The organism is Thermostichus sp. MS-CIW-41 (assembly GCF_054058915.1).
Genome location: NZ_JBSSBO010000001.1, coordinates 1 through 195,678, shown reverse-complemented (window position 1 = coordinate 195,678; position 195,678 = coordinate 1). Strand labels below are relative to the sequence as shown.

Annotated in this window: 177 protein-coding genes, 2 tRNA genes, 4 pseudogenes and 1 riboswitch; of the genes and pseudogenes, 100 read left to right on the top strand and 83 right to left on the bottom strand. The window is 58.6% G+C overall.

Annotated elements, in window-relative coordinates:
- Positions 1-225: zinc ribbon domain-containing protein (locus ACVWXE_RS00915; RefSeq protein WP_457410894.1), on the top strand; the 225-nt coding region annotated here is incomplete at its 5' end.
- A 1-nt stretch (position 226) separates the two neighbouring features.
- On the opposite strand, the gene ACVWXE_RS00910 is transcribed toward ACVWXE_RS00915, so the two are convergent.
- The 3 genes from ACVWXE_RS00910 to ACVWXE_RS00900 form a co-directional block, all read right to left on the bottom strand.
- Positions 227-3,235: an ATP-binding protein gene (locus ACVWXE_RS00910; RefSeq protein ID WP_457489350.1), complete on the bottom strand. Its 3,009-nt coding sequence runs from the start codon at positions 3,233-3,235 to the stop codon at positions 227-229.
- A gap of 18 nt (positions 3,236-3,253) precedes the next feature.
- Positions 3,254-3,895 carry an ABC transporter permease gene (locus ACVWXE_RS00905; RefSeq protein WP_457489349.1) on the bottom strand — a complete coding sequence of 214 codons (642 nt, stop codon included), beginning with the start codon at positions 3,893-3,895 and terminating at the stop codon, positions 3,254-3,256.
- Positions 3,896-4,121: 226 nt separating this feature from the next.
- Positions 4,122-4,913 carry a hypothetical protein gene (locus tag ACVWXE_RS00900; protein ID WP_457489348.1) on the bottom strand — a complete coding sequence of 264 codons (792 nt, stop codon included), beginning with the start codon at positions 4,911-4,913 and terminating at the stop codon, positions 4,122-4,124.
- Positions 4,914-5,128: 215 nt separating this feature from the next.
- On the opposite strand from ACVWXE_RS00900, the gene ACVWXE_RS00895 reads away from it, so the two are divergent.
- From ACVWXE_RS00895 to glgB, 5 genes are all read left to right on the top strand, one after another.
- Positions 5,129-5,614, top strand: coding sequence for an ureidoglycolate lyase (locus ACVWXE_RS00895; protein WP_011431703.1), 486 nt, complete (start codon positions 5,129-5,131; stop codon positions 5,612-5,614).
- Positions 5,615-6,163: 549 nt separating this feature from the next.
- Positions 6,164-6,310, top strand: coding sequence for a hypothetical protein (locus ACVWXE_RS00890; protein ID WP_187147246.1), 147 nt, complete (start codon positions 6,164-6,166; stop codon positions 6,308-6,310).
- Positions 6,311-6,326: 16 nt separating this feature from the next.
- Positions 6,327-7,466: a CAP domain-containing protein gene (locus ACVWXE_RS00885; protein ID WP_457489347.1), complete on the top strand. Its 1,140-nt coding sequence runs from the start codon at positions 6,327-6,329 to the stop codon at positions 7,464-7,466.
- A gap of 408 nt (positions 7,467-7,874) precedes the next feature.
- Complete coding sequence (locus ACVWXE_RS00880) at positions 7,875-9,350, top strand: dihydrolipoyl dehydrogenase family protein (RefSeq protein ID WP_457489346.1); 1,476 nt, start codon at positions 7,875-7,877, stop codon at positions 9,348-9,350.
- Positions 9,351-9,410: 60 nt separating this feature from the next.
- Positions 9,411-11,702: a 1,4-alpha-glucan branching protein GlgB gene (gene glgB / locus ACVWXE_RS00875; protein WP_457489345.1), complete on the top strand. Its 2,292-nt coding sequence runs from the start codon at positions 9,411-9,413 to the stop codon at positions 11,700-11,702.
- Between the two features lie 278 nt (positions 11,703-11,980).
- Here the strand turns inward: glgB and ACVWXE_RS00870 are convergent, their stop codons facing one another.
- Entirely contained in the window at positions 11,981-13,138 is a 1,158-nt protein-coding gene (locus ACVWXE_RS00870) for a DegT/DnrJ/EryC1/StrS family aminotransferase (RefSeq protein WP_457489361.1), read from the bottom strand.
- A gap of 194 nt (positions 13,139-13,332) precedes the next feature.
- Between ACVWXE_RS00870 and ACVWXE_RS00865 the strand changes: the two genes are divergently transcribed.
- Positions 13,333-14,346 carry a glycosyltransferase family 9 protein gene (locus ACVWXE_RS00865; RefSeq protein WP_457489344.1) on the top strand — a complete coding sequence of 338 codons (1,014 nt, stop codon included), beginning with the start codon at positions 13,333-13,335 and terminating at the stop codon, positions 14,344-14,346.
- 379 nt (positions 14,347-14,725) lie between these two features.
- On the opposite strand, the gene cysK is transcribed toward ACVWXE_RS00865, so the two are convergent.
- Complete coding sequence (gene cysK / locus ACVWXE_RS00860) at positions 14,726-15,682, bottom strand: cysteine synthase A (RefSeq protein ID WP_011433569.1); 957 nt, start codon at positions 15,680-15,682, stop codon at positions 14,726-14,728.
- 254 nt (positions 15,683-15,936) lie between these two features.
- Here cysK and dxs point away from each other — a divergent pair, with 254 nt between their 5' ends.
- Entirely contained in the window at positions 15,937-17,883 is a 1,947-nt protein-coding gene (dxs, locus tag ACVWXE_RS00855) for a 1-deoxy-D-xylulose-5-phosphate synthase (protein WP_011433570.1), read from the top strand.
- A 13-nt stretch (positions 17,884-17,896) separates the two neighbouring features.
- On the opposite strand, the gene ACVWXE_RS00850 is transcribed toward dxs, so the two are convergent.
- The 3 genes from ACVWXE_RS00850 to fbp form a co-directional block, all read right to left on the bottom strand.
- Entirely contained in the window at positions 17,897-18,808 is a 912-nt protein-coding gene (locus tag ACVWXE_RS00850) for a tetratricopeptide repeat protein (protein ID WP_457384962.1), read from the bottom strand.
- Positions 18,809-19,001: 193 nt separating this feature from the next.
- Positions 19,002-20,555 (bottom strand): glucose-6-phosphate dehydrogenase, encoded by a 1,554-nt coding sequence (zwf, locus tag ACVWXE_RS00845; protein ID WP_457393342.1) that lies wholly within the window; start codon positions 20,553-20,555, stop codon positions 19,002-19,004.
- 37 nt (positions 20,556-20,592) lie between these two features.
- Positions 20,593-21,591, bottom strand: coding sequence for a class 1 fructose-bisphosphatase (gene fbp / locus ACVWXE_RS00840; RefSeq protein WP_011433573.1), 999 nt, complete (start codon positions 21,589-21,591; stop codon positions 20,593-20,595).
- A 358-nt stretch (positions 21,592-21,949) separates the two neighbouring features.
- Between fbp and ilvD the strand changes: the two genes are divergently transcribed.
- Entirely contained in the window at positions 21,950-23,647 is a 1,698-nt protein-coding gene (gene ilvD, locus ACVWXE_RS00835; protein ID WP_457489360.1) for a dihydroxy-acid dehydratase, read from the top strand.
- Between the two features lie 166 nt (positions 23,648-23,813).
- On the opposite strand, the gene ACVWXE_RS00830 is transcribed toward ilvD, so the two are convergent.
- The 3 genes from ACVWXE_RS00830 to ACVWXE_RS00820 all read right to left on the bottom strand — a co-directional run bounded on the left by ACVWXE_RS00830 (position 23,814) and on the right by ACVWXE_RS00820 (position 28,927).
- The gene (locus tag ACVWXE_RS00830) at positions 23,814-25,814 is read right to left on the bottom strand and encodes a PhoX family protein (RefSeq protein WP_457489343.1); all 2,001 of its coding nucleotides are present in this window, start codon (positions 25,812-25,814) and stop codon (positions 23,814-23,816) included.
- Positions 25,815-26,163: 349 nt separating this feature from the next.
- A complete protein-coding gene (locus tag ACVWXE_RS00825; protein ID WP_457489342.1) occupies positions 26,164-27,612 on the bottom strand; it encodes a DUF2079 domain-containing protein in 1,449 nt (482 codons plus the stop codon).
- Positions 27,613-27,793: 181 nt separating this feature from the next.
- Complete coding sequence (locus tag ACVWXE_RS00820) at positions 27,794-28,927, bottom strand: anhydro-N-acetylmuramic acid kinase (protein WP_457489341.1); 1,134 nt, start codon at positions 28,925-28,927, stop codon at positions 27,794-27,796.
- Between the two features lie 110 nt (positions 28,928-29,037).
- Between ACVWXE_RS00820 and ACVWXE_RS00815 the strand changes: the two genes are divergently transcribed.
- The 4 genes from ACVWXE_RS00815 (at position 29,038) to fmt (ending at position 33,978) form a co-directional block, all read left to right on the top strand.
- On the top strand, positions 29,038-30,762 hold the full coding sequence (locus ACVWXE_RS00815; RefSeq protein WP_457489340.1) for an electron transfer flavoprotein: 1,725 nt from the start codon (positions 29,038-29,040) through the stop codon (positions 30,760-30,762).
- A gap of 95 nt (positions 30,763-30,857) precedes the next feature.
- Complete coding sequence (locus ACVWXE_RS00810) at positions 30,858-32,051, top strand: RNA-guided endonuclease InsQ/TnpB family protein (RefSeq protein ID WP_457489339.1); 1,194 nt, start codon at positions 30,858-30,860, stop codon at positions 32,049-32,051.
- A gap of 149 nt (positions 32,052-32,200) precedes the next feature.
- On the top strand, positions 32,201-32,929 hold the full coding sequence (locus tag ACVWXE_RS00805) for a hypothetical protein (RefSeq protein WP_457489338.1): 729 nt from the start codon (positions 32,201-32,203) through the stop codon (positions 32,927-32,929).
- An 80-nt stretch (positions 32,930-33,009) separates the two neighbouring features.
- Positions 33,010-33,978 (top strand): methionyl-tRNA formyltransferase, encoded by a 969-nt coding sequence (gene fmt / locus ACVWXE_RS00800; protein ID WP_414329629.1) that lies wholly within the window; start codon positions 33,010-33,012, stop codon positions 33,976-33,978.
- Between the two features lie 107 nt (positions 33,979-34,085).
- Here the strand turns inward: fmt and radC are convergent, their stop codons facing one another.
- From radC to ACVWXE_RS00780, 4 genes are all read right to left on the bottom strand, one after another.
- Positions 34,086-34,817, bottom strand: coding sequence for a RadC family protein (gene radC, locus ACVWXE_RS00795; RefSeq protein ID WP_041436627.1), 732 nt, complete (start codon positions 34,815-34,817; stop codon positions 34,086-34,088).
- Positions 34,818-34,824: 7 nt separating this feature from the next.
- Positions 34,825-36,552, bottom strand: coding sequence for an ArnT family glycosyltransferase (locus ACVWXE_RS00790; protein WP_457489337.1), 1,728 nt, complete (start codon positions 36,550-36,552; stop codon positions 34,825-34,827).
- Entirely contained in the window at positions 36,545-37,609 is a 1,065-nt protein-coding gene (locus ACVWXE_RS00785) for a CIA30 family protein (RefSeq protein WP_457489336.1), read from the bottom strand. Before ACVWXE_RS00785 ends, ACVWXE_RS00790 begins: the two co-directional genes overlap by 8 nt.
- 330 nt (positions 37,610-37,939) lie before the next feature.
- A complete protein-coding gene (locus tag ACVWXE_RS00780; RefSeq protein ID WP_457489335.1) occupies positions 37,940-39,217 on the bottom strand; it encodes a cysteine desulfurase in 1,278 nt (425 codons plus the stop codon).
- A gap of 184 nt (positions 39,218-39,401) precedes the next feature.
- On the opposite strand from ACVWXE_RS00780, the gene ACVWXE_RS00775 reads away from it, so the two are divergent.
- Both ACVWXE_RS00775 and psb35 read left to right on the top strand, forming a co-directional pair.
- A complete protein-coding gene (locus tag ACVWXE_RS00775) occupies positions 39,402-39,620 on the top strand; it encodes a hypothetical protein (protein WP_414374672.1) in 219 nt (72 codons plus the stop codon).
- 137 nt (positions 39,621-39,757) lie between these two features.
- Complete coding sequence (psb35, locus tag ACVWXE_RS00770) at positions 39,758-40,066, top strand: photosystem II assembly protein Psb35 (RefSeq protein ID WP_414331646.1); 309 nt, start codon at positions 39,758-39,760, stop codon at positions 40,064-40,066.
- Positions 40,067-40,238: 172 nt separating this feature from the next.
- Here the strand turns inward: psb35 and ACVWXE_RS00765 are convergent, their stop codons facing one another.
- Positions 40,239-41,183, bottom strand: a complete 945-nt coding sequence (locus ACVWXE_RS00765) for a hypothetical protein (protein WP_457387643.1) — start codon at positions 41,181-41,183, stop codon at positions 40,239-40,241.
- 88 nt (positions 41,184-41,271) lie between these two features.
- Entirely contained in the window at positions 41,272-41,946 is a 675-nt protein-coding gene (locus ACVWXE_RS00760; protein WP_414342386.1) for a response regulator transcription factor, read from the bottom strand.
- Between the two features lie 207 nt (positions 41,947-42,153).
- On the opposite strand from ACVWXE_RS00760, the gene ACVWXE_RS00755 reads away from it, so the two are divergent.
- Positions 42,154-42,900 (top strand): rhomboid family intramembrane serine protease, encoded by a 747-nt coding sequence (locus tag ACVWXE_RS00755; protein WP_457466176.1) that lies wholly within the window; start codon positions 42,154-42,156, stop codon positions 42,898-42,900.
- A gap of 65 nt (positions 42,901-42,965) precedes the next feature.
- Positions 42,966-43,562 (top strand): Uma2 family endonuclease, encoded by a 597-nt coding sequence (locus ACVWXE_RS00750; RefSeq protein ID WP_457466174.1) that lies wholly within the window; start codon positions 42,966-42,968, stop codon positions 43,560-43,562.
- 56 nt (positions 43,563-43,618) lie between these two features.
- On the opposite strand, the gene ACVWXE_RS00745 is transcribed toward ACVWXE_RS00750, so the two are convergent.
- Positions 43,619-45,223: an NAD(P)H-quinone oxidoreductase subunit 4 gene (locus ACVWXE_RS00745; protein ID WP_414357523.1), complete on the bottom strand. Its 1,605-nt coding sequence runs from the start codon at positions 45,221-45,223 to the stop codon at positions 43,619-43,621.
- Between the two features lie 235 nt (positions 45,224-45,458).
- Here ACVWXE_RS00745 and ACVWXE_RS00740 point away from each other — a divergent pair, with 235 nt between their 5' ends.
- From ACVWXE_RS00740 to ACVWXE_RS00730, 3 genes are all read left to right on the top strand, one after another.
- Positions 45,459-46,337, top strand: a complete 879-nt coding sequence (locus ACVWXE_RS00740) for an isoaspartyl peptidase/L-asparaginase (protein ID WP_011433592.1) — start codon at positions 45,459-45,461, stop codon at positions 46,335-46,337.
- A gap of 127 nt (positions 46,338-46,464) precedes the next feature.
- A complete protein-coding gene (locus tag ACVWXE_RS00735; RefSeq protein WP_457489334.1) occupies positions 46,465-47,499 on the top strand; it encodes an adenosine deaminase in 1,035 nt (344 codons plus the stop codon).
- 192 nt (positions 47,500-47,691) lie between these two features.
- Positions 47,692-48,495 (top strand): M55 family metallopeptidase, encoded by an 804-nt coding sequence (locus ACVWXE_RS00730; protein ID WP_457489333.1) that lies wholly within the window; start codon positions 47,692-47,694, stop codon positions 48,493-48,495.
- On the opposite strand, the gene mnmH is transcribed toward ACVWXE_RS00730, so the two are convergent.
- From mnmH to urtA, 6 genes are all read right to left on the bottom strand, one after another.
- Complete coding sequence (gene mnmH / locus ACVWXE_RS00725) at positions 48,488-49,552, bottom strand: tRNA 2-selenouridine(34) synthase MnmH (RefSeq protein WP_457466170.1); 1,065 nt, start codon at positions 49,550-49,552, stop codon at positions 48,488-48,490. The two genes, ACVWXE_RS00730 and mnmH, sit on opposite strands and share 8 nt — an antisense overlap.
- Positions 49,553-49,771: 219 nt before the next feature.
- Complete coding sequence (gene urtE / locus ACVWXE_RS00720) at positions 49,772-50,536, bottom strand: urea ABC transporter ATP-binding subunit UrtE (RefSeq protein ID WP_457489332.1); 765 nt, start codon at positions 50,534-50,536, stop codon at positions 49,772-49,774.
- Between the two features lie 34 nt (positions 50,537-50,570).
- Complete coding sequence (gene urtD / locus ACVWXE_RS00715) at positions 50,571-51,338, bottom strand: urea ABC transporter ATP-binding protein UrtD (RefSeq protein WP_457489331.1); 768 nt, start codon at positions 51,336-51,338, stop codon at positions 50,571-50,573.
- A 174-nt stretch (positions 51,339-51,512) separates the two neighbouring features.
- On the bottom strand, positions 51,513-52,721 hold the full coding sequence (gene urtC, locus ACVWXE_RS00710; protein ID WP_414406554.1) for an urea ABC transporter permease subunit UrtC: 1,209 nt from the start codon (positions 52,719-52,721) through the stop codon (positions 51,513-51,515).
- 3 nt (positions 52,722-52,724) lie between these two features.
- Positions 52,725-53,882 carry an urea ABC transporter permease subunit UrtB gene (urtB, locus tag ACVWXE_RS00705; protein ID WP_414416924.1) on the bottom strand — a complete coding sequence of 386 codons (1,158 nt, stop codon included), beginning with the start codon at positions 53,880-53,882 and terminating at the stop codon, positions 52,725-52,727.
- 104 nt (positions 53,883-53,986) lie between these two features.
- On the bottom strand, positions 53,987-55,261 hold the full coding sequence (urtA, locus tag ACVWXE_RS00700) for an urea ABC transporter substrate-binding protein (protein ID WP_457489330.1): 1,275 nt from the start codon (positions 55,259-55,261) through the stop codon (positions 53,987-53,989).
- Positions 55,262-55,654: 393 nt separating this feature from the next.
- Here urtA and ACVWXE_RS00695 point away from each other — a divergent pair, with 393 nt between their 5' ends.
- From ACVWXE_RS00695 to ACVWXE_RS00685, 3 genes and pseudogenes are all read left to right on the top strand, one after another.
- Positions 55,655-57,583, top strand: coding sequence for a S9 family peptidase (locus tag ACVWXE_RS00695; RefSeq protein ID WP_457489329.1), 1,929 nt, complete (start codon positions 55,655-55,657; stop codon positions 57,581-57,583).
- A gap of 173 nt (positions 57,584-57,756) precedes the next feature.
- A pseudogene (locus ACVWXE_RS00690) lies at positions 57,757-57,937 on the top strand (hypothetical protein); the annotation flags it as partial.
- 94 nt (positions 57,938-58,031) lie between these two features.
- Complete coding sequence (locus tag ACVWXE_RS00685) at positions 58,032-58,736, top strand: Uma2 family endonuclease (protein ID WP_457489328.1); 705 nt, start codon at positions 58,032-58,034, stop codon at positions 58,734-58,736.
- 43 nt (positions 58,737-58,779) lie between these two features.
- Here the strand turns inward: ACVWXE_RS00685 and ACVWXE_RS00680 are convergent, their stop codons facing one another.
- Together ACVWXE_RS00680 and ACVWXE_RS00675 are read right to left on the bottom strand one after the other, a co-directional pair.
- Positions 58,780-59,256: an urease accessory protein UreE gene (locus ACVWXE_RS00680; RefSeq protein WP_457489327.1), complete on the bottom strand. Its 477-nt coding sequence runs from the start codon at positions 59,254-59,256 to the stop codon at positions 58,780-58,782.
- Positions 59,253-59,600, bottom strand: coding sequence for a hypothetical protein (locus tag ACVWXE_RS00675; RefSeq protein ID WP_457489326.1), 348 nt, complete (start codon positions 59,598-59,600; stop codon positions 59,253-59,255). Before ACVWXE_RS00675 ends, ACVWXE_RS00680 begins: the two co-directional genes overlap by 4 nt.
- A gap of 42 nt (positions 59,601-59,642) precedes the next feature.
- On the opposite strand from ACVWXE_RS00675, the gene ACVWXE_RS00670 reads away from it, so the two are divergent.
- The 3 genes from ACVWXE_RS00670 to ACVWXE_RS00660 all read left to right on the top strand — a co-directional run bounded on the left by ACVWXE_RS00670 (position 59,643) and on the right by ACVWXE_RS00660 (position 61,758).
- Positions 59,643-59,969: a phasin family protein gene (locus ACVWXE_RS00670; protein ID WP_011433607.1), complete on the top strand. Its 327-nt coding sequence runs from the start codon at positions 59,643-59,645 to the stop codon at positions 59,967-59,969.
- A 107-nt stretch (positions 59,970-60,076) separates the two neighbouring features.
- Positions 60,077-60,679, top strand: coding sequence for a 3-isopropylmalate dehydratase small subunit (gene leuD / locus ACVWXE_RS00665; protein ID WP_457489325.1), 603 nt, complete (start codon positions 60,077-60,079; stop codon positions 60,677-60,679).
- Positions 60,676-61,758 carry an SAM-dependent methyltransferase gene (locus ACVWXE_RS00660; RefSeq protein WP_457489324.1) on the top strand — a complete coding sequence of 361 codons (1,083 nt, stop codon included), beginning with the start codon at positions 60,676-60,678 and terminating at the stop codon, positions 61,756-61,758. Before leuD ends, ACVWXE_RS00660 begins: the two co-directional genes overlap by 4 nt.
- Here ACVWXE_RS00660 and ACVWXE_RS00655 read toward each other — a convergent pair.
- Positions 61,734-61,928, bottom strand: a complete 195-nt coding sequence (locus ACVWXE_RS00655; protein WP_011433610.1) for a hypothetical protein — start codon at positions 61,926-61,928, stop codon at positions 61,734-61,736. The two genes, ACVWXE_RS00660 and ACVWXE_RS00655, sit on opposite strands and share 25 nt — an antisense overlap.
- A gap of 139 nt (positions 61,929-62,067) precedes the next feature.
- Between ACVWXE_RS00655 and ACVWXE_RS00650 the strand changes: the two genes are divergently transcribed.
- The 3 genes from ACVWXE_RS00650 (at position 62,068) to ACVWXE_RS00640 (ending at position 62,983) form a co-directional block, all read left to right on the top strand.
- A complete protein-coding gene (locus tag ACVWXE_RS00650) occupies positions 62,068-62,307 on the top strand; it encodes a hypothetical protein (protein WP_011433611.1) in 240 nt (79 codons plus the stop codon).
- 90 nt (positions 62,308-62,397) lie between these two features.
- Entirely contained in the window at positions 62,398-62,811 is a 414-nt protein-coding gene (locus tag ACVWXE_RS00645; RefSeq protein ID WP_414346738.1) for an NfeD family protein, read from the top strand.
- Positions 62,812-62,909: 98 nt separating this feature from the next.
- Positions 62,910-62,983 (top strand) — tRNA-Pro (locus ACVWXE_RS00640).
- 181 nt (positions 62,984-63,164) lie between these two features.
- On the opposite strand, the gene ACVWXE_RS00635 is transcribed toward ACVWXE_RS00640, so the two are convergent.
- The 3 genes from ACVWXE_RS00635 to ACVWXE_RS00625 all read right to left on the bottom strand — a co-directional run bounded on the left by ACVWXE_RS00635 (position 63,165) and on the right by ACVWXE_RS00625 (position 65,493).
- Positions 63,165-63,398 (bottom strand): hypothetical protein, encoded by a 234-nt coding sequence (locus tag ACVWXE_RS00635; protein ID WP_457489323.1) that lies wholly within the window; start codon positions 63,396-63,398, stop codon positions 63,165-63,167.
- Between the two features lie 130 nt (positions 63,399-63,528).
- Positions 63,529-65,154: a TM0106 family RecB-like putative nuclease gene (locus tag ACVWXE_RS00630; RefSeq protein ID WP_457489322.1), complete on the bottom strand. Its 1,626-nt coding sequence runs from the start codon at positions 65,152-65,154 to the stop codon at positions 63,529-63,531.
- Between the two features lie 60 nt (positions 65,155-65,214).
- A complete protein-coding gene (locus ACVWXE_RS00625; protein ID WP_457482269.1) occupies positions 65,215-65,493 on the bottom strand; it encodes a hypothetical protein in 279 nt (92 codons plus the stop codon).
- A gap of 442 nt (positions 65,494-65,935) precedes the next feature.
- On the opposite strand from ACVWXE_RS00625, the gene ACVWXE_RS00620 reads away from it, so the two are divergent.
- Positions 65,936-66,784 (top strand): ABC transporter ATP-binding protein, encoded by an 849-nt coding sequence (locus ACVWXE_RS00620; RefSeq protein ID WP_457489359.1) that lies wholly within the window; start codon positions 65,936-65,938, stop codon positions 66,782-66,784.
- Positions 66,785-67,143: 359 nt separating this feature from the next.
- Here the strand turns inward: ACVWXE_RS00620 and ACVWXE_RS00615 are convergent, their stop codons facing one another.
- Both ACVWXE_RS00615 and ACVWXE_RS00610 read right to left on the bottom strand, forming a co-directional pair.
- Positions 67,144-67,863: a response regulator transcription factor gene (locus ACVWXE_RS00615; RefSeq protein WP_011433617.1), complete on the bottom strand. Its 720-nt coding sequence runs from the start codon at positions 67,861-67,863 to the stop codon at positions 67,144-67,146.
- Positions 67,864-68,197: 334 nt separating this feature from the next.
- Complete coding sequence (locus ACVWXE_RS00610; RefSeq protein WP_457489321.1) at positions 68,198-69,391, bottom strand: RNA-guided endonuclease InsQ/TnpB family protein; 1,194 nt, start codon at positions 69,389-69,391, stop codon at positions 68,198-68,200.
- A gap of 210 nt (positions 69,392-69,601) precedes the next feature.
- Between ACVWXE_RS00610 and ACVWXE_RS00605 the strand changes: the two genes are divergently transcribed.
- The 11 genes and pseudogenes from ACVWXE_RS00605 to ACVWXE_RS00555 form a co-directional block, all read left to right on the top strand.
- Entirely contained in the window at positions 69,602-69,982 is a 381-nt protein-coding gene (locus ACVWXE_RS00605) for a hypothetical protein (protein WP_457489320.1), read from the top strand.
- Between the two features lie 226 nt (positions 69,983-70,208).
- Positions 70,209-70,979 (top strand): SH3 domain-containing protein, encoded by a 771-nt coding sequence (locus ACVWXE_RS00600; RefSeq protein WP_457489319.1) that lies wholly within the window; start codon positions 70,209-70,211, stop codon positions 70,977-70,979.
- A gap of 299 nt (positions 70,980-71,278) precedes the next feature.
- Positions 71,279-72,076 carry a DUF4382 domain-containing protein gene (locus tag ACVWXE_RS00595; RefSeq protein ID WP_457384823.1) on the top strand — a complete coding sequence of 266 codons (798 nt, stop codon included), beginning with the start codon at positions 71,279-71,281 and terminating at the stop codon, positions 72,074-72,076.
- A gap of 151 nt (positions 72,077-72,227) precedes the next feature.
- Positions 72,228-72,749, top strand: a complete 522-nt coding sequence (locus ACVWXE_RS00590) for a hypothetical protein (protein ID WP_457384822.1) — start codon at positions 72,228-72,230, stop codon at positions 72,747-72,749.
- Positions 72,750-72,757: 8 nt separating this feature from the next.
- Positions 72,758-73,459 carry a cobalt transporter CbiM gene (gene cbiM, locus ACVWXE_RS00585; protein ID WP_414418680.1) on the top strand — a complete coding sequence of 234 codons (702 nt, stop codon included), beginning with the start codon at positions 72,758-72,760 and terminating at the stop codon, positions 73,457-73,459.
- Complete coding sequence (cbiQ, locus tag ACVWXE_RS00580) at positions 73,446-74,276, top strand: cobalt ECF transporter T component CbiQ (RefSeq protein WP_457489318.1); 831 nt, start codon at positions 73,446-73,448, stop codon at positions 74,274-74,276. Before cbiM ends, cbiQ begins: the two co-directional genes overlap by 14 nt.
- On the top strand, positions 74,260-75,744 hold the full coding sequence (gene rimO / locus ACVWXE_RS00575) for a 30S ribosomal protein S12 methylthiotransferase RimO (RefSeq protein WP_457489317.1): 1,485 nt from the start codon (positions 74,260-74,262) through the stop codon (positions 75,742-75,744). Before cbiQ ends, rimO begins: the two co-directional genes overlap by 17 nt.
- A 50-nt stretch (positions 75,745-75,794) precedes the next feature.
- Positions 75,795-76,541, top strand: a complete 747-nt coding sequence (rpiA, locus tag ACVWXE_RS00570; protein WP_414349792.1) for a ribose 5-phosphate isomerase A — start codon at positions 75,795-75,797, stop codon at positions 76,539-76,541.
- Positions 76,542-76,642: 101 nt separating this feature from the next.
- A complete protein-coding gene (locus tag ACVWXE_RS00565; RefSeq protein WP_457489316.1) occupies positions 76,643-77,980 on the top strand; it encodes a UDP-N-acetylmuramoyl-tripeptide--D-alanyl-D-alanine ligase in 1,338 nt (445 codons plus the stop codon).
- A 102-nt stretch (positions 77,981-78,082) separates the two neighbouring features.
- Positions 78,083-78,307 carry a DUF3134 family protein gene (locus ACVWXE_RS00560; protein ID WP_414349794.1) on the top strand — a complete coding sequence of 75 codons (225 nt, stop codon included), beginning with the start codon at positions 78,083-78,085 and terminating at the stop codon, positions 78,305-78,307.
- 417 nt (positions 78,308-78,724) lie between these two features.
- A pseudogene (locus ACVWXE_RS00555) lies at positions 78,725-78,927 on the top strand (fasciclin domain-containing protein); the annotation flags it as partial.
- Positions 78,928-79,059: 132 nt separating this feature from the next.
- On the opposite strand, the gene ACVWXE_RS00550 reads toward ACVWXE_RS00555, so the two are convergent.
- On the bottom strand, positions 79,060-79,302 hold the full coding sequence (locus tag ACVWXE_RS00550) for a hypothetical protein (protein ID WP_011433628.1): 243 nt from the start codon (positions 79,300-79,302) through the stop codon (positions 79,060-79,062).
- 188 nt (positions 79,303-79,490) lie between these two features.
- Between ACVWXE_RS00550 and ACVWXE_RS00545 the strand changes: the two genes are divergently transcribed.
- Together ACVWXE_RS00545 and menD are read left to right on the top strand one after the other, a co-directional pair.
- Positions 79,491-80,399 carry a cyanophycinase gene (locus ACVWXE_RS00545; protein ID WP_414416841.1) on the top strand — a complete coding sequence of 303 codons (909 nt, stop codon included), beginning with the start codon at positions 79,491-79,493 and terminating at the stop codon, positions 80,397-80,399.
- Positions 80,396-82,216: a 2-succinyl-5-enolpyruvyl-6-hydroxy-3-cyclohexene-1-carboxylic-acid synthase gene (menD, locus tag ACVWXE_RS00540; protein ID WP_457489315.1), complete on the top strand. Its 1,821-nt coding sequence runs from the start codon at positions 80,396-80,398 to the stop codon at positions 82,214-82,216. The genes ACVWXE_RS00545 and menD overlap by 4 nt, the downstream gene beginning before the upstream one ends.
- Here menD and miaA read toward each other — a convergent pair.
- Positions 82,140-83,204 carry a tRNA (adenosine(37)-N6)-dimethylallyltransferase MiaA gene (gene miaA, locus ACVWXE_RS00535; RefSeq protein ID WP_457489314.1) on the bottom strand — a complete coding sequence of 355 codons (1,065 nt, stop codon included), beginning with the start codon at positions 83,202-83,204 and terminating at the stop codon, positions 82,140-82,142. The genes menD and miaA overlap by 77 nt on opposite strands.
- 277 nt (positions 83,205-83,481) lie before the next feature.
- On the opposite strand from miaA, the gene ACVWXE_RS00530 reads away from it, so the two are divergent.
- Positions 83,482-84,183, top strand: coding sequence for a hypothetical protein (locus ACVWXE_RS00530; RefSeq protein ID WP_457489313.1), 702 nt, complete (start codon positions 83,482-83,484; stop codon positions 84,181-84,183).
- Positions 84,184-84,332: 149 nt separating this feature from the next.
- Here the strand turns inward: ACVWXE_RS00530 and rpe are convergent, their stop codons facing one another.
- Entirely contained in the window at positions 84,333-85,043 is a 711-nt protein-coding gene (gene rpe / locus ACVWXE_RS00525) for a ribulose-phosphate 3-epimerase (protein WP_414522387.1), read from the bottom strand.
- 384 nt (positions 85,044-85,427) lie between these two features.
- Complete coding sequence (locus ACVWXE_RS00520) at positions 85,428-85,739, bottom strand: hypothetical protein (RefSeq protein WP_457489312.1); 312 nt, start codon at positions 85,737-85,739, stop codon at positions 85,428-85,430.
- Positions 85,740-85,888: 149 nt separating this feature from the next.
- Between ACVWXE_RS00520 and ACVWXE_RS00515 the strand changes: the two genes are divergently transcribed.
- Together ACVWXE_RS00515 and ACVWXE_RS00510 are read left to right on the top strand one after the other, a co-directional pair.
- The gene (locus tag ACVWXE_RS00515) at positions 85,889-86,290 is read left to right on the top strand and encodes a VOC family protein (protein ID WP_457393405.1); all 402 of its coding nucleotides are present in this window, start codon (positions 85,889-85,891) and stop codon (positions 86,288-86,290) included.
- Between the two features lie 56 nt (positions 86,291-86,346).
- A complete protein-coding gene (locus tag ACVWXE_RS00510; protein ID WP_457489311.1) occupies positions 86,347-87,933 on the top strand; it encodes an NAD(P)H-hydrate dehydratase in 1,587 nt (528 codons plus the stop codon).
- A gap of 37 nt (positions 87,934-87,970) precedes the next feature.
- On the opposite strand, the gene ACVWXE_RS00505 is transcribed toward ACVWXE_RS00510, so the two are convergent.
- The 9 genes from ACVWXE_RS00505 to ACVWXE_RS00465 all read right to left on the bottom strand — a co-directional run bounded on the left by ACVWXE_RS00505 (position 87,971) and on the right by ACVWXE_RS00465 (position 94,127).
- Entirely contained in the window at positions 87,971-88,393 is a 423-nt protein-coding gene (locus ACVWXE_RS00505) for a hypothetical protein (protein WP_457489310.1), read from the bottom strand.
- 349 nt (positions 88,394-88,742) lie between these two features.
- Positions 88,743-89,348, bottom strand: coding sequence for a hypothetical protein (locus ACVWXE_RS00500; RefSeq protein WP_457489309.1), 606 nt, complete (start codon positions 89,346-89,348; stop codon positions 88,743-88,745).
- An 18-nt stretch (positions 89,349-89,366) separates the two neighbouring features.
- On the bottom strand, positions 89,367-89,978 hold the full coding sequence (locus ACVWXE_RS00495; RefSeq protein ID WP_457489308.1) for a hypothetical protein: 612 nt from the start codon (positions 89,976-89,978) through the stop codon (positions 89,367-89,369).
- A gap of 316 nt (positions 89,979-90,294) precedes the next feature.
- Positions 90,295-90,432: a DUF4351 domain-containing protein gene (locus ACVWXE_RS00490; RefSeq protein WP_414374584.1), complete on the bottom strand. Its 138-nt coding sequence runs from the start codon at positions 90,430-90,432 to the stop codon at positions 90,295-90,297.
- Between the two features lie 85 nt (positions 90,433-90,517).
- A complete protein-coding gene (locus ACVWXE_RS00485; RefSeq protein WP_457489358.1) occupies positions 90,518-91,360 on the bottom strand; it encodes an undecaprenyl-diphosphate phosphatase in 843 nt (280 codons plus the stop codon).
- 222 nt (positions 91,361-91,582) lie between these two features.
- A complete protein-coding gene (locus tag ACVWXE_RS00480) occupies positions 91,583-92,101 on the bottom strand; it encodes a DUF2808 domain-containing protein (RefSeq protein WP_414331896.1) in 519 nt (172 codons plus the stop codon).
- Positions 92,102-92,451: 350 nt separating this feature from the next.
- Entirely contained in the window at positions 92,452-92,637 is a 186-nt protein-coding gene (gene psbZ, locus ACVWXE_RS00475) for a photosystem II reaction center protein PsbZ (protein ID WP_011433643.1), read from the bottom strand.
- Between the two features lie 142 nt (positions 92,638-92,779).
- On the bottom strand, positions 92,780-93,472 hold the full coding sequence (locus ACVWXE_RS00470) for a queuosine precursor transporter (protein WP_457489307.1): 693 nt from the start codon (positions 93,470-93,472) through the stop codon (positions 92,780-92,782).
- Positions 93,465-94,127, bottom strand: a complete 663-nt coding sequence (locus ACVWXE_RS00465; RefSeq protein ID WP_457489306.1) for a response regulator — start codon at positions 94,125-94,127, stop codon at positions 93,465-93,467. The genes ACVWXE_RS00470 and ACVWXE_RS00465 overlap by 8 nt, the downstream gene beginning before the upstream one ends.
- A 255-nt stretch (positions 94,128-94,382) precedes the next feature.
- Between ACVWXE_RS00465 and ACVWXE_RS00460 the strand changes: the two genes are divergently transcribed.
- The 9 genes from ACVWXE_RS00460 (at position 94,383) to ACVWXE_RS00420 (ending at position 103,623) form a co-directional block, all read left to right on the top strand.
- The gene (locus tag ACVWXE_RS00460; RefSeq protein WP_011433647.1) at positions 94,383-95,501 is read left to right on the top strand and encodes a class I SAM-dependent methyltransferase; all 1,119 of its coding nucleotides are present in this window, start codon (positions 94,383-94,385) and stop codon (positions 95,499-95,501) included.
- A 162-nt stretch (positions 95,502-95,663) separates the two neighbouring features.
- Positions 95,664-96,134, top strand: a complete 471-nt coding sequence (locus tag ACVWXE_RS00455; RefSeq protein WP_011433648.1) for a hypothetical protein — start codon at positions 95,664-95,666, stop codon at positions 96,132-96,134.
- Positions 96,135-96,207: 73 nt separating this feature from the next.
- Positions 96,208-96,552: an MgPME-cyclase complex family protein gene (locus tag ACVWXE_RS00450; RefSeq protein ID WP_457489305.1), complete on the top strand. Its 345-nt coding sequence runs from the start codon at positions 96,208-96,210 to the stop codon at positions 96,550-96,552.
- Between the two features lie 150 nt (positions 96,553-96,702).
- Positions 96,703-98,235, top strand: a complete 1,533-nt coding sequence (locus ACVWXE_RS00445; protein WP_457489304.1) for an MFS transporter — start codon at positions 96,703-96,705, stop codon at positions 98,233-98,235.
- A gap of 139 nt (positions 98,236-98,374) precedes the next feature.
- Entirely contained in the window at positions 98,375-99,544 is a 1,170-nt protein-coding gene (locus tag ACVWXE_RS00440; RefSeq protein WP_457489357.1) for a glycosyltransferase family 4 protein, read from the top strand.
- A gap of 80 nt (positions 99,545-99,624) precedes the next feature.
- Positions 99,625-101,322 carry a PP2C family protein-serine/threonine phosphatase gene (locus tag ACVWXE_RS00435; RefSeq protein WP_414388236.1) on the top strand — a complete coding sequence of 566 codons (1,698 nt, stop codon included), beginning with the start codon at positions 99,625-99,627 and terminating at the stop codon, positions 101,320-101,322.
- 93 nt (positions 101,323-101,415) lie between these two features.
- Positions 101,416-101,634, top strand: a complete 219-nt coding sequence (locus ACVWXE_RS00430) for a hypothetical protein (protein WP_414349808.1) — start codon at positions 101,416-101,418, stop codon at positions 101,632-101,634.
- A 130-nt stretch (positions 101,635-101,764) separates the two neighbouring features.
- Entirely contained in the window at positions 101,765-103,198 is a 1,434-nt protein-coding gene (argH, locus tag ACVWXE_RS00425) for an argininosuccinate lyase (protein ID WP_457489356.1), read from the top strand.
- 128 nt (positions 103,199-103,326) lie between these two features.
- The gene (locus tag ACVWXE_RS00420; RefSeq protein ID WP_457489303.1) at positions 103,327-103,623 is read left to right on the top strand and encodes a DUF6464 family protein; all 297 of its coding nucleotides are present in this window, start codon (positions 103,327-103,329) and stop codon (positions 103,621-103,623) included.
- Between the two features lie 18 nt (positions 103,624-103,641).
- On the opposite strand, the gene ACVWXE_RS00415 is transcribed toward ACVWXE_RS00420, so the two are convergent.
- On the bottom strand, positions 103,642-104,859 hold the full coding sequence (locus ACVWXE_RS00415) for an RNA-guided endonuclease InsQ/TnpB family protein (RefSeq protein WP_457489302.1): 1,218 nt from the start codon (positions 104,857-104,859) through the stop codon (positions 103,642-103,644).
- Positions 104,860-105,097: 238 nt separating this feature from the next.
- On the opposite strand from ACVWXE_RS00415, the gene ACVWXE_RS00410 reads away from it, so the two are divergent.
- The 4 genes from ACVWXE_RS00410 (at position 105,098) to ribB (ending at position 108,617) form a co-directional block, all read left to right on the top strand.
- Positions 105,098-105,586 carry a M67 family metallopeptidase gene (locus tag ACVWXE_RS00410; RefSeq protein ID WP_011433657.1) on the top strand — a complete coding sequence of 163 codons (489 nt, stop codon included), beginning with the start codon at positions 105,098-105,100 and terminating at the stop codon, positions 105,584-105,586.
- A 246-nt stretch (positions 105,587-105,832) separates the two neighbouring features.
- Complete coding sequence (locus ACVWXE_RS00405; protein ID WP_011433658.1) at positions 105,833-106,114, top strand: MoaD/ThiS family protein; 282 nt, start codon at positions 105,833-105,835, stop codon at positions 106,112-106,114.
- A gap of 2 nt (positions 106,115-106,116) precedes the next feature.
- Positions 106,117-107,286, top strand: a complete 1,170-nt coding sequence (gene moeB, locus ACVWXE_RS00400) for a molybdopterin-synthase adenylyltransferase MoeB (RefSeq protein WP_414329338.1) — start codon at positions 106,117-106,119, stop codon at positions 107,284-107,286.
- Between the two features lie 110 nt (positions 107,287-107,396).
- Positions 107,397-108,617 carry a 3,4-dihydroxy-2-butanone-4-phosphate synthase gene (gene ribB, locus ACVWXE_RS00395; RefSeq protein ID WP_457489301.1) on the top strand — a complete coding sequence of 407 codons (1,221 nt, stop codon included), beginning with the start codon at positions 107,397-107,399 and terminating at the stop codon, positions 108,615-108,617.
- On the opposite strand, the gene ACVWXE_RS00390 is transcribed toward ribB, so the two are convergent.
- The 3 genes from ACVWXE_RS00390 to ACVWXE_RS00380 form a co-directional block, all read right to left on the bottom strand.
- Positions 108,614-109,096: a hypothetical protein gene (locus ACVWXE_RS00390; RefSeq protein WP_457489300.1), complete on the bottom strand. Its 483-nt coding sequence runs from the start codon at positions 109,094-109,096 to the stop codon at positions 108,614-108,616. The genes ribB and ACVWXE_RS00390 overlap by 4 nt on opposite strands.
- Before the next feature lie 114 nt (positions 109,097-109,210).
- The gene (locus ACVWXE_RS00385) at positions 109,211-110,254 is read right to left on the bottom strand and encodes a GntR family transcriptional regulator (RefSeq protein WP_457489355.1); all 1,044 of its coding nucleotides are present in this window, start codon (positions 110,252-110,254) and stop codon (positions 109,211-109,213) included.
- A 155-nt stretch (positions 110,255-110,409) separates the two neighbouring features.
- On the bottom strand, positions 110,410-111,498 hold the full coding sequence (locus tag ACVWXE_RS00380; protein WP_457489299.1) for an ABC transporter ATP-binding protein: 1,089 nt from the start codon (positions 111,496-111,498) through the stop codon (positions 110,410-110,412).
- A 318-nt stretch (positions 111,499-111,816) separates the two neighbouring features.
- Between ACVWXE_RS00380 and ACVWXE_RS00375 the strand changes: the two genes are divergently transcribed.
- Positions 111,817-112,371, top strand: coding sequence for a DoxX family protein (locus ACVWXE_RS00375; RefSeq protein WP_041437454.1), 555 nt, complete (start codon positions 111,817-111,819; stop codon positions 112,369-112,371).
- Positions 112,372-112,682: 311 nt separating this feature from the next.
- On the opposite strand, the gene ppk1 is transcribed toward ACVWXE_RS00375, so the two are convergent.
- From ppk1 to ACVWXE_RS00360, 3 genes are read right to left on the bottom strand one after another with little or no spacing between them, the layout of a single operon-like run.
- The gene (gene ppk1, locus ACVWXE_RS00370; RefSeq protein ID WP_457489354.1) at positions 112,683-114,857 is read right to left on the bottom strand and encodes a polyphosphate kinase 1; all 2,175 of its coding nucleotides are present in this window, start codon (positions 114,855-114,857) and stop codon (positions 112,683-112,685) included.
- 58 nt (positions 114,858-114,915) lie between these two features.
- Positions 114,916-115,875, bottom strand: coding sequence for a branched-chain amino acid ABC transporter permease (locus ACVWXE_RS00365; protein ID WP_457489298.1), 960 nt, complete (start codon positions 115,873-115,875; stop codon positions 114,916-114,918).
- Entirely contained in the window at positions 115,875-116,744 is an 870-nt protein-coding gene (locus ACVWXE_RS00360) for a branched-chain amino acid ABC transporter permease (RefSeq protein WP_457489297.1), read from the bottom strand. The genes ACVWXE_RS00365 and ACVWXE_RS00360 overlap by 1 nt, the downstream gene beginning before the upstream one ends.
- A 155-nt stretch (positions 116,745-116,899) precedes the next feature.
- Here ACVWXE_RS00360 and lptC point away from each other — a divergent pair, with 155 nt between their 5' ends.
- Together lptC and ACVWXE_RS00350 are read left to right on the top strand one after the other, a co-directional pair.
- The gene (gene lptC / locus ACVWXE_RS00355) at positions 116,900-117,874 is read left to right on the top strand and encodes an LPS export ABC transporter periplasmic protein LptC (RefSeq protein ID WP_457489296.1); all 975 of its coding nucleotides are present in this window, start codon (positions 116,900-116,902) and stop codon (positions 117,872-117,874) included.
- A gap of 83 nt (positions 117,875-117,957) precedes the next feature.
- Positions 117,958-119,721: a sulfatase gene (locus ACVWXE_RS00350; RefSeq protein WP_457489295.1), complete on the top strand. Its 1,764-nt coding sequence runs from the start codon at positions 117,958-117,960 to the stop codon at positions 119,719-119,721.
- Positions 119,722-119,733: 12 nt separating this feature from the next.
- Here ACVWXE_RS00350 and ACVWXE_RS00345 read toward each other — a convergent pair whose 3' ends face one another.
- Entirely contained in the window at positions 119,734-120,228 is a 495-nt protein-coding gene (locus ACVWXE_RS00345) for a DUF3531 family protein (protein WP_457489353.1), read from the bottom strand.
- Between the two features lie 568 nt (positions 120,229-120,796).
- On the opposite strand from ACVWXE_RS00345, the gene fabG reads away from it, so the two are divergent.
- On the top strand, positions 120,797-121,558 hold the full coding sequence (gene fabG / locus ACVWXE_RS00340) for a 3-oxoacyl-[acyl-carrier-protein] reductase (protein WP_011433672.1): 762 nt from the start codon (positions 120,797-120,799) through the stop codon (positions 121,556-121,558).
- A 308-nt stretch (positions 121,559-121,866) separates the two neighbouring features.
- Here fabG and ACVWXE_RS00335 read toward each other — a convergent pair whose 3' ends face one another.
- The 6 genes from ACVWXE_RS00335 to ssuE form a co-directional block, all read right to left on the bottom strand.
- Positions 121,867-123,510, bottom strand: a complete 1,644-nt coding sequence (locus tag ACVWXE_RS00335) for a gamma-glutamyltransferase family protein (protein WP_457489294.1) — start codon at positions 123,508-123,510, stop codon at positions 121,867-121,869.
- Positions 123,511-123,547: 37 nt separating this feature from the next.
- Positions 123,548-124,282 (bottom strand): HAD family hydrolase, encoded by a 735-nt coding sequence (locus ACVWXE_RS00330; protein ID WP_414398532.1) that lies wholly within the window; start codon positions 124,280-124,282, stop codon positions 123,548-123,550.
- Between the two features lie 67 nt (positions 124,283-124,349).
- Positions 124,350-125,003 (bottom strand): YqiA/YcfP family alpha/beta fold hydrolase, encoded by a 654-nt coding sequence (locus ACVWXE_RS00325; protein ID WP_414343667.1) that lies wholly within the window; start codon positions 125,001-125,003, stop codon positions 124,350-124,352.
- A gap of 12 nt (positions 125,004-125,015) precedes the next feature.
- Positions 125,016-125,255, bottom strand: a complete 240-nt coding sequence (gene secG / locus ACVWXE_RS00320) for a preprotein translocase subunit SecG (RefSeq protein WP_011433676.1) — start codon at positions 125,253-125,255, stop codon at positions 125,016-125,018.
- Between the two features lie 289 nt (positions 125,256-125,544).
- On the bottom strand, positions 125,545-125,718 hold the full coding sequence (locus ACVWXE_RS00315; protein ID WP_083757650.1) for a DUF4278 domain-containing protein: 174 nt from the start codon (positions 125,716-125,718) through the stop codon (positions 125,545-125,547).
- A gap of 79 nt (positions 125,719-125,797) precedes the next feature.
- Positions 125,798-125,879, bottom strand: a riboswitch (Glutamine riboswitch).
- 232 nt (positions 125,880-126,111) lie between these two features.
- A complete protein-coding gene (gene ssuE / locus ACVWXE_RS00310) occupies positions 126,112-126,639 on the bottom strand; it encodes an NADPH-dependent FMN reductase (RefSeq protein ID WP_414331394.1) in 528 nt (175 codons plus the stop codon).
- A 234-nt stretch (positions 126,640-126,873) separates the two neighbouring features.
- Here ssuE and ACVWXE_RS00305 point away from each other — a divergent pair.
- Positions 126,874-126,945: transfer RNA gene (locus ACVWXE_RS00305), tRNA-Gly, on the top strand.
- Between the two features lie 143 nt (positions 126,946-127,088).
- Entirely contained in the window at positions 127,089-127,532 is a 444-nt protein-coding gene (locus ACVWXE_RS00300) for a DUF29 domain-containing protein (protein WP_457489293.1), read from the top strand.
- A 17-nt stretch (positions 127,533-127,549) separates the two neighbouring features.
- Here the strand turns inward: ACVWXE_RS00300 and ACVWXE_RS00295 are convergent, their stop codons facing one another.
- The 4 genes from ACVWXE_RS00295 to ACVWXE_RS00280 form a co-directional block, all read right to left on the bottom strand.
- Positions 127,550-128,704 carry an RNA-guided endonuclease InsQ/TnpB family protein gene (locus ACVWXE_RS00295; RefSeq protein WP_457489292.1) on the bottom strand — a complete coding sequence of 385 codons (1,155 nt, stop codon included), beginning with the start codon at positions 128,702-128,704 and terminating at the stop codon, positions 127,550-127,552.
- A gap of 120 nt (positions 128,705-128,824) precedes the next feature.
- A complete protein-coding gene (gene nusB / locus ACVWXE_RS00290; protein WP_414331399.1) occupies positions 128,825-129,700 on the bottom strand; it encodes a transcription antitermination factor NusB in 876 nt (291 codons plus the stop codon).
- A gap of 119 nt (positions 129,701-129,819) precedes the next feature.
- A complete protein-coding gene (locus tag ACVWXE_RS00285; protein WP_457489291.1) occupies positions 129,820-131,979 on the bottom strand; it encodes an ATP-dependent helicase in 2,160 nt (719 codons plus the stop codon).
- A gap of 11 nt (positions 131,980-131,990) precedes the next feature.
- Positions 131,991-132,851: a Cof-type HAD-IIB family hydrolase gene (locus ACVWXE_RS00280; RefSeq protein WP_414330353.1), complete on the bottom strand. Its 861-nt coding sequence runs from the start codon at positions 132,849-132,851 to the stop codon at positions 131,991-131,993.
- Between the two features lie 501 nt (positions 132,852-133,352).
- Between ACVWXE_RS00280 and ACVWXE_RS00275 the strand changes: the two genes are divergently transcribed.
- The 4 genes from ACVWXE_RS00275 (at position 133,353) to ACVWXE_RS00260 (ending at position 136,820) form a co-directional block, all read left to right on the top strand.
- Complete coding sequence (locus ACVWXE_RS00275) at positions 133,353-134,303, top strand: DUF1517 domain-containing protein (RefSeq protein WP_457489290.1); 951 nt, start codon at positions 133,353-133,355, stop codon at positions 134,301-134,303.
- A gap of 82 nt (positions 134,304-134,385) precedes the next feature.
- The gene (locus ACVWXE_RS00270; RefSeq protein ID WP_457404281.1) at positions 134,386-135,141 is read left to right on the top strand and encodes a hypothetical protein; all 756 of its coding nucleotides are present in this window, start codon (positions 134,386-134,388) and stop codon (positions 135,139-135,141) included.
- Between the two features lie 76 nt (positions 135,142-135,217).
- Entirely contained in the window at positions 135,218-135,988 is a 771-nt protein-coding gene (locus ACVWXE_RS00265; protein ID WP_457489289.1) for a peptidylprolyl isomerase, read from the top strand.
- A 106-nt stretch (positions 135,989-136,094) separates the two neighbouring features.
- Complete coding sequence (locus tag ACVWXE_RS00260) at positions 136,095-136,820, top strand: HEAT repeat domain-containing protein (RefSeq protein WP_457489288.1); 726 nt, start codon at positions 136,095-136,097, stop codon at positions 136,818-136,820.
- A 446-nt stretch (positions 136,821-137,266) separates the two neighbouring features.
- On the opposite strand, the gene bchM is transcribed toward ACVWXE_RS00260, so the two are convergent.
- Entirely contained in the window at positions 137,267-137,932 is a 666-nt protein-coding gene (gene bchM / locus ACVWXE_RS00255; RefSeq protein ID WP_457404286.1) for a magnesium protoporphyrin IX methyltransferase, read from the bottom strand.
- Positions 137,933-138,086: 154 nt separating this feature from the next.
- On the opposite strand from bchM, the gene ACVWXE_RS00250 reads away from it, so the two are divergent.
- Positions 138,087-138,584: a hypothetical protein gene (locus ACVWXE_RS00250; RefSeq protein WP_457489287.1), complete on the top strand. Its 498-nt coding sequence runs from the start codon at positions 138,087-138,089 to the stop codon at positions 138,582-138,584.
- A gap of 42 nt (positions 138,585-138,626) precedes the next feature.
- Here ACVWXE_RS00250 and ACVWXE_RS00245 read toward each other — a convergent pair whose 3' ends face one another.
- From ACVWXE_RS00245 to wecB, 4 genes are all read right to left on the bottom strand, one after another.
- Complete coding sequence (locus tag ACVWXE_RS00245; RefSeq protein ID WP_457489286.1) at positions 138,627-139,604, bottom strand: D-alanine--D-alanine ligase family protein; 978 nt, start codon at positions 139,602-139,604, stop codon at positions 138,627-138,629.
- 69 nt (positions 139,605-139,673) lie between these two features.
- The gene (gene ftsZ, locus ACVWXE_RS00240; RefSeq protein ID WP_457404294.1) at positions 139,674-140,957 is read right to left on the bottom strand and encodes a cell division protein FtsZ; all 1,284 of its coding nucleotides are present in this window, start codon (positions 140,955-140,957) and stop codon (positions 139,674-139,676) included.
- 626 nt (positions 140,958-141,583) lie between these two features.
- Complete coding sequence (locus ACVWXE_RS00235; RefSeq protein WP_457404296.1) at positions 141,584-142,159, bottom strand: ureidoglycolate lyase; 576 nt, start codon at positions 142,157-142,159, stop codon at positions 141,584-141,586.
- 177 nt (positions 142,160-142,336) lie between these two features.
- Positions 142,337-143,473 (bottom strand): non-hydrolyzing UDP-N-acetylglucosamine 2-epimerase, encoded by a 1,137-nt coding sequence (gene wecB, locus ACVWXE_RS00230; RefSeq protein ID WP_457489285.1) that lies wholly within the window; start codon positions 143,471-143,473, stop codon positions 142,337-142,339.
- A gap of 923 nt (positions 143,474-144,396) precedes the next feature.
- Between wecB and mgtE the strand changes: the two genes are divergently transcribed.
- From mgtE to ACVWXE_RS00215, 3 genes are all read left to right on the top strand, one after another.
- Positions 144,397-145,776, top strand: a complete 1,380-nt coding sequence (gene mgtE, locus ACVWXE_RS00225) for a magnesium transporter (protein ID WP_457442059.1) — start codon at positions 144,397-144,399, stop codon at positions 145,774-145,776.
- Between the two features lie 192 nt (positions 145,777-145,968).
- A complete protein-coding gene (locus tag ACVWXE_RS00220) occupies positions 145,969-146,172 on the top strand; it encodes a DUF7219 family protein (protein WP_238376758.1) in 204 nt (67 codons plus the stop codon).
- Positions 146,173-146,199: 27 nt separating this feature from the next.
- Entirely contained in the window at positions 146,200-146,901 is a 702-nt protein-coding gene (locus tag ACVWXE_RS00215; protein ID WP_457489284.1) for an MgtC/SapB family protein, read from the top strand.
- Positions 146,902-146,919: 18 nt separating this feature from the next.
- On the opposite strand, the gene ACVWXE_RS00210 is transcribed toward ACVWXE_RS00215, so the two are convergent.
- Positions 146,920-148,137 carry an RNA-guided endonuclease InsQ/TnpB family protein gene (locus tag ACVWXE_RS00210; protein ID WP_457489352.1) on the bottom strand — a complete coding sequence of 406 codons (1,218 nt, stop codon included), beginning with the start codon at positions 148,135-148,137 and terminating at the stop codon, positions 146,920-146,922.
- Between the two features lie 76 nt (positions 148,138-148,213).
- Positions 148,214-148,849, bottom strand: a complete 636-nt coding sequence (locus ACVWXE_RS00205) for a TMEM165/GDT1 family protein (RefSeq protein ID WP_414375085.1) — start codon at positions 148,847-148,849, stop codon at positions 148,214-148,216.
- 407 nt (positions 148,850-149,256) lie between these two features.
- Here ACVWXE_RS00205 and ACVWXE_RS00200 point away from each other — a divergent pair, with 407 nt between their 5' ends.
- From ACVWXE_RS00200 to ACVWXE_RS00185, 4 genes are all read left to right on the top strand, one after another.
- On the top strand, positions 149,257-149,379 hold the full coding sequence (locus tag ACVWXE_RS00200) for a hypothetical protein (RefSeq protein WP_011429573.1): 123 nt from the start codon (positions 149,257-149,259) through the stop codon (positions 149,377-149,379).
- 23 nt (positions 149,380-149,402) lie between these two features.
- Entirely contained in the window at positions 149,403-149,804 is a 402-nt protein-coding gene (locus tag ACVWXE_RS00195) for a YraN family protein (protein ID WP_457489283.1), read from the top strand.
- A gap of 399 nt (positions 149,805-150,203) precedes the next feature.
- The gene (locus ACVWXE_RS00190) at positions 150,204-151,082 is read left to right on the top strand and encodes a dienelactone hydrolase family protein (RefSeq protein ID WP_414330528.1); all 879 of its coding nucleotides are present in this window, start codon (positions 150,204-150,206) and stop codon (positions 151,080-151,082) included.
- A 106-nt stretch (positions 151,083-151,188) separates the two neighbouring features.
- On the top strand, positions 151,189-151,416 hold the full coding sequence (locus tag ACVWXE_RS00185) for a hypothetical protein (RefSeq protein ID WP_457489282.1): 228 nt from the start codon (positions 151,189-151,191) through the stop codon (positions 151,414-151,416).
- On the opposite strand, the gene ACVWXE_RS00180 is transcribed toward ACVWXE_RS00185, so the two are convergent.
- From ACVWXE_RS00180 to ACVWXE_RS00170, 3 genes are all read right to left on the bottom strand, one after another.
- Complete coding sequence (locus ACVWXE_RS00180) at positions 151,413-151,955, bottom strand: NYN domain-containing protein (protein WP_457489281.1); 543 nt, start codon at positions 151,953-151,955, stop codon at positions 151,413-151,415. The genes ACVWXE_RS00185 and ACVWXE_RS00180 overlap by 4 nt on opposite strands.
- Before the next feature lie 134 nt (positions 151,956-152,089).
- Positions 152,090-152,800, bottom strand: a complete 711-nt coding sequence (locus ACVWXE_RS00175) for a class I SAM-dependent methyltransferase (RefSeq protein ID WP_457385918.1) — start codon at positions 152,798-152,800, stop codon at positions 152,090-152,092.
- Positions 152,801-152,849: 49 nt separating this feature from the next.
- Positions 152,850-153,797: a sugar phosphate nucleotidyltransferase gene (locus tag ACVWXE_RS00170; RefSeq protein WP_457441989.1), complete on the bottom strand. Its 948-nt coding sequence runs from the start codon at positions 153,795-153,797 to the stop codon at positions 152,850-152,852.
- 428 nt (positions 153,798-154,225) lie between these two features.
- Here ACVWXE_RS00170 and ACVWXE_RS00165 point away from each other — a divergent pair, with 428 nt between their 5' ends.
- The 5 genes and pseudogenes from ACVWXE_RS00165 (at position 154,226) to ACVWXE_RS00145 (ending at position 159,976) form a co-directional block, all read left to right on the top strand.
- Entirely contained in the window at positions 154,226-155,089 is an 864-nt protein-coding gene (locus tag ACVWXE_RS00165; RefSeq protein ID WP_414330534.1) for an ABC transporter substrate-binding protein, read from the top strand.
- Positions 155,086-155,907: an amino acid ABC transporter permease gene (locus ACVWXE_RS00160; RefSeq protein WP_414388318.1), complete on the top strand. Its 822-nt coding sequence runs from the start codon at positions 155,086-155,088 to the stop codon at positions 155,905-155,907. Before ACVWXE_RS00165 ends, ACVWXE_RS00160 begins: the two co-directional genes overlap by 4 nt.
- Positions 155,908-156,001: 94 nt before the next feature.
- Positions 156,002-156,167 (top strand): annotated as a pseudogene (locus tag ACVWXE_RS00155) (RNA-guided endonuclease InsQ/TnpB family protein); the annotation flags it as partial.
- A gap of 556 nt (positions 156,168-156,723) precedes the next feature.
- Positions 156,724-158,439 carry a succinate dehydrogenase/fumarate reductase flavoprotein subunit gene (locus ACVWXE_RS00150; protein WP_457489280.1) on the top strand — a complete coding sequence of 572 codons (1,716 nt, stop codon included), beginning with the start codon at positions 156,724-156,726 and terminating at the stop codon, positions 158,437-158,439.
- 139 nt (positions 158,440-158,578) lie between these two features.
- On the top strand, positions 158,579-159,976 hold the full coding sequence (locus tag ACVWXE_RS00145) for an aspartate aminotransferase family protein (protein ID WP_011429583.1): 1,398 nt from the start codon (positions 158,579-158,581) through the stop codon (positions 159,974-159,976).
- Between the two features lie 33 nt (positions 159,977-160,009).
- On the opposite strand, the gene ACVWXE_RS00140 is transcribed toward ACVWXE_RS00145, so the two are convergent.
- The gene (locus tag ACVWXE_RS00140; RefSeq protein WP_457489279.1) at positions 160,010-160,693 is read right to left on the bottom strand and encodes a hypothetical protein; all 684 of its coding nucleotides are present in this window, start codon (positions 160,691-160,693) and stop codon (positions 160,010-160,012) included.
- 309 nt (positions 160,694-161,002) lie between these two features.
- Here ACVWXE_RS00140 and purF point away from each other — a divergent pair, with 309 nt between their 5' ends.
- From purF to ACVWXE_RS00095, 9 genes and pseudogenes are all read left to right on the top strand, one after another.
- The gene (purF, locus tag ACVWXE_RS00135) at positions 161,003-162,631 is read left to right on the top strand and encodes an amidophosphoribosyltransferase (protein WP_457489278.1); all 1,629 of its coding nucleotides are present in this window, start codon (positions 161,003-161,005) and stop codon (positions 162,629-162,631) included.
- Between the two features lie 52 nt (positions 162,632-162,683).
- Positions 162,684-163,208 (top strand): peptide deformylase, encoded by a 525-nt coding sequence (def, locus tag ACVWXE_RS00130; protein WP_457465855.1) that lies wholly within the window; start codon positions 162,684-162,686, stop codon positions 163,206-163,208.
- 11 nt (positions 163,209-163,219) lie between these two features.
- Positions 163,220-163,687, top strand: coding sequence for a thiol-disulfide oxidoreductase DCC family protein (locus ACVWXE_RS00125; protein ID WP_457489277.1), 468 nt, complete (start codon positions 163,220-163,222; stop codon positions 163,685-163,687).
- Positions 163,688-164,068: 381 nt separating this feature from the next.
- Positions 164,069-166,309: a pentapeptide repeat-containing protein gene (locus ACVWXE_RS00120; RefSeq protein ID WP_414373820.1), complete on the top strand. Its 2,241-nt coding sequence runs from the start codon at positions 164,069-164,071 to the stop codon at positions 166,307-166,309.
- A 352-nt stretch (positions 166,310-166,661) separates the two neighbouring features.
- Positions 166,662-167,669, top strand: a pseudogene (locus tag ACVWXE_RS00115) (AAA family ATPase); the annotation flags it as partial.
- 331 nt (positions 167,670-168,000) lie between these two features.
- Positions 168,001-168,390 (top strand): hypothetical protein, encoded by a 390-nt coding sequence (locus ACVWXE_RS00110; RefSeq protein WP_414342319.1) that lies wholly within the window; start codon positions 168,001-168,003, stop codon positions 168,388-168,390.
- 189 nt (positions 168,391-168,579) lie between these two features.
- Positions 168,580-168,849 carry a gas vesicle protein GvpG gene (locus ACVWXE_RS00105; protein ID WP_457489276.1) on the top strand — a complete coding sequence of 90 codons (270 nt, stop codon included), beginning with the start codon at positions 168,580-168,582 and terminating at the stop codon, positions 168,847-168,849.
- 68 nt (positions 168,850-168,917) lie between these two features.
- Entirely contained in the window at positions 168,918-169,523 is a 606-nt protein-coding gene (locus ACVWXE_RS00100; RefSeq protein WP_414417856.1) for a DUF3727 domain-containing protein, read from the top strand.
- Between the two features lie 244 nt (positions 169,524-169,767).
- A complete protein-coding gene (locus ACVWXE_RS00095) occupies positions 169,768-171,597 on the top strand; it encodes an Rqc2 family fibronectin-binding protein (RefSeq protein WP_457489275.1) in 1,830 nt (609 codons plus the stop codon).
- A 47-nt stretch (positions 171,598-171,644) separates the two neighbouring features.
- Here the strand turns inward: ACVWXE_RS00095 and ACVWXE_RS00090 are convergent, their stop codons facing one another.
- From ACVWXE_RS00090 to ACVWXE_RS00070, 5 genes are all read right to left on the bottom strand, one after another.
- Positions 171,645-176,450: an alpha-2-macroglobulin family protein gene (locus tag ACVWXE_RS00090; RefSeq protein ID WP_457489274.1), complete on the bottom strand. Its 4,806-nt coding sequence runs from the start codon at positions 176,448-176,450 to the stop codon at positions 171,645-171,647.
- Between the two features lie 99 nt (positions 176,451-176,549).
- The gene (locus ACVWXE_RS00085; protein ID WP_457489273.1) at positions 176,550-177,776 is read right to left on the bottom strand and encodes a type II secretion system F family protein; all 1,227 of its coding nucleotides are present in this window, start codon (positions 177,774-177,776) and stop codon (positions 176,550-176,552) included.
- Between the two features lie 197 nt (positions 177,777-177,973).
- Positions 177,974-179,116, bottom strand: a complete 1,143-nt coding sequence (locus ACVWXE_RS00080; RefSeq protein WP_238376760.1) for a type IV pilus twitching motility protein PilT — start codon at positions 179,114-179,116, stop codon at positions 177,974-177,976.
- A 131-nt stretch (positions 179,117-179,247) separates the two neighbouring features.
- Positions 179,248-181,308, bottom strand: coding sequence for a GspE/PulE family protein (locus ACVWXE_RS00075; protein ID WP_457489272.1), 2,061 nt, complete (start codon positions 181,306-181,308; stop codon positions 179,248-179,250).
- 156 nt (positions 181,309-181,464) lie between these two features.
- Positions 181,465-183,102 (bottom strand): acetolactate synthase large subunit, encoded by a 1,638-nt coding sequence (locus ACVWXE_RS00070; RefSeq protein ID WP_457489351.1) that lies wholly within the window; start codon positions 183,100-183,102, stop codon positions 181,465-181,467.
- A gap of 178 nt (positions 183,103-183,280) precedes the next feature.
- Here ACVWXE_RS00070 and ACVWXE_RS00065 point away from each other — a divergent pair, with 178 nt between their 5' ends.
- The 7 genes from ACVWXE_RS00065 to ACVWXE_RS00035 all read left to right on the top strand — a co-directional run bounded on the left by ACVWXE_RS00065 (position 183,281) and on the right by ACVWXE_RS00035 (position 190,665).
- Positions 183,281-184,333: a dipeptide epimerase gene (locus tag ACVWXE_RS00065; protein ID WP_457489271.1), complete on the top strand. Its 1,053-nt coding sequence runs from the start codon at positions 183,281-183,283 to the stop codon at positions 184,331-184,333.
- Positions 184,333-185,394 carry a DUF1611 domain-containing protein gene (locus tag ACVWXE_RS00060; RefSeq protein WP_457403360.1) on the top strand — a complete coding sequence of 354 codons (1,062 nt, stop codon included), beginning with the start codon at positions 184,333-184,335 and terminating at the stop codon, positions 185,392-185,394. The genes ACVWXE_RS00065 and ACVWXE_RS00060 overlap by 1 nt, the downstream gene beginning before the upstream one ends.
- Before the next feature lie 79 nt (positions 185,395-185,473).
- Positions 185,474-186,667, top strand: a complete 1,194-nt coding sequence (locus tag ACVWXE_RS00055) for an RNA-guided endonuclease InsQ/TnpB family protein (protein WP_457489270.1) — start codon at positions 185,474-185,476, stop codon at positions 186,665-186,667.
- A gap of 246 nt (positions 186,668-186,913) precedes the next feature.
- Positions 186,914-187,075 carry a hypothetical protein gene (locus ACVWXE_RS00050; RefSeq protein ID WP_414352050.1) on the top strand — a complete coding sequence of 54 codons (162 nt, stop codon included), beginning with the start codon at positions 186,914-186,916 and terminating at the stop codon, positions 187,073-187,075.
- Positions 187,076-187,214: 139 nt separating this feature from the next.
- Entirely contained in the window at positions 187,215-187,802 is a 588-nt protein-coding gene (locus ACVWXE_RS00045) for a DUF2062 domain-containing protein (protein WP_011433729.1), read from the top strand.
- Positions 187,803-187,997: 195 nt separating this feature from the next.
- Complete coding sequence (map, locus tag ACVWXE_RS00040) at positions 187,998-188,786, top strand: type I methionyl aminopeptidase (RefSeq protein ID WP_414342345.1); 789 nt, start codon at positions 187,998-188,000, stop codon at positions 188,784-188,786.
- A gap of 7 nt (positions 188,787-188,793) precedes the next feature.
- The gene (locus ACVWXE_RS00035; protein ID WP_457489269.1) at positions 188,794-190,665 is read left to right on the top strand and encodes a chloride channel protein; all 1,872 of its coding nucleotides are present in this window, start codon (positions 188,794-188,796) and stop codon (positions 190,663-190,665) included.
- A 16-nt stretch (positions 190,666-190,681) separates the two neighbouring features.
- Here the strand turns inward: ACVWXE_RS00035 and ACVWXE_RS00030 are convergent, their stop codons facing one another.
- Genes ACVWXE_RS00030 through ACVWXE_RS00015 form a run of 4 tightly spaced genes read right to left on the bottom strand, consistent with a single transcriptional unit; the run spans position 190,682 to position 193,878 of the window.
- Entirely contained in the window at positions 190,682-191,422 is a 741-nt protein-coding gene (locus ACVWXE_RS00030) for an endonuclease III domain-containing protein (protein ID WP_457489268.1), read from the bottom strand.
- Positions 191,423-191,440: 18 nt separating this feature from the next.
- Positions 191,441-192,544, bottom strand: coding sequence for an undecaprenyldiphospho-muramoylpentapeptide beta-N-acetylglucosaminyltransferase (gene murG / locus ACVWXE_RS00025; RefSeq protein WP_457489267.1), 1,104 nt, complete (start codon positions 192,542-192,544; stop codon positions 191,441-191,443).
- A 30-nt stretch (positions 192,545-192,574) separates the two neighbouring features.
- A complete protein-coding gene (locus ACVWXE_RS00020) occupies positions 192,575-193,564 on the bottom strand; it encodes a photosynthesis system II assembly factor Ycf48 (RefSeq protein WP_049749647.1) in 990 nt (329 codons plus the stop codon).
- An 8-nt stretch (positions 193,565-193,572) separates the two neighbouring features.
- Positions 193,573-193,878, bottom strand: coding sequence for a rubredoxin (locus ACVWXE_RS00015; RefSeq protein ID WP_049749648.1), 306 nt, complete (start codon positions 193,876-193,878; stop codon positions 193,573-193,575).
- 323 nt (positions 193,879-194,201) lie between these two features.
- On the opposite strand from ACVWXE_RS00015, the gene ACVWXE_RS00010 reads away from it, so the two are divergent.
- Both ACVWXE_RS00010 and tpiA read left to right on the top strand, forming a co-directional pair.
- On the top strand, positions 194,202-194,612 hold the full coding sequence (locus ACVWXE_RS00010; RefSeq protein ID WP_414374851.1) for an FHA domain-containing protein: 411 nt from the start codon (positions 194,202-194,204) through the stop codon (positions 194,610-194,612).
- Between the two features lie 228 nt (positions 194,613-194,840).
- Positions 194,841-195,638, top strand: coding sequence for a triose-phosphate isomerase (gene tpiA, locus ACVWXE_RS00005; RefSeq protein ID WP_457443565.1), 798 nt, complete (start codon positions 194,841-194,843; stop codon positions 195,636-195,638).
- Positions 195,639-195,678 lie beyond the last annotated feature (40 nt).

The following is a 195,678-nucleotide window of genomic DNA, read 5'->3' as shown; positions in this document are numbered from 1 at the left end:
CACAAGTGCCTGCATATTCATCCCGACTCCGCTCAATCCTATCGCAAGGGTAAGCAGTTCAAATGCGGGCACTGCGGTTGGGAAGGGGATGCGGACTTGAATGGTGCGAAGGTGATTGCGCTCTTGGGGGCTGCTGTAAACCAGCCTAGAGGTTCGTGGTTGGCTTGCCAACTGCAGGGCTGCCGAAAGCCCGCTCTGTACTGCGAAGCAGTCAGGGTCGGGTAGTTTACGTATGCCCCTCACCCCCAGCCTCTTTCCAAAAGGGGAGGTCTTCTGACATTGGGGGTGGGCCGGGCAATGGCGGAGCAGGATCCTCACCTTGGGGCAACCAAACTTGGAAATGCGTCCATCCATCCGAGCTGTTGACGGAGATATTCCCCCCCATATGCTCCACCAGTTGCTTCACCAAAGCCAGCCCCAGGCCGGTGCCGCCGTGCTTCCAGCGATCCGATTGCGGGATCCGGTAAAACTTTTCAAAGATGCGGGGCAGCTCTGGCTCTGGGATCTCGCTGCTGTTGCTGCAGACGAAGAGGATCCCCTCTCCTTCTGAGACAACCCGCAGGTGGATGGATCCCTCGGGGGCCGTGTACTTGATGGCGTTGTGCAGCAGCTCGCGCAGAATGCGCCCCAAGCAGGTGGGGTCGGCCCAAAGCGAGGGGATCCCTGCCTCCAGGTGCAGTTGCAGGTGTTGATGTTTGGCTTGGGCCAAAGGCTGAGCCCCGGCCAGCAAATCTTGTAAATACCGCGGCAGAAAAATATTCTCTGGTTGCAGCAGATACGTCCCGGCTCCCAGCCGTCGCATATCCAGCAGGTCGTTAATGAGCTCGATTTGCCGGTTGCACTCTTTCAGGGCAATGGTGAAGTAGTGCCGCTGTTTCTCGGGGTTATCGCGGGTCATTTGCAGCATTTGCAAGGCCATGCGCACATTGGTCATGGGGGTGCGCAGCTCGTGCGAGACGGTGCTGAGGAAATCATCCTTCAGCAGATTCAGCCGCTCCAATTCCTTCACCTGCGCTTGGGCTGCTTGGTACAAACGGGCTTGGCGGATGGCCAGGGCACATAGGTTGGCCACCTGATAGGCCAGTTGAATCTCGTCTTCGGAAAACTCTTGCTCCGGCAGCCGCTCCAACAGCAAAGCTCCCAGCCGCTTCTCTTTGTCCCAAAGGGTGCAGGCCAGCAGCCGCACCCAGCGTCCTTCCTTCCGACAACAGCAGTGGATTTTCCATTTCTGCTGTGAGGAAGAATGGGACTGCAGCAGGCGCAAGAACTCCGGGTCACTGGCGTAGTCTGGCCCATGCAAGGGATCCGCCCTGTCGCCCTGAGCTGCATCAGAAGAGAGAAGGGGGGAGTAGCAGTAGCCGGGGATCCAGGTTGACCCATCTTCTAAAAGCAGCAGGATTTGGCAGCAGGTCAGGCTTAGCGCTTCGGCAAGGGCTCTGACCACTTCTTCAAGAATTTCCCCCTCGTTTAGGCTGACCACCATCCGGCTGCTGAGGGCGCGCAGCACCCCCTCAAAATACAAGGCCTGCTGCAGCTTGGCCGTGCGCAGCTCCACCTGGGCTTCTAGCTCCCGGTTGAGGGCCTGCAACTGCTGTTCTGCCCGTTTCTGCTCGGTGATCTCCCGCCCCACCGATAGGATCTCCACCAGGCGGCCTCGGCTGTCGAAAATGCCCTGATCTACCCAGCTAATCCAGCGGGACTGGCCGTTTTCTCCGGGATACTCCCGCTCGCTGCAGTAGAAAGGATGCTCAGGCGTGAGAGCAGCAAAAGCTTGCAACACCTTAGCCTGCTCTTCTTCCGGCAGCCGATCCCGCCAAGGTTGGCCCACCACCTCCTCTGCCCGCCGACCGAAGAAGCGCAAATAGGCAGGATTGACATAGGTGATGCAGGTATCGGGCCGAAAGCGACAAATGAGCTCCGTCTGCTGTTCCACCACGGCGCGGTATTCTTGCTGCTGCTGCCAGAGACGATCCAGCAGGGCCTGCTGAGCTGCTGCCGCCTGCTGCCAGGCTTTGGTTAGCGTCTGCACCTCCTGGATGGGGCCGGGATCCAAAGGAGGCCAGGGCTGGAAACCGCTGTGTATAAATTGCTCGGCTACTTGGGTGAGGCGGCGCAGGGGACGCAAGAGGGCTTCGCCGAGGAGGATCCCTGTCCCCAGCATGCTCAGCAATAGCCCACCCCCCAGCAGCGCAGCCTGTTGGGCGCTCCGACGGACTTCGGCCAGAAGGGTTGCCTCTGGGATCCCATGCACAAAATAAAAGCCCAGCCTCCCTTTACTCTGGAGGGACTCCACCTCCACCCAGTAGGGGATCCCGCCAACCACGAGGCGCAGCGAATCTTGGGAAGAGGCCGTCCCCCAGGAGCCCACCTGCTCTTGCACGGCCACCAGCAGCGGATGGGGAGCAGGCCCCGCCGTACTGGCCACCACTTGCCCCTCTTCGTCCAGCAGAAAGCTCACCCCCACAGCAGAGCTGCCTTGTACTCGTTCCAGAAAAGCCTGAAGCTGCTGAATGGACAGGGAAGCCAATAAGCTGCCGTAAACCCGCCCCCCCGAGTCGGTCAGGGATAGGGACGTCAGGATCAGCCGCTCCGCCTCCTGGGCAGGAAGCTCCGCAAAAAATCGGGTTACCACCCAAGTGTCGCGGATCCCTTCCGACTGCAGGAGCTGGGGAAACCAGAACAACCGCCTCAAATCCACAAAGCCTAACTGCCTCCTCAGGCCAGTGGGATCCCCTGTCTCTGGATCCCGTTGGCAGCCCTGGACGGATCCCGGCAACAGGCCGGGTGTGTGGTAAGTCCAGATCGATCCATCGGCGTGGCGGCGGGCGATCACAAACCCCCCTTGAGCCGAGACAAAGCCGACATAGCTCAGCTCAGGAAATGGCTGCAACTGGCGGGCAAAGTGAGCTTCCAGCACCTCTAGATCGGCTGGGCTGGGGGTTGTCAAATCGGGCAGCAGCCCCCCCCTCACTGCCCCTTGATTGAGGGCATTGATCTGAAGGGGAATTTGCAAATATCTGGCAAGATGCTCTTCGGTGCGGTCGGTAACTTCCCGCCTCAGTTGCTCCGTCAAGCGCAGCGCCAGGTGTCGCCCGCCCTGCCAGGAGAGATAGGCCACTCCCCCCACTCCCCCTGCTACTGAGAGCACTAGGGGCAGCAGCAACGCCACCCGCAAAGGAATGGAGCGGAAAGGCCAACGGGATCGCACTTCAGAAGAACCAGAGAAAAACAGCATGGGATCCCTCACAGAATCTCAGGCTTGGGGAGGTTCCAAAGCCCGCTGCAGAGTGCCAAGGCCGATCTCGGCCGCAATAGCCAGAAGGGCCACTGGAACCGCCCCCACCAGCAAGATGGCGTTGTCATAGAGAGCAAACCCCAGGGTAATGAAAGTGCCCAGCCCTCCCGCGCCGATAAACGCTGCTAGCGTAGCACTGGCAATCACCTCAATCGTAGCCGTTTTAACACCGGCCAAGATCACCGGCAAGGCCAAAGGGATCTCCACGTGCCGCAGTACCTGGCCAGGAGTCATGCCCATGCTCAGGGCAGCTTCCCGTAGGGCCGGCTCAAGGCTGCGGAAGGCCACATCCGTGCTGATCAGAATGGGGGGCAAAGCCAGGAGGGTTAGCGCGACGACTGCCGAACGGAAGCTGAGGCCGAAATAGGGGATAGCCAAAAACAAAATGGCCAAGCTGGGGATCACCCGCAGGCTGCTGAACGCATTGATCACCACCAGAGAAAGCATCTGGGAGCGGGAGCTGAAAAAGCCCAGCGGCAAACCCAACAGCAGCCCCATTCCCAAAGGCACCGCCACCAGTTGCAGGTGTTGGACGAAGGCTTGAAACAGCGTGTCGCTGTGGCTCTGGGCGTAGGCCAGGGAGCGGGCCAAAAGGCTCATCTAGAGGTGTGTGGATGACAGAGGGATCCAAGACAAGCCCCAGTGTAGCGCCGGCAGGCGATCTTGACAGTGCGGAATAGTGCAGAGCGGGGATTTAGCACCAATCAGGGAGATGGGGTCACTCCAATTTCGGTCTCCGACCTGCTAACGCGGTGCAATCAACCTCAACTTTCTCCCAAGGATTAGAACCCACAGCGCCGCCTGCCGACAAAAATAACCATCTGTTTCACTGCCCATCTGAGTTGCCATCTCTATCCTGCTGATCTTTCTCAATCTTGTCTGGATCCCTGTTTGGGGGGTGGTTGGCTTCTCGCTCTTGCAAACGGCGGATTTGGGAGCGCACCTGCAGAGCAATCTGTAAAGCAGCCTCCAGGATACGACCCTGTTCGCTGGCCTGCTCGCTCACCTGTAGGGCCGTCAGCGCTGCCAAGTTATCGCCGAAGAACTCGCTCTGCTGCTCGATCAGGTCTTCGTTTTGCCGCAAGATCCGTTCGGTTTTCAAGGCACGGATGAGATCGGCCCGGGTCAGCTTCAGCGCTTCGATCACCTCAGCCCTCTGGGCCAGCTTCACCTCGGGGTTGCCCGCTTCCACCAACTGATCATTGACGTGGATGGCCTGGATGATTCGGTTGTAGCGATCCACTTCCCCCAGCAAGTTCAACAGCAGCGGCATGCGACGGCTGCGGAAAATCCAGTAGGCTTGGCCCAGAGCGGCAATGGCCGCCAGGATCCCCCATTCCACCGGCCAAGTGCCCCAAGTGGCCTGTAGGCCAGGGATCCAAATCCGCCCCACCAGGGTAAGTAGGGATCCCCCTGTCCAGAAGGTCAAGAAACGCAGGAACAAGTCCAGCGTCACCAGCAAGCGTAGGAGATCCCAGAAAGCGGAGAACTGGCGCAGACGGTCTTTAAAACGACGAACGGGCTGAGGCCGATACAACCAAGCCACCGGCACTTGAGAGAGGCTTTCAACTTGAGCTGGGGAGATGATCAGCTCTTGTAAGTCCCGCTGCATCGCCATTTGCTCTGCTGAGGCTGGGAAGTTTTCCCATTGTACTTGCGACCTTGAGCAGCTTGGGCTTGCTCAGGGATCCCTTCCCAGAAGGGAAGCTGCCTGGCCAAGTCTCGATAGAATGGGGTTCGCTGGGCTGTTTGCGTCTTCACGCCCTCGTGCTCACGTTGTAGGGCAACAGTGAGACACAAGACAGCTCGTCAAACGCAAAGGAGAAGAGCAGGGTGACCAGCCAATTGCGCCAACTGAAGGCCCATCTCGCTGAACCGGAAAACTTTGCCCCCTACGGACAGGTCATTTGCCCCACTCCCGATCACAAACCCTTCGACAGTCAAGATGCTCAGTTGTTCTTGAATCAAGGGCAGCCCCGCTTTTACATCATGCGCTTGCCTCGCCGCGGCCTCAAGTTTACTCAGATCACCCACCACATCCGCTGCACCCAGTGCCTGGGATCCCTGAATGGCAAGGAGTGGTTTATTGGTGTTGCACCGCCTGCCGATGAGCTGCACGTGGATCAGATTCAAGCCTTTCGGGTGCCTGGGGATCGCTTTATCAAACTGGAGATGGGTACCTGGCATGCCGGCCCCTATTTTGACCACGAAGAGTTCATCGATTTCTACAACTTGGAGCTGGCCGACACCAACATCACCGATCACGAAACCATAAACTTACTCCAAACCTACAACCTGGAGTTCCAGATCACCCCCTGACAAGCTTTTGGGGATCCCTTATCAATCGGGCAAAAAGCAGCATTGATCACAGCAATCTTTCGCTTGAGCGCAAGAAGAGCATGCCTCTAACCCCCAAAACCCTGAACTTTGCTGAATTTACTGAGCTTTAGGCGGTTTGGCAAAAGTCATTGAGAGGGATATAGTAGACCAAGTTTCCCCCTGATCCTTGAGTCCACCGCAACGGTTGCCGGGAAGTGAAGGGGGAAAGCGCTCGGGGGGTATTCCTCAGGGCTTTGCGGGATACCGCCTTCCTGCTCAGAGATAGGCAGGATGCGATCGCTTCTTTCCTGAACCATGTTCAGGAGAGTTCAGCGTGAATGTATCAGTTGTGGGGATCCGTACTCCACTATGGGTGGAGAGAAAAAGTGGGCTTGGATCCCAGTCCTGGTGGATGTAGCCGACTTGGGTGAGCGTTCCTTGACTTGGGCTTAAGTTATACCCTTGTCGCCATGGATCTTGGTGCTGTAACCCACCTGGCCAGGTGATAGAACAGGGTCAAACCCAGCAGCATTTGGGAGGTTTGTTGTCATGGCTACGTTGCAACCCAAAGTGACCCACCAGCTTTTGGCGGCCTTAGCCCTGTTTGCCTGTCTGGGCTTGTTGCCTGCTTGTGGCGAGAGCAGCAGCAGCACCGTCAGCCCCCCCAGCATCACCCCCACCCCCACCGGCTCATAATTCGGCTGGTTTTTGCATGCCCTTGCAGCGGTTGCCCAAGTTGGTTCAGCTTTGGGCTTTGAGGATCGCGGGGATCTTTTGTCTTTGTCTGCTGGCGGCCTGTGGAGGATCCCCTACCTCGATGGAGCCACCGCGGGCAGGGGAAGTGCCGATTGCCAGCTTCCTGTGCCGGTTGGATCGCCAGACCCGCAGCTTCACGGGGCCTATTTACGCCGAACAGCCCCAGGTTGCTACCTGCAACCCCGGCCGCCTTACGCCTGCAGCAGCCCAAAAGATGATGGATCGGCTGAATTTTCTACGGCTGTTGCACCAGTTACCGCCGGTGAAGCTCAATCCTCAGTTCCTAGAAGCCGCCCAGCAAGCGGCCTTGATGCAGGTAGCCAATGGTACTCTCAGCCACCAGCCGCCCCCTTCTTGGCGCTGCTTTACCCCTGCTGGGGAGGCGGGATCCCGCTTCAGCAACCTGGCGGTTGGGCCCATCCTAGAGCTGAACGGCCCCGATCCAGGCCGGGTGTTGGCGCGGCAGGTGGACATCTATTTTGCCGAGCCAGGTCGAGAAAACTTTGTGGATGTGGGGCATCGCCGCTGGAACCTGTATCCTCAGTACGCCCAGGGGGCCTACGGCATTGTCTTTGACCCACGGGCTGGACGGGTGACCCAGGCCAACGCCAACTGGATCTTCGGTTTTGACGAGTCGGTGCCAGATCCAGAGTTCATCGCCTTCCCGGAGAAAGACGGCTACCTCTACCGCCTAGAAGGGTTTTCCGGCCAGCCCCTGTCTGCCTACCGCTGGTCTTTCTCGGTGCCCAGCCGTGGCGGCAAGGCTGATCTCAGCCAAGCCCAAGTCCGCATCACCGATGCCCTCAGCGGCGAGCCGGTGCCTGTTGGAGATCTCCGCGTGGGGGATCCCGCCTTTGGCCTGGAAACTTTGACCTACTCTGTGGGTTCGATCCAGCCCAATCGCAACTACACCTTCGAGATCAGCGGCATTCGCCTCAACGGTGGCCCCCCCCGCACCTATCGCTACACCACCGCTCTCTACGACTGCGATCCCCAAACTTCCCAACGGCCCGCACCCCTCACCGAAGGGCTGGGGATCCCGCCCCGTCTGCTCTGGCAGATGGAGCCTTTCAACTCTTTCAACCCTCTCAACTAGCTTTTCCTCACCCCCAGCCCCTTTCCCAAAGGGGAAAGAGGGGTCTGCTGCTGATACATTCACGCTGAACTCTCCTGAACATGGTTCAGGAAAGAAGCGATCGCATCCTGCCTATCTCTGAGCAGGAAGGCGGTATCCCGCAAAGCCCTGAGGAATACCCCCCGAGCGCTTTCCCCCTTCACTTCCCGGCAACCGTTGCGGTGGACTCAAGGATCAGGGGGAAACTTGGTCTACTATATCCCTCTCAATTATCCCTCTCAATGACTTTTGCCAAACCGCCTAAAGCTCAGTAAATTTAGCAAAGTTCAGGGTTTTGGGGGTTAGAGGCATGCTCCCATCCTGCCCCCGGCCCACTCAAGACATAGGATGGTGCTATCCCTTGCCCGATGTTTTTGTTCAGAACAAGCCATGCCTGTCTCCTACGATATTGTGGTCATTGGCGCCGGTGCAGCGGGTTTGGTGGTGGCCAGCGCTGCTGCCCAACTGAAGGCCAAGGTGCTGCTGGTGGAAGGCAGCGACCGCTTGGGCGGCGATTGCCTCTGGTATGGCTGTGTGCCCAGCAAAGCCCTTCTTCACGTGGCCCATACCGTCCATCGGATTCGCCAGGCCATGGCTGCCGGTTGGGTGACTCTCCCTGGCCCAGCAGGGATCGCGGTGGATTACCTCAAGGTGTACGAACACATTCGCTCTGCCCAGAGCTACATCGCCAACCACGCCGATTCGCCAGATCGCTTCCGCCAACTGGGGGTGGAACTGGTGTTTGCCAAGGGCCACTTTGTGGATGGGCGCACCTTTGAGGTGGCAGGAAGGCAGGTACAGGCGCGGGCTTTTGTCATCGCCACCGGATCCCGTCCTTGGGTTCCCCCCTTGCCAGGCTTGGCCGAGGCGGGCTATCTGACCAACGAATCGATCTTTGACCTAACCCGCTTGCCCAAATCGGTGGCGGTGATAGGGGCGGGGCCGGTAGGCTGCGAGTTGAGCCAAGCTCTGGCCCGTCTGGGATCCGAGGTGACCCTCATTGCCAGCCGCGAGCGCATCTTGCCCAAGGAGGATCCCGAAGCCGCCCAGGTGGTGCAGCAACAGTTGACCCAAGATGGGATCCGCATCCTCACCCGGGTACGCGCCACAGCAGTCGGCCAAGAGCAGGGGGCAAAGCTGCTTTCCCTAAAGGCCAATTCCGGGGCAGGCACCGCCGCTGCAGGTGATCAAGTGATCCGTGCAGAAGAGATTTTGGTGGCCGCCGGTCGGATCCCGAACGTGGAAGGGCTGGGTCTAGAAGCCGCCGGCGTGCAGTACACCCCCCAAGGGATCCAGGTGAATGCCAAGCTGCAAACCCGCAATCCCCGCATCTACGCCTGTGGGGATGTCATCGGCGGGCCGCAATTTACCCATGTGGCGGCCTACGAAGGGGCAGTGGCCTTGGTCAATGCCCTGTTTTTCCCCCTCAGCCAAGCGCGTTATCGCGTCATTCCCTGGGCCATCTTTACCGAGCCGGAGCTGGCCCGTGTGGGCCTCACCGAAAGCGAAGCCCGGCAGCAATACGGCAAGGATGTGGTGGTGCTCAAACAGGAGTTTGCCGATGTGGATCGGGCCCAGGCAGAAGCCGCCCCCCTGGGCTTTGCCAAATTGATCTGTCGACGCAACGGCCAGATTTTGGGGGCGCACCTGGTGGGATCCCAGGCGGGAGAGCTGATTCATGAAGTGGTTTTGGCCATGAGCCGGCGGCTGCCCGTCTCTGCCCTGACCGGGATCCACATCTACCCCACCCGCTCGGAGGTGAACGCCAAGGCGGCCCTGCAGCACCGCAAGCAACAATTGGCCACCAACCCCCGCCTGCAGAACTTCTTGCAGGGATTCTTTGCCTGGAGGCGGGCCTGGAGCTGACAGCGCAAACTGGGGGTCAGCCACCGCTAGACTAGAATGGTCATTTACTGAGGGTTCCCGATGGGCTTTCTCCTGTCTGCCGAACAAGTGGGTCAGTTTGTTTCCAACCAATGGCAGGATCCCTATGCCGTTTTGGGCCCCCAGCAGATAGAAGAGGCCGGGAAATCCTTTGGGTTGGTGCGCGCCCTTGTGCCCAATGCTCGGCAGGTTTGGCTGGTGGAACGCGCCACTGGACAGGCTCACCCGATGCAGCCGCTGCACCCGGAAACGCTATTCGAGCTGCGCTTTGAGCCGGGAACCCCTCTGCCGGACTATTTTTTGCGGGCCCAACGGGTCTGGGATCCCCAAGGGGAACACTTGGAAGAATGGGAGGATCCCTACCGCTTTCCCTTGGAGAAGGTCAACCACATTGGCGAGCTGGATCGCTACTTGTTCAACGAGGGGAATCACCACCGCATTTACGACAAGCTGGGCGCTCATCCCATCACGGTGGATGGGGTGAAGGGGGTGCATTTCGCCGTCTGGGCTCCCAACGCCCGCAACGTCAGCGTTATCGGCGATTTTAACCACTGGGACGGGCGTCAACACCAGATGAAGCGGCTGGGCGAAAGCGGCATCTGGGCGGTGTTCATCCCCGGCATAGGGCCAGGCGCCATCTACAAGTACGAGGTGAAAACTTCCTGGGGGGATATCTACGAAAAATCGGATCCCTATGGCTTTCAACAGGAGGTGCGCCCCAAAACCGGCTCCATCGTAGCCGACCTCAACACCTACACCTGGCACGACCAAGCCTGGCTGGAAAAACGCGCCGCCACCGATCCCCTGCGCTCGCCGATTTCGGTTTATGAGGTGCATCTGGGATCCTGGATGCACGCCTCGGCTGAAGATCCACCTGCCGAAGGGCAAAGTGTGCTGGTGGACCAAAAGCCCAATACTCGCTTCCTCACCTACCGCGAGCTGGCGGACAAGCTAATCCCCTATGTGAAGGAGCTGGGCTTTACCCACATCGAGCTGTTGCCGGTGGCAGAACACCCCTTCGATGGCTCTTGGGGCTATCAAGTGATTGGCTACTATGCCGTAACATCCCGCTATGGATCCCCGCAAGACTTTATGTATTTTGTCGATCGGGCTCACCAAGCCGGGATCGGCGTGATTGTCGATTGGGTGCCTGGGCATTTCCCCAAAGATGGGCATGGGCTGGCTTTTTTCGACGGTACTCACCTGTACGAGTACGCCGACCCTCGCAAAGGCGAGCACAAAGGTTGGGGCACTTTGGTCTTTAATTATGGCCGCAACGAGGTGCGCAATTATCTGGTGGCCAATGCCCTTTTTTGGTTCGAGAAATACCACATCGACGGGATCCGGGTGGATGCGGTGGCCTCGATGCTTTATCTGGATTATGACCGCAAAGACTGGATCCCCAATCCCTACGGCGGGCGGGAACACCTCGAAGCCATCGACTTTTTCCGGCAGCTCAATACCCTCATTTTCAAATACAACCCCGGTGCGCTTTCCATTGCCGAAGAATCTACTGCTTGGCCGATGGTAACTTGGCCAACCCATGTGGGTGGGCTGGGCTTCAACTTGAAGTGGAACATGGGTTGGATGCACGACATGTTGGATTATTTCCACATGGATCCCTGGTTCCGCCAGTTCCATCCCCATTTGGTCACCTTCAGCCTCATGTATGCCTTCAGCGAAAATTACATGCTGGCCTTTTCTCATGATGAGGTGGTGCATGGCAAGAGCCACATGTTGGGCAAAATGCCGGGGGATCATTGGCATAAGTTCGCCAGTCTGCGGGCTTTGTATGGCTACATGTTCACCCACCCTGGCAAGAAAACCTTGTTCATGAGCATGGAGTTTGGCCAGTGGAATGAGTGGAACGTTTGGGCAGATCTGGACTGGGGGCTGCTGCAGTATGAACCCCACGCCAAGTTGCGCCACTACGTGGCCAGCCTGAATCACCTGTTGCGCTCTGAGCCTGCCCTGTATACCCAAGACACCAAGCCAGAAGGGTTCCGCTGGATTGACTGCAGCGACCATCGCGGCATTGTTTCCTTCATCCGCTATGGGGAGGATCCCAGTGAGTGGGTGGTGGTGGTTTGTAACTTCACGCCGGTGGTCTGGCCCAATTACCGCATTGGGGTACCGGAACGAGGTTTTTATCGAGAGCTGCTCAACAGCGATGCTGTGGAGTTTTGGGGCAGCGGGGTAGGCAATTTGGGGGGCAAGTGGACAGACGACTGGGCCTACCACAACTTGCCCTACTCCCTCGAGCTCTGCCTGCCGCAACTTTCTACCTTGGTGCTGAAATGGCAGCCGCCGCAGCCGGTCGAGTCCCAGAATTGACACCCTGCTGGCTTCCTTCCGCCGCACTGGGAGGACGGGTCTGGAGACTTCGTTTTTTGGCCATTTGTAGTCCTTTCAAGCTGGATTGAGACAATCCCCAAGCGCTCCATACCGCTTCCGAGATCACCCCCAGTCCTCTTCCCAGAGGGAGAGGGGACTTGGGAAGCAATGGGATGGAAATGTTTCATTTCGTTTCATTCTTATTTAAAATGACTGTGGGCGTGGGTGCAGTGTTCTAGTTTGAATCGAAATGACCATAAGGCAGACATAACTGAGTGCTACGGGCAGGTTTTTTCTGAGAGGATTTCAGCAATGGCCGCAGCCACCCGCTCTTGTTGACAGGTGGTCAACTCAGGAAAACACGGCAAAGACAACACCTGAGCCGCACATAGCTCGGCATTGGGCAGATCCCCCCGCCTGTAGCCCAGCCCTCGGTACACCGGCTGCAACGGCAACGGCAGAGGATAGTAAACCCGACTGCCAATGCCCCGCTCCTTCAGACCCTGCTGCAAATAGTCCCGCCGCCGCGAATCCAACGGCTCAGAACCCACCACCCGCACCGTGTACTGGTGCCACACCGAGTTCCCCCCCACCCCCACCTGGGGCAACATCAAGCCCGGGATCCCTTGCAGCAAGCGGTGGTAACACTCCGCAATCCCCTGCCGCCGCCAGTTCCACTCCCGCAGATAAGGCAACTTCACCGAGAGAATCACCGCCTGCAGCGCATCCAAACGACTGTTGAGACCCAGATACTCGTGGTGGTACGGACGGGTCTGCCCATGCTCCCTGAGAGCCCGCACCCGCCTGGCCAGTTGGGGATCCCGCGTCACCACCGCCCCCCCATCCCCAGCCGCACCCAGATTCTTGCTGGGAAAAAAGCTGAAGCAGCCCACCTCCCCCCAAGTGCCCACCGGCCTGCCCCCCCAGCAGGCCCCCACCGCCTGGGCACAATCTTCCACCACCGCCAAGCCGTGCCGCCGGGCAATAGCCAGAATCTGGGTCATGTTGGCCGCCTGCCCAAACAAATGCACCACCACCACCGCCTTGGTGCGGCAGGAGATGCTCCTTTCCAGCAGCTGCGGATCCAGGTTAAAGGTGCACGGATCCACATCCACAAACACCGGACGCGCCCCCACCCGGCTGATGGCGGCAGCCGAGGCAAAAAAACTAAAGGCACTGGTGAGCACCTCATCCCCCGCCTGGATGCCCAAAGCCTGCAAAGCCAACACCAAGGCATCGGTGCCGGAATTGCAGCCGACGGCCTCCAAAGAGCCACCCCCCAAAAACTGGGCAAACTGCTCCTCAAAGCGCTGCACCGCCGCCCCGCCGATGTACTGGCCAGAGGCCAGCAGCGCTTCCACCTGCGGCTGCAACAGCCCGGCCAAAGCGCGGTACTGCCCCGTCAAATCCAACAGCGGAATCGGCTCCTCCGTCATGGTGCTGCCTTTGGAGAAGGTGGCGGCCACAGCCCATCATCGCGGATGAGAGCCTGGGTAGACAACGCTCTGGGCCAGCAGGGGGCTGGAACCGGTCTGCCCAGCCTGTCCTGAAGGTCTGCAATCTGAGATAGAGTAAGCGCGGGATGTCCTGAGCCAGGGATCCCTGGATACCGCTTTCTACAGGATGCTTTATGCAGGTGGCTTCTCGAGCAGTTGGCGGCACAGCGCCTTTGGCCCCCCGCCTTTTGGCTCTGGTGCCGGGGGGGATTGGGGATCAGATTTTGTTTTTTCCCACCTTGGCCAGTTTGCGGCAGCGCTTCCCGGAGGCGGAGCTGGAGGTGGTTGTGGAGCCGCGGGCGGCGGCTGCCTACGAGGTTTGTCCTTCGGTGAGTCGGGTGCTGACTTTTCCGTTCAAAGAACAGCTGTCGTTGGGGGACCTCAGCGACCTGCTGGGGCGCATTCGCGAGCGGCAGTATGACGGGGTGCTGAGCCTGGGCCGAAGCTTGGGGGTCAAGCTGTTGTTGTGGCTGACCGGCATTCCCAAGCGGGTGGGCTATGCGCCGCCGGGGCCGGGTTGGCCGTGGCTGACCGACCCGGTGCCCCTGAAGCCGGCCCAGTATGCGGCCCAGATGTACCACGACCTGGTGCAGGGGTTTGGCATTGCTGCGCCGGCGGGGTTGCCCCAGATTCGTCTGAAAAAAGCAGACCTGGAGTGGGCAGAGCAGGAACGCAAGCGCCTTTTGGGGGATGCCGCTCAAGATTATGTGCTGTTGCATCCGGGGGCCAGCCAGCTGTCGCAGGAGAAGGGAATTCAGAAGATCTATCCCTCTGCCAACTGGGTCAAGGTCATCAAGGGTTTTCGGGAGCAGCGGCCGGAGCTGCCGTTGGTGCTGGTGGTGGGGCCAGAGGATGAGCAGCTGGCGGAGGGCTTTCTGGCGCAACTGCCGGAGCTGCCGGTGAGCCGTCCTGTCCGGCTGGGGCAGCTGGCGGCCTTGATTGGGGGGGCAACGCTGCTGTTGTGCGCCGATAGCGCTCCCATGCATTTGGCGGTGGCGGTGCAGACGCCGCTGGTGGCGTTGTTTGGGCCCACCGACCCGCTGCGGTTGCTGCCTTCAGAGGGGCCGTTTCGGGCGGTCAAGGGGGCCGATGGGAAGGTGGAGTCGATTGCCCCCGAGCAAATTCTGCAGGTGATCTTTCCGGCCTAGAGCCAAGGTTTTCGTGGCAGCAACCCAGTCCAGTTTCTCTGCAGGCGGACCGAGAAGCCTTCTAGCCTGGGAGATGTGTCCCTGTCTGCTTTTAGCCGGCGGGAGAGCTTGCTTTGTCACCTTGGCTCTCCTAGGCTTGCTGGCGAGCGACCGTAAGGCAGTCAGCATTGCTGTTGACCGGGGGAACTTCTGCCCTCTTGGGGGAAAGGGGCTGGGGAAGTAGGGGATTCTCATGCGGACGAAGGGACTTGAACCCTTACGCCTTGCGGCACTAGATCCTAAGTCTAGCGCGTCTGCCGTTCCGCCACGTCACTCTCACCCATGCTAGCTCGCCCTCTGGGCCAGGGCGACCTGTAGGGCAGCAGTCTCAGCATCATCGTCATCTCGAATCGGAATCCCGCTCCAAGTCGCGAAAAAGAGGTGTGCTCAGGTAGCGTTCCCCAAAACTAGGCTGGATCATTACAATCCGCTTGCCAGCGTTTTCCGGTCGCCGCCCCACCTGGATGGCTCCCGCCAAGGCAGCCCCAGTGGAAATGCCGGAGAGGATCCCTTCTTCTTTGGCCAGGCGCCGGCTGTAGACCATGCTCTCTTCATCTTCCACTGGGATCACCTCATCCAGCAGGTCGCGCCGCAGCACATCAGGCACGAATCCCGCTCCGATCCCTTCAATGCGATGAAAGCCGGGCCGTCCACCACTCAAGACGGCACTGGCCTTGGGTTCAACGGCCACCAGTCGAATGGCTGGGTTTTTCCCCTTCAAAAACTCGCCCGCCCCCGTGATGGTGCCGCCGGTACCTACCCCTGCCACCAGGATATCCACTTGACCATCGGTATCTTCCCAAATTTCCGGGCCGGTGGTTCTGGCATGGATCCGGGGGTTGGCGGGATTGGTGAACTGGCCCAACATGTAAGCGTTGGGAGTGCGGCGGACGATCTCTTCAGCCTTCCAGATGGCTTCCCCCATGCCGCCGGCGCTACTGGCCAGGTGCACCTCTGCTCCGTAGGCTTTCAACAGCAGTCGCCGCTCCAGGCTCATGCTCTCAGGCATGACGATGATGAGCCGGTAACCCTTGGCAGCAGCGGCCATGGCCAGGCCAATGCCGGTATTGCCAGAGGTGGGCTCCACCAAGATGGTCTTGCCGGGGGTGATCAAACCGGCCTGTTCGGCAGCCTCGATCATGCTGACGGCAATGCGGTCTTTCACCGAAGCGGCGGGGTTAAAGCTCTCCAATTTCACCACGATCTCGGCCAGGCACCCCTCCGATTGCGGGATCCGATTCAACCGCACCAGCGGGGTGCGACCGATGAGCTGGGTGATGTTGGCGGCGATTTTCATGGCTAACAAAAAGGAAGAAACCATTGCGGCAGTGGGCCCTAGCCCTTAACTCCGGAGCAACCGAGGGCCTTACGCGAGGCTAACCCTTGAATAAGCTCCTTGGCGTGCCCCTTTCAAGATCTCACTGCCCTTGGCCCAGCATTGAGGGGATCCCTGCATTCTCCCTGCATTCCTTGAAGTTTTGAGAGGGAGGGCTACAAAACCCCTCCTGAAAATGAATTAGAGTGAGATCACACCGGAAGGACGAGTCCATTATGCACCTGAGTGACATCACTCATCCCAACCAGCTCCGAAACCTGAACCTGAGCCAGTTGCGCAGCCTAGCCCGCCAGATTCGCGACAAACATCTGCAGACGGCTGCCAATTCCCCGGTCGGCTGTCATCTGGGGCCAGGGCTGGGGGTGGTGGAGCTGACATTGGCCCTCTACAAGACCCTCGATCTGGATCGAGACAAGGTGATCTGGGATGTGGGGCACCAGGCTTATGCCCACAAAATGCTCACCGGCAGGTACCACAATTTCCACACATTGCGCCAGAAGGGGGGGATTTCCGGCTACCTGAAGCGCAGCGAGAGCCGCTTCGATCACTTTGGGGCGGGGCACGCTTCCACCAGCATCTCGGCAGCTTTGGGCATGGCCATCGCTCGGGATCGGCGAGGAGACAACTTCAAGGTGGTGGCCATCATTGGGGATGGGGCCCTGACCGGAGGCATGGCCTACGAAGCCATCAACCACGCCGGGCACCTGCCCAAGACCAACCTGATGGTGGTGCTCAACGACAACGGCATGTCTATTTCCCCCAATGTGGGGGCGATCCCTCGCTATTTAAACCGCCTGCGCCTCAGCCCGCCGGTGCAGTTTTTGGCCGACAGCCTAGAAGAGCAACTGAAGAACCTGCCCCTACTGGGATCCAGCCTCAGCCCAGAAATTGACCGCCTCAAGGAAACGGTGAAGCTGGTTACCGCTGTGCAAAACAACAAAGCCGGCATTATCTTTGAGGAGCTGGGCTTTACCTACGTGGGGCCGGTGGACGGGCACAACCTGGCGGAGTTGTTGGATGCCTTTGAGTTGGCCCACGGCATCTCCGGCCCGGTACTGGTGCATGTAGCCACCGTCAAAGGCAAGGGCTACCCGCCTGCCGAAGCGGAACAGGTGGGGTATCATGCCCAATCCCGCTTCGACCTGGCCACCGGCAAGCCCTACCCGCCCACCAAGCCCAAGCCCCCCAGCTACAGCAAAGTCTTTGGCCATGCCCTCTGCAAGCTGGCCGAGCGGGATCCCCGCATCATCGGCATCACCGCCGCTATGGATACGGGCACTGGCCTGGATAAGCTCAAGGAAAAGCTGCCGGATCAGTTTGTGGATGTGGGGATCGCCGAGCAGCACGCTGTAACGTTGGCGGCTGGCATGGCCTGTGAGGGAATGCGGCCAGTGGTGGCCATTTATTCCACCTTCTTGCAGCGGGCCTACGACCAGATCATCCACGATGTCTGTATCCAAAAGTTGCCGGTCTTCTTTTGCTTGGATCGGGCGGGAGTTGTAGGAGCCGATGGCCCCACCCACCAAGGCATGTACGACATCGCCTATCTGCGCTGCATTCCGGAAATGGTGCTAATGGCTCCCAAAGATGAAGCGGAGCTACAGCGCATGGTGGTGACCGGGATCCAGTACACCCAGGGCCCCATCGCCATGCGTTACCCGCGCGGATCTGGCGTGGGGGTGCCTCTGGCAGAAGAGGGATGGGAACCCCTGCCCATCGGCAAAGCCGAGGTGTTGCGCAGCGGCGGCGAGGTGCTGATCCTGGCCTATGGGTCGATGGTGCATCCCAGCCTGCAGGCGGCGGAGATCTTGAAAGAACACGGCATCTCAGCCACGGTGGTCAATGCCCGCTTCGCCAAGCCTCTGGATACTGAGCTGATCCTGCCTTTGGCCGAACAGAGCCGCTTGGTGGTGACGGTGGAAGAAGGTTGCCTCATGGGTGGGTTTGGCTCGGCAGTGGCCGAAGCCCTGCTCGACGCTGACCTGGCAGTGCCCTTGTTGCGCTTGGGGGTGCCGGATGTGTGGGTGGAGCACGCCACCCCCGAGGAATCCTTGGCAGAACTAGGCTTGAACAGTGCCGGGATTGCCGAGCGAATTCGGGCCAAGTTTCAGGCACGAGTTCTCAAGGGATCCCCTGCAGAACTTCCCACTGTCAATTCCTAAATCTATCCTGAATCTATTCTGAGAGGCCCATCCGCCGGTTGAACTGCTCGATAGCGGCTTGCTGCAGAGCTTCTGCAACAGGGCGGGTGCGCAGGAGGATCTGCACATCTCGCAGCAGGTTTTCTCGCCACAGGTTCTCCCGCAACACCTGCAGGCGGGCGTAGTTGGGATCCAAGCGCATGGCCTTTGCCCCCAGTTCCTCAGCCCGTTCGGTTTCTCCCCGAATGTAGAGGGCAGTCGCCAGGGCCAAATAGGGCTCTGCTACGGCATTGTTCATCTCTATCGTGCGTTCCCAGCGATCGATGGCGGCGTCCAGATCCCCCTGCTCATAGTCCACCAAGCCCATGTTGTTCATGGCCGGCCAATAGGCGGAATCCAACTCCAAGGTCTTCTCATATTCCTGCCGGGCCGCATCCCACCGATCCAGCATGAGGTAGGCATTGCCCAGTTGGAAGCGAGCGTTGGGGTTATCCGGTTGCAGGGCCACAGCTCGTTCCAGGGTTTCAGCAGCGGCAAAGTAGCTGCCCTGCCGCAAATAAGCCGATCCCAGCGAGTAGAGAACAGCCCCATCTTGAGGAGACAGGGCGCGGGCCTTCTGCAACGAGGCAATCGCCTGCTCCAAGTCCCCCAGTTCTAGGTGGACGTTGCCCAAAACATAGAGCAGCTCTGAGGAGTTGGGCACCATGGCCACGGCCAGTTGCAGGCGGCGCAGCGCTTCTTCCGTTTGACCAAACTGGGCCAGCCGCAGCGAGTCGGTGGCCAGTTGTAGCGCTTGGGCCTGCATCAAGCCCCCATTGGGCAGAGGGACGTGCAGCAACACCTGGGCCTGGGCAGAGCTCCACCCTCCCATCCCCAACACAACTGCCAGGCCCACCGACAAGGCTCGCCAGGGCCGGACGGATAACCGGAACAACAGTGGCGGCATGATACCCACGCAATAAACAGGCCATGCCCATGTTAGCTGTAACAGCCGGGGATCCCTACGTCTTGGTGTTCTCTTCTGCAGCGGCCATTTGAAAGGGCTCTTGAGCTGCTCATGCTCTTCTGCCTGTTGCTGAGGGTGCCCCGGCTTACACAGAGGTGGATAGGCCATGGTTTACCAGCCGAGAGCAGCCAAATCAGAGGCGCCGCCACCGCCGCCCCGATTGGGTGAGCAGATCTTCGGCAGCCTTTGGCCCCCAAGTGCCGGCCTCATAGGTGAACAGAGGCGGTGCAGCACCGCCGCCATTGCCGCTGCCGGGCTCAGACTCCCAGGCCGATAACACCGGCGTCACCACCCGCCAGGCCGCTTCAACCTCATCGGCACGGGTAAACAGCGTTGGATCTCCCAACAGACAATCCAGGAGCAGGCGATCATAAGCATCCGGTGTACTCGCTCCAAAGGCAGTCCCATAGCGGAAATCCATATCCACCGAGCGGGTGCGGATCTCTGGCCCCGGCATCTTGGCCTCAAAGCGCAACGAGATGCCCTCATTGGGTTGGATGCGCAGTACCAGGATGTTGGGACTCACCTCCCGAGCCGCCGATTGGAACAGGGAAAGGGGCACCTGCTTAAAGTGAATGGCCACCTCCGAAACCTTCTTGGGCAGGCGTTTCCCAGTGCGCAAGTAGAAGGGCACCCCCTTCCACCGCCAAGTATCACACTCCAGTTTCAGAGCGACGTAGGTGGGGGTTTTGGACTGGGGATTGACATTGGGCTCCTGCCGATAGCCCAGCACCGGCTTGCCGGCAATCCAGCCAGGGCCGTACTGCGCCCGCACCGCTGCGGCTGCCACATTGCGGGGATCCGCTAGGCGGGTGGCCTGCAGCACCTTGGTCTTTTCGTTGCGCACCCCATCGCTGCGCAGTGAGACAGGTGGCTCCATGGCCGTCAGGCAATAGATCTGCATTAGGTGGTTTTGCACCATGTCTCGCAGGGCGCCGGCAGTGTCGTAGTAGCCGGCCCGATCCTCCACCCCCACCGTCTCCGCCACGGTGATCTGCACATGGTCGATGTAGTTGCGGTTCCAGAGAGGCTCGAAAATGGCGTTGGCAAAGCGGAAGACCAGCAGGTTTTGCACCGTCTCTTTGCCCAAGTAGTGATCAATGCGGTAGATCTGCTCTTCCTGGCAAATTCGCTGCACAAGGCGGTTGAGTTCCTGGGCCGAGGTGAGGTCGTGGCCAAAGGGCTTTTCGATCACCACCCGCGTTTTGGTCGGATCGGCCACCATGCCAGCTGCCCCCAACTGTTGGATGGCCTGGGCATAGAAGTCCGGCGCCACCGCCAGATAGAACACTCGGTGGCCGCGGGTGCCCCGCTCCTCATCCAACTGGCTGAGCAGTTGCTTTAGGCGCAGATAGCTCTCAGCATCTCCGATATCGAGGCGGCAATAGAACAGGCGGCTGGCGAAGTCCTGCCAGAGGGCCTCCGGCCCCAAGTCCTGGGGGGCAAACTCCTGCACGGCAGCCCGCATCTTTTCCCGATAAACCTCGTGAGTCCAATCGCGGCGGGCCACCCCCACCAAAGTAAACTCCGGCGGCAGCCGCCGCTGCCCAAACAGCCGGTAGTAGGCCGGGAGCAGCTTGCGGGCGGCCAGATCCCCAGAAGCGCCAAACTGCACCACAATGCAGGGATCCGGGGTGCGTTCTTGGTTGAGACCAACGCGAAGGGGGTTTTCTGCCAGGGTTACCATAGGCCAGCTTGGCTCAAAGAGAAGGATTGGGAAGAACCTAGGGCACCAGAGAACCCTCTAGGCAGCGCAGCACTTCTTCCACGTTCTCGCGGCTGCCGATGATAAGGGGCACCCGTTGGTGGAGAGATTGGGGGACGATGTCTAGGATGGCCTCGGTGCCAGTGGTGGCCGCCCCGCCCGCCTGCTCGGCCAGAAAAGCCAGGGGGTTGGCCTCGTACATCAGGCGCAGCTTGCCCTCCGGTTTTTTCTGGGTGCCGGGATAGAGGTAAACTCCGCCCTGCAGGAGAATGCGGTGAAAATCCGCCACCAGAGCGCCGCTGTAACGGGAGATGTAGCCATCGCGGCGGTGAACATACCGGACATAGTTCTGGATCCCTTCGCTCCACTGGCAAAAATAGCCCTCGTTGAGGCTGTAGACGGAGCCGCGTTCAGGAATGCGGATGTCGCTGCGGGAGAGGATAAATTCCCCCAAGCTGGGATCCAACGTAAAACCGTGTACCCCCTTGCCGACGGAATAGACCAATTGGGTGCTGGGGCCGTAGAGAATATATCCCGCAGCCAGTTGGCGACGGCCCGGTTGCAGCAGGTCTTGGTTGTCCGCTTCCGGGCGATCCTCAAGAGGGTGAAGGACGGAGAAGATGGAGCCGACGCTGAGGTTGGCGTCAATGTTGGAGGATCCATCCAGGGGATCGATCATCAGGGCCAGGCGGCTGAGGGAGCAGTTTTCCGGCAGGCGAGCCGGGGTTTTCATCTCTTCCGAGACCAGCCGACACACCAGGCCCGTTTGCTCCAAAGCGCGAATGAAGGCCCGGTTGGCGTAGTCGTCCATCTGTTGCTGTTCTTCCCCTTGGACATTGAGGCTGCCGGTAACCCCCAGCGCCCCTTCGATCAGTCCTGCCTGACTCAGCCGCCGGGCGATCATCTTGCCGGCCAGGGCAATGCGGTTCATCAGGGCGCTGAAGTCTTGAGCCTCTGCCGTAAAACTGCCAAACTGCTGCAAAACATGACGGGAGAGGGTGAGCACATCCCGCAACATCTCCCGTGAGGACTCCGTCCCGCTAACGCGGTCGGCACTGCTGGGCACTGCAGGCGAGGGGAGAGGAGAGCTGAGAACCATACGAGGCTTCGCCAACACGAAGGGGAAACACCAACACCCAGGATCCCTGGCCCCCATGTCTTGACTCGGTCTCGCTAACGCGATTGGAACCTGGGATCCCTTCTATTAGGTAGGCTGGCCGATTCCTGGCGCAGGTGCAGACAACTTACAGAGTTGCTTCAGATTTGGTTTGGATCCCTCTTGCCGGCAGAGCTAGTGTTCCCCCGAAGAGAGGCGGTAGGATGAGTTCTAGCCGTTTTCTTCCTTGCCCACTTCCTCTCGATTCCCTCTGGCAATGATGGCCAATTCTCCGCTCCCACTGCGCAGCCAAGTGGTCACCCAAGGGGTACAGCGCTCCCCCAACCGCGCCATGCTCAGAGCCGTGGGCTTTCGCGACGAAGATTTCGGCAAGCCCATCGTCGGCATTGCCAACGCCCACAGCACCCTCACCCCCTGCAACATCGGGATCCAAACTCTGGCGGAGCGGGCGGAGGCGGCTTTGAGAACGGCGGGCTGTATGCCCCAGGTGTTCGGCACCATCACCATTAGCGACGGCATCTCGATGGGCACGGAGGGGATGAAATACTCCCTGGTGTCGCGGGAAGTGATTGCCGATTCCATCGAGACGGTGGTCAACGGCCAGAGCATGGATGGCCTCTTGGCCATCGGCGGCTGCGACAAGAATATGCCGGGGGCGATGATTGCCATGGCCCGCCTCAATGTGCCCTCCATCTTCGTCTACGGCGGCACCATCAAGCCGGGTCACTACAATGGCCGCGACCTCACCATCGTCAGCGCCTTTGAAGCGGTGGGGGAGTTCAGTGCCGGGCGCATCTCCGAGGAAGAGCTGCTGGCGGTGGAGCGCCATGCCTGTCCCGGTGCCGGATCCTGCGGCGGCATGTACACGGCCAACACCATGTCCAGCGCGTTTGAGGCTATGGGGATGAGTCTGCCCTACTCCTCCACCATGGCTGCAGAAGACGAAGAGAAAGCCGAAAGTGCCGCCCAATCGGCCAAGGTCTTGGCAGAGGCCATCAAAGCCAACCTCCGCCCCCGCGACATCATCACCCGTAAAAGCATTGAAAATGCCATCTCGGTGATCATGGCCGTAGGGGGATCCACCAACGCCGTGCTCCACTTTCTGGCCATTGCCCATGCGGCAGAAGTGCCCCTGACGCTAGATGATTTCGAGACCATTCGTGCTCGCGTACCTGTCCTCTGCGATCTCAAGCCTTCAGGGCGGTTTGTGGCCACCGACCTGCACCGGGCCGGCGGGATCCCCCAGGTGATGAAAATGCTGCTCAACCACGGCCTGCTGCACGGGGACTGCCTCACCATCTCCTGCCAGACCATCGTCGAAGTCCTGCGGGATGTGCCGGACGAGCCTAGCCCGGATCAGGAGGTGATCCGCCCTTGGCACAGCCCCCTGTATCCCCAAGGGCATCTGGCCATCCTCAAGGGGAATCTGGCTCCCGAAGGAGCAGTAGCCAAGATTACCGGCGTCAAGAACCCGAAAATTACCGGGCCGGCGCGGGTCTTCGATTCAGAGGAGTCCTGCCTGCAGGCCATCCTCTCCGGCCAGATCCGAGCAGGGGATGTGGTGGTCATCCGCTACGAAGGCCCCAAAGGTGGCCCCGGCATGCGTGAGATGCTCTCGCCCACTTCGGCCATCATCGGCGCCGGCTTGGGGAATAGCGTTGGCCTGATCACCGATGGCCGCTTCTCCGGCGGCACCTACGGCATGGTAGTGGGCCATGTGGCTCCCGAAGCCTATGTGGGGGGCACGATTGCCCTGGTGGAGGAAGGGGATCTTATCACCATCGATGCTCCGGCTCGCCTATTACACCTGCACGTGAGCGAAGAAGAGCTGGCCCGCCGCCGCGCCCGCTGGTCTCCTCCTGAGCCTCGCTACAAACGGGGCACCCTAGCCAAGTACGCCAAGCTGGTCTCCAGCAGCAGCTTGGGAGCAGTGACGGATTTGAACCTGTGGGATTAATTTCCCTCACCCCCGGCTCGTCTCCCAGAGGGAGAATTGGTACTTGAGAGATAGCTCCAGATTCCTGACCCTGCAGGGATCAGCCTTGCTGGGTTAAGTGCAAGAAAGCGGCAGAGATGAAGGATCCCTGCCGCTGGGTTTTATGGGCTGACGGCCTCAGAGACAACTAGGTACCGATGATCCCGCCGTCATTTTTGGTGATCACCACCACCGCCGAGCGGGGGTAGAGATTGGGGTCGTAGTCGGGCCAGCGGGAGAGGATCTTGCCGGCGGCAAAGTCGTCCTCGCTGGTTCTGGCTCCCGGATGTTGCACGTTGATGAACATGGTGCGCTGATCGGGAGTGGTGACCACACCGGTGATCTCTTGCCCAATCGGCCCGGTCAAGAAGCGGCGAATTTCCCCTGTATCCGGATCGGCAGCCAACATTTGGTTATTGCCAAAAGGAGCAAAATCCCCTTGGTTGAGATTGCTGTCGCTGGTGTCGGTCTGGATCCAGAGGCGACGGCTGGCATCGAACCACAGACCATCGGGAGAGTTGAAGATGTTGTCTTCATTGAGGGGCTGGCCCGATAGCTTGCGGCTATCTTCAGGCGGCCCGGCCAAGACAAAGAGATCCCACTCGAAACGGGTGGCTTGAGGCCGGTCGTTGGCTTCCTTCCAACGGATGATGTGACCCCACTTGTTTTTGGGACGGGGGTTGGCAGCGTTCACCTGGTCTTGTTCCCGACGGCTGTTGTTGGTCAGGGTGAAGTAGACCATGCGGGTTTGCGGATCCACCGCTCCCCACTCAGGCCGGTCCATTTTAGTAGCACCGACAAAATCCGCCGCCGTGCGGGTATTCACCAACACATCTGCTTGGCTGGTGAAGCCGTTTTCCGGGGTCAGGCCGTTTTTCCCAAACACCAGCGGCAGCCACTCCCCTGTGCCATCTTCGTTGAACTTGGCCACATACAAGGTGCCATTGTCCAACAGATGTCCACCCGCCGTTTCCTTGCGGTAGGGCTCGGCAGAGACGTACTTGTAGATGTACTCAAAGCGGGCATCATCCCCCATGTAGGCCACAATCGGCTGGCCTTCCACCGGCGGCTGGAACACCACGCCTTCGTGGGCGAAGCGGCCCAGAGCGGTGCGCTTCTTGGGAGTGCTGCTGGGATCAAAGGGATCGATCTCCACCACCCAGCCAAAAGTGTTGGGCTCATTGCGGTAGTCTTGGGTGGCATCCGCAGCGGTGGGGGTGGCATTGAAGCGGATGAACTCGTCCGCCTTGTTGCTGGCCAGCTCCCAGCCGTAGCGGGAAGTCTCGGTGCTCACGCCGTAGCGCTTGTGCTCCCGGGGCAGGTTGGGCTTTTGGTCGGGGCCTTTGCTGGTGTTGCTGAAGTAGCCCGCCCAGTTCTCCTCACAGGTGAGGTAGGTATTCCAGGGAGTGACGCCGTGGGCGCAGTTGTTCAAAGTACCCCGGGTCATTGTGCCTTCAGGGCTGAACTTGGTTTTCACGAAGTCGGATCCCCGCACCGGGCCGTGGATCTCCATGAGGGTAAGACCGGTGATGCGGCGGTTGAGGCGATCCCGCACCACTTCCCAACTGCCGTCTCCCTGCTGCTTGATGTGGACAATGCTCACCCCGTGGCCATTCAGCTCTTTCAGCACCTGGTCGGGATCGCGGCTGCCGTCAGGATTGGTGGGATACAAGTCGGAATCCAGCTTTTGGCCCACAGCCGCAGCATGCATAAACCGAGGCTCGACGTACTCGTGGTTAAACACCAGCAAACCCTCGGTGGAGCTGCCCTGCCAGGGATCCTTCCCGTCAATGGGGAAGAAGTGCATGCCATCGTGGTGGCTGCCCACCTGCATTCCCTGCTCGGCACCGGTGTTTTCCAGCTTGAACTGTGGATAGGTGCCGGTGATGGGAGTACCCCAAGCCAGCAGCGGACGGGCAGTGTAGCCTTCGGGCACCACCAGTTTGTCTTCGGCGCTCACAGGAATTGCCTTGAAGCCCAGCAAAGCACTGCCACTGGCGGCTTTTGCCGATTTGGAAGCACCGTTCAGCGCAGGCAAGCCAAAAAAGGTGGCCACCGCCGCAGCAATTCCCCCCTGCAACACTTGACGCCGCTGCAAACGGCTCTCCAGGATGCTGCTGAAAGTGGGGTTGGGAGAGTGGTTACACATAGGCTCGTCTCCAGGACGAAGCTTAGGGCCATGCGAATGGATACTCACGTTGACTTCTCCTCTTGTCTTGACAAGTTTTGTTTAGAAACTTGGCGAGTCTTATAAAACAGCACCTAACCACTGCGCTACTCTATTCGCGCATGAGGATAGGCACTACAAAGTTAGTGGCTTGAAGTTAAGAGAAGACTAAGCTCAGATTAAGCCTTGCAAGTGTAAACAATTTCTTTAGATTGAAGCAGCAGTTTCTTAATCATTTGTTGCAACGAGAAGAAGACTTGGTTTAAGTCAATTAGATCAAGTGCCAATAAAGTAGTCTGCAGTCCTTAGAATTGCGATTCTTATGCGATTCTTAGAGGTCTTTTCGTAACCTAGAGAACAAATACACCCCATCTTGATGGTACAGAAGCTGAAACTGGGTTTCCTTCTGTAAAGCTTCAATCAGGATGCGGGAGAACTCTGGAGTGCTGCGCCACCCCGGATGACGGGTGTTGAGCAACACATAATCAAAGGGATCCCACTGAGAGGGCGGGGATCCATTGAAGCGGCCCTCGTCTGTAAAGTAGATTACAGGTCGCTGGGTGAGGTGAGGGCTGATCTCGTGGGTGGTGAGGACGCCCCCTTGGGTGGTGATCTGGGCAAGAGCCTGTCGGGTTGCCTGCCAAGTGTCCAGGGAGCTGAGATAAATTGAGCCGAAAAAGGTGTATTTCCCCAAGGCCAAAAAGGCCAGCGAAGACCAGATCAGGGGCAGTTTTCCATCTTTTATAAAATGGCTCTGGAAGAGGTGATTTTTCACATTCTCGATGACGGCCAAGAACAAGAAAGGAACGATAGGCAAAGCGTACTGATGCACCAGATCCCGATAGGCAGGATTGCTGGAGAGTATATTCAAACCCAGGGTAGGCAGGGCAGGGATCCAGGGATCCCAATGCCGCCAAGAGAGGCCCCAAGCCAAAGGCGCAACCAGTAAAAATCCATAAAACAGGGTGTCCAGAGAGAAGACTTTGCTCAAAACCAGCATCGGTCTCAAGATTAAACCTTGAACAATTTCCGCAACAGAATTCCCTAGATAGTCGTAATGAGAAACGGCTGCCGGCTCGCTGCCGCTGAAGTAAGGGATGATCCCAAAAGTGGCTATCCCAAACCAAGCCGATCCTGCCGCAATTGCCGTCCAGCCGCCCACTTGGCAGCGCCATTGCCAGCGTTCTTGAATTCGTCCTCTTTCCCAAAGCAACAGCCAGGCTCCCAGGGCGACAACATTGAGAGACAACACTGCTTTACAGCCGAGGATGCCGCTCAAACAGAGAAGGAACCCCCACAATTTTCCAGAGCGAATGCAGAGCACAGCCGCCAAGAAAAGGGGAACGGCCAAAACCTCTGGATGAAAATCAAAAAGGTTGGCGTTAAAAATGGCCGGATAGAGAAGATAGGCTGTGGCAATCACCATCACTTGGCTGGGATCGACCTTGGCCTGAAGCGCAAGGTGATAAATGGCCGATGCTCCCAAGGTTAACGCCAGGGATTGGAGCCCAAACAGCCAATAGACCGAGGGGACAATGCGGTACAAAAAGCTGATGGGATAGAGAATAAAGGCTGCGTGGTCTCCCAAGATGTGGATCCCTCGAATGGTCGAAAACGGAACCTCTCCCCGACTGATTAGATAGATGGATTGGTCGAAGATGCCAAGATCATATCCTCCAGACTGAAACAGGTGATGCCGGACAACACTACAGCCAAAGAGAATGAAGAAATTAAAAATCATGATTGCCAGCAGAAGTGGAGGCAGAGGACGATCCTTCATAAGAACTAGGGCTTTTGATTTATAGATCTTGGCAAGGTAACTTTATCGCTTTTCTCAGCCTTGCGTGACATCCTAGCGAGATCTGGATTCGGCAGAGGCTCCGCCGCAATTCTGGACATTTCTCTTTCCTCGGGAGTATGAGGAATGGCTCAAGCTTGTTGGAGATAACGATACAGATGAGTTAGGACTGGTTACGACAAGAGGGTGTGATTTGGCCCAAGATGGCAGCATGTCTTGCCCCAGTTGCTTCCGGTAAATTGTTGGTCTTACCTTGCCAGGTTTTATAGGCCAATACCGCGAAGGCAAGGGCCTCTTTGGCCTTAGAAGGGATCCCCACTTGGTCGGAAGTCAACAGGGTTGTGGTCGGCAGTTGCTCCTGCAGCAGTTGCATGAGAACAGGGTTTTGGGTGCCGCCACCGCTGAGAATAACTTGATCTGGGGTCGCGGGCAAAAAGTCCCTATAGGCTTGGGCAATGGAGCAGGCCGTAAATCCTGTGAGGGTGGCAATACAGTCGTGAGCAGATATAAATTGGGTCCAAATTTGCTCCAAATAAAGGGATCCAAAATACTCCCGACCAGTGGTTTTGGGCGGTGCCTTTTGAAAATAGGGATCCCGCATCCATTCTGCAACTTTTTCCCAGTGGACTTGGCCTTGGGCAGCCCATTTTCCATCGCGATCAAAGGCTTGTTGTCCTTGGCTGGCCCGCATCACCGCCAGATCGATCAAAATGTTGCCGGGGCCGGTGTCGAAAGCCAAGGGGGATCCCCCACTGTAGAGGCTGGGGAGATAGGTAAGGTTGGCAATACCGCCGATGTTCTGGGCCACACGATGAAGGTGGGGATGCCTCAACAGCAGCCAATCCACAAAAGCTACCAAAGGTGCGCCTTGACCTCCTGCCGCCATGTCCCGCGCCCGAAAATTGCTCACCACCGGGATCCCGGTCAGCTCGGCAATCACCGCAGCTTCACCGATTTGCAAAGTCGAAGCTTCTGGCCCACTGGGGTTATGCCAAAGGGTTTGGCCATGGCTGCCGATGAGATCGATCTGTTGGGGGGTAAGATGGGCCGCCTGGATCCCTTGCAAGGCCGCTGCCGCAAAAGCTCGACCCAAGCGAAAGTTCAAGGTGCAGATGTGATCTACCGTGCCGGTTTTGGGATCCGCAGCCCGCAAAATCTCTGCCCGCAGCGTTGGGGAATAGGGGATCGTCTGGAAATGCATTAACTCCCACTGTAGGGGATCGTCACCCTCCAGGTGGACGATGGCTACATCGATCCCGTCTACCGAAGTGCCCGACATTAGGCCGACGACGATCATCTTGCTGGGGGCTCGCACCAGAGGCTTGAGAAGGTCTAAAGTTTTGCCCTCTTTCTCCCCTCCCCTTTTTAAGATACAGGCAGCGTATCCGGAGCTACCGCGTGGAGAGGATGAGTGAAGCCATCCGCTACGACCTTCTGTTGGTGGGGGGGAGTTCCTCCAACTTGATCTTGGCCCATCGCCTTTTGGATTTGGCCAAGCTATCCGGGCTAAGAATCTCCATCGCCATTTTGGAAAAAGCCCGCCAATTCGGCGGTCACATCGTCAGTGGCGCCATCTGCAACCTCCAAGTGATCGCCAAGCTCTTCCCCGATTTTGAAAGCCAAGGATTTCCCCACGAAGGCCGGGTGGAAGCCAATCACTTGAGCGTGCTGGGATCCCAACAGCGCTGGGATCTGCCGGAAGCGGTGATCCCGCCGGGATTTCGCAAGCAGGGGCAGTTCATTCTCACCCTCAGCCACGTCATCCGTTGGCTGGCCGAAACCCTGCAGGAAAAAGCCAAAGGGATCCCGAACGTTACCCTGGATGTGTTCCCTGGCTTTGCCGCCCATGAAATCCTCTACGACGGGGAGCGGGTGATTGGGGTGCGGGCGAGCGATTCCGGCCAAGTGTACGAAGATTGCATCTTTGCCGAACTCACCTGTTTTGGCGACAAAGGCTTCATTTCCAAAGATCTCATCGAGAAGTTTCAACTGCGCCCCAACCCGCAACTGTGGTCGGTGGGGGTCAAAGAGGTGTGGCAGATCCCCCAGTCCCGGCAGGGGCAGGTGTGGCATACCTTGGGCTACCCGGTTTTGGATGGCAGCTTCAGCGGGGGCTTTGTCTATGGCCTCAAAGACAATCGCCTGGCCTTAGGTCTGATCATCGGCCTCGACAGCAGGAACCCCAACCTTAACCCCCAGCAGCGTCTGCAGGAGTTCAAGGCTCACCCCTGGATCCAGTCCCTGATTGCCGGCGGCAAGTTGCTCAAGTACGGGGCTGCCGTGATTCCCGAAGGGGGCTACCACAGCCTGCCCACCCGGTTTGGCGTTGAGGGAGCCCTGCTGTTGGGGGATGCGCTGGGGGTGTTGGATGTGGGTAGCTTGGCCGGGGTGGATAATGCCATGGAAACCGGCTATCTGGCGGCGGGCCTCATTCACGATGGCTTCTTGAAAGGGGATCTGCGCATCCAAACCGACTACCAAAAGGCGGTGATGGAAAGTGCAGTGGGGCAAAACCTCTACCGCAGCCGCTACTTCCGCGAGGCTTTTTTGGAAAACTCCCGCCTGCTGGAAGAATACTTACCTCAGGTGTGCCGCAGCGTCGATGCCGGCCACCCCTGGCTGGGATCCCTGCGCTGGGGTTTACAGGATCCCGTTCGCCGCGGACGAGAAACTCTGCGCGCCTACACCCTGCTCACCGGGCGGGTCAGCCCCAGCGAGCCACCCCCGCGCAGCTATGTGGCCCCCCACGCTGCCATTCAAGCGGATTTTGTGGCCCCCACAGCCCTGGCCCCCCAGGAATTGGCCGCTCGACCGGGCTATTTCTCGCGGCCCGATGCGGTTTTTTTCGCGGATCCCCGCTACCCCGAGGGTAACCGTCACATCCTGGAGTTCGACGCCGAAACCTGCCGCCGGTGCATCGCCACCTACGACAAGCTGAATCGCCCCACCCCCTGCGTGGCCGACTGCACAGCAGAGGTACACCACATCCGCGACCAAAATGGCATCCGCTCCCATGCCATGTCTTTGGAAAACTGCATCCAGTGCCGCACCTGCGAGATCATCTGTCCCCACTTAAACTTGCGGGTCAACCCCAGCTACGAGGGATCCGGGCCGGATTTCTATGGGCTGTAGCCGTTGCTGAGGTTAACTCAGCTAGAAATCGCAGGAGCCCCGCACTGTACCTGTAGGGTCAGTGTCGGGAGGAATGCGGAAGTTATGATAGAACCATGACCCAAGTCCTGACCGTCTCCTGCAAGCTCAAGGTGTCCCAGTCGCAAGCCGCAAAGTTGGATGCGACAATGGATGCCTTTGTGCAGGCGTTGAACTGGGTCAACCAAAACACACCAGAAAAAGTAGTCAACGCAGTCAAACTCCAGTCCCTTTGCTATTACCAGATTCGCGCTCGGTTTGGCTTGTCCAGTAACTTGGCTCAGCAGGTTTGCAGACGGCTGGCCGGTGCCCGTAAAGTTGCCCGACAGAAAAACCGTCCGGTCAAAGCGTTCAAGAGAGGCTTCGCTACCTACGATGCCCGTATCTTTTCGTTCCGCGAGAAAGACTGGACGGTGTCGCTGACCACGGTGGAGGGTCGGGAGCGCTTTGAGCTGGCGATTGGCCGCTACCAGAGAGAACAGTTGGCAGGCTCCAATCCCAAATCTGCCACTCTGGTCAAGCGCAAAGACGGTTCCTACTCCATTCAAATCTGTGTGGAAACGGAACCGTGCCCACCGCAAGGCACGGATAGAGTGCTGGGCGTGGATTTGGGAAGGACGGATATTGCTCATACGTCAGAAGGGGATAACTGGAATGGACAGCAGTTGAACCGAATCCGAGACCACTACTCCAAGCTGAGGGCGGCACTCCAACGCAAAGCCAGTAAGGGCACCCGCAGTTCGCGGCGCAGATGCCGTCAACTGTTGCAACGGCTGTCTGGCAAGGAGAGGCGCTTTCAGGCGTGGGTCAATCATCGCATCTCCAAAGCTATTGTCTCTAGGGCAAAGGCGACAAACAGCGCTCTTGCTCTGGAAGACTTGACAGGGATCCGGGAAAGGGTCAATCAACAGCCGCGCAGCAAAGCCGAACGGCGCAGGGCCAACAGTTGGGCGTTCTACCAACTACGTCAGTTTCTGGAATACAAGGCGAGGGCTGCAGGGGTTGCTCTGATTCTTGTTCCGCCTGCTTACACGTCGCAGACCTGTCACCGGTGCTTACACATCCACCCTGAGCAGGGCAAGTCCTACCGCAGTGGCAAGTCGTTCAAGTGTGGACACTGTGGATGGGAAGGGGATGCGGATTTGAATGGTGCGAATGTGATTGCGCTTTTGGGGGCTGCTGTAAACCAGCCTAGAGGTTCGTGGTTGGCTTGCCAACTGCAGGGCTACCGAAAGCCTGCCCTGTACTGCGAAGCAGTCAGGGTCGGGTAGTTTACTTCGCTGCAGCTCGCCTGATCCTGGGGATCTAGCAATTATCCAAAGCAGAATGGATCTGCCCATCTTGGCCGACGATCCCAGGGATCCAAGCAACCTTGGAAATTGGCTAGGTTGGGTTAGGGCTTGTTGGAGATCTTTTGTCGGTGAGCGATTCTTTGGATGTCCAGGCTCCTCTGCCCGCCATTTTGGCCGATCTGCAAGAAGCTCTGGAATCCCTGGGGTTGGGCCATCTTCAGGTACAAGCGCGGCTTTCCGGCCACCGCCTGTTGCTGCGTCTAGAGGGGGATTCCTTGCCTGAGCCGGATGCTTTGCTGGGGAGCCTCTCGCCGGCCTTGGAGCAAATGGCGCTGACCCACAGGCAGCGTCAGGTGGAGCTGTTTGGCTTTCTGGCCAACGAAGGGATCCCGGAATGGCACCGCGAGTGGCGCTACCAGCCCCAGCCCAACCCCAACAGCCCTCTGTATCGCGCTCAGCGGGGGGATGGGGTAGCCATCCAGCAGGTACTGAATTACCTGTTGCGTCCAGAAGGGATCCAAGCACGGGTTCATTTCCATCCCAAGCTGGGCCTCTTGCAGGTGAACTTGCAGGCGGCAGAAGCTCCGGATCCGGCTTGGGCTAAGGATTTTCTGCGGCGAGCCTTGACCCGTCTGGAATGGACTTTTTTGCAACGGCTGCGGCTTTCCGGGCAAAAACTGGGCTCCTTTTTCCCGGCCTGGAGCCAGGAGTTCGATCTCAAACAGCCCGCCTTTTGGCAGGCCCCGCAGGTGCCCTTGACCGGGCGATCCCCCATCTCAGAGAGAGAAATCTCTCCGCTGGATAAGCCGCCACCCCCTTCTCCTGCCTCCCAGACTGAATCTCCGGGTGTCAGTTGACGGAGGAGATAGTAAGTAGCCGAGCGTTTGCAGCCGCTGGCTGAGCGTATTCTGAAGGACAGTGCTCGTTGGGGTTGGCCATGCGGGTTGTTTTTTTCGGCACGCCAGAGTTTGCCCTGCCTTCGCTGCAGATCCTGTTGCAGCCGCAGTCTCCCTTTGAAGTGGTGGGATTGGTCTGTCAGCCGGATCGGCCCCAGGGGCGAGGGCAAAAGGTGCTTCCCCCCCCTACCAAGGTTCTCGCCCAGGCCCACGGGATCCCGGTGTGGCAGCCTGTCCGCCTACGGCGGGATCCCCAAGTGCTGGCGGCTCTGGAGGCGCTGGCTGCCGATGTGTTTGTGGTGGTGGCCTACGGCCAGATCTTGCCCCTGACGGTGTTGCAGATGCCCAAGCTGGGCTGTGTGAATGTGCATGGATCCCTCCTGCCCGCCTATCGTGGCGCTGCCCCCATCCAGTGGGCTATTGCCAACGGCGAAACCGAGACCGGCGTAACCACGATGCTCATGGATGAGGGAATGGATACGGGGGCCATCCTGCTCCAGGCCAAGCTACCCATTGGGCCAGAGCAAACCAGCCTAGAATTGGCACCCCAACTGGCTCAACTGGGGGCAGAACTCTTGGTGGAAACGCTCTTGAAATTGGAGAAAGGGGAACTCACCCCTATTCCTCAGGACGGATCCCGGGCAACCTACGCCCCTTTGCTCAAAAAACAAGACTTTCACCTCGACTGGCAGCGCCCTGCCCAGGCCTTGCACAACCAAATCCGCGCCTTTTCTCCCGACTGTTTCACCAGTTTGAGGGGGCAGCGGATCAAAATTGTCCGCTCTGCCTCTCCTCAGTTGCACCCACCCCCTGGCGATCTCCCCCAAGGCAGCCCTGGCGAGGTGGTGGGATTGGCCAGGGGAGAAGGAGTCTATGTAGCCACCGGAGAGGGATCCCTGTTGATCCGGCGGGCGCAGCTGCCTGGCAAAAAAGAACAGTCCGCTTGGGACCTGGTCAATGGCGGCCAGCTCAAGGTGGGAATGCGCTTTGAGCCGCTCCCCGATTCTTGAGAGCCCACACACAGGGATCCCTTGGGCGCGGCCAACCCAAAGACGGCGAACCTGTCCGTTGCCTTGATTCTACTCTCTCTCTCTGGGAGAAAGGCTGGGGGTGAAGACTACTCCGGCTGGGGAAACTCCTGCCAAAGGTTGGTGCGCTGGCGCAAGCTGAGGAACTGTCCGCCGCCCAAGATGAGGTGGTCCAAAACCGGGATCTGCAGCAGCTGCCCCGCCTGCAAGAGTTGCCGGGTAAGGGCAAGATCTTCTGGGCTGGGATCCAAGCTGCCGGAAGGGTGGTTGTGGGCGACGAGGATGCGACTGGCCCCCTGTTTGATGGCGCTGCGGAAAGTCTCCCGCGGATGAGACAGGGTTTCGGTGGCGGTGCCCCGGGTTACAATCTGCTGGCTGAGCAGACGGTGCTTGACATCCAAGTGCAAGACGGCAAAGTGCTCTTGAGATTCCCACATCAAGTCACCACTCAGAGCCATAGCCGCTTGTTCTGGCGACTCAATGGCTGTCCGGTCTGGCGGACGACTCAAAAACACCCGTCGCCCCAGCTCGATGGCGGCCAACACCGTTGCTGCCTTGGCCGGGCCAATGCCTTCAATTTGCAGCAGCTCCCCTGCCTCCACCTGGCGCAGTTGGGCCAAGGGATCCCCTTGGGCTTCCAATTTTTTCAGGAGCAACTGGGCGAGGCCGACTGCCGAGAGCTTGCCTGGCCCCTGGCCAGTGTTGAGCAAGATGGCCAGCAGCTCGGCGTGGGAGAGGTGCCTTGCCCCTTGGCTGAGCAGCCGCTCGCGGGGACGATCTTGGGCAGGAATATCGCTGATGCGCAGCACGTACTGGCTCATCTGGGGCCTAGGGAGGAGAAGAGTTTTTTTTCAACAGCCAAAAGGGACTGCGGCGCTCGACGACCCGCCAAGATCCCAGAATGGCTGCCTGTTCGCCCTCGGGAGCTGTAAGTTCAGCTACAAAGGGATCCCAGGTAACCAGGTAGTCGGGCGCCTGCCCCTGGGCTTGCCAGTCGGCCAGCTCTTCTGGGCTGGCGGCGTAGGGAACCTGCAGCGGGCCATAAAAATAGGGTACAAAAGAGCGAAAGCCGTACAGGCCCACCGTTCCAGAGAGAGCCGGCTGGGCGTTGTTTTCGGAAGTGGCAAACTGCCGGAAAAAGTGGACGGCTCCCCCCTGGGTGTGTTGCAGCAGGTGGGGGAAGACCCAGCACCAGGCCAGTTGGGCGCTCAGTCCCGTGGCCAAGAGCAAAACTGTCCAGCCCCAAGCCCGCCGCCGTCCTCGACTCCAAAGGAGAATTCCCAGCAGCAGGATCGCGGCGGGGACGTAGGTCAACACCGGCCACTCCACCTCAGCCTGCAGGTATCCCAGCACCAAGCTGCTGGAAAAGTCGTCAGGGATGCCGGCAAAGACCCATGCTTGGACTAGCCCAGCGGGGTCCTGGGATCCCAGCCAAGGCAGCAATAGCCACAGGGCCAGCCAAAACAAGCCACTGAGCAGGATCCAGGCACTTTCCCAAAAACTGGGCCCTCTTTTCTCAGCAGCCAGGCGCTGCAAGCGCAGGGCAGCAAAGTAGGCCCCAATGGGATACAGCAGCGAGGTGTAGTGTACCAGCTTGGTTTGCACCAGCAGCGAAAACAGGGCCAGCACCACCCCAAAAGCCACCAACAGCAGAGATTCTGCCCGCCGAGTCAAATCCACCGAGCCCACGCTCCTGGGGATGGGCTGCAGGATCTCGGCCAAAGCCAAAGAACCCCAGGGAAAGCACCCCAGGGCAAAGGCCAACAGATGAAAATAAACCGGGCCGGGATGCCCATCTGAGCTGGTGAGGATGCGCCATTGGTAGCGCCCAAACTCTTCCACCCATTCTGGCCCCCGTTGCACCTCCTCCAACGCCAGCCAAGTGAGGGGAACAGCCACAGCTAGGCTGAGGAAAACCAGGCTCTCCCCCCATCGAAGGGGAGGATCCCGGTGCCAGACCTTGTAGCCAACCCAGATGAGCAGCGGCAACACCAACCCCACTGGCCCTTTGGCCAACACCGCCAAGCCCAGAGCCAGCGCCCCCACCGCCTTCCAAACCCGACCGGAGCACCCCACCCGACGCGCCTGATCCGCGGCCAACAGGGATCCCAGACCCACCCCCATCCCCAGATTCAACAGCGGGTCGATGAGGCCGGTTTTGTAAAAAAACAAGGGCAGGTAGCCCGTCAGCAGTAGGATCCCCCACAGGCAGCCAAACCCCACCCCACGCAGATGGGATCCCCACCCCACCAATAGCGCCACTGTGATCCCGCCCACCCAGGCATTGGGCAACCGCGCCGCCCATTCGTTCATCCCCAAAACAGCCATGGACAGGGCCTGCAGCCAAAAAAACAGGGGCGGCTTTTCAAAAAAGGGCTCCCCGTTGATCGCCAACGAGAGCGGATCCCCGCTGGCCAGCATCTGCCGCGCCAAGCTGGCGTAGATCAGCTCATCCCAGTCGAACAGATAGGGGATCCCCTGACCTACCCACAGCCACAGGCCGGCCAAAAGCCCCATCCCCAGGGATCCCTTGAGGCGGCCCAGAAAGCTAGGCATGGAAAGCTTCTGAAGACACCACCCGGCCCACGCTCTGAGGCGAGCGCAGGAGGCGGAGCAACTGGGCTGCCAGAGCGGATCCCTCCATCTCCGCCGGAATCTCCACCCCACACCAACGGCTGGAGCTACCCTGCAGGGCAGCTATCCACTCCGGGGCAAGGGATCCCCGCGCCACCCCGATCAATTGCGGCAGCCCCTCCCGGCGATACAGCCCGATCCAGCGCAAGCCCAGTTGAAAAGGCCCCGGTCGGAAATGGGGGTTCAAGCGGCCATCCGCCTCAAACTTGCTCAACATCACCTGCAGAGAGCAGATCTGGCGAGTATTGAGCGCAGGAGCCGAAGGCACAAGGCGGGCGCGGAACGTGGCAACCATCTCCGCAAAAGGGATCTGAACGGTCTGCTCTTCTCCCGGCGCAGTGTCGAACGCATAGCCGTAGGCGGGGCTGTCCCAGCCGCCTTGATCCCGCAGTAAGACCTTATACCGCTGCCCATCCCCTCGCAGGCGCAGCTCCAGACCGGCAAACCCCGACAAGTCCAGCGGCGGCTGCCAATTGCGGGTGCGCGTGGAAACAAACCCCCCAAAGTTGGCCGTGGAAACTTGCCCTGTAAACAGAAGCTGCCCCTCCCCCCACTGCAACTGGCTTTGGCTCACCCCTCCCATCACCACATCGTCCAAAATGCCCCAAAACCGATGCAAATCCGGGTTGGGCCGGCGAAAGTCGAACAGCATCCGCTCCGTTTGCCCACTGCTGCGCAATTGCTCCAGATAAGCCTTGGCCGTTGGTGGATCCCCCAAACCTAGGATCACGGTTGCTGTCGCCCAATCTGGCGTATGGCTCACCTCCACGCCCTGCTGCCGCAGGGCCTCCGCCAACCCGTCAGGCAAACCTTCCCCCACCACCCCTATCTGGATAGCGACCGGCTCGGAAAGAGAAGGTGGCACAAAATCATCCTCCACGGCCTGGAACCCATTTTGAACCCGACGCCACACCTCAGCCCAAGGCAGGGCCTCATAGTAGGTGAGCGTGTTCCAGAACCGCCCCAGATCCCAAGGCATGAGTCTACCTGATACATTCACGCTGAACTCTCCTGAACATGGTTCAGGAAAGAAGCGATCGCATCCTGCCTATCTCTGTTCGCGTCAGCGGGACGGAGTCCAAACAGGAAGGCGGTATCCCGCAAAGCCCTGAGGAATACCCCCCGAGCGCTTTCCCCCTTCACTTCCCGGCAACCGTTGCGGTGGACTCAAGGATCAGGGGGAAACTTGGTCTACTATATCCCTCTCAATGACTTTTGCCAAACCGCCTAAAGCTCAGTAAATTCAGCAAAGTTCAGGGTTTTGGGGGTTAGAGGCATGCTCATCTCTTCAGAGGTCTATCCCGGATCCCTAGCTTAGGGCAAGGCTGAAGAACTCCACCGCTTCTGCCAACACGTCTAAAAAGCGATCCACCTCCGCCAACGTGTTGTACAGGTAAACACTGGCTCGGGCAGTGGACTGTACTCCCAAATAGCGATGGAGGGGTTGAGTGCAGTGGTGCCCCGCTCGAACGGCAATGCCTTGCTCATCCAGCAAAGTAGACAGGTCATGGGGATGGACAGCCTCCACCGAAAAGCTAACCAGCCCTGCCCGTCGCGCCGGATCCTTGGGGCCATAAACCGTAATACCCGCTATGTGCTGGATCCCGTCCAACAGGTGGGTAATCAACCTTTGTTCATGGGCATGAACCCGCTCCAGACCGATCTGGCTCAAGTAATCTACGGCTGCCCCCAGCCCCACCGCCTGGGCAATCGCCGGCGTACCGGCTTCAAATTTGTGGGGGATATCCGCATAGGTGGCGTGATCCCAGTACACATCGGCGATCATCTCTCCCCCACCCAAAAAAGGGGGCATCGCTCGCAGCAGCTCCCGCCTGCCGTAGAGGACGCCGATCCCCGTTGGGCCACACATCTTGTGCCCCGAAAAGGCCAACCAATCGCAATCCAGCGCCTGGACATCCACAGGCATGTGGGGCACGCTCTGGCAGGCATCCAGCAAAACCTTGGCTCCGTAACGATGGGCCAGTTCAGTCATCTCCTGAACGGGGTTGATGGATCCCAGCATGTTGGAGACCTGGGTTACCGCCACCAAGCGGGTGCGGTCGCTGAGCAAAGATTGGTAGTGCTCCAGATCCAACTCTCCCTCTGGCGTGATCTGGATGAACTTGAGGTGGGCTCCCGTCTTCTGGGCCACCCATTGCCACGGGATTAGGTTGCTGTGGTGCTCCATCACCGAGAGGACGATCTCATCCCCCCGCTCCAGATGGCTCAAGCCCCAACTGTAGGCCACCAGATTGATGGCTTCGCTGGCATTGCGGGTGTAGATGATCTCCTGAGGAGAAGGCGCGTTCACAAACCGAGCGATCTTTTCCCGCGCCCCCTCATAGGCATCTGTGGCTTCGTTGCTCAGCGTATGGACCCCACGATGCACGTTGGCGTTGCAGTGTCGATAGTAATGATCCATCGCCTGCATAACCGCCAGTGGCTTTTGAGAAGTGGCGGCATTGTCAAAGTAGATCAGCGGGTGGCCGTTGACCTGGCGCTGCAAAATCGGAAAATCTGACCGCACCTGGGCAGCCAGATCGAAAGAATGGTCAAGCTTGAGAGAAGAAAGGGGGGATACCGCCATGGTCTGCGCAAAAAGCCTGCTTCCCTCAGTATGACATTGCTTCGGGCCAGCCCTCGGCCAACCCCTCTGCCCAAACCGTTGCAACGGCCAGGGATCCCTTCCTCCCTGACCTGAAAGCGAAGCTTGTCACAAAATGTAACTTTGTGTTAAGTTTGGTTACAGCAACCAATACGAGGTATTAGCAATGCAATCGTCTCCCAGAATCCCTTCTCGTCTGGACTCCGCTTCTGTTGCCCAGTACTACGACACCACCAACGACTGGATCCCAGGCTGGACGGAGCAAGCAGAGCGTTGGAATGGACGCTTGGCCATGTTGGGCTTGGTGATCAGCATCGCTACGGAAGCGGCGTTGGGCCACAGTGTTTTTGCCAGCACTCTCGCCCAGTGGCTAGGTCTGCAATAACCTGCAATAATTTGTCGAAGAACTTTTCGGTAGAGCCACATTGGACATCTCACAGACTTTCTCTTCGGCTTTGAGATGTTACAGCTCTACCCTTTTTGGGAGCTTTTTCACCCTTCAATCCCTATCTCGACAGTCCGATGATGCTTGACAATCCCTTCCTCCCCTACATTGCCGTCATGGTGGCCGGGCTGGTGGCCGCTGTTGTGATTGGCTCGATGGCTTTCTTCAACTCCAAGCGCCCTGCTGGCTGGGAAGGCGCCGGTCGCCCGCGGTACGTGCCGCAGTACGGTCAAGACGGCGATACCCCGCCGGAGTGGGAGATTGGCTGGACGGAGAAGGCCGAGCGATGGAACGGACGGCTGGCCATGCTGGGGTTTGCCATCAGTGTTGTGGTAGAGGCCATAGTGGGCCACAGCGTGTTTGCCTCTGCACTGGGGATCCACTGATCCAAGTTGAAAGCTGTCCGGCGCCCAGTCGTCTCGAGGAAATAAAGGCGGAAGCTATGGAAGCCTGCTTTTTCCTCATGCGTGCTCTTTGTCTTTGCCGTGCAGTACTACCTCGCTTATCTCCTGGAAAGGCTGTACCCAAAGATCGGTGCCTCCTCCATTCGGTTGGTGTCTAGCCATCTGTTGCCTGTCTAATATGATTCTCAAAGGTGAGACGTGCTGGAAGCTCAGAAAGGTTCGTAGGGATACCCACAAGCTTGAGTGTCTTGAAAAATAGATGGAAGTTATCTACCTTGTCACAGCGGAAGTAACAATCAGAGCTCTTTGTTGACCTAGACCCTGAGATAAACTCCAGGCGGAATACGTAACCATCCTCACTATCAATGCACAGCTTAATCTCTTTGATAGCCTGGATCCTAAATAACAATCGCTCTGAAGAACCGAAATCCTCGACTCTAACGTACTCCCTACTTATGGCAACGCATCCAAATGAAACCTCTTGTCCACGCTCAATTGCTTCTCTCATGCCTTTCCAGCGCGTGGAGCAAATGTAGCTGGCTACATACCTCATCAAAGGCAAAGACGGGGAAGATATAGATACGACAGGATTTCCTTGGCAATTGATGTAGTAGCTGTAGTATGGGTAGCATTCTGATTTGACAAAACCGACACTCTTCTTTCTGAAGTCCACGTTCACTGAGACAATTTCGTTATACCTATAGGCAAGTCTGTTCTGCTTTCCTAGGATGTCACGATAGATGTCATGATAAATGAAGCCATTGCTCAAAATAACAACCCTAGATTTATAGGGTTGATTTGAGTACCAATAGTACCAAAGAAGCATCGATAAACCACCCAACAATCCAGAAAAAGCCATAGCAATAGGAGGTATGCCACTGGCCAAAGTGCTAGGGATCCATGTCCCTAAGGCAGAAAGTATTGCCGATAGAACTGCGAAGATAGGAAGTCCAATAAGTAGCAATGTAGATAAAGATACCGACACAACACGCATCAGCAAAGTAAAAGGGCTCCATTTCTCGATTGGCGTTTCTTCTGTTGTTACGAGGTATCCCAGTGACTTATCCCGTACCAGCTTTGTCTCGGCCTCTAATAACATCACTTATCCCCCCTCACTTCTTGGATAAGCTCCATTGGCAATCTATGCCAAAGTAGTGTTTAGAGACAAACTCATAATCTATTCTGTTTCACCACTGGATAATCTTTTTCTGAACGGCTGTCATACACATGGCAACGCGAGCATTGATCTCATCCTCAGAGCCGAAAATATCCAACTTTTCTTTGAGCCTCTGGATACAGTTTTGTACGGTCTTCTTGCTGGTGTGAATGCGATCTGCGATGGCCTGATCGGTGAGGGCTTCTTTGCAGAGCAAGTTCAAGACCTCAATTTCTCGTTCCGTCAGCTTCGTAAGACCGCGCAACTCCCGCGGCATGCGCAATTCTCCATTGAGGGCACTTTTGGCCCCCTCCAAAAACACGGTGCGCCGTTCCATTTTGTTGACCGCGGCAAACCCACCCTGGTGTTTGCTGATCAGGCCCACCAATGGAGTGAGCAGCAGCGGCTCGCTGGAATAGGCCATCACATTCAAGGTGGGGTAGTTCTCAAAGATATGACGCAGGAACTCTAGGCCAGGCTCGGCAGACTGCTCCCCGCTGGTTTGACCGTAGAGCAGATCGGCTACAACCAAGTCCGGTTGTTCCCGCTGCAAGCGCAGGATGGCGTCCATGGGATTGGTGACCGTAATACATTGAGCATCTGCTGCAATGCGTTGCAGCCACTCACAGTTGTTTTGAGCCACCTCTGGATGATCTTCGACGATCAAAAACTTGAGCGGGGCAGTGGCGCTTTCAACCTCGGGCATCAATCCACTCCTCTAAATCCTTATCTTGTAGTCCATTCTCTGCCGAGCGAGCTTGGCCGAGATGCGTTCGTCGGCAAGGGATCCGTCTGCAAGCATAGCTCCCAGCCGACTACCCCAGTGTAGCCTCAGGTAGGGGCTTAGAGGTGAGCCTGGGGGGGTGGGAAAGGACAGGTTAGGCTAGAGGGTGACGTCAACCGGATCTGAACTGTGGTACCCCTGCAAGATCGCAACCCAACCACCCGCACAGCCTATGTCACTTATGCCCTGGTGATCGTTAACATCTTAATTTTTCTGTACCAGCTAACCCTGTCGCCACAAGAGCTGGCAGCTTTTTTCCGGGAGTGGGCAGTGGTACCGACAGAGTTGACGGCCAGTTTTCGAGGGGAGCTCACCTCTTCGTCGCGTCCGGAATGGATAACCCTATTCACCTCACAATTTCTGCATGGGGGCTTTCTCCACATTGGCGGGAACATGCTTTTTTTGTGGGTTTTCGGCAACAACGTTGAGGATCGCTTGGGCCATGTGCGCTACCTCATCTTTTACCTGGCTTGCGGAGCTTTGGCTGCATTAACGCAGTGGTTTTTCGACATGGGATCCCCCATTCCTTCACTGGGGGCAAGCGGCGCTATTGCTGGCGTATTGGGAGCGTATATTTTGCGTTTTCCACGGGCCGAGATTCTGACCCTGGTGCCCTTGGGTATTTTCATCACAACCCTCTACGTTCCGGCTTGGGTGTTCCTAGGCTTTTGGTTCATCCAGCAAGCCTTCTACGGCATTGCCAGCCTACAGACGCCTACCAACATCGGTATGCAGGGTGGGGGGATTGCCTATTGGGCCCATGCGGGCGGTTTTGTGTTTGGGGCCATTTTGGGGCCGCTAATGGGTTTGTTTTCCGGCAAAAGCCCTTATGACCGCCAAATGACATGGCAACAACGCGACAGGGATCTGTTTTGATTTGATCAGCTTTGATACTTTCTCAGTCTATTGTTAATCGGATAGCAGCGTGATGGGAGAAAGCCATGGTCAGTCTATCTGCCAAGCCTCTAACTCTGGAAGACTTTCTACAACAGCCGGAAACTCAGCCCGCCAGCGAGTTCATCAAAGGAGAAATTATCCAGAAGCCCATGCCACAGGGAAAACATAGCCGTCTCCAACTAAAACTGGGTAGCTTCATTAACGAGATGTTGGAGCCTTCTCAACTGGGAATGGCATTTCCAGAGCTGCGCTGCACCTTCGCCGGATATGCGATTGTGCCCGATATTTCTGTGATCCCCTGGGATCGGATCCCTGTGGATGAAGATGGCACCATTCAAAATCTCATCCCCTTTTGCCCGTATTGGATGATCGAGATTTTCTCTCCCAATCAAAATCAAATGAAGCTGGTCAAAAAAATCCTGATCGGTTTGGCCCACGGCTGCCAAATGGGGTGGGTGGTGGATCCCGAAGAAAGGGTTGTTTTCGCCTACCCTGCCGGGCAGCAGCCGACAGTACATGAGGATCCCCAAGAGGTGATCCCCGCTCCTGCGTTTGCCCAAGGGATCCAACTGACAATTGCAACTTTGTTTGGCTGGATGCAAGTTCAAGCTGGTGAGGGCCGCAAGCCCAATAGGGGATAGAAAGGGAGTGGATCCCTTTCCGACCCTCAGTTCTCATCTCAATTCAACATTATTATTCAGTTGTTGTAGAGGGCAGGGGCTTGGGCAACCGTCTCACCAGTTTGAGGCAGCTCCTGCCGCAGCAGCGCCACCAAGGCGTTGGTGGATTGGTCGTAGAGGCTGGTCACCAGCTTGGGATAGAGGCCAATGCCGATGATTGGGATCAACAGGCAGGCGATGATGAACACCTCGCGTGGCTCGGCATCCACCAACTCTTCGTGTTCGGTGAGCTCTTTGTTCTCTGGGCCAAAGAAAATCTGCCGCAACATCGACAGCAGGTAGATGGGGGTCAGGATCACCCCAACTGCTGCCAGGAAAACCACCACCAGCCGGAAGGGGAGAGAGTAAGCATCGGTGGTGGCCATGCCGATAAACACCATGATCTCGGCCACAAAGCCGCTCATGCCGGGTAGGGCTAGCGAAGCCAGGGAGCAGGCGGTGAACATGGAGAAGATCTTGGGCATCTTCAGGCCAACGCCGCCCATTTCCTCCAGCTCCAGCGTATGGGTGCGGTCGTAGGTGGCCCCCACCAAAAAGAACAGGCTGGCCCCGATCAGCCCGTGGGAGATCATCTGCAGCATGGCGCCGCTCATGCCGATCTCCGTCAGGGATCCGATACCGATGAGCACGAAGCCCATGTGGCTGATGGAAGAGTAGGCGATCTTCCGTTTCAGGTTGCGCTGGGCGAAAGAGGTGAGGGCCGCAAAGATGATGTTCACCACCCCCAGCACGATCAGCACCGGCGCAAAGTAAAGATGGGCATCCGGCAGCATGCCCGCATTCATGCGCATCAGGGCATAGCCCCCCATCTTGAGCAGGATCCCGGCCAGCAACATGTGCACCGGCGCAGTGGCCTCGCCGTGGGCATCAGGCAGCCAAGTGTGCAAGGGGAAAATGGGCAGCTTCACCCCATAGGCAATGAGGAAGGCCCCATACATCAGCAGTTGGAAGGTGAGCGGATAGGTCTTGTGGGCCAGATCCGTCATGTCAAAGCTGATGGGATCCCCGTAGAAGGCCATAGCCAGACCTGCCACCAGGATAAACAGGGAGCTGAGAGCCGTGTAGAGGATGAACTTGGTGGCCGCATACAGGCGGTTGTATCCCCCCCAAATGGAGAGGAGCAAGTACACCGGGATCAGCTCCAATTCCCACATCAGGAAAAACAGCAACATGTCCTGCACGGCAAACACCCCGATCTGCCCGCCGTACATGGCCAGCATCAAAAAGTAGAAGAGGCGAGGTTTGAGGGTGACCGGCCAAGCGGCCAAGATGGCTAGGGTAGTGATAAACGCCGTGAGCAGGATCAGGGGCATGGAGAGGCCATCAGCCCCCACCGACCAACTCAAGCCCACTTGGGGTACCCAGGTGTAGCGCTCCAGCAGTTGCAAACCTGTCTGGCCGGGATCGTAGCCGACATAGAAGCCGGCCAGCAGAATCAGCAGATCCGTGACCGCAATGAACAAAGCAAACCAGCGGATCCGCTCGGCCAACTTTTGTGCGTAGGCGCGGGTACTGGGATCCCCAGCCGGTGCTGGGATCAGGGGAATAAATAGGGCGGCCAACACAGGGTAAGCGATGACCGTGGTCAGCCAAGGAAACTCGTGCAAGCTGGGCAGCGCCATGGATGTAACCTCGCTTGTGCCATACCATCAGGGGGATCCCTGCCGGCTGCAATCCGACAGCCCTTTACCAGAATCGCCCTTGAGTATCTATGCTTAGCAAATCTACAGGATTATCTTAAGGCTCCCTCTCCCTTTGCGTTGGGATCCCTGGGATGGAGCAGATGCATGGGTGGATGTTGTACCCGAAAATCAAAATATAGTCTTCCACTGTTCTCACAAGGTAACCGATCTCATCATGCCTCAGCCCAAACTGATCATCCACGGCGGAGCCGGCAGCGCCCTGGAAGGGGAAAGCAGCCTGGAAAAAGTGAGGGGATCCCTGCAGCAGGTGGTGGAGAGCACCTACGAGCTGCTGTTGGCTGGGCAGAGTGCCGAGGCGGCGGTGATGCATGCCTGCCAGTTGCTGGAGGATGATCCGCTCTACAATGCCGGGACGGGGTCGGTCTTGCAATCGGATGGGCAAATCCGCATGAGCGCCGCTCTCATGAACGGGGCCACCCAGTCTTTTAGCGGGGTGATCAACGTCAGCCGAGTTCAGCATCCCATCCTCATGGCCCAGGCTCTGCAATCAAGCCCGGATCGCGTGGTGGCCGAACAAGGGGCAGCAGAGCTGGCGCGGGAGCTGCAGTTGCCGGTCTATGACCCGGCCACTCTCAAGCGGGTTCAAGAGTGGGTGCAGTTGCGCCAAACCCATCCCCCAACTAGGGTTCTCACTGCTCTGGCCATGGGCACGGTGGGGGCGGTGGCGCTGGATCAACAGGGGCAAATCTGTGCCGGCACCTCCACCGGCGGGCGGGGGTTTGAACGGGTGGGGCGAGTGAGCGATTCGGCCACTCCAGCGGGAACCTATGCCAGTGCGGCGGCGGGGGTCAGTTGTACTGGTGTCGGGGAAGATATTTTGGATGAGAGCTTGGCGGCGCGGATTGTGATTCGAGTGGAAGATGGCCTCAGCCTGAAGGCTGCCATGGCCAAGTCTTTTCAAGAGGCCCGCCAACGTCGCCGCTCCTTTGGGGCCATTGCTCTATCGCGCTCGGGCGAGATTGCTTGGGATACCACCACCGACCTGCTGCTGGCCGCCTACCACGATGGGCAGGGGATCGGCTTGACGATCTAAACTTCTAGCCGGGCTTGCGGGATTAGACCTGGACAAGCCTGAGGCGGTTGGATAAGAGTAGGATAAGAGTAGAAATAGTACTTAAACAAACCAAGTCTGCCCCCTGGCGGGCCACTGTAGAGCGTTTATGGCACTTCACGCGGAGTTGCACCGTCATTTGGGCGGTTCGGTTGTCCCCCGAATTCTGTGGCGCTATTTTCACCGCCAGGGATCCCCTTTGGCAGAGCGCTTTCCCACCTATGCCGAGTTTGAGGAGTTCTACACCCGCCCGCGCAACACCCTCGAGGATTACCTGGAGCTGCACACGCTGGTGGAACAGGTGCAGACCCTGGAAACCCTGCCCTATTTTATCTACCGCCTGCTGCGGGGAGCCTACATCTTTGAGGATCTGGCCTACCTAGAGATTCGCTACACCCCCTACCTGCGCACGGATCCCAGCCTGGATGAGGCGGAGCGCCTCAAGCAGATGCGCCAGGTAATCGAGACGGTGGGGCAGGCCAGCCAGCAGCGGGAGTATCCCATCGTCACCACCCAGATCGTCTGTTTGCATTCACGCCTGCCCAGCCACATCAACCGAGCCATGGTGGAAGCTGCCGCCGAGTCGGAGTATGTGTGTGCCATCGACCTGGCCGGGGGAGACAAGCCCTACGGTGAACGGATGGACGAGTGGATTGAGCTGTTCAAGTATGCGCTGGCCCGCGGCCTGAAAACCACTGCCCACCTGTACGAAACTTTGGATGGCTGCTACCCACAGTTGCTGCCCTATGTCTCGCGGATCGGCCACGGCATTCAGATCCCCCTCCACTATCCAGAATTGCTGCCGGAGCTGGCACGGCGAGGACAATGCCTAGAAGTTTGTCCCACCACCTATCTAAAAACGGGAACCCTGCCCAGTTTGGAGCCCCTCAAGGTTGTGTTTGACCGCTGCTTTGAGGCGGGGGTGGATATCGCCATCTGCACCGACAACGCCGGCTTGCACAATGTACGCCTGCCGTTTGAGTACGAGAACCTGCTGACCCACGACATCATCGATTTCGAGCAGCTCAAACACTGCCAGGAAGCAGCTTTTCGTCACGCTTTTGCCTGGCCCTATAAGGGGCGTCCGGCCTCATTGTTGTCGGAGTTGCAGCAGGGGGTATCTGCTTCTTTGGTGGCTCTCTGATCCCCTCAGCGGGACGGAGTCTTTATTCTTCATCCGAGCTTCTTGAGAATAGGGAAGGGATCCGTAACAGAGACAGGGGCAGCTTTCGCAAGGGAAATAACCGCTTGGATCCCTTGTGCAGAGCGATGTTGAGCGGCATCTGAGGGTGGATAGAGCCCGACAGAATCCAATGCTGAGTCTACTGAGCCAAACATGAAGGTTTATATCAGCGCCGATATCGAGGGGATCGCCGGCATCAGCCATTGGGATGAGGCCACCATCGGCCAGCCGGGTTACGAGGCATTCCGAGAGCAGATGACCCGAGCAGTGATCGCGGCTTGTGAGGGATCCCTGGCTGCCGGAGCCACGCAGATCACGGTCAAAGATGCCCATGCCTCCGGGCGAAACCTCATCCCCGAGCGGTTGCCGGAGCCGGTGCAACTCATCCGCGGTTGGAGCGGCCACCCCTACTGTATGGTGCAAGAGCTGGATCGCAGTTACAATGCCCTGATCTTGATCGGCTATCATGCCCGCGCCGGTTCTGCTGCCAACCCCCTCGCCCACACCTACACCACCGAAGTTAGCCAAATCCGACTGAACGGCCAGGCCATCGCCGAGTTTCACCTGGTCAGCCTCACGGCTGCCTATGAGGGAGTCCCGGTTGTGTTTGTAGCCGGAGATGCGGAGGTGTGTGCCGCAGCGAAAGCTTATGACGCCCACATCGAGACGGTGGTCACCCACAAAGGGATAGGCCAGTCGGTCATTACGCCACATCCGCAGCAGGTTCTACAGGCCATCCGCCAAGGTGTAGAGGGATCCCTGAGGCGGCTGTCGGCCTACCGTCCTCGCCCACTGCCGGATCACTTTCAATTGGAAGTGGACTACAAGGATCCCGCTCGGGCCTACCGCAAGTCTTTTTATCCCGGCTGCCGGTGGATTGCCGATTCCACGGTTCGGCTGGAAGTTTCCGAGTGGTTTGAGGTGTTGCGGGCTTTGGAGTTTATCGTGCTCACCTAGCCAGGGATCCAAGCGGCATCTCGATGAGGCGAGCGGCGGCTTCCCTGAGGCTGGTCTCGGAAAGGTCAGACAGCTCAATCCGGGCCCGAAGGCGATTGAAGTTTTGCTGCAGCCCGTGTCGATAGGTGGGGTCGTAGTGCTGCTCCAGCAACTCCTGCACAAACTGCGGCCACTCTTGGGCGTCGATCAGCTCAAACCAACGCTGCAGGCGGGCCTGGCCAAGACGGGACTTCAGAGGCAGCAATTTTTCCTTCAGCGCTTGGGGGTGAGCAATCCAGTGGGGATAATGGGCGATCAGCCCCTTCACCCGCTCCTCTAGAGGCAACTGCACTTCGACACAGTCGGCTTGGGTGAGGGCTTGCCAAAGGGCAGGCGGCAGATGGAGCTGGCCCACTTTGGCACTCTCAGCCTCCACCCAGACTGGCTTGGCGGGATCCCACTGGAGAAAAACCTGCACCAGTTGACTTTCAAAGCTCTTCTGACTGGGCTGCGGCACCCCCCACTCGGCCCCCAGAAGGGATCCCCGGTGACAGGCCAGCTTTTCCAGATCGAGAACTTGGGATCCCTGTTGGCGCAGATGGTGAAGCAACTGGGTTTTGCCACTCCCTGTTGGTCCGCAGAGCACTCGGTAGGTAAATTCCTGGGGCAAGATCTGCAGCTGTCGGCGCACCCAGGCCCGGTAGGTTTTGTAGCCACCTTGCAAAACCGTAACCTGCCAGCCCACCTGGGACAACACCAATGCCAAGCTGGCAGAGCGCTGCCCTCCCCGCCAGCAGTAGATTAGGGGCCGGTAATCGCGATCTTTATCGGCAAAATGGGTTTGCAAGTGGCGACTGATGTTCTGGGCCACCAAGCTTGCCCCTCGTTTGCGGGCTGTAAAGGGATCCACCTGCTTGTAGAGCGTGCCCACCTCCGCCCGTTCTGTATCGTAGAGTACAGGCAAGTTGATGGCTCCCGGCCAATGATCCTCTGCGAACTCTGCCGGAGAGCGCACATCGATAATTTCGCTGTAGGTGTGCAGCCAGGGCTCTGCAGTGAAGTGAATCGGAGGAGACACAAACCTGTGGATGGAAATGGCAAGCTAGCGCAATCTTGAACAGTTTCTAGCTTAGCCAACGCTGCTGCTCAAGGAAGCCCAGGGCTAACCCTAGCCTATCCCCTCGCAGGTGGACTTCTCGCTTTTCCAGAAGTTTAGGCAAGGTCTCTGGAACATGCAGGATGCCATTTGCCGCTCTCAAAAAAGTTATAGAGGTTTTCAGGCTCTCCAGGTGCCACCTCAGATAGAAAGGTGAGCTCGGACTTTTTCTCCGTCCATTTGGTCAGTCGGCCCCTCCATGATAAGGGATCCATTTTCCATAAGATAAAAGTAATCGGCCAGACTTTGGGCAAACTCAAAATACTGCTCCACCAGCAACACCGAAACGCCCCGCTCCTTTTGAATACGGGTGATGGCTTCTTCAATCTCGATGATGATGGAGGGTTGGATCCCTTCTGTAGGCTCATCCAGGAGCAAAAGTTTGGGCTCTGCCACCAAAGCCCTGGCGATGGCCAGTTGCTGCTGCTGCCCACCGCTCAAATCCCCACCCAGCCGTTTAAGAAAAGAACGCAGAATTGGGAATAGGTCATAGACAAACTCAGGTATGATCCGTTCTCTGTCCGGTGCCGCTTCTAGCCCCACCAGCAGGTTTTCCTCAACCGTTAGGCGGGGAAATATCTCTCGACCTTGGGGTACATAGCCAATACCGGCGCGGGCTCGCCAATTGGGAGGGTAATGGTTGATAGGACGGCCCTCAAAAGCAATTTTGCCTGTGCAGTCTTTCAGAAGTCCCATCAGGGCTTTAAGTGTGGTGGTTTTGCCCATACCATTGCGGCCCAGAAGGCAAACCGCTTGGCCGGGAAAGATCTTAAAAGAGAGATCCTTCACAATTAAACTCTGACCATAGTAAACCCTCAAGTTGGAGACCTCCAGGAGAGGCCCGGATCCATCTCGGGATAAGTTTTGTGTTGCGGTCGCGTTTTCCGTATTCATAGGCCTGCGCATGAGTCGATTAGATACAGAACTATAGCCTCTTTGCTTAGTTTTTCCCCTCGTGGGATCCGAGATAGACCTCAATCACTCGCGGGTCGTTTTTCACATCCTCAAAGGTACCTTCGCACAGCACCGAGCCTTGGTGTAAAACGGTAACCTTGCGGGCAATTTGTCGGACAAACACCATGTCATGTTCGATCACCAAAATGGTGTGGCTTTGGGCTAAGGATTGAATCAACTCCCCTGTAGCTTCTGTTTCTTTGTCCGTCATCCCGGCCACGCATTCATCCAGCAGCAGCAAATCCGGATCTTGAGCAATCACCATGCCGATCTCCAGCCATTGCTTTTCTCCGTGGGAAAGCAGCCCTGCCGGAACCCGATCCTTACGGCTGAGGCCAATGGTTTCCAAAAGAGCATCCGTTTTTTCTCGCAGATGCTTTTTGCCCAATAGGGTGGAAAAAACCCTTTTGTCAGGGTTGAGGGATAGCTCCAAGTTTTCTCGCACGCTCAAGTTTTGATAGACCCGCGGCGTCTGAAACTTGCGCCCAACACCCAAAATCGAGATCTCGTGTTCCTTGAGCTTGGCCAGATCCTTTCCTTTGAACAGCACCCATCCTCGGGTGGGCTTAACCTTGCCCGTCAGCACATCGAGAAATGTAGTCTTACCCGCCCCATTGGGACCGATGACCACCCGCAGCTCTCCTTCCTCCAGAGAGAAGTTCAACCCATCTAAAGCCTTAAAGCCGTCGAAGCTGACGGTGAGATCCTGAGTTTGTAAAATTTGTCGGGTGGCGGTGGGAGCTGCAGTAAGCATAGGGATCACATCCAAGAACGGAAAGGCCAAAGGTCAAACCGGATTCTCAACCCATCAAATAAACCCATCAAATAGGAGAGGAAACTTGGCATCGCTGGCTCACCCATCAGATCTGGGATCCTTTTACTCTGAACTTGCACCTTGCGTATGATGCACATCGACAGAAAGCCAGATTTAAGCTGGGGAAGTATCTGCCAAGCGCCTGCGCCAAAGCTGGACAGTGACCCAAAGCTGCCTGCCTTGGGTGCGCACCCAACCCACCAGTCCATCCGGCAACACCAGCACCACCAGCAGGAACAATCCCCCTTGGAAAAACAACCAAATTTCGGGAAAATTTTCGCTCAGCAAGCTCTTGGCAAAGTTAACCAACAGAGCCCCCAGCACCGCCCCCACCAAACTGGCCCGACCGCCCACCGCCACCCAGATTACCATCTCAATGGAAAAGGGAACGGCCATCGCATTGGGAGAGATGATCCCAGTTTGCAAGGTAAACAAAGCTCCGGCAACACCCGCCAGGGCAGCAGACACGGCAAACACCAGAACTTTAAAGCCGGTGGGATCGTAGCCGGAAAAACGAACCCGCGGCTCGTCATCTCGAATGGCTACCAGGATCCGACCGAATAAGCCGCTGGTGAGCCAACGACAGAGAAGGTAAGCCAAAACCACCGCCAGAACTGTAGTGACATAGACAGCAAAGCGCATTTCGGACGAGTTGACATCTAGGCCAAACAAAGTCTGGAAGTTGGTCAGGCCGTTGGTGCCGTTGATTAAGCGCTGTTGGCCGTTGAAGAAGTTAAAGAAAATGATCGTGGTGGCCTGAGTTAAAATGGAAAAATAAACCCCTCGGATGCGATTTCTCACCACCAAATACCCCAGGGCTGCCGCCACCAAAGCCGGGATCAAGACCACAGCAACAGCCGTAAACGGAAACGAATAAAAGGGATACCAAAACCAGGGCAATTCCGTTACCCCGTAGAGGCTGAAAAACTCCGGTATCTGACCTTCCGGCAATTGCAATTTCAGGTGCATCCCCAGAGCGTAGCCCCCCAAGGCGAAGAACACCCCATGCCCCAGGCTGAGCATGCCGGTATAGCCCCAGATGAGGTCGATCCCCAAAGCTACAATGCTGAGGGCCAGAAACCGCCCCAACAAGTTGAGCCGAAAGCCAGACAGCACAGTTGGGGCCACAAAGATCAAGGCCAGCACCAAAACGATGAGGATCCCGGCCTCCCACAGAAGCTTGCGAGAAGAATTGGGATCCCCACCCGCGGCGGGAGCGGCCACTTCATGATCAGCACGGGGGGAATGAACCAGTTTCATGGGCTTTGTGAGGGAGTAGAAGATGGAGAGTCTGGTCCTAGAGTTTTCGCCAAGCGAGATCATTCCCTAGGCATCCACCATACGACCTTTTTCGGGGAAAAGGCCACGGGGTCGCACCTGCAAAAAGGCCACGATCAAAGCAAAGACCATCACCTTGGCCATGCTCGTGGTGGCAAAAAAGTTGAGGGTATCGGTCAGGATGGGCACGTTGGGAAAAATCAAAGCCAGCGTCCCGGAACCGATGACAAAGTTGGCAATCCCGATCCCAAGCGCTGCCACAATGCTGCCCAAAAGCTTACCGACACCCCCCACGACGACCACCATAAAGGTATCCACGATGTAGTTTTGGCCGGTGTTCGGCCCCACGGATCCCAGCAGGCTGACCGCTACGCCGGCTACTCCCGCCAGACCCGAACCGATGGCAAAGGTAAGGGCATCCACCTTTTGCGTGGGGATCCCTACACAGGCGCTCATGGCCCGATTCTGGGTAACCGCCCGGATGCGCAGCCCCCAGCGGGTGCGCTGCAAGAAGAAGTACAGCCCTAGGATGCAGAAGACAGTGAGGGCGATGATAAACAGGCGGGTATTGGGCAAAAACAGGCTGCCCACCGGGATCCCACCCCCCAGCCAACGGGGAGCGGTCACATCTTTGTTCTGGGCTCCAAACCAGGGTTGAGTGACTGCTAAAGCATAGGTTTGCGCCAGCACCCGCCCCCCCACCGCTGCAATTGCCGTGGAAAGCACCAGTAGCAGCGCCAGCGTCCACCCTTTGAGGCGCGGCCAATCCGTTCGCCTGGCCAAGAGCCACCAGCCGCCAAAAAAGAGCACCGCGAAGGCCCCCAAGCGGAAAGCCAGCACCCAATTGACGCTGCGCACAAACTGCTGCAGGATCAGGCTCACGCCCCAAGTGGCCAGAAGGGTTTCCAGCGGTCGGCCATACAAAAAGCGAATCACCCCCCGCTCGAGGGCTAGTCCCACCAGAGCCGTGACGGCAAAGGCAGCTACCAAAGCCGGGAAGATGTACAGATCCCGCCAGGGATCCCCTAGGGGACGAAAGGCATTTTGAACCACAAAAGTGGTGTAGGCCCCCAACATCATCAGCTCCCCATGGGCCATGTTGATGACCCCCATGAGGCCGAAAACAATAGCCAAGCCCAGAGCGGCTATCAGCAAGACGGTGCCGATGCTAAGGCCGTTGAACAAGCTGTCCAGGAGCAAGGTCATGGGCAGGGGATCCTCCTTCCAACTAAACTAGGGAGGCTAACCGAGCATCTAGGCGGGATCCCCGACCCTATCCAAACGGCAAGGGATCCCAGCCCTGGCCAGGACTAGCTGACTTTGTAGCGACCGCCCTTGGCCGGATCTGACCAATCGCAGGCAAAGCCCTTGGTTTCTGCCACAAACTGGTTCCAGGGCTGCGGCTCCACGGCATCCGTAGAAAAGATGACATCAAACAAACCGTCAGAGCGCACCTGGCCGATCCGCACATACTTGGTCAGGTGGTGATTGGTGTTCATGGTTACCAAGCCTTCTGGGGCATCAAAGGTCTGGCCATAGGCTGCCTGCCGCACGGCGTCGATCTCCACCGTTCCCGCTTTTTCCACTGCCTGCTTCCAGATGTAAACCATGATGTAGGCGGCTTCCATCGGGTCGTTGGTGACGCGGTTTTGGCCGTATTCTGCCTTGAAAGCCTCCACAAACTTCTTGTTGGCAGGCGTATCCACCGTCATAAAGTAGTTCCAGGCGGCAAAGTGCCCTTCCAAGAATTCGGGGCCGATGGCCTGTACCTCTTCTTCAGCAATGCTGACGGACATGGAAGGATAGCGATCTGGCCCCAGCCCTGCCCCTTCCAGTTGTTTGAAAAAGGCCACGTTGCTGTCGCCGTTCAAGCTGTTGTAGATCACACCGCCATTGGGAAGAGCGGCCCGGATCTTGCTGATGATGGGGGTAACTTCTGTGTTGCCCAAAGGCAGATAGTCTTCACCCACCACTTTGCCCCCCAGGGCTTCCAACTGGGCCTTGATGATGGTGTTGGCCGTGCGGGGGAACACATAGTCGGATCCCACCAGGAAGAACTCTTTACCTTTATTGTTGAGCAGCCATTCCACGGAAGGCTCGATCTGCTGGTTGGGGGCAGCGCCGGTGTAGAAGATGTTTTTGGAGCACTCTTGTCCTTCGTACTGCACGGGATACCAGAGCAGGTGCTGCTTGGATTCAAACACCGGCAACACGGCTTTGCGACTGGCCGAAGTCCAGCAGCCGAATACCGTTGCCACCTTGTCCACATCGATCAATTTGGTGGCTTTCTCGGCAAAGGTTGGCCAATCGGAAGCCCCGTCCTCGATAATCGGCTCGATCTGCTTGCCCAAAACCCCACCGGCGGCATTGATCTCTTTGATAGCCAGCTTTTCGGCATCCACCACGCTGGTTTCTGAAATGGCCATGGTGCCGCTGAGGGAGTGCAAAATGCCAACGCGAATGGTCTCTCCCTGGGCGTAAGCGGGCACAGACCGCTTCACCCAGATCTGCGGCCCCAGGGCCGCCCCGGCTCCAGCCAGAGCGCCCATTTTCAGCACTTGACGACGATTAAAAGATTGAGCCATCGGTGATCTCCGAAACGAAGTGAGTGCAAAGGGTGTTAAGAAGTACAGTTGCAGCAGCCCGGCCAACGGGGGGAAGCACCTAGCTTATCACCTCGCCCATGTGTTGAACCTGCCCAACTGCGCTCAGCTGAGGCTTTCACCGAATGCCTTCCCAACGTCAACAGGGGAAAGGCTAATCCTGCAGTCGAGAAAGCGTTGTGCATCCCTGTTGCCTTAACGTGTTCCATCAAACCCATTCAGCCCGGAGAGAATTGTATCGCGGGATACCTTTTCCCAGAATCCGAGCCTGTTCTCGGCTCCCTTTCCCCACAGGCTGTAGGCAGAGGCAGGGATCCCTTGCTGCCGGCATAATAGGGGTTCTGGGGTCGAGAATTAGTTGAGAGTTAATAGCTTATGGTGCAACAGGCCGGCTATGGATCTTGGCGATCCCCGATTACCGCTGACCTGGTGGTGACGGGATCCCTGCGCTTGGGACAGGTAGTTTGGGATGGAGGGGATCTCTACTGGACGGAGGGTCGCCCGCAAGAAAAAGGGCGCAATGTGTTGATGCGGCGCTCTGCCGACGGGATCCTGGTGGAGCTGACACCGGCACCTTTCAATGTGCGGACACGAGTGCATGAGTATGGGGGTGGAGCTTATTGGGTGTCGGCAGGGGTAGTGTATTTTTGCAACTTCGCTGACCAACGGCTCTACCGCCTGCTGCCGGGTTCAGATCCCCAGCCCCTGACGGAAGCAGGCCCCTATCGCTACGCCGACGGGGTGGTGGATCGGGCGCGTGGACGCATCCTCTGTGTGCGGGAAGATCACAGCCGCCAGGGAGAGCCGGAAAACAGCCTTGTCTCGATTGACTTGGAAAGCGGATCCCAGCGCGTTTTGGCCTCTGGGCACAATTTCTATGCCAACCCTCGCCTCAGCCCCGATGGCCAGACCTTGGTATGGCTGACCTGGGATCACCCCCAAATGCCCTGGGACGGCACAGAGCTGTGGCGGTCTGAGGTGAACCCTGACGGCAGCTTGGGAGAACCTCAAAAGCTGGCCGGTGGCCCTGCCGAGTCGATCTTCCAGCCCCAGTGGTCACCGCAAGGGGATCTCTACTTTGTTTCCGATTGCAGCGGCTGGTGGAACCTCTATCGCTGGGATCCCCAGGGCCCCATTCCCCTCTGCCCTATGGAAGCGGAGTTTGGAGAGCCGCAGTGGGTGTTTGGCCTGAGCACCTACGGCTTCTGTGGCGATGGGCGCATCCTGGCCTGTTATGAACAAGACGGGCTGTCTCATCTGGCTTATCTGGATCCCCATTCAGGACAGTTGGCAGGGATCCCCTTGCCCTACACCCAGATCAGCGGTTTGCAGGTGAGTGGGGAAAAAGCCGCTTTCCTGGCCGGATCCCCGACGGAAGCCACTGCCTTGGTCTGCCTAGACTTACCCTCCAGCCAAGTGGAGGTGGTGGCCCGTTCCAGCAGCGTGGCGGTGGATCCCGACTATCTGTCGATCCCAGAGCCCATTGTTTTTCCCACCGGTGGCGGCAAGGAAGTGGCCTACGCCTTCTTCTATCCCCCCAAAAACCGAGACTTTGTTGCCCCTGCTGGCGAAAAGCCACCCCTGCTGGTGAAAAGCCACGGCGGGCCCACCGGGGCGACGGCAGCGGTGCTCAACCTGGGGATCCAATACTGGACCAGTCGGGGGATTGCCGTTTTGGATGTGAACTACCGGGGCAGCAGCGGCTACGGACGGGCCTATCGGGATGCTCTCAAAGGCCGGTGGGGCCTGGTAGATGTGGAAGATTGCATCGCCGGATCCCAATTTTTGGCAGAACAGGGCAAGGTGGATGGGGAACGGCTGCTCATTCAAGGGGGCAGCGCTGGCGGCTATACCACGTTGGCGGCCTTGACCTTCCACGCCGTCTTCCGAGCAGGTGCCAGCTACTACGGGGTGAGCGATCTGGAAGCCCTAGCCCAGGAGACCCACAAGTTCGAGTCTCGCTACTTGGACAGCCTTATTGGCCCCTACCCAGAGCGACGGGATCTCTACCGGGAGCGCTCCCCCATTCATCACCTAGAGGGCCTCAATTGTCCGGTTATCTTCTTTCAAGGCTTGGAAGACGCCATCGTGCCCCCCAATCAGGCAGAGAGGATGGTGGCAGCGCTGCGGGCCAAAGGGATCCCAGTGGCCTATGTGCCTTTCGAGGGAGAGCAACACGGCTTTCGCCAGGCGGCCAACATCAAAAGGGCCTTGGAGGCAGAGCTTTACTTTTATGCCCAGGTGCTGGGGTTTCCGCTGGCAGAACCTCTTGAGCCGGTTCGGATCGAGAACTTGGACACCTGATGATGACTGCTCAATGGGTCGAATAGAAGGGGATCCCGTCCCATCTATGGCCCATTGTTGCTCCACAACGCTGTCGCGACAGAGCAGCCCCTCTATGATGGACTTACCAGCCAACCCGGATGGAGCATGACTCTAGTCAATAATAAGCTCAACTATACTGAAAATAATGTATAATAACGGATTACTACCAGTTGATCTTTCTGTTTACTTTCGAGTCTGCCAACATGGTAGCCAAAGCAAAGCAGAAAATTGGTAGTAAGACGACACGGAAACTGCGCTTTGGGTATTCTACTCAAAGCTTTGCGGGATACCGCCATTCTGGTTGGAAACAAACAGAATGCTATCGCTGCATAGTTGAACAGTGATGTTCAGCAGTGTTCAGCGTAAATGTATCAGTCATCGATATTGCTCCGCAACACTGTCGCGACTGCTGGTAAGAGAGCTGGTCATGAGCGTCAGTAGCCCTTCCTTCCGTGAACTGCCCATCTTAGAAAGCGGCGATCGTCTCACCCGCGATGAGTTTGAACGGCGCTATCAAGCCATGCCTCAGCTCAAAAAAGCCGAGCTGATTGAGGGAATTGTTTACGTGGCATCTCCCCTCAGATATCGCCGACATGGCAGACCACACAGCCACATCATGGCCTGGCTGGGAGTTTATGAAGCAGCAACGCCGGGGGTTGAGTCGGCGGGCAATCCAACCGTTCGCCTGGACTTGGACAATGAGCCGCAGCCAGATGCCATATTGCGGATGCACGAATCTTGTGGGGGACAGTCCCGCATTAGCGAGGATGACTACATTGAGGGTGCACCGGAGCTGATTGTGGAGATTGCCGCCAGCACAGCTTCCTACGACCTGCATGATAAGCTGCGGGCCTACCGGCGCAACGGCGTGCGGGAATATCTGGTCTGGCTAACCCAAGAGCAAGCCTTTCGCTGGTATGTCTTCCAGAATGGAGAGTACGTGCTGCAACAGCCCAATGAGTCGGGCGTCTTGTACAGTCGAGTGTTTCCGGGGTTGTGGTTAGCCGTGGACGCGCTGCTGACGGGCAACATGCAGCAGGTGTTGGGTGTGCTGCAAAGGGGAATTGAGTCGGAGGAACACCGAGAGTTTGCAGCGCGGTTGGCAACCCGAGAAGCAGAGGCTGGAGCCTAGGCCATGAGTCGGAGGGACGGGTTTGCGCTCGCAAAGGCTCAGGTTAATGGCTGTGGGCCAACAGGTTGGGCTCGAAGACCTCCATCTCCAACCGAAACGGGATCCCCATGTGGGCCAGCCAGTCCTGCAGGGGATCATCGGCCAGCGCCAGGATCTGTCCTTGGAGGGAAACGTGGGCCGGGCGGTGCCAATTGCCCAGTTGATGAATCACCTGGCCCATCTGGATGGGGTTTTCAGGTTGAATCAAGAGCACCGGTTCGGGTTGGGCTTTGACCCGAATGTGTCGCTGCGCATCCGCATAGAGCAGATCCCCATCGTGAAGATGGGTGCCCCGAGGCAGCATCAACTGGATCTCGGTGCCCCGATCGCTCACCAGCCGTTGCCGGGATCGCTGGCGGTCGTGCCAAGTGAGGGAAACCACTTCCAATTGGCCGGGGATCCCTTCTGGCGGCTCGTCCAGCAGTTGCGTCACCGTAATGGCCGCGGGCTCCTCTCCCGCAGCATGGGCATCTTCGCTCATGTTAGGGACTCCAGATATTGGCTGAGGTCTTCTTGAAGGCGAGAGAACTCCACTTCGGTGGAAAGGCGCAGCCCTTCCGTTTTCACAGTAACCAAGACCTTGGCTGCGTGGGGGCCGACCCAGATGTTGGGGTTGCAGAACATCTCCAAAGAGAAGTCGGTAGCAGAATGATGAAACTCAACCGGATCCTGAGGCTGCTGCCGGGAGCTGCCCGAGCGAACCTTGAGCCGCTCCAAGAGGATTTGCAGAGCCTTGTGCCATTGTTGTGCCGCCTCAGGCGAAAGGGAGAAACTGGCCGAGCCGGTTGCGAAGTTGAGGGCAAACTGAGGAAAATGGGTAGTCATGGAGGCCCGTACCGTTCGCGAAGCGTCCTTTGGAGGGCAGCATTGGACAACAACAGTATCTTACGTCAGCTATTGCTGATGGGCGTGGGCACAACCACTCTGCTGGCAGAACAGTTGAGAAAGGCTGCCGACGACTTGGTGCAGAAGGGGCAGCTCAACCCAGAAGAGGCATCCAATGTCATCAACAACCTGCTCAACCAGGTGAAGGCCGAGCAGAGTAACTTTGAATCCTACGTTCAGCGGCAGGTGCGCAACGTCCTGCAGGATCTGGGCGTGCCCCGCCAATCGGAAATGGACGAGCTGCGGGGGCGGCTGGATCGGCTGGAGCGGCAGGTGCGCAATTTGGAAAATCAGGTTTACCGCCGGTAGCCGAGCTGAGCCTTCCCCTTTTGCCGTCTTTCCTTTGCCGTTGGGCAGGGTTTTGCCGAACGTTGCGATACCCTGAAGTCCTCTCTGGGAGAATTCATCAAGTTCCCATGTCAAGCGAAGTTTTGACCGTCACAGGCCGAGGGATCCCCCTGCTGGGCAACGACATCGACACCGATCGGATTATCCCGGCCCGCTTTTTGAAGTGCGTCACCTTCGACGGCTTGGGCCAGCACGTGTTTGCCGACGACCGCGCCCAGGATCCCGGCCAACACCCCTTCGATCAACCCCAGTACCAGGGAGCCCAGATCCTCGTGGTCAATGCCAATTTTGGCTGTGGCTCCAGCCGGGAGCATGCCCCCCAAGCGCTGGCCAAATGGGGGATCCGCGCCCTCATTGGCGAAAGCTTTGCCGAGATCTTCTTCGGCAACTGCTTGGCTCTAGGGATCCCTTGTGTTACGGCACCCCCGGCTGTGATTCAAGCCCTGCAGAAGGCGGTGGCGGAAAATCCCCAGCTCCAGTTGACGCTGGATCTGCCCAACAAACAGGTGCGCTGGGAGGCAAATACCGCTGCTGTGGAGATCCCCCAGGGAGCCTGGCAAATGCTGGTGCAGGGCACCTGGGACGCCACAGGACAACTGCTGGCCGCCCAAGCCCAGATTCAGCAAGTAGCCGCTTCTTTACCCTACCTGCGTTGGCAGCGAGCCCGTTGAGCAATCCTCTCCCCCCTGATACCCATACATGGCTGGGCAGTGCTGACCCAGATTTTCTGGATTTGGCGATCCGGGAGATAGAAGCTGCGGATCCAGAGGCTGCCGTGCAGCGGCTAAAGGAAGCACCTGGCTTGGTATGGGTGTGCAGCCAACGCTCATTTGCTGACCTGGCTGAGGCTTGGCAAGCTGACCCGCCCATTTTTTTACGCCACATCTGCCCCATTCACCAAGAACGGCGGCTATCTGGGGGATCCCCAGTTGAATTGCGCCTTGATGGGGAAATGTTGGCAGCCATTGACCCCACCCTCAGCTTTTCGGTTCAAACGCGCCTGTTTGGAGAGCCGGCTCTCAAGCCCTTCCAGGTCAATGAAACCCTGGCCGAACAGGTGATGGCAGCGGTGGGATCCCCCCTGCAGGTCAAAGACCCCCAGCAGGTAATCTCGGTGGTGATCCTGGCTCAACCGATGGGCATTCGCGCTTGGCTGGGCCTATCCTTGGCTGCCCAGAACCTCTCCAACTGGGCCGGTGGGATCCATCGCTTTCGGCGGGATCCAGAGCAAATCAGCCGCTCCGAGTTTAAGCTGCTGGAGGCCATCCAGGTGTTTCAGATTCCCTTGGTGCCGGAGGGACAGGCTCTGGATCTGGGGGCAGCACCGGGGGGATGGTCGCGCATTTTGCGCCTATATGGCCAGCAGGTCACAGCAGTGGATCCGGGGGACTTGCACGAGCGCCTCAGCCAAGATCCGGGGATCTGCCACCATCGCCTCAGCGCCCAAGCCTACCTGGCCCGTGGCCCAGGCCGGTTTCACCTCATCCTCAACGACATGCGGATGGATGGCCCGGCTTCTGCCCGCCTGATGGTGGCTTTTGCCCCCCATCTGGAGCCACAGGGGAGAGCTGTGATGACCCTGAAGCTACCCCACCAACACCGCCTGCGGGTGCTGCGGCAAAGTCTGGAGATTTTGGGTAGTGCCTTCCCCCTGGTGAGAGCCCGCCACCTGTTTCACAATCGCAGCGAAGTCACCCTCTACTTGCAACAGGGGATCCCTGCCCCTCAATCTGCCGTTTCCACCACCTGAATCTCCCGGCGGAGCACCATTTCGCGAATGGACTCCAGCAAGCCTATCTCTTCGGGGGAGATTTTGCCGTCCGACCGGATGGCGTTGACGATTTGATCCACCTCTGTGCGGGTGAGCTTTTTGTCTTCCAAGGCTCGATCCACCAGCGCTTGCAATTGCGAAAACTCCATAAGGCTCCTCTTGCTTGAACAGGTCTTGTCGCCTCATCTCCTCATCCAAGCTACCCGCCCTGACCCAAATCTCCTGCAAGCGCAAGATTCTCTTCAGGTATCCTAAAGAAAACGTGAAACCCACCGAGAGGAAGACATCATGGCTGGCCCGGATCCCAGGAGCACTGCGCACGATTGCGCCACCCTCTGTCGAGATGGCTGTGTCTTGGGAGAGGACTGCCCCCACCGAGAGGCAGCTCGCCAAGCCGTGGCCTTTGTCATGAGCACCGACTGGGAGACCTTGATGCGGATTGCCGAATCCAAGAACCTACCCAAAAGCTCCCCTCAGGAAGAGATGGATCCCCTGCAGTTTTTGGAGAACTACCGCTTGGGCGGGTAGGCCCCAACCAGTCTCCCTAAGGACAAGGGATCCCCGCTGAGGATCCAGGGGTTTTGAGCCATACTGAATTTGGTGGGATCCCTGGATTCTATGGTTTGGCCTTGGATCATCATCGGGTTAGTCCTAATTTCTGCCGAATTGTTTTTGCCAGAATTGGTTGCCGGCTCGGTGGGGCTGGCGGCGCTCTTGGCGGGGCTTTTGGCTTATTTGGGGCTGCCGATCTGGGTACAATTTGCCAGCTGGATTGGGGCATCGGTGGTGTTGATTATCCTCAGCCGCCGTCTGGTGCCCCATGGATCGGTTCAGGTAGAGGAATCTCGCGAGGCGCGGGCAATCACCCCCATTCCCCCAGGCGAACGGGGGCGGGTTTCTTATCTGGGTTCCACCTGGAACGCCAAGTGCAGCATTCCCAACCTGGAAATCCAAGCCGGGCAGGAGCTCTACGTGGTGGAGCGACAGGGGAATACCCTCATTGTCATGCCGGCCAAGATGCTCAAGTCCTGACCTGGACAAATGTTTGTTTCCCTTGTTGCCTTGAGCGAGGGATCCCTGCTTGGGTGTGCATCGGAGGCGGGGATCTGGCATAATCACAAAAGCTAAGCCGGGATGTAGCGCAGCTTGGTAGCGCATCTGCTTTGGGAGCAGAGGGCCGCAGGTTCAAATCCTGTCATCCCGATCCTGCCTGCACCAAGAACAGAGCCATTCGCGTTCTTGGCCGATAGCTTCGTGCTTATCCAGGGCCCCAAAATCTTCCCATTGATGTTGCTAACTGCTAAAGCGGGCGTCTATTGGTGGAGGCGCAGTCTTTGTCTTGAAGGCGCGAGAAGCAAACTCTTCGATGCCATCGAATGGGTGGGTCAGGCAGCCAAGCGGGATCCCTCGTAGCCAGGCCAAGGAGAAGCAAGCACAAAAAAGGCAGGGTTAACTTGCCCCTGCCGAGAAGATCGAGAGTTGAGAGCTTGCTCTCGTTGTCGTAATCGTTGCATCAAGGCGCGGTTCCGTTTGTCCAGTTGGCGCTTGCGTGCCGATCCCCCACGACCGCGACGGTTTCTGCCCTGATAGCGAGGAGATTCATGAGATTTCAACAGCATGGGATTCCCCTGATAAACTAAACAGTCCTGCCTGATTCTAAACGAAACCTCAGCAACTGGCCACAAGACTGGCGGCGCAAGCTGCGGCATTTGCGGCTGGGGATAGGCCGTCTTTGTCAATTTATTCGCATCATTCGGCATGGAGGACTCCTTGGGACAGCCAGTCTTTTAGGCGGTGGGTAGCCCGGCAGTCATCCTCGTTGTAGATAAGCGAGTGCTCCAAATATCTGCGCTCCCGAGTTTCCAGCCATTGGCTATACCAATAAATGGACTGGGCGCCATTGGCATCCGGCAGACGCCACTGAAACCCCAACCAGCGGGCGATGTTTTTCAGGGAATAGCTCTCGATCGGCAGCACCACCGAGCGTTGCACCCAGGCCTGTAAATCCACAAAGCGCTGCAACAACTGCCGCAGCTGTCGGGGATCCGTGCGGTACTGCTCCCCCAGCCGTCGGCAGGTCTGCACCTCAAAGCCGTGAAAGTGATAGATGGGAGCGTCGGGATAGCGTTGTGCCAGTTGCAAGAATTGCTCCCAAGCTTGCCTTTCTTCCCGCGGCTCGGCGGCCAGGCAACTGTGATAGCTCGCAACCTTTTTCCCCTCGGCTTGCTCCACCACCAGCAGGCCCAGCAGATAGGCGACGTTGTGGCGGGGATCCGCCTCGATATCGAAGTACAGCTCTACGGGTGTGGTGGGCAGGGTTTCCGGGGGGGATTGAATCCAGAGAGGCTGCCGGCTGAGGGTGGCACGGGCTTGCAGCTGCAGTTGCAGGGCCACGCCGGATCCCAACTTGGGAATGGCTTGCAACCTATCCAACTGAGCGTTGGCCAGGGCTTCAATCGAGTGGATCCCCGCCTCCTGCAACAGGGGGTAGCGGGATCCCGTTACGCCCGGCAGCAGGCTGAGGGGTTGAGCGGCGGCGTTCAACTGGCGACAATGCTCCCGCCAGTGGCAAAGATGGCAGCGGCTGCGGGCCATGAACACCTGCGGTGGTTCCGGCTGGTTGAGGGAGTGCAGGTACTCCTGCAGCAATTGCCGCACCTGTGCTCGTCGGCGGCTCAGGTGGACGGGGTGCCACTTCCCATCTTTCAGGATCAAAATGCCCCGCTTGGGAACGTTTCCCTGCAGGGATCCGAGCAACTCTGCCTGCAAAGCCAGCAACAATTCGTATTCCGGTTTGGGGCGTTTGCCGATACGAATATGAACCGGCAGGTAAGAGGATCGGGCGGCGCGGCAACTTCTGCCAACGAGAGCGGGATCCCGAATCAGCAGATCCAGGGAGCTGCTCACCCAAACTGAACGTCCCTCTGGAACAGCTTCAGGCGGCAACGCAAGAGCGGGCACCATCTCGCAGTCTTCTGGGGCAGGGATGGGATCCCTTGGAGAGGAGGAGTGAGGGACAGGTTCAGAAGCAAGCTGCAACAGCTCTGCCTCAGCAGTACAGTTGAGATCTTCCTGCGGTTGCCAAAACAGCTCTGCGGCAATCCGTCCGCCGTAGATCCGCTCCGCCCCGTCGGCCATGGCTGCCAAGAGAGCTTCATTGCCCGGCGCAACCCGTTCTCCGGGGAATCGCTCAAACACAGCGGCTGCCAGGGCTTGGCGATCCCGCCGCCATTGCTCCAGCAGGTTGTCCGGCGGCAGCTTGGCCTCTTGAGGGCCAAAGCGATCCAGGTAAGGCAAGCGTCGGCAACGAAAGAAAGCAAGCAGCTCCTCAGCCTCAACAGAACCCTGTCCTGCTGCTGCAACCTGGCACTCCAACGGTGGAAAACCTCAGCTCTGCTGCCATTGTGGCACGCCCCCAGGTTGCCCTCTGATCCTTCAAGACTTGGGATCCTGAGCGGGCAGGAGATGGGCGATGATCCGCTCAATCGTCTCAGATTGGCGACGAGCTGTATCGGCTTGCTGTTGACATATTGCCTTTAACTCTCCCAGCCAAGTGCTCTGCTCCTGGGATATCAGCACCTGTTGTTGAACAACAGCTTTCAAATGGGTTAGGTCATCCTTGACGAAGCTGACGGTCTCGGCCAGGGTCAACACAGCCCCAACCAGGCGATCCAGCCGGAAGTCAATTTGGTCGAATCGGTCTTTGCTCTGCATTTTCCTTACATTGGTTAGTAGAGGTTATCGGTGGGCGCTGAGGGAGGTCGCTTCACTGAGAAAAAGCCCCAAGCCGAACAGTCAGCTCGCTCAAGCTTGTGTCTTTATTGTTACCCATACGTACAGATACAGCACTAGCTATTTAGTGCGGCTTCCCCTATCTGCTGTACGATCACGCCCTGCCCTGCGGACGTAACTCACCCTTCAGGTGCAATGTATACTATTTTGCAGAGCTTGGAGAAAAACCACAGGGAACGAGATCACAGCCACGGAAGACTTGAAGGGATAGCATAAACTACTGCCAAGGGCAGGGATCCCTGATAAGACCTGCAGCTTGCTGACACGGCTGGCGTATGCTGGAGAATAAAGATTTCTTTACACTTTACCGGAGCGGACTGTGACAGCTCTTTCGACGGCCCCAACCTTGCCCCAAACCAAGACGGTGGCGGTGGAAATGCAGGGGGTGTGGAAGCGCTTTGGGCAGCAGGTTGCCGTTCAAGATTTGAGCCTGCAGATCCCCCAGGGGGAAGTGTTTGCCCTGTTGGGGCCCAACGGCGCCGGCAAATCCACCACCATCCGCATGCTTACTAGCCTTACCCGACCCAGCCAGGGATCCATCCAGGTGGGGGGCTACGATGTGGTGCAGGATCCCGTGTCGGTGCGGCGGCAGATTGGGGTGGTGTTGCAGCCCATCACCCTGGAAGCAGAGCTGACCGTTTGGGAAAGCCTAGAGTTTCACGCCCGCATGCACCACATTCCCAACCCGGAGCGGCAACGACGCATCGATGAATGGCTGGAGTATGTGCGGCTGGCGGATCGCCGGCAAGACAAAGTGAAAACCCTCTCAGGGGGAATGAAACGACGCTTGCAGGTGGCCAGGGCGTTACTGCATCGCCCCCAGATTTTGTTTTTGGACGAGCCCACCGTCGGGTTGGATCCCCAGGCGCGGCGGCTGTTGTGGGAGATCTTGCGGGATCTCAATCGGCAGGGCATGACCTTGCTGATTACCACCCACTACATGGAGGAGGCAGAAGAGCTGTGCGACCGCATCGGCATCATGGATGGGGGAAGGTTAATCGAGTTGGGCAGCACCGAGCAACTGCGGGCTAAGTATGGAGAGGCCCTGCTGGTGCGATCCTGTCCTGGCCGGGAGGTGGAGTACACCTTTTTCCCCAGCTTGGCGGAAGCTCAGCGGCAGTTGGAAGCTGAACCTGACAAAACTGGCCTCATGGTGCGCCCGGCCAACTTAGAAGACATTTTTGTGCGTTTGACAGGCCGCCGCTTGGATTAACGGGCCCTCACCCCTGGCCCCTCTCCCAACGTGAAGAGGGGAGCATGACTCTAGTCAATAATAAGCTCAACTATACTGAAAATAATGTATAATATGTTCAGTACGGATTACTACCAGTTGATCTTTCTGTTTACTTTCGAGTCTGCCAACATGGTAGCCAAAGCAAAGCAGAAAATTGGTAGTAAGACGACACGGAAACTGCGCTTTGGGTATTCTACTCAAAGCTTTGCGGGATACCGCCATTCTGTTTGGACTCCGTCCCGCTGACGCGAATGGAAACAAACAGAATGCTATCGCTGCATAGTTGAACAGTGATGTTCAGCAGTGTTCAGCGTAAATGTATCAGAGTTATTTGGGAGTTAAGGTTTTTCCTCTCCCCATCCCTCCTTCGGAGCGGGGGGCTCAAACTTGTAGCCAACTCCACGCACGGTGCGGATCAACTCCGGTTGGCTGGTATCAGTCTCTAGTTTCTTGCGAATTTGGCCGATGTGGACATCGACCACCCGTTCATCTCCCTCGTGGTTAAAATCCCACACCTCTTGAATCAGCTCAGCCCGTCGCCAAACCCGCCCCGGATGTCGAGCCATAGCATAGAGCAAATCGAACTCCAGTGCTGTTAAGTTGATCAGGCGCTGCTCGCGGATGACTGCTCGGGTTTCCGGGTCGATTACCAAAGAGGCAAAGGTCAAGACCGGTGCGCTGGCAACTTCGGTCTTCATGCGTTGCCGCCGCAGAATGGCTTGCACTCGCGCCTGTAACTCCGGCAGGCTGAAGGGCTTGGTCAGGTAGTCATCTGCCCCCAACTGGAATCCGTGCAACTTATCAGCAGGGCTGACGCGGCTGGTCAACATCAACACGTACACGCCGGTCTCTTTTTGCATTTGCTGGCAGAGATCGTAGCCGCTCACATCCGGCAAGTTCAGATCCAAAATTACCAAGGCCGGCTGAAAAGCGCGCAACTGCTGTAAGCCCTCGGCCCCCGTCATCGCCACCTCAACCGAATACCCCTGCCGCTGCAAGTACCGCTGCAGTAGAGCACAAATGCTGGGATCATCATCGATGATGAGGATGCGTGACATGGCAGCTTGGCACTCTCGAAGTCAGCAGGAGACAAGGTTGCAGGGCGTTGGGGTGTGGGGATCCCTTCGGCAGCTCATGGGCAACAATCGTGCAGAGGCGATGGGCCCTCGGCTCGCGGGTGAATAAAGAGCCCTCTCAACAGGGCAAGCTTGACCCCAACCTCGGCTGGAAAGGGCAACAAACGCAGGTGATTCATGAGTTATTGAACACCTAAATCTTATTTCAAGTCTTTACGTGTGGGGTCGCGCGGGGAGTTTATCCTTGCCGAGGCCGCCCTCCTGTGCGTAAATCAACGGAGGCTTATCCGAGAATCTTGGGCATTATCTTAGTAAACTACCCGACCCTGACTACTTCGCAGTACAGGGCGGGCTTTCGGTAGCCCTGCAGTTGGCAAGCCAACCACGGACCTCTAGGCTGGTTTACGGCAGCCCCAAGTTTAGCAATCATGTTGGCTCCATTCCAGTCCGCATCCCCTTCCCATCCACAGTGCCCACACTTAAACTGCTTCCCATTGCGGTAGGATTGCGCAGGGTCGGGATGAATGTGCAAACACCGGTGGCAGGTCTGCGACGTGTAGGCAGGCGGAACTAGCACCACAGGTACTCCGGCAATGGCAGCCTTGTAGACCACGAACATCCTAAGCTGGTAGAACGCCCAGTTATTGGTTCTGCGGCGCTCAGCTTTGCTGCGTGGCTGTTGATTGACCCTTTCCCGGATCCCTGTCAGGTCTTCCAGAGCGATAGCGCTGTTGGTAGCTTTTGCCCTAGAGACAATAGCTTTGGAGATGCGATGATTGACCCACGCCTGAAAGCGCCTCTCCTTGCCAGACAGCCGTTGCAACAGTTCTCTGCATCTGCGCCGCGAACTGCGTGTGCCCTTACTGGCTTTGCGTTGGAGTGCCGCCCTCAATCGAGAGTAGTGGTCTCGGACTCTGTTCAACTGCTGTCCATTCCAATTGTCCCCGTCTGACGTATGGGCAATATCTGTCCTTCCCAAGTCCACCCCCAGCACTCTATCCGTGCGTTGCGGTGGGGATGGCTCCGCTTCCACACAGATTTGAATGGAGTAGGAACCGTCTTTGCGCTTGACCAGAGTGGCGGATTTGGGATTGGAGCCCGCCAGCCGTTCTCTCTGGTAGCGGCCAATCGCCAGCTCAAAGCGCTCCCGACCCTCCACCGTGGTCAGCGACACCGTCCAGTCTTTCTCGCGGAACGAAAAGATACGAGCGTCGTAGGTAGCGAAGCCCCCTTTGAACGCTTTGACCGGACGGTTTTTCTGTCGGGCAACTTTACGGGCACCGGCCAGCCGTCTGCAGACCTGCTGGGCCAAGTTACTGGACAAGCCAAACCGAGCGCGAATCTGGTAATAGCAAAGGGATTGGAGTTTGACTGCGTTGACTACTTTTTCTGGTGTGTTTTGGTTGACCCAGTTCAAGGCCTGCACAAAGGCATCCATTGTCGCATCCAACTTTGCGGCTTGCGACTGGGACACCTTGAGCTTGCAGGATACGGTCAGGACTTGGGTCATGGTTCTATCATAACTTCCGCATTCCTCCCGACACTGACCCTACGGGTACAGTGCGGGGCTCCTGCGATTTCTAGCTGAGTTGCCTGAATGGCAGAGGAAATCCGTCAAGCAGATCCTTGCACCTGGAGTTAATCTGGAAGCTGTGACGCTGCTGTTCCTGTCTCAAAGTCTCGCTTTAGTGTGGCAGGTGGCGGTTTATCCCGGAGGCTTATGTACACCAATCTCGATGAAGTCTTCCGCAAAGATGTCTGGTTGGCCCTCTTCACCTGGGGGATCCTAGAGTTGGCTTGTTTCGTGATTATCCCCTTTACCGGAGCCTACGCATTCTCGCAAGTGGAGGCTTGGCTGTGGCCCTCTTTGGTTTTGGGGCCGGTGGGGGCGGTGGTGGTGGCTTTTTGTTCTAAAGTGGTGCTGGCTGCCAACAACATCCCGGATCCCAGGAGAAAACAAGCCCAGCGGCAAGTGGCTCAGGTGGTCAGTCTTTTTGGCTTTCTGGGCTTGGCATTGCCCCTCCTTCTGGCAGGATGGGTATTTGGCCGAGAGATTTTGACGACCGACTGGCAGAATAAGTTCACCAACACCAATAAGTAGAAGCTAATCTCCGACGCCCTTGCCCTCTGGGGTCGCGTCGCCCCGTCAGCGTTGCGGTTCCTCTGCACAGGCCTAGCAAGAGCGCTGCGGAACACGATACATTGGGATGCAATCACGTCAGCGTTGCGCAGCAGTCGTGCTCTGGCTTTCGTAAATCCCCGGTTTTGACGGGGATCCCATCTTCTCTGCGGATTCTTGCCTGCAGCATTGCGGGAAGGTATTTCGGATGGCTAACTACCCGATGCGAGGCCGTTCTTCTCCTGCTTCTGGCGGTTTTCCCTTGGGCACCTTGGTGGTGGTGAGTGTCTCGGTTGGGGCTCTGGCCGCCTTGGCTTGGCAGTTGTGGCAGCTCGTCGCCCCCATGTTGGCCCCCCCTGCCCCGCCTCAATTTCCGCAGGCGGTGCGCTTGGATCCCTTGCCCAGCCCGGCAAGTTTTCCCTCTCCCCCCTCTGGCCCTGCTGCAGGCACTGTTGACCCTGAGGGATTTCCCCCCGGCAGCCGTGGGCGGGTGATCGAGCCCATTGGCCTGGCCATCCGCAGCCAACCTTCTGCCGATGGAGCCTACCAAGGGGGAATTGTGGTGGGGGAAACGGTGACGGTGTTGGAGTACAGCGCCGATGGTCGTTGGCAACGGGTGCGGCGGGAGCTGAATGGACAGGAGGGCTGGGTGCGCGCCGGCAATTTGGGCCCTGTGGATGGTGCTTCAGCTTCAACTTCTACAGCTCCCACGGTTGAACCCAACCCTGAATCAACTCCTTTGCCGACTCGACCCCCCACGGCAGCAGTGGTTTCCCCAGGTGAGCGGGGACGGGTGATCGAGCCCATTGGCCTGGCGCTGCGGGCCACTCCAGAGCGGGAGGGAACCTACATTGGCGGTGTGCCCATGAACGAGGTGGTGACGGTGCTGGGCCTCAGCGAAGATGGTCGTTGGCAGCGCATCCGCCGTCAGAATGGGCAGGAAGGTTGGGTGCGGGCGGGGAATCTGGCGCAGGAGTAGCCCTTGCCATAGGCATAGCCCTACAGATGCCCTGGTGGGGGATTGTAACACCAGGGAAGCCTGTGTTTCGGTAGAGCAGTGCCGTTTGCGTCATCGGGACCGAGTCCTTGGCAGGGGAACTGGTGAAACACACTCCATTTCGGCTTGGTGCTTCAACAAGGGATCCCTGGGGCAAGGGGTTAGCTTTACCCTTTCTGGCCCTTGGGTTGGCCTTCTCTCTAGGCGCCTGCCGACCGGCTTCTAACGCTGGAGCGGAAAAGGTCAGGCAGGAAGCACCCCTAGCCCAAGCAAAGGCAGAGATGGGTACTCTGGAGTTTTGGGCCAACGGCGAGGACTTCATTCGGGAGGGGTTTGTCTCCAAAGACGGCTGGGAACTGAGCTTTGAGCACGTGTACGTGACGCTGGCGGACATAACCGCCTACCAAACCGATCCGCCCTTTGATCCGGAAGGAAATGCAGATTTGCTGGCACGGGCATTGGTCAGCCTCTCCGGCCCCATCACGGTTGATTTGATCACGGCTCCCCCGGCGGAGCGGGCCTTACTGGGATCCCTAGAGGCACCCCCTGGCCACTACAACGCCCTGGGGTGGCGGCTGGTGCCAGCACTGGAGGGGCCGGCAAAGGGCTATTCCCTCTGGATCGAAGGCCAAGCCCGACCGACAAAGGAAGGGGCTGGGGAGATGCCGTTTGTGCTCAAGTTCAGCCCTGAGGTGGCCTTCACCTGCGGAGAGTATGTGGGGGAGGAGCGCAAAGGCTTTGTGCGCGTCGGCCAGGTGGCAGATCTGGAGGTCACCTTCCATTTCGACCACCTGTTTGGAGATGGAAGCTTGCCCCCCAACGACAGCCTCAATCAAGCAGCTCTGGGGTTTGCCCCTTTGGTGAAGTTGGATCCTGTCTCCCTGGAGCAGCGGCTGGCCGCCTCAGCGGCGCGGAGCACTGGGGGGGGATCCGACCTTCTGGAAGTGGACTGGGGGGATCTGCAGGAGGGATCCCCTGCAGATAAGGCCGTATTGGAGATCCTGCACCACTTGGGCCATGTGGGGGAAGGCCACTGCCGCGCTGCCTCTGGCCCTGCCCAGACAGAGTCTTCGCCCTGAAGTCTTGGCTTTTCTAAGACCGGTCGCCTGCAGAGCGTAGAGATTGTCGTCTGTCCTCAGCTAACCAATGAACCGAGTCTGGCCAAAACTTTGGATCCCTTCCTGCCGACTGAGCCTGATTGCGGCGTCGCGTCAGCGATGCGGAGCACGGTTGAGCTTGCTGGCTTTCGGCCTGCTCCTGTCTGCTCCCGCTTGGGGCCACGGGGTGGAGGCCTCTTGGCGGGCAGTTCCCGCTTTTGAGATCCAGGCCCGCCACGATTCTGGCGAACCGATGCGTTTTGCGCAGGTAACGGTGTTTGCGCCAACGGATCCCACTACCCCTTGGCAGGAGGGACAGACGGATGCGCGGGGACGATTTCTGCTGCAGCCGGATCCCAACCTGACGGGCCTCTGGCAGGTGCGGATTCGCCAGCTGGGGCATGGGGTGTTGGTCAACGTGCCGGTGGGCGAGGAGTTCCCTCAGACAGAAGGGATCCCCAGTGCTTCCCCACCCTTTGGGCCTTTGCAGCGGGGGGTTATGGCCGCCTGTGTCATTTGGGGCTGTCTGGGCACAGCTCTGTTCTTCTCCAGGCCCCGTCAATCTGGTTACGCAGCGGTGGAGAGCCCACCGGTTTCGGGATCTCCAGGGTTAGGAATCTCAGGCTCCCAGGCTGGCTCCTCTGCTCTGGAGTAGGACTGGCCATGCACATTAGCGATGGCATTTTGCCGGCACCGCTTTGGCTGGGGGGCTATGGCATCACCGCTCTCATCACCGGCTACAGCTTGCGGCTTCTCCGTCGCGCCGGCGTTGCCGAGCAATGTCCTTGGTGGGAACGGGATCCCCGCCATATTGCTACGCAACGCTGTCGCGACCAGTTGCCCAAAGCGGCTTTGCTCACGGCTGTCTTTTTTGTGGCCTCTTCGATTCACCTGCCCTTTCCCCCGGCCAGCCTGCATCTGGTGCTGAACGGGTTGATGGGTCTGATGTTGGGGGCTTTGGCCTATCCGGCGATTGTAGTGGGCTTGTTTTTTCAGGCGGTGGCCTTTGGCCATGGGGGCCTGACCACATTGGGCATCAACGCCGCCATTATGGGGATCCCGGCGCTCCTGGCCGGTGGGATTTTTCGGGCAGGCCGTCGGGTGATGGGGGCCGGAGTGTCTGCCTTCTTGGCGGGAGCGGTTGGGGTGGGTCTAGCAGTGCTGTTGTTTTACGGGGTGGTCATGGCTGCTGTGGTTGACGCTGGCAGCGGGATCCTCTCCACAGAAGCCGGTCGCCTGGCTCTTGGGAGCTTGGTGGTGGCCCACATCCCCCTGATGGTGGTGGAGGGGTTGTTCACCAGTTGGGTGGTGCTGTTTTTGCAGCGGGTACAACCGGCGCTGCTGGGAGAGTATGGCAAGAGATGAAGCCGGCTCAGGGATCCCTTGCTGCTGGCGCGGTCAACAATCCCATCCTCACCCCTCCAAACCCCTTTCCTGGCTGCACCGGTGGCAACCTCTGCCCAAGGTGCTGGGCCTGATGGCGCTGATGGCGGCTTTCGCCTCGGTGAGGTGCCTGGCCCTCTTGCCGCTCATCTGGGCGCTGGTGGCTGGACTGTGGAGCCTGTCGGGATTGCCTTGGAGCCTCGGGCTGAGGCGGCTGGCAGCCCCAGGGCTGTTGGTGGCAGGGCTGATGGGGATCCTTCCCTTCTGGGCGGGGGAAACCATCCTGTGGCAGTGGGGATCCCTGGCTTTGCGCTGGGAGGGGCTGGAGATGGCGCTCCGCATGGGGGGGAGGGGGCTGGCCCTGTTCGCTCTCACCATGCTGCTGCTGGAGACCACCCCCACATCGGAACTGTTGGCAGCTTTGCGGGCCCTGGGGATCCCAGACCTCCTGCTGGAACTGGCCTGGCTCACCCAGCGCTATTTGCAGGAGGTGGCCGCTCAGTGGCAGCAGATGCAACGGGCAGCCCGGCTGAGGGGTTGGCGACCGCGGGGATCCCTGTGGCGTCCTGGGCCGGCTTTGAGGCAAGACCTACCCTTCCTGGCTGCTTCGGTGGGCACCCTGTTGGTGCGCAGCTACGAGCGCTCCGAGCGCACCTATCAGGCGCTGCGACTGCGGGGCTACGGACGGGCACCTCTGTTTTCGACGGCGGCTGGCGGGGATCCCTACAGTTGGGCGGCCACCGCGTTGGCCGTGGCTACGGCTCTATTGCTCCGCAACGCTGATGCGGCCCTCAACTAGAATAGATAAGCCTCTGGCAAGCTGCCCCCTTTTTGATGCTCAGTCCATGAATGGGTTAGAAGCGACCGTCTCCAGTTTCCCATCCGTCAAGGACTCCGTCCCGCTTACGCGAACAGCGGTGCAGCGTACAAAGGCGTCGGTTGCCGTTTTACACCTGGGCTGTGAGAAAAACCGGGTGGACACCGAGCACATGCTGGGCCTGCTGGCTCAAGCAGGCTACCGGGTGGATGGGGACGAAGAGAGCGCTAACTATGTGATTGTCAACACCTGTAGCTTCATCGAGGCAGCGCGACGGGAGTCGGTCAGCACCCTGATGGAGCTGGCGGTACAAGGCAAAAAGATCATCATTGCCGGCTGCTTGGCGCAACACTTCCAAGAGGAGCTGCTGCAGGAAATCCCAGAGGCGGTGGCTATCGTGGGTACGGGCGACTATCACCAGATCGTCCAAATCATCGAGCGGGTGGAGCGGGGAGAGCGGGTCAATGCCGTTACTTCTAGCCTGGATTACATTGCCGACGAGACCGTACCTCGCTATCGCACCACCCATGCGCCGGTGGCCTACCTGCGGGTAGCTGAGGGCTGTAACTACCGCTGCTCTTTCTGCATCATCCCCCACTTGCGGGGCGACCAACGCTCTCGCTCCATCGAGTCGATCCTACAGGAAGCAGAACAACTGGCCGAAGAGGGGGTGCAGGAGCTGATTTTAATTTCCCAGATCACCACCCACTACGGGATCGATCTCTACGGGGAGCCGCGCTTGGCTGAGCTTATCCGCGCCCTGGGCCAGATCCCCATTCCCTGGATCCGCATGCTCTACGCCTACCCCACGGGCATTACCCCCGCCGTGGTGGAGGCCATTCAAGAGACCGCCAATTTCCTGCCTTACCTGGATCTGCCTTTACAGCACAGCCATCCTGAGATCCTCAAGGCCATGAATCGCCCCTGGCAAGGGCAGGTCAACGACTGGGTGATCGAGCGGCTGCGCCAGGCGTTGCCCAATGCCGTGCTGCGCACCAGCTTTATCGTCGGCTTTCCTGGGGAGACGGAGGAGCACTTCCAGCATCTACTAGACTTTGTCCAGCGCCATCAGTTTGACCATGTGGGGGTGTTTACCTTTTCTCCCGAAGAGGGCACCCCTGCCTACCACCTCCCCCATCAGGTTCCAGAGGCTGTCAAACAAGAGCGCCGCGCCCGTCTAATGCAACTGCAGCAAGGCATTGCCTTCCGCCGCAACCGCGAGCAGGTGGGCCGAGTGGTACCTGTACTTTTGGAGCAGGAAAACCCCAGAACCGGCGAGTGGATTGGCCGCTCCCCTCGCTTTGCCCCCGAAGTGGACGGGGTGGTGTACGTGCGTGGGGAGGGCTCTCTGGGATCCCTGGTGCCGGTGCAGATCACCCACGCCGAGCCCTATGATCTCTTCGGTCGGGTGGTGGCAGCGCCGGAGGGTTTTAGCTGGAGCGGGCGGTAGCGGTGCAAAGCACTTTGGTAGGATCTTCATCCACGGGAGAGGAGCTGGGAATGACTACCCTTGGCGGCAGCGGGACCGAGTCTTTAGATGAGCTGAAACAGGCGGCAGCCCGGGCTGCAGTTCAAAAGGTGCAGTCGGGAATGGTGGTGGGGCTGGGCACGGGATCCACAGCCGCCTTTGCTGTCAGCGCCCTAGCAGAGCGGATGCAAAGCGAGGGTCTGCAGATCCTCGGTGTGCCCACCTCCGAGCGCACGGCTGAACAGGCCCGCTCCCTGGGGATCCCGCTGGCTACCCTAGAAGAGCAGCCGCGCCTGGATCTGGCCATCGATGGGGCCGACGAGATTGAAGTGGGATCCCTGAACCTGATCAAAGGGGCAGGAGGGGCCCTGTTGCGGGAAAAATTGGTGGAGGCCAGCGCTGCCGAGCTGATCATCATCGCCGATGCCTCTAAAAAAGTCCCGCAGTTGGGCATTCGCTTCCCGGTGCCGGTAGAGGTGGTGCGCTTTGGCTGGAAAACCACCTTGGCGCGGGTAGAGGCTCTGGGGTGCACAGCCACCTTACGGCGGAATGCCAACGGGGATCCCTACTTGACGGACGAGCAGCACTACATCCTCGACTGCCAATTCGGCCCCATGGCGGATCCCGCTAAGATTGCCGATCAACTCAAAGGGACGGTGGGGGTTGTGGAACATGGCCTGTTCATCGGCATGGCCAAAGAGGCCATCATCGCGCTCCCATCTGGGATCGAAACGCTGCAGCCAGGCTGTGAGGAGAGAGGAGTGAGGAGAGAGAAGTGAGGAGTGAGGATACTTCATACTTCCTTCTCACTACTCGCTGCTCTTTTCTCGTTTCTCTTTTCTCACTTCTCACTGTGGGCTCTAGACCAACCTTCTGCCCCATGCTGACTCTACAAACTGTGGCCGACCTGCTGCAAACTCCTCTGCAGGGAGATCCCTGTCTGCTGCGGTTTCCCATTCGGGCCATTTGCACCGACAGCCGCCAACTCCAGCCAGGCTCAGTCTTCGTGGCGCTGCGGGGGGAACGGTTTGATGGACACGACTTCATTCCGCAAGCTTTGGCCGGAGGGGCCATTGCCGTCATCAGCCAGCGTCCGGTGGCTGGGCCCCATTTTCAAGTCTCAGATACCCTAGCTGCCTACCAGCGCATTGCCAGAGGCTGGCGGGAGCAGTTTCCCCCCTCCGTAGTAGCCATCACGGGCTCAGCAGGCAAAACCACCACCAAGGAAATGCTGGCGGCTGCCCTATCCCGCTACGGCACAGTTCTCAAAAGTGAGGCCAACCACAACAACGACATCGGGGTTGCTCAAACCCTGCTCCAGATGCAACCGGAGCATCAGTTTGTGGTTCTGGAAATGGCCATGCGAGGCCCCGGAGAAATTCGCCGCCTGGCTCAGATGGCTCAGCCCACCCACGCCTTGATCACCCATATTGGCACCGCCCACATCGGCAGACTGGGATCCCGCGCGGCCATTGCTGCTGCCAAGTGCGAGCTGCTGCAGGAGCTAGGGCAGGGGGTGGCTCTGCTGAATGGAGAAGATCCCTTGCTGTTGTCTACCGCCGCCAGCCTGTGGTCGGGACAAACCCTTACCTATGGTCTGGATCGGGGGGACTTACGGGGAGAATGGGATCCCCAAGCCCAAACGGTAACTGTGGAGGGCCTAACGCTGCCGGTGCCCTTGCCGGGAAGGCATCATGCCCTCAACTGGATGGGGGTGCTGGCTGCTCTGTGCAGCTTGGGGCTGGATTGGGAGCGGCTCCGAGAACCCATTGCTTTGCCTACCCCTCTGGAGGGGCGCAACCGCCATCTCAAGCTGGCAGGAGATGTGGAAATCTGGGACGAAACCTACAACGCCTCGCCGGAAGCGATGATTGCGGCTCTGCACCTGCTGGCCCAAACCCCGGGGAAACGGCGCTGGGCCATTCTCGGCCCGATGCGGGAATTGGGAGAGCATGCACCTCAGCTCTATGCGGAGGTGGGTCGGGCGGCTGCCCCTTTGGGGCTGGATCGGGTCTTGCTCTTGGATCCCGAAGGAGAAATGCAACCGCTGCTCGACCAAAAACCGGCAGCCCAGACAGAACGCTGCGAGGAGGTATCCGAACTGCTGGAAATCTTGCTCCATCACGTGCAAGCCGGGGATCGGCTGCTGTTCAAGGCAGCGCGGGCTGTTGAGCTGGATCGGGTGCTGCACCGCTTTTTGCAGGAGTGGCAGGCGTAGGCTAAGGTAAGAAACGGATGATGAAAAGCCCGCGTCCCTCTGTTGAGAGGGGCTTAGCCCAAGCCGGGCTCATTCCTCGTCGATAGCTGCCTTCTGTACGGCATGTACTACCACAATCCCTCTCTGCGCGAAGAACCCCGCGATCAACCGCCAACGGTGGTGCCCTCCCCCAGCAGCCTTTCCATTCTCGATTGGTTGCGCCAGGAAGGCCGGTTGATTGAGCAGCCTATTGAAGTCCCTGAGATGATTTTGGAAGAAGACATCGACGATATCGACGATTTGATCGGGGACGACTACGACGAAGACTTCGAGCCGGAAGAAGAGTAAGCACAACTGCCAGGATTATTACGAGCTCGTTAACTCATTTATCCCTTTGCTCGGCACCGTGAGGGTGTTATTTTTTGTGCTGCCGCTGGATAGACAGCTCGAGCAAACAAAACAGTACAGTCGTTTCAGGTTAGAGTGAGACGCCTGAGCTACCAAGAAAAGTCTTCCAGCCCCGCGCATTCAACGCTTCAGGTGTGGGTGCAGCGTTTTAGTTTGAATCAGAATGACTATAGATGCAGACAAACGTAACTGATCCCTCAGCCTCAAGGGATCCTTTTTCAGCCTGTTTTGGATTGCTCACCACCACCCTGCGATGATTGTTGCAAATCTAACCTTAGTGGAAGATACCCCAGCAGCCTTTGTAAGAAAGCATCTTGGGGCAGTAGAAACATCTTTTTCGGGGACTTTTTTCGATTTCTCACTTACCATGCAGTGCCCGGCAAAGTTCTCTCCACCTCTTTGGAAGCTGGGGAAGTGGTTACGGTCGAGGGATCCCCTGTGGAAATCTCTTTGGCTGATGGTGTCAAGGTCAACGATGCTAATGTGTGACAGCCGACATTGAAGCTTCCAACGGCGTGATCCACGTCATCGACAAGGTGATCCTGCCCCCGCAAAGCTAACCTGTCGGTACTGAGGTTCTAAATCCTGCGGGGTCTAGTCCTCTGGCAGCCCCTGCCCCTAGTGGTGGGGGCTTTGCGTTGTCAGCCCGGCGATACTCAAGGGATCCCTGACCTTGGTCTGCTCTATAGGCTCTATAGGTCGATGCCAACGCTGGAAGCGTAGATCGCCTCCACCGACACGCCGGACACCCGTTGAGGACGCACGATCATGTACTCATTGTCCATTTGCTTGGGCAAGGTGATGAACTCTTCGCCGCCCACCATGAGGTTGTTGATCAGCTCGGTGTATTCTCTGGCTTCTTTGACCCGTACCTGCATGGTTTGTCCACCTTCCAGCATGATGTGGACAAGATATCCGTCAGGTTTTCTGGCCATGGATGCTCCTGCTGGGTGAACCGAAGGACGAGACGAGGGGTGTTCTTATGAACATTATTCCCCCTTTCGAGACCCCTAACCAACCCCTGACTCTTCCGTGAAATCTGGAATTGAGCTGCGCCAAACCGAATCCCAAGCCGTAGCATAGTGAAAGTGAAATGTGCCCATTTTAATCTTCCTCGCGCTCCATGCCCCATTTGCCTGATGTTTCTGCTGCCCACCGTGAGCTGGAGTGGAACGGAGTTCCTTCCACGCCGACAAACGACGCCCAACCCCTGAGCCGCTCTACCGTGAAGGATCCCATCACCGCCCGTTCCGACATCATCGCCGTCGGGGGAGCAGAGGATAAGGAAAATGAGCGCCACATCCTTTGGGAGTTCTTCCGCCGAGCGGGGGGAAAGTCTGCCCACATCACCATCGTGCCCGCGGCTTCTGGGATCCCGGCGGTGCTGGGGGAGATCTACGCCAACATTTTTCAGCAGATGGGGGCAGCCAGCCTCCAAGTTCTGGATATCCGCAGCCCGATGGAGGCGAGGGATCCCGATAACGTCGAGAAAATTCGCTTCTCCACCGGCATCTACTTCACGGGTGGGGATCAGGAGCGGCTGGCAGAGGTGCTGGCCCACAGCGAGCTGATGGAGGCCATTCGACAGCAGTGGCAGCGGGGGCAGACGGTGATTGCCGGAACCAGCGCCGGAGCTTCTGCGTTGGGGCAGCAGATGATCTCCCGCGGCTACAGCGGGGAACCGCCCACGCCGGCAATTGTAACGGTGAAGACGGGCTTGGGCCTTTTGCCTCGCGTCATCATCGATCAACATTTCCATCAGCGCAATCGCCTGGTGCGGCTGGTCACGGCGGTGGCCCACTATCCCCAATGTTTGGGTATCGGCATTGATGAGAATACGGCGGTGGTGATCCAGGCCAACGATGTGATGGAGGTGATCGGCTTGGGGACGGTGACGATTGTGGACGGGACGCAACTGTACTCGACTGTTCAGGAGGCGGCAGCGGATGAGTATTTTCGGCTGCACAATGCCCGCATTCACTTTTTGCCGCCGGGATCCCGATTCGATCTCAACACCTTGTCTCCGCTGTGACCGGTGAAAACTTTGTCCTGCCGAGGCGGCTGGACTGGCGCAACCTCAACACCCTCTGGGGATCCCTATTGGCCGAAACCTTGAGTCGGCTGGGTTGCCGTTTGGCGGTGGTGTCTCCGGGATCCCGCTCAGCCCCCCTGACCTACGCCCTGGCCCAGCACCCCGACATCGAGGCGATCCCGGTGCTGGATGAGCGGTCGGCAGCCTTTTTTGCGCTGGGATTGGCCCAGCAAACCCGGCGGCCCATTCCCTTGGTGTGTACTTCCGGCAGTGCTGCCGCCCACTTTTTCCCGGCTCTCCTTGAGGCAGCCGAAAGTGGCTTTCCCCTGTTGATCCTGACGGCGGATCGGCCTCCAGAGCTGCGCCACTGTCGCGCCGGCCAAGCAATTGACCAAGTGAAGCTCTACGGCCATTACCCCAACTGGCAGGCGGAATTGGCCGTGCCCAGCGCGGATCCAGAAGCCCTGGCCTACCTGCGCCAAACCCTAGTGCACGCCTGGGAGCGCACCCTTTACCCCTTCCCCGGCCCTGTGCATTTGAATGTGCCCTTCCGGGATCCCTTGGCTCCCATTGCCGATGGCAGCACTGCGCCGCTGCTCCATCTACAGGAAGATCCGGAGTTCGAGAAGACCTTTTTTCGTGGGGTTGCTCCTCCATGCACCGGCTCTTCCTTGCAGGCGGTGCGGAGCCCTTTTCAGACGGAGACGGTTTCTTTTTGGCAGGAGTGGCGCGGCTGTGAGCGGGGGGTGATCTTGGCGGGGCCGGCTCAACCGGCGGATCCCCAGCGTTATGTGGAGGCAGTGGCCCGTTTGGCGACGGCTTTGGGCTGGCCGGTTCTGGCGGAGGGGCTCTCTCCCCTGCGGAACTACGCTTCCCTCAACCCCTATCTCATCACCACCTACGATCTCATCCTGCAGCGGGATGATCCCCAGCTTTGGCCGCAGCAAGTCATCCAACTGGGATCCCTGCCCACCAGCAAAGCGCTGCGGCAAACCCTGGCCAAGGTTGCTCCCCGCGTTTGGCGGTTGGATCCCCGCCCTGAGAATGGGGATCCCCTGCACAACCCCACCACCCACTTGCCTTTCGCCGTAGAGGAGTGGGTCGCCGGGATCCCAGAAGCACCGGCCAAGCAAACAACTTTTCTGCAGGGCTGGCTGACAGCGGAAGCGCAAATCCGGACCGCCTTAGACCAGGCTATGGCTGACCTGCCGGAGTGGTTTGAGGGTAGGATAGCCTGGTGGCTGGCCCGCCACCTGCCGCCAGAGACGCCGCTATTCATTGCCAACAGCACGCCGGTGCGGGATGTGGAGTGGTTTTGGCCCCCCAACGACCGCCGCATCCGGCCCTACTTCAACCGCGGCACCAACGGCATCGATGGCCTTCTCTCTACCGCCTTCGGGGTGGCCCACCGGCAGCGCCCGACGGTGTTGCTAACCGGGGATCTGGCCTTTTTGCACGACTGCGGCGGCCTGCGGCTTGGCCCTCACCTGCAGGGATCCCTGACCATTCTCCTCATCAACAACCAGGGGGGTGGGATTTTCGAGCTGCTGCCCATTGCTGAAGTGGGCCGTCAAGGGCCAGATCCGCCCTTTGAGCCCTACTTTGCTACTCCCCAGTCGGTGGATCTTGCCCTCCTCTGCCAAGCCCACGGCATTCCCCACCGGCGGGTGGAAAGCTGGCAGGAGCTGGCCCAAGCTTTGGATCCCTTGCCTGCCCAAGGGGTGCGGGTGTTGGAGATCCTTACGGATCGAAAAGCCGATGCTCAGCGGCGGCGGGACTGGTTTCAACAGTGGTCGGAGCTGCCATCCAAGCCTTGACCTGCTTCCAGATCTGCTCCGGCAAATCCTCAGCTTCGCAGTCCAGCCACAGGGCCACACATCGACCCCTTCCCGACAGGGTGCCGTAGGCATGGCCCTTTTGGATCCCCAGCATGGCTCGAAACCAAGTCATCTGCCGCTTGGCAAATTGGCGGGTGCGCCGCACAATCAGGGGTTGCAGTTTGGCTTCCGGGATCCGCCCCTCCAGATAAGCGCCGATTTCCGCGTAGCCCAAAGTATTCAAAAGGGGCAGGTGGGGCCCATAGCGCTCCCGCAGGGTTTTCACCTCCTCGATCCACCCCCGCTCCATCATCTCCGCCGTGCGCCGGGCAATGCGTTGTTCCAAACGGGGCATTGGGCAGCGCAGCCCCAGGATCAAGATGGGGTAATGGGGGGGATGAGCCCGCCTTAGGCTGGAAGCCGGCTTCCCAGTGGCGTAAACGATCTCCAAAGCCCGCAGCGTGCGCACCGCGTCATGGGGATGAATGTGCTGGGCGGCAACGGGATCCAACTGCTGCAGCCAGGCGTAGCGGATCTCAGGGGGCCAAGTTTCCAGTTGTCTTCTCAGTTGGGGCTGCGGGGGTACAGCAGGGATCCCTAGGCCAGCAGTCACCGATTGGATGTAGAGACCGGTGCCCCCCACCAAGATGGGCGTCTGTCCCTGCCGATGGGCCTCGGCGATGCGGGCTTGGGCCGCCTGCTGAAACTCGGCCACCGTGTAGGTGTGGCAGGGATCAACAATGTCGATCAACTCGTGGGGCCAAAGGGCCTGCTCGGCGGGGGTAGGCTTGGCTGTGCCGATGTCGAACTCGCGGTAGACCTGGCGAGAGTCTGCATTCAACAACGGGGATCCCAGCCGTTGGGCCAAAAGCAGTGCCTGTCGAGATTTCCCGGTGGCCGTGGGGCCGGCAATGACGATCAATCCCGGCCATTCTGTCCGGTCGGAAGCTGCTGCAGCGGGAATGCCATTCTCGAGGGTAATGCGCATTCGCTACCCAAACCATCGGCAGGGCAGACTGGCAAGCAACTTTCCTCAGAGACCAGATTAAGATTCTCGAAGAACCTTGTCTCTTTGGGTTAGGATCGGTTACTTACTACCCTGCTTTTTTGCTGTGCTGATCTCATCCTACATTCCTGCTTCGACGGTTTTGAGGGGCAATGGGCCACAGCCGCAGCCAGTGGCGCAGTTTTTACCTCTCCGGCTAGAGCTGTTCGCAAGGCGCGGCCTCAGCCAGATTGGACGGGCAATTGGAACAGGGTTGCTGATGGCTATGCTCATAGGTGTCCCTTGCTCGGCGCGGGGGGAAACCTTGGTGCTCAAGCAGGGAGAAGTGCGCACTCTGCCCCTGCTGCAAACCCGGGCCCGGCTGCCCTTGCAAATGGAAATGCTCTATCTGGGCATGGTCGAGGAGCGCTTCTTGAGCTACGCCCGCGCCAACAATTGGGAGACCATTTCCAGCGACCGGGAGGATCCCCGCTGGAGCCGCTGGCAACTGCGTCCTGGGGGTGAAGCCCTTTACCTGCCCGATTCCCCTTCATCTCAGAACTCCTTGGAGCCCCCCATCTATGCCCGTGGGTTTTATGTGCAAGCCTATTTTGTCGGCGGGCGCCTGGCGGGAATGCACCTGATTCGCAACCCTGAAGAGCCGGGCTTCAACTTGAAGGCCCTGCAAAGGCTTATCCGCGCCTGGTTTCCCGATAATCGCCTGATGTTGTATTACCAAGTGTTGCCAGAGGATCCCGAGCAGCAGGTGCTGGGCGCCTATTTGGGCACCATTCCTCCTCCCTACCTTGCCGATATTCAGCGCAATCGCGTGCCTTTTTGTCAGACTTTTTTCAGCCCCACTTTGCCCCAGCCGATCATTCCACCCTCCGTCGATGGGCCTCCCCATTGCTTGGGCACGACTGCTGCCAACAGCGGGACGGCGCCTCACGCTGCCCAGAAAGAGACTGCGGCTATGCGCTAGTTGCAACAGTGTTGCGTAGCAATAAGGTTGTGAGGCTAAAACCATTCCCCCTCTGTGGACGAAGAGCCGGGAGTGGGGGGCCAGATTAAGTCAGCGGCGCAAAGCGCCAGGGCCAAGCTGGATTTTAGAAGGGAGCAATTTCCTTCAAATCAAACTGTCACCAGCTCGGGACGGCGGCTGTTGCGAATGCTGCGAATGGCTTCGGCATAGTCTTTGGCTTTGAACACTGCCGAACCGGCCACAATGGCGTTGGCTCCTGCTTCAATCACCTGCCAAGCGTTGCTGGCTTTGATGCCGCCATCCACCTCGATCCAGGGATCCAGGCCGCGCTCATCACACATGGCCCGTAACTGGCGAATTTTGGGCACCACTGCTGGAATAAAGCTCTGGCCGCCAAAGCCGGGGTTGACGCTCATGATCAGCACCAGATCCACCAGCTCCAGCACGTATTGGATCAGCTCCAGAGGGCTGGCCGGATTGAGCACCACGCCCGCTTGCTTGCCCAGATCCTTGATTTGGCTGAGGGTGCGATGCAGGTGGATGGTGGAGCTGGACTCTGCGTGCACGGAAATAATGTCGGCCCCTGCCTTGGCAAAATCCGCCACATAGTTCTCCGGCTCTACAATCATCAGGTGGACGTCCAGGGGCTTGGCCGTCACCGGGCGCAGGGCTTCCACCACCAACGGGCCGATGGTGATATTGGGCACAAAGCGGCCATCCATCACATCCACATGGATCCAGTCGGCCCCCGCCTCATCCACTGCCCGTACTTCCTCCCCCAACCGGCTGAAATCGGCTGAAAGGATGGAAGGGGCGATGACAATCGGCTTTTGCCCAGAGGTCGCTGACGGCTGCACCATGGTGAGTCCTGGGGATTGAAAACAGAGAAACGGAGAAACCTGCTCCTCTATGGTACGGGGTTTGATCCCCTTTGCAAAGCGTCATATCCCCTGATACATTTACGCTGAACACTGCTGAACATCACTGTTCAACTATGCAGCGATAGCATTCTGTTTGTTTCCAACCAGAATGGCGGTATCCCGCAAAGCTTTGAGTAGAATACCCAAAGCGCAGTTTCCGTGTCGTCTTACTACCAATTTTCTGCTTTGCTTTGGCTACCATGTTGGCAGACTCGAAAGTAAACAGAAAGATCAACTGGTAGTAATCCGTACTGAACATATTATACATTATTTTCAGTATAGTTGAGCTTATTATTGACTAGAGTCATGCTCTCAGCTTGGCACTCAAGGCTCCAGGGGGGACGTGGACTCTGGCGACAGGATCCCGTTCGCGTTGGCGGAACGGAGTCCTTTCAAGCTCGCATCGCCGGGCCACAGACCCTGCAAGACTTGGGCAACACGACGCCAGGGATCCAGCCGTTCCGCTCGCGGAAGCAGGACGGAGTCCTGGCTGCTTTGAGGCTCTGGAGAAGACTGCTCAGAGGGGGCGGGATCCCTTTCTTCCAACTGCAGAGAAAGCTGCTGCAACTGCATGTAGATGCTGTTCACGGCCAACATGGCCAAGACCGTGCCGAAAAACTTGGTGCGGGATCCCATGGGCCAACCCCTGTGCGAAAACAAAGATACGGTTGTCGCGGGTGCGCTAGCTCCACCTTAGCTTACGGGTTTGGCTTGCCGTTCGGAGAAAATATTGATGTTCGCGTCGGCCTTGCAAAGCCCCACGGTCAAGATTTCCCAACAAGACAATGACTGCCCCCCAAAAGCCAACCTATCATCACCTGCACACCGCCCTTTGGGTGAGCGATCTGGCCAGAGCCGAACATTTTTACGGAACGGTGCTTGGGATCCCCAAGGCGGAACGCTTTGCGTTTAACTTTCCCGGCGCTTGGTATCAAGTGGGTTCCTCCCAAATTCATTTAATCGTGGCCGAGGAGCCGATGGATCCACGGCAGCGAAGCGGAACGGGATCCTCAAAGTGGGGGCGTAATCCCCATGTGGCGCTGGGGGTAGATGACTTGGAAGCGGTGAAGGCTCGCCTGCGGCAGGAAGGGTATGAGGTGCAACCGAGCGCTTCCGGGCGAGCGGCAGTGTTCGTCCGGGATCCGGATGGGAATGTGATAGAGCTAAGCTCGATTAGCGCAACTTAGCCATGAGCCATCTCCCCTCAGCAATGCCGCCGGTTGCAACAGCGTTGCGTAGCGATATGGGTTCTCGTTGCCAGTTCGATCCGGCCATCAGCCTGGTCAGTTCCGCACAGATGCAGCGCATTGAGGAGCAGATCTTCTCTGCCGGCATGCCCGTTGCCGCTCTGATGGAGAAGGTGGGGCTGGCCGTTGTTGCTCAGTTGCAGAAGGATTTTCCGCAAGCCCATCGCATTGGGATCCTCTGTGGGACAGGGCACAACGGTGGCGATGGGTTGGTGGTTGGGCGGGAGCTATGGCTGGCCCAAAAGTCGGTGAAGGTGTGGCTGGGCAAGCCGGATCTCAAACCCCTGACGGCAGACCACGCCCGCTATCTCAAGGCGCTGGGGGCAGAGTTTGTGGAGAGTCTTGAAGAGCTGGCCGATTGCGATTTGTTAATTGATGCCCTGTTTGGGATCGGTCTGAACCGGCCTTTGGGGGAGCCTTGGGCGGGGGCGGTGGGGTGGGCCAATGGCAGTGGGATCCCCATCCTTAGCCTGGATTTGCCGTCTGGCCTCAACGACCAAACCGGGGAAGTCTGGGGCTGCTGCATTCGCGCCAGCCATACCTATACCCTTGGCCTTTGGAAACGGGGGCTGTGGCAGGAAGCAGCTCTGCCTTGGGTAGGACGGTTACATCGCGTTGATTTTGGGATCCCCGCTTGGGCCTGCCCAGAGGATGAGGTTCCCCGGTTGTTGCTGCGGCCTTGGCAGCACTTTCCTGCGGATCCCCCTTTGGATACCCACAAATACTGCCAGGGATCCCTGTTGTTGGTGGCAGGCTCGGCAGCCTATGCCGGAGCAGCGGTGTTGGCGGGGCTGGGATCCCGCGCCAGCGGGGTGGGTATGGTGACGATGGCGGTGCCGGCGGAGTTGAAAGGAGTGATCCACAGCGTCCTGCCGGAAGTCTTGGTCTATGCCTGGGAGGGGATCCCTTCTTTGCCGCCGGTTGCCGATCGCGACAGCGGGACGAAGTCCTTGAAACCCTTTCAGGCGGTGGCCGTGGGGCCAGGCTTGGGAAAAACCCGTTTGCCTCTGCTGGAACTCCTGCTGCGGGATTGGGCCGGGATCCCCTGGGTGATCGATGCGGATGGGCTGAATGCTCTGGCGGAGATGGGGGTAGAGCGCTTACGAGAAAAAGGGATCCAGGCCATCCTCACCCCCCACCTGGGGGAATTTCGGCGGCTTTTTCCGGGGATCCCGCTTGGGGATCGCATCGAGGCAGCCCAAAGGACGGCAGCCCAGAGTGGAGCAGTGGTGGTTTTGAAAGGGGCGCGGACGGTGATCGCCTCTCCCACTGGGGAATGCTGGGTGAACCCGGAGAGCACACCGGCTTTGGCCCGCGGTGGCAGCGGCGATGTCTTGACCGGTTTGATCGGGGGCCTAGTGGCGCGAAGAAGAGCTCAAGCCGGTCAACCTTTGGACGCTCCCGCCCTGCTCAGTTGCGCCTGTGCGGGGGTGTGGTGGCATGCTCAGGCGGCTGTCCATCTGGCGCAAGAACGCGGCCTAACGGGAGTGGATCCGGCACGGCTGGCGGAGCATTTGCCCCAGGCGCTGCAAGCTCTTCAACAGGAGGAAGTTGTTCATACCGTGTCGCAGGCGGGTGAATAAATACTCTAAGTCATAGCCCAAGCCTTCCTGCTTGCTCCTACCCTCCACTAGGGGTCACCCGGTAAAGGGCACAGGAATAGAATTCTGGCTGGTTACTCGAAAGCCTTGGACAGGCCACCAAACCAAAGCCCGCATCCTCCACCACTATCTTCTCCGGCTGCAAGCTAAAATCCTGCGGGATCCGGAAAATCGGACTCAGGGATCCCTGAGGAGATACCCGCGCCAACCCACTGCGCCAAGACCCTTCTGCATCTTCCAAAAGGCGACTCCGACCCAACAAAGCCACTAGGTTGGATCCCTGTAGGTCAATATCCCGGATGGGTACAGAATCTCCACCATTTTGTTCCCGTATCACCCGCCCATCCACCACTACCGCTAGCCCCTGACTGGGATTGGCCTTGAGAATACTCGGATTCCCTTGGTTATTGGCCAGAAAATAATACTCCACATTCCAGTCCAAAGGTTCAAGTAAAGATCTGGGTAAGACTGGATTACCCTGAGCATCAGAGATTCCACCAGAGGCTCGAGCAACCTCTCTAACCAAATTGACCACTCTATCTTCATCAAAGGTGACATACAGAGGAATGTCATTGAGGCTAGAGATTGTGGATCCCATCATGTGGGCAACTTGAACCCCACCAAAGAAACAACCTGCAATCTTCTGAGAGGTTGCATTTGCAATTGTCCGCTTGGCAGCATCGACAAATATTGTTCCCTGAGAATTAGAGATAGTTGATAACCATCTCTGACATCATCCAAGGCTGGCCAAATGAAATTGTCGTAGAGAGAAGCTATAGTATTTCTTCGAATCATATCCAGATGTTGGTCGGCAATTCTATCCCGAATTCCCGAATTGTTTGACCAAGAAGATTAATTAGAGTTTCTTGGACATTAAACCTTTGCAATAGTGGCCTTAGAATATCATTTGCATTTGGGGCTTTTAGAAGAACACGAGCATATTGCCACGCTTGAGGGTCTGACAGTTCTGGCAGTGCTTCCCGAATCTTGAGTGCAATGGATGCAACGATTTGAAAGGTTGGGTTGTCTGCTGCTTGAGTTACATTTCCAGACGCAGTTATTCCTCCCAAAGCCATGTTGTAAGCAAGCCGATAGTTTGCGATGTCTTGCTCGAACCCAATGTTGTCTTTGAGTCGGATCAATACATTCTCTTCATTTCCTCCAATGGCAGCAATGATCCTATCAAGATTTCTTTCTGCGTCATCTTTTGCAGTTGCTAACCCGTTAATATAATAGATTCTAGACTTAAGAATAGATTCAGTAGTATTGAAACCTAGGTTGGGAGAAACGACTGAGTAGATAGTTGATTTGTTCGGTAATGAGCAAGACTTGAGAATCAGTACAGACAGGCAACAGCACAATAAAACAACAAGACGAACAGTATTTCGACCGAACATCCATTTATCCTCACTAATCTAGCGAATTGGGTCAGTACATGTCGATTCTTCTGCGCCAACGACTTGTCCAGAGAACTTGGCATCAACAGTTAAATCTGCAATAACTCTTTCCTGGGTGTTAAGCATTTGAAATTGCACTTCCCTTCTTGCTTCAGAAACTTCATCAATCAGGTCGAATTCATTTGCCCCGCCAAATGCTAACCGCGCACATCGAATTGCTCGGAAACCATCAAGCACTCTTGCACGCACCTGGTCTCGACTATCCCTGTCAACATTCACGATGCTTGCCTGTAAAGCTTTGGCGTATCGCAGCATGGCCTTCCGCTTCAGCTCATCATTGGGATACCGGCGGTAAATCCAGCGCTGCACATCATCACGCACGCCATCTCCATCGGCATCAATCCCCTCCAAAGTTTGCTTGCCCGCCTCCCCTGGATCCGGTGGCAAATTCGGAAACAATCTATCCAGTTCATCGACCGGGATCATATCTGGAGAGGGATCCTCACCCGGATTTTCTGGCACAAATCCAGTAGTGGGATCAGGATTGGGCTCTTCTTCTGCACTGGGGGTAGAACCTCCCCCGCCACTGCACCCACACAGCAACACCAACACAGAAGAGAGCATCAACATAAGCAGTATCCTGAGGCCGTTCATAATCGCCTTGGTTCTAGCAGTTCAAGTGGCACAAGTGACCCCCACAGGGATCCGGCAATCCTTCTATTGGAGCTACAAGCAACACAAAATTAGGGCAGGGATCCCTAGAAGGAACTCTCTCAGGAGGATCTACCGTTCATCACCCGACAAGAGCAAGACTGGATTTGCAGCCTGATGCTCAAGTAGAAACTAACATCTGCTTCAACAAAGTGCAAGTGCGCTGCAACACACAGGCCCAATCTTTAGATTGGTCAGCGTATGATACGGAGCCCTTTTTTGAAGGGGAGAACCTTTAATGGCTGAATCCATCAAGCCAGGTGGTGAGGTCAATCAACGACTGGAACTCCAGCAAGGCTAGACCCAGCTCTTCCAAGCGCTCCACCGATAAAGACCGAATCTGAGCCTCCACCTCCTCAGGCAGGGATCCCATTTTGCCAATCTTCTCAGTGGGAAAAGCAGCCAGAAAGGAGTGACCACCTCAGGGATCCCCGTGGATTGTAGTTGACTGAGCTTGATTAGGGCCTTAGAAACCCCAGCGCTAAACCCAAGATAATAAACAAGCCAAAGCCAATCCGATAAAAGATGAACAGCCAAGTGCTGCTGCGCTGCAAAAACTGAATCAGCCAATCGATAGAGAGATAGGAAAAGACAAAAGCAGAAAGAGTGCCCAACCCCTGCGGCAGCAGGGCCTCTGCCTCGAACTCGGAGATAAACTCCACAACCCCCGCCAAAAATAATGCCGGGATCCCCAGCAAGAAGGAGTAACGGGCGGCAGCCGAGCGCTGCAAATGGAGAAACAGCCCTGCCGTCAGCGTCGAGCCGGAGCGCGACACCCCAGGGATCAGGGACAAAGCTTGGGCCAGCCCTACCCAGATCCCATCCCAAATGCCTAAGCTGTGAAGGTCTCGCTGGCGTTTGCCCGTTTGCTCTGCCCAGCCCAACAACAAAGCCAAGCCAATGGCTGCAGTGGCGATCACCCACAACTGGCGGGGCGGGGATCCCCAAATGGCCTTGATGGCCCAGCCGGCAACCACAATTGGCACTGTTCCCACCAGGATCCCGACCGACAGCCGCCAAGGCTCCTGCTGAAAATCTCGTTCTCGCCAAGCCTTCCAAGAGCCGAGGATCAACTGGCGCAGGTCAGAGGCAAAGTAGATCAGCACCGCCCCCAAACTGCCCAACTGGATCACCGCCGTAAACGAAGCTCCCGCATCCGGCCACCCCACCAAAGCCGGAAACACCCGCAGATGGGCCGTGCTGCTAATGGGCAGAAATTCGGTGATCCCTTGCACCATGCCCAAAATTAGAGCCTGCCACCAATTGGGATACCAGGTGTCAGCAAGCAACAAGGTAAACACTCCCCCACCCAAACTTGCCGGATTTGCACAATCCCCATTCTTAGAAAAACTCAGAACTCCGGCTTTTTCCAGCAGCCCATACCACGGCGAACAAACACTTGGAGAGGGATCCCACCCCAACTGGCCGGGAACTTGGGTGTCGCTGTCCCAGACCCGCAAAAGGGCTGTGCCTATAGGATCGCCGCAAAGATCAACAGTAGGTCAGATCATCGGGTCAATAGATCAGAAGCCAATCCGCTCTGGGTCTTCAATGGTAATCAGCCAGTTGCCCACATTCCGGAAGAGGGGGTTGGGTTCCGTACCCCGTACCCGCGCCTCCACCCGATAGATGCCGGCAGACGAGGGGTTGCGCACGTTGGAGAGCACCAGACGGATCTCCTGACCGGCAGCAATGGGTTGACGGGCCACCACCTCTAGAGAGCGAAACTCCTCGTTCCAGTACACTTGATCCAGCTCTACAGGCCGGCCTTCTACCTCCAGGCGGACACTTTCCGGATCGATGCGGCCATCGAAATTCCTGTCCCCGTTGATCTGCACTTCTGCCACCGCCACATTCTGGGGGGGAATGGTCAGGCGATAGCGATCCAAACGACTGCGAACCCCGCCAAAATCGAGCCGATAGCTGAGGACAGGTACCCCTTCACTGCCGGTGATCACCAAACCCGACTGCGCCTCTGCAGAATGGGGCACCATCAGGGATCCCAGGCTCCCCATCAACAGGCCCGCCAAGGCCAGCCTCATTCCTCGCCGAGCAAGGCCAAGTTCCTGCGAACATTTCCCTGCTCTCATCACTGCTCTCAACACCCAAACCTCCGCTGGTTGAAACACCTCAGCACCTTCAAAGCTCACTAGCGCGGCCTGTAGACAGCCTGACCGATGGCAAGCAAGGCCGACGCCTCGCCGTCCATTGTAGAGGATGGGATCCTCTCTACCGAGAGAGCTTAAGGCTTATCGAGGTGCGGAAGTGCGTAGTTCGTCCAGGATCCCAGACAAAAACTTTGGGCCGCCACACCCACGGTGCAGCTCCCACGCAACGCTGATTGCGACCACAAGGTGACCTTCGGTGGATTGGCCCTCGCCCTTCTACGGCTTCACTTGAGGAAACTCAGCACCCCCACCCCGATCACCATCAGCACCCAGAGCAGGGATCCCACCAAAATCACATTCTTGGCCCGGCTCCAGTCGCTGGCTGAGCTGTAGAGCACTGGCACCGCCACCACCAAGAGCAAGCTGTAAAGCACCAACACCAACAAAGCAATTTGGAAAACGAGCATCATCTTGCGGATCCCTCACAAAAGTCTTGTCTTGGATAAAAGCTCCCGGTAACACCGGATGGCAGCAGGATAAATAGGATGACGCTCTGACTATACCAAAATAGGATCCCTCTCAAAGCCAAATCCGTTGGGGCAGTTGATGGACTCACCTGGATACAGGCTGGAGGCGGAAGGGGTTAAAGTCGGTTGCCACATCGAAGTAGTCTTCTTGTTCTTGCTGCTTTAGCCAGCCGGTAATGGCATAGGTCAGGGGCGTGAACGCCGCCTCAACGGCACACTTGAACACATAGTTGGAGAGTATTAAGCTGCCCAGGCCAGGGAACACCCCCCAGAAGGCCAAGGTGACAAACAGTCCAGTATCCACCGCTTGGCCCACCAGGGTAGAGCCGATGGTGCGTGTCCACAGCCACCGTCCCCGCGTCCACACCTTCATGCGGGCCAGTACATAGGCGTTGGCAAAGCTGCCTCCCCAATAGGCGATTAAGCTGGCCAGGACAATGCGGGGCGTCAGGCCCAGAATCTGGTCGTAGGCTTCTTGATAGGGCCAGTCGGGGGCCGCAGGCAGGGATCCCACGATCATGAACGTTACCGACATGAGGGCCGCCGAGAGAAATCCCAGCCAGATCACCCGTCGCGAGCGGGCATAGCCATAGACTTCGGTGAGGATGTCGCCAAAGATATAGCTGAGGGGGAAAAGAATGGTGCCCCCGTCAAAGGTAAACGGCCCCAGAAGCACGATCTTGCTGGAAGCAACGTTGGAGATCAGCAGCACGGCCACAAATAGAGCCGTCACCGCATCCAGGTGTCGGTAGGCGCGCTCAAAGCTTTGCTCAGCCATCAAGACCCCCCAATAGTTTACGGATATGCCGCAGCTCTTTGACGATTAGGGCTAAGCCCTGGCTGTGCCGTTCCACTTCGCTGGTGAGCTTACGGATTTGCTCTTCTAGGTTAGCGCTGTGAGACTCCTGACGATCTAGGCGCTGGTTGAGGTTGGCAAGCCGCGTCACTACTTCCCGCTGGATCAGGTTTTCCGTACCTTGAATCAGCAGCGTCTCGATGGCGGTGAGCCGGTTCAGAATCAGTTGGGTGTTGGTTTCGGATCCCGGCTCCGGTGCAGCGGCAGGGGCAACCTGGAGGACCTTTTGGATAAGAGCCAAAAGGGCATCTGCCTCAAACGGTTTCTCGATGAAATCAAAATCGGCAAAGGGCTCAGGAATGCGGGCAGTCACCTGTTCCTTCAGCCCCGACATCATGATAACGGGGGTATTTTTCAGACTGTCTTCGCGGCGGATGGCCTGCAAGGTGTCGTAGCCATCCATCTTGGGCATGACAAAATCCAGCAGGATCAGGTCGGGGTGATGTTTTTTGGCCGCTTCCAGCCCTGTCAACCCGTCTTTGGCCTCCACCACTTGGAACTGATCGGCCAAGATGCTGGCCACCATCTTGCGAATCATGATGCTATCGTCAATGACCAACACCGTCTTGGTTGTCATGCTGAGGCGCTCCCTCTTCCCATTATCAAATCGACCTGATCAGCCCCTTCCTCCAGCTCATAGGGCAATCGGGGACATCCTTTTGAGGACACCACTAGAGTACTCCCCTGCTTGGCCAGATGGGGTGTGCTCAGGGATCCAATTCCGCCAGGTTTTCCCCGCGCCCAGCGGCTGCCGGCCCGGCGTGGCCGCCTTGCTATAATTAAGTGTAAACAAACGTTAAGCCTTCATTCTTCATTCGCACCTTGCAGGGTTATGAGCCTACAACTAAGTCCTGAGCTGTCGCTGCCGATCCCATCTCCAGTCGGAGAAGCTGCCTACCGCGCTTTTCAGTGGGGCAAAAACATCTTCGGCTTTGCCCACAAAGCGCTCTCCACCCAAGCTTCAGATCTGATGCTCTCCGTGCTCAGGGATCTGCAAAGCTTCTCCTCCGGGAGGACCCCGCCGCCGCGGGCCAAGGTGCGGGTGAGCGCTGACACGCTACAGGTGTTGCGGGCCCGTTACGAACAACTCCTGCAAGCGGACTGGCAAGATGCTGAGGCAGGGTACTACCCTCACGCGCTCCTGTTCGACAACCCCTGGCTGGACTTTGCCCGCTATTACCCACAGGTGTGGTTGGATTTGCCGCAAATTACTCGGCGGGTTCACAGCAAGCGTTACCAAGAGTTTTCTCAAGACATCTCCACCGAGGGCTATCCGAAATACTACCTGCAAAATTTTCATTACCAAACCAACGGCTATCTGAGCGACAGCTCGGCTGAGCTTTATGACCTGCAGGTGGAGCTGCTGTTTGGGGGCACAGCGGATGCAATGCGCCGTCGGGTGATTCGCCTGCTCAAAGATGCGTTGGATCCCACCTTGGTCAGCCCCCACATCCTCGATGTAGCCTGTGGCACGGGGCGGATGCTGCGCTTGCTGCGGGGATCCCTGCCCAAAGCGGCTTTGTACGGTCTGGATCTTTCCCCCGCCTATCTGCGCAAGGCCAACCGACTGTTGCAGGAGCTGCCGGGGGAGCTGCCCCAGCTTATCCGCGCCAACGCCGAGGCCATGCCCTATGCCGACGCCACCTTTGACGCCGTCATCAGCGTTTTTCTCTTTCATGAGCTGCCTGGCCCGGCCAGACAAAATGTCATCAACGAGATGAGTCGGGTGGTGAAGCCAGGGGGCGTGGTGGTCATCTGCGACTCGGTGCAACTGCTGGATTCGCCAGAGCTGAAGGAGACGATGGAAGCCTTTATGCAAACCTTCCACGAACCCTACTACCGCGACTACATCCACGACGATCTGGGGGTGCGCCTGCAACAGGCAGGCTGTGCGGTGCTGCGCCGAGAAACTCACTATGTCAGCGCCTACACCCTAGCCCGTAAAGGTTGAGCGCCCTTTCCACAAGCTTAAGAGGAAGAGTAAATCGGCGGTCACTTGTCCAGAGGGTGTATAGTAGTTTTAGACACGAAACCTTGGATGAGAAGACGGGCCACTAACTGGATAACCCTTGGGTGCAAGTCCGTCTAAGATCTTTTTCTTGTACTTAGGCTCATGTCCCACCCCCATGGATCCCTCCGCGCCGGTATCACTGCTCTCAAGCAGGAGCGCTACCTGGAGGCGATCAACCTTCTCGAGTCGTTCTGCTACTGCTGTTCCATCCAAGAAAGACAAGAGAGTTTGTCCCGCCGCCTGAGCGAGCGCAATGGCTCGAGGGCAGATCCGGAAGAATGCGTTTTGGCTCGTGTAGCTCTGATCATGGCATATCAGGGCAGTGGTGACTTGGAGCGCTCAACTGCCCTTTGCCAAGAGCTGTTGGAGGAGAAGGAAACTCCTGAGTCCGCTCCCTGGGCTCGGGAATGGGCAGCTCAGGCTCTACCTACCCTCAAGCAGGCTTCAGAACACTCCATGCCCCCTGAGGAAGTCATGGCGCGGCTACCCGTTCTCCGGCAGTTGGAAGACTGTCAGCCGCTGTGTAGCTCCCGCGATCCGGCTCCGCATCTGCTCAAATCTGCCTCTCTCTGAGGGAGAGGATCTGCAAGGAGCGGTGGACGCCCGGCTCTAGCCTTTATTCTCAACACAGTTCCACAGCAATCTTATGTCTGCTGCCGAACCGACTACCTATCATTTTGTCGTTGCCAGCCTGTCTTTCTTACGTTCTGAGCCCCTGGAAGAGGTGCTGGAGGAGCGTCGTCGATACTGCGAGGAGCGCCATTGCCCTGTCGATTTCTTCTGGGTGCCCCAGCCGGCCTTCATGGAAGCTCCAGAGTTAAAGCCCCTGCGGGACAAGTTGAAGGAGCCCCTGGGGGCAGTGGTATCCACCAACGCGGATTTTATTCGTTGGCTGAGCCTGCGCTTAACCTTTGTAGAGAAGGGCAGCTTTGTGGCTCCAAGCGAGTCGATCCCGGATCCCTTGCGCTCCTTGTCTGCGGCACAACGATAAGCCCGCCGATTTCCCAAATTTGAACGGGTAGATTGGCGGACAGGCCAAGATAAGATTGGGGCACCTTATTTCCACTTTTGTTGGCTGACGGGATCCCGCTCTACTGCGGGGCCGACGTCGGGGAAGTGGGCAGGTCACCTGGGGAGCACTATGACTTTGGAGCAACGATGGGATTGGCCGGAAGGAGAGGCGGGGGTCTGCCACCCAACTTCCCCTCTCCGGGATCCCCCACCTGTATCAGCGCCAACTTGGGTACTGAAGTCAGAAGCTCTCTGGCCTGAGCCGACAGCAAGCCCCGCCCTCAGCTCGCCGGAGCCTTCTTCTAGGGATCCCTTGCCAGAGCCATCTCCTGAGGATCCGCCAAAAAAAGAAGAAGATCAAGGTCTATCTGAGCCGGGCCTGAGAAACTTTCTTGCCGTGCTGCGCCGGCGCAATTTCCTGCTGCTGTGGATGGGGCAGGTGTGGTCCCAGTTGGCGGACAAAGTGCTGTTGGTGCTGCTGATCGGCTTGGTTGCCCGCGAATTTCAGCCGGAAGGGGCTTCCATCAGCGGTTGGGTCTCGGCCATCATGCTGGCTTTTACGCTGCCGGCGATGCTATTGGGCAGCCTGGCAGGGGTATTTGTGGATCGCTGGCTGAAAAAAGGGGTGTTGGTGCTCTCCAACCTGGGGCGTGGGATCCTAGTGCTGCTGTTGCCGCCGCTGCTCTGGCTCACTGCCGGGCGCGACCTTTGGCCGGGGATCCCCTTGGGGTTTGCGGGGCTGTTGCTGGTGAGCTTTGCCGTCTCGGTTCTAACCCAGTTTTTTGCTCCTGCCGAGCAGGCGACTTTGCCCCTGATCCTGCCGAAGCGAGAGCTGCTGGCGGCCAACTCCCTGTACACCACCACGATGATGGCTTCGCTGATCGTCGGGTTTGCCGTGGGGGAGCCGCTGTTAACCCTGGCAGATCGTTGGGTACGCCATTGGTTGCCGGGCTGGGAAGTGGGGCCGGAGCTGTTGGTGGGGGGAGCCTACCTCTTGGCGGGATCCCTGCTATTGCTGCTGCAACCCCACGAGAAGCTAGAGCCCCGGCGTTGGGAAGTCCCCCACCTCTGGGAAGATCTCCGCTTGGGCCTGCACTATGTCGGCCAGGTGCCCCTGATCCGAGCTGCTTTGGTGCAGGTGGTGGTGCTCTACTCGCTGTTTGCGGCGCTGGCAGTGTTGGCGGTGCGCATGGCCGAAGTGATGGCAGAGCTGAAGCCGGATCAGTTCGGGGTGTTGTTGGCCGCTGCTGGCCTAGGCATGGGGATCGGCGCCTTTTGGGTGGGCCATACGGGCCGACGGGTGAGCCGCCGCGCCTGGGTTGGCCTGGGATCCCTGCTGCTCTGTGGGGCTCTGGCAGCCCTCTCCTGGACGACCCACTGGCTGCTGCCCAGCTTGGGCTGGATTGCCCTGTTGGGCTGTGGCGGGGCTCTGGTGGCGGTGCCGATGCAAACCTTGATCCAAGAGGAAACGCCCGACCATCTGCGGGGCAAGATTTTTGGGCTCCAGAACAACGCCGCCAACATTGCCCTCAGTTTGCCGCTGGTGTTTACGGGATTGGCGGAAGCTTGCTTTGGCCTTCCCTGGATGTTTGTGGCCCTGGCTGTTCTGACGGGGCTGGCGGGGCTGTACACCTGGAGCCTATTGGGCAGAGAGGTCTCGTAAATCCTGCCGCAGCGCGAGGTTGGATATCCTCTTCCGAGGGGACGGGCCAAGGCAGGAGCTAACTCTGCTACTCTTGTAGAGGCTTGAGCATCGAGACTCCCTTTGCAGCTCAGTGTTTCAGCTCCGCGGGGATCCGCCCATGCACATCGCCTGGATAGGCAAAAAAACACCTTTCTGTGGCAACGTCACCTATAGCCGCGAGGTGACCAACGGCCTTTTGGATCGGGGACATCAGGTTAGCTTTTTTCACTTCACCAACGACGGCCAACCGCCCGCCCTGGATCCTGGAGGTGAAGGCTGGAGGGCGGAGCTGGATCGTCGAGACGTTTCCCTCCCCTGTCTGTACAAGTCGCAGATTTACACGATCCCGGCCCCCAACGCCAAGCGGTTGCTCACCCAGGCCCTCAAGGAATTGCAGCCGGATCTGGTACATGCCTCCTTGACCATTTCTCCCATCGACTTTGTGCTGCCGGAGATCTGTGCTGAGCTCAACCAGCCGCTGGTGGCCACCTTCCACCCGGCCTTCGACCGGCGGCGGCGCAACATCGCCTCTCGCACCCAATACTTGGCCTACCAGCTCTACGCCCCGTGTTTGGCCAACTATCACCGCACCATTGTCTTCTCGGAAACGCAACGGGAGATCTTGGTCAAACTGGGGGTGAGCCCCCAGCAGGTGGTGGTCATTCCCAATGGTGTGGATGTGGACAAGTACGCGCCTGGGCCCTCCACCCTCAAACAGCGGTTGGGACTGGAGCGGATCTTCGTCTATCAAGGGCGGGTTTCGCCGGAGAAAAACCTGGAGGCCCTGCTCAAGGCTTGGAAACACTCCCAAATGGGGGAGAAGTGTGGTCTGCTGATCGTGGGGGATGGGCCGCTGCTCAACACCCTCAAGCCCTTCTACACCCTTCAACATGGGATCCACTGGCTGGGCTATATTGCCGACGAGCAGCAACGCATCGAGATCTTGCGAGGAGCCGATGTGTTTATTTTGCCCTCTTTAATCGAGGGGCTCTCTTTGTCCCTGTTGGAGGCGATGGCCTGTGGGGTGGCAGCGGTAGCCACCGATGTGGGTGCCGATGGCGAGGTTTTGGCCGATGGAGCTGGGATCCCGCTGGATCCGACACGGGTGACAGCAGAGCTGCAAACGCTGCTGCCTTTGCTGCGGGATCAACGGGAGTTTACCCAACTGCTGGGGATGAAGGCCCGCCAGCGGGTGCTGGAGCGCTATACCCTCAGCCACAACCTCAGCCAGGTGGAACAGCTCTACCGAGAGCTGTGCCAGGGATCCCGTCAGCATCGCTGGGTGTGAGGGATGAGTGTGATGAAGCTTGTGATATTTTTGCTAAGCTGTTTCGTTACGTTTCCAAGGGATTAACGCCAGTCTTCCCGATGGATGATCACAGCCCCCAAAAGGCCGTTTTAGGGCAGCCCCCTGCCGGGCTGTCAGATTCTTTGTGGTCAGAGTCCTTGCTGGCCCAGGATTCGGGCAAAAATCCCCTCCCCCCCAATGCTCCGTCGCTGTCGCCCACGGACAATTCGGGGGACTTGCGCTCAGCTCAGACCGGCCAGGATGAGGATCCCACCTCTTCAGGTGCCGTTGCGTCCGATGATAGAGAGCTGCCGGAGGTCAAGCCGGCCATTGTGCCTGCCCCTGCAATGCCGGATCGGGTGGCAGAACTGGAGAGAGAACACCATCGGATGCAGTATCTGCTGGCGTGGCTGGCTTTTGCTCTACGCTCTTTTAACAACTTGAACCAGATCCTGGAGCTGACGGCTTTTGTGGCCAGCCAACTGACCGATGCCGAAGGCGGAGCCCTGGTTTTGTTCAATCCCAACGGCACCATCCAGTTGGATCAACTGCATTGCTCTGATCTCAATCACCGCGAGCAGATTCGGGCTGAGATGGAGCAAATTACCCAGACCCTCTCGGCTCAAGAGCCCATTCTCAAAACGGAGGGATCCCTGTCTGTTAAGATCCCTGCCCTTGAACACCTCTTGGACGAACGGTTCCGCCAGAGCTTGGGGCCGGATGTACGCCTTTTCGGCACGCCGCTGCTGATTCGCAACTCTGTCCAGGGTCGCTTGTACGTCTTCAGCCGTCAGCCTGGCTACCACTGGGATGAACGTCGCCAACAACTGTTGCGCTTGGTCGCCGATCAGGCAGGGGTGGCCATCGAAAATGACCGCTTGACGGCAGCCTTGCGCCGCAAGATGGCCCTGGAAAAAGAAATGGAGATTGGCTCTTACATCCAGACCCAACTGCTACCTCGGGAGTGCCCTCAAGTCAAGGGGATTCGCTTGGCAGCCCGTTGCCGGGTGGCCAGCAAAGTGGGGGGCGACTACTATGACTTCATCAAGATTCCCGGCGAACGCCTGGAAACATCCGACTCATCTGAAGAAACGGCAGGCTTTCGCTTGGCCATCGTCATTGGGGATGTGATGGGCAAAGGGGTGCCCGCCGGCCTGTTGATGACCATGACCCGCGCCATGGTGCGGGCGGAGGCCCTCAACCGCCATTCGCCGGCCCGTGTTCTGCAACATCTGAACCGGGCCATGTACAGTGACCTGGAAAACTCCAATCGCTTCATCAGCCTGTTTTATTCGGAGTACGATCCCCGCTCCCATCGCCTCTGCTTCAGCAACGCGGCCCACAACCCCACCCTGTGGTGGCAGGCCCGCACCCGAGAAATTCAACCCCTGGACACAGAGGGGGCGCTGATCGGCTTGGAAGAAAACAGCCACTACTCGGAAAGCTGCGTGCAACTGCAACCCGGGGATGTGGTGGTGTACTACACCGATGGCTACACGGAGACAGCCAACACCCGCGGCGAGCGCTTGGAAACCTCTGGGCTGATGGACGCCATCCAGTACGCTGCCCGTCGCTACGACTCCCCCGAAGACATTTTGGAGAGCTTGTTTGAGCAGATGGATGCCTTCCGAGGCCGTCGGGGATCCCACCCTCTTCCCCTATGGCTGCCTGCGGATCCAGAGCTCCTGTTGCAGGATGAAATTTCCCTGCGGCCTGAGCCCGTGGACGATACAACGCTGGTGGTGTTGAAGGTGTTGCCGGACTCTGAGCCAGCCTAGCCACAGAAGGCTTAAACTCAGGGTAAGCTCTAGCTAGTGGAGCTACAGGGTTGGCTGCACTCTTTCCCGATTATCTGCACTTGAGGCGTAACCATGAACTTCTCTTCTTCCGGGTCTGAGACCGCTTCGGTTTACTTGCCGGCCCCCACGGCTTTCCAGACGGAAATGATTGTCGGGCAGGTGTTCCGACAGGATGTGCTGGGCGATATCCGCAAGGGTTGGAATGGCTTTGTGGAATCGGGCCAAATTTGGGCGCTTTTGATAGGGATCGTGGCGGGCTACATGCTCAAGAGCATCACCAGCTCCCACTAGAGCCTTGTCGCCGTTGCTCTAGCTGGATCCAGTTGGCCTGAGCCGGCGGGGTTTTGGCCGTCGGTATTTGGTTTTTGTGCTTTTTCTTCTGCAGCGGGGTCTTTCTTCCCATTCTCCCAGTTCCCAGCCGATGTCTGAGCTGACGGTAACTTCCACCCCTCGCCCCTGGAGCCAACGCTTCGAGGGATCCCTGCACCCTGCCATTGCCCGCTTCAACGCCAGTATCGGCTTCGACATCCGCCTGCTGCCCTACGATGTGGCCGGATCCCTGGCTCATGTGCAGATGTTGGCCGCTTGTGGCATCCTGACCCAGCAAGAGGCCGACCAGATCCGGTGGGGATTGGAGCAGATCCAACAGGAAGCGGCTGCCGGCACCTTCCGGCCCGATCCAGAGGCAGAGGATGTCCACTATGCCGTCGAGCGTCGTTTGGTGGCTTTGGTGGGGGAAGTGGGAAAAAAACTGCATACCGGGCGCTCCCGCAACGACCAAGTGGCCACCGATCTGCGCCTCTATCTGCGAGATCAGATCGATCACCTTCGTCAAGCCCTCTGGGAGCTGCGCGGAGTTTTGTTGGACTTGGCTGAGCGGCATCTGGAGACAATCCTGCCCGGCTACACCCATCTGCAACGGGCTCAGCCGATTAGCTTAGCCCACCACCTCTTGGCCTATGAAGAAATGTTCTGGCGAGACTGGCAACGGCTGGGGCGGGTGCGGGAAGAGGTGAATGTCTGCCCCCTCGGATCCGGAGCTTTGGCCGGCACTTCCCTGCCCATTGATCGGCAGCTCACCGCCCATCTGCTGGGATTTGAGCGGATCAGCGCCAACAGCTTGGATGCCGTCAGCGACCGGGACTACCTGGTGGAGTTCCACGCTGCCGCCAGCTTGATTTTGGTGCATCTCAGCCGCCTCTCGGAAGAGATGATCCTCTGGGCTTCCCAGGAGTTCGGCTTTGTCACCCTCACCGATGCCTGTGCCACCGGCTCCAGCCTCATGCCCCAGAAGAAAAATCCCGATGTGCCGGAGTTGGTGCGCGGCAAGGCGGGGCGGGTGTTTGGCCATCTCCAGGCTTTGTTGGTCACCTTGAAGGGGCTGCCGCTGGCCTACAACAAAGATCTCCAAGAAGACAAAGAGGGACTATTCGACACGGTCGATACCCTGAAAGCCTGCCTAGAGGCGATGACCCTTCTGCTGCGGGAAGGGATCCAATTTCAACCTGAGCGCATGGCCGCTGCTGTGCAGGAAGATTTCTCCAACGCCACCGATGTGGCCGACTACCTGGTGCGCAAAGGGATCCCCTTTCGCATGGCCCATGATTTGGTGGGGCAGATTGTGCGCATTTGTTTGGCAGAAGGGATCCTGCTGCGGGATCTGCCCTTGGAGCGCTGGAAAACTTTCCACCCGGCTTTTGAGGCGGACATTTTGACAGCCATCGATCCCCGCCAGGTGGTGGCCGCGCGGCTCAGCGCCGGGGGAACGGGCTTTGCTGTGGTGCGAGAAGCCCTGCAACGGTCCCAGGCCCGCCACCAGCAGCCAGAGCCATCGGAAGAAACTCCACAAACTTAACAAACTTAAACTGAACTCAAGGAGAGTTTGCAATTCTTGGGTTCTTCTCGCCAGTCTGTGCCATCCTGAGGTTCTCAGCCATCCAACGCAACTCCCAGCCTGTTGGCCTCTTCCCTGGGTATCGTTCCATGTTGGATAACCTCACCGCCCACGTCCTCGAAAATGCGGCCAAGCGTCGCTGGCGGGAACGCGCCTACAGCCGATTTTTGCAAGATTGGCGACGGCAAGTGGTGCTGCTGCGCCGTCAACGGGCCGGCGAATTTGGCCCACCCCTGGGGGATCCCTCTTGTGTTTTCAGTGCCCACTCGGCTTGGTTGCGCTGTGCCGTCCATCCCCAAGGGCCGTGCCAGGGTTGCCCCCACTATGCCCCCGTCGCCCCTCCAAAGCCAGAGCCACCTCTGGGTTCACTCGATGGACGGGTGTAAACCACCCGACTCCGACCGCTAAGCAGTACGGAGCGGGCTTTCGGTAGCCCTGAGCCTGTTGTGCTCTACCAGAGAACAAAACAAGCCCGAACCTCTAGGCTGGTTTACGACAGCCCCAAGCTTGGCAATCATGTTGGCCCCATTCCAGTCCGCATCTCCTTCCCATCCACAGTGCCCACACTTGAACGACTTACCACTGCGGTAGGATTGCGCAGGATCGGGATGGATGTGCAGACACTTGTGGCAAGTCTGCGACGTGTAGGCGGGCGACACCAGCACCACAGGTACTCCAGCAATGGCAGCTTTGTAGGCCACAAACATCCTGAGCTGGTAGAACGACCAACTATTGGCCCGCCTACGTTCTGCCTTACTCCGCGGCTGTTGATTGACCCTTTCCCGAATCCCTGTCAAGTCTTCCAGAGCAATAGCGCTGTTGGTAGCTTTTGCCCTAGAGACAATAGCTTTGGAGATGCGATGATTGACCCACGTTTGAAAGCGTCTCTCCTTGCCAGACAGCCGTTGCAGCAGTTGACGGCATCTGCGCCGCGAACTGCGTGTGCCCTTACTGGCTTTGCGCTGGAGTACCGCCCTCAACCGGGAGTAGTGGTCGCGGACTCTGTTCAACTGCTGTCCATTCCAATTGTCCCCGTCTGACGTATGGGCAATATCCGTCCTGCCCAAATCCACCCCGATCACCTTGTCGGTATCTTGTTGCTTGGGTGGTTTTTTCTCTACGCAAATCTGGATGTAGTAGGCGCCGTCCTTCCGCTGGACTAGGGTGGCCGATTTGGGGCTAGACCCAGCCAGCATCCCACGCTGGTAGTTGCCGATGGCCAGCTCAAAGCGCTCCCGACCCTCCACCGTGGTCAGCGACACCGTCCAGTCTTTCTCGCGGAACGAAAAGATACGAGCGTCGTAGGTAGCGAAGCCCCCTTTGAACGCTTTGACGGGGCGGTTTTTCTGTTGGGCAACTTTACGGGCGCCGGCCAGCCGTCTGCAGACCTGCTGGTCGCGTAAGCGGGACGTAGTCCTTGCCAAGTTACTGGACAAGCCGAACCGGGCGCGGATTTCGCGGTAGCACAGAGACTGGAGCTTAACGGCGTTGGCGACTTTCTCCGGCGTGTTCTGGTTGACCCAATTCAAGGCTTGGCCAAAAGCCTCCAAAGTCGCGTCCAATTTGGCGGCTTGCGACGGGGACACCTTGAGCTTGCAGGAGACGGTCAGGACTTGGGTCATGGTTCTAGTGTAACCTCGCATTCCTCCCGACACTGACCCTACGGGTACAGTGCGGGGCTCCTGCGATTTCTAGCTGACCGCGCCACACTGGTGGCCGAACATTTTCAGCAGCGGCGGCCTCTGCGGAACGGCCTGCCCGTTGCGCCCCAATGGCATCCGCTGTAGCTAAGTTGAGGGATCCCCGGCCAACTTGTGCCAAAATAAAAGAACGGTAACTCCATCGGCAAAGGCGAGATTCATGGCCCTCTACCTCTCGGCAGACCACCTTCACAGCATCCGCCAGCACGGCGAACAAGCCTTTCCCCACGAGAGCTGCGGCATTTTAATTGGGGAAATCCGGGGATCCGACAAGATCATCCACGAGCTTTGGTCGGTGACCAACACCTGGGATCAAGCGGAAAACCCTCTGGCAGACGGAGAATCCAGCCGCCGCCGCTTTTTGATCGATCCGGCGGATTTCAAGCGGGCCAACGACCATGCGGTGCGCAAAGGGCTGGGGATCCTCGGCACCTATCACTCCCATCCCAACCATGCGGCCATTCCCTCCGAGTTTGATCGGCAGCATGCTTTTCCTTGGGGCTTTTCCTGTGTGATCGTCAGTGTGCGCGAGGGCAAGGCAGAAGAGGTGGTGAGCTGGGTTTTGGATGAGCAGGAGCAGCCCCAACGGGAGCCGATGCAGATGCTGGAAGACATTCGCATCCCCCCGCTCCCGGCTTTGGCAAGCTAGAGTCGTTTGGGCTTTGCCGCTGTTTCAGGCTGAAATTCACGGCTAAGTTCAGTTGGGATCCTTGAAAGCTGGGATGGGCGCCACCGGAAAAAGCGGTAGTCTAGTGCTGAACCTTGTCTGTAACATAGCTGAATCCTCAAAGTCAGTAGACAGCCCCAACAAGATCGACAAACGGATAGGTCAGCCCAGATCCTCTGGATCCTCAAAAGTCTCCAGTAGATACCCAAGATCTCTCCCCGAACTCCCATGGCAACCAAAGTTCTGATCCCCTCTCCCCTGCGCCCCTACACCGACAACCTGGAAGCTGTCGAGATCGAGGGCAGCAATGTTGGCGAAGTGATGGGCAACCTCATCGCCCGCTATGGCGAGCTGAAGCGCCACCTCTACACCGAGGATGGGAAGCTGCGCAATTTTGTCAATGTCTACCTCAACGACGAGGATGTGCGCACGTTGCCCCAAGGCAACAACACCCCCGTGGGAGAACAAGCCGTCATCAGCATCGTTCCCGCTATTGCCGGAGGGTTGTGAGCATGTTGAACCTGGATACCAGCCAAGTTAGCCTCTCCCGCGAAGAGATGGAGCGGTTTTCTCGGCATTTGATCCTGCCCGAGGTGGGCCTAGAAGGACAGAAGCGGCTGAAAGCGGGCAAAGTGCTGTGCATCGGCACAGGCGGCCTTGGCTCGCCCCTGTTGCTGTACTTGGCGGCAGCCGGCGTGGGGCGGATCGGCATCGTCGATTTTGATGTGGTGGATGTGTCCAACCTGCAGCGGCAGGTGATCCACGGCACCTCCTGGGTGGGCAAGCCGAAGGTGGAATCGGCCAAGAACCGCATCCTGGAGATCAACCCCCACTGTCAAGTGGATGTTTACAACACCGCCCTGAAGGCCCACAACGCACTGGAGCTGTTTGCCAACTATGACGTGATTGTGGATGGCACCGATAACTTCCCCACCCGTTACCTGGTGAACGATGCCTGTGTGTTGACGGGCAAGCCCAATGTCTACGGCTCGATCTTCCGCTTCGAGGGACAAGCGACGGTCTTCAACTACGAAGATGGGCCCAACTACCGGGATCTCTACCCCGAGCCGCCCCCACCAGGACTGGTGCCCTCCTGCGCCGAAGGGGGAGTGTTGGGGATCCTCCCTGGCATCATCGGTGTTATTCAAGCTACCGAAACCGTGAAGATCCTGCTGGGCGTGGGCACAACCCTGAGCGGGCGGCTGCTGCTTTACGATGCCCTGAACATGAGCTTCCGGGAGCTGAAGCTGCGCAAAAACCCGGCTACTCCGCCCATCACTGAGCTGATCGACTACGAACAGTTCTGCGGGATCCCACAAGCCCAAGCTGCCGAACAGGCTGGCCAAGCGGAGATCCCGGAGATCACTGTGGCCGAGCTGAAAGCGCGGATGGATGCTCACCAAGACTTTGTGTTGGTCGATGTGCGCAACCCAAATGAGTGGGAGATAGGCCGGATCCCTGGTGCTCACCTGATCCCCCTGCCCCAAATTGAAAACGGCGACGGGGTGGAGCAGGTGCGTCGCCTCCTTAACGGCTCAGAGCTGATCGTCCACTGCAAGAGTGGGGCACGCTCGGCCAAAGCCCTGAAGATCCTACAAGCTGCTGGGATCCAAGGAAAAAACCTGCGCGGGGGGATCCTCGCCTGGGCAGAGGCTTACGATCCCTCGATTCCCAAGTACTGACTCTGCCTTGGGATCCCTAGCTGTTGCCCGGTTTGCTCTAGCATAGATCCGGCAGATCCGGTGCCCAGAGCCGGCTGTGCCAGGTTTTCCCTTTTTGCGTCCCCTTTTCCATGAGTGCCATCCCGCAGGCCGAGACAGAAACGATCTTCCACTCCATCCCCGAAGCCCTCGAAGACCTCAAGTGTGGTCGCATGGTCATCGTGGTCGATGACGAAAACCGAGAAAACGAAGGGGATCTGGTCTGTGCTGCCCAGTTTGCCACGCCCCAAGCTATCAACTTCATGGCCACCTACGGGCGGGGCCTTATCTGCCTGGCCATGCAGGGATCCCGCCTCGATGAGCTGAAGATCCCGCTGATGGTGGGGCAGAACACCGACAGCAACCAAACTGCCTTCACCGTCAGCATTGATGCTGGGCCAGAGGCTGGAGTTTCCACCGGCATTTCCGCTGCCGATCGCTCCCGCACCATTCAGGCGGCCATTCACCCGCACACGCGACCGGAAGATCTGCGCCGGCCTGGGCATGTCTTTCCGCTGCGGGCACGGGAGGGCGGGGTGCTCAAACGGGCTGGCCATACGGAAGCGGCGGTGGATCTGGCGATGTTGGCCGGGCTGTATCCGGCAGGGGTGATTTGCGAGATCCAAAACCCGGATGGCTCCATGGCCCGCCTGCCCCAGTTGATCGAATATGCCCGTCAGCACGATTTGAAGATCATCACCATCGCCCACCTCATCGAGTACCGCTTGCGCACCGAACAACTGGTTCACCGAGAGGCTGCCGCCACCCTGCCAACGGAGTTTGGCCAGTTTCGGGTTTACGGCTACCGCGATAGCCTCAACCAAGTCGAGCACCTGGCCCTGGTGAAAGGGGATCCGACCCAATTTGCCGCTGAGCCCGTCCTGGTGCGCGTCCATGTGGAGTGTCCCCTAGGGGATGCGCTGGGATCCCTGCGCTGCGATTGTCGCCGCCAATTGACCGCCGCCCTGAAAATGATCGACCACCAAGGCAAGGGGGTACTGGTGTACCTGCGCCGGCAAGAGCAGGAGCTCAGCCTTATCCAGCAAATTAAGTCCTACGCCCTGCAAGATCTGGGCCTTTCTGAAACCGCGCCGCCGGTGGCGATGGACTTGCGCGATTACGGCATCGGAGCCCAGATCCTACGGGATGTGGGGGTGCGCAAAATGCGCCTGATCAGCAATACCTCTCGCCACATCAGCGGCTTGAAAGGATTTGGCCTGGAAGTGGCCGAGCGCGTGCCCCTGCTGGTGGAAGAGCCGGATCTCAATTTGCATGTGGAGCCGTCCTGTTCCCTGAAACCGATTCCGGCCTAGGCCTGTAGAGCGTTGTAGGGCCGAGGGCTGCGGTAAAACAAAGGCTGGGGTGCAGCCGGCTCGCCGTCCACTACATAAGCCTTGGATCCCCAACCCCAAAAAGACCAGAAAGGACGTTTGGGCCCCGATGGAGCCGTCATTGCTATGCAACGCTTCCGCGCTGGTGACAGGGGTGCGGAGCACTGGCGCGCCGGCGAGACGGAGTCCCTGGCTGTGGGGCTCAAGAGTTGCTTCGGCAAGACGGGAATGTCGGATCCCACCTGCGACCACACTTCATAGCTCCGAGGGCGCACCACCACCAGGCTGATCAGGGATCCGTGATCCATGTCGTAGCGGCAACTGGCGATGGCCTCTTGCAGCTGAGAAAAGCCCCGGTTGAAGACGTAAAAATGGTCTTGGAAGCGGATGGCCTCCCAGAAACCTTCCCGTGTAACCGCCACATGGTCATGATCGGCGGAGGCGTAGTCGAGGATCACCATGCGTGTAAAGACTGATCAGCGATGAATCAAAGTGAGTAAGCTTTTACCGTATTTCCACTTAAACGCGATATCGGGCAGCCTGTCATCCGCAAAATGGCTCACCTGCAACAAGGCTTAATGGGTTTCTTTGCCTTGCAAACTGCTACTGCTTGCGTCCCCATCTCCTCCGGCTCCAGGGATCCCACCCAGTTCCCGTCGCAGCTCGGCCATGGCTGCTTCTCCGATGTGGGGGGTGGCGCAGACTAGGTTGGGTGTGCGGATTAGATCGGCTCGGGCTTGGCGCACCAAGACCCGCAGGGTGGGGTAGCTGGCCTCATCGCAAATCAGCGTATGGGCGCGGCGGATTAGGGATCCCACCCGTTCCGTATCCGAGATCACTGCCGTCAGCACCAGCAGGTCTCCCCGCAGACTGTAGACAATCACCTCGGCAACCTCCAGCAGGGCAGTGCTGATGCTCACCAGCCCCAGACAGGCGTAGGAAGGCAATTGGCGGATCAGGGCAATTTCGCGGGCGTAGTCGGACACCTCCACCGTCAGAACACGGGCCCCTCGGGGTTGGGCAATGGCCTCGACGGCGCTGAGAAAATAGTGCAGCGTCACCACAGTGCCGGAATGGATTTGATCCAGAACGGTGGCCAGCTCCTCCAGGGGCACCAACTGGACCCGGATGCCCAAAGTCTGCTGGATTTGCTGGGCCATCAGTTGTCCTGTACCCAAATCCCGGTTGGGCACACACACCAGCACTTGGGCACTGCAGCGCAATCGCCAATCGATCTCCGCTAGCAGCAGATCCCGCACCTGCTCCAAAGAAAACCCCTGCTGCAGCAGCTGGTCGATGCCCTGGCGCACCTGTTGCAGGGCCTGTTTGGATCGATCCAGGTTTTCCCCCAGGCCGCGAGAGTAGTTAACCACCTGGCGGGCGGAGCGGCTCACGTAAATGCCAGATCCAGCGCGGGTTTCCACCAGGCCCATGGCCTCCAATTGGCGGTAAACCTTGTGGATGGTGTTGCGATGCAGGCCCGTTTGCATGGCCAATTGACGGGTGCTGGGCAGGCGGTAGCCGGGAGGAAATTGCCCGCAGGCGATGGCAAAGCAGAGCAAATTAAAAAGCTGTACGGAGCCAGGGATCCCGCTCCCCGGCTGGATGGAAATGCGCATCATGGCCCGTTTTTCTCCCTTTGACAACGCCGTTGCGAGCCCGTTTCTGGGCTACGTAAGAATCCCTCGACTTCAGTCGGCGGGAGTGTCAACTGCCTGCAAGATAGCGCCGACGCCGGATAGACAAGCTCCAGAGGAGATCGGGATTGAGAGCCCTATTCGGGGATGCGGTGCATCCGGCTGGGATCCCAACTTAAAGTCACCTCCGTCCCTTCCGGCAACTGCTGCAAATTCAGGCCGGGGTTGGGTTGCACAGCCAAAAGTTTCACCTCACAGCCTGACACCCATACCTGATAGCGAATGAAAGCCCCTAGATAAGCAGTGTCGCAAATCCGTCCCCGCAAGCGGCAGTGGCCATCGGGGATCCCTTCTTCTAAGTCAATCCGAATGTGCTCCGGGCGCAAAGCAAACAGGGCCGCTTCTCCCACGCATCGTTCCGCCAGGGATCCCTCGATCAAGTTGGTTTGGCCGATAAAACCGGCTACAAACCGGGTGGCAGGTCGCTCGTAGAGCTCTGCCGGGGATCCCACCTGTTCGATGCGCCCGCGATTGAACACGGCAATACGATCGCTCATGGTCAGGGCCTCTTCTTGGTCGTGGGTGACGTACAAAAAGGTGAGACCAAGGCGGTGTTGTAGGGCCTTGAGTTCAAACTGCATCTGTTGGCGCAACTTCAAATCCAGCGCCCCCAAAGGTTCATCCAGCAAGAGCACCTGCGGTCGGCCAACCAAAGCCCGCGCCAAGGCCACCCGTTGCCGTTGCCCCCCTGAAAGTTGGCTGGGTTTACGGGATCCCAGATCGGGCAGTTGTACCAGCTCCAGCGCCTCTTGCACTCGCTTTTGGCGCTCCTTCGGCGGTATGCCGCGGATCATCAAGCTGTAGCCAACGTTCTCCGCCACCGTCATGTGGGGGAAGAGAGCATAGTCCTGAAACACCGTGTTCACAGGCCGTCGGTAGGGCGGCAGACCCAAAACATTCTGGCCGTTCAATTCGATCTGCCCCTCATCCGGACGCTCAAAGCCCGCGATCATCCGCAAACAGGTGGTTTTGCCCGAACCCGACGGCCCCAACAACGTAAAAAACTCCCCCTGCTGCACCTCCAAATCCACCCCGTCCACCGCTTGGATCCCGGAAAAGTTGCGGCTGACCCTCCGCAAACGAATGGCAGGCGGGGATCCCTCCTCTCTCCCGGCTTGGGATTTGGCGGAGCTGACATCAGAGGCGAGGACAGATTCGGCAACCATATCGACACAGGCAGCAAATGAACCCATTATGAGGGATCCATTTACAGAGGTTGACAGGTCTCAGCAAGGCCGGAAAAGTCCCAGGCCAAGAGCAGAGATAGTGTGGCGCAATCGCCTGCGGTGAAAGCTCGCCGGAAACCCAGCGGGCCGGAGGCCTTGTTTTTGCATGGGATCCCTGTTTTTGCATGGGATCCCTTGACCACTGGGGATCTGAACCCCATCTTGTTACAGAAATTTAGAATCGTTACAATAAGTTAGAGTCTTTGCTCATCTTTGCATCGCAGGTTTTATCCTATGGCACCCTCTCAGCAGTTTCCCGTGCTACTCGCCTCAGCTTTGCGTCACGACAGCGTAACTCCGCGCTGGTCTCAAGTGGCGTGGACCGTTTTGCGGGTGGTGGCAGGGCTATTCATGATTCACAACGGCCTTGACAAACTGGCAGATATCGAAGGATTTGCGACGGCTTATGTAGAAGTGATCGGGTTGCCCTTCCCGATCTTCTTCGCTTATGTGGCTGCCTATACCGAGCTGATCGCAGCTCCGATGGTGGCGTTGGGTTTGTTGACCCGCGGGGCAGCACTGGGCTTGTTCGCCACGATGGCGGTGGCCATGTTCCATCACATTAAGGTGGCCGGCTTCAGCGTTCCCTACTTGGAGCTATCCGCCATCTACGCAGCGATCTTCCTGGCCTTTGCGGTGAATGGGGGGGGCTGGTTCTCTGTGGATCAGCTCTTGGTGAATGCAATCGAGTCGTGGCTGAACCGCGCCAGCCGGGAAAAGTTGGAGAGCTTGCAGTCTTCGTTGCAGGCCACGGAACGGGTAATTGCGCTGGGCGAGGAAGAGGCCGAGGCCGCCAAGACCACCGGATCCTGAGCTTTGGTGGCCATTCCCGATAGCGGCGAGGCTGCTCCTCTCTCCCTCTGAGAGAGAGGTTAGCTAAACCGCCGGGAAGCCCCGCACTCTCTGCAACAGCAGGAGGGTCGGGATGAAAGGCGTATATATCCTGTGCCATAATCAACATGGCTGTACAAAACGGCGTTGCCGGAATCTGGTACAGCTACGCGGTGGGACATCCCGTGTCTGCGCGTGGAGGGTTCTTGCAGTAGCTCCCCGATGAAGCGCGAAGCCCACGCTGTACCTGTAGGGTCAGTGATGGGAGTATGTCACCAGTGAGAGTCATCCTGCTAAATGCGGCTGGCGGCCCGCTCCATCAGGCGTTGGTGGGTGGAGCGCACAGGCTCTCCTGGCTTGGGTTGCCGCTGCACGTAGGTGCCATCAGGGCGCAACTCCCAGGCTTGCCGGTTGTCCGTCAGGCAGATGTCCAAGATCGCCTTGAGCTCCCGCTGCAACGCGGGATCCTCCACAGGGGTAACCACCTCAACGCGCCGATCCAGGTTGCGGGTCATGTAGTCGGCACTGCCGATGAAGTACTCTTCCTGGCCGCCATTGTAGAAGTAGAAGATGCGGGAGTGCTCCAGGAAGCGCCCGATGATGCTGATCACGCGGATGCGTTCGCTTAGGCCTGGGATCCCGGGCTTGAGGCAGCACATGCCGCGCACAATGAGGTCGATCTCCACCCCGGCTTGGCTGGCCTCGTAGAGCAGCCGGATCATTTCCGGGTCGGTGAGAGAGTTGATCTTGACGATGATACGCCCCTGGCCCCCCGCTTGGGCATGGCGCATCTCGCGGCGGATCAGGGCTTCCATGCCTTGGCGTAGGGTTCTGGGGGCCACCAAGAGCTTGCGGAATTGCCGTTGCCGTGAGTAGCCCGTCAGTAGGTTGAACAATTCCGTAACGTCGTTGCAGAGGGTCTCGTTGCAGGTGAACAGGCCCAGGTCAGTGTAAATGCGGGCGGTTTTGGGGTTGTAGTTGCCGGTACCGATGTGGACGTAGCGGCGCAGGGATCCCTCCTCTTCCCGCACCACCAAAGCCAGTTTGCAGTGGATTTTCAGCCCCGGCAGGCCGTAGGCCACGTGGACCCCGGCTTTCTCCAGCTTTTTGGCCCAGAGGATGTTGTTTTCTTCGTCGAAACGGGCTTTGAGCTCCACCAGAGCGGCCACCTGCTTGCCGTTTTCGGCGGCCTGAATGAGGGATTTCACCACCGTCGAGTCGCCGGAGGTGCGGTAGAGGGTTTGCTTAATGGTGAGCACCTGCGGATCGTTGGCGGCCTCCTCCAAAAACCGTTCCACGCTGGCGGCAAAAGAATCGTAGGGGTGATGCACCAACAGATCCCCTTCCCGGATGACGGCAAAGATATCCACCGGCTCATCGCTGACCGAGGCAGTGCGCAGGCGGGGCGGGGTGACCGGCCCCCAAGGGGGATCCTTCAAATCGGGCCGATTCAGGCTGAGAAACGCCATCACCCCCCCCATACTCAAGAGGCCATCCACTTCGTACACCGAGTCACTGTTGAGGCGCATCTCTTCGCTGAGCCGTTGTCGGATGGCTGCCGGAGTTTGGCTGGCAATCTCCATGCGCACCACTGAGCCGAAGCGGCGCTTGCGCAGCTCTTCTTGAATGGCAGCCAGCAGATCGTCCGCCTCGTCCTCTTGGATTTCCAGATCCGCATCTCGGGTAATGCGGAAGGGGTAGTACTCCAGCACCTGCATGCCGACAAACAGGGACTCCAGATGGTGGGCAATCACCTGATCCAGCGGCACAAAGCTCACCCCATCCCGCAGCGGCACAAAGCGGGGCAAGGTGTTGGGCACCTTCACGCGAGCAAAATGCTCCTTGCCAGTCTCTGGATCCCGCACCACCACCGCCAAGCTGAGGCTGAGGTTGGAGATGTAGGGAAAAGGATGGCCTGGATCCACCGCCAAGGGGGTGAGCACTGGAAACAAACGCCTCTCAAAGTAGTCCCGCAGCTCCTGCCGTTCCGACTCGGCCAGCTCGGAAAAATCGCGGATGTGAATGCCCTGTTCCGCCAGCTTGGGCACCAGTTCCTGCCGGAAGCAAGTGTGCAATTTTCGAATCAGGGGGCGCAGGTGGCTCGAGATCTGCTGCAACTGCTGCTGCGGTGTAAGGCCATCCGGGGTTAGCACCAACACGCCCGTTTCCAACTGACGACGGATCACCGCCACCCGCACCATGAAAAATTCGTCCAGGTTGCTCTCAAAGATGGCCAGAAACTTCAGCCGCTCCAGCAGCGGTGTGCGCTCATCCAGGGCCTCGTGCAAAACCCGGGCATTGAATTCAATCCAGCTCAGCTCCCGGTTGAAATACTGCTCCGGCAGAGCATAGCCCTCTTGGATGGGTGTAGTCCGGATCCCTGGTTGTCCGGCATCCGGGGGGCAGCCCGTCGTGTCAGGGTTGCAGGGTGGCCAGGAAGGGTCAGTTTCCTTGGGGCGCGGAGTCATGGCGGCAGAGGGCTGGGTTGTCTCAAACACGTCAACAACAGCTGGAGCCGACCCAATCCTATCCTGCGGGGTTCTGCTTAGGCGAAGGAGAAGTGCCCAAGACGGGCTTGGGCGGACGTTCAGGCAACAATCCTTGAGAGCGCGTCAGAAGAATCACCTGGAGCAGGATCCCGATCAACAAAATGCGCAAAGGGCCAGCCCGGGTGGCCCACTGGGGCGGCAGACGGTTGGTGAGCCACTCGCTGCCCGACCACACCCCCCAAATCACCAGCGCTCCCAGCAAGGCGCCGCGATTGTTGCCACTGCCCCCTGCGATCAACATCACCCAAACGATGAAGGTGGCAAACTCCGGTTGAAAGGCTTCTGGGCTGATGAAATTGACAAAATGGGCGTAGAGGGTCCCCGCCAACCCCATCAGCATGGATCCCAGCACAAACGCCTGCAGGCGAAACTGGAGCACATCTTTGCCGGCAGCCAGGGTTGCCGGTTCATCCTCGCGAATGGCCCGCAGCACCCGCCCCCAGGGGGAGCGATAGGCCCGCTCCGCAGCCCAATAGACCACCGCCAAAATGACCAGCACCAAGCCCAAGTAGAGAAGGGTATCCTGACCTGGGATCCAGCCGCGAAAGGGTCGTGGAATGCGGGTAATTCCCCGTACGCCATTGGTCAGCCAGCCCTCATTTCTCAGGATTTGGCTGATGATCTCGGCAATGCCGATGGTGGCGATGGCCAGGTAGTCGGAACGCAGCTTCAGGGTAATCAAGCCGATCAAAAAGGCAATCGCTCCGGCGACGGCCACAGCCACGGCAAAACCCACCCAAAAGGGTAGATTGAAGCCGCCCAAATGCTCGGCGCTTGGGGGTGTGGTGACAATGGCGCTGGCATAGGCTCCCACGGCAAAAAAAGCCCCCACCCCGATGTTGAACATGCCGGCGTAGCCCCACTGGATATTGAGGCCCAGCACCAGCACGCCGTAGATCCCCACCAAAATCAAAAAGAAAATGCCGTAGCTCAACATCAGACATCCCCCCCACCCGGGGATCCCAGCAATCCCGTGGGTCGGAAGATCAGCAGCAATACCAATATGGCGAAGGCCACCCCGGTTTTATAGGCCGGGTTGATCACCAAGGTCGAGAATTCTTCCGCCAGGCCGATCACCACTCCTCCGGCAATGGCCCCGTAAGGGCGACCAATGCCGCCGAGAATGGCCGCTGCAAAAATGGGCAGCAATAGCCGCCAGCCCATGGTGGGGTGCAGCCGGGTATCCATACCCAGGAACACACCTGCTGCACAGGCCAAAGCTGCGCCGATGGCCCAAGTCCAGAGAACGATTCGCTCCGTATCAATGCCGGTAATCTTGGCCAGCTCAAAATTGTCGGCCATGGCCCGCATCGCTTTGCCCACCCGCGTGCGTTGTAAGAAGAGATGCAGTGCCACCACCAACAGGGCTGTTCCCGCCAGGATTACCGCCCAATCGGGCTTAATGCGCAGCTCCCCAAGCCGCCACGGCAACTGGATCCCGCTGCGGTACACCTGATTGTTGGGCCCCCAGATGATCTGCACCAGGCTGCGCAGAATCAGGGCGGTGCCAAAAGAAGAAATGAGCAAGATCACTGGTGCCTCCCGGCGCAGGCGGCGATAGATGAGCTGGTCGATCCCAACTGCACAAAGTACCGTGGCCAAGGCTGCCGGGATCAGGCTCACCCCAATCGGCCAACCCAGCCCGACCAACGTCAGGCCGAAGTAGGCCCCCAGCGTCATCAGATCCCCATGGGCAAAGTTGGCAAAGCGCAAAATGCCAAAGGTCAGCGACACCCCAATTGCTCCCAGGGCGTAGATGCTGCCCAAGACAAGGCCGTAGATGAAAAGTTGCAACAGTTGGGTCACGCTTGCCCCCAAAAACACTTTGCCCTGATAATGCCACGGGTTTGCCGAGAGCGGGATCCGGCTCAGCGCAGCGGAAGGATACGGCTGATCGCGCCAGCGGGACGGAGTCCTAAGAAAGCTAGGGTAGGGGAGAGCGCCCAAAAGGAAGAAGATCCATGCAGTCCAGGTCTTTGTCCATCCTCAGCTCCCTGGCAGCTTTGGCCCTGTTGAGCCTTGCCTGCGGAGCGCTGGAGCCATCCCCAGACAGGGATCCCACACCTGCGGATCCCATTCCCACTCCCCAGTTAATCTACGAAGACATCACCCTCACCCAGGCCAGACCGGATGGTGCCATTCTCTGGCGCTTACAGGCTCGCCTGGCCGAATATGAGTCCCCCTCCGAAGGCAGCGCCACTCCTGTGCAGTTGGGATCCGCCCATTTGCAGGCCGTTGAGGGAGAATTTTTCGACGAAGACAACCGCGCCATCCGCACCCGCGCCGAGCAAGGCTCTGCCTACCCCGGCGAACGACGTCTGGAATTGAGGGGTCAAGTCGAGGTGGAATCGGAGCGAGACAACCTGCGTCTGCAGGCCCAGCGGGTGGAATGGCTGCCGGAACAGCGCCTCCTCCAAGCCGAGGGCCAGGTGAAAGTGGAGCTGTTGGAGGGCCAGGGATCCCTGCAGGGGGAGCGGCTGCTCGTCGACTTTGGCCAAGCCCAGATGCAGCTGGAGAACTGGGATCCCACTCAGCCGGTGCGGGCAGAGTACCGGGATCCGGATCTGGAGCTGGCTGCCAGCCGTTTTCTGTGGCAATTTGGCGTCGGGGAAGTGCAGGCAGTAGGGTCTGTAGAGGTTTACGCTCCCTTACAAGCTTTGCGCCTCAGGGGCGAGCAGTTGCGGGCTCCCCTGCCCTTTGCCGAGCTGCGCTTGCTGGACAATGTGAAGGCCAAAGCCGAGCAGACAGGGCAAGAGCTGGAAGCCCAAGAGATTCGCTGGCGCATCGGCTCCACCCAGTTGCAAGCCCGAGGCAACGTGCGCTACCGCCAGCCCGGCCAGGCTTTGACTGTCAGAGGCAACCAAGGGATCCTGGATTGGCAGGCCAACACTGCTCGGATCCAAGGCAACAGCCAAACCCAGCTCACTTTGCCCTGAGGAGGCGGTGGGGGAAGCAGAAAGCTGGCCGAGAGCATGGCAGGATAGGGATACCTTTAAGGAAAAGTATCGGGTGAGTTGTGGTGAGCTTTGAGGACTCCGTCCGAGTGGCGCAAACAGGACGTTCCCCCGCAAGGGCCGGCGCTGCTGCCGTAGAACGCCCCAACATCCTGCTGATCGTGCTGGATACCCAGCGGGCAGATCGTCTCTCCTGCTACTGGTCGGAAGCGGAGCGTGCCCGCCAAGTGCCCACCAGCCCCAACCTGGATCGGCTGGCTGCCGAATCCACCCTCTTCGAGCGGGCCATCGCCCCTGCCCAATGGACCATCCCCTCCCACGCTTCCCTCTTTACGGGGGAATATCCCAGCACCCACCAGACTGTCCAAGCAGATCTGGAGCTGAGCCCCGCCCTGCCCACCCTGGCAGAGCTGTTGCAGCTGAGCGGCTATACCACTGTGGGCTTTTGCAACAACCCTCTGGTGGGGATCCTGAAAAACGGCTTGCGGCGCGGCTTTGAAACCTTTTACAACTACGGTGGCGCTCTGCCCACCCGCCCCCCCGAAGGCACCCCCTTGCCCGCCCCCTTGAACCGCTGGCTGGCCGCCTACACCCAATTTTGGCGGCGGCTCTCCTATCCGGTGCAAAACGCCTTTGCCCGCTCCGACACCCTCTTCCAGCTGGCGCTGCACCCCTGGTTGGCCTCCCTCTGGACCCGCCTGCTCAACTTCAAAGGCAACACCGCCGCCTCGATTGCCGACCTCAACCGCTACCTGCAGCAGATGGCCCGCCGCCGGTCGGATCCCGGAGCACGGCCCTTCTTTTGCTTTGTCAACCTGATGGAGCCCCATCTGCCCTACTGGCCGCCGGAGCCCTTTGTGCAGAAATACGCCCCCTATTTCAAAAGCAACCGCGAGGCCCGCGACTTTTTGCGCCAATACAACGCCCAGCCCTACCGCTGGATGGCGCCCCTGCCGCAGCCCCTTTCTCCACTGCAAGCGCAGGTGCTGCGGGATATCTACGATGCTGAGGTGGCCTACCAAGATCACCTACTGGGATCCGTCTTCGACACCCTGCGCCACACCGGCCTGGAGCAGAACACGCTGGTGGCCATCGTCGCCGATCACGGCGAAGGCCTGGGAGAACACGACTTCGTCGGCCACGCCTTTGTGGTCTACGAAGAGCTGATCCGCGTGCCCCTCATCCTGCGCTATCCCGGCCACTTCCCGGCAGGAAAACGCATTGCCACCCCCGTTTCCACCCGCCGCCTCTTCCATACCCTCCTGGAAGCTGCCGGCTTTAGCCCCAACCTTTCCCCCAACGGTGCCCCCTGTGTCAGCCTCAAGCTCCGCCGCGAGGTCGCCCGCCTCAGCTTGGCCCGCACCTTGGCAGGGGAAGATCCCGAGCAGGGAACAGTGCTCAGCGAAGCCTTCCCGCCCCACCTCCTCATTCGGGCTATGGAAAGCCGTAACGACAGCCTGCTGCGGGCGCGTGCCTGTTACGACATCCGCCGTGCCCTCTATGAGGGGATGACCAAGCTCATCCAAACGGGGGATCGTCCCAGCCTCTACAACTTGGAGCAGGATCCGGCGGAGCTGCGGGATCTGCTTTGGGTCGGCGACGGGGATCCCGTGTCCTCTCTCCCTGATGCTGATCCGCAACGCTGTCACGACGGGTCGGCGGTGGAGACCGGCTGGCCCCAGGCTTGGCTGGCTCGCCTACAGCAGGGGCTGAGAACGTGGGTGAGCTGGGCAGAGTCCCGGCGGCCTAGCACGGCTCCTCGCAAGGTGAATGTGGAAAGCGATGCCGACTTGGTGCGGCAGATGCAGGAGCTGGGCTACTTGGAGTAGGCAGGGATCCCGCTATTCCAGCCCTCCTTCCTCCTCCCTGTGATCCCGCACATAGCCGTTTAGATCGTAGTCATCCATGTCATCCCTCTCCTCCGGATCCGCCGTTGGCCAATCCTCATTTTGCCCGCCGATAATCACGCGGCTGAGGCCGATGTATTCCAGGCTGAGGGTGCGCAGGGCGTTGATCAACACATCCAGCGCCATCGCATCGGCGGTGCCCAGATCAAACCAGCAGCGGGCCCAGTTGTCCTTCTCTTCCAGGGATCCCATGTTGTGCATCAGGGAAGGCAAGGGATCCGATTCGTTGGGATACTCCAGATAGCTCAGATCCGCCTCTGCCTCTTGGGCCACCAGGCGCTCGGCGTTAAATCCCCCCAGTTTGCCCAGCACGTACCATGACTCCAGCACCTCGTTGAGGTACTTCAGCTCAGCTTCGACCGGCGGCTCGGCAAACTCAAACCAGATCCACAGATTTCCCGGATCGCACTCGCGAAACTCCACTTGCATGGACAGTTCCTGATACATTCACGCTAAACTCTCCTGAACATGGTTCAGGAAAGAAGCGATCGCATCCTGCCTATCTCTGTTCGCGTCAGCGGGACGGAGTCCAAACAGGAAGGCGGTATCCCGCAAAGCCCTGAGGAATACCCCCCGAGCGCTTTCCCCCTTCACTTCCCGGCAACCGTTGCGGTGGACTCAAGGATCAGGGGGAAACTTGGTCTACTATATCCCTCTCAATGACTTTTGCCAAACCGCCTAAAGCTCAGTAAATTCAGCAAAGTTCAGGGTTTTGGGGGTTAGAGGCATGCTCTGCTGCGGCCTAGCCTTTGATCATAGTCCGGCTCTGCTCGCCCGTTGGTCTGGGAATCCGTCCGTCAACACATCTTGCGGGCAGGGTGACTGCACAGAGCCGTGGGATCCCTCCTGCCTATGCCGAAGGACTCCATCCAAGTAGCGCGAACGGCGGTTATGAGGGACGCAGCGCAAGCGATCGCAGGGAAGCCAGTGGCAACCAGAGGGCTCTAAAGCATCCTATACTGTTGCGGCTGTCCGAATCACGAGGAATCTGCCGCTTATGTCTGAGCTTCTCCCTTTGCCTTCCCTCCAAGACCGGGTGGCTGTGGTCACCGGAGCCAGCCGGGGCATTGGCCGGGCGATTGCCCTGCACCTGGGGGCCATTGGAGCAAAAGTGGCGATCAACTACGCCCGCTCCGCTGCCGAAGCCGAGTCCCTGGTGGAGGAGATCGCGGCCCTGGGGGGAGAAGGGATCCCTGTGGCCGCCGATGTGTCTTGCCCAGAGGCGGTGGAGAGCCTGTTTGCCCAGGTGATGGAGCGGTGGGGTCGGGTGGATGTGCTGGTGAACAATGCCGGCATGGCCCGCGACACCCTGCTGCTGCGCATGAAGCCAGAAGATTGGCAGGCGGTGCTGGATCTCAACCTGACGGGGGTCTTTCTCTGCCTGAAGGCAGCCGCCAAAATCATGGTAAAGCAGCGCCAGGGGCGCATCATCAACATCACCTCGGTGGTGGGCTTGGTGGGCAATGCCGGCCAGGCCAACTACAGCGCCGCCAAAGCAGGGGTGGTGGGCCTCACCAAGACAGCAGCTCGCGAGCTGGCCAGCCGCAACATCACCGTCAACGCCGTGGCACCGGGGTTCATCACCACCCAAATGACCGAAAAACTGGATCCCGGCCCGATTTTGGCGCAGATCCCCCTGGGGCGACTGGGATCCCCAGCAGAAGTGGCAGGGCTGGTGCGTTTTTTGGCGGCAGATCCGGCGGCGGCCTACATCACGGGACAGGTTTTCGCCATCGATGGCGGCATGGTGATGAGCTAGGCACTGATACATTTACGCTGAACACTGCTGAACATCACTGTTCAACTATGCAGCGATAGCATTCTGTTTGTTTCCATTCGCGTTAGCGGGACGGAGTCCAAACAGAATGGCGGTATCCCGCAAAGCTTTGAGTAGAATACCCAAAGCGCAGTTTCCGTGTCGTCTTACTACCAATTTTCTGCTTTGCTTTGGCTACCATGTTGGCAGACTCGAAAGTAAACAGAAAGATCAACTGGTAGTAATCCGTACTGAACATATTATACATTATTTTCAGTATAGTTGAGCTTATTATTGACTAGAGTCATGCTCTACCACGCCAGGGCTAGGCCATCGGCACGGGGTTCGGAAGCCGCAATGAAGTGATCCCCATCCCGCAAGAGGATCTGTCCCCGGCCAAAAAGACCGCAATCCTCTTCTGCGTCCACCACCTGCACTGCATGGCCGCGGGCGGAGAGTTCGCGCACCACCTGGGGCGGCACCGTGCTCTCCAGCGCCACCTGCGGGATCCCTTGATCCCACAGCACTCGCCAGCGGGGCGCATCCAGAGCCGCCTGGGGGTTCAGGCCGTAATCCACCAAATTCACCACCACCTGCACATGGCCTTGGGGCTGCATTGCCCCCCCCATGACACCAAAAGGGCCGAGGGGGATCCCTTCTCTGGATAGAAAAGCGGGGATGATCGTGTGGTAGGGGCGCTTGCGGGGGCCCACCTGGTTGGGATGGCCGGGCTCCAGGGTGAAACCCGTGCCGCGGTTGTGGAGAGCAATGCCCGTGCCCGGAACCAGCAGACCACTGCCGAAGCCATCGAAATTCGACTGAATCAAAGACACCATCAACTCACCATCAGCTGCAGCCAGGTAAACCGTTCCCCCCTCCGGCAGCCCTGGCTGGGCCAGGGGGATCGCCTCCCTCCCGATCAACTGCCGCCGCCGCTGTGCATAAGCCTTATCCAGCATCTGGGCAGGACTGACCCGCACATACTCCGGATCCGCCACCTGTCGGCTCACATCGGCAAAGGCCAGCTTCATTGCCTCAATCTGCAGGTGATAGCGCTCGCCGGCATCGTAGGAGATCCGACCCAGCTCAAAACCCTCCAAAAGGTTGAGCGCCATCAAAGCGGCAATGCCCTGCCCGTTGGGGGGGATCTCCCAGACGGTGTAGCCGCGGTAATCCGTATGGATGGGTTCCACCCAATCGGCCTGGTGCTGGGCCAAGTCGGCGGGGGACAGGAAGCCGCCCGTGGCCTCCGAGAAAGCCAGCAACTTCTCCGCCAGCTCCCCCCGGTAAAAACTCTCCCCACCGCTACGGGCAATCTCTTCTAGGGTTTGAGCATGCAGGGGGCTGCTCCAGCGCTCTCCAGCCCGTGGGGCACGCCCTTGGGGAAAGAAAACGGCCTTGAAGGCGTCGTGGCGGGGATCTGGCAGGGGCAAATAGATGGACTCCGCCGCCTGCCACAGTTGGGCCACCCGGGGAGAGACCGGAAATCCCTCTTGCGCCAGACGAAGGGCAGGCACAAACAGACGCTCGAACGGCAGCTTTCCCCAGCGCCGGTGCAAGGTTTGCCAAGCGGAAACTGCCCCCGGCACCGTCACCGCTAACCAATCGTAGGGGGGGATCCGCCCATGGTCCCGGTACCGCTCCGGCGTCAGGGCGGCTGGGCTGCGACCGGAAGCATTCAACCCGTACAGCTGACCCTCTTCCCCCCCCTCCCACACCAGAGCAAAGGCATCGCCGCCAATGCCATTGGAGGTTGGCTCCACCACCGTCAAAGCCACCGCCATTGCCACGGCTGCATCCACAGCATTGCCGCCCGCCCAGAACATCTCCATGCCCGCCATTGCCGCCAAAGGTTGGCTGGTGGCCACGGATCCCTGTCTGCCCATCACCACCCGTCGCCGCGAAGCAAACGGATAGCGATCCAGGGCCTGCCGCAAAAAAGTGGGTGCTGGCATATCGCTACGCGACGCTCTCGCGAATGGGCTGGGCTCCCTACACAGGCAGGTTATCGCTACGCGACGCTCTCGCGAACAGGAGTGCGGCCAACTCCGCAAAGCTGTCCACCACCACATCTGCCCCGGCGTGGCGCAGTTCCTCGGCGGTGAAAGCCGTGGTGAGGCCCACCGCAAAACAGCCAGCCCCCTTAGCGGCGCGGATCCCATGGGTAGAATCTTCAATCACCCAACACAACGCCGGATCCAACCCCACAGCGGCAGCCGTTTTCAGGTAAGGCTCTGGGTCGGGCTTGGCCCGCTGAATGTCTTCGGCGGTAATCACCGCGTCAAACCAGCGGTGCAGGTCGAAGCGCTGGAAAATCTGCGCTTGATCCCGGCGGATGGCCGAAGTGGTGACGGCCAGGGCAGAAAAGCGCCGGCGGCTGGCCGCCAAAAACTCCAGCACCCCCGGCACCAGGGGTACCTCTGCCAGCAGCTCGCCAAAAGCCTTGGCCTTTTCCTCGATCAAGCGCTGCACCAGCAGGGGCCGTTCTGCAGGTGGGGTGTCCGTCTGGTGTTGGACAAGGTACTCGAACATGTCGCGGTCGGTGCGCCCCTTGAACTGCAGGGAGATGGGGGCCAAATCCAGGGATAGGTGGCAGCGTTGCAGGGCAATGGCCCCGGCGCGGGCATGGATTGGTTCCGAATCCACAATCACCCCGTCCATATCGAAGAGCAAGCCGGCAGTCACGTCAGCCTTCCCCTGTTGTAGGCACAGCACTTTGGATTGCATAGACATTATCGCTACGCGACGCTTTCGCGAATGGGCAAGCACGGGACAGGGATCCTCTTTAACAACCCTACTGCCCCGTCTCCATCCCCCACCCGCAGAAGCGGCTGGTGATCTGCCAAATGGGATCCAACACATCCGTCAGGGCGTGGTCACTCTCCACCGCCACCAGTTGGGCCCAGGGGCGACGGGCCACATAGTCTCGGCTGGCTTGAATGGGGATGGTGTCGTCTTGGATCCCGTGCACAATTAGGGTGGGCACAGGCCGTCGTAACCCCCCATCCGGGTAGCGCTGGGCATCGGCAACAAAGCCGTACTCCAAAGGGAGAGGGCGGCCTTCTCCGTAGTGAAACACCATGAGTTGTCCGGTTCGCTGCCAAGTCTCCACCGCCTCTGCCCCCAGCCGCGGCAGCCAATGGCCTAAAAAGCCAAAAGCCGGCGCCAAGAGCACCAAGCGCTGCACGCAAGGTTGTCGTTCGGCAACCCAAGCAGCCACCAGGCCCCCCAAGCTAGAGCCGATGAGGGTGACAGGGGGGTAGTTCATCTCGGCAAGCTGGCTGGAAACCTGCTGGATCTGGCGGGTCAAGGTGAGCTGGGCAAAATTGTCCTGGTTCAGATCAGGCACCTGAACAGGGATCCCCACCTGCTGCAGCCGCTGCCGAAAGAAAGTTGCCTTGGCCGACTGCGGCCCAGAGCCGAATCCATGCAGGTAAATCGCCAACACGGAAAGGGATCCCTATGGCCCTGTGGCTGCCGAGAGCCAGCCCGCCCCCAACACCACGCTGATGGAGAGGAAAAGGGTCGCTACCGTCCAGGTGATGCGGTTGAGGTTTTGCTCAGCACTCTTGGAGCTGGAGAACAGCTGGGCCTGCCCGCCAATGCCCGCCAACCCATCCCCCTTAGGGCTGTGCAGCAGCACCAAGATCACCAGCAAGATGGCCGAAGCCGACCAGAGAAACTCGAAAAACGCTTCCATCGCAGCGGATCCCTGTAGGGCAAGTTGCTAAGGCCATTATCGCTTGGAACCTCATCTTAGCGCACCCTGCCTCGGCATCGCTCCCATTTCAAACTCAACTCGTTCAAACTCAACTCGGCAGGCCCAGACCCATCTACTTGCTTCTCAGGTGGAACGGGTGCTGCTCCTTCTGGGGGTGTTGCTTTGCCTCAAAAAACGACCCCAAACGGGGCCGCTCGGTCTTTTCCGAATCTCTATGGAGATCTCCAGTGGATCCCCACCTCACCTACAAGGGCAAACAGTATTCACCTCAGTAGCTTACGCCCCGGTAGGTCAGGGGCTGATGAGGGTGAGGCATCGCTTTCTTGCTGGTGTGGTGCACACAGAAGGTTTGACCGCGATACTGAGCTTGCAACTCCTCATCGCTGAGCTGAGTATGCGCAGGAACGTAGTCAAAGGTGTTGCCACGGAAAGAGAGTTTCATATATCGCCTCCATCAACGAAGGGTTGAGTTTGTTGTCGTTGGGCCCTACGCCACGGAAAGAGTGGCGCGATTCAGTTGAGGCGCGTTCCTTCGGGAAGACCCCTACTTCCGTCTCTGCACAGCTCCAGGCCACTGGTGAGCCAACTGCAGAGATGAACGATTTATCCTATGTCTGTATCATAACTTACGGTTTTGCAGGTTTTTTGGGGGATTTATAGAAATTTAATCCGGCCATACCCGCAAAAGGGATCCCTTGCTGTCGGCTCTTCCGCGGCTTCTCGGGCCTGACTGGGCAATCACCTATGCACTTTTCGGAATAGATTGCCGCAACCGGTTCCGGGCCCAGGGCACCAATCCCGTATTCGGCCAGTCTCCGCAAAATTCTGATTTCTTCTATTTCACCGCCTGCGCAAGTGCCTGCAGCCCTGCTCGCAGACGTTCCTCGATGTCGGCCTCTAGCTGTAGTGTTCCGGCAGCGTCCAACTGAATTTGAGAACTCAGGATATAAACCCCTCTCAGGATGTGGGTTGCCCCCATCACCGCCAGCACAGGTTTCATCGCAAAGTCGATGGACAGCAGATGGGCCAGGGTTCCCCCGGTGGCAATGGGGAGAATCACTTTACCGGTAAAGGCGTCTTGATCCAGCAAATCCAGCAGTGCCTTCAACACACCTGGATAGGAGGCTTTGTAAACGGGAGCAGAGATGACGATCCCGGTAGCTTGGGCCACCTTTTGCTGAATTGCCTTGAGTTGAGGGCTATCGAACTTGGCCAGTGCCAGATCCTCTGGGGGCAAATCCCGCACCGAAACAAACTGAGTGGTCAATCCCAGATCGGACAGGATCCCGGCAGCGTGATGTAAAACGGCTTCTGAGCGAGAAGGAGTGCTGGGACTACCGGAGAGCAGGAGGATGCTGGACATAGGCCGCAGACAGAATACTGTCTCAGTTGTACCAGGGATCCCACGTGAAAGATGATTAACCCACTCTCGCCCTGCCCCAGCATGCACGATAGCTTTGTCTCTCGACGTCATTCCCTGCTGGTCAAATTGCGGGCAAAATATGCCCCCCCAACTCCCCACCTACTCAAGGGGTCGGGAACGTGATAGGTTAGATTCAGCAAGGGTTTCAGCTTGCTAAACTTGAGATTGATTTACGCGGGCGTAGTTCAGTGGTAGAACGCTAGCTTCCCAAGCTGGATGTCGTGAGTTCGAGTCTCATCGCCCGCTTTCCCCAACCAACCGGCAAAACCCGCTTTCCGCAAGCATTCCCGGACTTGGCCTAGTCCGGGAAATCAATGAGCTCAAGGTAAAAAGGGGTAGTTCGGGGTCAGTAAGATCTCCTTGGCCAGTGCCCAGTTAGGCAATGAAGCATGCAACTTTACGAGTACGACTTCTATGCCTGGACGCAAAAGCAAGCCGCACTGCTGAAATCGGGGCAGTGGGATCAACTGGATATCGCCAACTTGGTGGAGGAAATCGAGGCTTTGGGCAGGCAAGAACGCCGGGAATTGCTGCACCGGCTGGGGATCCTGGTAGGGCATTTGCTGAAGTGGCAATTGCAACCCCACCTGCGAGGCAAAAGTTGGCGGGCAACGATTACCGAACAACGCCGCCAGATCCAGCGATTGCTCAGAGACAGTCCCAGCCTCAAGCCCGATCTTTCGGCAGCCCTGCAAGAGGCTCACCAGGACGGGATCCTGTTGGTGGTGAGAGAAACACCATTGTCTGAAGCAGATCTGCCTGCCCAGTGTCCCTACACATTTGAGCAGGTGATGGATCCCGACTTTTACCCTGGCACGGAAGATCCCCAGTAAACTACCCGACACCCGCGCTATGCGCAGAGTGCAGGCTTTATCCCAATCCCTAGCGGCCCCAGAGGACAGCTAAGTTTCGGAATTTCAGGCGAGTTTACAGTTGCCCCAAGGAGAGAGATTACTTGAGCAGCGTTATGGTCAGCATCCCCTTCCCACCCACAATGCCCACACTTGAACGACTTGCCACTGCGGTAGGACTTGCCCTGCTCAGGGTGGATGTGCAGGCATTTGTGGCAGGTCTGACTGGTGTAGGCAGGCGGCACCAGCACCACAGGCACTCCAGCAATGGCAGCCTTGTAGGCTACAAACATCCTGAGCTGGTAGAACGCCCAGTTGTTAGTCCTGCGCCGCTCAGCTTTACTCCGAGGTTTCTGATTCAGACACTCTCGAATGCCTGTCAAGTCCTCAAAAGCCAGTGCCGCACCAATAGCCTGGGCATCCTTGACCAAGGTTTTGCTGATGTTATGGTTCAGCCATGTCTGGTAGCGTCGTTCTCTCCCAGAGAGCCTTCTCAGCAGCCTCCTAGAGCTGCAAGTGCGTTTGGATTGAACCTTGGCGCGTACACGGCTGAACCGGTCACGGACGGCCTGGATGTGTTCTCCACTCCAAGAGCGTCCGTTGCTAGCGGTAGCTATATCCCGCCTGCCCAAGTCAACTCCGATTACCTTGGGAGTCTTGCCAGTCGGGGGAGTGTCCAACTCAACCGCAATGTTGATGTAGTACTCCCCTTGCTTGGTCTTGGACAGAGTAGCACTGGTGGGTGTTTGCCCCCGCAGCAAAGCGATTTGATAACCGCCAATCTTGAGCTTGAGCCAAACCCGTCCGCTCATCAGGGTCACGCCCACGGCTTGGTCGGACTCTCGGTACTTAAAAGTACGAGCGTCCAAAGTCAGACTGGTGGGGCGGAACTTGTGGACTTGCTTCACCGCCTTGGCGTTACTAATCACCCGGCGGAGCGCCTGACAGACGTGGTTGGCTTTCAGCCCCGTTGCTGCTCTTACCGGTCGATAGACCAAGTGGTGCAGCTTGGTGGTGTTCCAGCAGTTCTTTTGTTTGGCGGTATTGAGAATCTGGTTGCAAGCATTCGCAAAGCCCTGCAAGGTGCGGTCAATTTCTTGACGCAACTCTTGTGGGACTATCAGCTTGCAACGTACAGAGATAGTCTGGCTCATGGGCTTATTGTAGTTTATCCAGACTTTTGACCAGCAAACCTATAAGGAGGCGGGCTTTCCTCCCGACACCAAGCCTGCGGCTATGGTGCGGGCCTCCAGCCCGAAAATTTGGTGATCTGCTCAGCCCCCGGAACCAGAACCAGGGAGGGAGGGATCCCGACCCCGGTGGGTCTCCATCTGGCTGTCCACTACCCGTCGCAGCACTCCGTTGACGAAAGCGGCGGCCTCAGGATCCCCGTATTTTTTGGCCAATTCTACAGCTTCGTTGATGGCAACCTTCACGGGGCTGCTGGCCAGTATTTCCATCTCCACCACCGCCAGGCGCAGGATATCTCGTTCGATCCGACCAACCCGCTGCAATTGCCAACCCACCAAAGCCTTTTGCAAACGAGCATCAATCGCCTCCTTGTGGGTTCGCAGGGCAGTTAACAGTTGCAAAGCGTAGGCGCGCACTTCTTGGGATTGGGCAATGTACAACAGTTCCGGCATGGACAGGGCAACGCCCACCCGGTTGACTGCTCTTTGGGACAACTGGACAACCTCATCCAAGATGTGGCGGACGCTGTGCAGCCGCTGTTCCAGGTGTTCTAAGGCTTGGCCGGCGTTGCCGAGGGCCACTTGCACCTGCTGGATTAGCTCCAGCAATTCCCCCCGTAAGGCATTGGGGTCAGGAACGTCCGCCTCCTTCAGAGTGATTTCCAGGCGCTGCAGGTGTCGTTGGGCCTGCTGAAGGCGGAGGGTGACGGAGCGGGATCCACCCTCTTCCTTGGGATCCGAATCGGCCAACAATAGAGGATCGCTCTCGTGCAACAAACGGTCGCTGCGCTGGATTTCCGCCGCCGCTGTGGAGAGGGTTTCATGGGTCTCTTCACTCAGGGCGCGGATGGCTGCCAGCAGCAAGTCCTCCAGTTGTTTTTCGCTCAGTTTGGCCGCCGTGGCTGGCAGTTGATTGACCCCCAGCAGGGCCAGTTCGCGGGCAATACGCCGAGGTTGCATTGCAGAATATCCATAGCTTCTGAAAGACTGCCCCATTGCCGCAAGGCGGCGCGCAAGCGCTATCGGGCTTAGCCATGCTAGCAGGTTGCCAATCCATGAAGAACGAGAGACTCACCCGGTCAACCGGCCCTAAAACTGCGACTTAACACCCGAAACACCAAAGATGAACTCTGCTCTGTGCCAAAGCGAGATTGGCTGGATACCGAGAGGGTGAGCCGTCGTTTGCTGCGGGTGATGCCCACATACAGCAGCCGCAGCCGCTCCGCTGCCAAATCCAAAAAGGCTTGCTTAGTGGCCGAGTCGGCCTGCAGCTCCCAGCCGCCTTTGGGGCTGAGCTGTCGCAACTGAGCCAGGGCCTCTGCCTGCATATCCACTTCATCCAAAAACTTCAGCCCCAGGGTTCGCTCCCCGTACTGGGTGGGAAACTCGTAGGCCGACACCTGGGGGATGAACACCTGATCCCATTCCAGCCCCTTGGCCCGATGCAGAGTCGTGACAGTGATGCTGCCCGGCTCGGGGTCGAAGGCGAAGATCTCCGAAGGCAAGTTGTTGAGGCGGTGATCCAGAATCACTTGAAATTCTTGGGCGATCTCCTGCCAATCGGTTTCGGGCAGGGATCCCAGCACCTGCTCCAGCTGATCGATTACATAGCGACCCACAAACAGCTCTTCCGGCTTGCGGTAGAGGCTTTGAACGATCACATTCAGCACCTCCGGCCAAGGGGAGCGCCCGGCCCGCAACCAAGCCCCCAGAGTGCGCAGCAGCTTGCCCAAGTTTTGCCAAGAGGGACCATCGGGCAGAGTGGGAGCCTCACCAAAGTTGGGAAATAGCAGCCGCTCCGGCAGAGAGGCGCGGATCCAGCTCAACATCGGTCCCAGTTCAGCACGTGGGATCCCCGCCCAATCCGCCAAGCAATCCACAGCAGCAGCCAAGCGAGTGGGGGCAGTGGGCTGGGCAAACCAGTCGATGATTCCCTTGAGCTGCAACAACACCCGCCGCTGACTGGGACTGCCCCGCAACAGATCGATCACCCGCTCCGCTCCCATTTCCTGGAGATAGCTGAGGGCCTTGCCCCCCATTTCGTTGGTGGTGACCAGAATGGCCACCGTTTGGCCGGGAAAAGCTTGGGCGGCTGCAATGGCCTGCCGCGCCACCTGTTGCAGCTCCTCCTCCGGGGATCCGACAACCCGCAGAAAGTCCACACCACCCTCGCTGGCCGGGGGGTTTTGGCCACCGGAGGTGGCCAGTTGAATGGGCTGGGGGGCCAGAGCGGTGCGCAAAGCCGGGATGGGGTGCTGCTGATTCACCCACTCCACCAGGCGGTTGGCCAAAGCGATGATCTGGGGGGCACTGCGGCTGGATTCATCCAAAAGCACCACCTGAGGACTGGCCTGGCAAAAGGCGCGAAACAGCCGCGGCTCGGCGCTGGTAAAGGTGCCCATGATGCTCTGGTTGGGATCCCCCACCCGCACCAGGTTGCCGGTGCGTTGGCTGAGCAGCCGCAGCAGCTCTTCCTGCAGGGGGGAACTGTCTTGGGCCTCATCCTCGAACAGGTAGTCGTACCAGTTCTGCACCTGCTCCCGCAGCTCCGGACTGCCCTCGATCAAATCCACTGCTTGCCAGCCCAGGTCGTCGTAGTCTAACTTGGCCAGGCGACGCAATTCCGCTTGATAACCGGCGTAGATGGGAGCAGCCCAGCCCAGATAGCCCTCGCTGGGGATCACTTCTGGCCCCAGGCGCAGATTCTTGGCCCTGCTGATGACCACCTGCACCATCTGCTGGAAACTGCGCCGGAACTGGGCTCGGTTTTGGGCGATCTTTTGCGGGTTGTTGTCGCCGGGGATCAGCGGCTCCCAGAGCTGAGTATGGCGGACGAGCCAAGCGCGGCACAGGCGGCTGAGCAACCGCTCCTGTTCGTATCCCTCCAAAATAGACAGCTCCTCCCAACGGCTGGGGGCCTCCCGCAACACCCGCAACGACAAAGAATGCAGGGTAAAGGCCTGGGTAAAGCGATCCGGATACCCCGCCCGTTGCAAACGTTGATTGATGCGGCTGATCAAGTTGCCCCGCGCCGAACGCATGTAGGTGAACACCCCGATGCGCTCCGGTGGGATCCCCCGATTGAGAATTAAATCGGCGATCAACAGCTCCAGAATAAAGGTCTTGCCGCTCCCCGGAACGGCGGCGATCCCCAGCGGCCCCGATTGGTAGGCCAACGCCTGTTGCTGCGCCGGACGCAGGGTGACCTCAGGAAAGGGAGAAGAAGCCAGACCCAGCATGGGATCCCTGCCTAGCTGAGGATGAAGGTCTCGATGGCTGCCGCCACCCCGTCTTCTGCCACAGGAGGGGCAATCCAATCGGCATGGGGCAACAGAGCAGGCGAGGCATTTCCCATCGCCACCCCGATCCCCGCATACCGCAGCATCTCGATGTCGTTGTCGCCATCGCCAATGGCCATCACCTGCTCCGCCGACAACCCCAGCATTTCCTCGGCCAAAAAACGAACGGCATTGCCCTTGTTCACCGCCGGATGGGTAGCCTCGAGAAAAATCGGCTCTGAACGGGTGAGGTAGAGCTGGTCAGGGGAATACCGCCGCCGCAGGGATCCCTGCAATTCCTGCAGGAACTCGGTATCCTCAGAAACAGCCAGGATCTTGGTGGGGCTTCGTCCGTATTGGGCGGAAGAGAACATCTGGAACGGCACCTGAGAGCGCTCAGCATAGGCCTGACTGAGAGGGCTCAGCTCCCGTAAGTAGAGCTGGTCATCGATGTAGAGGTGAACCCCCACCGGCTGATCCTGCAACGCTTGCAACAACTCCTCGGCCAGCGGCCAGTCCAGGCTCCAGTGCTTTAGGGTCTTTTGGCTGTCGGGATCCCGAATTAAAGCCCCCTGGTAGCTGCATAGGGGCATATCGGCCCCAATCGCGTAGTGGAACCGCTCGGCAGAACGATGCATGCGACCCGTAGCGATGGCTACTCGCACCCCTGCTGCTTTGGCCTTCTGAATGGCCTCCCGAACCGGCTCTGAAACCTGGTTGGAAGGCCCGGCAATCGTGCCATCGATATCCACCACCAACAGCCGAATCTGGGCACGGGGTGGAGAAGATGCCCGCTCTCTTTCCTCGGCTTGGACGTTAGCCTGAGTTTGCATTGCTGTTGTTTGCCCTGATACATTTACGCTGAACACTGCTGAACATCACTGTTCAACTATGCAGCGATAGCATTCTGTTTGTTTCCATTCGCGTTAGCGGGACGGAGTCCAAACAGAATGGCGGTATCCCGCAAAGCTTTGAGTAGAATACCCAAAGCGCAGTTTCCGTGTCGTCTTACTACCAATTTTCTGCTTTGCTTTGGCTACCATGTTGGCAGACTCGAAAGTAAACAGAAAGATCAACTAGTAGTAATCCGTACTGAACATATTATACATTATTTTCAGTATAGTTGAGCTTATTATTGACTAGAGTCATGCTCCTGGCAACCTTCCAGACCGTAGCATGGCTCTGCCTCGATTGGTTGACGGTCATTGGCCGGCTCAGTACACAAAGAATCAACACAGAAGAATTGAACAAGTGAGATGGCCGGGTGGGGGATCGGTTTCCGCCCCTATTCCCGCCAACGAGAAAGCGTAGAATTAAGAAAGACTAGCCCCGTGATGGACGAAAACATTGTGATCATGCTGAAACGAATCGGTCGCGTCTGCCGGCCTCTGCTGGCTATTGCCCTGGCCTTGACCTTGGCCCTGGCTCCCATAGGCGCTGTTTGGGCACGCAGTGGCGGTCGCATTGGCGGCGGATCTTTCCGGTCTCCGACGTTCTCTGCCCCCCGCTCGATTGGCCCGCACTACTCAGCTCCTGTCTACCCCAGCTATGGAGGCGGCTTTGGTTTTCCGCTGCTGGTGCCCTTTTTCTGGGGAGGGGGTGGCGGCCTGCTGACGCTGCTGCTCTTGGTTGGGGCAGGTAGCTTTTTGGTGCAGACGCTGCGCTCGGGGATCAGATCCGAAGAAGGGGACGATAGCATCGGGGTTCGCGATCCCCAGGTAACTGTTGCGCAGGTAAAAGTGGGACTGCTGGCCAGCGCCCGGCAACTGCAAAAAGACATGAACGCCCTGGCTCTGGAGGCGGATACTCAGTCGCCAGAAGGGCTGAGCCAACTGTTGCAAGAGGTCACCCTTGGCTTGATGCGCTACAGCGACTACTGGGCCTATGGCCATGCCCAAGCGGAGAAGCTGCCCCTCTCCCGCGCCGAATCCCTGTTCTATCAAGCCTCTTTACAAGAACGGAGCAAGTTCAGCGTCGAAAGCCTCAGCAACCGCAACAACCAGATCCAACAAGTCTCCCAAGCGGCGCTGCAGCGATCTGCTGCTGGGATCCCAGATGTTGGCGAGTACCTGCTGGTAACTCTACTGGTTGCGTATCGTGGTAACTTGGGTACACTACCTGTAGTTAACTCCATGGCGGATCTGCGGCAGTGCCTGTTGCAGCTGGCTTCGATTCCGGCAGATCGGATTGTGGCCATCGAAGTGCTGTGGACGCCGCAGTTGGAGGGAGACACCCTGTCGGCAGAGGCGCTGTTGACCGAGTACCCGGAAATGCGGCTCCTCTGAGAGCCTTTGGGCGATAGACGGCAACTGTTGGCTGAGTGTCTCAACTCCTCGGGATCCCCGCCGCTCAGGCTAGGGAGGTTGTATGTCCGGGTTAGATGCTTCAGCGGGCAGAGGCCGTCGTTCCCCTTGGGCATGGTCTGGCCAAGTCAAGCAGGCAGATTCTCTGTTGGATGAGCTGTTCGAGGATTTGGAGAACAGCTTGGAAGAGGGGCTGTCAGAAGCCGGCGAATATCCTTACCTCGGCACACGGCCCCCACTGCCTTCCCGGCGCTTCTCTGCTGCCGGAGGATTACTGCTGGGTATGGCTTTGGCCGCTACCTTGGTGGCAGGGCTGGCTTTTTGGATGACCCTGCGCCCGCGGGCGGTGGTTTTTTCGCAGGCCACTCGGGATCCCTTGGCTGAGGCACCCAATTCTTCCCATTCCGATGCTCACCAGGAGCCCTTGCTTCCCACTGCTGCTGATGTGGATGAAAACCCCAAAGCTCCACCTGAGGATTCTGCAAAGGCTGTCTTGGTCGAACCGGCAAAACCGCCGACTGTTGCCGCTCCTCTTGCTTCAAGAGGGGCTGGTCTTCCCTCTCCCCCCAGGGTACCTGCGCCTCCGGTGCCAGCGCGGATCCCACCCCAGCCTGTGCCGCAGATGAAGCTGGTGGGATTGATCCACGATCCAGGTGCCCCCAAGGCTCTGATCTTGATCGACAACGTAGTACGTCAGGTGGCTGTTGGCCATGCGGTGAAAGCAGAGTGGCGGGTTACCTCCATCAGCCCCTACGGTGTGAGGGTGAGCAATGGTGCTCAAAGCGTTACCTTGCAGTTGGGGCTGTCGCAGCGGATCTGAATCACCTGGATAGGGATCCCTGCTGGGTTGAGCAGCGCCTGGAGGGTGGGAGATTGGATTGAAGGAGAAGGGGCAGATGAAATTCGCCAAGCTGGGGCGAATGAGCCGCTGCAGAGTGGGAGTGGGCTTAGTTCTGGGATACCTCTGTCTCGGGCTGTTGGCTTGTCGCAGCACACCCCCCCTCTCAGAATCCCCCTCTGGGATCCCGGCGGCCTATGCTGACCGCCCGCAACTGCAAGGGGAGGCAGTGGTGGAGCTGGAGGTGCAAACTGCTGAGGGGGTAGGCAAGGTGATCCTGGAGATCCACGGGGAAGCGGCACCCCTGACCGGCGGCCAGTTCGTGGATTTGGTTCAGCGGGGCTTTTACAATGGCCTCACCTTCCATCGGGTGGAAAAGGATCCGCAGCCTTTTGTGGTGCAGGGTGGGGATCCCCGTGGTGACGGCACAGGGGGTGCAACAGAGCCGGGGAGCAACCGCCTGCGCACCATCCCCCTGGAAATTCAGCTGCGTGGGGAACCCTACCCCCGCTACAACACCTTGATCCAGGATCCCGCTGCTCTGAGTAAGCTGCTCTTGCCCCATCGCTTGGGGGCGGTGGCCATGGCCCGTTCCAGCCCACTTGACTCGGCCTCTTCCCAGTTTTACATCACCCTCGCTGCTCTGCCGATTTTGGATGGGCGCTATGCCGTGTTCGGCTACGTCATCGAGGGGATGGAGTGGGTGGATCGCCTGCAGGTGGGAGATGTGATCCGCTCGGCGCGGGTGCTGGAAGGAGCGGACTTGCTCAGGGTTCCGGGATCCCACTCGGAAAGAGCAGATCAGGCAGAGGATCCCGGCGGTTTATGATAGGCAGCAACTCTGCTGCTGGTTTGGTTGTTGTGGCTCTGGCTTTTGTCGTGGGGAAGGGAGAGTTTTGCGCTCGCCCCCTCCGCCAACATCTGGGCACCCCTTCATGCAAGAAGACGCTTTTTCTCCCCTGGAGCCCCTAGACGAGCTGCCACCTCACTCGCCGCCGGAGGTGGATGTGGAGCTGATGCTGCAGCAGTTGCAGGATCCGGATCCCTATTTGCGGATGCAGGCGGCCCGCGCTTTTTGTGAGATCGAAGAACCCCGCGCCGTTAAACCCCTGCTGGCCCTAGTCCGGGATCCCTGCCCGTTGGTGCGGGTGGGAGCAGCCTATGCCCTAGGTCGGAATCCGGATCCCGCTGAGGTGGAGGTGCTGATCGAGGGCTTGCGCTGGGATTGGAACGGCTATGTGCGCAAAGGTTTGGTGTGGGCGTTGGGCAATGCCAAGGATCCGCGCGCCTACCCGGTGTTGCTGGAAGTGTTGGCCGGGGATATCGCGGCAGTGCGATTGTGGGCTGCCAGTGCCCTCGGACAATTGGCTCAGGCGCAAGTGTTGCCCGGCCCGGCATTGCATGAGGTGGCCGCAGCTCTCTGCCGGGGTTTGGCTCAAGATCCAATCGCGGCGGTACGCGGCAACTGTGCCTGGAGCTTAGGGATCCTGGGGCAACAGGTGAAACTGGCTCTCGAGGATCCCGTTGTTTACACGATGCTAACAAGGCAATTGCTGACCAGCGCCAGTCGCGATCCCGATTGGGGGGTGCGGGATGACGCGCGGCTTGCCCTACAAAAGTTGGCGGATCCCGATTTGCTGGAGCATGACTCTAGTCAATAATAAGCTCAACTATACTGAAAATAATGTATAATATGTTCAGTGCGGATTACTACCAGTTGATCTTTCTGTTTACTTTCGAGTCTGCCAACATGGTAGCCAAAGCAAAGCAGAAAATTGGTAGTAAGACGACACGGAAACTGCGCTTTGGGTATTCTACTCAAAGCTTTGCGGGATACCGCCATTCTGTTTGGACTCCGTCCCGCTAACGCGAATGGAAACAAACAGAATGCTATCGCTGCATAGTTGAACAGTGATGTTCAGCAGTGTTCAGCGTAAATGTATCAGCAACTGGATAACCTCAGCTGATCGTTATAGTCATTTTTAAACTAGATTGAGACACTCCCCAAGCATTCCACGCTGCTGCCCCTACTCCCAGCCTCGGTGCCAGAGGGAGAGGGGAGCTAGACGAAAATGTTTCATTCCCGTTTAACGAACCAGATCGAGTGTCACCGAACCAGATCGAGGAGCCAAGCAAAGTAGAAGCGGCTGCGAATGGTTTGTCGCTGCTGCACTTTCCAGCCCCATTCGGTTAGTTGGCTCACCAAGGTCGCCTCTCGGTGTTGATAGGCGCGGGTGGTTTTGCTGGGGCCGGGGAAGAACTCTCCCACTTTCTTCAGCAGCGTCAGCCAGGGGGTTTTGGGGGCAAAACTGAAGATCAGGCGGGACCGAGCCAGGCGGGTCAGGTGCTTTAGCATGCGCAGGGCCTCGGCTTCAGGGTAGTGGATCATCACATCGAGGCAGATGACGACATCGTATTCCCCTGTCAATTCCTCCAGATCCGAGACCCAAAATTGGGGGTTGTCTGTGGATCCCAGCTCCATTTGCTGGCGGCGGCGTGCTTCGTTCACCATTTGTTCCGAGATGTCGCTGGCGAACACCTGCGCCCCTCTGGTGGCCAAGGGCAAACTGAGGCTGCCCACCCCGCATCCGGCATCACAAATGCGTAAACCGGAGGGATCCCCCAACCACTGCAACACCGTCTCTACCGTGCGGGCATGGCCAAGGCGGATGTCTTTTTGGACGAAATTGACTTCTTCTTCGCCATAGATGCGCCGCCAGCGCTCGAAGCCAACGGAGTTGAAATAATCGCGGACAATGGTTTTTTCCTGCATAGAACTTCCGGCTAGGGATCCGGCGAGAGAAAAGAGGAACGCTCTGCTTTTCTTCGCCAACGCGCATCCCATTCTACCCCGAGGCCCCGTAACCCTCTGCATCGTTGCCCTAGGATTGTATTAGAATTAACTCGCATGCCTTGGATGTTGCCCCATGACCGAAGCTGAGATTGCCCAAGCGTTGCAGGCTCGGTTGGCTGCCCCGGTCAGAATTGCGGTCAAACGCCGCCAAGGTCATCTACACGTTCTTCTGAATCGATCCTCCTCGGCCCGAGTGGACTACCCCCATCTCATGGAACGGGTGCGGGTGGAGCTCAGGGCGTTGGGCTTGCCCGGCTTAGAGCAGGTCACGGTGTACGGGCGTGAGTCGGGACATTCTGAATACGAGTGGGAGCAAACGGCCCCCTTGTTGAACCCGCTGCTGGCCTCAGAAGAAACCACGGTTCTGTTGGAAAAAAAAGGCGACTTCTTGTTGCAGGATCTAACAGTTGTTGCCCCAGATTCGGTCAACTCAAAGCCTGAACCTGCGCCGGAGAATCCTGTCGGGAAAACCGACATAGGCAGCAGGTCCCGCATCTCCTGGGTGTGGCTGGGGGGAGCTGTACTGATTGTTGGAATTGGGGTGATTCTTTTGCTGGTTGCCCTTCTCTGAAAGAGCTGGGTAAAGGTTCTTGTTCTTGTCTTGGGAAAAGCCTCAGGGAGCGTTGCCGAGAGTCGCCGATGAACTTTGAGGATGCCGGGATCCGGTCAATTGGGCTTTTTGCAAGGCATCCTGCAGCATCCGCTCCACCAACTCGGTGAACGTCCACCCCAGAGCTGCCGCCGCATCGGGACAGAGGGAAGTGGGGGTCATGCCGGGCAGTGTATTCACCTCCAACACCCAAGGATTTTCCTCGGGATCCACCCGCAGATCCACCCGCGCCAAGCCTTCGCACCCCAACGCCTGGTAGGCCTTCAGACCTGCCGCCTCACAGCGGGCCAACCCTGCCGGGCTGAGGGAACAGGGGATCAAATGCCGCGAGCCACCGGGTGCGTACTTGGCTTCGTAGTCGTAGAAGTCGCCTTGGGCGGGGATGATCTCAATGGCCGGAAGAACTTGGCCGGACAAGATCGAGAGGGTGATCTCCTTTCCGGGAACATAGCGCTCCAGAAAAATCCGCGACGAGACTGAGCGGGCCAACTCCAGCCCCTGAGCAAATGACCTCTCATCCCGGACAATGCTGATGCCCACCGTCGAGCCGTTGTTGCTAGGCTTAATCACCAGTGGGGATCCCAACTCTGCCGCACAGTCAGCCCAAGTGAGGGGGCTTTGGTCGTCCCAAACCTGCCAATCGGGGGTAGGGATCCCCGCGGCGCGAAAGATCTGCTTGGAGACCAGCTTATCCATGGCCAGAGCACTGGCCAGGGGCCCGGATCCCTGGTAGGGCAGGCCCAGCCAGTCCAGCATTCCCTGTACCACCCCATCCTCGCCACCAGGGCCATGCAAGGCAATCCAAACGAAGTCGCAGCCGGCTTGCCGTTCCTGCCAAAGGCGCAGAGGCAGATCCTCATCTGGGTCGATTACCTTGACCCGATGGCCCAGGTCCTCCAAAGCCCGTTTGCAGACTTTACCCGTTACCCAAGAGACTTGACGTTCTGCCGAACGCCCCCCCGCCAAGACAACAATGTTCATGGCCTAACCCCAAAGCACTCCCCACCCTCAACAACCGGCACCAAGATACCAGCATACCTTCACCCTACCCTACGAAGGGGGCCGCCGGCGGCGCAAGAACTCGGGAATATCTAAGCCTCCAGACATCGGCGGCTCAGGCTCCGGAGGCTGTCGAGGCGGCAGCCCAGAGCCCGTGGGAGTGGGCTTGGGAACCCCCGACTTGTTGGAGGCAGAAACTTTGGTTGCAGCAGGGATGGCGGCTGGACGGGCTTTCTCCTGGAAACCGGTGGCGATGACCGTGATGCGCACTTCCCCCTGCATGCGCTCGTCTTGGACGGTGCCGAAGATGATGTTGGCCTCGGGATCCACTGCCTCGGCGATGATCTCGGCAGCCACCGTGACCTCATGCAAGGACAAATCCGGCCCACCGGTAATGTTGAAGAGGACACCTTTAGCCCCTTCGATGGAGGTTTCCAAAAGCGGCGAAGATACAGCGGTAATGGCAGCCTCGCGGGCGCGGGACTTGCCGGATCCCATGCCAATTCCCATCAAGGCAGAGCCGGCATCGGCCATCACGCTGCGCACATCGGCAAAATCCACATTGATCATGCCGGGAATGAGAATGATATCCGAGATGCCCTGCACCCCCTGCCGCAGCACATCATCAGCAACGCGAAAAGCCTCTTGGACAGGGGTTTGCTCGGAGATCACCGAAAGCAACTTGTCATTGGGAATTACAATCAGGGTATCAACTGCCTCCCGCAGCGCTTGGATCCCTTCCTCGGCCTGCTTGCTGCGGCGTTTGCCCTCAAAGGAAAAAGGCCGTGTCACCACTCCCACCGTCAGGGCACCACTGGCTTTGGCAATTTGGGCGATGACGGGTGCTCCACCCGTGCCCGTGCCTCCCCCCATGCCGGCGGCAATGAAGACCAGATCTGCCCCTTTGATGGCTGCCGATATTTCTTCGCTGGATTCCTCTGCAGCTTTCTGGCCAATGGCCGGGTTACCACCTGCACCCAAGCCTCGAGTCAGCTTCTGCCCAATTTGCAAGCGGTTCACTGCCGAGGACTGGGCAAGGGCCTGCGCATCGGTGTTGACGCTCCAAAACTCGACGCCCACAAGGTTGCTGGCCGCCATCCGACTGACCGCGTTGCCACCCCCACCCCCCACGCCTACAACCTTAATCTTTGCGGCATTGCTCGGCATGATCTCCTCTGGACGATCCGCCGCTCTGGTCTGAGATCCGTTCCTCTCATACTCGGCATGAGAGCCTTCTCCCCTGTGGCGCTCATTCCAATGGGAAGGCGCAGACTGGGCTGAACCCAACCCTTGCCCAGGATTGAGAGGATGGATGTCTGACCAATTGGATGGCATGTCAGCTCTCACAATAACTTAAATTCTGGCAAATATCGAATATGCTAGCTGATTTAATATAGAGCAACTCCCTCCAGATGCCAACGCTGCCGACGTTTGTGAATCTTCCCGCTGAATACGGCCCTCCTAAAGACGCCTGTCGGCAGAATCTCAGGTAGCCTTTCTTGCCTAGAGGCATTTCTCTCTGAACTTGTCTCGAAGCTTTTGTGTGTAAGAATAGGTGTTCTCGAATACTTAGACCCTTGCAGGGGAAGAAGGGTCCAAAGGGAGGTTTCGGTACAAGAGTCTGGCCCTAGTTAAGGCCCAGTTAAGGCGAAGAGTTCCCTATCCAGCCAAAGGCTGATAGAGCGCCACTTTGTAGAACTGAGGCTTTGGCATCCTGTAGAGATTCAGGGATCCGGACTTGCATTCAGCTAGAAATTGCAGGAGCCCCGCACTGTACCCGTAGGGTCGATGTCGGGAGGAATGCTATAATAATGCTGCGGACACCAGAAACGGTTGTTTAAGGCACTGGTAACGGTCGATTGGGGGTGCTGTAAACCACCCCAGAGGCTCGTGGTTGGCTTGCCAACTGCAGGGCTACTAAAAGCCCGCTCCGTACCGCCTAGCGGTTGATGTCGGGTAGTTTACACCAGCTCTAGGTGGATCTCCGCTTTTAGCCGTTGGGGGAGGGAAATTTTGAATACATCCCCCTGATTCATTTCCTGGGCACCTTTCATGCTGGCCAGGGCTTCCACCACTTCTTCGGAGTTGGCGGTTAGCACCACAACGGGGCGCTCGCAGGCAATGGGGAAATCGTGCCACGTGCCGAGGTGCAGCAGCAGCCCATGCCCGGCAGGGAATCGTAGGGCTTGTACTTTGTCGAGATCGGGAGCTTCTTTGGGATGGTTGGGAGGAGCCATCACCATGATGAACGGCTCTTGCCCCAGGCCGACAAACAACTGGGTCATACGCATGTGGCGCTCCAGCCAGAGCACAGGTGGATATCCGGGCAGGATCTTAGCCGTACGGATAACGGCTCTGCCGGTGTATTGAAAGTCGATGTTTTGTCCTTCCAGGACACGCCCCTGATAAAAGGGGATCCCCAGCCCAGGATTGGCCACATCGTCCCCTATAAGTTGGCCGAAGGGTTGCACATTTTCTGGGGTGGCATCCACAATCGGCACCCGGACAACGGTGGTGGCAGTTGCAGTCGTGCTCATGGTTTGCATCCTCGCTCTTGATTGGACTGGGGTCAATTGGATTGGAGTCAGGCTTTCTATCTTAATTAATTGTCTTATTGAGATTAATTGTCTTATTGAGAGCAATGGGTAAAGAAACGGTTTTCCCGGTAACGGTCTATACATCTTTGATTCTTATTTATTCTTAACTTTTAATTCTTAACTTTGTTCTTCTCGAGGGCTTTGCGGGTTAAACCACCGCTCGATGATGTGGCGAATTTGCCGGGCGGCAGTGCCATCGCCAAAGGGGTTTTGGGCTTGGGCCATGCGGGCATAGGCTTGTGGGTCTGTGAGCAATTCTCGGGCTGCCTTCAGGATCTTTTTGGGGTGTGTGCCTACCAGGCGGGCGGTGCCGGCAGCAATCGCTTCAGGACGTTCGGTGGTCTGCCGCAGCACCAGCACCGGTTTGCCCAGGGCAGGGGCCTCTTCTTGAATGCCGCCGGAGTCGCTGAGGATGAGGGTACAGCGCTGCATGGCGCTCACCCAGAGGGGATAGTCCAGAGGCTCAGTGAGAAAAGCCCGCTCATGGGATCCCAACAGGGCTTGCAGGGGATCCCGCACCAAGGGGTTGGGATGGAGGGGCAAGAGAAGGGCAGTATCGGGAAACTCGGCCAAAATCTGCAGCAGAGCCTTGCCGATGGCAGTTAAGGGATCCCCCCAATTTTCCCGCCGGTGCACGGTAACCAACAGGACACGGTAGCGCTGCCAGTCCAGCCCGGGAATGGGGCAGGGGATCCCTTGGGAGGCCACTTGCAGTAGGGCGTCGATGACAGTGTTGCCGGTGCAATGGATGGATCCCACCACGTGGCTTCGCTTCAGGTTGTCAACGGCTTGGGGGGTAGGGGCAAAGTGCAGGCTGGCCAACTGGGAGATCAGGCGGCGATTGGCCTCTTCGGGGAAAGGATTGTAGAGATCATCGGTGCGCAGTCCGGCTTCCACATGCCCAACCGGGATCCGGTGGTAAAAAGCTGCCAAGGCGGCAGCGAAGGCGGTGGTGGTATCTCCCTGCACCAAAACCAGTTGAGGATGTTGCTCTTGAAAGTAGAGTTCTAGGCCCCGCAAGGTGGCTTCGGTGATGTCCGTCAAGCTTTGGCGGGGGCGCATGATCGCCAGATCCCGATCCGCTTGCAGACCGAATAGCCGCATCACCTGATCCACCATTTCCCGGTGTTGTCCGGTCAAGATCAGCTCGGTGCGCAGATGGGGACTGGCACGCAGAGCTTGGATCACCGGGGCCAGCTTAATGGCTTCGGGCCGTGTGCCCAAGATCACGGCAACGAGGGGAAGAGAGGCCATAAGCTCAAGGACATCGGCACCTGTAGGAGATGGGAAGCGCAGCTCATTGAAGCAAGGCCACCAACAAACCACTAACAAAAACCACTAACAAAACAGAGGCGGCGAAGGGCGTGGGTTGCTCAAGGTCGCAAGCCACCGGGGTGTGGACTCTGCTGAGTCAGGCTGAGGGCAATGTCGAGACGAGAGGAACCACAAGGGGGCTATTGCTGCTCACCCCGATCTTACCCCTCCAGCTGCCCCACCAATTTTTCACCGGATGAGCTGGAGAAAAAGGGTTGACGGGATCCCACTCCTGCAACTAGCCTAAAGGGAGCTGAAGAGATCCTCTTCTAGCTGTCCGGGTTGTTTCGGTTAACCTTTTTGGAGGAAAACGTTCAACAGCATGGACGCTTCCGGTAGTTGTAGCGCCAGCCACCAGTGGATGGTCTTCGAGGAGCACGTTCTTGAAGATTGGGCTCTTACTGGTGTCTTCCTTTTCCCCGCTGACAGCTTCTGTCGTCGCTTGAGAGGATCCCGTTTCGCCAACGCGAAGGGGTGGGAGAGTTTTCCCGGCTAGCTTTTGACTTGGGTGGCTCTCTCAGTCGGCGACGAACAGATGAGCTGAGCAGAGCCTTACCTGAGCAATGGGTTTGTGCAGCCCTGTTCAGAAAAGGGGAGATCAGGAGTAATTCCGAGGGGATTCCCCTTGACTTTCCCGTTGCGGGTTTTGAGGTTTCCGCAGGCCTGGGGATCCCTTGGAGTCCCTCTTATCGGCTTGGGCGCTTGCGATCCAAGCTGGGCTTGGAGGCCTGGCGCTAGACCTACGGCTTGCTGCGCGGCCATCCAAGGGTTTCAGGGCTTCCCTGTGAGCCTCGGAGCACCGGTTGGCTGTTGACCTCCTGGTTCTCTTCATCCCGGCTGACCCCAACGTTCGGAGGTTTATCATGCGGCACAACGTTCTTCGCGATCTCCTAACCCCTGCTTCCTTGGAAGCCGCCAAGCGAGAGGCCAACCGCGCTCCCATTGCCGAGCTGGTACAGCAGTTGATGGAGATTTCACCTCGGCAGCGGGTACTGGCTTTTCGCTTGCTGGAAAAAGACAGAGCCATTGCAGTGTTTGAGTATCTGCGGCCCGAAGAGCAGGCCGATCTCATTCGCAGCATGGAAAGCCCAGAAGTGATCCAGCTCATAGAAGCTCTGCCACCTGATGAGCGGGTACGTCTGTTTGAGGAGTTGCCGGCCAAAGTAACCAAGCGCCTCATTGCCAACCTCAGCCCAGAAGCTCGGGAAGCAGTGAATATCTTGCTGGGTTATCCAGAGCGCAGTGCCGGTCGGCTGATGAACCTGCGCTACTTGTCGGTACGGGATACCATCACCGTCGGGGCTGCTCTGGCCAGCGTGCGGGACTCTCAACTGGGAGACGATGAGCTGGATGTGATTTTTGTGGTGGACGATCAGCGGTTCTACAAAGGTTTGGTTCGCACCGTGCGCCTCGTGAAAGCAGATCCGGATTTGCCCATTCGGGAGCTGATTGAGGGATCGGATATTTTTGCTCGGGTTACCGACCGGGATCTCCAGGCAGCCCGTTTGCTCAAAGATTCCGGCTTGCCGGCCATTCCGGTGGTGGATACGGAAGGGCGCTTGGTGGGAGATATCACCTTTGAAGATGTCATCAACTTGGTGGAAGAAGAAGCCACCGACGCCGCTCTGGCCCAAGCAGGGGTGGGCAACTTGCTCAGCCGAGACAAGGTTTGGAGCGAGCGCCTGGTTAAAGGCTCCCGTTGGTATGCCGTCCGCCTGCGCATCACGTTTTTAATCATCACCTTGATTGGCGGCATGGTGGTGGGGGGAGTGATCCAAACCTTTCAGGAAGTGTTGGAGGCGGTGACGGCAGCGGCTATTTTCATCCCCTTGGTCATGGATATGGGCGGTAATGTCGGCACCCAATCTACGACCATCTTTGCCCGTGGCTTGGCTTGGGGCCACATCAACGTGCGGCAGTTTCTCCCCTATTTGCTGCGGGAAGCCAGCATCGGCGCCATTATTGGCGGGATCCTAGGAGTTGCGGCTGGGGTGATTGCCTACTTCTGGCAGGGGGCACCCAATGGGATCCCACAATTGGGTCTAGCGGTGGGCTTGGCTCTGGCCATTGTCCTCACTTTGGGGGCTATCTTGGGCGCCATTTTGCCCTGGGTGATGTTAAAGCTGGGCTTTGACCACGCTCCGGGAGCGGATCCTTTTATCACCACCATTAAAGACTTCACCGGCCTCTGGGTGTATTTCACCCTGGTGGCTTGGCTAGTCGGGGTTGAAGTGGCGCTCTAGGGCTGCGCCGGCGCTGGATCCAGGGGGCACCTCACCGGCAAAGCGCGTTCCAGGAACGAATAATCCAGCCCTTCTTGAGAAATCAGCCTTTCAGAGTCTCGCCACAAGGCCATCGCGACGGCGGCGCAGAGCACTTTTACGAGGTGTCCTTTGACCAACGAAGGGTTACAGCAAACATTTAGGAGGTGTGCCATGACCTTGAAAGTTCTATCTCCCTTGGCTGCTGCTCAATTTCGGTCACGGCTGCAGCAGTATGCCTATCGGGTGGGCATAACCTGTGCTTTAGAAACAGGTGGTAAGCTGGCCCCAGAATCCGCCTTTGCTCAACTGGAAGCCCTCTGGCAAACCTTGCAACAGGAAGCCACTGCCCTTGGGATCCCAGATGAGGATGGCTAAACTTTATCCTTTCACGAGAACCGGAGCATGACCTGGATTGACTTCACCTTGCGTTTGGCCGTTGCCTTTGTCCTGGGATCCCTCATTGGCCTGGAGCGACAGTGGCGGCAGCGCATGGCCGGCTTGCGCACCAATACCCTGGTGGCCACGGGTGCAGCTTTGTTTGTCATGCTCTCGGTTCTCACCCCTGATGAAAGCAGCCCGACCCGTATTGCGGCCCAAGTGGTATCGGGGATTGGCTTTTTGGCCGGTGGCGTGATCCTCAAGGAAGGAGCCAGCGTCCGTGGCCTGAACACCGCCGCCACCATCTGGTGTGCAGCCGCGGTGGGAGCCTTTGCCGGATCGGGGTACATTCCCCAAGCTGCCATTGGAGCCGCAGCTGTGTTGATCTCCAACGTTGTGCTGCGTCCACTGGGCTACCGCATCAACCAGCAGCCTTTGAAAGGCACAGAACTGGAACTGGTCTATGAGTGTTCGTTCATCTGCAAAAGCCAAGCAGAGGCCCACATCCGCGCCTTGCTCTTGCAAGGCATAGCTCCCACCCATCTCAAACTGCGCGCCCTCTACAGCGAAGACCTGGAGGACAAGCCCGATCTGGTCAAAGTCGAAGCAGAGCTGGTCACCCAAACCCGCGATGACCAAGCCCTGGAACTTGTCGTCAGCCGCCTCAGCCTAGATCCAGGCGTGATCACTGCCCGATGGCGGATCATCGAACAGGAATTTGGGTAAACTACCCGACTCCGACCGCTAAGCGGTACGGAGCGGGCTTTCAGTAGCCCTGAGCCTGCTCTGCCCTACCAGAGAACAAAACAGGCCCGAACCTCTAGGCTGGTTTACAGCAGCCCCCAAAAGCGCAATCACATTCGCACCATTCAAATCCGCATCCCCTTCCCATCCACAGTGCCCACACTTGAACGACTTGCCACTGCGGTAGGATTGCGCAGGATCGGGATGAATGTGCAAACACCGGTGGCAGGTCTGCGACGTGTAGGCAGGCGGAACAAGAATCAGAGCAACCCCCGCACGCAGAGCCTTGTACTCCAAAAATTGACGGAGTTGATAAAACGCCCAACTATTTGCCCGCCTACGCTCTGTCTTGCTGCGTGGCTGTTGATTGACCCTTTCCCGATCGCGCCAGCGGGACGGAGTCCTTATCCCTGTCAAGTCTTCCAGAGCAAGAGCGCTATTTGTCGCCTTTGCCCTAGAGACAATAGCTTTGGAGATGCGATGATTGACCCACGCCTGAAAGCGTCTCTCCTTGCCAGACAGCCGTTGCAACAGTTGACGGCATCTGCGCCGCGAACTGCGGGTGCCCTTACTGGCTTTGCGTTGGAGTGCCGCCCTCAGCTTGGAGTAGTGGTCGCGGACTCGGTTCAACTGCTGTCCATTCCAGTTGTCCCCCTCTGACGTATGGGCGATATCCGTCCTGCCCAAGTCCACCCCGATCACCCTGTCGGTATCTTGTTGCTTGGGCGGGTTTTTCTCTACGCAAATCTGGATGTAGTAGGAGCCGTCCTTCCGCTGGACTAGGGTGGCCGATTTGGGGTTAGAACCAGCCAGCATCCCACGCTGGTAGTTGCCAATGGCTAGTTCAAAGCGCTCTCTCCCTTCCACCGTGGTCAGCGACACCGTCCAGTCTTTTTGACGGAACGAGAAGATGCGTGCGTCGTAGGTAACGAACCCACGCTTGAACTCTTTAACCGGACGGTTGCGCTGTCTCGCCACTTTGCGAGCGCCTGCCACCCGTCTGCACACCTGTTGAGCCAAGTTACTGGACAAGCCGAACCGGGCTCGAATCTCGTAGTAGCAAAGGGATTGCAACTTGACCGCGTTGACGATCTTCTCCGGCGTGTTCTGGTTGACCCAGTTCAAGGCTTGGCCAAAAGCCTCCATCGTCGCGTCCAATTTGGCGGCTTGTGACGGGAACGCCTTGAGCTTACAGGAGACGGTCAGGACTTGGCTCATAAGTTCATTGTACTTCATCAAAGCGCATTCCTCCCGGCACTGACCCTACGGGTACAGTGCGGGGCTCCTGCGATTTCTAGCTGATCCCGGATCCCAGCAGCTCCCAACCGGTCAGCAACGCAAACACCAGAAATAAGCCGCCCCCCACCCAATGCACGGCGCGTTCAGAGATGTGAGCTGCTAAAAAACGACCTCCCACCACCGCCAGCCCTACCATCAGACCATGACCCAGGGTTGCCCCCGCCCAGACACTGAATCCCGGATGGGTGGCGGCTAGGGAAACGGTAGCAATCTGGGTTTTATCCCCGAACTCGGCTAGGGCGATCAAACTAAAGGCTTCCCAGACGATGGCCCTAACCCCCCCGCGGCCAACTCCTTTTGCTTCTGCCTGCATCACTTGTCTGAGGGCTTCCTCTTCTTCTGGTAATGCCTGTTGAGGTGGCATTCTGCACGCTTGCCAGAGCATTCTCAAGCCAAAAACGGCGAAAACCCCAGCCGATAGCACCCGCACGCCCAAGGGTGGCAGTAGCTTAAAAAGCACTTGCCCGGTTCCTACCGCTAGCAGGTTCATCATCGCTAAAGCCAGCCATGTCCCCAGAAAAACCCAGCGGCGTGGGTGGCGCATCGCCAAAATCAAGGGGGTAAAAAAGGTTTTGTCCCCAAATTCCGCTACCGTCACCAGCAGCAAACTCGATAAAAAACCGGCCCACATTTTCTAGCCTCCAACCTCTCTTGTGTGTGGAATCGGTTCACACCTAGAGGTGAAGGCTGGGAAAGTCAGACGGACTCACCAAGCTCACCTCCGCGTGAACTCAGTGAAAGTCTCGTCACCAAAGCAGCCTGCCGGGCTTGCTTTGTCTCTTGCACCGGGCTGTTTTTAGCCAGTATGTCGATGCAGAGGGCGGTAAGCCGCCTGACTACTCCCTTTCCGTCTGAATGGTAGCATGCTGAGCTCCCAGTGGGAGTAGTTCATTCAAGCATTCAAGAAAAGCTCTCCAATGGGATCCCCCAAAGCTCGCCGTGCCTGGGCCGCTATTGGTGCCGCGCATCGCTGCGCCATTGTGAAGGAGAGGCAGGCTATTATGGTCTCGGTTCAGGAGAAAATCAGGGGAAAACCACGTGGATGCAAAGTTAGTCTTGGTGGGGGTTGCTCTTGTCCTCTCTCTGGCAAGTTTCTACTTCGGCACCCGCAACGGCTTTTACGACACCGACAAGTATCACGGCAATGGCTCTGCTCATTAGAGTCGGGCGCTGGTGATTTTTTTATGGATCCCTTGCCCAGAAGGGCTTCCCTCCAGAATACAGGCGACGCCGGAGAGGACTGGGTGCGGCAATATCTCTGTCAGCAGGGCTGGCAGATCCTGGCCCAGCGGTGGCGCTGCCCTTGGGGCGAGCTGGATCTGGTTGCCCACAAAGCTGATGTGCTGATTTTCGTAGAGGTGAAAACCCGTAGCCCCGGTAGCTGGGATCGAGGTGGGCTTTTGGCGGTTGGGATCCCTAAGCAGCAACGCTTGATCCGGGCTGCCCAAGCCTTCTTGAGCCAGCATCCCCACCTCTCCGAGTTGTCCTGCCGTTTTGATGTTGCGCTGATAGAACGTCGGGCCTCCAGGGAAGGGGTAAGCTATGCTTTGGTTGACTACCTGCCAGCGGCTTTTGAGATTTGTTGAAGCAAACTTATCTCACTTGTCAAGGCCATCTGCACCAGTACAATTGCCGTTTTGCCGCTATTGCCAAACGCTCAGTTTGTCTTTTTGGCTCTGCCCAATGCTGCCATCATCCAACAATTTCGGCAACTGCCAAATAAGCTCCAAAGTGCGAGATGGCATCGATGCTTCTTGAAATGCTTAACCCAAAGATTTCCGGTTTTTAACTGATTTTTAACTGTCTCTTGAGTTGCATTTCCGTTGATCAGCATCGCTGTGCCGAGCCGATCTTAACAGCTCTACGATGCAGATCTCAGACAGGATAGGCAAGATTTGCATCGAGACTGTCAGTAGAAAGAATCTTTACAGACAAAATATTGTTTATCCTGAGAAGAGGGGTTTGTGTTTTTGAGGATTGGGCCTATGTATGCGGAGCAACCCAAGGGGGGATCCTCCAGCAGCTGGAAGCGCCGTCAGTTGAAGCTGGCCAACGTCGCTGCTGGGTTTGCCTCGGCAGTACAGCCGATCTTTGCCCAAACCATCATCACCGATAGCGAAGGATTGGAAGCCGGCCCCGTCACCATTCCCACCCCAGATGGCGAGATCCCTGGCTATCGTGCCAAGCCGACCGGCTCTGGCCCTTTTCCACTGGTTTTGGTGGTGCAAGAGATCTTTGGTGTACACGAGCACATTCAAGACATTTGTCGCCGCTTGGGGAAGTTGGGCTATGTGGCAGTGGCTCCCGAGCTGTTTTTCCGGCAGGGGGATGTTTCTCAGCTGCAGAGCCTTGAGGAGATTCGCGCCATCGTCTCCCAGGTGCCCGATGCTCAGGTGATGTCGGATTTGGATGCGGCGGTGGATTGGGCAATTGGCAACTCAGGTGCGGATCCAGAGCGGGTGGGCATTACTGGCTTTTGCTGGGGTGGTCGAATCACTTGGTTGTACGCGGCTCACCGACCCGGCTTGAAGGCGGGTGTTGCCTGGTACGGTCGTTTGGTGGGAGAGTCCACACCCTTAACCCCAAGGCATCCGCTGGATGTGGCAGCCAGCCTGAAGGCACCTGTGTTGGGTTTGTATGGTGGTGCAGATACCAGCATTCCCTTGGAAACGGTGGAGCAAATGAAGTCAGCTCTGGAAGCTTGCGGAGATCCATCGCAGTTGATCATCTACCCGGATGCTCCCCACGCCTTTTTTGCCGATTATCGCCCCACCTATCGCCCAGAAGCGGCTGGTGACGCTTGGGAACGGTTGCAGGCTTGGTTTCGAGAACACGGCTTGGCCCAGGGATCCCGGTCTCAATGATGGGATCTCATCTGTTCCCGTCGGCAGGACGGAGTCTTTTTTTGACTGCGCCGAAGGCAGAGCTTGGGGCAAGCTGGTATATTCCTAGCCATCTCAGGGAAACAGCATGAAAGCGCATGAGTTCTGGGCCCGTACCGACAGCCAAGGTCAACTGATTTTGCCCATGCGGGCGCAGGAACAATTGCCCAAAGATCGAGTTGTGCGGGTGCTGGTGTTGGTAGATGAGCAGAAGCTGGCTCCGGCGGATCCTTCACAGGAGCAGTTGCCCACTGCCTCGCCAGATGAGGAGCATCTTTGGTATGGAGCTCCCACCGTTCCCTACGATGGCATTTAGCGCATGGGATCTTGGCCGGACAGCCGCCAGCGGTTTAGGCGTGAGAGGGTATCTGCATCCAAGTAGGCATCAATGCCCCGCTTGCTCGATAGCCGTTTTGGTTGGACGCGCCGGATCTGCTGCTGGGCCTGCTGCACTTCATCCCACAGTTGTTCTGCCGAGACCCATTCGGCGTTGTAGCCGCCAATCACCAACTGCTGGACACGATCGGAGGTAGCCACCCGTACCCGACACCCATCCCTCTGCAACTGGGCACACAGCCGTTCAATACAACTGTCGGCGGTCTCGCCATAGGAGGTATACAGGATCTCGATACCCGCAGGGGAGCGCTCTTGCCGGGCTGGAGTGGGTTGGGCGTAGGCATCGTACACCACGGTCGCCTGGTAGCCCCGGAAGGCCACATAGTTGGCCAAAGATTCCACCAAGCGCAGACGGGCCAATTCCATCAGGGAGCGACGCGCTAACTGGCTCAGGGTGGGCCAAGCTCCGATGATGTTGTAGCCATCAACCAAGAGGAAGGTGGGAGAGGAGGCTTGCATGGATGGCGGTGGATCCCTTGTCCGGGATCACACTTCTTAATCTTAATCTTTATCTTATTTTTAATCTTAGTACCCAGCCTTAAAGGTTACCCCACTACTCCGAATGCTCCGATACTTTCCCGGTTGTGAGCAGATCACGGTCTGCGCTGAATCCAATAGGTGGTGAACAGTTCGCCACTGGCCTGTTTCTGAATTTTGCCCCCCAAGGCTGCGATGCGCCGCTCCCACTCCGTTAGGGGGGTGAAAATCGGTTCGGTGCCTTTGAATAGCTCGATGAGGCCCCATTGTTCCGCCCACACCGAGTCGGGATTGACCACTTCAATAATCACAGGTGCAGTCGGTCGCAACACTCGCATCAACTCTGCCCAAACCGCGTCGAAGTACTCAATCGGGTAGTAGTACAAAAATCCGGTGGCAATGGCCAGATCAAATTGCTCCGACTCGTAGTTTTCTAAATGGTGGGCGGATCCCTGTTGCATTGACTTGAACAGCTTGGAGTTAAGCTGGGGTGCCCGCGAGCGAATAAAGCGCACAATCTCACCGCTCAGCTCATGGCCGTAAAAGTAGGCTTGCCAATCGTTCCAGGGATAGGTCAGGAAGCTTACCCCACAGCCCAAATCCAAACAGGCTTCCCGTTTTTTGGGGGCACGCAGTTGCCAAAAGGGGATCCCGAGGCGCTCTTGCAGGTGATCCCGCTGCTGGGCTTGCCAAAAAGGCAGTTGCTCCAGGTCTGGGGGAAGTTGCCAACCTGGCCGACCCAGTTGAATTTCCAGCTCCCGATTGAAGCGAGCAGCTACGGCAGCAAGGTAGGGATCCCAGCGTTCCCCGGTTTGTGGTAGCTCCATTTGCTGATGGCTTTGTCGTGGATGGTTGTGGACTTAACTTGCACTTAACCTACACTACCAGGACTCTCGGCCCGTAGGCTCCCGGCTGCAGGGATCCATTTACCCAACTGTGGCTGCCGAGGATGGTGCCTGCCGGAATCTGAGCTTGGGATCCCAGCCGGGTGTGGGCGCCAATGTAGCAGGGGGCGTGCAGTTGAGCGCTGGGATGGATCTCAGCCGTTTTGTGCACCCATATCCCCGGCGCCTGTTGCTGCACATTTTCTAAGGGAAAATCCGTCATTCGACCCAGGAGAATGTCCAGTTGGCCGTGGTAGTAGCTGGCCGGCGTGCCCAGATCCCGCCAGTAGCCTGCGTGGAGATAAGCTTGCAGCCGGTGCCCTTGCCTGAGCAAATCGGGGAAGACACGCCGCTCAAAGCTGAGGGGATCCCCACTGGGGTAGTCTTTAAAAATGGCCGGATCCAAGACATAGGTGCCGGCGTTGATCGTGTCGGTGGTGAGGGTGAGGGCTTCTGCAGGGGTGGGTTTTTCCCGAAAAGATTGGATCTGGCCCCCTTCCCCAACTTCCACCAGGCCATAGGCGGTGATATCTTCCACGCGGGCGAGGGTGAGGGTGGCAATGGCCTTGCTCTGCACATGACATTGCATCAACGCCTGCAAATCCAGATCCGTGAGGATGTCGGCATTGAAAACCACCAAGGGATCCCCGGTGAAATAGGGCTGAGCCAGCACCAAGGCTCCCGCCGTATCCAAAGGCGTCTCTTCAGGAATGTAGCGGAGCTTCACCCCCAAAGCAGCGCCATCTCCCAGAGCAGCCTCAATTTGTTGGCCCAGATAACCCACGCTGAGCAAAATATCTGTCAGGCCGGCTCGGCGGCAGCGCCCGATCAGCCACTCCAAAAAGGGCACATCCAAAAGGGGCAACAAAGGCTTAGGCTGCAAAAAGGTAAAAGGCCGTAAGCGAGTTCCTTTCCCACCCGCCAAGATCACCGCTTGCATAACCACCCTCAACCCCGTTCTCTTCCAAAGATATTGACATCCTCTCCGCCCAATTGCTAAGGGGGATCCATTGGGTCGAGCCAAATGTTTTCTGCTACCCAGAACGTCGATTCTCCGTTGCCCACAGAGGGATACGGATTGCCCCCCCGGGCAACACAGCACGAGTCTTGATCGCAAGTCTCAGGGGATGCCTTTCTGGAGGAGATATTTCAATCTCAATTGGGATTCATAAGCTCAATCCTGAGACAGTTGATTTGCCTTTTTTAGAGCATGTTTGGAGAATTGCGACCCGCTCGCCCCAGTCGGGAATAGCCACCCAAAGCGGCAGTGTCAGGTGATACTACCTTGCAACGGGAATTGTGACAGCCTTGGATAGCTTGGATGGATTCCAATGGGTTTGCCCTTCACCTTCATCTGAGGTTTTGCCGATGTCTGTTTCTCGACGCCGATCCCTACAAGCCCTTTGCTTGACCCTGGCCGGATGCTGGGCTCTAGGCACACACCAGGGATCCCTGCTGGCCCAAGGTAGCGATTTGTTGGCTCAAGTTCAAGAGCGGGGGGTGCTCCGGATTTCCACCGACTCCAATTACCGGCCTCAGAGCTACCTCAATCCCGACGGCAGTTGGGAAGGATTTGACGTGGATGTGGCGCGCGAGATCGCCAAGCGCTTGGGGGTAAAGGCTGAGTTTTTGGATATCAACTTTGATGTCATCACCGCCGGATCTTGGAATGGCCGCTGGGATGTCAATGTCGGGTCGATGACCGTAACTGCCGAGCGCCAGAAAGCTCTGCTGTTTACCATTCCCTACTACTACACCCCCGCCAGCTTCGTGGTCCACCAAGCCTCGACCCTGACCGATATCGCCGCCTTGGAAGGAAAGCGAGTCGGGGTGGGCACCGCCACCACCTACCAAGCCTACCTGGAGGGCAACCTCACTCTGGAAGGAGAGACCATCCAAGTTCCGGCCCCGCGGGTGGACATTCGCATCTACGACACCGATAGCCTGGCTCTGCAGGATTTGGCACTGGGGGATGGCACCCGCCTGGATGCAGTCTTGACAGCTTTGCCGACGGCTGAAAACGCCATTCGGGAAGGGCTGCCCCTGAAAACTCTGGGGGATCCGGTCTACTATGAAGCCTTGGCTGTGGCCTTGGATCGCTCCAGCCCTGCCCCTTCCGAGAGCTTGCAAGCCAAAATTAACGAAATCTTAGAATCCATGCATGCGGACGGCACGCTAACAGCCCTCTCGAAGCGGTATTACGGCATTGATCTGACGAAAAAAGCTGAGTGAGCAAAGACTCTATCCCACTGGAGCAGCCCATTTACCCACCGCCCCGGATTCGAAAAGGGATCCCGTTCCCGGTGGCCCAGGGGTTGTGGTTGGTTTTGTGGCTGCTGTTGTTGGTGTTCACCTTCAGCGGGGTACAGTTGGAGTTGGCCGGGATCCCCATCCGTACCTTGCGTCTCAACGGCAACTTTGTGCGCGAGTGGTGGTGGTTTATCTCGCAAGGGGTGGGCACTACTTTTCAACTGTCCTTGGTCTCCATCCTCTGTGCCACCACCTTGGCCTTTTTGTCGGCACTGGCGGGCCTCTCCCAAATTGCCCCTCTGAGCAGCCTCTCCGCTCTGTATGTCTCGTTGATGCGAGGCACACCTCTATTTCTGCAGTTTTTGTTCATCTACCAGGCTTTGCCGCAACTGGGTCTGGTGTTCGGCTCGTTCACTTCGGCGGTGCTGGCCTTGAGCCTGAACTATGGCGCCTACATGAGCGAGATCTTCCGGGCCGGGATCCAAGCCATTCCCGTCGGGCAGCGGGAAGCTGCCTATGCCCTGGGGCTTAAGCCCTGGCAAACCCTGTGGTGCATCATTTTGCCGCAAGCTTTTCGAATTGTCTTACCGGACATTGGCAACCAATTCATCGCCATGCAGAAAGACACTGCCCTGGCCAGTGCCATTGCTTTGCAGGAGTTGATGGGCCGGGCTCGACAGGCGGGTTTGCCGCGCCAGCACTTCTTCGAGGCTTTGGTGGTGGCAGCGCTGTGGTACTGGCTGCTGACGTTAATCTTGTCATTTTTCCAGGGACGCTTGGAACGGTACCTGGCCCGCTAGAGGAGCCTGACTCTAATCCGGCCATTACTTTGGTGTCTGCTTGCATACGTTTGTGGTTGCCCACAAAGACCGGCTGTGCCGTTCGCGATAGCAGGGGGCTCCAAAAACAGCCAGAAAGCTGGGGGACATCATCCTGCACTGACCTGCCGCAGTGGGTGAAAGAGGATCCCTGCCACCTCAAGCGGAATGCCATTCAAGAGGCAGGGTTGGCCTTTCGAGAGAGCAAAGACCCGAAGTTTCGCAGCGTCAGAGATCAGAGCTTTGCGGGATACTGCCATTCTGTTTGGCAACGAGCAGGATGCAATCGCTGCAGCCCTGGGCAACAGTGTATGGCTTCGCCATGCAAGCCATAGCCATTCCAAACTGGATTGGGACACTCCCCAAGCGTTCCGCGCTGCTTCCGCGACCACTCCCAGGGGAAGAGGGAAGTTAGGAAGCGATGCAACTTAAAGCTGTTCGTCAGGCTGGGCTCAATAGCACTTCCAGAGTTTGCCCAAAACAGTCTTCTCGTCCACGGCACAAGCCGCGACGTTCTTCAGGGCCAAAGCTAAAGGTAGAATCCAGGGCCAGGCCCAACCTCTATCGTAGCCGGCTAAGCCTGTTGGGCAGGTTTCTCAGGACGGGTTTCTCAGAAAGTATCCCATTTCCAGCCTGACAGTCTTTGTTCAGAGCAGAAAGTGGTAAGCCTACGGCACCGCACCGCTGCTGATAACGAGCTATACTCAGGTGCTGCTGGAGAGGCTGCTGGGGCCGGCCATAATGGGAAAACGCCATCCTGGCTGTGGCGGAATCCTTTGCGAGAGCTTGCCTGCATCCATGCTGGAACACGACATTGTCATCATCGGGGGAGGGCTGGCCGGTTGCCGAGCGGCTTTGGAGGTTATGCGACGGGATCCCAGCCTCGACCTGGCCTTGGTGTCCAAAACCCATCCCATTCGCAGCCACTCGGTAGCAGCCCAAGGGGGCATTGCCGCCGCCTTACAAAATGTTGATCCGCAAGATTCCTGGGAGGCTCATGCCTTCGATACCGTCAAGGGATCCGACTACCTAGCGGATCAAGATGCGGTGGAGATTCTAGCCCGGGAAGCCCCTGAGGTGATCATCGACCTAGAACACTTGGGGGTCTTGTTCTCCCGCCTGCCGGATGGCCGCATTGCCCAGCGGGCCTTTGGGGGACACAGCCACCCGCGCACCTGCTATGCCGCCGACAAAACTGGGCAGGCCATTCTACACGAGTTGGTGAGCAACCTCAAGCGCTTTGGGGTCAAACTCTACAGCGAATGGTATGTGCTGGATCTGATCCTGGAGGACAACCAAGTCCAGGGCGTAGTGATGTTGGAGCAGGCCAGCGGACGGCTGGAAGTGCTGCGGGCCAAGGCGGTTATGTTGGCTACAGGCGGCTATGGGCGCATCTACAACTCCACGTCCAACGACTTTGCTTCCACCGGCGATGGCATGGCAATGGTGGCGCGGGCCGGCCTGCCTCTGCAGGATATGGAGTTTGTGCAGTTTCATCCCACGGGCCTGTATCCGGTGGGGGTGTTGATCTCAGAGGCAGTGCGTGGAGAGGGGGCCTATCTGATCAATGGGAAGGGGGAGCGCTTTATGGCCGCCTATGCCCCCAGCCAGATGGAATTGGCCCCACGGGACATCACCTCGCGGGCGATTGTTACGGAGGTGCGGGCCGGGCGCGGTATTGACGGCAAAGATTTTGTCTACTTAGACCTGCGGCATCTGGGGGCAGAAAAGATCCACACTCGGCTGCCCTTCTGTTGGGAGGAGGCCCATCGCCACTTGGGCATCGATGCGGTTGTCGATCCCATTCCGGTGCGACCGACGGTGCACTACTGCATGGGTGGGATCCCGGTGACGGTGGATGGGCAGGTGTTGCGGGATGTCCAAACCCGTGTGGAAGGGCTGTTCGCTGCCGGTGAAACGGCCTGTGTTTCGGTGCATGGGGCCAACCGGCTGGGCAGCAACTCTCTCCTGGAGTGCGTTGTTTTCGGGCGGCGCACAGGGGCAGCCATGGTAGAAGCCGTCAGAGGTCGAGCCTTGCCGAAAGTGGACGAGGGATCCCTGCTCAAACAGGCCGCCGGGCGGATCACAAGGCTGCTAGAACGATCAGGGAAGAGCCGCATTGATCAGGTGCGGCGGCAATTTCAAGATTGCATGACCGAGCATTGTGGGGTCTACCGCACCGAATCGGTTCTCCAAGAGGGGATCCAAACATGGCAACAGATCCGCCAGCGTTACGAGCGGGATTTGCATTTGGACGATCGGGGCAAGGTGTGGAACACCGAGCTGATCGAAGCGCTGGAGCTGGACAACCTCATGACGGTGGGGGCCTTGATCCTCGCCAGCGCCCTGGAACGGCGGGAAAGCCGTGGCTCCCACGCGCGGGAAGATTACCCCCAACGGGATGATCAACGGTTTTTACAACACACCTTGGCTGCCTTTCGCGAGGGATCCCCTCAGATCAGCTATCGCCCCGTGGTGATCACCCGGTTTCCCCCTCAGGAGCGAAAATACTAACTTTCCAGAGGCCTCCCAGGCCGATTAGGATTGCTCTATCGTTCCCGTTAGCAGGATGGAGCCCCTTTCAAAATTATCCAATATCTAGGGATTCCATCTTCGCCAGCTTGAAATCTCGTCTACTGCCGGAGGGCCAGCCATGCAAGAAACCCTGGAGAAAGCAGCCGTCGCCCTGCAAGCGGAGCTGAATCTGGAGCCTTTTTGGATGCCCTTTACGGCCAATCGGCAATTTAAAGCCAACCCGCGCCTGTTGGTTGCCGCCCGAGACATGTACTACACCAGCCACGATGGCCGCCAAATCCTAGATGGGACTGCCGGGCTGTGGTGTGTGAATGCCGGCCACTGTCGTCCCCCAATTGTGGAAGCGATCCAACAGCAGGTGGCCCAACTGGACTACGCCCCAGCTTTTCAAATGGGCCATCCCAAAGCCTTTCAACTGGCAGAGCAGCTCATCCAGCTCACTCCTGCCGGACTGGATCACGTTTTTTTCACCAACTCTGGCTCTGAGGCGGTGGATACGGCCCTGAAAATGGCCATCGCCTACCATCGCTTACGCGGACAGGGATCCCGGCAGCGGCTGATTGGCCGAGAACGGGGCTACCACGGCGTTGGCTTTGGGGGCATCTCGGTCGGGGGCATCTCCAACAACCGCAAGTTTTTTGGCAGCCTCATTCCCGGAGTGGATCACCTGCCCCACACCCACAACCTGGAGCAAAACGCCTTTAGCCGCGGCCTGCCTCGCTGGGGATCTCACTTGGCAGAAGACTTGGAGCGGATCGTCGCTCTCCACGATGCCAGCACGATTGCAGCGGTGATCGTAGAGCCGGTTGCCGGTTCAACGGGGGTGTTGCTGCCGCCGGTGGGCTATTTGGAAAAGCTGCGGGCCATTTGCGACAAATACGGCATTCTGCTCATCTTCGATGAGGTGATCACCGGCTTTGGGCGTCTGGGATCCCCTTTTGCGGCCAATTACTTTGGGGTGGTGCCGGATCTGATTTGCTGTGCCAAGGGCCTCACCAATGGCACCATCCCGATGGGCGCAGTGATCGTCAAGCAAGAGATCTACAGCGCCTTCATGGAGGCTGCTGGTTCCGCTGATGACCTGCACCGTCCAGGGGACAACAGCAGGACGCTGTCCTGGAGCCCCATCGAGTTTTTCCACGGCTACACCTACTCCGGCCACCCAGTTGCCAGTGCCGCCGGCTTGGCTACCCTGAACCTGTATCGAGAAGAAGGCTTGTTCGAGCGGGCTGCCAACCTCGCTCCCCTCTGGGAGGAGGCTCTCCATTCCCTGCGCGGCTTGCCTCATGTCATCGATGTGCGCAACCTCGGCTTGGTGGGGGCAATTGAATTGGAAGGGATCCCTGGCCGACCGACAGCGCGGGCTTTTGAAGCTTTTTTGCGCTGCTACGAACGTGGGGTATTGATTCGCACTACAGGTGATACCATTGCCCTTTCCCCGCCTTTGATCATCGAGGAAGCCCATATTGAACACCTGATCGCCACCCTGAAGCGAGTTCTTCAAGAGCTACCTTAGTCCTGAATCGATAAGAGAGACTGCCTGAGGGAGTTAGAAGCTTCTGGGGCTGGGCGTCGGCGAAGGACTGGGAGAGGGACTGGGTCTGGGCGAAGGGGATACCGAGGGAAAGGGATTGGGGGTGCCGGTCGGCGTTGGCGAGGGGGAGGGACTGGGCGCAGGCAACACCCGTAAAGGAGCTTTGGCCGAAGCAATTCGGCCCTGGGTATCCGCCACCATTGCCGTCACCTCATAATCCCCGGTGGGAGCAGAAGTGGGAATGGTGATGGGGATGGTGCCAATGCAGGCTCTGCTGTTGGGCTGACAGCCGACGGCAGCGGCAGTGAAATCAAAGGTGAGGGTGAGGGGGCTTTGTCGGATTTCCACCCGGAAGCTGATGCCGGCCCCCAAACCTGCAGGAGTCGTCACGGCCACCAGCACGTTGAAGGGTACCGTCTGTCGCGCGTCCGTCAGCGACACCACGGCAATCGAAGGCGGCTCTGCCGCAAAGGAAGCGGTGGGAGAGGGGCTGGGAGTGGGGAAAGGATTAAAGAGGGGAGTGGAAGTGGGGGTTGGGGTGAGCAGCGGCGTAGGGACAGGACTGGGGATGACGAAAGGAGTGGGCGTTGGGGCCACCACCGAGATCGGCGTGATGGTAACCGCAGGCTGTTCGCGGGCATCTTCCTGGCAGGCCACCAGTGACAACGACAGAAGAGCGGCCACACTGGTTTTGATCACAGGGGCTGCTAACGTCCAGCTCTGACGGAACCTATGGGGCTGCTGTCTCATGGGGTTTGACTCCTCACAACACAAAGCTTTGGGATCCTGCCGGTTCTGGGAGAGCCGAGCCTTGGTGGTGTCCAACTCAAAAACTCGGCCAGGCTGCTTCTCAGCCACAGCAGCGCTTACACGCTGCTAACACTATAGATAGAGTCTTAGCTTTTTGCAAACCCCACCTGTGGACTCCCCCTTTGGGGGTGAAGCCAGATAGAGGGGAATGACCTGGGCCGAGTTAGACTGGTAAGCGTGACAGCAAGACGAGGATCCATGGCAGCAAGGGCGGGAGCAGAACCATCTTCTGGCTGTGGAGAAGCAGAGGGGCAGACTGCCGTTGGCGTTGATGCCCTGTACCCCTCAGAAAACATCAGCGGGGCGGGGTATGCCCGGGAAGAGCTGCAAGAGGCTTGCGGGGTCTTTGGCATCCTGGCTCCAGGAGAGGATGTGGCCAAGCTGGCCTACTTTGGCCTATTTGCCTTGCAGCATCGCGGCCAAGAATCGGCAGGGATCGCCACTTTTGAGGGATCCTTTTGCCGGGTTCACAAGGCGATGGGCTTGGTCTCCCAGGTCTTCGATGAAGTGAACTTGGCCCAACTGACCGGGGATCTGGCGGTTGGTCACACCCGCTACTCCACCACTGGATCCAGCCGCGTGGCCAATGCTCAGCCGGTGATCGTGGAGACTCGCCTGGGGCCGCTGGCTCTGGCCCACAACGGCAATTTGGTCAATGCGGAAGAGCTGCGGAAGGAACTGGAGGCCGCCGACCGGCACCTAACCAGCAGCACCGACTCCGAGTGTATTGCCCACGCCATTGCCCAGGCGGTGAACCAAGGTCAAGATTGGATCGCGGCCACTTGCCAAGCTTTGCGCCGCTGTCAGGGGGCTTTTAGTCTGGTGATCGGCACGCCAGAGGGCCTGATCGGGGCACGGGATCCCTATGGGGTGCGTCCGCTGGTGTTGGGGCTTTTGAGCAGCAACCCCGCTCTGGATGAGCTGCTGCAGCCGCAGATGCTGGAGATCATCTGTAGCGACGGCACCCTCAGCCACCCCGAGGCCGAGCCGCTGCATTATGTATTGGCTTCAGAAACCTGTGCTTTGGATATCATCGGGGCCGACCCTCTGCGGCAGGTGGAGCCGGGAGAGTTGGTGTGGATCAGCCGTCAGGGGCTGCAATCGGTGCGTTGGGCGGAGGCCACCCCCAAGTTGTGCATCTTCGAGATGATCTACTTCGCCCGCCCCGACAGTTGGATGCACGGGGAAAGCCTCTACTCCTACCGGGTGCGGCTGGGAGAACAACTGGCCAAGGAGGCTCCGGCAGAGGCCGACTGGGTGATCTCCGTTCCCGATTCCGGCACGCCGGCGGCCATTGGCTATGCTCGCCAGTCGGGGATCCCTTACACCGAAGGGCTGATCAAAAATCGCTACGTGGGCCGCACCTTTATCCAGCCCACCCAATCCATGCGGGAGCGGGGCATTCGCATGAAGCTGAACCCCCTGGAAGATGTGCTGGGGGGGAAGCGGATTGTTATTGTGGACGACTCAATTGTGCGGGGCACCACCAGCCAGAAAATCGTCAAGGCCCTGCGCCAGGCGGGGGCTACCCAGGTCCACATGCGCATTTCCAGCCCCCCGGTCACCCATCCCTGCTTCTACGGCATCGATACCGATAGCCAGGATCAATTGATTGCCGCCCAGCATTCCGTAGAGGAAATCGCCGAGAAGATTGGAGTGGATTCTTTGGCCTACCTGAGCTGGGAAGGCATGCTGGCTGCCACGGGCCGGGATCCCAACTCGTTCTGCTCCGCTTGCTTTACCGGCCACTACCCCATCCCCATCCCGGAAGGGCTGAAGCGCTCCAAGCTGGCCCTGGAACTGGTGGCTACTGGCAAGAGCCGCTAGGCTGCTCAGGGATCCCCGCTAGACTGAGAAGAAGAATTGCTTGGGGCAAGCCATGACTTTTCGCCTACGCCAATTGGGGGATCCCATCCTGACGCAAGTGGCCGAGCCGGTGACGGAGTTCAAAACGCCGGCCTTGCAGGATCTTATAGAAGGTATGCTGGCTACCCTGAAAGAGGCGCAGGGGGTGGGCTTGGCTGCTCCTCAGGTGGGATCCCTGCTCCAAGTGCTGATTGTGGCCTCTCGTCCCAATCCCCGCTACCCGGAAGCGCCGCAAATGCAGCCTCTGGTGATGGTTAACCCCCGTCTGCTGGCTTGTAGTGCTGAACAGGTGCTGGGTTGGGAAGGCTGCTTGAGTGTGCCCAATTGCCGTGGTCTGGTGGCCCGCGCCCGCGAAGTGGAGGTGGAGTATTACACTCCAGAAGGCGTTCAGCAAAGGGTGGTCTGGCAGGATTTTCCGGCGCGGATCTTTCAGCACGAATACGATCACCTGATGGGTCGGGTGTTCCTGCAGCGGCAGCCTCGGCAACTGCTTACCGAAGCCCAGTACCAAGCACAGATTTTGGGTCAGCCCGCCTGAGGGATCCCGCCATGCCCTACATGGTTATCTACGACGGCCTCTGCAACCTCTGTGCCACCGGCGTTCAGCTCTTGGAGCAACTGGATCGCGGACGGCAGTTTTGCTATGCCCCCATGCAAGATGCTTCTACCCTGGCCCAATGGGGGATCCCACCGGAGCAGGTGGAGCTGGGGATGATTCTCATCGATCTGGAGCACCCAGAGCGCCGCTGGCAGGGATCCGCTGCCATTGAACAAATTGCCGCCCTTTTGCCGAGCGGGGAGGTGTGGCTGGCTCTGTACCGCAACTTTCCTGGCTTGAAGTTTCTGGGGGATCGGGGCTACGAACAGATCCGGGATCACCGCTACGAGTGGTTTGGCCGCCGCAACACCTTGTATTTGTCTGCCTACCCTGCTTGTGTTGCCTGCCGGGATCCCTTGGCCGAGGCTGAGGGAAAAGCTGCAGCACCAGCCGCCGGCAAGGCAGAAGCAAGCCGATAGCCAAAATGGAAGTTCCCTCTTCCTCAGCTCGCTATCTTGGATCAGGGAATTTGAAAAAGGATTGAATTCCTGTATCAAAGGTTAACCTTTCTAAGGGAATTCCCTGAACTGGTCTTGACCCTCTCTAAGCCCATAGCGAGAATAGGAACAAAGCAGCCAAAGGGGGGATGAGGCGTGCCTACAGTTACTGATAAAGATCTGGGCAATATCGATTGCAGTTTAGAGATCCTCCAGCCGGTTTTGAGAGGCAAGGATCCCAGAAGTGCAAACGGCGCCATCAAATGTTTTAGCCATTACAACGGAAAAGGCAGAGAGCTTCTCCTCCAAACCCTAAACCAACCTCTGGATTGGGAAAAGCAGTTTGCTCTCTGGACAACCCTAATGGATTCGGGTGATCCCCAACTTATCCAAATCGCGAAAGCCTATCCGGTTACCCTTCGTCCGGTGGGAGATCTGGGGGCAAAATTGGAGGCTGGCGAGCGAGATTTCCGCTGGGCGGATTTGAGAAAGGCCAACCTCAGTCAGCGAGATCTGAGTGGGGCAGACTTGAGAGGAGCAAACCTAAACCGCGCGAGACTGAGCCAGGTGAATCTCAGCCATGCCAACCTGAGCGGAGCCAATCTAACTCAAGCAGACCTCAGCGGGGCCGATCTGAACGGAGCCAACCTGAGCGGAGCCAACCTCCTGGGCACCAACCTCATCGGCGCCAGCTTGCTGGGGGCCAACCTAACGGACGCCAACTTGAGGTGGGTTGTCATTTCTCCCAAAACGCAGATGGATCCCAAGTGGCACCTGGTGTGGACAATCATCAACGGCGTTGCCCAGGGGGAAAGCCTAGCCCAAGCCGACTTGAGCGGAGCCAACTTGGAGCGGGCCGACCTGAGGGGAAGAGACCTGACGCGAGCAAATCTCAGAGGGGCGAGGCTGGCCGCGGCCAACTTGAGAGGAGCCAACCTCAGCCAAGCCAACCTCAGCGAGGCCAACTTGGAGGGGGCCGACTTGACTCAGGCCAACCTGCGGGGAGCCAAGCTGGAGCTGGCGAACCTGCGCAGAGTTCTCGTCTCTTCTGAGACACAGCTGGATCCCAAGTGGCGCTTGGTGTGGGAGCTCGTCAACGGCCGTGCTCAGGAAAAAAAACTGAACCACGTTGACTTGAGCAGGGCTATTCTAGAGCGGGCCGACCTGAGGGGAAGAGACCTGACGCGAGCAAATCTCAAAGGGGCGAGGCTGGCCGCGGCCAACTTGAGAGGAGCCAACCTCAGCCAAGCCAACCTCAGCGAGGCCAACTTGGAGGGGGCCGACTTGACTCAGGCCAACCTGCGGGGAGCCAAGCTGGAGCTGGCGAACCTGCGCAGAGTTCTCGTCTCTTCTGAGACACAGCTGGATCCCAAGTGGCGCTTGGTGTGGGAGCTCGTCAACGGCCGTGCTCAGGCAAGAAACCTGATCTATGCCGACCTGAGCAGGGCCAATTTGAGCCAGGCTGACTTGAGCGGAGTCAAGCTTACAGGGGCGAGCTTGGTGGAGGCTGACCTGAGAGGAACTAACCTCAGCGGGGCAAATTTGAGGTGGGCAGAGTTGGGCAAAGCCAATCTGAGTCAGGCGGACTTGAGAGGCGCCAACCTCAGCCAGACCAATCTGAATAAGGCAAACCTGGAGGGAACCAACCTCTGTGGAGCCAGCCTGATCAAGGCTGAACTGGTCAGGGCCAAACTGGTGGGGGCCAAATTGGTCGGCGCCAAGCTCATTGGAGCCAACTTGAGCAAGGCCAGCTTAGTTGGCACCGACCTGAGGGAGGCTAACCTCATCGGCACCAACCTCAGCGAGGCCAAGCTGGGCAGGTCGGGTTTGAACTTGCTTGATGTCAATGCTCCCAGCCCTCTGCGCTACCTGAGCCAAACGGACTTGAGCGGGGCAGATCTGAGGAAAGCCAACCTGAGCCGGGCAGACCTTAGCCAAGTCAAGCTCATCGGAGCTAACCTAAGCCGAGCTTCCCTAAGCAGAGCCGATCTCAGCGGGGCTGACCTGAGCGCAGCTAGCCTCAACAAGGCCAAGCTAGGAGAAGCCAACCTAACCCAGACCAAGCTGGGCAGAGCCAAGTTACGTAACGCTTACCTCAGCGGTGCCGACCTCAGCGGGGCCAACCTGAGGGGGGCAGATCTGAAATTGGCCAACCTGCGACGCTCTATTCTTTCTCCAGAAACTCAGCTCGATGCCAAGTGGCATCTTGTGTGGGAACTGGTCAATGGTCGGCCCGACAACAGAAACCTGGAGGGAGCCGACTTAAGCGGAGCTAACTTGAACTGGATCGACTTGGGCGGAGTCAAGCTGGTCGGCGCCAATTTAAGCGGGGCCAACCTTATTGGAGCCAATCTCAGCGGGGCCGATCTCAGCCGAGCCAATCTCAGCGGGGCCGATCTCAGTTGGGCTGACCTGAGCTATGCCAACTTGGAAGGCTCCAACCTGGATCATGCCACTGTAGAAGGCGCAAACCTCAAAGGCGCAAGACTTGATTTCAAGTGGAAATGGATCTGGCTGTCCCTCTGGCTTAAAGGTTTGGCGAGCATCTGGTTTGACCACCGCGATACCCTCTACCTACCTCCCCCAACTCCTGCAAAACGCTAGCGGGATCCCCTAGCTGACAACCCATGCTACTTGCCCCTAGCCGGCAGCTAAACTGCGGGGAGTCAACAGGAGAGGCGCTGTACTTAAGGGATCCCTTGACGACAGAGCATTAGCCCTAACTCGTTTTGCCCATCTCCAAGATCATCTCCGCCATACTTATGCCTTGCACCTCTGGAACCCCTATTTACAGGCACCGGATTTCTTTCCTTTATTCAAAAGCGGCACGGCCTATCCTGCCACTCTTGAGCTGCCGCCGCTTCAAGCCAATAAGAATGGGCAAAGCCACATTCACCTGGTGATTGGCGAAATCGCTGAAGAGGGGTCAACCGAGGTTGTCTGTACTTCCAGCGGTAAAGTCAGCGAAGGGGATATTGATCTCGTTTTGGAAGAGAAAAAACAATACATCCGCCAAACTGAAATCCTGGAGTTTTACAATCCCTCTGAGACTCTGCAAAACGTCGGTGGCCTGGAAAACCTCAAAGCCTGGATTAGGGGGCGCCGCAACAGCTTCAGTGTTCAGGCCCATGCCTATGGCCTGCCGAGTCCCAAAGGAGTTTTGCTGGTTGGCATTCAGGGCACCGGCAAATCCCTATGTGCCAAAACCATCGCCCGCGAGTGGCGGATGCCTCTGCTCAAGCTGGATGTGGGACGATTGTTTGGAGGCATTGTCGGCGAAAGTGAAAGCCGCGTGCGCCAGATGATCCAAATTGCCGAGGCGATGGCTCCTTGTGTTTTGTGGATCGACGAGCTGGACAAAGCCTTTGGCGGTGTCAACAGCGAATTTTCCGGCGATTCGGGCACCAGCAAGCGCGTCTTCGGCAGCCTGATTACGTGGATGCAAGAAAAGACCAAGCCCGTTTTTATTGTCGCCACTGCCAATAATGTCCGCGTCTTGCCTGCCGAGCTACTTCGCAAGGGCAGATTTGATGAAACTTTTTTTGTGAACTTGCCCAACCAGAGGGAGCGCGAAGAGATTTTTCAAGTCCACATCCGGCGGCTACGGCCCAACCGAGTACGAGACTTTTCCTATACCGACCTGGCTATGGCTACAGAGGATTTCAGCGGAGCGGAAATTGAACAGACTATTTATGACGCCATGCACATGGCCTTTAATCAGGATCCACCCCGCGAGTTCACCCAAGAAGATATCTTGACTGCCATTCAGCAAACGGTTCCTCTAGCTGCTATCGCTCGTGACCAAATTCAAAGCCTGAAAGCATGGGCTGCCGAGTCAGGAGCACGTACTGCCTCTCAAGATCAAGAGTTGATGCAGGAGCTACGGGACATGGCTGGAAGGATAAATTCAGGCCTCCTTGAAGTCGATAGTCCTTCATCCTTTTCCCCTCCGCCTCATGCCTGAGCTGTTTTGGCTGGCTCGCTCTGAAATTGGGCAGCCCTGCGTAGGTTTGGACGCATTTTCTCTCGCAAGATGCGGAAAAGCACCGGTCTCCGCTCTGCTTGAATTTGCCGCCTGTAGGTCAGCTCGCGTAAATCCGTCACCCCAGGAAAGCCCCTGAGCTGCTCAGGTGGCCCCTTATTCGATCAACTTCCGGCAGCTCCCAGGCAGGGCACTGGGATCGGATCCCGCACGTTAGCGTGCAGGACCGATGGTTTTGCACTTTTCGTATCCTTGACTACAGATTTTTTGGTAGGATTGATCGTGTAGAGGTACTGGTATGTAGAGCAGCCTTATGAGTGCAATCGCTGAAATGAGGGGGACAAGTCTCCTGGCCCGCCATCGCCAAAACATAGCAGCCTCCCTGGCCCGTCGTTTGGAAGCAGCTAGGGCGGCCAACAACACCCGCTTGATGGAGCTGCTGAAACAAGAAGAGCGGCAGCTGGCAGCCGAGTACGGCGGCAGGGATCCCTTCTCTTCAGCGCTCTTCAGAGGACTGCGCCACCTTTGGCAGAGCCTGAAGGCAGTCTTGGCGGCCTGCGATGAACTGCGGGTGCGGCAGTGGGTAGATGGCAGCGGCATGGTCTGGTGGTCTGTCCAAGACCCAATCACGGGAGAGCGCCTGTGTACCCATTCCGAGGGGGAGCTCATGGAGTGGATCGAGAAGCACCAGCGAGAGGATTAGTCTTCGCGGCTAGGACTTGCCTGAGCACCAATAGCCAGTGTTTCTCCTGGCGCTTCGTGCGTGTCCCAGTCTTTCCAGCTTGGGGAGGAAGGGAACAAAAAGTTTCACGGCTAGGCCGGGGCAATGGCCACCTGAGAATCCAAATTGATAGGATTACGAAGACTCATCATCTGCTTTAGGGGCCCTGGGATGGTTTGGCAATTGTTGACTTGGCCGGCCCAAAGTTTGCTTTGGCTAGCAGAGCAGATCCAAGAACGCGCCGAAGCACAGCTGGATAGCAAAGAAAACCTGCAAAAAGAACTTACGGCCCTGCAAATTCAGCTAGATTTGGGAGAAATTGACGAAGAAACCTACGCCCGCCGAGAAGAGGAGATTTTGCTGGCCCTGGAAGCCTTAACCCAAGCAGAAGGAGAAGCCGAAGCACACAGTGCTGATGGTGGGCTTGAAAGGGATCCCTGAACATTGCGGAGGGCAGAACATGGGAGAATGAGCTTCTGTACACCCCCATCTTTCCTGGGCTGTTTTCAATGACTGGATCCCATGAAACCTTGGTGCTCCGCGACGAGCAAAACCAGCCTCTCAAGTGCGAGATCCTGCGTCAGGTGGTCATCGACGAGCAGACCTATGCTCTGGTGACTCCCGTTGATGCTGTGATCAAAGTGCTGGTTTGGGAAGGGGAAGAAGAACCCAGCCAAGCAGTGAACGGCGATGCCAACATGGAAGGGATCCTGGACGAGCCGGATCCCGAAGAGCTACAGGCTACCCTGCCCACCATCCAGGCTGTCTTGGGGGAGTTGAACCTCACCTTGCAGCAAAATGGCTTCGACATCCTCACGGTTCAGGGGGAATTGCCCCCAGTCGAAGAGGAAGATGTTTTCGAGCTGGGCGAGAGCGAGGAAGATGCCCAGGAGTTTCAACTGCTAGCTACCTTTTTCTACCAAGAGAAGAAATACGGCATCTTTACCCCCCTCGATCCCGTTTTGCTCTACGCCGCTCTGCCTGACGAAGGGGATCCCTACCTGCTCACCCCCGATGAGCCGCCAGAGCTTTTTGATCAGCTCTATGCCCTGCTGCTGGATCTCGATGAGGAATGGGAAGACGGAGATGACGAAGAAGATGAGGACGAAGATTAGGGGGATCAACCCCTGTTGTTTTGCCGAGTTGGATACTCCTGCCCAGCCAGTCGCCTCGGCGGTGCAGAGCACCATAGGGATAGAGGTGGTGAAACTACCCGGTAAAACTTGCCCAGAGTTTTTCACCAGCCACTCCAGACCCGTCTCAACATCTGTCGGGGGCGTCGGATCTGCGGGCCAAGGGTCAGAATAAGCCAGCCTCAGACCAGCCGCCTGAGCATTGCGTAGCGAAGGAGCAACAGGGATGCAGCCGGTTGATTTAACCACCCTGCGTGCTGTGCTCGCCGATCTAACCCAGGCTAAGACAGGTCGGGATCCAGTGTTGCCTGCCCGCGTGGAATGGATCCAACAGACCGATCTGTGGACGGTGGTCATTGGCTTGCGCACCCTCACTGCCCGCCCCTGCTTGCTGTTGTGCTGGCATCCTCAGGCGGCCCGTCTCCACCTCTGTCAGCCTCCTCCCAAAGAGCCGGATGGCTTTCAATTTAGCCAGTTCCTCCAACGGCACCTGAAGGGTTTGGCTCTGACGGAGCTGGCTCTGCTGGAGGATTGGGAACGGGTGATTGACTTGCGCTTTGCCCCTCGGCCCGGGGATCCCCCTTATCGCCATCTCTACCTGGAGGTGATGGGCAAGCACAGCAATGCCATTTTGGTGGACGAGGCGGGCATGATTTTGGCCAGTGGTCATGGGGTGAGCGAGCGCCAATCGCGGATCCGTCCGGTACAGCCGGGCCTGCCCTACGAGGCTCCTCCGGCCCTAACCGACCCGATCCCGCAGCGATCCGAGCCCTTTTCCTGGTGGCAAGAGCGCGTCGCCCTGATTCCTGGCCCCATCGGCCAACGGCTGTTGCGCTGTTATCGCGGCCTCAGTCGGCACTTGGTGGAAGCGATGTGTCATCAGGCTGGGATCCCGCCGCAAACCCCCAGCGATCACCTCTCTGCCCGCGATTGGCAGGCACTGTTTGCCAGGTGGCAAGACTGGTTAACCCGTCTGGAAACAGGCCAGTTTGACCCAGCTCCCACTCCCCAGGGATACACCGTTCTCGGCTGGGCAAGCGGTGCCGTTCCCGTTAGCGGGACGGAGTCCCTGCAACAACCTTCTCGACTCAATCTGCACCAACTTCTGGAAGGCTACTACCAGGCTCAGCTTAACCGCGAACAGTTTGAGCGAGAGCGCCACCGTCTGCTGCAAAGGGTATCCACCCTGCTGAAAAAGCTCTATCAGCGGCGAGAGCAATTTGAGGCAATGCTGGCCGACTCCACCCAAGCGGAAGCCTCCAAGCAGGCTGCCGACTTGTTGATGGCGCACCTCCACCTTTGGCGGCCAGGGCTGCACCACATCGAGCTGCCGGATTTTGCCAGCGGCCAGACGGTCAAGATCCCTCTCGACCCCGAAAAAAATGCCATTCTCAATGCCCAAGCCTACTACCGCAAGCACCGCAAACAAAAACGGGCCCAGGATGCTATCCGGCCCCTACAAGAGGCGCTTGGCCAAGAGATCCTCTACCTCGAGCAGGTGGAAGCGTCTCTACAGCAGCTGGAAACCTATCGGGATCCCCAAGACTTGACCACCCTCAAGGAAATTGAGACCGAGCTGATTGAACAGCGCTACTTGGAGAGTCCCACTCGCAACAGCGGGACAGAGTCTCTGCGGGCGAGCTCAAAACATGCCTCACCGGCAACCTTCAACCCCCACCGCTTTACCAGCCCCAGTGGCTTCTCCATTTGGGTGGGGCGCAACAACCTGCAAAATGATCAGCTCACCTTTCGCGTGGCTCAGGAACACGATTGGTGGTTTCATGCCCAGGAGATCCCCGGTAGTCATGTGCTGCTGCGCTTGCCCCCCGGGGCTGTAGCAGAAAGCGAAGATCTGCAGGCGGCTGCTGATTTGGCGGCCCATTTCAGCCGCGGTCGCCTCAGCGAACAGGTGCCGGTGGTCTATACCCGCCCGAAACTGGTGTTCAAACCCAAGGGATCCCCGCCCGGCATGGTCGTTTACAAACAGGAGCAGGTGCTTTGGGGGCGGCCCAGCCATGCGCAGCTGCTCATTGCGTCAGCCCTTGGGCCACACTGACGCAACTGGTCACTTCGTTTCTGGCCAAGTGGGCAGGTTCGAGGCATTCAAGGGAGAACTTCGAGGGAGTAAGCGGCGCTGCGGCCATAGCGGCTGGGGTCGTACATTTCTTCTGCCAAAGCAGGAGCCACCTGGAATTGGCCGGGGATCTCCGGACGGAAGAGATAGACAAACTCATGGCGACCCTGCTTGAGCTCGGTGCTGAAAAAGGCCACGCGGTCATCCCGATTCTCTTGGCGGGTCCAAAACCAGTCCCACCAGTAGTCTGGGGCCAAGCCGGTGAACTCTCGCGGATCCTGGGAGGTGATCTCGGCGCCGCTGGGCAGGGGATCCTCGACCACCACGTAGTGGCTGTCCCGCTCGGCTTCCACCGTCAACCGGGCCAGGAGGATTTCTCCGGCCCTTACTGTGTCGCCAGGGCGCAGCGGCTGCTCTCGGTAGCGGATCTCCCCGTTGGGTTGGGGCTGGGGCTGTAGGCGGAAGTAGCTGCGGCTCACCGCAAAGCCTTGGGCTTGAGAGGGCAGAGGGTTGGGGACGAAGGCTTCTCCCCTCAAGCTGTAGTAAAGGGGGCCAGGGCCGGACTTTTCCAGGCGCAGGCTGCTCAGGTTCCCCACTTCTGCGTCAGCCCAATCCAGCCCATAGCGGGGATCCCCAGCGCCGGCCTGCCAGCGACCGAGAAGGGATCCGGTTGTCCCATCCAACACCCGCACCTCGCCGGGGCTGGGAAGCTGCTGCTGCTGGGCCTGGTAGTAGGCAGATAGGCCGAGGAGAGCATCGGCGGTGGCTTTGGTGGTGCGCCAGCGGTTGTTTTGCCGCTGCTGGAGAAGGGCCTCGGCAATCTGGGCAGCCCGGTCATCCTGCAAGCGAACGGCCAATTGCAAAAGCGGGCCGGCCACCTCCATGTCGTCGTAGGTGGAGCGCTCGTGGGTCGCACGAGTTGGAGCAGCCGGGATAAACCAGCGCCCTTGGGGATCCTGTTGCCGCCGCTCCAGAACCTCATCCAGGGCTGCCTGGGCAAGATCCCTCTGGCCCAGTTGCAGGGCGGCCAGCCCTCGGTAGGCCAGGCCAAAGGTGGAGAGCCGCTCCGGCGGCGGCAGGTCGGCAGTCACCAAGGCGGGATCCCAGAGGGCCAGGCTGTAGGCGACAAAAGCCTGTAGATCCGGGGAGAGGGCTTGTGGCTGGGCCAGTTGAGCGGCCAGATAGTCCTGAGCGGCCAGATAGTCCAAGGCCTGCCGCACCCGCCACTCTTTGAGGGCATAGCCAGCAGCTTGGGCAAGGTGATACCCCTGCAGGATGTATCCGGTCAGATAGGGGTTGCTCCGGTCATGGGCCCACCAGCCCCAGCCCCCATCGAAGTTCTGGGATCCCTCCAGTCGCTGCAAGCCGGATCGAAGCACTCGAGGCAGCCGCTCCAGGGTTTGAGAGCGCAGGTTCAAGCCCAACTGCTTGCTGACTTGGGCGACGGCTAGGGCGGGCAAGAAGCGACTCAGGGTTTGCTCGGTGCAGCCGTAGGGGAACTTCACCAGGTAATCCAGCGGCCCCAGCAGGGTTGCTGCCGGGCTAGCGGCCAGTTCCAGGTGAAGCTGCCGGGATCCCGGCACCCAGGTGGCGGGCCAATCCAGCGATAAGTCAAGGCTGCCCTCCTGCACCCGACCCACCTGGGAGAACCGTTGCACAGCGCCGAAAGGCTGGCTGGGGATCCGCAGTTGCAACGCATCTTTCAGCCCATTCCCTTCCGCCCAGACCCGCAGAGAGGTATCTCCGGCCCCCAGAACCTGGAGAGGCCATTCCACCCGCCCCGCTCCTTGGGCCGGCACGGTGAGGCGTTGTCGTTCCGGGCCTTGCAATTTCAAGATCCCACCGGCAGGAACAGGAACTTCCAGCCGCACCTCCACCGCTTGGGCTTGACCCGTGCGGTTTTGCACAATGGCCGCCAAGGTGAGCTGATCCCCCACCCGGAAAAAGCGGGGAGCGGCCAAGCGCACCAACAGGTTTTTGCTAACCGAGACTGTGGCAAGAGCGGATCCCACCTGGGTGTCGGCAGTGGCAGCGCGGGCGGTCAAGCGCCAGGTGGTCAGGTTGTCGGGCCAGCGCACCTGCACCTGAGCCAGGCCATCGGCATCGGTGACCAGATCCGGAAACCAGGCGGCGGTATCGCGAAAGTCCTCCCGCACCTGTCCGGCCAGCTTGTCAGCACCGCCGGGATATTGCTGAGGGAAAGAGGTAGTGGTGGTAACTTGGTTGTACTGGCGCCCATAGAAGAAGCGGCGAATATCCAGGGTGAAGTCGGGTCGCAATAGGTAGAGGGCATTGTCCACAATCCCTAGGCCCACCTCGGCGCTCACCGGCTGCCCTTGGGCATCGCGGGTGCGGATTTGGATTTGGGCGGTCTCGCCCGGTCGATAGGTGGGTTTATCGGTTTGCAGCTCCACCTGCAAAAAGCGATCCAAGGGGGAGACCCGCAGCAGGGCCTCGCTTCGGTACAGCCGCCGCTCTGGGCCGATGGCAGTGGCAGTGACGTAGAGATTGGGACGATAGTCGCCGCGGATGGGCAGCCGCAGCGTGGCCGTATGCCCCTGGAGACGCAGCACCTGCACCTGGTGCAGCCGGGATCCCTCAATGCCCACCAGCACCGCCACATCCGGCAGCGGCGAGACTATCAGGATCTGGGCCTCTTCCCCCACCTGGTAGATCTGCCGATCCGCCACCACTTCCAGGCTGGGCAGGGATCCCCAACTTTGCAGGGGGCTGCCCGGCTCCACCACCCAGAGATAGTCCACCTCCTGCACCCGTTCGCGCCAGCGGTGCGGAGCACTTTGACGGCGGGGATCCCATGCCGTCAACCGCACCCGGTAGTCTCCCGGCTCCAGGTCGGCGGGCAAGCTGAGGGTGAGGCTGCCCTCCCCGTTGACGATCTGAAAAGGCTGCCGCAGCAGGGTACCTTGCCGTTGGTAGGTGCTGCTCTTGGGATCCCAGCGCCAGCGCTCCAGGCTCAGCTCTCCGGTGGCGCTGACGGGGCGGCCATCGTAATCGCGGGCTTGCAGCCGGTAGGTGAGGGTATCCCCCGGAGCCGGCAGATGGCGGTTCACTTCCGCAAACAGAGCAAATTCGCCAGCCGTGACCCAGGCCCGCGCCGATCCTGTTACCGTCCGGCGGCTGATATCGGTCACCTCCACCTCGATGCGCAACTGCTGCACCTCTTGGGGGCCCCAGTAGCTGTCTTCTTCCCAGTTGAGATCCTGCAGCAGGCGATCCAGGCGAAACTCCGCCCGCCCTTGGGCATCCGTCACCCCTTCCCCTTCCGCCACCAACTGGCCGTAGCCGCCGTAGTAGCCCTGCTCCTCTCCCAGGTCGTCGGCGAAATAGTCTTCCTCGGCAGAACGGGGCAACAGCCCATAGCGCAGGCTCCAGTCGGGGCTGCTGTAAACTCGGTAGCGGAGCTGGGCAGCGGCCACCGGCGCGCCGAAAAGATACTCGGCCTCCACCTGCACCTTCAGGGATCCCCCCCGCACCAGCCAAGGTCGGTCGGGCACCACCGCCACCTCAAACTCCGGCTTGCGGTAGGCTTCCACCTGAAAAGAGGTGTATTCGCCGCTGGATCCCTGCGGCCCTGACACCTGCCACTTCAGGCCGTAGCTGCCCAGGGACGCTTCTTCTGGCAGTTGAAACTCCCCATGGACACTGCCAAAAGCATTGGTGGCCAGGGTTTGTTCGCTCAACACATCCCCGTTGGGGGCCGTAAGGGTCAGTTGCACTGCTTGTCCTGGGGGGGGCGGCGTGAGGCGGGTTTGCTCTCGCACCAGGGCGCGGAAATAGACGGTTTGGCCAGGACGGTAGAGGGGACGATCGGTGTAGGCGTAGATCCGGTGGGGCTGGTTCCAGCCATAGGCGTAGCTGCGGGACAAAGCCTGCAGGGTGTTGTCGGCACTGCGGCCATAGACCACCAGGGAAGAACCCTCTCTCGCCGGCAGGCCAAAGCGGGCCAGCCCCTCTGCATCGGTGGTGGCCGTCAGGGGATCCCCCCACTCCCCGAAAACTTGGATCTGGATCCCCGACAGGGGGCGCAGCTCCCGCAGGTGCACCGCCTGCACCACCAACTGGCTGGCATCCTGCTTCTGGATGAGGCCGAGATCGCTCACCAAAAACCAATGGTCGAAACGGGGCAAAGGTGCAGCCGTTTGCGCCAGCGGCTCCCGGCCCTCCGCCTCCACCCAATAGGCCCCCGGCGGCAGGATCCCCAGCTCCAAGGTTTGGGCTGCCCACCCCTCTCCTGGCCGTCGCGGTACCGGCTGCTGCCAACTGCGCACAAGCTCCCGCCGCAGGGTGGGATACAGAGCCGGATCCAGGGAGCCATAGCCAGCATCCGCCAAATCCCGCAAGAGAGGGGATCCCTGCAGCTCTGTCAGGGAAAAGCGATAGAGGCTGAGCTGCACCGAGCCCAGGCTGGTGGCCCGCCACTGCAGCCGCGCCGGTTCTGCGGTCGTGAACACCTGGCTGGTGCTGTAGAGATAGAGACCGGGGGGGACAAGCTGAGGGCGCAAGGTGGGGATCCGAACCGTTGCCCCCTCCCGCACCAGAACGGATCCCTCGCTGCCCACCGTTTCCAGGCCGCTCCCCTGCACCGTCACCTGGTATTCCCCAACAGGCAATCGATCCAAGCGATATTCGCCATCTGCGGTCAAGCTGGCGCTGCGCGTGACCGGGCCGGCGGCGATCACCCGGACGCTCTCCAGAGCTACCCCTGCCGGCAGCTCCACCCGTCCCGCCAGGGATCCCGTCGGCTGTTCGGAAAGCAAAACTGCCAGCCCTACCCCCAAAAACACCACCAGGGCCGCCAACCATCGCCTCAGCATGGGATCCCTCTCCTCCGTTGCTCTGACTTTGCCTCTTTCGACCCAAACTATCGGGAGCCAGCAGCAGAACCTGTGTAGAATTTACCGTCCAACTTCGAGCTACTTCACCAACTCGAACACGTTGAACATGGGCAGGTACATGGCCACGATAATGCAGCCCACCATACCGCCCAGGATCACGATCATCAACGGCTCCAGCAGGCTGGTGAGGGCGCGTACCGCCTCCTCCACCTCCAGCTCGTAGAAATCCGCCGTCTTCATCAGCATCGCGTCCAGCTCCCCTGTCTCTTCCCCCACGCTGATCATCTGAATGGCCATGACTGGGAAGACCTTGGCCTTGTCCAGAGCAGGGGCAATCTGCCCTCCCTCTGAGATGGATTGGCGGGCGGCGTCAATGGCGTTGGCCACCACCTGGTTGCCGGAGGTGTCGCGCACAATTTCCAAGGAAGTCAGCACCGGCACCCCGGAGCGGGTGAGAGCGCCAAAGGTGCGGCAGAAGCGAGCCACCGCCGACTTCTGGATCAGATCCCCGAAGATAGGGAGCTTGAGGGCCAGCGCGTCGATGGTCTCCTTGCCGGCGGGGGTGCGGTAAAAGCGCCGGAAAGCAAAATAGACGGCCCCTAGAAAGCCCACCAGCCCCAAGCTGTACTGGGGCGTGCGCAGGAACTTGCTGATGTTGATGAAAAACTGGGTAAAGGCGGGCAGCTCCCCACCCAAGTCGTTGTAGATGCTCTCAAACGTGGGCAAGATGAACAGCACCATGCCCAAGAAAATCAAGACAGCCAAGATCGTCACCACCACCGGGTAGGTCATGGCTGACTTGATCTGCTTCTGCAGGCGATCCATGTCCTCCAGCAGCTTGGCCAGGCGGTTGAGCACTTCGTCCAGCACGCCGCCCACCTCCCCCGCCTGCACCATGCTGCAGTAGAGGCCGTCGAAGGCGTCGGGATAAGGGCGGATGGAGTCGGAGAGGTTTTTCCCCGCCTCCACCTCCGCTCGGATAGCCCGCAGGTACTTTTTGAGTTTGGGGTTGCCGGTTTGCTCCTCCATGATGGTGAGAGAGCGCACCATCGACACGCCGGCGTTGATCAGGGCAGCGAACTGCCGGGAAAACACCGCCTTGTCGCGAATGTCGATGGATCCCAGCATCGACAAATCGAAAGACGTCTCCAAGGAGAAAAAGGGCTTTTCTTCCTGAATGTCTTCCTGTTTGGCAAAAATCCCGTCTCGGCGCAGCCGTGCACGAACTTCGGTCAAGCTGTTGGCCACCACCGTCAGGCGTACCGGCTGACCGGCCTTTAACCCCCGAACCTTGTAGCGCGGCATGGCTGTACCCCCGGCTAGATCGCTCTAAATAACGAAATGGCTTTAAATGTTTCGCAGGTGCAAAAGAGAAGTCAGCCCAAACCTTGGGCCGATCAACGATCTCTCAGCTAGAGCTTAGCCACAAATTGAGGCAGTGGCTAGAGATCGGCGATGAACCCTCACCCCGGGATCCCAGCACTGCCTGGTGGCAACGAGGTTTAGCGACGGGCGGCAACTGCTGCTGGCCGCTGTTGTTGGGCAGCCGCGGCTGGCGAGGGCCCGGTAACGTTGCCCAAAAGCCGTTGCAACTCCTCGGGGCGAGAGGTCTTAGACATGGCCGTATCGAAGTCGATCTTGCCCTGTAGGTAAAGGTTAGCCAGATCTTGCTCCAGCGTTTTCATGCCCTGCTTGCCCCCCGTCTGGATAGCCGAGTAGATCTGGGCAGTTTTGCCCTCCCGAATCAGGTTGGCAATGGCCGGCGTTACCACCATGATTTCCTGCACCAGCACCCGTCCAGGCTCTCCTGGCTTGGGATTGAGGCGGCGGGCCAGAGTTTGGGAGAAGACGGCCTTGAGGGAGTTGGAGAGCTGCACGCGAATCTGCTGCTGCTGCTCGGGCGGAAACACATCCACCAAGCGATCCACCGTCTGGGCGGCAGAACTGGTGTGTACCGTGGCAAAGCAGAGGTGGCCCGTCTCGGCGGCGGTAATGGCCAACTGGATGGTCTCCAGATCCCGCATCTCCCCGATCAGGATCACATCCGGATCCTCCCGCATCGCTGCCCGCAGGGCATTGGCAAAACTCTTGGTGTCTTCCCCCAGTTGCCGCTGGTGGATGATGCTGCGAATGGGGGTGTAGATGTACTCAATGGGATCCTCGATGGTGAGGATGTGCTCGGCCCGTTCGCGGTTGATCATGTCGATCATGGAAGCCAGCGTAGTCGATTTGCCAGATCCCGTTGGGCCGGTTACCAGCACCAAGCCCCGCGGCAGGCGAGCTGCTTCCTTACACACATCCGGCAGGCCCAGCTTGTCGATGTTGGGGATCTCAGAAGCCAGGGCCCGCATGGCGCAAGCATAGGTGCCGCGATCGCGGTAGACGTTCACGCGGAAGCGCCCGATCCCCCGCACCCCATAGGAGCAGTCCAATTCCCAGTTTTGCTCCAGCTGCTTGCGCTGGTTGTTGTTCAGCATGCTGAAGATCAACCGCTGCACCTCCTCTGCCGAGAGAGGCTCATGCTCTGTCGGCTCAAGGTGACCATTGATGCGGAAGTAGGGGGGCAAACCCGCCGAGATATGAATGTCGGAACCGCCCTTTTGGACGATTGCTTCCATGAGGTCTTCGATCATCAGTTGGGGCATAGGGTTGGGTTCTCCAAAGGCGAGTAGAACTGTCTATCAAAAGAGCCGCCGGCCAAAGCCATGTGAGAAAGGCAACTGTATAGGACTGTTATAGTCGGCACCCCAACATCGTCAAGTGCCAAGCCGACTTCCTAAAACTTCGGGGTCAGGCAATAGGGGCAGTCCATCCAGTCCACATGCAAGGCCGCGCCACAGTTGCGGCAGGTGCTGAGAGCCTTGGCACGGGCCTTCAGCTCGCTTTCCAGACCCTTGTCGGTGAGGGTCACCCGATCCACCTCCTCCAGCGTGGTGAGGCCCTGCTTCACCAGCATCAAACTGTAGGCCAGCAGGGTTTTCATGCCACTTTCCACCGCCGCTTCTTTGATCACCTCCGTGGGGGCCTCTTTGTTGATCAAGTCCGCAAGGCGGTCGTTCATGCGCATGAACTCGTACACCCCTACCCGACCTTTGTAGCCCACGCCCCCACACTTCTCGCAGATGGGCTTGCCGGTGGCCTTGCGCTGCTCCACTTCTTTGGGGGAGAGCTTGTTGGCTTTGTAGAAGGTGAGCTGCTCGCCGTCGCCACTGAGGGTAAGGCCATAGCGGGCCAGCTCCTCCGGCGTGGGGTGGTAGGGGATCCGACATTCGGTACACACCCGGCGCATCAAGCGCTGGGCCAACACCCCCAGCAACGAGCTGGAGATCATAAATGGCTCGATCCCCATCTCCGTCAGACGGGCAATGGCGCCAGGGGCATCGTTGGTGTGCAGCGTGGTCAACACCAAGTGGCCCGTGAGGGAGGCTTCGATGGCGGTTTTGGCCGTCTCGTGGTCGCGGGTTTCCCCCACCAGGATGACATCCGGGTCTTGCCGCAAGAAGGCCCGCAGGATCATGGCAAAGTCCATGCCCTTTTCTCGGATCACCTGCACCTGAGTGATCCCTGGCAGCGAGTATTCAATGGGATCCTCGGCGGTGCTGATGTTGATGCCCGGGTCGTTCACCTCCGCCAGGGCCGAGTAAAGGGTGGTGGTTTTCCCGGATCCCGTTGGCCCGGTCACCAAGATTAGGCCAAAGGGTCGCCTGACAATCTCCTTGAAGCTTTCCAAGGTCTCTGGGTCGGTGATCAGCTTGTCCAGCCCCAGTTGGGTGGCGGAGTTGTCCAGGATCCGCAGCACGATCTTCTCCCCATAGCGGGAGGGCAGGGTGCTGACCCGAAAGTCCACCTTGCGCCCCTTGAAGACCCGCCGAATCCGCCCATCCTGGGGCATGCGCCGCTCGGCAATGTTCAAATTGGACATGATTTTGAAGCGAGCGGTGAGGGCAGGGACGATCTTCTTGGGAAAGTTTTCAAAAGCCTGCCGCAACACCCCATCTTTGCGGAAGCGGATGCGCAGGTATTCTTCTTGTGGCTCGATGTGGATGTCGGACGCCCCATCCTGCAGGGCCTTGACCAGGATCTGGTTGGACAGTTTAATAATCGGGGCATCATCTGCCGATTTGACCTGCTGCTCCAGGGATTCCTCGCCGGCCTCATCGGCAGTCACATCCTCGATGCTGTCCAGATCGATTTCGGCGGTATTGACCACCACCTCTTCTTCCTGTTGGGCAACAGCGTCGTTGATCCCCTTGATGGCCAGCAGCTCCGCCTGCGCATCCATGTAGCGGTTGATCAGGGTCTCGAAATCCCGCTGGGTGAAGACCCGCCGCTGCAGCTTCAGCCCCTGGATGCGGAAGCGCCGTTGAATGTCGTCCAGTGCCTGCAGGTTGTCTGGCTTGACCATCGCCACCGTCACCTGATTGTCTCGACGGCGAATGGGCAAGAACTTGTAGCGGTTGCAGATGTCGAGGGGCAAGATCGAGTCGATCAGCCCAATCATCTCGGAGATCTCCACCGGCTCCAGGTCGACATCCAGGGAGGGGATCCCGTAGATGATTTTCAGTTCAAAGAGCTGCTGCCGTTTGTAAGCCCGCTCCAGGTCAGGGGTGATCTCTTTGCCCACGATATCCTTGACCACCAGAGCCAGGGCCTTGCTGTTGCCCTCTCGATCCGCTTTGAGGGCGTTTTGGATGTCCTGGATCTGCTTATCGTCGGCAAAGCCCAGCTCCTTTAACTTGCGGCCAAAGGGGGTAATGCTGACGTTGGCGATGGCCAGAGCTTTGCTGGCAGCGCCGGCGCGGCGCGAGGTAAAGGGAGGGGAAGGAAGATCGCTCATGCTGGCGGGTCACCCACAATGCCTCTATTTCACTGCACTTGGCTGCTAAGGGTCAACGGTAAAGATACATAAGTCTGGACTTCCCAGAGGCCGCCAACCCTGGGCTTACTATGCCCCAACTCGGCTCAAATCTCGCATTCACATCCATCTCGTCCCCTAAGCCTCGCAGACCAACGCTTGCGACCGCTGGGTCCAGTAAAGATTTTCGCCGTAATCGACAGGGCAGTCGATGAGGGTGGGCACCGGCTGCTCGAGGGCCTGCTTCAGGATGGGGATCAGCTCGGCAGCCTTTTCGACGCGGTAGCCCTTGAGGCCCATGCTCTCCGCCAGCTTAACGAAGTCTGGATTGCCGAACTTGACGAAAGCAGCCTCGCCATACTGGTTGTGTTGCTTCCACTCGATCAGCCCATAGCCGCCATCGTTGAAGATGAGAGTTACAAAGGGGGTGCCCACCCTGAGGGCGGTTTCCAGCTCTTGGCAGTTCATCATGAACCCCCCATCTCCGGTCACGGCCACGATGTGGCGGTCGGGATGCACCAATTTGGCGGCCAAGGCCCCCGGAATGGCGATGCCCATGGCGGCAAAGCCGTTGGAGATGAGACAGGTGTTGGGTTTGTCACAGTGGTAGAGGCGGGCCATCCACATCTTGTGGGCGCCGACATCGGAGATGACGATGTCTTCCGGTTGCAGGACTTGGCGCAGGTCGTAGATCAGCTTTTGGGGCTTGATCGGGTAGCTCTGATCCTGGGCATAGCAGGTGTACTCGCGGACGATGTTCTGCCGCAGGCTGAGGCCATAGGGATCCGGCTTGCCCGTGCGATCGCAGCGGCGCAGGATCTCCATGAGGGAGTCGGAAATGTCTCCCACCACCTCCACTTGCGGAATGTAGCTGCTGTCGATTTCTGCGGGCAGGGCAGCGATGTGAACGATGGGGATGGTGCCGTCGGGGTTCCATTTCTTGGGAGAGTACTCGATGAGGTCGTAGCCGACGGCGATCAACAGATCGGTTCGGTCGAAGCCACAACTGATCAGATCCCGCTGTTGCAGGCCAACGGCCCACAAGGACAAGGGGTGGGTGTAGGGGATCACTCCTTTGCCCATGAAGGTGTTGACCACGGGGATGTTCAAGCGGGTGGCAAATTCCGTGAGGGCGCTGCTGGCTTGGGCGCGAATGGCTCCATTGCCGGCCAAAATCAAGGGGTTGCGGGCGCGGGAGATCAGGGACGCCGCTTCGTTCAGGCTTTGATAGGAGGCGTAGGTTTTGTCCAGGCGATCTCTCCTCAAGGGAGTGCCGCTGGCTTCCATGGCGGCGATGTTTTCCGGCAAGTCGATGTGGACGGCCCCGGGCTTCTCGGTTTGGGCCAATTTGAAAGCCTTGCGCACGATCTCCGGGGTGATGCTGGGGCGCACGATCTGGGCATTCCACTTGGTGACGGGGGCAAACATGGCCACCAAATCCAGGTACTGATGGGATTCGATGTGCATGCGGTCGGTGCCGACTTGGCCGGTGATGGCCACTAGGGGTGCTCCATCCAGGTTGGCATCGGCAACTCCGGTCATCAGGTTGGTGGCGCCCGGCCCCAAGGTGGAGAGACACACCCCCGCTCTGCCCGTCAGCCGGCCATAGACATCGGCCATGAAGGCGGCCCCCTGTTCGTGGCGGGTGGTGATAAAGCGAATTGAGGAGCGGCGCAGGGCTTGCAGGACTTCCAGGTTTTCTTCGCCAGGAACGCCGAAGATGTACTGCACCCCCTCATTTTCCAGGCAGCGAACCAGCAGTTCGGCGGTATTCATGGTGGCAAGGGTATGGAGAACGGTGGATCTGGATCCCACCATAGACGGCGGACGGGGCAAGAGATAACTTGTTTTCTGGGCTTGGGGACGGGGGCAGGCTGGGCTGGGAACCAAGCTAAGCTCAAAGGGGCGGCCCAGGCCCAATTGCCCCTCCAAGCTTCCTCTTCTGGAGATGCCCATGCGGCTCTACGTCGAACCTTTCACCGTTCACAAGCGCTACGCCTTGACCATCAGCCGAGGTACCCACAGCGAGACAACCTTGGCTTGGGTGCGGATTGAGGAGGAGGGAGTTGAAGGGTGGGGAGAGGCTTGCCCTTTTTCGGTGAGCGACGACTACCACCAGTCTCTGGACGACATCCTGATGGGCTTGGACGTGGCCAAAGGGATCCTGCGCCGCCATTCCCCCTGGGAGCGCCAGCCAATCGAGGCAGAACTGCTGCGGGCCGGGATCCCTTCGGCAGCGCGGGCAGCGGTGGATATGGCCCTGCACGATTGGATGGGCAAACGGCTGGGGAGGCCCCTGTGGCAGTTGTGGGGGCTGGATCGCTCCCGCATTCCGCCCACGACGATGACGATCGGCATCTCCACCCCGCAGGCGGCCCGCCAGCGCGCCTTGGCCTGGATGGAACAGACCCAAGCGCGGGCTTTTAAGATCAAGCTGGGCAGCGACTCGGGGCTGATGGCGGATCAGAACATGCTGATTGCTGTACAAGAGGTGATCCCGCTGGGATCCCTGATTACGGTAGATGCCAACGGCGCTTGGACGGTGGAACAAACCCTGAGCATGAGCAACTGGCTGGCGGGGCAAGGGGTGAGCTACCTGGAGCAGCCTTTGGAGAGGGGGCAGGAAGCGAAGCTGATCACCCTCTGGCACGAGTCGAAGCTGCCCATTTTTGTGGATGAGAGCTGTATGGACAGCCGCGATATCCCCCCTCTGGTGGATCGCGTCCACGGGATCAACATTAAGCTGATGAAGTGCGGAGGCCTCAGCGAAGCCTGGCGCATGATCCACACCGCCAAAGCCCACGGCCTGCAGGTGATGTTGGGCTGCTACAGCAACACAGCCCTGGGGAATACAGCGGCAGCCCACTTGGCTCCCCTGGTGGATTACCTGGACTTGGATAGCCACCTCAACCTCACCGACGATCCCTTCGCCGGGGCCATCCTGCAGGAGGGCTGCCTGCTCCCCACCGACCGACCGGGCTTGGGGGTAGAGCTGCGGGAGGAATAATGGGAAGGCCGGAATCCCTGTCCAGCGAAAGTCGCGTGGCCATCCTGCTCCACGGGGGGTTGCTGGGGGAGCATGGGAAAACGGGGCTGGGGCTGCTGCGCTACGGCTCCTTCCCGGTGGTGGCGGTGATCGACCGGGAGCAGGCGGGGGGATCCCTGGCCCATCTGACCGGAATAGCCAAAGACATTCCCATCGTGGCCTCGGTGGAGGAGGCGCTGGCCCACCGGCCTGAAGTTCTGGTGATTGGGATCGCCCCTTCAGGGGGGCAGTTGCCGCCAGCATGGCGGGAGGAGTTGGGCCTGGCCCTGCGAGCTGGCCTATCTCTGGTGAATGGGCTGCACACGCCTTTGGCCGAGGATCCCCAGTTTCGGCAGTGGTTGCAGCCGGGGGCCTGGATCTGGGATATTCGCCGCGAGCCCCCCAACCTGTCGGTGGGGAAAGCCCTGGCCCGCACCCTGCCCTGTAAACGGGTGTTGACGGTGGGCACCGACATGAGCGTGGGCAAAATGTCCACCAGCCTAGAGCTGCACCGGGCCAGCCTGAGGCGGGGCCTGCGCTCCCGCTTTTTGGCCACCGGGCAAACTGGGATCCTGATCGGCGGCGAGGGGATCCCTTTGGATGCGGTGCGGGTGGACTATGCCAGTGGGGCGGTGGAGCAACTGATCTTACGCTATGGCTCTGACCACGACATTCTGCACCTGGAAGGTCAGGGATCCCTGCTCAACCCCGCCTCTACGGCCACCTTGCCTCTGTTGCGTGGATCCCAGCCCACCCACCTCATCCTGGTACACCGCGCCGGCCAAACCCACATCAAGGGGATAGACTACGTGCCCATCCCGCCCTTACCCAAGGTGATTGAGCTGTATGAACAGGTGGCGGCAGCTGCCGGGGCCTTTGCCCCCGCGCCCGTGGTGGGGGTTGCCCTCAATACCTTCGGCTGGGAGGAAGAAGCGGCCCTAGAGCAGATCCGCCGGGTGGAAGCCGAGACCGGACGGCCCTGTACGGATGTGGTGCGTTTTGGGGCGGATCCCTTGTTGGAGGCAATTCTGGCGGCAGGATAACTCAGCTAGAAATCGCAGGAGCCCCGCACTGTACCCGTAGGGTCAGTGTCGGGAGGAATGCGGAAGTTATGATAGAACCATGACCCAAGTCCTGACCGTCTCCTGCAAGCTCAAGGTGTCTCAGTCGCAAGCCGCAAAGTTGGATGCGACAACGGATGCCTTTGTGCAGGCGTTGAACTGGGTCAACCAAAACACACCAGAAAAAGTAGTCAACGCAGTCAAACTCCAGTCCCTTTGCTATTACCAGATTCGCGCTCGGTTTGGCTTGTCCAGTAACTTGACTCAGCAGGTCTGCAGACGGCTGGCCGGTGCCCGTAAAGTTGCCCGACAGAAAAACCGTCCGGTCAAAGCGTTCAAGAGAGGCTTTGCGACCTACGATGCCCGTATCTTTTCGTTTCGCGAGAAAGACTGGACGGTGTCGCTGACCACGGTTGGGGGTCGAGAGCGCTTTGAACTAGCCATTGGCAACTACCAGCGTGGGATGCTGGCTGGTTCTAACCCCAAATCGGCCACCCTAGTCCAGCGGAAGGACGGCTCCTACTACATCCAGATTTGCGTAGAGAAAAACCCGCCCAAGCAACAAGATACCGACAGGGTAATCGGGGTGGACTTGGGCAGGACGGATATCGCCCATACGTCAGACGGGGACAATTGGAATGGACAGCAGTTGAACAGAGTCCGAGACCACTACTCCAAGCTGAGGGCGGCACTCCAACGTAAAGCCAGTAAGGGCACCCGCAGTTCGCGGCGCAGATGCCGTCAACTGTTGCAACGGCTGTCTGGCAAGGAGAGACGCTTTCAGGCGTGGGTCAATCATCGAATCTCCAAAGCTATTGTCTCTAGGGCAAAGGCGACAAACAGCGCTCTTGCTCTGGAAGACTTGACAGGGATTCGGGAAAGGGTCAATCAACAGCCACGCAGCAAAGCCGAGCGGCGTAGGACCAACAGTTGGGCGTTCTACCAACTACGTCAGTTTCTGGAGTACAAGGCTCTGCGTGCGGGGGTTGCTCTGATTCTTGTGCCGCCTGCCTACACGTCGCAGACCTGCCACCGGTGTTTGCACATTCATCCCGACCCTGCGCAATCCTATCGCAGTGGTAAGTCGTTCAAGTGTGGGCACTGTGGATGGGAAGGGGATGCGGATTTGAATGGTGCGAATGTGATTGCGCTCTTGGGGGCTGCTGTAAACCAGCCTAGAGGTTCGTGGTTGGCTTGCCAACTGCAGGGCTACCGAAAGCCCGCCCTGTACTGCGAAGCAGTCAGGGTCGGGTAGTTTACATGGTTCCCGGTGCCGTTGTCTTCTCTGAGATGCGATCTCCTCAGCCAGGTATTCTCGATCCAAGTCGCTCCCATTGGCCGGGGGCCAAGAGCTGGGCTTGCTCCTGTGTCCAGAGGTATAAATGGTTTCGTAGAGGGTGTTCATCCCGGTGAGGTCTGCGCAAATCTCCCAGCAAGCCGATGGGTACACCTGCACAGCCAAGATGGGATCCTAGATTCACAGTCTTCCCCAGAACTCCAGATGACAACTCCCCCCGAAAAGCCTGATCCCAAAATGAAATCGGGATCCCTGCCCTCTGCCCTGCGATCCGGGCTGAACATTGCCCTGTTCCTATTCTTGGTGGTGCTGGTTTCCTACTTGGGTCTTAACTTCGTGCTGGCCTTGGTGGACAAGCTCAGGTGACCACTCCGTAAACCGATCCCCCGGCGTCACCCCGTTGCTGCTGGCCCAGATTTGCCAATGGCCCTTTGTCGCCAAGGGCAGGAAAGATACACTGGATTTACAGGACTTAACACCTTCTCTCAGTTGCCCCCTTGCCACCATGAGCCCCCTCTTTTGGTTGAGGCTGCCCTCTTTCTCCTGGCCTTCGCCGGGATCCCTTAAGCTTTATTCCAGATCCTACTCTGGATCTCAACCAGGGCCGACCCTAGCCCGCCGGGATCCTTCCTGGAAGCGTTGGCTGCGCTATCTTTATCTGCGCCTGTTGCGGCTGCAATCGTCGCCGAAAGAAATTGCCCGTGGCTTGGCGGTAGGGGTTTTTGCCGGCTGTTTCCCCATCTTCGGCTTTCAAACGTTGGCCGCTCTGGTGTTGGCTGTTCCGTTTCGGGGCAACAAGCTGGCGGCGGCGGCAGGGACCTGGGTGAGTAACCCCTTCACCTATGTGCCCATCTATGCATTCAACTACCAGGTGGGAGAATGGCTACTGGGATCCCGAACTGTCCTTCCCACCACAGAGCTGGTGGCGGCCACCTGGCAAAACTGGATGCAGTGGGGCTTGGAGATGTCGGGCACGCTGTTTGTCGGCTGTGCGTTTGTCGGTTTTTGGGGATCCCTTGTCAGCTATTTTCTGGGGCTGTGGTTGGTGCAGCGGATTCGTCGGCGGCAGAAAATGGCCGGCAGGGGTCTGTGAATGGGCGCAAGGCGATTCAGAATCCCAACTGAGAACCTAATCCTGGACAGTCTGCAGGTGCAGAGATCCATCCGTTTTCACAGAGCTTTTCACAGATAAGGTCTCATGATGGAAGATATGCGAGCGTTGTTGACAGACCTCAGCCGTCGCTCCCAGCGATGGAGGGAGCAGTTGGGATCCGCTTTGCAGACGGGTATGAACCAGCTCACGCAAGCCCCTCAGCCCATTGTGTTGCTCTCTTCGCGGGAACTGGAGAAAATGCGGCGGGCTTGTCGCCTGGCGGCAGATCTGCTCAAGCACTTGGAGCCGATGGTGCGACCAGGGGTCACCACCCAAGAGCTCAACGACGAGGCCGAGCGGTGGACGCGGGCGCATGGGGCCAAAAGTGCCCCTTTAGGCTACCATGGCTTTCCCAAGTCCATCTGCACCAGCGTCAACCACGTGGTCTGCCACGGCATTCCCAGCCCCAAGCAGATCCTGCGAGAAGGCGACATCATCAACATCGATGTCACCCCGGTTTTGGATGGCTACCACGGCGATACGTCCAAAACCTTCTTTGTCGGACAGCCTTCTGAGCGGGCGCGGCGCTTGGTGGAGGTGACCGAAGAATGTCTGCGGCGGGGCATTGCTGCCGTCAAGCCGGGGGGGAGAGTCGGCGACATTGGCGCTGCCATCCAAGAATATGCCGAGGCCCAGGGCTACAGCGTGGTGCGCGATTTTGTCGGGCATGGGGTGGGACGGCAATTCCACACTGCTCCCCAGATCCCCCACTACGGCGAACGGGGAAAAGGGGAGAAACTCCGCCCCGGCATGGTGTTCACCATCGAGCCGATGATCAACGAGGGCACCTGGGAGGTGAAGGTGCTCTCCGACGGGTGGACGGCGGTCACTTTGGATGGCAAGCTCTCGGCGCAATTTGAACATACGGTCGCCGTTACCGAAACCGGTGTAGAGATCTTGACCCTGCCTTCCCAAAGCCCCTGAGCCGATCATGAACAGCGCCCCCGCTCTCCGCCTGCGCCTCTCCTCCGAGAACCTTCTGCTGCTGCTGGCGGCGGCAGTGGGGTTGGCCACGGGGCTGTTGGTGGTTGGATTTCGCTACTTGATTGGCTGGTGGCGCTATCTGCTGCAGGACACCCTCGTCGATGGCCTCGGCAGGGCTGCAGAACACTATGGCCTGTGGCTGCTGGGATCCTGGACACTGGCTCTGGCGCCGGTGCTGGGGGGCCTGCTGATCGGCGCTTTGGGGGCAGTTGTGCCCTTTCCCAACTTGAGCCTCTCCAGCTTGGTGAGTCCTGCTCGTCCTTTGGCACTTCAGCCCTGGTGGATCCCGCTCAAGCTCTTGGCGGCTGCCATCTCGTTGGGCGCGGGAGCTTCCCTTGGCCCTGAGGCCCCCAGTGTGGAAAGTGGCGCTTTGCTGGGATCCCTGCTGGGGCAAAACCTACGCCTCTCGCGGGAGCGGGTGCAACTGTTGATGGCTGCCGGAGCAGCGGCTGGCCTGGCGGCAGGGTTTAACGCGCCCATTGCCGGGGTGTTTTTGGCGCTGGAGCTGGCTTTGGCCCGCACCTTCACCACTTCTGCTGTCAGTGTGGTGGTGTTGGCGGCGGTGGTCTCCGCCTTGATCGCCCAGGTGGGGTTGGGGGCACAACCCGCTTTTCTTTTGCCCACCATCACCCAGCCGGCTTTTGTCTTGCCGGACTACGAGATCCACAGCTTGCTGGAGGTACCTCTGTATCTCGGCTTGGGCTTTTTGGCCAGCCTGGTTTCTATGGCCTTCAGCTACACCCTGGAGTGGGGCAAGCACCTGTTCAACAGTGGCCCCCTGGCGGCCTGGCCAGCTTGGAGCAAGCCCATTTTGGGGGGCGGGATCCTGGGCTGCGCAGGTTTGGGGATCCCGTTGGCGTTGGGGGTGGGCTATGAAACCATTGAGTCGATTCTGCAGGCCGTTCCCTTTTCTCTTGGCCATCTGGGCCTGCTCCTATTGGGCAAGCTGTTGCTGAGCGCTTTGAGCCTGGGCAGCGGCTTTGTGGGGGGAACCTTTGCCCCGGCTTTGTTCATGGGGGCAGTGCTGGGGGCAGGCTACGGTCAGGTGCTATCTCAAGCTTTGCCCCTGATTGCCTTGTCTCCCCCTGCTGCCTACGCCATGGTGGGCATGGCGGCGGTGTTGGCGGCCAGTGTGCGGGCTCCGCTGACGGCCATTTTGCTGCTGTTTGAGATGACGCGGGACTATCACATTGCGCTGCCGGTGATGGCGGCAGTGGGTTTGAGCATCTGGCTGACGGAGCAGTTGCATTCGCCGGCCATCTACCCTTCCGCCCGTCGCTATCGCCACGCAACGCTTGACGGAGTCCTTGGGCAGGAGCCTAGAGAGCTGACGGTGCAAGAGGTGATGGTGCCCCCATCTCTTTTGCTTCGGCAAGACACACCGCTGCGAGAAGCTCTGGAGAGTTTGCTGCAGCAGAAGTGCCATAGCGCGTTGGTGGTGGACGGACAGGAGCGGCTGCGGGGCATTCTCACCCTGGAAGATCTGGAGCGGGCCTTGGCCCATAAGGAGGCGGCGGAGTTGGCGGAGCTAACCGTACAGGAGGTCAGCCAATCTCCGGTTCTCACCACCTTCCCCGATGAGGCGGTAGCAGTGGCAGCCGAGCCGATGTACGAATACGATTTGCGCCAATTGCCGGTGGTCTCGCGGGAAGACCCGGAGCAGATCGTCGGCCTGTTGGATCGAGAGCGGGTGCTGCTCTCCCAAGAGATTCAATCGGTGCGGCAAGCCCTGGAGTTGGAAGTTCCCCCAGCAGAGAGAGACGCCGGCAGGAACGGACAAGAGGGGATCCCAGATGCTTCTACTGCGCCCGCAGAATAGAGCCCTGCTGTCGGGATCAACGCTGCCGCCCAGAAGGGCAGGTGGGACGCAGCGGGCAGCGGCCACATTCGGGCATGCGGGCCTTGCAAATGCGCTTGCCCAGCCGGACAAAGTTGACGTGCAGGGAATAGGCTTTGCCCCTGGGGATCTGAGGGGAAAGCTGAGCAAAAGTGTCGTCGGGATGTTTGGCCCGCACCAGGCCCAGACGGTTGGCCACTCGATGCACATGGGTATCCACCGGGCAGAGATCCCGACCCAGCCCGAACAACAACACACAGGTGGCGGTCTTCAGCCCCACCCCTTTTAACGAGAGCAGAAAGTCGAGGGCGCCGGCGTCGTCCAGGTCGCGCAGAAAGTCGAGGCTCAGGGATCCCTGTCGTTCTTGAATGGCGGCCAAGATCTCCTGAATGCGGGCTGCTTTAAGGTGGGCTAAGCCGCCGGGGCGAATCACCTGGGCCAGATCTGCCGGGTCGGCAGCCAAGACCGCTTCCCAAGAGGGAAAGGCGGCTTTGAGGGCGCGGAAGGCACGGCTGCTGTTGGCATCGGTGGTGTTCTGGGAAAGGATCGTGCCCACCAACTCGTCCAGGAGATCCGGGCGGGGGGAAAGCCCATCGGGAGCCCGCTGGGGGATCCCAAAGCACTGCTCTAGCCGCATCAACAGCGATTCCATCCTGTCGGCGGGCAGGAGTTCTGCCAGCAGGGTTGGGGACTCCGCCGCTTTGGCGGGCACAGGCAGGCGTTGGGAAAGGCTGTCCAATCTTGGCTGTACCACGGCTTAACGGGCAGAACTCTGGCGGATCTCCTGCAACAGACGGGCGATGGCCTTGCTGGCATTGGGGGGAGCTGTGGCTTGCAAGTGGGCGGCCATTTGGGCAACCACCTGCGGCTGAGCCAACCAGGTCAACACCGTTTGCCGCAGCAAGTCCAGATTCTCTTCGGATTCTCGCATGACCACCCCCCCACCGCGCCCCACGAAGGCCAGAGCATTCTGATACTGATGATCTTCTGCAGCAAAGGGATAGGGGATCAAAATGGCCGGGGTGGCGGTGACCAGCAACTCCGCCAGGCTCATGGCTCCGGCGCGGCTAATGGCAAAGTTGGCCCGCTGCAACAAGGCAGCTACATCTCGACGGAAAGGAAAGGGCCGGTAGCGGGGATGGCTGGGGATCCTGGCTTCCGGATCTTGAGCTTCGCTGTCGCCGGTCAAATGCACGATCCAGGCCCCTGTTTCCAGCCAAGCTTCGGCACAGGCGGCCACCATGCGGTTGAGGCCCCGCGCCCCCTGGCTACCCCCCATGACCACAATGAGGGGATCCCCGTCGGGAATGGGGAGGTCGGCAGGGAAAGGCTGGGGCGTGTAGAACTCGGCCCGCACTGGCGTGCCCACCACTTGGGCAGCCACCCCTGGCAAATGCTCTGCCGTCTCTGCCATGCCCAGCGCCACCACCTGACAAAATCTCCCCAGCCAACGGGTCACTTTGCCCGGGATCCGATTGGACTCGTGCAGCAACACCGGCACCCCCAGCGAACGGGCGGCCAAAATGGCCGGAGCGGCAATGTACCCGCCGGTGGTCAGAACAACGTCAAACCGTCCCAACTTGAGGAGTTGGCGCACTTGTAGGGTGGCGCGGGCCAGTTGGGCCAAGGCCTGCAGCCTATGGAGAGGGGATCCCTGCCAGCCGGACATGACAACCCGGTGCAAGGGATAGCGCTCCCGCACCAGCTTCCCTTCCATCCGATCCGGCACCCCCAGCCATTCGATCTGCCAGTCGGGCAACTGCTCGGCAATAGCCAAAGCCGGAAAAATGTGGCCACCAGTGCCACTGGCAGCAACCAGCAGCCGCGGGCGTGAAGCTGGATCCTTGGCGCGTGTGTCCACCCGTGTGCCGATTAGGGATCCCTGAGACCTTCAGGAGTTGTTGGAGCTGACATAGCGCAAGAGGGTGCCCCGTTGCCCCAGAATAAACCCTTGCTCGGGGCCGAAAAACTCAATACTGTAGAAGTTGGCGGGGATGTTGCTGAGTTTCTTGGCCTGTTCCCAGGTTTTGCCACCATCAGGGCTGTGGATCAGGGTAGCGCCACCCCCCACCACCCACAGGTCGTGGTCGTTTTGATAGGCGGCATTGAGGTAGCCAAAGCTGAGGGCCCGCCCCGGACGCAGCGGCGACGACCACTGGCCGGAGGTGAAGTCATCGGTAAAGGCGATCTCCGCCCCTTGGTTCAATTTCCAAGCGCTGCCGTGGGGGCCAAAGCCCATGTTTTGAATGCGGCGGGAGCTTTCCCGCGGGTAGGGCTTCCAGGTGCGACTTTCAGGAGTGTACAGAAAGTAGAAGCTGCCCCGCGACGACACCGCCAGATATTCGCCTTCAGGGCCGCGGGCAATGTTTTTGATGGCCCCAATCGGCTCATCCACTTGGGCATGCCAGGTCTGACCGCCATCTTCGGTGCGGTAGATGGCCCCCACATTGGTCACCATTTCGGCGGCGCCAGGGCCCAGAGCCTGGATCAAGAGCGGCTCCCCTGGCAGTTGGTTGTTAAGGCGGATGGAAGTCCAGTCGGATCCCTCGTTTAGGGTGTGGAGGAGGATCTTCGGCTGCCCGGCCACCCAGCCTTCTGCCCCAGCAAAGCTAATGGAGGCCAGGTAGGCTTCCGGCTCCAGACCCGGCAGCTCCCGCACCTGCCAGTGCAGACCCCCATCGCGGGATTCCAGCAGCGTCGCCTTGTCTCCCACCAACCAGCCATGGGAAGGGGTGGTGCCGGTGAAGGCAATGTCCAGCAGAATGTTCTGGGTGGGCACTTCCACCTGCTGCCAGGGGACCACCCGCATGTTGGGCATCCGCGCCGCCATTAGCAGCACCGAGACAGCAATCAGCAGCACCAGCCTCAGGGGTTTGAACATCTTGACCCTCACTCGACGAAATAGAAACTCATCAAAAATAAAAATCCCAGCGCCAGTCCCAAGAAGATCAGCAGGTTCTTTTGAGCAGGGGTCATCACGTTCACCCCCAGGCCGTAGCGCAAGTTCTCTTGAAAACCGGAAGGCTTGCCCTTGGCGCCCACTGCTTGGAACGAGCGCTTACCGGCTCGGCACACCGGACATTTCCAATCGGCTGGCAATTCCTCAAACGGCACACCCGCCGGGATCCGATTGAGCTGATCCCCCTTAGCCGGTTCGTAAACATAGCCACAAGAACGACATTCGTAACGCTGCATCCGCAGGGGATCGCTGAGCTGCGCATCGGTTTCATCTTCCGGCAACTCAATGAGCCTCGGTGTCTGGGGAGAACGGGGTTGAGCACTGGGATCCGGTTGCGAGCCATTCATGGTCAGGGATCCATCTGCATCGTCGATCCTATTATGAGAGGAATTGTTACAAAAATCTACTCAGACCCTTTCTTGTTGCTCAGGGGGATCCCGCACCAGCCTGGGATGCCGACCTGAAGAGACTTATCCGGTGGACACAGGGATCCACCTGGGGGATCCTATGTTATGTTTTGGCTATCCTGCCCTCAGTGTTGTGCAAGCGGGTGCCTTTCATGACCACGCCCCCTCGCCGACCAGCCCTCAATCACGTGCTCATCGTCAAGGATCGTCATGGGCCAAAAGCCTACTGGTTGACGGCTGAGCTCTACTCCTTAGGCCGGGATCCACGCAACAGCATTCGCATTGACTCCCAGTACGCCTCTCGCTACCACGCCATTTTGGTTAAGACAGAATCCCCCTCTTCTCCCGATGGGTTCACTTACCAAATCATCGACGGAGACATTCAGGGCACCCCCAGCACCAACGGCCTTTACGTGGGCGGGCAACGGGTGGAATTTCGGGATCTGGAGGACGGGGACGAAATTCAGTTTGGCAACGATGCCACCGCTACCTACTCGCTGCAGAACAAAGATCTGGATGAAATTCTGGCTACCTTTGAAAACACCCAGATCGTTGGGCTGTAGGAAGCTGCCTTCCCTGTTGGGTCTTGGCCTGTCCCGTCTGCATGCTGGTTGAAGGGTTAACCGGCGCTTGGAGAGGGGATCCCGTCGCCGTATTTTCGGGATCGCTTGCTGGTAAACTGTGTCATACGAAAAAACAAAGCTGGGATCCCTGCTGTTCTTCCACATATTCCTTGGGCTTTCTGCTTGCGGGATCCCTTCCTTCTGATGTCTTTAAGGGAGGATCTCATCTTGCGCCCCATCCTCATTGCCGGCAACTGGAAAATGCACAAGACTCAGGCTGAGGCTCGCGAGTTTCTGCGAGAGTTGGGCCTGGCCCTACAATCATCGCCGTCAGGGTCAGCATCCCAGCGGCAGATCATCCTATGTGTGCCCTTTACAAACCTAGCGGTGGTGGCAGAGCAAAGCTGCGGATCCGACATAGCCGTGGGAGCACAAAACCTACATTGGGAGGATCAGGGGGCCTTTACCGGGGAAATTTCCGGCCCCATGCTGGCGGAATTGGGGGTGCGCTATGTCATCGTCGGCCACAGCGAACGGCGGCAGTACTTCGGCGAGACGGACGAAACCGTCAATCGGCGTTTGGCAGCCGCCCAGCGGCACGGGCTCACCCCCATCCTTTGTGTGGGAGAAAGCCAGCAGCAGCGGGAGCAAGGCTTGACCGAGTCTTGGATTGTGGGGCAGTTGGATCGCGCCTTGCCGGGGATCGATCTGGGGAACTTGGTGATTGCCTATGAGCCAATTTGGGCCATCGGCACCGGCCAGACTTGTGCAGCTCAAGAGGCCAACCGGGTCATCGGCTTGATCCGGCAACACCTGGGCAATACCCAACTGCCCATTTTGTATGGCGGCTCGGTGAAGGCCGGCAACATCGATGAGCTGATGGCCCAGCCTGAGATCGACGGCGTGTTGGTGGGAGGGGCCAGCCTAGACCCCCAAGAGTTTGCCCGCATCGTCAACTTTCAGCTTACTAGCGCAGGAGCCCCGCACTGTACCCGTAGGGTCAGTGCCGGGAGGAATGCGCTTTGATGAAGTACAATGAACTTATGAGCCAAGTCCTGACCATATC

Bases quoted from the DNA above. Each gene is read 5' to 3' on its own strand.
- ACVWXE_RS00910 (WP_457489350.1), bottom strand. From the start codon at position 3,235: ATGCTGTTTTTCTCTGGTTCTTCTGAAGTGCGATCCCGTTGGCCTTTC.
- ACVWXE_RS00905 (WP_457489349.1), bottom strand. From the start codon at position 3,895: ATGAGCCTTTTGGCCCGCTCCCTGGCCTACGCCCAGAGCCACAGCGAC.
- ACVWXE_RS00900 (WP_457489348.1), bottom strand. From the start codon at position 4,913: ATGGCGATGCAGCGGGACTTACAAGAGCTGATCATCTCCCCAGCTCAA.
- ACVWXE_RS00890 (WP_187147246.1), top strand. From the start codon at position 6,164: ATGGCTACGTTGCAACCCAAAGTGACCCACCAGCTTTTGGCGGCCTTA.
- ACVWXE_RS00885 (WP_457489347.1), top strand. From the start codon at position 6,327: ATGCCCTTGCAGCGGTTGCCCAAGTTGGTTCAGCTTTGGGCTTTGAGG.
- ACVWXE_RS00880 (WP_457489346.1), top strand. From the start codon at position 7,875: ATGCCTGTCTCCTACGATATTGTGGTCATTGGCGCCGGTGCAGCGGGT.
- glgB (WP_457489345.1), top strand. From the start codon at position 9,411: ATGGGCTTTCTCCTGTCTGCCGAACAAGTGGGTCAGTTTGTTTCCAAC.
- ACVWXE_RS00870 (WP_457489361.1), bottom strand. From the start codon at position 13,138: ATGACGGAGGAGCCGATTCCGCTGTTGGATTTGACGGGGCAGTACCGC.
- ACVWXE_RS00865 (WP_457489344.1), top strand. From the start codon at position 13,333: ATGCAGGTGGCTTCTCGAGCAGTTGGCGGCACAGCGCCTTTGGCCCCC.
- cysK (WP_011433569.1), bottom strand. From the start codon at position 15,682: ATGAAAATCGCCGCCAACATCACCCAGCTCATCGGTCGCACCCCGCTG.
- dxs (WP_011433570.1), top strand. From the start codon at position 15,937: ATGCACCTGAGTGACATCACTCATCCCAACCAGCTCCGAAACCTGAAC.
- ACVWXE_RS00850 (WP_457384962.1), bottom strand. From the start codon at position 18,808: ATGCCGCCACTGTTGTTCCGGTTATCCGTCCGGCCCTGGCGAGCCTTG.
- zwf (WP_457393342.1), bottom strand. From the start codon at position 20,555: ATGGTAACCCTGGCAGAAAACCCCCTTCGCGTTGGTCTCAACCAAGAA.
- fbp (WP_011433573.1), bottom strand. From the start codon at position 21,591: ATGTTGCGGGATGTGCTCACCCTCTCCCGTCATGTTTTGCAGCAGTTT.
- ilvD (WP_457489360.1), top strand. From the start codon at position 21,950: ATGGCCAATTCTCCGCTCCCACTGCGCAGCCAAGTGGTCACCCAAGGG.
- ACVWXE_RS00830 (WP_457489343.1), bottom strand. From the start codon at position 25,814: ATGTGTAACCACTCTCCCAACCCCACTTTCAGCAGCATCCTGGAGAGC.
- ACVWXE_RS00825 (WP_457489342.1), bottom strand. From the start codon at position 27,612: ATGAAGGATCGTCCTCTGCCTCCACTTCTGCTGGCAATCATGATTTTT.
- ACVWXE_RS00820 (WP_457489341.1), bottom strand. From the start codon at position 28,927: ATGATCGTCGTCGGCCTAATGTCGGGCACTTCGGTAGACGGGATCGAT.
- ACVWXE_RS00815 (WP_457489340.1), top strand. From the start codon at position 29,038: ATGAGTGAAGCCATCCGCTACGACCTTCTGTTGGTGGGGGGGAGTTCC.
- ACVWXE_RS00810 (WP_457489339.1), top strand. From the start codon at position 30,858: ATGACCCAAGTCCTGACCGTCTCCTGCAAGCTCAAGGTGTCCCAGTCG.
- fmt (WP_414329629.1), top strand. From the start codon at position 33,010: ATGCGGGTTGTTTTTTTCGGCACGCCAGAGTTTGCCCTGCCTTCGCTG.
- radC (WP_041436627.1), bottom strand. From the start codon at position 34,817: ATGAGCCAGTACGTGCTGCGCATCAGCGATATTCCTGCCCAAGATCGT.
- ACVWXE_RS00790 (WP_457489337.1), bottom strand. From the start codon at position 36,552: ATGCCTAGCTTTCTGGGCCGCCTCAAGGGATCCCTGGGGATGGGGCTT.
- ACVWXE_RS00785 (WP_457489336.1), bottom strand. From the start codon at position 37,609: ATGCCTTGGGATCTGGGGCGGTTCTGGAACACGCTCACCTACTATGAG.
- ACVWXE_RS00780 (WP_457489335.1), bottom strand. From the start codon at position 39,217: ATGGCGGTATCCCCCCTTTCTTCTCTCAAGCTTGACCATTCTTTCGAT.
- ACVWXE_RS00775 (WP_414374672.1), top strand. From the start codon at position 39,402: ATGCAATCGTCTCCCAGAATCCCTTCTCGTCTGGACTCCGCTTCTGTT.
- psb35 (WP_414331646.1), top strand. From the start codon at position 39,758: ATGATGCTTGACAATCCCTTCCTCCCCTACATTGCCGTCATGGTGGCC.
- ACVWXE_RS00765 (WP_457387643.1), bottom strand. From the start codon at position 41,183: ATGTTATTAGAGGCCGAGACAAAGCTGGTACGGGATAAGTCACTGGGA.
- ACVWXE_RS00760 (WP_414342386.1), bottom strand. From the start codon at position 41,946: ATGCCCGAGGTTGAAAGCGCCACTGCCCCGCTCAAGTTTTTGATCGTC.
- ACVWXE_RS00750 (WP_457466174.1), top strand. From the start codon at position 42,966: ATGGTCAGTCTATCTGCCAAGCCTCTAACTCTGGAAGACTTTCTACAA.
- ACVWXE_RS00745 (WP_414357523.1), bottom strand. From the start codon at position 45,223: ATGGCGCTGCCCAGCTTGCACGAGTTTCCTTGGCTGACCACGGTCATC.
- ACVWXE_RS00740 (WP_011433592.1), top strand. From the start codon at position 45,459: ATGCCTCAGCCCAAACTGATCATCCACGGCGGAGCCGGCAGCGCCCTG.
- ACVWXE_RS00735 (WP_457489334.1), top strand. From the start codon at position 46,465: ATGGCACTTCACGCGGAGTTGCACCGTCATTTGGGCGGTTCGGTTGTC.
- ACVWXE_RS00730 (WP_457489333.1), top strand. From the start codon at position 47,692: ATGAAGGTTTATATCAGCGCCGATATCGAGGGGATCGCCGGCATCAGC.
- urtE (WP_457489332.1), bottom strand. From the start codon at position 50,536: ATGCGCAGGCCTATGAATACGGAAAACGCGACCGCAACACAAAACTTA.
- urtD (WP_457489331.1), bottom strand. From the start codon at position 51,338: ATGCTTACTGCAGCTCCCACCGCCACCCGACAAATTTTACAAACTCAG.
- urtC (WP_414406554.1), bottom strand. From the start codon at position 52,721: ATGATCTCGCTTGGCGAAAACTCTAGGACCAGACTCTCCATCTTCTAC.
- urtB (WP_414416924.1), bottom strand. From the start codon at position 53,882: ATGACCTTGCTCCTGGACAGCTTGTTCAACGGCCTTAGCATCGGCACC.
- urtA (WP_457489330.1), bottom strand. From the start codon at position 55,261: ATGGCTCAATCTTTTAATCGTCGTCAAGTGCTGAAAATGGGCGCTCTG.
- ACVWXE_RS00695 (WP_457489329.1), top strand. From the start codon at position 55,655: ATGGTGCAACAGGCCGGCTATGGATCTTGGCGATCCCCGATTACCGCT.
- ACVWXE_RS00685 (WP_457489328.1), top strand. From the start codon at position 58,032: ATGAGCGTCAGTAGCCCTTCCTTCCGTGAACTGCCCATCTTAGAAAGC.
- ACVWXE_RS00680 (WP_457489327.1), bottom strand. From the start codon at position 59,256: ATGAGCGAAGATGCCCATGCTGCGGGAGAGGAGCCCGCGGCCATTACG.
- ACVWXE_RS00675 (WP_457489326.1), bottom strand. From the start codon at position 59,600: ATGACTACCCATTTTCCTCAGTTTGCCCTCAACTTCGCAACCGGCTCG.
- leuD (WP_457489325.1), top strand. From the start codon at position 60,077: ATGTCAAGCGAAGTTTTGACCGTCACAGGCCGAGGGATCCCCCTGCTG.
- ACVWXE_RS00655 (WP_011433610.1), bottom strand. From the start codon at position 61,928: ATGGAGTTTTCGCAATTGCAAGCGCTGGTGGATCGAGCCTTGGAAGAC.
- ACVWXE_RS00650 (WP_011433611.1), top strand. From the start codon at position 62,068: ATGGCTGGCCCGGATCCCAGGAGCACTGCGCACGATTGCGCCACCCTC.
- ACVWXE_RS00645 (WP_414346738.1), top strand. From the start codon at position 62,398: ATGGTTTGGCCTTGGATCATCATCGGGTTAGTCCTAATTTCTGCCGAA.
- ACVWXE_RS00635 (WP_457489323.1), bottom strand. From the start codon at position 63,398: ATGCTGTTGAAATCTCATGAATCTCCTCGCTATCAGGGCAGAAACCGT.
- ACVWXE_RS00625 (WP_457482269.1), bottom strand. From the start codon at position 65,493: ATGCAGAGCAAAGACCGATTCGACCAAATTGACTTCCGGCTGGATCGC.
- ACVWXE_RS00615 (WP_011433617.1), bottom strand. From the start codon at position 67,863: ATGTCACGCATCCTCATCATCGATGATGATCCCAGCATTTGTGCTCTA.
- ACVWXE_RS00610 (WP_457489321.1), bottom strand. From the start codon at position 69,391: ATGACCCAAGTCCTGACCGTATCCTGCAAGCTCAAGGTGTCCCAGTCG.
- ACVWXE_RS00605 (WP_457489320.1), top strand. From the start codon at position 69,602: ATGTACACCAATCTCGATGAAGTCTTCCGCAAAGATGTCTGGTTGGCC.
- ACVWXE_RS00600 (WP_457489319.1), top strand. From the start codon at position 70,209: ATGGCTAACTACCCGATGCGAGGCCGTTCTTCTCCTGCTTCTGGCGGT.
- ACVWXE_RS00595 (WP_457384823.1), top strand. From the start codon at position 71,279: ATGGGTACTCTGGAGTTTTGGGCCAACGGCGAGGACTTCATTCGGGAG.
- cbiM (WP_414418680.1), top strand. From the start codon at position 72,758: ATGCACATTAGCGATGGCATTTTGCCGGCACCGCTTTGGCTGGGGGGC.
- cbiQ (WP_457489318.1), top strand. From the start codon at position 73,446: ATGGCAAGAGATGAAGCCGGCTCAGGGATCCCTTGCTGCTGGCGCGGT.
- rimO (WP_457489317.1), top strand. From the start codon at position 74,260: ATGCGGCCCTCAACTAGAATAGATAAGCCTCTGGCAAGCTGCCCCCTT.
- rpiA (WP_414349792.1), top strand. From the start codon at position 75,795: ATGACTACCCTTGGCGGCAGCGGGACCGAGTCTTTAGATGAGCTGAAA.
- ACVWXE_RS00565 (WP_457489316.1), top strand. From the start codon at position 76,643: ATGCTGACTCTACAAACTGTGGCCGACCTGCTGCAAACTCCTCTGCAG.
- ACVWXE_RS00560 (WP_414349794.1), top strand. From the start codon at position 78,083: ATGTACTACCACAATCCCTCTCTGCGCGAAGAACCCCGCGATCAACCG.
- ACVWXE_RS00550 (WP_011433628.1), bottom strand. From the start codon at position 79,302: ATGGCCAGAAAACCTGACGGATATCTTGTCCACATCATGCTGGAAGGT.
- ACVWXE_RS00545 (WP_414416841.1), top strand. From the start codon at position 79,491: ATGCCCCATTTGCCTGATGTTTCTGCTGCCCACCGTGAGCTGGAGTGG.
- miaA (WP_457489314.1), bottom strand. From the start codon at position 83,204: ATGCGCATTACCCTCGAGAATGGCATTCCCGCTGCAGCAGCTTCCGAC.
- ACVWXE_RS00530 (WP_457489313.1), top strand. From the start codon at position 83,482: ATGGCTATGCTCATAGGTGTCCCTTGCTCGGCGCGGGGGGAAACCTTG.
- rpe (WP_414522387.1), bottom strand. From the start codon at position 85,043: ATGGTGCAGCCGTCAGCGACCTCTGGGCAAAAGCCGATTGTCATCGCC.
- ACVWXE_RS00520 (WP_457489312.1), bottom strand. From the start codon at position 85,739: ATGGGATCCCGCACCAAGTTTTTCGGCACGGTCTTGGCCATGTTGGCC.
- ACVWXE_RS00515 (WP_457393405.1), top strand. From the start codon at position 85,889: ATGACTGCCCCCCAAAAGCCAACCTATCATCACCTGCACACCGCCCTT.
- ACVWXE_RS00510 (WP_457489311.1), top strand. From the start codon at position 86,347: ATGGGTTCTCGTTGCCAGTTCGATCCGGCCATCAGCCTGGTCAGTTCC.
- ACVWXE_RS00500 (WP_457489309.1), bottom strand. From the start codon at position 89,348: ATGTTCGGTCGAAATACTGTTCGTCTTGTTGTTTTATTGTGCTGTTGC.
- ACVWXE_RS00495 (WP_457489308.1), bottom strand. From the start codon at position 89,978: ATGTTGATGCTCTCTTCTGTGTTGGTGTTGCTGTGTGGGTGCAGTGGC.
- ACVWXE_RS00490 (WP_414374584.1), bottom strand. From the start codon at position 90,432: ATGGGATCCCTGCCTGAGGAGGTGGAGGCTCAGATTCGGTCTTTATCG.
- ACVWXE_RS00480 (WP_414331896.1), bottom strand. From the start codon at position 92,101: ATGAGGCTGGCCTTGGCGGGCCTGTTGATGGGGAGCCTGGGATCCCTG.
- psbZ (WP_011433643.1), bottom strand. From the start codon at position 92,637: ATGATGCTCGTTTTCCAAATTGCTTTGTTGGTGTTGGTGCTTTACAGC.
- ACVWXE_RS00470 (WP_457489307.1), bottom strand. From the start codon at position 93,472: ATGGCTGAGCAAAGCTTTGAGCGCGCCTACCGACACCTGGATGCGGTG.
- ACVWXE_RS00465 (WP_457489306.1), bottom strand. From the start codon at position 94,127: ATGACAACCAAGACGGTGTTGGTCATTGACGATAGCATCATGATTCGC.
- ACVWXE_RS00460 (WP_011433647.1), top strand. From the start codon at position 94,383: ATGAGCCTACAACTAAGTCCTGAGCTGTCGCTGCCGATCCCATCTCCA.
- ACVWXE_RS00455 (WP_011433648.1), top strand. From the start codon at position 95,664: ATGTCCCACCCCCATGGATCCCTCCGCGCCGGTATCACTGCTCTCAAG.
- ACVWXE_RS00450 (WP_457489305.1), top strand. From the start codon at position 96,208: ATGTCTGCTGCCGAACCGACTACCTATCATTTTGTCGTTGCCAGCCTG.
- ACVWXE_RS00445 (WP_457489304.1), top strand. From the start codon at position 96,703: ATGACTTTGGAGCAACGATGGGATTGGCCGGAAGGAGAGGCGGGGGTC.
- ACVWXE_RS00440 (WP_457489357.1), top strand. From the start codon at position 98,375: ATGCACATCGCCTGGATAGGCAAAAAAACACCTTTCTGTGGCAACGTC.
- ACVWXE_RS00435 (WP_414388236.1), top strand. From the start codon at position 99,625: ATGGATGATCACAGCCCCCAAAAGGCCGTTTTAGGGCAGCCCCCTGCC.
- ACVWXE_RS00430 (WP_414349808.1), top strand. From the start codon at position 101,416: ATGAACTTCTCTTCTTCCGGGTCTGAGACCGCTTCGGTTTACTTGCCG.
- argH (WP_457489356.1), top strand. From the start codon at position 101,765: ATGTCTGAGCTGACGGTAACTTCCACCCCTCGCCCCTGGAGCCAACGC.
- ACVWXE_RS00420 (WP_457489303.1), top strand. From the start codon at position 103,327: ATGTTGGATAACCTCACCGCCCACGTCCTCGAAAATGCGGCCAAGCGT.
- ACVWXE_RS00415 (WP_457489302.1), bottom strand. From the start codon at position 104,859: ATGACCCAAGTCCTGACCGTCTCCTGCAAGCTCAAGGTGTCCCCGTCG.
- ACVWXE_RS00410 (WP_011433657.1), top strand. From the start codon at position 105,098: ATGGCCCTCTACCTCTCGGCAGACCACCTTCACAGCATCCGCCAGCAC.
- ACVWXE_RS00405 (WP_011433658.1), top strand. From the start codon at position 105,833: ATGGCAACCAAAGTTCTGATCCCCTCTCCCCTGCGCCCCTACACCGAC.
- moeB (WP_414329338.1), top strand. From the start codon at position 106,117: ATGTTGAACCTGGATACCAGCCAAGTTAGCCTCTCCCGCGAAGAGATG.
- ribB (WP_457489301.1), top strand. From the start codon at position 107,397: ATGAGTGCCATCCCGCAGGCCGAGACAGAAACGATCTTCCACTCCATC.
- ACVWXE_RS00390 (WP_457489300.1), bottom strand. From the start codon at position 109,096: ATGGTGATCCTCGACTACGCCTCCGCCGATCATGACCATGTGGCGGTT.
- ACVWXE_RS00385 (WP_457489355.1), bottom strand. From the start codon at position 110,254: ATGCGCATTTCCATCCAGCCGGGGAGCGGGATCCCTGGCTCCGTACAG.
- ACVWXE_RS00380 (WP_457489299.1), bottom strand. From the start codon at position 111,498: ATGGTTGCCGAATCTGTCCTCGCCTCTGATGTCAGCTCCGCCAAATCC.
- ppk1 (WP_457489354.1), bottom strand. From the start codon at position 114,857: ATGACTCCGCGCCCCAAGGAAACTGACCCTTCCTGGCCACCCTGCAAC.
- ACVWXE_RS00365 (WP_457489298.1), bottom strand. From the start codon at position 115,875: ATGTTGAGCTACGGCATTTTCTTTTTGATTTTGGTGGGGATCTACGGC.
- lptC (WP_457489296.1), top strand. From the start codon at position 116,900: ATGCAGTCCAGGTCTTTGTCCATCCTCAGCTCCCTGGCAGCTTTGGCC.
- ACVWXE_RS00345 (WP_457489353.1), bottom strand. From the start codon at position 120,228: ATGCAAGTGGAGTTTCGCGAGTGCGATCCGGGAAATCTGTGGATCTGG.
- fabG (WP_011433672.1), top strand. From the start codon at position 120,797: ATGTCTGAGCTTCTCCCTTTGCCTTCCCTCCAAGACCGGGTGGCTGTG.
- ACVWXE_RS00335 (WP_457489294.1), bottom strand. From the start codon at position 123,510: ATGCCAGCACCCACTTTTTTGCGGCAGGCCCTGGATCGCTATCCGTTT.
- ACVWXE_RS00330 (WP_414398532.1), bottom strand. From the start codon at position 124,282: ATGCAATCCAAAGTGCTGTGCCTACAACAGGGGAAGGCTGACGTGACT.
- secG (WP_011433676.1), bottom strand. From the start codon at position 125,255: ATGGAAGCGTTTTTCGAGTTTCTCTGGTCGGCTTCGGCCATCTTGCTG.
- ACVWXE_RS00315 (WP_083757650.1), bottom strand. From the start codon at position 125,718: ATGAAACTCTCTTTCCGTGGCAACACCTTTGACTACGTTCCTGCGCAT.
- ssuE (WP_414331394.1), bottom strand. From the start codon at position 126,639: ATGTCCAGCATCCTCCTGCTCTCCGGTAGTCCCAGCACTCCTTCTCGC.
- ACVWXE_RS00300 (WP_457489293.1), top strand. From the start codon at position 127,089: ATGCAACTTTACGAGTACGACTTCTATGCCTGGACGCAAAAGCAAGCC.
- ACVWXE_RS00295 (WP_457489292.1), bottom strand. From the start codon at position 128,704: ATGAGCCAGACTATCTCTGTACGTTGCAAGCTGATAGTCCCACAAGAG.
- nusB (WP_414331399.1), bottom strand. From the start codon at position 129,700: ATGCAACCTCGGCGTATTGCCCGCGAACTGGCCCTGCTGGGGGTCAAT.
- ACVWXE_RS00285 (WP_457489291.1), bottom strand. From the start codon at position 131,979: ATGCTGGGTCTGGCTTCTTCTCCCTTTCCTGAGGTCACCCTGCGTCCG.
- ACVWXE_RS00280 (WP_414330353.1), bottom strand. From the start codon at position 132,851: ATGCAAACTCAGGCTAACGTCCAAGCCGAGGAAAGAGAGCGGGCATCT.
- ACVWXE_RS00275 (WP_457489290.1), top strand. From the start codon at position 133,353: ATGGACGAAAACATTGTGATCATGCTGAAACGAATCGGTCGCGTCTGC.
- ACVWXE_RS00270 (WP_457404281.1), top strand. From the start codon at position 134,386: ATGTCCGGGTTAGATGCTTCAGCGGGCAGAGGCCGTCGTTCCCCTTGG.
- ACVWXE_RS00265 (WP_457489289.1), top strand. From the start codon at position 135,218: ATGAAATTCGCCAAGCTGGGGCGAATGAGCCGCTGCAGAGTGGGAGTG.
- ACVWXE_RS00260 (WP_457489288.1), top strand. From the start codon at position 136,095: ATGCAAGAAGACGCTTTTTCTCCCCTGGAGCCCCTAGACGAGCTGCCA.
- bchM (WP_457404286.1), bottom strand. From the start codon at position 137,932: ATGCAGGAAAAAACCATTGTCCGCGATTATTTCAACTCCGTTGGCTTC.
- ACVWXE_RS00250 (WP_457489287.1), top strand. From the start codon at position 138,087: ATGACCGAAGCTGAGATTGCCCAAGCGTTGCAGGCTCGGTTGGCTGCC.
- ACVWXE_RS00245 (WP_457489286.1), bottom strand. From the start codon at position 139,604: ATGAACATTGTTGTCTTGGCGGGGGGGCGTTCGGCAGAACGTCAAGTC.
- ftsZ (WP_457404294.1), bottom strand. From the start codon at position 140,957: ATGCCATCCAATTGGTCAGACATCCATCCTCTCAATCCTGGGCAAGGG.
- ACVWXE_RS00235 (WP_457404296.1), bottom strand. From the start codon at position 142,159: ATGAGCACGACTGCAACTGCCACCACCGTTGTCCGGGTGCCGATTGTG.
- wecB (WP_457489285.1), bottom strand. From the start codon at position 143,473: ATGGCCTCTCTTCCCCTCGTTGCCGTGATCTTGGGCACACGGCCCGAA.
- mgtE (WP_457442059.1), top strand. From the start codon at position 144,397: ATGCGGCACAACGTTCTTCGCGATCTCCTAACCCCTGCTTCCTTGGAA.
- ACVWXE_RS00220 (WP_238376758.1), top strand. From the start codon at position 145,969: ATGACCTTGAAAGTTCTATCTCCCTTGGCTGCTGCTCAATTTCGGTCA.
- ACVWXE_RS00215 (WP_457489284.1), top strand. From the start codon at position 146,200: ATGACCTGGATTGACTTCACCTTGCGTTTGGCCGTTGCCTTTGTCCTG.
- ACVWXE_RS00210 (WP_457489352.1), bottom strand. From the start codon at position 148,137: ATGAGCCAAGTCCTGACCGTCTCCTGTAAGCTCAAGGCGTTCCCGTCA.
- ACVWXE_RS00205 (WP_414375085.1), bottom strand. From the start codon at position 148,849: ATGTGGGCCGGTTTTTTATCGAGTTTGCTGCTGGTGACGGTAGCGGAA.
- ACVWXE_RS00195 (WP_457489283.1), top strand. From the start codon at position 149,403: ATGGATCCCTTGCCCAGAAGGGCTTCCCTCCAGAATACAGGCGACGCC.
- ACVWXE_RS00190 (WP_414330528.1), top strand. From the start codon at position 150,204: ATGTATGCGGAGCAACCCAAGGGGGGATCCTCCAGCAGCTGGAAGCGC.
- ACVWXE_RS00185 (WP_457489282.1), top strand. From the start codon at position 151,189: ATGAAAGCGCATGAGTTCTGGGCCCGTACCGACAGCCAAGGTCAACTG.
- ACVWXE_RS00180 (WP_457489281.1), bottom strand. From the start codon at position 151,955: ATGCAAGCCTCCTCTCCCACCTTCCTCTTGGTTGATGGCTACAACATC.
- ACVWXE_RS00175 (WP_457385918.1), bottom strand. From the start codon at position 152,800: ATGGAGCTACCACAAACCGGGGAACGCTGGGATCCCTACCTTGCTGCC.
- ACVWXE_RS00170 (WP_457441989.1), bottom strand. From the start codon at position 153,797: ATGCAAGCGGTGATCTTGGCGGGTGGGAAAGGAACTCGCTTACGGCCT.
- ACVWXE_RS00165 (WP_414330534.1), top strand. From the start codon at position 154,226: ATGTCTGTTTCTCGACGCCGATCCCTACAAGCCCTTTGCTTGACCCTG.
- ACVWXE_RS00150 (WP_457489280.1), top strand. From the start codon at position 156,724: ATGCTGGAACACGACATTGTCATCATCGGGGGAGGGCTGGCCGGTTGC.
- ACVWXE_RS00145 (WP_011429583.1), top strand. From the start codon at position 158,579: ATGCAAGAAACCCTGGAGAAAGCAGCCGTCGCCCTGCAAGCGGAGCTG.
- purF (WP_457489278.1), top strand. From the start codon at position 161,003: ATGGCAGCAAGGGCGGGAGCAGAACCATCTTCTGGCTGTGGAGAAGCA.
- def (WP_457465855.1), top strand. From the start codon at position 162,684: ATGACTTTTCGCCTACGCCAATTGGGGGATCCCATCCTGACGCAAGTG.
- ACVWXE_RS00125 (WP_457489277.1), top strand. From the start codon at position 163,220: ATGCCCTACATGGTTATCTACGACGGCCTCTGCAACCTCTGTGCCACC.
- ACVWXE_RS00120 (WP_414373820.1), top strand. From the start codon at position 164,069: ATGGATTCGGGTGATCCCCAACTTATCCAAATCGCGAAAGCCTATCCG.
- ACVWXE_RS00110 (WP_414342319.1), top strand. From the start codon at position 168,001: ATGAGTGCAATCGCTGAAATGAGGGGGACAAGTCTCCTGGCCCGCCAT.
- ACVWXE_RS00105 (WP_457489276.1), top strand. From the start codon at position 168,580: ATGGTTTGGCAATTGTTGACTTGGCCGGCCCAAAGTTTGCTTTGGCTA.
- ACVWXE_RS00100 (WP_414417856.1), top strand. From the start codon at position 168,918: ATGACTGGATCCCATGAAACCTTGGTGCTCCGCGACGAGCAAAACCAG.
- ACVWXE_RS00095 (WP_457489275.1), top strand. From the start codon at position 169,768: ATGCAGCCGGTTGATTTAACCACCCTGCGTGCTGTGCTCGCCGATCTA.
- ACVWXE_RS00090 (WP_457489274.1), bottom strand. From the start codon at position 176,450: ATGCTGAGGCGATGGTTGGCGGCCCTGGTGGTGTTTTTGGGGGTAGGG.
- ACVWXE_RS00085 (WP_457489273.1), bottom strand. From the start codon at position 177,776: ATGCCGCGCTACAAGGTTCGGGGGTTAAAGGCCGGTCAGCCGGTACGC.
- ACVWXE_RS00080 (WP_238376760.1), bottom strand. From the start codon at position 179,116: ATGCCCCAACTGATGATCGAAGACCTCATGGAAGCAATCGTCCAAAAG.
- ACVWXE_RS00075 (WP_457489272.1), bottom strand. From the start codon at position 181,308: ATGAGCGATCTTCCTTCCCCTCCCTTTACCTCGCGCCGCGCCGGCGCT.
- ACVWXE_RS00070 (WP_457489351.1), bottom strand. From the start codon at position 183,102: ATGAATACCGCCGAACTGCTGGTTCGCTGCCTGGAAAATGAGGGGGTG.
- ACVWXE_RS00065 (WP_457489271.1), top strand. From the start codon at position 183,281: ATGCGGCTCTACGTCGAACCTTTCACCGTTCACAAGCGCTACGCCTTG.
- ACVWXE_RS00060 (WP_457403360.1), top strand. From the start codon at position 184,333: ATGGGAAGGCCGGAATCCCTGTCCAGCGAAAGTCGCGTGGCCATCCTG.
- ACVWXE_RS00055 (WP_457489270.1), top strand. From the start codon at position 185,474: ATGACCCAAGTCCTGACCGTCTCCTGCAAGCTCAAGGTGTCTCAGTCG.
- ACVWXE_RS00050 (WP_414352050.1), top strand. From the start codon at position 186,914: ATGACAACTCCCCCCGAAAAGCCTGATCCCAAAATGAAATCGGGATCC.
- ACVWXE_RS00045 (WP_011433729.1), top strand. From the start codon at position 187,215: ATGAGCCCCCTCTTTTGGTTGAGGCTGCCCTCTTTCTCCTGGCCTTCG.
- map (WP_414342345.1), top strand. From the start codon at position 187,998: ATGAACCAGCTCACGCAAGCCCCTCAGCCCATTGTGTTGCTCTCTTCG.
- ACVWXE_RS00035 (WP_457489269.1), top strand. From the start codon at position 188,794: ATGAACAGCGCCCCCGCTCTCCGCCTGCGCCTCTCCTCCGAGAACCTT.
- ACVWXE_RS00020 (WP_049749647.1), bottom strand. From the start codon at position 193,564: ATGTTCAAACCCCTGAGGCTGGTGCTGCTGATTGCTGTCTCGGTGCTG.
- ACVWXE_RS00015 (WP_049749648.1), bottom strand. From the start codon at position 193,878: ATGCAGCGTTACGAATGTCGTTCTTGTGGCTATGTTTACGAACCGGCT.
- ACVWXE_RS00010 (WP_414374851.1), top strand. From the start codon at position 194,202: ATGACCACGCCCCCTCGCCGACCAGCCCTCAATCACGTGCTCATCGTC.